214 protein-coding genes, 2 pseudogenes and 3 riboswitches (2 of these 219 cut by a window edge) are annotated in these 230,686 nt (G+C 61.7%); of the genes and pseudogenes, 84 read left to right on the top strand and 132 right to left on the bottom strand.

Going from position 1 to position 230,686, the window contains the following annotated elements; genetic code table 11:
- From hmpA to P9250_RS12760, 3 genes are all read left to right on the top strand, one after another.
- Positions 1–143, top strand: partial view of an NO-inducible flavohemoprotein gene (gene hmpA / locus P9250_RS12750; protein ID WP_310393355.1) — the end only. The gene continues 1,045 nt to the left of window position 1, outside the view; 143 of the gene's 1,188 nt are visible here — the last part of the coding sequence; its start codon lies beyond the left edge, outside the window; its stop codon occupies positions 141–143.
- A gap of 169 nt (positions 144–312) precedes the next feature.
- Positions 313–750, top strand: a complete 438-nt coding sequence (locus P9250_RS12755) for a carboxymuconolactone decarboxylase family protein (RefSeq protein ID WP_244829592.1) — start codon at positions 313–315, stop codon at positions 748–750.
- A 10-nt stretch (positions 751–760) separates the two neighbouring features.
- Positions 761–1,168 (top strand): cupin domain-containing protein, encoded by a 408-nt coding sequence (locus P9250_RS12760; protein WP_310393357.1) that lies wholly within the window; start codon positions 761–763, stop codon positions 1,166–1,168.
- Positions 1,169–1,569: 401 nt separating this feature from the next.
- On the opposite strand, the gene oxlT is transcribed toward P9250_RS12760, so the two are convergent.
- The 7 genes from oxlT to P9250_RS12795 all read right to left on the bottom strand — a co-directional run bounded on the left by oxlT (position 1,570) and on the right by P9250_RS12795 (position 10,298).
- Positions 1,570–2,883: an oxalate/formate MFS antiporter gene (gene oxlT, locus P9250_RS12765; RefSeq protein ID WP_310393359.1), complete on the bottom strand. Its 1,314-nt coding sequence runs from the start codon at positions 2,881–2,883 to the stop codon at positions 1,570–1,572.
- Positions 2,884–3,206: 323 nt separating this feature from the next.
- A complete protein-coding gene (locus P9250_RS12770; RefSeq protein ID WP_244829589.1) occupies positions 3,207–4,634 on the bottom strand; it encodes an OprD family outer membrane porin in 1,428 nt (475 codons plus the stop codon).
- 228 nt (positions 4,635–4,862) lie between these two features.
- Positions 4,863–5,855, bottom strand: a complete 993-nt coding sequence (oppF, locus tag P9250_RS12775; RefSeq protein WP_310393362.1) for a murein tripeptide/oligopeptide ABC transporter ATP binding protein OppF — start codon at positions 5,853–5,855, stop codon at positions 4,863–4,865.
- A complete protein-coding gene (locus P9250_RS12780) occupies positions 5,848–6,846 on the bottom strand; it encodes an oligopeptide/dipeptide ABC transporter ATP-binding protein (RefSeq protein WP_310393363.1) in 999 nt (332 codons plus the stop codon). Before P9250_RS12780 ends, oppF begins: the two co-directional genes overlap by 8 nt.
- Positions 6,847–6,849: 3 nt before the next feature.
- A complete protein-coding gene (locus tag P9250_RS12785; protein WP_250467162.1) occupies positions 6,850–7,740 on the bottom strand; it encodes an ABC transporter permease subunit in 891 nt (296 codons plus the stop codon).
- A 10-nt stretch (positions 7,741–7,750) separates the two neighbouring features.
- On the bottom strand, positions 7,751–8,671 hold the full coding sequence (gene oppB / locus P9250_RS12790) for an oligopeptide ABC transporter permease OppB (RefSeq protein WP_244829572.1): 921 nt from the start codon (positions 8,669–8,671) through the stop codon (positions 7,751–7,753).
- A gap of 7 nt (positions 8,672–8,678) precedes the next feature.
- On the bottom strand, positions 8,679–10,298 hold the full coding sequence (locus tag P9250_RS12795) for a peptide ABC transporter substrate-binding protein (RefSeq protein WP_310393366.1): 1,620 nt from the start codon (positions 10,296–10,298) through the stop codon (positions 8,679–8,681).
- Between the two features lie 403 nt (positions 10,299–10,701).
- Between P9250_RS12795 and P9250_RS12800 the strand changes: the two genes are divergently transcribed.
- A complete protein-coding gene (locus P9250_RS12800; protein ID WP_309849044.1) occupies positions 10,702–11,604 on the top strand; it encodes a LysR substrate-binding domain-containing protein in 903 nt (300 codons plus the stop codon).
- 190 nt (positions 11,605–11,794) lie between these two features.
- On the opposite strand, the gene P9250_RS12805 is transcribed toward P9250_RS12800, so the two are convergent.
- A complete protein-coding gene (locus tag P9250_RS12805; protein WP_310393368.1) occupies positions 11,795–12,265 on the bottom strand; it encodes a VOC family protein in 471 nt (156 codons plus the stop codon).
- Between the two features lie 166 nt (positions 12,266–12,431).
- Here P9250_RS12805 and P9250_RS12810 point away from each other — a divergent pair, with 166 nt between their 5' ends.
- The 3 genes from P9250_RS12810 to P9250_RS12820 all read left to right on the top strand — a co-directional run bounded on the left by P9250_RS12810 (position 12,432) and on the right by P9250_RS12820 (position 16,753).
- The gene (locus tag P9250_RS12810) at positions 12,432–13,193 is read left to right on the top strand and encodes an SDR family NAD(P)-dependent oxidoreductase (RefSeq protein ID WP_250493457.1); all 762 of its coding nucleotides are present in this window, start codon (positions 12,432–12,434) and stop codon (positions 13,191–13,193) included.
- A gap of 90 nt (positions 13,194–13,283) precedes the next feature.
- Entirely contained in the window at positions 13,284–15,017 is a 1,734-nt protein-coding gene (gene ggt / locus P9250_RS12815) for a gamma-glutamyltransferase (protein ID WP_250467169.1), read from the top strand.
- Positions 15,018–15,346: 329 nt separating this feature from the next.
- The gene (locus P9250_RS12820; protein ID WP_244829561.1) at positions 15,347–16,753 is read left to right on the top strand and encodes an NCS2 family permease; all 1,407 of its coding nucleotides are present in this window, start codon (positions 15,347–15,349) and stop codon (positions 16,751–16,753) included.
- A gap of 154 nt (positions 16,754–16,907) precedes the next feature.
- Here P9250_RS12820 and P9250_RS12825 read toward each other — a convergent pair whose 3' ends face one another.
- The gene (locus P9250_RS12825; RefSeq protein WP_244829554.1) at positions 16,908–17,060 is read right to left on the bottom strand and encodes a hypothetical protein; all 153 of its coding nucleotides are present in this window, start codon (positions 17,058–17,060) and stop codon (positions 16,908–16,910) included.
- Between the two features lie 283 nt (positions 17,061–17,343).
- On the opposite strand from P9250_RS12825, the gene P9250_RS12830 reads away from it, so the two are divergent.
- Both P9250_RS12830 and P9250_RS12835 read left to right on the top strand, forming a co-directional pair.
- Complete coding sequence (locus tag P9250_RS12830) at positions 17,344–18,861, top strand: ATPase domain-containing protein (protein WP_309849032.1); 1,518 nt, start codon at positions 17,344–17,346, stop codon at positions 18,859–18,861.
- Positions 18,862–18,865: 4 nt separating this feature from the next.
- Positions 18,866–20,545 carry a response regulator gene (locus tag P9250_RS12835; protein ID WP_250467170.1) on the top strand — a complete coding sequence of 560 codons (1,680 nt, stop codon included), beginning with the start codon at positions 18,866–18,868 and terminating at the stop codon, positions 20,543–20,545.
- 39 nt (positions 20,546–20,584) lie between these two features.
- On the opposite strand, the gene P9250_RS12840 is transcribed toward P9250_RS12835, so the two are convergent.
- Both P9250_RS12840 and P9250_RS12845 read right to left on the bottom strand, forming a co-directional pair.
- The gene (locus P9250_RS12840; RefSeq protein WP_244829549.1) at positions 20,585–20,854 is read right to left on the bottom strand and encodes a DUF1488 domain-containing protein; all 270 of its coding nucleotides are present in this window, start codon (positions 20,852–20,854) and stop codon (positions 20,585–20,587) included.
- Positions 20,855–21,229: a hypothetical protein gene (locus P9250_RS12845; RefSeq protein WP_309960232.1), complete on the bottom strand. Its 375-nt coding sequence runs from the start codon at positions 21,227–21,229 to the stop codon at positions 20,855–20,857. It lies immediately after the preceding gene.
- A gap of 452 nt (positions 21,230–21,681) precedes the next feature.
- On the opposite strand from P9250_RS12845, the gene P9250_RS12850 reads away from it, so the two are divergent.
- Positions 21,682–22,017 (top strand): hypothetical protein, encoded by a 336-nt coding sequence (locus P9250_RS12850; protein ID WP_250510097.1) that lies wholly within the window; start codon positions 21,682–21,684, stop codon positions 22,015–22,017.
- A 42-nt stretch (positions 22,018–22,059) separates the two neighbouring features.
- On the opposite strand, the gene P9250_RS12855 is transcribed toward P9250_RS12850, so the two are convergent.
- The 4 genes from P9250_RS12855 to P9250_RS12870 form a co-directional block, all read right to left on the bottom strand.
- Entirely contained in the window at positions 22,060–22,524 is a 465-nt protein-coding gene (locus P9250_RS12855) for an RbsD/FucU family protein (protein WP_244829546.1), read from the bottom strand.
- Positions 22,525–22,602: 78 nt separating this feature from the next.
- A complete protein-coding gene (locus P9250_RS12860; protein WP_310393371.1) occupies positions 22,603–23,718 on the bottom strand; it encodes a M14 family metallopeptidase in 1,116 nt (371 codons plus the stop codon).
- A gap of 84 nt (positions 23,719–23,802) precedes the next feature.
- On the bottom strand, positions 23,803–24,612 hold the full coding sequence (locus P9250_RS12865) for an ABC transporter substrate-binding protein (RefSeq protein ID WP_309849017.1): 810 nt from the start codon (positions 24,610–24,612) through the stop codon (positions 23,803–23,805).
- 129 nt (positions 24,613–24,741) lie between these two features.
- Positions 24,742–25,848: a calcium:proton antiporter gene (locus tag P9250_RS12870; RefSeq protein ID WP_409014897.1), complete on the bottom strand. Its 1,107-nt coding sequence runs from the start codon at positions 25,846–25,848 to the stop codon at positions 24,742–24,744.
- Between the two features lie 282 nt (positions 25,849–26,130).
- On the opposite strand from P9250_RS12870, the gene P9250_RS12875 reads away from it, so the two are divergent.
- Positions 26,131–27,105 (top strand): sensor domain-containing diguanylate cyclase, encoded by a 975-nt coding sequence (locus tag P9250_RS12875; RefSeq protein ID WP_310393373.1) that lies wholly within the window; start codon positions 26,131–26,133, stop codon positions 27,103–27,105.
- Positions 27,106–27,166: 61 nt separating this feature from the next.
- Here the strand turns inward: P9250_RS12875 and P9250_RS12880 are convergent, their stop codons facing one another.
- Entirely contained in the window at positions 27,167–27,598 is a 432-nt protein-coding gene (locus tag P9250_RS12880; RefSeq protein ID WP_244829538.1) for an OsmC family protein, read from the bottom strand.
- A 346-nt stretch (positions 27,599–27,944) separates the two neighbouring features.
- Here P9250_RS12880 and P9250_RS12885 point away from each other — a divergent pair, with 346 nt between their 5' ends.
- Entirely contained in the window at positions 27,945–29,285 is a 1,341-nt protein-coding gene (locus P9250_RS12885; RefSeq protein WP_250493467.1) for an FAD-binding oxidoreductase, read from the top strand.
- 126 nt (positions 29,286–29,411) lie between these two features.
- Positions 29,412–30,062, top strand: coding sequence for a DsbA family protein (locus P9250_RS12890; RefSeq protein WP_250467183.1), 651 nt, complete (start codon positions 29,412–29,414; stop codon positions 30,060–30,062).
- Between the two features lie 109 nt (positions 30,063–30,171).
- Here P9250_RS12890 and P9250_RS12895 read toward each other — a convergent pair whose 3' ends face one another.
- The 3 genes from P9250_RS12895 to P9250_RS12905 all read right to left on the bottom strand — a co-directional run bounded on the left by P9250_RS12895 (position 30,172) and on the right by P9250_RS12905 (position 33,260).
- The gene (locus P9250_RS12895; RefSeq protein ID WP_310393376.1) at positions 30,172–31,071 is read right to left on the bottom strand and encodes a flagellar brake protein; all 900 of its coding nucleotides are present in this window, start codon (positions 31,069–31,071) and stop codon (positions 30,172–30,174) included.
- Positions 31,072–31,228: 157 nt separating this feature from the next.
- Positions 31,229–32,239, bottom strand: coding sequence for a lipopolysaccharide heptosyltransferase I (waaC, locus tag P9250_RS12900; protein WP_310393378.1), 1,011 nt, complete (start codon positions 32,237–32,239; stop codon positions 31,229–31,231).
- Between the two features lie 136 nt (positions 32,240–32,375).
- A complete protein-coding gene (locus tag P9250_RS12905) occupies positions 32,376–33,260 on the bottom strand; it encodes a neutral zinc metallopeptidase (RefSeq protein WP_250467189.1) in 885 nt (294 codons plus the stop codon).
- Between the two features lie 403 nt (positions 33,261–33,663).
- Here P9250_RS12905 and P9250_RS12910 point away from each other — a divergent pair, with 403 nt between their 5' ends.
- Genes P9250_RS12910 through P9250_RS12920 form a run of 3 tightly spaced genes read left to right on the top strand, consistent with a single transcriptional unit; the run spans position 33,664 to position 36,215 of the window.
- Positions 33,664–35,070 carry a cytochrome ubiquinol oxidase subunit I gene (locus P9250_RS12910; protein WP_250467191.1) on the top strand — a complete coding sequence of 469 codons (1,407 nt, stop codon included), beginning with the start codon at positions 33,664–33,666 and terminating at the stop codon, positions 35,068–35,070.
- A gap of 4 nt (positions 35,071–35,074) precedes the next feature.
- Complete coding sequence (gene cydB / locus P9250_RS12915; RefSeq protein WP_250510106.1) at positions 35,075–36,076, top strand: cytochrome d ubiquinol oxidase subunit II; 1,002 nt, start codon at positions 35,075–35,077, stop codon at positions 36,074–36,076.
- Positions 36,054–36,215, top strand: coding sequence for a hypothetical protein (locus tag P9250_RS12920; RefSeq protein ID WP_250467195.1), 162 nt, complete (start codon positions 36,054–36,056; stop codon positions 36,213–36,215). Before cydB ends, P9250_RS12920 begins: the two co-directional genes overlap by 23 nt.
- Before the next feature lie 58 nt (positions 36,216–36,273).
- On the opposite strand, the gene P9250_RS12925 is transcribed toward P9250_RS12920, so the two are convergent.
- Both P9250_RS12925 and mnmH read right to left on the bottom strand, forming a co-directional pair.
- Positions 36,274–37,329, bottom strand: a complete 1,056-nt coding sequence (locus P9250_RS12925; protein ID WP_244829520.1) for a permease — start codon at positions 37,327–37,329, stop codon at positions 36,274–36,276.
- Positions 37,330–37,356: 27 nt separating this feature from the next.
- Positions 37,357–38,424 (bottom strand): tRNA 2-selenouridine(34) synthase MnmH, encoded by a 1,068-nt coding sequence (mnmH, locus tag P9250_RS12930; protein WP_310393381.1) that lies wholly within the window; start codon positions 38,422–38,424, stop codon positions 37,357–37,359.
- A 180-nt stretch (positions 38,425–38,604) separates the two neighbouring features.
- Between mnmH and P9250_RS12935 the strand changes: the two genes are divergently transcribed.
- From P9250_RS12935 to P9250_RS12945, 3 genes are all read left to right on the top strand, one after another.
- Positions 38,605–39,993, top strand: a complete 1,389-nt coding sequence (locus P9250_RS12935; RefSeq protein WP_310393383.1) for an ethanolamine ammonia-lyase subunit EutB — start codon at positions 38,605–38,607, stop codon at positions 39,991–39,993.
- A complete protein-coding gene (eutC, locus tag P9250_RS12940; protein WP_310393385.1) occupies positions 39,993–40,952 on the top strand; it encodes an ethanolamine ammonia-lyase subunit EutC in 960 nt (319 codons plus the stop codon). Before P9250_RS12935 ends, eutC begins: the two co-directional genes overlap by 1 nt.
- A 249-nt stretch (positions 40,953–41,201) precedes the next feature.
- Positions 41,202–42,065, top strand: a complete 864-nt coding sequence (locus P9250_RS12945) for a fimbrial protein (protein ID WP_310393387.1) — start codon at positions 41,202–41,204, stop codon at positions 42,063–42,065.
- A 9-nt stretch (positions 42,066–42,074) separates the two neighbouring features.
- On the opposite strand, the gene P9250_RS12950 is transcribed toward P9250_RS12945, so the two are convergent.
- The 3 genes from P9250_RS12950 to P9250_RS12960 all read right to left on the bottom strand — a co-directional run bounded on the left by P9250_RS12950 (position 42,075) and on the right by P9250_RS12960 (position 45,504).
- Positions 42,075–43,940 (bottom strand): sigma-54-dependent Fis family transcriptional regulator, encoded by a 1,866-nt coding sequence (locus tag P9250_RS12950; protein ID WP_310393389.1) that lies wholly within the window; start codon positions 43,938–43,940, stop codon positions 42,075–42,077.
- Positions 43,941–44,063: 123 nt separating this feature from the next.
- Positions 44,064–44,237 carry a DUF1328 domain-containing protein gene (locus tag P9250_RS12955; RefSeq protein WP_087628737.1) on the bottom strand — a complete coding sequence of 58 codons (174 nt, stop codon included), beginning with the start codon at positions 44,235–44,237 and terminating at the stop codon, positions 44,064–44,066.
- Between the two features lie 133 nt (positions 44,238–44,370).
- A complete protein-coding gene (locus tag P9250_RS12960) occupies positions 44,371–45,504 on the bottom strand; it encodes an OpgC domain-containing protein (RefSeq protein ID WP_310393390.1) in 1,134 nt (377 codons plus the stop codon).
- 309 nt (positions 45,505–45,813) lie between these two features.
- On the opposite strand from P9250_RS12960, the gene P9250_RS12965 reads away from it, so the two are divergent.
- Positions 45,814–46,563 carry a TerC family protein gene (locus tag P9250_RS12965; RefSeq protein ID WP_244829510.1) on the top strand — a complete coding sequence of 250 codons (750 nt, stop codon included), beginning with the start codon at positions 45,814–45,816 and terminating at the stop codon, positions 46,561–46,563.
- Positions 46,564–46,582: 19 nt separating this feature from the next.
- Here P9250_RS12965 and P9250_RS12970 read toward each other — a convergent pair whose 3' ends face one another.
- From P9250_RS12970 to cbiE, 6 genes are all read right to left on the bottom strand, one after another.
- The gene (locus P9250_RS12970) at positions 46,583–46,810 is read right to left on the bottom strand and encodes a hypothetical protein (protein WP_244829508.1); all 228 of its coding nucleotides are present in this window, start codon (positions 46,808–46,810) and stop codon (positions 46,583–46,585) included.
- A 91-nt stretch (positions 46,811–46,901) separates the two neighbouring features.
- Positions 46,902–47,300: a DUF4186 domain-containing protein gene (locus tag P9250_RS12975; RefSeq protein WP_310393391.1), complete on the bottom strand. Its 399-nt coding sequence runs from the start codon at positions 47,298–47,300 to the stop codon at positions 46,902–46,904.
- Positions 47,301–47,306: 6 nt separating this feature from the next.
- Entirely contained in the window at positions 47,307–48,032 is a 726-nt protein-coding gene (cobM, locus tag P9250_RS12980) for a precorrin-4 C(11)-methyltransferase (RefSeq protein ID WP_250467207.1), read from the bottom strand.
- Positions 48,029–48,760 (bottom strand): cobalt-precorrin-6A reductase, encoded by a 732-nt coding sequence (locus P9250_RS12985; RefSeq protein WP_310393393.1) that lies wholly within the window; start codon positions 48,758–48,760, stop codon positions 48,029–48,031. Before P9250_RS12985 ends, cobM begins: the two co-directional genes overlap by 4 nt.
- On the bottom strand, positions 48,757–49,845 hold the full coding sequence (locus P9250_RS12990) for a cobalt-precorrin-5B (C(1))-methyltransferase (RefSeq protein WP_250493650.1): 1,089 nt from the start codon (positions 49,843–49,845) through the stop codon (positions 48,757–48,759). Before P9250_RS12990 ends, P9250_RS12985 begins: the two co-directional genes overlap by 4 nt.
- Positions 49,846–49,869: 24 nt before the next feature.
- The gene (cbiE, locus tag P9250_RS12995) at positions 49,870–51,072 is read right to left on the bottom strand and encodes a precorrin-6y C5,15-methyltransferase (decarboxylating) subunit CbiE (RefSeq protein WP_310393395.1); all 1,203 of its coding nucleotides are present in this window, start codon (positions 51,070–51,072) and stop codon (positions 49,870–49,872) included.
- Between the two features lie 80 nt (positions 51,073–51,152).
- A riboswitch (cobalamin riboswitch) is annotated at positions 51,153–51,353 on the top strand.
- A 102-nt stretch (positions 51,354–51,455) separates the two neighbouring features.
- On the opposite strand from cbiE, the gene cobG reads away from it, so the two are divergent.
- From cobG to cobJ, 4 genes are read left to right on the top strand one after another with little or no spacing between them, the layout of a single operon-like run.
- Positions 51,456–52,685 carry a precorrin-3B synthase gene (gene cobG / locus P9250_RS13000; RefSeq protein WP_310393397.1) on the top strand — a complete coding sequence of 410 codons (1,230 nt, stop codon included), beginning with the start codon at positions 51,456–51,458 and terminating at the stop codon, positions 52,683–52,685.
- On the top strand, positions 52,678–53,304 hold the full coding sequence (locus tag P9250_RS13005; RefSeq protein ID WP_310393399.1) for a precorrin-8X methylmutase: 627 nt from the start codon (positions 52,678–52,680) through the stop codon (positions 53,302–53,304). The genes cobG and P9250_RS13005 overlap by 8 nt, the downstream gene beginning before the upstream one ends.
- A complete protein-coding gene (locus P9250_RS13010; protein ID WP_310393401.1) occupies positions 53,304–54,029 on the top strand; it encodes a precorrin-2 C(20)-methyltransferase in 726 nt (241 codons plus the stop codon). Before P9250_RS13005 ends, P9250_RS13010 begins: the two co-directional genes overlap by 1 nt.
- The gene (gene cobJ, locus P9250_RS13015) at positions 54,017–55,669 is read left to right on the top strand and encodes a precorrin-3B C(17)-methyltransferase (protein ID WP_310393403.1); all 1,653 of its coding nucleotides are present in this window, start codon (positions 54,017–54,019) and stop codon (positions 55,667–55,669) included. Before P9250_RS13010 ends, cobJ begins: the two co-directional genes overlap by 13 nt.
- A gap of 10 nt (positions 55,670–55,679) precedes the next feature.
- Here the strand turns inward: cobJ and P9250_RS13020 are convergent, their stop codons facing one another.
- From P9250_RS13020 to cobW, 4 genes and pseudogenes are all read right to left on the bottom strand, one after another.
- A complete protein-coding gene (locus P9250_RS13020; RefSeq protein ID WP_310394146.1) occupies positions 55,680–56,288 on the bottom strand; it encodes a VWA domain-containing protein in 609 nt (202 codons plus the stop codon).
- Between the two features lie 78 nt (positions 56,289–56,366).
- Positions 56,367–57,344 (bottom strand): annotated as a pseudogene (locus P9250_RS13025) (ATP-binding protein); the annotation flags it as partial.
- A 23-nt stretch (positions 57,345–57,367) separates the two neighbouring features.
- Positions 57,368–61,141 (bottom strand): cobaltochelatase subunit CobN, encoded by a 3,774-nt coding sequence (gene cobN, locus P9250_RS13030; protein WP_310393405.1) that lies wholly within the window; start codon positions 61,139–61,141, stop codon positions 57,368–57,370.
- Between the two features lie 3 nt (positions 61,142–61,144).
- Positions 61,145–62,224, bottom strand: a complete 1,080-nt coding sequence (gene cobW, locus P9250_RS13035) for a cobalamin biosynthesis protein CobW (protein WP_310393408.1) — start codon at positions 62,222–62,224, stop codon at positions 61,145–61,147.
- 144 nt (positions 62,225–62,368) lie between these two features.
- A riboswitch (cobalamin riboswitch) is annotated at positions 62,369–62,620 on the bottom strand.
- Between the two features lie 116 nt (positions 62,621–62,736).
- Here cobW and P9250_RS13040 point away from each other — a divergent pair.
- The 4 genes from P9250_RS13040 to P9250_RS13055 are packed head-to-tail and all read left to right on the top strand — an operon-like array spanning position 62,737 to position 65,255.
- A complete protein-coding gene (locus P9250_RS13040) occupies positions 62,737–63,117 on the top strand; it encodes a cobalamin biosynthesis protein (RefSeq protein WP_250493487.1) in 381 nt (126 codons plus the stop codon).
- Positions 63,114–63,716, top strand: a complete 603-nt coding sequence (cobO, locus tag P9250_RS13045; protein ID WP_244829493.1) for a cob(I)yrinic acid a,c-diamide adenosyltransferase — start codon at positions 63,114–63,116, stop codon at positions 63,714–63,716. Before P9250_RS13040 ends, cobO begins: the two co-directional genes overlap by 4 nt.
- Before the next feature lie 4 nt (positions 63,717–63,720).
- On the top strand, positions 63,721–65,022 hold the full coding sequence (locus P9250_RS13050) for a cobyrinate a,c-diamide synthase (protein WP_310393411.1): 1,302 nt from the start codon (positions 63,721–63,723) through the stop codon (positions 65,020–65,022).
- A complete protein-coding gene (locus P9250_RS13055) occupies positions 65,019–65,255 on the top strand; it encodes a DUF1289 domain-containing protein (RefSeq protein ID WP_250510121.1) in 237 nt (78 codons plus the stop codon). Before P9250_RS13050 ends, P9250_RS13055 begins: the two co-directional genes overlap by 4 nt.
- Before the next feature lie 61 nt (positions 65,256–65,316).
- Here P9250_RS13055 and P9250_RS13060 read toward each other — a convergent pair whose 3' ends face one another.
- Together P9250_RS13060 and P9250_RS13065 are read right to left on the bottom strand one after the other, a co-directional pair.
- Positions 65,317–66,099 (bottom strand): CbtA family protein, encoded by a 783-nt coding sequence (locus tag P9250_RS13060; RefSeq protein WP_250493490.1) that lies wholly within the window; start codon positions 66,097–66,099, stop codon positions 65,317–65,319.
- A gap of 9 nt (positions 66,100–66,108) precedes the next feature.
- Complete coding sequence (locus P9250_RS13065) at positions 66,109–66,339, bottom strand: CbtB-domain containing protein (protein WP_250493651.1); 231 nt, start codon at positions 66,337–66,339, stop codon at positions 66,109–66,111.
- A 35-nt stretch (positions 66,340–66,374) separates the two neighbouring features.
- Positions 66,375–66,499, bottom strand: a riboswitch (cobalamin riboswitch).
- A gap of 41 nt (positions 66,500–66,540) precedes the next feature.
- On the opposite strand from P9250_RS13065, the gene P9250_RS13070 reads away from it, so the two are divergent.
- The 3 genes from P9250_RS13070 (at position 66,541) to P9250_RS13080 (ending at position 67,876) form a co-directional block, all read left to right on the top strand.
- Positions 66,541–67,089, top strand: a complete 549-nt coding sequence (locus P9250_RS13070; RefSeq protein ID WP_310393414.1) for a histidine phosphatase family protein — start codon at positions 66,541–66,543, stop codon at positions 67,087–67,089.
- A gap of 61 nt (positions 67,090–67,150) precedes the next feature.
- Positions 67,151–67,522 carry a DUF1428 domain-containing protein gene (locus tag P9250_RS13075; protein WP_250467237.1) on the top strand — a complete coding sequence of 124 codons (372 nt, stop codon included), beginning with the start codon at positions 67,151–67,153 and terminating at the stop codon, positions 67,520–67,522.
- A 39-nt stretch (positions 67,523–67,561) separates the two neighbouring features.
- Entirely contained in the window at positions 67,562–67,876 is a 315-nt protein-coding gene (locus P9250_RS13080; RefSeq protein WP_250467245.1) for an antibiotic biosynthesis monooxygenase, read from the top strand.
- Between the two features lie 55 nt (positions 67,877–67,931).
- Here the strand turns inward: P9250_RS13080 and P9250_RS13085 are convergent, their stop codons facing one another.
- Together P9250_RS13085 and lhpI are read right to left on the bottom strand one after the other, a co-directional pair.
- Positions 67,932–68,297, bottom strand: coding sequence for a hypothetical protein (locus tag P9250_RS13085; protein ID WP_309848943.1), 366 nt, complete (start codon positions 68,295–68,297; stop codon positions 67,932–67,934).
- Between the two features lie 25 nt (positions 68,298–68,322).
- Positions 68,323–69,267 (bottom strand): bifunctional Delta(1)-pyrroline-2-carboxylate/Delta(1)-piperideine-2-carboxylate reductase, encoded by a 945-nt coding sequence (lhpI, locus tag P9250_RS13090; protein ID WP_310394149.1) that lies wholly within the window; start codon positions 69,265–69,267, stop codon positions 68,323–68,325.
- A gap of 214 nt (positions 69,268–69,481) precedes the next feature.
- Here lhpI and ppk2 point away from each other — a divergent pair, with 214 nt between their 5' ends.
- Positions 69,482–70,378, top strand: coding sequence for a polyphosphate kinase 2 (ppk2, locus tag P9250_RS13095; RefSeq protein ID WP_244829486.1), 897 nt, complete (start codon positions 69,482–69,484; stop codon positions 70,376–70,378).
- Between the two features lie 6 nt (positions 70,379–70,384).
- On the opposite strand, the gene P9250_RS13100 is transcribed toward ppk2, so the two are convergent.
- The 5 genes from P9250_RS13100 to P9250_RS13120 all read right to left on the bottom strand — a co-directional run bounded on the left by P9250_RS13100 (position 70,385) and on the right by P9250_RS13120 (position 77,544).
- Entirely contained in the window at positions 70,385–70,591 is a 207-nt protein-coding gene (locus tag P9250_RS13100; RefSeq protein WP_244829485.1) for a hypothetical protein, read from the bottom strand.
- Positions 70,592–70,720: 129 nt separating this feature from the next.
- Complete coding sequence (locus P9250_RS13105; RefSeq protein ID WP_310393418.1) at positions 70,721–72,247, bottom strand: efflux transporter outer membrane subunit; 1,527 nt, start codon at positions 72,245–72,247, stop codon at positions 70,721–70,723.
- Positions 72,248–72,255: 8 nt separating this feature from the next.
- The gene (locus P9250_RS13110) at positions 72,256–75,456 is read right to left on the bottom strand and encodes an efflux RND transporter permease subunit (RefSeq protein WP_250467249.1); all 3,201 of its coding nucleotides are present in this window, start codon (positions 75,454–75,456) and stop codon (positions 72,256–72,258) included.
- A 25-nt stretch (positions 75,457–75,481) separates the two neighbouring features.
- The gene (locus tag P9250_RS13115) at positions 75,482–76,675 is read right to left on the bottom strand and encodes an efflux RND transporter periplasmic adaptor subunit (RefSeq protein ID WP_310393420.1); all 1,194 of its coding nucleotides are present in this window, start codon (positions 76,673–76,675) and stop codon (positions 75,482–75,484) included.
- A 50-nt stretch (positions 76,676–76,725) separates the two neighbouring features.
- Entirely contained in the window at positions 76,726–77,544 is an 819-nt protein-coding gene (locus P9250_RS13120; protein ID WP_250510130.1) for an alpha/beta hydrolase, read from the bottom strand.
- A gap of 221 nt (positions 77,545–77,765) precedes the next feature.
- On the opposite strand from P9250_RS13120, the gene P9250_RS13125 reads away from it, so the two are divergent.
- From P9250_RS13125 to P9250_RS13135, 3 genes are all read left to right on the top strand, one after another.
- Complete coding sequence (locus P9250_RS13125; RefSeq protein WP_244829480.1) at positions 77,766–78,776, top strand: LysR family transcriptional regulator; 1,011 nt, start codon at positions 77,766–77,768, stop codon at positions 78,774–78,776.
- Between the two features lie 309 nt (positions 78,777–79,085).
- Positions 79,086–79,430 (top strand): DUF4148 domain-containing protein, encoded by a 345-nt coding sequence (locus P9250_RS13130; protein WP_244829479.1) that lies wholly within the window; start codon positions 79,086–79,088, stop codon positions 79,428–79,430.
- 18 nt (positions 79,431–79,448) lie between these two features.
- The gene (locus P9250_RS13135; RefSeq protein WP_309848935.1) at positions 79,449–79,580 is read left to right on the top strand and encodes a hypothetical protein; all 132 of its coding nucleotides are present in this window, start codon (positions 79,449–79,451) and stop codon (positions 79,578–79,580) included.
- Between the two features lie 46 nt (positions 79,581–79,626).
- Here P9250_RS13135 and P9250_RS13140 read toward each other — a convergent pair whose 3' ends face one another.
- On the bottom strand, positions 79,627–82,173 hold the full coding sequence (locus tag P9250_RS13140; protein ID WP_310393423.1) for an adenosylcobalamin-dependent ribonucleoside-diphosphate reductase: 2,547 nt from the start codon (positions 82,171–82,173) through the stop codon (positions 79,627–79,629).
- A gap of 171 nt (positions 82,174–82,344) precedes the next feature.
- On the opposite strand from P9250_RS13140, the gene mobB reads away from it, so the two are divergent.
- A complete protein-coding gene (gene mobB, locus P9250_RS13145) occupies positions 82,345–82,854 on the top strand; it encodes a molybdopterin-guanine dinucleotide biosynthesis protein B (protein WP_250467259.1) in 510 nt (169 codons plus the stop codon).
- Here mobB and P9250_RS13150 read toward each other — a convergent pair.
- The 6 genes from P9250_RS13150 to P9250_RS13175 form a co-directional block, all read right to left on the bottom strand.
- Positions 82,851–83,066: a DUF2783 domain-containing protein gene (locus P9250_RS13150; RefSeq protein WP_370652196.1), complete on the bottom strand. Its 216-nt coding sequence runs from the start codon at positions 83,064–83,066 to the stop codon at positions 82,851–82,853. The genes mobB and P9250_RS13150 overlap by 4 nt on opposite strands.
- Positions 83,059–84,699: an FAD-dependent oxidoreductase gene (locus P9250_RS13155; RefSeq protein ID WP_310393425.1), complete on the bottom strand. Its 1,641-nt coding sequence runs from the start codon at positions 84,697–84,699 to the stop codon at positions 83,059–83,061. The genes P9250_RS13150 and P9250_RS13155 overlap by 8 nt, the downstream gene beginning before the upstream one ends.
- A 176-nt stretch (positions 84,700–84,875) precedes the next feature.
- On the bottom strand, positions 84,876–85,220 hold the full coding sequence (locus tag P9250_RS13160; RefSeq protein WP_244829475.1) for a response regulator: 345 nt from the start codon (positions 85,218–85,220) through the stop codon (positions 84,876–84,878).
- 98 nt (positions 85,221–85,318) lie between these two features.
- Entirely contained in the window at positions 85,319–86,173 is an 855-nt protein-coding gene (locus P9250_RS13165) for an oxidoreductase (RefSeq protein ID WP_309848928.1), read from the bottom strand.
- A 59-nt stretch (positions 86,174–86,232) separates the two neighbouring features.
- The gene (locus tag P9250_RS13170) at positions 86,233–86,526 is read right to left on the bottom strand and encodes a hypothetical protein (protein WP_250467265.1); all 294 of its coding nucleotides are present in this window, start codon (positions 86,524–86,526) and stop codon (positions 86,233–86,235) included.
- A 46-nt stretch (positions 86,527–86,572) separates the two neighbouring features.
- Positions 86,573–87,172, bottom strand: coding sequence for a cupin domain-containing protein (locus tag P9250_RS13175; protein WP_409014876.1), 600 nt, complete (start codon positions 87,170–87,172; stop codon positions 86,573–86,575).
- A 12-nt stretch (positions 87,173–87,184) separates the two neighbouring features.
- On the opposite strand from P9250_RS13175, the gene P9250_RS13180 reads away from it, so the two are divergent.
- Together P9250_RS13180 and P9250_RS13185 are read left to right on the top strand one after the other, a co-directional pair.
- Entirely contained in the window at positions 87,185–87,925 is a 741-nt protein-coding gene (locus tag P9250_RS13180; protein WP_310393428.1) for an ABC transporter substrate-binding protein, read from the top strand.
- The gene (locus P9250_RS13185) at positions 87,925–88,356 is read left to right on the top strand and encodes a GNAT family N-acetyltransferase (RefSeq protein ID WP_310393431.1); all 432 of its coding nucleotides are present in this window, start codon (positions 87,925–87,927) and stop codon (positions 88,354–88,356) included. Before P9250_RS13180 ends, P9250_RS13185 begins: the two co-directional genes overlap by 1 nt.
- Before the next feature lie 45 nt (positions 88,357–88,401).
- Here the strand turns inward: P9250_RS13185 and P9250_RS13190 are convergent, their stop codons facing one another.
- Complete coding sequence (locus tag P9250_RS13190; RefSeq protein ID WP_310393433.1) at positions 88,402–89,091, bottom strand: DJ-1/PfpI family protein; 690 nt, start codon at positions 89,089–89,091, stop codon at positions 88,402–88,404.
- Positions 89,092–89,206: 115 nt separating this feature from the next.
- Between P9250_RS13190 and P9250_RS13195 the strand changes: the two genes are divergently transcribed.
- Together P9250_RS13195 and P9250_RS13200 are read left to right on the top strand one after the other, a co-directional pair.
- Complete coding sequence (locus P9250_RS13195; protein WP_310393435.1) at positions 89,207–90,196, top strand: GlxA family transcriptional regulator; 990 nt, start codon at positions 89,207–89,209, stop codon at positions 90,194–90,196.
- A 172-nt stretch (positions 90,197–90,368) separates the two neighbouring features.
- Positions 90,369–93,284: an EAL domain-containing protein gene (locus P9250_RS13200; RefSeq protein WP_310393437.1), complete on the top strand. Its 2,916-nt coding sequence runs from the start codon at positions 90,369–90,371 to the stop codon at positions 93,282–93,284.
- 15 nt (positions 93,285–93,299) lie between these two features.
- On the opposite strand, the gene P9250_RS13205 is transcribed toward P9250_RS13200, so the two are convergent.
- Positions 93,300–93,536, bottom strand: coding sequence for a hypothetical protein (locus tag P9250_RS13205; protein ID WP_250467280.1), 237 nt, complete (start codon positions 93,534–93,536; stop codon positions 93,300–93,302).
- 503 nt (positions 93,537–94,039) lie between these two features.
- Here P9250_RS13205 and pqqA point away from each other — a divergent pair.
- Positions 94,040–94,114: a pyrroloquinoline quinone precursor peptide PqqA gene (pqqA, locus tag P9250_RS13210; protein ID WP_008353049.1), complete on the top strand. Its 75-nt coding sequence runs from the start codon at positions 94,040–94,042 to the stop codon at positions 94,112–94,114.
- A 63-nt stretch (positions 94,115–94,177) separates the two neighbouring features.
- Here pqqA and P9250_RS13215 read toward each other — a convergent pair whose 3' ends face one another.
- From P9250_RS13215 to P9250_RS13255, 9 genes are all read right to left on the bottom strand, one after another.
- Positions 94,178–94,474 (bottom strand): hypothetical protein, encoded by a 297-nt coding sequence (locus tag P9250_RS13215; protein WP_310393439.1) that lies wholly within the window; start codon positions 94,472–94,474, stop codon positions 94,178–94,180.
- A 64-nt stretch (positions 94,475–94,538) separates the two neighbouring features.
- Entirely contained in the window at positions 94,539–95,948 is a 1,410-nt protein-coding gene (locus tag P9250_RS13220) for an aspartate aminotransferase family protein (RefSeq protein ID WP_310393440.1), read from the bottom strand.
- 45 nt (positions 95,949–95,993) lie between these two features.
- Positions 95,994–97,472, bottom strand: coding sequence for an NAD-dependent succinate-semialdehyde dehydrogenase (locus P9250_RS13225; protein WP_310393442.1), 1,479 nt, complete (start codon positions 97,470–97,472; stop codon positions 95,994–95,996).
- Positions 97,473–97,602: 130 nt separating this feature from the next.
- Positions 97,603–98,079, bottom strand: a complete 477-nt coding sequence (locus P9250_RS13230) for an Lrp/AsnC family transcriptional regulator (protein ID WP_244829462.1) — start codon at positions 98,077–98,079, stop codon at positions 97,603–97,605.
- A gap of 1 nt (position 98,080) precedes the next feature.
- On the bottom strand, positions 98,081–99,103 hold the full coding sequence (gene doeB, locus P9250_RS13235) for a N(2)-acetyl-L-2,4-diaminobutanoate deacetylase DoeB (protein ID WP_310393445.1): 1,023 nt from the start codon (positions 99,101–99,103) through the stop codon (positions 98,081–98,083).
- A 4-nt stretch (positions 99,104–99,107) separates the two neighbouring features.
- Positions 99,108–100,325 (bottom strand): ectoine hydrolase DoeA, encoded by a 1,218-nt coding sequence (gene doeA, locus P9250_RS13240; RefSeq protein ID WP_310393447.1) that lies wholly within the window; start codon positions 100,323–100,325, stop codon positions 99,108–99,110.
- Between the two features lie 11 nt (positions 100,326–100,336).
- The gene (locus P9250_RS13245; RefSeq protein ID WP_310393449.1) at positions 100,337–101,350 is read right to left on the bottom strand and encodes a cyclodeaminase; all 1,014 of its coding nucleotides are present in this window, start codon (positions 101,348–101,350) and stop codon (positions 100,337–100,339) included.
- The gene (gene eutB, locus P9250_RS13250) at positions 101,350–102,318 is read right to left on the bottom strand and encodes a hydroxyectoine utilization dehydratase EutB (protein ID WP_310393451.1); all 969 of its coding nucleotides are present in this window, start codon (positions 102,316–102,318) and stop codon (positions 101,350–101,352) included. The genes P9250_RS13245 and eutB overlap by 1 nt, the downstream gene beginning before the upstream one ends.
- Before the next feature lie 94 nt (positions 102,319–102,412).
- Positions 102,413–103,837, bottom strand: a complete 1,425-nt coding sequence (locus tag P9250_RS13255; protein WP_310393453.1) for a PLP-dependent aminotransferase family protein — start codon at positions 103,835–103,837, stop codon at positions 102,413–102,415.
- Between the two features lie 215 nt (positions 103,838–104,052).
- Here P9250_RS13255 and ehuB point away from each other — a divergent pair, with 215 nt between their 5' ends.
- The 9 genes from ehuB to P9250_RS13300 all read left to right on the top strand — a co-directional run bounded on the left by ehuB (position 104,053) and on the right by P9250_RS13300 (position 111,513).
- Entirely contained in the window at positions 104,053–104,907 is an 855-nt protein-coding gene (gene ehuB, locus P9250_RS13260) for an ectoine/hydroxyectoine ABC transporter substrate-binding protein EhuB (RefSeq protein ID WP_250467293.1), read from the top strand.
- Between the two features lie 57 nt (positions 104,908–104,964).
- A complete protein-coding gene (ehuC, locus tag P9250_RS13265) occupies positions 104,965–105,648 on the top strand; it encodes an ectoine/hydroxyectoine ABC transporter permease subunit EhuC (protein WP_250467294.1) in 684 nt (227 codons plus the stop codon).
- Positions 105,645–106,313: an ectoine/hydroxyectoine ABC transporter permease subunit EhuD gene (ehuD, locus tag P9250_RS13270; RefSeq protein WP_250467295.1), complete on the top strand. Its 669-nt coding sequence runs from the start codon at positions 105,645–105,647 to the stop codon at positions 106,311–106,313. The genes ehuC and ehuD overlap by 4 nt, the downstream gene beginning before the upstream one ends.
- A 67-nt stretch (positions 106,314–106,380) precedes the next feature.
- On the top strand, positions 106,381–107,205 hold the full coding sequence (ehuA, locus tag P9250_RS13275; RefSeq protein WP_284503357.1) for an ectoine/hydroxyectoine ABC transporter ATP-binding protein EhuA: 825 nt from the start codon (positions 106,381–106,383) through the stop codon (positions 107,203–107,205).
- Positions 107,206–107,273: 68 nt separating this feature from the next.
- Positions 107,274–108,830, top strand: coding sequence for an FAD-dependent oxidoreductase (locus P9250_RS13280; protein ID WP_310393456.1), 1,557 nt, complete (start codon positions 107,274–107,276; stop codon positions 108,828–108,830).
- 69 nt (positions 108,831–108,899) lie between these two features.
- Positions 108,900–109,292 carry a DUF3175 domain-containing protein gene (locus tag P9250_RS13285; protein WP_250510148.1) on the top strand — a complete coding sequence of 131 codons (393 nt, stop codon included), beginning with the start codon at positions 108,900–108,902 and terminating at the stop codon, positions 109,290–109,292.
- Positions 109,293–109,481: 189 nt separating this feature from the next.
- The gene (locus P9250_RS13290) at positions 109,482–109,649 is read left to right on the top strand and encodes a hypothetical protein (protein ID WP_250467298.1); all 168 of its coding nucleotides are present in this window, start codon (positions 109,482–109,484) and stop codon (positions 109,647–109,649) included.
- Between the two features lie 115 nt (positions 109,650–109,764).
- On the top strand, positions 109,765–111,015 hold the full coding sequence (locus P9250_RS13295; RefSeq protein WP_310394151.1) for a sorbosone dehydrogenase family protein: 1,251 nt from the start codon (positions 109,765–109,767) through the stop codon (positions 111,013–111,015).
- A complete protein-coding gene (locus P9250_RS13300) occupies positions 111,016–111,513 on the top strand; it encodes a hypothetical protein (RefSeq protein ID WP_309960097.1) in 498 nt (165 codons plus the stop codon).
- A gap of 18 nt (positions 111,514–111,531) precedes the next feature.
- Here the strand turns inward: P9250_RS13300 and P9250_RS13305 are convergent, their stop codons facing one another.
- Positions 111,532–113,754, bottom strand: coding sequence for an ATP-binding protein (locus tag P9250_RS13305; protein ID WP_310393458.1), 2,223 nt, complete (start codon positions 113,752–113,754; stop codon positions 111,532–111,534).
- A gap of 72 nt (positions 113,755–113,826) precedes the next feature.
- Entirely contained in the window at positions 113,827–114,696 is an 870-nt protein-coding gene (gene nadE / locus P9250_RS13310) for an ammonia-dependent NAD(+) synthetase (RefSeq protein ID WP_310393460.1), read from the bottom strand.
- Positions 114,697–114,863: 167 nt separating this feature from the next.
- Between nadE and P9250_RS13315 the strand changes: the two genes are divergently transcribed.
- Entirely contained in the window at positions 114,864–115,520 is a 657-nt protein-coding gene (locus P9250_RS13315) for a phosphoribosyltransferase (RefSeq protein WP_309960089.1), read from the top strand.
- Here the strand turns inward: P9250_RS13315 and mdeB are convergent.
- Complete coding sequence (gene mdeB / locus P9250_RS13320) at positions 115,512–118,229, bottom strand: alpha-ketoglutarate dehydrogenase (RefSeq protein ID WP_310393462.1); 2,718 nt, start codon at positions 118,227–118,229, stop codon at positions 115,512–115,514. The two genes, P9250_RS13315 and mdeB, sit on opposite strands and share 9 nt — an antisense overlap.
- Positions 118,230–118,378: 149 nt before the next feature.
- Between mdeB and P9250_RS13325 the strand changes: the two genes are divergently transcribed.
- Positions 118,379–118,909 carry an Lrp/AsnC family transcriptional regulator gene (locus P9250_RS13325; protein ID WP_244829445.1) on the top strand — a complete coding sequence of 177 codons (531 nt, stop codon included), beginning with the start codon at positions 118,379–118,381 and terminating at the stop codon, positions 118,907–118,909.
- Positions 118,910–118,911: 2 nt separating this feature from the next.
- Here P9250_RS13325 and P9250_RS13330 read toward each other — a convergent pair whose 3' ends face one another.
- A complete protein-coding gene (locus tag P9250_RS13330) occupies positions 118,912–119,676 on the bottom strand; it encodes a ParA family protein (RefSeq protein ID WP_250526920.1) in 765 nt (254 codons plus the stop codon).
- A gap of 276 nt (positions 119,677–119,952) precedes the next feature.
- Between P9250_RS13330 and P9250_RS13335 the strand changes: the two genes are divergently transcribed.
- From P9250_RS13335 to P9250_RS13350, 4 genes are all read left to right on the top strand, one after another.
- The gene (locus tag P9250_RS13335) at positions 119,953–121,248 is read left to right on the top strand and encodes an L-fuconate dehydratase (protein WP_244829444.1); all 1,296 of its coding nucleotides are present in this window, start codon (positions 119,953–119,955) and stop codon (positions 121,246–121,248) included.
- A 785-nt stretch (positions 121,249–122,033) separates the two neighbouring features.
- Positions 122,034–122,930: a DUF4922 domain-containing protein gene (locus P9250_RS13340; RefSeq protein WP_310393465.1), complete on the top strand. Its 897-nt coding sequence runs from the start codon at positions 122,034–122,036 to the stop codon at positions 122,928–122,930.
- 70 nt (positions 122,931–123,000) lie between these two features.
- Positions 123,001–124,035, top strand: coding sequence for a trypsin-like peptidase domain-containing protein (locus tag P9250_RS13345; protein WP_310393467.1), 1,035 nt, complete (start codon positions 123,001–123,003; stop codon positions 124,033–124,035).
- 310 nt (positions 124,036–124,345) lie between these two features.
- Positions 124,346–124,582: a hypothetical protein gene (locus P9250_RS13350; protein ID WP_310393469.1), complete on the top strand. Its 237-nt coding sequence runs from the start codon at positions 124,346–124,348 to the stop codon at positions 124,580–124,582.
- On the opposite strand, the gene P9250_RS13355 is transcribed toward P9250_RS13350, so the two are convergent.
- Entirely contained in the window at positions 124,522–124,908 is a 387-nt protein-coding gene (locus P9250_RS13355; RefSeq protein WP_250526808.1) for a hypothetical protein, read from the bottom strand. The genes P9250_RS13350 and P9250_RS13355 overlap by 61 nt on opposite strands.
- Before the next feature lie 277 nt (positions 124,909–125,185).
- Here P9250_RS13355 and P9250_RS13360 point away from each other — a divergent pair, with 277 nt between their 5' ends.
- Positions 125,186–125,617 carry a hypothetical protein gene (locus P9250_RS13360; protein WP_250493525.1) on the top strand — a complete coding sequence of 144 codons (432 nt, stop codon included), beginning with the start codon at positions 125,186–125,188 and terminating at the stop codon, positions 125,615–125,617.
- A gap of 387 nt (positions 125,618–126,004) precedes the next feature.
- On the opposite strand, the gene P9250_RS13365 is transcribed toward P9250_RS13360, so the two are convergent.
- The 3 genes from P9250_RS13365 to P9250_RS13375 all read right to left on the bottom strand — a co-directional run bounded on the left by P9250_RS13365 (position 126,005) and on the right by P9250_RS13375 (position 130,219).
- The gene (locus P9250_RS13365) at positions 126,005–128,509 is read right to left on the bottom strand and encodes a fimbria/pilus outer membrane usher protein (RefSeq protein WP_310393473.1); all 2,505 of its coding nucleotides are present in this window, start codon (positions 128,507–128,509) and stop codon (positions 126,005–126,007) included.
- 309 nt (positions 128,510–128,818) lie between these two features.
- Entirely contained in the window at positions 128,819–129,532 is a 714-nt protein-coding gene (locus tag P9250_RS13370) for a molecular chaperone (protein ID WP_244829436.1), read from the bottom strand.
- Between the two features lie 120 nt (positions 129,533–129,652).
- On the bottom strand, positions 129,653–130,219 hold the full coding sequence (locus P9250_RS13375) for a fimbrial protein (protein WP_250493527.1): 567 nt from the start codon (positions 130,217–130,219) through the stop codon (positions 129,653–129,655).
- A 580-nt stretch (positions 130,220–130,799) separates the two neighbouring features.
- Here P9250_RS13375 and P9250_RS13380 point away from each other — a divergent pair.
- Positions 130,800–131,738: a DMT family transporter gene (locus P9250_RS13380; RefSeq protein WP_250510159.1), complete on the top strand. Its 939-nt coding sequence runs from the start codon at positions 130,800–130,802 to the stop codon at positions 131,736–131,738.
- A 4-nt stretch (positions 131,739–131,742) separates the two neighbouring features.
- On the opposite strand, the gene P9250_RS13385 is transcribed toward P9250_RS13380, so the two are convergent.
- Positions 131,743–132,036, bottom strand: coding sequence for an XRE family transcriptional regulator (locus P9250_RS13385; protein WP_250467312.1), 294 nt, complete (start codon positions 132,034–132,036; stop codon positions 131,743–131,745).
- Between the two features lie 492 nt (positions 132,037–132,528).
- Here P9250_RS13385 and phaP point away from each other — a divergent pair, with 492 nt between their 5' ends.
- Positions 132,529–133,098, top strand: coding sequence for a TIGR01841 family phasin (phaP, locus tag P9250_RS13390; protein WP_310393475.1), 570 nt, complete (start codon positions 132,529–132,531; stop codon positions 133,096–133,098).
- 48 nt (positions 133,099–133,146) lie between these two features.
- Here phaP and P9250_RS13395 read toward each other — a convergent pair whose 3' ends face one another.
- Entirely contained in the window at positions 133,147–133,512 is a 366-nt protein-coding gene (locus P9250_RS13395; protein ID WP_250510161.1) for a DOPA 4,5-dioxygenase family protein, read from the bottom strand.
- Between the two features lie 131 nt (positions 133,513–133,643).
- Here P9250_RS13395 and P9250_RS13400 point away from each other — a divergent pair, with 131 nt between their 5' ends.
- From P9250_RS13400 to P9250_RS13410, 3 genes are all read left to right on the top strand, one after another.
- Positions 133,644–136,052, top strand: a complete 2,409-nt coding sequence (locus P9250_RS13400; protein ID WP_310393478.1) for an ATP-dependent DNA helicase — start codon at positions 133,644–133,646, stop codon at positions 136,050–136,052.
- A 249-nt stretch (positions 136,053–136,301) separates the two neighbouring features.
- The gene (locus P9250_RS13405; RefSeq protein WP_250493533.1) at positions 136,302–136,799 is read left to right on the top strand and encodes a hemerythrin domain-containing protein; all 498 of its coding nucleotides are present in this window, start codon (positions 136,302–136,304) and stop codon (positions 136,797–136,799) included.
- Between the two features lie 82 nt (positions 136,800–136,881).
- Positions 136,882–137,604: a 2OG-Fe(II) oxygenase gene (locus P9250_RS13410; protein ID WP_310393480.1), complete on the top strand. Its 723-nt coding sequence runs from the start codon at positions 136,882–136,884 to the stop codon at positions 137,602–137,604.
- A 16-nt stretch (positions 137,605–137,620) separates the two neighbouring features.
- Here the strand turns inward: P9250_RS13410 and ribA are convergent, their stop codons facing one another.
- Positions 137,621–138,289 carry a GTP cyclohydrolase II gene (gene ribA, locus P9250_RS13415; protein ID WP_244829427.1) on the bottom strand — a complete coding sequence of 223 codons (669 nt, stop codon included), beginning with the start codon at positions 138,287–138,289 and terminating at the stop codon, positions 137,621–137,623.
- 125 nt (positions 138,290–138,414) lie between these two features.
- Complete coding sequence (locus tag P9250_RS13420) at positions 138,415–139,110, bottom strand: NAD(P)-binding domain-containing protein (protein ID WP_310393482.1); 696 nt, start codon at positions 139,108–139,110, stop codon at positions 138,415–138,417.
- A gap of 178 nt (positions 139,111–139,288) precedes the next feature.
- Here P9250_RS13420 and ahpC point away from each other — a divergent pair, with 178 nt between their 5' ends.
- Together ahpC and ahpF are read left to right on the top strand one after the other, a co-directional pair.
- Positions 139,289–139,852, top strand: coding sequence for an alkyl hydroperoxide reductase subunit C (gene ahpC, locus P9250_RS13425; RefSeq protein WP_244829425.1), 564 nt, complete (start codon positions 139,289–139,291; stop codon positions 139,850–139,852).
- Positions 139,853–140,016: 164 nt separating this feature from the next.
- Positions 140,017–141,591: an alkyl hydroperoxide reductase subunit F gene (gene ahpF / locus P9250_RS13430; RefSeq protein ID WP_250510166.1), complete on the top strand. Its 1,575-nt coding sequence runs from the start codon at positions 140,017–140,019 to the stop codon at positions 141,589–141,591.
- A gap of 215 nt (positions 141,592–141,806) precedes the next feature.
- Here ahpF and P9250_RS13435 read toward each other — a convergent pair whose 3' ends face one another.
- Positions 141,807–143,036 (bottom strand): sensor histidine kinase, encoded by a 1,230-nt coding sequence (locus P9250_RS13435; protein ID WP_250467321.1) that lies wholly within the window; start codon positions 143,034–143,036, stop codon positions 141,807–141,809.
- A 239-nt stretch (positions 143,037–143,275) separates the two neighbouring features.
- Positions 143,276–144,211 carry a LysR family transcriptional regulator gene (locus P9250_RS13440; RefSeq protein ID WP_310393484.1) on the bottom strand — a complete coding sequence of 312 codons (936 nt, stop codon included), beginning with the start codon at positions 144,209–144,211 and terminating at the stop codon, positions 143,276–143,278.
- 165 nt (positions 144,212–144,376) lie between these two features.
- Here P9250_RS13440 and P9250_RS13445 point away from each other — a divergent pair, with 165 nt between their 5' ends.
- From P9250_RS13445 to P9250_RS13455, 3 genes are all read left to right on the top strand, one after another.
- A complete protein-coding gene (locus P9250_RS13445; RefSeq protein WP_310393486.1) occupies positions 144,377–145,960 on the top strand; it encodes an aldehyde dehydrogenase (NADP(+)) in 1,584 nt (527 codons plus the stop codon).
- A gap of 727 nt (positions 145,961–146,687) precedes the next feature.
- Positions 146,688–148,829 (top strand): zinc ribbon domain-containing protein, encoded by a 2,142-nt coding sequence (locus tag P9250_RS13450; protein WP_310393488.1) that lies wholly within the window; start codon positions 146,688–146,690, stop codon positions 148,827–148,829.
- A gap of 534 nt (positions 148,830–149,363) precedes the next feature.
- Positions 149,364–150,506 (top strand): TAXI family TRAP transporter solute-binding subunit, encoded by a 1,143-nt coding sequence (locus P9250_RS13455; protein ID WP_310393490.1) that lies wholly within the window; start codon positions 149,364–149,366, stop codon positions 150,504–150,506.
- 62 nt (positions 150,507–150,568) lie between these two features.
- Here the strand turns inward: P9250_RS13455 and P9250_RS13460 are convergent, their stop codons facing one another.
- The 3 genes from P9250_RS13460 to P9250_RS13470 form a co-directional block, all read right to left on the bottom strand.
- Positions 150,569–152,020 (bottom strand): PLP-dependent aminotransferase family protein, encoded by a 1,452-nt coding sequence (locus P9250_RS13460; RefSeq protein ID WP_310393492.1) that lies wholly within the window; start codon positions 152,018–152,020, stop codon positions 150,569–150,571.
- 77 nt (positions 152,021–152,097) lie between these two features.
- Positions 152,098–152,361, bottom strand: coding sequence for a helix-turn-helix domain-containing protein (locus P9250_RS13465; protein WP_244829417.1), 264 nt, complete (start codon positions 152,359–152,361; stop codon positions 152,098–152,100).
- Positions 152,362–153,819 (bottom strand): PLP-dependent aminotransferase family protein, encoded by a 1,458-nt coding sequence (locus P9250_RS13470; RefSeq protein WP_310393494.1) that lies wholly within the window; start codon positions 153,817–153,819, stop codon positions 152,362–152,364.
- 142 nt (positions 153,820–153,961) lie between these two features.
- Between P9250_RS13470 and P9250_RS13475 the strand changes: the two genes are divergently transcribed.
- Positions 153,962–156,283: an FdhF/YdeP family oxidoreductase gene (locus P9250_RS13475; protein WP_310393496.1), complete on the top strand. Its 2,322-nt coding sequence runs from the start codon at positions 153,962–153,964 to the stop codon at positions 156,281–156,283.
- Positions 156,284–156,738: 455 nt separating this feature from the next.
- Here the strand turns inward: P9250_RS13475 and P9250_RS13480 are convergent, their stop codons facing one another.
- From P9250_RS13480 to P9250_RS13490, 3 genes are read right to left on the bottom strand one after another with little or no spacing between them, the layout of a single operon-like run.
- Entirely contained in the window at positions 156,739–159,474 is a 2,736-nt protein-coding gene (locus tag P9250_RS13480; RefSeq protein WP_310393497.1) for an MGH1-like glycoside hydrolase domain-containing protein, read from the bottom strand.
- Between the two features lie 51 nt (positions 159,475–159,525).
- On the bottom strand, positions 159,526–161,460 hold the full coding sequence (locus P9250_RS13485) for an amylo-alpha-1,6-glucosidase (RefSeq protein ID WP_310393500.1): 1,935 nt from the start codon (positions 161,458–161,460) through the stop codon (positions 159,526–159,528).
- Complete coding sequence (locus P9250_RS13490) at positions 161,457–161,933, bottom strand: nuclear transport factor 2 family protein (RefSeq protein WP_310393503.1); 477 nt, start codon at positions 161,931–161,933, stop codon at positions 161,457–161,459. The genes P9250_RS13485 and P9250_RS13490 overlap by 4 nt, the downstream gene beginning before the upstream one ends.
- A 409-nt stretch (positions 161,934–162,342) precedes the next feature.
- Here P9250_RS13490 and P9250_RS13495 point away from each other — a divergent pair, with 409 nt between their 5' ends.
- Positions 162,343–163,722: a hypothetical protein gene (locus P9250_RS13495; RefSeq protein WP_310393505.1), complete on the top strand. Its 1,380-nt coding sequence runs from the start codon at positions 162,343–162,345 to the stop codon at positions 163,720–163,722.
- 4 nt (positions 163,723–163,726) lie between these two features.
- Here the strand turns inward: P9250_RS13495 and P9250_RS13500 are convergent, their stop codons facing one another.
- The 3 genes from P9250_RS13500 to uvrA form a co-directional block, all read right to left on the bottom strand.
- Complete coding sequence (locus P9250_RS13500) at positions 163,727–165,007, bottom strand: DUF445 domain-containing protein (RefSeq protein ID WP_310393507.1); 1,281 nt, start codon at positions 165,005–165,007, stop codon at positions 163,727–163,729.
- A gap of 6 nt (positions 165,008–165,013) precedes the next feature.
- Positions 165,014–165,451, bottom strand: a complete 438-nt coding sequence (locus P9250_RS13505; protein ID WP_310393509.1) for an ACT domain-containing protein — start codon at positions 165,449–165,451, stop codon at positions 165,014–165,016.
- 61 nt (positions 165,452–165,512) lie between these two features.
- Complete coding sequence (uvrA, locus tag P9250_RS13510; protein WP_310394153.1) at positions 165,513–171,335, bottom strand: excinuclease ABC subunit UvrA; 5,823 nt, start codon at positions 171,333–171,335, stop codon at positions 165,513–165,515.
- Positions 171,336–171,760: 425 nt separating this feature from the next.
- Here uvrA and P9250_RS13515 point away from each other — a divergent pair, with 425 nt between their 5' ends.
- The 3 genes from P9250_RS13515 (at position 171,761) to P9250_RS13525 (ending at position 174,636) form a co-directional block, all read left to right on the top strand.
- Positions 171,761–173,746: a glycoside hydrolase family 28 protein gene (locus P9250_RS13515; RefSeq protein ID WP_310393512.1), complete on the top strand. Its 1,986-nt coding sequence runs from the start codon at positions 171,761–171,763 to the stop codon at positions 173,744–173,746.
- A gap of 113 nt (positions 173,747–173,859) precedes the next feature.
- The gene (locus tag P9250_RS13520; protein WP_310393514.1) at positions 173,860–174,300 is read left to right on the top strand and encodes a hypothetical protein; all 441 of its coding nucleotides are present in this window, start codon (positions 173,860–173,862) and stop codon (positions 174,298–174,300) included.
- An 18-nt stretch (positions 174,301–174,318) separates the two neighbouring features.
- On the top strand, positions 174,319–174,636 hold the full coding sequence (locus P9250_RS13525; RefSeq protein ID WP_310393516.1) for a methyltransferase domain-containing protein: 318 nt from the start codon (positions 174,319–174,321) through the stop codon (positions 174,634–174,636).
- A 6-nt stretch (positions 174,637–174,642) separates the two neighbouring features.
- Here the strand turns inward: P9250_RS13525 and P9250_RS13530 are convergent, their stop codons facing one another.
- Positions 174,643–175,767, bottom strand: a complete 1,125-nt coding sequence (locus tag P9250_RS13530) for a M14 family metallopeptidase (protein WP_310393518.1) — start codon at positions 175,765–175,767, stop codon at positions 174,643–174,645.
- A gap of 28 nt (positions 175,768–175,795) precedes the next feature.
- Complete coding sequence (locus tag P9250_RS13535) at positions 175,796–176,560, bottom strand: transporter substrate-binding domain-containing protein (RefSeq protein WP_310393521.1); 765 nt, start codon at positions 176,558–176,560, stop codon at positions 175,796–175,798.
- Positions 176,561–176,678: 118 nt separating this feature from the next.
- Here P9250_RS13535 and P9250_RS13540 point away from each other — a divergent pair, with 118 nt between their 5' ends.
- Positions 176,679–177,596, top strand: coding sequence for a LysR substrate-binding domain-containing protein (locus tag P9250_RS13540; RefSeq protein WP_310393523.1), 918 nt, complete (start codon positions 176,679–176,681; stop codon positions 177,594–177,596).
- Here the strand turns inward: P9250_RS13540 and P9250_RS13545 are convergent.
- The 15 genes from P9250_RS13545 to P9250_RS13615 all read right to left on the bottom strand — a co-directional run bounded on the left by P9250_RS13545 (position 177,581) and on the right by P9250_RS13615 (position 191,244).
- The gene (locus P9250_RS13545; protein ID WP_250467337.1) at positions 177,581–178,084 is read right to left on the bottom strand and encodes a DUF6496 domain-containing protein; all 504 of its coding nucleotides are present in this window, start codon (positions 178,082–178,084) and stop codon (positions 177,581–177,583) included. The two genes, P9250_RS13540 and P9250_RS13545, sit on opposite strands and share 16 nt — an antisense overlap.
- Before the next feature lie 72 nt (positions 178,085–178,156).
- The gene (locus tag P9250_RS13550; RefSeq protein ID WP_310393525.1) at positions 178,157–179,998 is read right to left on the bottom strand and encodes a VWA domain-containing protein; all 1,842 of its coding nucleotides are present in this window, start codon (positions 179,996–179,998) and stop codon (positions 178,157–178,159) included.
- Positions 179,998–180,675 carry a TadE/TadG family type IV pilus assembly protein gene (locus P9250_RS13555; protein ID WP_250493554.1) on the bottom strand — a complete coding sequence of 226 codons (678 nt, stop codon included), beginning with the start codon at positions 180,673–180,675 and terminating at the stop codon, positions 179,998–180,000. The genes P9250_RS13550 and P9250_RS13555 overlap by 1 nt, the downstream gene beginning before the upstream one ends.
- Positions 180,672–181,154 carry a TadE/TadG family type IV pilus assembly protein gene (locus tag P9250_RS13560; protein ID WP_244829401.1) on the bottom strand — a complete coding sequence of 161 codons (483 nt, stop codon included), beginning with the start codon at positions 181,152–181,154 and terminating at the stop codon, positions 180,672–180,674. The genes P9250_RS13555 and P9250_RS13560 overlap by 4 nt, the downstream gene beginning before the upstream one ends.
- Before the next feature lie 5 nt (positions 181,155–181,159).
- Positions 181,160–182,056, bottom strand: coding sequence for a tetratricopeptide repeat protein (locus tag P9250_RS13565; RefSeq protein WP_310393528.1), 897 nt, complete (start codon positions 182,054–182,056; stop codon positions 181,160–181,162).
- Positions 182,053–183,012, bottom strand: a complete 960-nt coding sequence (locus P9250_RS13570; protein ID WP_244829399.1) for a type II secretion system F family protein — start codon at positions 183,010–183,012, stop codon at positions 182,053–182,055. Before P9250_RS13570 ends, P9250_RS13565 begins: the two co-directional genes overlap by 4 nt.
- On the bottom strand, positions 183,009–183,983 hold the full coding sequence (locus P9250_RS13575) for a type II secretion system F family protein (protein WP_244829398.1): 975 nt from the start codon (positions 183,981–183,983) through the stop codon (positions 183,009–183,011). Before P9250_RS13575 ends, P9250_RS13570 begins: the two co-directional genes overlap by 4 nt.
- Positions 183,980–185,389, bottom strand: coding sequence for a CpaF family protein (locus P9250_RS13580; RefSeq protein ID WP_244829397.1), 1,410 nt, complete (start codon positions 185,387–185,389; stop codon positions 183,980–183,982). The genes P9250_RS13575 and P9250_RS13580 overlap by 4 nt, the downstream gene beginning before the upstream one ends.
- The gene (locus P9250_RS13585) at positions 185,389–186,609 is read right to left on the bottom strand and encodes an AAA family ATPase (protein ID WP_250467341.1); all 1,221 of its coding nucleotides are present in this window, start codon (positions 186,607–186,609) and stop codon (positions 185,389–185,391) included. The genes P9250_RS13580 and P9250_RS13585 overlap by 1 nt, the downstream gene beginning before the upstream one ends.
- A gap of 24 nt (positions 186,610–186,633) precedes the next feature.
- Positions 186,634–187,014: a CpaD family pilus assembly lipoprotein gene (locus P9250_RS13590; RefSeq protein WP_244829395.1), complete on the bottom strand. Its 381-nt coding sequence runs from the start codon at positions 187,012–187,014 to the stop codon at positions 186,634–186,636.
- Between the two features lie 10 nt (positions 187,015–187,024).
- A complete protein-coding gene (locus tag P9250_RS13595) occupies positions 187,025–188,524 on the bottom strand; it encodes a type II and III secretion system protein family protein (RefSeq protein ID WP_310393532.1) in 1,500 nt (499 codons plus the stop codon).
- A gap of 44 nt (positions 188,525–188,568) precedes the next feature.
- Complete coding sequence (gene cpaB, locus P9250_RS13600) at positions 188,569–189,546, bottom strand: Flp pilus assembly protein CpaB (protein ID WP_244829393.1); 978 nt, start codon at positions 189,544–189,546, stop codon at positions 188,569–188,571.
- 12 nt (positions 189,547–189,558) lie between these two features.
- Entirely contained in the window at positions 189,559–190,068 is a 510-nt protein-coding gene (locus P9250_RS13605; protein ID WP_250467343.1) for a prepilin peptidase, read from the bottom strand.
- Between the two features lie 64 nt (positions 190,069–190,132).
- On the bottom strand, positions 190,133–190,309 hold the full coding sequence (locus P9250_RS13610) for a Flp family type IVb pilin (protein WP_244829391.1): 177 nt from the start codon (positions 190,307–190,309) through the stop codon (positions 190,133–190,135).
- A 497-nt stretch (positions 190,310–190,806) separates the two neighbouring features.
- On the bottom strand, positions 190,807–191,244 hold the full coding sequence (locus P9250_RS13615) for a low affinity iron permease family protein (RefSeq protein WP_244829390.1): 438 nt from the start codon (positions 191,242–191,244) through the stop codon (positions 190,807–190,809).
- 47 nt (positions 191,245–191,291) lie between these two features.
- Here P9250_RS13615 and P9250_RS13620 point away from each other — a divergent pair, with 47 nt between their 5' ends.
- Both P9250_RS13620 and P9250_RS13625 read left to right on the top strand, forming a co-directional pair.
- Positions 191,292–191,876, top strand: a complete 585-nt coding sequence (locus P9250_RS13620) for a DNA-3-methyladenine glycosylase (protein ID WP_244829389.1) — start codon at positions 191,292–191,294, stop codon at positions 191,874–191,876.
- A 127-nt stretch (positions 191,877–192,003) separates the two neighbouring features.
- Positions 192,004–192,540 carry a carboxymuconolactone decarboxylase family protein gene (locus tag P9250_RS13625; protein ID WP_310393535.1) on the top strand — a complete coding sequence of 179 codons (537 nt, stop codon included), beginning with the start codon at positions 192,004–192,006 and terminating at the stop codon, positions 192,538–192,540.
- Here P9250_RS13625 and P9250_RS13630 read toward each other — a convergent pair.
- From P9250_RS13630 to P9250_RS13640, 3 genes and pseudogenes are all read right to left on the bottom strand, one after another.
- Entirely contained in the window at positions 192,537–193,310 is a 774-nt protein-coding gene (locus tag P9250_RS13630) for a slipin family protein (RefSeq protein ID WP_244829387.1), read from the bottom strand. The two genes, P9250_RS13625 and P9250_RS13630, sit on opposite strands and share 4 nt — an antisense overlap.
- A gap of 13 nt (positions 193,311–193,323) precedes the next feature.
- Positions 193,324–193,808: pseudogene (locus tag P9250_RS13635) on the bottom strand (NfeD family protein); the annotation flags it as partial.
- Between the two features lie 108 nt (positions 193,809–193,916).
- A complete protein-coding gene (locus tag P9250_RS13640) occupies positions 193,917–194,405 on the bottom strand; it encodes a BON domain-containing protein (protein WP_310393537.1) in 489 nt (162 codons plus the stop codon).
- 87 nt (positions 194,406–194,492) lie between these two features.
- Between P9250_RS13640 and P9250_RS13645 the strand changes: the two genes are divergently transcribed.
- The 3 genes from P9250_RS13645 to P9250_RS13655 all read left to right on the top strand — a co-directional run bounded on the left by P9250_RS13645 (position 194,493) and on the right by P9250_RS13655 (position 196,634).
- Positions 194,493–194,912 carry a secondary thiamine-phosphate synthase enzyme YjbQ gene (locus tag P9250_RS13645; protein WP_244829385.1) on the top strand — a complete coding sequence of 140 codons (420 nt, stop codon included), beginning with the start codon at positions 194,493–194,495 and terminating at the stop codon, positions 194,910–194,912.
- Between the two features lie 72 nt (positions 194,913–194,984).
- On the top strand, positions 194,985–196,226 hold the full coding sequence (locus P9250_RS13650) for an aspartate carbamoyltransferase (protein ID WP_409014898.1): 1,242 nt from the start codon (positions 194,985–194,987) through the stop codon (positions 196,224–196,226).
- A gap of 93 nt (positions 196,227–196,319) precedes the next feature.
- On the top strand, positions 196,320–196,634 hold the full coding sequence (locus P9250_RS13655) for a hypothetical protein (protein WP_244829384.1): 315 nt from the start codon (positions 196,320–196,322) through the stop codon (positions 196,632–196,634).
- Positions 196,635–196,716: 82 nt separating this feature from the next.
- On the opposite strand, the gene P9250_RS13660 is transcribed toward P9250_RS13655, so the two are convergent.
- The 7 genes from P9250_RS13660 to P9250_RS13690 form a co-directional block, all read right to left on the bottom strand.
- Positions 196,717–197,217 carry a BrnT family toxin gene (locus tag P9250_RS13660; RefSeq protein ID WP_310393539.1) on the bottom strand — a complete coding sequence of 167 codons (501 nt, stop codon included), beginning with the start codon at positions 197,215–197,217 and terminating at the stop codon, positions 196,717–196,719.
- A gap of 13 nt (positions 197,218–197,230) precedes the next feature.
- The gene (locus tag P9250_RS13665; RefSeq protein ID WP_250526838.1) at positions 197,231–198,001 is read right to left on the bottom strand and encodes a CDP-diacylglycerol diphosphatase; all 771 of its coding nucleotides are present in this window, start codon (positions 197,999–198,001) and stop codon (positions 197,231–197,233) included.
- 127 nt (positions 198,002–198,128) lie between these two features.
- Positions 198,129–199,607: a dihydropyrimidinase gene (hydA, locus tag P9250_RS13670; protein ID WP_310393540.1), complete on the bottom strand. Its 1,479-nt coding sequence runs from the start codon at positions 199,605–199,607 to the stop codon at positions 198,129–198,131.
- A gap of 46 nt (positions 199,608–199,653) precedes the next feature.
- The gene (locus tag P9250_RS13675) at positions 199,654–201,165 is read right to left on the bottom strand and encodes an NCS1 family nucleobase:cation symporter-1 (protein WP_250493565.1); all 1,512 of its coding nucleotides are present in this window, start codon (positions 201,163–201,165) and stop codon (positions 199,654–199,656) included.
- Between the two features lie 32 nt (positions 201,166–201,197).
- Positions 201,198–202,484, bottom strand: a complete 1,287-nt coding sequence (preA, locus tag P9250_RS13680; protein ID WP_310393543.1) for an NAD-dependent dihydropyrimidine dehydrogenase subunit PreA — start codon at positions 202,482–202,484, stop codon at positions 201,198–201,200.
- A 38-nt stretch (positions 202,485–202,522) separates the two neighbouring features.
- On the bottom strand, positions 202,523–203,845 hold the full coding sequence (locus P9250_RS13685) for an NAD(P)-dependent oxidoreductase (protein ID WP_310393545.1): 1,323 nt from the start codon (positions 203,843–203,845) through the stop codon (positions 202,523–202,525).
- 93 nt (positions 203,846–203,938) lie between these two features.
- Positions 203,939–205,219: a Zn-dependent hydrolase gene (locus P9250_RS13690; protein ID WP_250467349.1), complete on the bottom strand. Its 1,281-nt coding sequence runs from the start codon at positions 205,217–205,219 to the stop codon at positions 203,939–203,941.
- Positions 205,220–205,571: 352 nt separating this feature from the next.
- On the opposite strand from P9250_RS13690, the gene P9250_RS13695 reads away from it, so the two are divergent.
- Complete coding sequence (locus tag P9250_RS13695) at positions 205,572–206,267, top strand: TetR/AcrR family transcriptional regulator (RefSeq protein ID WP_250467350.1); 696 nt, start codon at positions 205,572–205,574, stop codon at positions 206,265–206,267.
- A 21-nt stretch (positions 206,268–206,288) separates the two neighbouring features.
- Here P9250_RS13695 and P9250_RS13700 read toward each other — a convergent pair whose 3' ends face one another.
- The 18 genes from P9250_RS13700 to P9250_RS13785 form a co-directional block, all read right to left on the bottom strand.
- Complete coding sequence (locus P9250_RS13700; RefSeq protein ID WP_310393548.1) at positions 206,289–206,648, bottom strand: hypothetical protein; 360 nt, start codon at positions 206,646–206,648, stop codon at positions 206,289–206,291.
- Positions 206,645–207,613 carry a DUF1996 domain-containing protein gene (locus tag P9250_RS13705; RefSeq protein WP_310393550.1) on the bottom strand — a complete coding sequence of 323 codons (969 nt, stop codon included), beginning with the start codon at positions 207,611–207,613 and terminating at the stop codon, positions 206,645–206,647. The genes P9250_RS13700 and P9250_RS13705 overlap by 4 nt, the downstream gene beginning before the upstream one ends.
- Before the next feature lie 453 nt (positions 207,614–208,066).
- Positions 208,067–208,375 (bottom strand): DUF4148 domain-containing protein, encoded by a 309-nt coding sequence (locus tag P9250_RS13710; protein WP_244829686.1) that lies wholly within the window; start codon positions 208,373–208,375, stop codon positions 208,067–208,069.
- Between the two features lie 314 nt (positions 208,376–208,689).
- Positions 208,690–209,493, bottom strand: coding sequence for an N-formylglutamate deformylase (gene hutG, locus P9250_RS13715; RefSeq protein WP_310393552.1), 804 nt, complete (start codon positions 209,491–209,493; stop codon positions 208,690–208,692).
- Between the two features lie 286 nt (positions 209,494–209,779).
- Positions 209,780–210,355, bottom strand: coding sequence for a HutD family protein (locus tag P9250_RS13720; protein ID WP_310393554.1), 576 nt, complete (start codon positions 210,353–210,355; stop codon positions 209,780–209,782).
- A 2-nt stretch (positions 210,356–210,357) separates the two neighbouring features.
- Entirely contained in the window at positions 210,358–211,053 is a 696-nt protein-coding gene (gene hutC, locus P9250_RS13725) for a histidine utilization repressor (RefSeq protein WP_244829373.1), read from the bottom strand.
- Positions 211,050–212,591 (bottom strand): histidine ammonia-lyase, encoded by a 1,542-nt coding sequence (hutH, locus tag P9250_RS13730; RefSeq protein WP_310393556.1) that lies wholly within the window; start codon positions 212,589–212,591, stop codon positions 211,050–211,052. The genes hutC and hutH overlap by 4 nt, the downstream gene beginning before the upstream one ends.
- Before the next feature lie 119 nt (positions 212,592–212,710).
- On the bottom strand, positions 212,711–213,202 hold the full coding sequence (locus tag P9250_RS13735) for a GNAT family N-acetyltransferase (RefSeq protein ID WP_310393558.1): 492 nt from the start codon (positions 213,200–213,202) through the stop codon (positions 212,711–212,713).
- A gap of 129 nt (positions 213,203–213,331) precedes the next feature.
- Positions 213,332–213,709 (bottom strand): fluoride efflux transporter CrcB, encoded by a 378-nt coding sequence (gene crcB, locus P9250_RS13740; protein ID WP_244829370.1) that lies wholly within the window; start codon positions 213,707–213,709, stop codon positions 213,332–213,334.
- A 46-nt stretch (positions 213,710–213,755) separates the two neighbouring features.
- Positions 213,756–213,974, bottom strand: a complete 219-nt coding sequence (locus P9250_RS13745; RefSeq protein WP_250467357.1) for a hypothetical protein — start codon at positions 213,972–213,974, stop codon at positions 213,756–213,758.
- Between the two features lie 86 nt (positions 213,975–214,060).
- Positions 214,061–214,885 carry a M55 family metallopeptidase gene (locus tag P9250_RS13750; RefSeq protein ID WP_244829368.1) on the bottom strand — a complete coding sequence of 275 codons (825 nt, stop codon included), beginning with the start codon at positions 214,883–214,885 and terminating at the stop codon, positions 214,061–214,063.
- Positions 214,882–215,892 (bottom strand): P1 family peptidase, encoded by a 1,011-nt coding sequence (locus P9250_RS13755; protein WP_310393560.1) that lies wholly within the window; start codon positions 215,890–215,892, stop codon positions 214,882–214,884. Before P9250_RS13755 ends, P9250_RS13750 begins: the two co-directional genes overlap by 4 nt.
- The gene (gene gsiD / locus P9250_RS13760) at positions 215,889–216,788 is read right to left on the bottom strand and encodes a glutathione ABC transporter permease GsiD (protein ID WP_250493576.1); all 900 of its coding nucleotides are present in this window, start codon (positions 216,786–216,788) and stop codon (positions 215,889–215,891) included. Before gsiD ends, P9250_RS13755 begins: the two co-directional genes overlap by 4 nt.
- Positions 216,789–216,795: 7 nt before the next feature.
- The gene (gene gsiC, locus P9250_RS13765) at positions 216,796–217,716 is read right to left on the bottom strand and encodes a glutathione ABC transporter permease GsiC (protein ID WP_244829365.1); all 921 of its coding nucleotides are present in this window, start codon (positions 217,714–217,716) and stop codon (positions 216,796–216,798) included.
- Between the two features lie 12 nt (positions 217,717–217,728).
- Complete coding sequence (gene gsiB / locus P9250_RS13770) at positions 217,729–219,258, bottom strand: glutathione ABC transporter substrate-binding protein GsiB (protein ID WP_370652206.1); 1,530 nt, start codon at positions 219,256–219,258, stop codon at positions 217,729–217,731.
- A 62-nt stretch (positions 219,259–219,320) separates the two neighbouring features.
- Positions 219,321–221,213, bottom strand: a complete 1,893-nt coding sequence (locus P9250_RS13775) for a dipeptide ABC transporter ATP-binding protein (RefSeq protein ID WP_309848691.1) — start codon at positions 221,211–221,213, stop codon at positions 219,321–219,323.
- Positions 221,210–222,178, bottom strand: coding sequence for an isoaspartyl peptidase/L-asparaginase (locus tag P9250_RS13780; RefSeq protein ID WP_310393563.1), 969 nt, complete (start codon positions 222,176–222,178; stop codon positions 221,210–221,212). The genes P9250_RS13775 and P9250_RS13780 overlap by 4 nt, the downstream gene beginning before the upstream one ends.
- Entirely contained in the window at positions 222,175–223,146 is a 972-nt protein-coding gene (locus tag P9250_RS13785; protein ID WP_310393565.1) for a MurR/RpiR family transcriptional regulator, read from the bottom strand. The genes P9250_RS13780 and P9250_RS13785 overlap by 4 nt, the downstream gene beginning before the upstream one ends.
- 192 nt (positions 223,147–223,338) lie before the next feature.
- Here P9250_RS13785 and P9250_RS13790 point away from each other — a divergent pair, with 192 nt between their 5' ends.
- Positions 223,339–224,604: a mechanosensitive ion channel family protein gene (locus P9250_RS13790; protein WP_244829360.1), complete on the top strand. Its 1,266-nt coding sequence runs from the start codon at positions 223,339–223,341 to the stop codon at positions 224,602–224,604.
- 194 nt (positions 224,605–224,798) lie between these two features.
- Entirely contained in the window at positions 224,799–225,791 is a 993-nt protein-coding gene (locus tag P9250_RS13795) for a LysR family transcriptional regulator (protein WP_244829359.1), read from the top strand.
- On the opposite strand, the gene P9250_RS13800 is transcribed toward P9250_RS13795, so the two are convergent.
- The gene (locus P9250_RS13800; RefSeq protein WP_250467363.1) at positions 225,788–226,084 is read right to left on the bottom strand and encodes a YciI-like protein; all 297 of its coding nucleotides are present in this window, start codon (positions 226,082–226,084) and stop codon (positions 225,788–225,790) included. The genes P9250_RS13795 and P9250_RS13800 overlap by 4 nt on opposite strands.
- A gap of 146 nt (positions 226,085–226,230) precedes the next feature.
- On the opposite strand from P9250_RS13800, the gene P9250_RS13805 reads away from it, so the two are divergent.
- On the top strand, positions 226,231–226,467 hold the full coding sequence (locus P9250_RS13805; protein ID WP_309959068.1) for a hypothetical protein: 237 nt from the start codon (positions 226,231–226,233) through the stop codon (positions 226,465–226,467).
- A gap of 149 nt (positions 226,468–226,616) precedes the next feature.
- Positions 226,617–228,491 carry an OmpA family protein gene (locus P9250_RS13810; protein WP_310393567.1) on the top strand — a complete coding sequence of 625 codons (1,875 nt, stop codon included), beginning with the start codon at positions 226,617–226,619 and terminating at the stop codon, positions 228,489–228,491.
- 89 nt (positions 228,492–228,580) lie between these two features.
- Here the strand turns inward: P9250_RS13810 and P9250_RS13815 are convergent, their stop codons facing one another.
- Positions 228,581–229,069, bottom strand: a complete 489-nt coding sequence (locus P9250_RS13815) for a hypothetical protein (RefSeq protein ID WP_244829355.1) — start codon at positions 229,067–229,069, stop codon at positions 228,581–228,583.
- A 216-nt stretch (positions 229,070–229,285) separates the two neighbouring features.
- Between P9250_RS13815 and P9250_RS13820 the strand changes: the two genes are divergently transcribed.
- Positions 229,286–229,540, top strand: a complete 255-nt coding sequence (locus P9250_RS13820) for a GlsB/YeaQ/YmgE family stress response membrane protein (protein WP_244829354.1) — start codon at positions 229,286–229,288, stop codon at positions 229,538–229,540.
- 53 nt (positions 229,541–229,593) lie between these two features.
- Here P9250_RS13820 and hutI read toward each other — a convergent pair whose 3' ends face one another.
- A protein-coding gene (gene hutI / locus P9250_RS13825; protein WP_310393570.1) for an imidazolonepropionase crosses the window boundary here: on the bottom strand, positions 229,594–230,686 show its 3' portion. 143 nt of this gene lie beyond the right edge of the window; the window shows 1,093 of its 1,236 coding nt (coding positions 144–1,236); its start codon lies beyond the right edge, outside the window; the stop codon is at positions 229,594–229,596.

The following is a 230,686-nucleotide window of genomic DNA, read 5'->3' on the forward strand; positions in this document are numbered from 1 at the left end:
TCCCTGTGACTCGCAACGTCGATGCCTATTTTCTCGGGCCGAAGCCCTTCATGAAGGCGGTGAAAAAGCATCTGAAGACGCTCGGCGTGCCGGATGCGCAGAGCCGCTACGAGTTTTTCGGACCGGCTTCCGCGCTGGAATGAGCGCTGTCATCGAGCCCGCGACTGATCGTCTCGGGCTTTTTTTCACCGGTTATTGGTCACCTGAAATTACCAAAAATCGGCCATTTCATAAAACCAATCCGGCGACTAATCTACCTCTGTCGCGTCACTCAGGACGCTCTTTCAAACCCCAAGCGAAGAGGAAATCATCATGGAATCACGTCTCGACTTCTACAAAGCCAGCCCCGCCGCGATCAAGGCGCTCGTTGGTGTCGAAGAGCGCATCGCCAAATGCGGACTCGAGAAATCGCTGACCGAGCTGGTCCGCCTGCGCGCATCGCAGATCAACGGCTGCGCGTTTTGCGTCGACATGCACACCACCGACGCGCGCAAGGGCGGCGAAACGGATCGCCGGCTGGCGACGGTCGTCGTCTGGCGCGAAACGCCGTTCTTCACCGACCGCGAACGTGCCGCGCTGGAATGGACCGAGGCGCTCACGCTCGTGTCCGAGGAGCACGTACCCGATGCCGTCTGGACCGCCGTGAAGCCGCATTTCAGCGACGAGGAAATCGTCGACCTGACGCTGCTCATCGCCGCGATCAATAGCTGGAACCGCTTTTCGATCGCGTTCCGCAAGATTCCCGCGTGAGGTAAAAACCATGAACCTTCGCAAGATCATGATGTTGACGGCGGCGCTGGCGTTGAGCGCGTCCAGGGTGTTCGCGCACGATGCAGCCGCGGAAGTCATCACGCCCGTGATGAAGCAGGCAATTCCCGAGATCGCGGGCAAGAACGTGCTGATGGCGACTGTCTCGTATAAGCCGGGGCAGGCATCCGAGGCGCATATGCACCCTGGCTCGATCTTCGCGTATGTGCTGGAAGGTCATGTCACGTCGCAACTCGAAGGGTCGTCCCCGAAGACCTACGGGCCGGGCGAATCGTGGTACGAGCCGCCCGGCGCGCATCACCTCGTATCGAAGAATGCGAGCGCGACCAAGCCGGCGAAGCTGCTGGTCTTTGCGGTGGCAGGCGACGGCGATCCGGTCAAGCTGCCGATTCCGCATTGAGCGATGTCCTGGCGGTTAAGCGTGATTCATTCGGCATTCACGCTTTGTGACAAACGTGCCTAGCCATTGAGCGACAATCGCGGCGCCACGTTTATTCCGTTTCGACATCATGAAGCAGGTTCGTACTTTTCTTGCCGCCGCCGCGGTTTTCGCAGTCTTATCCGCGCTTGGCGGATGCGGCATTCTGGGATGCGCCGGCTTCGCCACCAATGGCATTGGCTTCGGCATGTGCAACATGGGCATGCGGTTCTAGCGTCGGCGCGGATGCGCCGACTTGGCGCTTCATTCGCTTCTTTCGAGAGGCGCCCGAAGCCGTCGCCGCCATGCTGATGCACCATGCGATAAAGCACCAACGAGACGAGACGGGCGACGCCTAACGCCACCCGCCCGCGCCTTGCGCTCTACTCCTTCACCGGCGAATACCCCATCTCCAACCCCGCCGCGCGCGCATGCTTCTGCGAATGGGCATTGCGCATCGGCTTGAGTACGAAGAGCGCGAGCAGCGCGGATATTGCCGCCATGCCCGCCGCCAGCATGAAGACCGCGTGCCAGCTTCCCGTCATCGATGTGATCACGCTCGAGAACGGCACCAGCAACGCAGCCGTTCCCTTCGCCGTGTACAGCAACCCGGCATTGGTGGCCGCGAACTTCGGGCCGAAGGTATCGCCGCACGTCGCGGGAAAGAGGCTGTAGATTTCCCCCCACGCGAAGAACACGATACCCGTCAGCACCACGAACGCCACCGGACTCTGCCCGTATCGCGATAACGCGACGATGCCCACCGCTTCGATCGCAAAGGCGATGAACATGGTGTTCTCGCGTCCGATACGGTCCGATACCCAACCGAAGAACGGTCGAGTCAAGCCATTGAGCACGCGGTCGATGGTCAGCGCAAAAGTCAGCGCCGGCAACGTCAGGCCAAGCAGCGACACGGGCGAATCGTGCAACCCGAAGTCCTTCGCGATTGGCCCGAGTTGCGCGGTCGCCATCAATCCGCCGGCGGCCATCATCACGAACATGATGTACATCACCCAGAAGATCGGCGAACTCAACACCTGCTTCGGGCTCGCGTTGTAGACGGCGCGCTTCAACTTGCTCTTGACCGCGGCGAGCATCTGCGCGGGCGGCGCGTAAAGCGCCATGCCGAGCAGGAACACCACGAGTCCCTGACCGAGTCCGAACCATAGGAACGTGGCTTCGTATCCGCTCGACTTGATCATGTGCGCAATCGGCACGACAGTCGCGGCCGATCCCATGCCGAAGCCCGCCGCCGTGATGCCCGCCGCGAGGCCGCGTCGCTCGGGGAACCACTTGAGCGCGTTACCGACGCACGTCCCATACACCGCGCCCGCGCCGATGCCGCCCACCGCCGCCGCGAAGTACAAGAGCGGCAGTGACGACGCCACCGAGTTGATAACCCAGGCAATCGCGCACAGCAAGCCGCCGCACACGACGACAGGACGCGGACCGTATTTGTCGACGAGATACCCCTCCACGGGCACGAGCCACGTCTCGGTAACCACGAAGATAGTGAACGCGACCTGAATCGATGCACGGCCCCAGTGATACTTCTCGTCGATCGGATTGACGAAGAGCGTCCACCCGTACTGCATGTTGGCGATCATCGCCATGCAAATCACGCCGAACACCAACTGCACCCACGGCGACGCCAGGCGCAACGTCTCCGTCTCGCGATCCATCCGGTCGGTTCCCATGCATGTCTCCTTGCCTTGTGTAATCGGACGCCGAGCGGCGCCTCCTGCGATGACGCTTCGACCGCCATCGCATATACACAGTATTTGATATATCAAGTAAGTCAAGCGAAAGAAACGGCGGGGTTTTCACTTAGAACGATGCATACCGTAAGCGCATGAAAGCTAACCGCCGCGCGTTGAACGGACGAAAAAAAGCCCGGCAGTCACGAGGCTGCCGGGCGATGGGCGTGGGCGAGACATGGCAATCCGCAACACGCACTCTCTTTATATATGAAAGCTATACGTAATGTAAAGAGGAGATTTTGTAGGATTCTCGTTTCGCGTCAGAACACGTTCACCGGGACGTTGACCATGAGTCGATACACGTCGCTCGTTCCGTCCGAATAGTATTGGCTGCCGTGATGGTGCATGTAGTAAAACTTGACCGACGTGTTTTTGAACTTGCCGTCCGGCACCGTATAGCTCGGTATCACGCCAATTTCATAGTGCGTGCCATGCACCGGCTGCCCGTCCTTCCAGTAGAGCCCGTGCTGGCTGCTATCCGGGTTGGCATATTGGTTGGCCATGGCGGTCGCATCCGCGTCCCAGCCATACGCGCCCCACAGCGTGAACTTCAGGCCGGGCACGCCGTACTCCTTCATGTTGAGCGAATACGACAGACTCACGGACTTTTCGTGCGGCGCGTTGTAGTCGACATCCAGCGAATTCGAGAGATAGTCGCCCGCGGATTGGCCCACGTAGTCGAAGAACTGATCGCTTGCAATCTGCTGAAATGCAAATTGAAGCGTATGCGCGCCGTGCGTGCCGGCAAGCGCCAGGCTGTACGCGTTGTTGTTGATCGAGCCTTGGCGCTTGTCGCCGATCGCGCCCGTGTAGTAGTAGTTCAGCGCGCCGGTCCAGCGCACGGTTTTCGGGTCGCCGATACTTTGCGTCGCCGAGAGGTAGTACTGCTGCCACACGTTGTTCGCGACGCTGCCGTAGAGCGTGACGGCGGTATCGTCGCCATGGGTCCAATCGCCGCCGAAATACGTGAACTGCGACATGTGCGTGCCGCCGTACTCGGTGGTCAGGCCCGTAACGCTCGCCATGCCGCGCGCGATCACGCCATCCACGGTACCGGCCTTCAAGGTCAGATTCTTGATCTCGTCGCTGGCAAGCGAGAAGCCGCGATATGTCGGCGGCAGCGCGCGATTGTCGTGCGGCACGAGAAACGGGTTATCGAAGAGTTGCTGGCCATACTTGAACACGGTGTTCGAAACACGCGCCTTCACGTCCCACACGCCGGGATACGCCCACGCGAGTTGCGTGCGCCCCGCTTCGCCCGGCGCGCCGATCCGCACGCGGTTGCCCGCGCCGCTGCCGCCGTTGAGCTTGAGCGCGCCGAACATCGTCAGATCGAAACCGAGACCGACGAGACCGCGCGTGTAACCCGATTCGAATACCGCTTGCTCGCCGAGCACCCACGCGTCCTTCTTCTCCGCGCCCTTCGCTTCGAAATGCTCGGTGTAAGAGCGCGTGAGCAAGTTCAGATGCGAGTCTTCGATCAGCCCTTTCGATTTCGCCTGATTGCTCACGGGCGCATCCGCCTCGGTATTGGGCGGCGATGAAGGCGGCGCCTCGGTGTGCCGCGACGGCGGGTCGGTATCGTCGGTCTGTGCCGGGGCTTGTTGCCCGTAGGACGCGACCGAAGCGGCCATGAAGCCGCTGAAAAGCAAAATGGAAAGCGCGAGGGAACGTTTTTGTTTTTTCATGAAAAGTATCTCCAACTACTGACTCAACCTGTTGATTGCTCCATCGAAATCCATGAAGGATTCCGAAACGAACGGATGCGAAAAGCCACGTCCGGCGATACAAACGGTCGGGACGAACGTGGCAAACGGCTAGGGCGAACAGAAGACGCGCTATGCTGCGCGCGAGCGAAATTGATAGTGCTTTATGGCCAGTTTCCGGGTTCCTCTATTCGACGTGTTTAGATGTAATCAAGCAAAGAAGCAGGCGGCGGAGGATCCCTCCGCCAACGCGCGCAGCGTGGGCGTCTCCAGCGAACAACGCGACTCGGCCATGGGACAGCGCGTATGAAACACGCAGCCCGATGGCGGGTCGATCGGGCTCGGAATATCGCCGGAAAGAATCTGCACGACCTTGGCGCGCTCGACCGACGGGTCCGGCACCGGCACGGCCGAAAGCAGCGCGCGCGTGTACGGATGGCGCGGCGTTTCATAAAGTGCGTGTTTGTCGGCAAGCTCCATTACGCGGCCGAGGTACATCACCATCACGCGGTCGGAGATATGGCGCACCACGGCGAGATCGTGCGCGATGAAGATCAGTGAGAGCTTCATCTCCTTCTGAAGCGACTTCAGCAAATTGACGATTTGCGCCTGGATGGAGACATCGAGCGCGGACACCGGCTCGTCGCAGATCACGAGTTTCGGCTCGACGATCAACGCGCGCGCAATGCCGATGCGCTGACACTGCCCGCCCGAAAACTCGTGCGGATAGCGGTTGATCATCTGTTCGCGCAGACCCACCTTCGCCATCAACGCGCGCACCTTAACGTCGATCTCGTGCCGGCTCATGCCCGGCCGATGTTCGAGCAAAGGCTCCGCGATGATCTGCCCGACCGTCATACGCGGATCGAGCGATGCCAGCGGGTCCTGAAAGATTATCTGCACGTCGCCGCGTACGCGATGCCATTCGCGCGTCGATGCTTCGCGCAACGGCGCGCCCATCCACACGATATCGCCGGCGGTCGCGGGAATGAGGTTGAGAATGGCGCGCGAGAGCGTGGACTTGCCGCAGCCCGATTCGCCGACCACGCCGAGCGTTTCGCCCGCCTTCAGATCGAAGCTCACGCCGTCGACGGCCTTGAGCGTGCGCGACGGCGCCCACGGCAAGCGCTTCTTCGACTTCACCTGAAAATGCACGCGGACATCGCGCACGGAAAGTATCGTCGGGGCCGATGCATCAGACATGGCTCGCCTCCTGATAGCGGGTGATCATGTCTTCGGCGGGACGGTGGCAGGCGCGCAGCCAGTGCACGCCATCGACCGGCCGCAACGCGGGCACCTGCTGCACGCAGTCTTCGGCGGCATGCGCGCAACGTTCGTGAAACGGGCAGCCCGCGGGCGGATGCGCCATGTTCGGCGGATTGCCCGGAATGCCGGTCAGTTCGCCGCCGCTCTTGTCGAGACGCGGCAGCGCGCGCAAGAGCCCGATGGTGTACGGATGCGACGGCTTTGCGAACAGCGTGCTCGCATCGCACTGCTCCATCACGCGGCCGCCGTACATCACCATGACCTTTTCGCAGAGACCGGCCACCACGCCGAGGTCGTGCGTGATCAACACGATCGACGTGCCGAAGTCGCGCTGCAGATCGCGCAGCAATTGCAGCACTTGCGCCTGCACGGTGACGTCGAGCGCGGTGGTCGGTTCATCGGCGAAAAGCACTTCGGGCTCGCAGAGCAGCGCCATGGCGATCATCACGCGCTGACGCATGCCGCCCGACAACTCATGCGGATATTGTCCGATACGATGCGCCGCTTCCGGGATGCGTACCGCTTCGAGCATGCCGATGGCGCGCTTTTTCGCCGCGCGGCGCGTCATGTTCTTGTGCAGTTCGAGCACTTCGGTCATCTGCCGTTCGATGCTCAGGTACGGATTGAGCGAACTCATCGGGTCCTGAAAGATCATCGAGAGACGGTTGCCGCGAATGCGGTTCAGCGCCTTGCCCGACAGCCCGAGCAAATTTTTCCCGCGATACAGCGCCTGCCCGCTCGCGCGTCCGTTCGATGCAAGCAGCCCAAGCATGGCGAGCACGCTCTGGCTCTTGCCCGAACCCGATTCGCCGACGATACCGAGCGTTTCCCCCGCTTCCAGCGTGAAGTTAACGCCGTTGACCGCGCGCACGGTGGCGTCGTTGGTCTTGAACTCGACCTGAAGATCGCTGACTTGAAGTAGCGGCATGATTCACCTGTCCTTCGGATCGAGTGCGTCGCGCAAACCGTCGCCGACGAAGTTGATGCAATAGAGCGTGATCGAAAGCAGCGCCGCCGGACACAGCAAAATCCACGGCGAGGTTTCCATCACGCCTACGCCGTCCTGAATCAGCACGCCCCAGCTCGTCATCGGTTCCTGCACGCCAAGCCCGAGAAACGACAGCACGGATTCGGTGAGAATGACGCCGGGCACCGTGACGGTGGTATAGATCGCGACGATGCCGAGCAGATTCGGCACCACATGCCGCACGATGATGCGCGAGGTCGGCACGCCGATGGCGCGCGCCGCTTCCACGTATTCCTTCGAGCGAATGGCGAGCGTCTGGCCGCGCACCACGCGCGCCATGTCCATCCACGAGAACACGGTGATGGTGAGCACGACGAGATAGAACTCGCGGCCGAGCAGCGTGACCATGAGAATGGCGATCAGCAGGTACGGAATGGCGTACATCATGTCGACGAAACGCATCATCGCGTTATCGATCTTCCCGCCGATGAATCCCGCCAGCGCGCCCCACACGATGCCGAGCGTGACCGATGTCAACGTGGCGAGCGCGCCGATCACGAGCGACACGCGTCCGCCGATGAGACAGCGCACAAGCAGATCGCGCCCGGTTTCATCGGTGCCGAAGAGGTGCCAGTTTTCGAACGTGGGCGCGGCGCTCATGGCGTTCCAGTCGGCGGAATCGAACTGATTCGGCAAGAGCCACGGTCCGACTACGCAGATAAGCGTGATGACCGCGAGCAACGCGAGACTGACCACCGCCGCCTTGTTGCGCACGAAGCGCGCGCGGGCGTCCTGCCAGGGGCTTCGGCCCGCGACGGCCTGTTCCAAGAGCGGCGCTAAAGATACGGATTTCATTGGGCGCCCTTTAGTAACGGATCTTCGGATCGAGCCACGCATAGGCGAGGTCGACCAAAAGGTTGAGCAGCACGGCCACCACCGTGACGAGCACGACGAGTCCCAGCACCAGTGTGTAATCGCGGTTGGCCGCGCCGTTCACGATCAGCTTGCCGATGCCCGGCAACGAGAACACGGACTCCGTCACGACCGCCGCCGTGATCGAGGAAATCGCGAGCGGACCGAGCACCGAGACGACTGGAATGAGCGTGGGCTTCATCGCATGGCGAAGCACGATGGTGCGCATGGGCAAGCCCTTCGCGCGCGCGGTGCGGATGTACTGCGTGTTCATCACTTCGATGAGACTCGCACGCGTCACACGGCCCACGGTGGCGACGTTGATCATCACGAGCAGCGCGATGGGCAGCACCATGTAGCGCATCTGAAAGTCGTTCCAGCCGCCCGCGGGAAGCCATTTCAGCGCAATGGCGAACACGAGGATCAGTACCGGCCCGATCACGAACGAGGGAAACGCGTTGCCCGCGTTGCTCACGAACATGAGCGCGTAATCGATCATGCTGTTGCGTCGAAGCGCCGCCGCCACGCCGAAGGCGACGCCGATAATGATGGCGAGCAGCATCGACACGCCGCCGATGGAGAGCGACACCGGCAAGGCGCGCAGCACGAGTTCGTTCACGCTCCAGTCGGCATAGCGGAACGAGGCGCCCAGGTCGCCGTGCAACAAGCTGTCGAGATACAGCAGGTACTGCTTCCACAACGGCTCGCCGAGGTGATACTTCGCCTGCAGATTCGCGAGCACTTCGGCGGAAACCTTGCGCTCGCCGTCGAACGGACCACCGGGCGTGGCGTGCAGCAGCAAATAGCACACCGTGATCACGATGAGAAGCGTAGGCAGCGTGAGCAGCACGCGCCGCAATGTATAAGACCACATAGGTATCTCAGTGCTTGACGATGTAGAGGTCCTTGCTGCCGTAGTGATCCATCGGATTCTTGAGCGAATAGCCGCCTACGTAGCTCTTCACCAGTCGCGGCAGGCCGTATTGCAGGAGCGGCAGGAACGGATAATCCTCCATCACGAGTTTCGCCGCCTGCGTCTGCAACTGCGTGCGCTTCGCCTGATCGGTCGTCTCGCTGGCTTGCTGCGCGAGGGCGTCGGCCTTCGGATTGCAATTGAAGTTGTCGTTCTGCTCGGACTTGCACTGCACGAGCGTGAGGAACGTGGTGGCGTCGTTGTAGTCGGCGACCCAGCCATTGCGCGCGATCTGATAGTCGCCCTCGTGACGCTTCTTGACCAGAACCTTGAATTCCATCGATTCGATCTGCGTGTCGAGGCCGAGCTTGGTCTTCCATTCCGACGCCGCGAAAATCGCCATTTTCTTGTTGTAGTCGCTCGTGTTCATGGCGAAACGCAGCTTCGTGCCGGGTTTCACGCCGGCTTGTTCGAGCAGTTTCTTCGCTTCCTCGACGCGCTTGGACATCGGCCAGGCAGACCAGTCATATGCCGATACATCCGCGCCCTGCACGCCCTTGGGCATCAGCCCGTACATGGGCGTCTGGCCGTCGGCGGTCACGCGCTGCGCGAGCAGATCGCGGTCGATCACCATCGACAAGGCCTTGCGCACGCGCACGTCCTTCAGGAGCGGATCGCGATTGTTGAAGCTGTAATAGCGCGTGCCGAGGATCAGCGAATTGCGAATGTCGTTCGGAAACTGCTGGCGATACTTGGCAAACGTGCCAGTCGGAATCTGATAAGTCATGTCGTTATCGCCCGACTGGAAGAGCTTCACGTCCGTGTTTTCGTCCTCGACGGGCAGATAGGTCACTTGCGTCAGCTGCACATGTTCCTTGTCCCAGTAACTCGCGTTCTTCGTCAGCACGAGCTTGCTGTTGACCTGCCAGTCCTTCAACTGAAACGCGCCGTTGCTCACGAGCTTGCCCGGCTTGGTCCAGTCTTTCCCATATTTCTCGACGCCCGCGCGATACACCGGCGCAAAGTTCTGATTCGACATCAGTTCCGGGAGGAACGGCACGAGGCCAGCGGTCTTGACTTCGATCGTATAGGCGTCGATGGCGCGCACGCCGAGCGCGCTGGCCGGCTTCTTGCCCGCGACGATCTCGGCGCCATTCAGGAGAAACGGCCCGAACACGCTCGCATAAGAAGATGCCGTCTTCGGGTCGATGAAACGCTGCCAGCCGTACACGAAATCGTTTGCACTGACAGCCTCGCCATTGGACCAACGGGCGTTCTTGCGCAGATGGAAGAGCCAGGTTGTCGCGTCCTTCTGCTCCCACTTTTCGGCCACGCCCGGCACCAAGGTGCCGTCCGCGTTGGCGGCGGTGAGGCTCTCGAACAGGTCGCGCGTGACGTTCGCCGCCACGACCGTTTCGACCAGCGCGGGGTCGAGCGTTTCGACTTCGGAGCCGTTATTGCGCACCAGTTCCTGCTTGGCGGCAAGCGTAACGCCCGACGGCACGATGGCAGCGTGCGCCGACATCGTGAAGGCCAGCGCCGCGAGCATCGCGAGAGTGTATTTGGGCGTAAGTGAGGTCGTGCGCATTGCGTTTTCCTTCTTGTCTCGTTGTCTTGGTTATCGTTGCTGTTGCGCCGGTCGTTTAGTTCGGCTGCACTAAACAATTGGCTCAACGAATCATCATGGCTAGATTCGTAGAGCCCGAAGCACTGCCCCCGCGCGCCGCGGCCAGCCTTTGGCTTACACCGGGCCTTTCATCGCGCTTCTAGGTTGGCGGCGAGTATTTCGTATCAATAAGACAGATGCCACTCACATGTGGTTATAGTGACTAAATTTTTCGAATACTCGTGCGAATTGTTGGCAAAACACACACGGCCGGCATGCGTCAAAGCGCATCGAAAAGGCAGTAAAGCATTGTTTCCTATAAGATCTGCGTCCTCGCAGTACCGAAACTGCACTACCAGAGCCGCTTGACAAAGCCGTCCCCAAAATGATTCGTTTTCGCCAGATCGAGGCATTCCGTAGCCTCATCATGACGGGCACCAGCGTCGGCGCCGCCCGCAAACTCCATGTGACGCAACCGGCCATCAGCCGCCTGATTGCCGATCTCGAAGCCGATCTCGGCTTCAGCCTCTTCAGCCGTATCGGCGGCCGTCTGAATCCGACCAACGCGGGCCTGCGCTTCTATAAGTCCGTCGAGGAAAACTTCCTCGGGCTGGAGCGCCTGAAACAGGTCGCGCAGATGATCCGCGACGAAGCCTCGGACGGCCTGACCGTCGCCTGCATGCCGGTGTTGGCCACCACGTTGTTGCCGCCCGTGCTTGCCGACTTCACGGAGCGTCATCCGGGCGTGCCGATCAAGGTGGATTCGGTGAAGGTGCCCGAGGTGCTCGTCAGCCTGCAAAATCACACCGCCGATGTTGCCTTGAGTCAGGCATTTCCCGCGGTGGCAGGCATTGAAGTGGAGACCTTGCTGAAAGCGCGTGCGCTTTGCGCCATGCCCGCGTCGCACAGGCTCGCTGCGAAGAAGATCATCCGTCCGGACGACTTGCGCGGCGAGAAGCTGATCGGCTGGCTGCCCAATGCGCGGCAGCCTTACGAGGCAGAGCAATCGCTCATTTCGGCGACCGAAGAAAGGCCGCGCTACACCGTGCTCACCGACACTGCCCACACGCGCTACGCGATGGTCGCGGGCGGTCTGGGCGTGTCGATCGTCGAGCCGTTCGCGGCCAAGGTCTGGCGCTCGCACGGCGTGGTCGTGCGGCCGTTCGAAACCGATATCGAATATGAATACGCGCTGTCGTATCCGGGCAGCGGCATTCGTTCGGATCTCGTCGCGTCGTTCAGGGAATCGGTGCGGCGCGTGGTCGAGACGTATTCGTTCGATGCGTAGCGGCTTCGTTCGAGCGTGGCGCGCGGTTCACCCGCGTTTCGATGCGTAGTGAATTCTTCGCGGCGCTCGCGCTGACAAGCGCGCTTCGTAGCTGGCGAATTCATCGTGGCGCGTCGTTCCGACGGACGCGTGCTCCACGCGAGCCGACTCGTCGCGCATATCGTAAGCGCGTCAGATGGGCGTTAAAGAATCACGCCCCGCCAAACAACGCCTCCGCCCTCCGCTGCATCTCCTCCGGCGACACATCTTCGCGGTGCGTTGCCACCCACCACACATGCCCATACGGATCGCGAATCTTGCCGCCGCGATCGCCATAGAACTGGTCTTCGACCGCGCGCAGAATGGTCGCGCCCTGGTCCACCGCGCGCTGGGCGACGGCATCGACGTCATCGACATAGAGATGCAGCATCACGGGGCTGCCGCCTATGGAGAGCGGGCCTTTCACATCCATCTCCGGAAATTCGTCGCACAGATAGACGATCTTGCCGCCGATAGACAACTCCGCATGCCCGATGCGCCCGCCCGGCTGTTCGAGCCGGTAGATCTCGGTAGCGCCGAACACCTTCGTATAGAACTCGATGGCCGTCACGCCGCCCGCCACCGCGATGTACGGGATCACGCCCTGACGGTCGGCGGGGATGGGATCGACTTGTGCGTTCATGTGCGTCTCCTGGTTTCACTTCGACGTGAGCAGATGAACATGTTGCCACTGTTTGCGGCCGGTTTGGGCGCGGCTTGCGCGCCGCCCGACGCCGCCCGCGAATGCTCCGTATACTCTTGGCTGGCGCAACCTGTCCCGTTCATAAAACAACCACACTGGAGCACTCATGCACGATCTGAAAGGCAAATCGATCCTCATCACCGGCGCGAGCACGGGCATCGGCGCGGCGGCGGCGCGTGCGTTCGGCCAATACGGCGCGAATGTCGCGGTGCACTACAACAGCTCGAAGGACCAAGCCGAGCAAGTGGCGAGCGACGTGCGCGCGCTGGGAGTCTCGGCCGTCACCGTGGGTGCGGACGTGCGCGATTCGAAGGCCATCGATGCCGCCGTCGCCGCGACGGTCGAAGCCTTCGGCAAGATCGACGTGCTCATCAACAACGCGGGAAGCCTCGTCAAGCGCGAGCCGATCGGCGACGTTACCGACGAACTCTTCGACGAAGTCATGCATATCAATGCGCGCTCGGTGGTTGCATTCACGCGCGCGGCGCTGCCCTCGCTGCGTTCGGGCGGCGGCGGTTCGATCATCAACGTGACGTCAGTCGCGGCGCGCAACGGCGGCGGTCCAGGCGCGCTGCTTTATGCGGCGTCGAAAGGCTTTGTCAGCACGATCACCAAGGGCATGGCCAAGGAACTGATGGGCGATCGCATCCGCGTGAACGCCGTCGCGCCCGGCGTGATCCAGACGCCGTTTCAGGAGCGCTTCACCTCGCCGGAACAGCTCGAATCCTTCCGCAAGTCAATTCCGATGGGCTTCATAGGCGAGCCGGACGACTGCAGCGGCGCGTTCCTCTATCTCGCCTCCGAGGCGATGTCGCGCTATGTGACTGGCCAGATCATCGACGTGAACGGCGGTCAGTTGATGCCTTGAGCGCATGATGCGGCGCGTGCCATTTCTTGGCGCGCCGCGAACATGGTATAAGCGCTTACAACCCCGAAAAGCCTAAGGAGAACGCAGGAGATGCAGTCGAAAAGAGAACCGCGCTTTCGCACGCTCGCATTGAGCGCCATCGTTGCCTCGGCGCTTCTGGCGGCCGGTTTCGTCGAAACCACGCCCGCCGTTGCCAAGACCGCGGACACTCAGCCGCAAGTCCTCACCGCCTCGGCCGTGGCGGTTGCCGACAAGTTCGCCGCCGACACCGCCGAGCAGATCCTGAAGCAAGGCGGTAACGCGGTCGATGCAGCCGTCGCCATCGCCTTCACGCTCGCGGTGACTTATCCGGAAGCGGGCAATATCGGCGGCGGCGGATTCATGACGCTGTACGTGGATCATCGTCCGTACTTCCTCGACTATCGCGAACGCGCGCCGCTCACCGCCACACGCAACATGTATCTCGACGACAAGGGCGAGGTCATCAAGGGCATGAGCCTTTACGGACATCGCGCGGTCGGCGTGCCTGGCACGGTGGAAGGCATGTGGCAGGCGCAAAAGCGCTTCGGCAAGCTGAAGTGGAAGCAGGTGCTCGCGCCCGCCATCAAGTATGCGGAAAACGGCTTTCTCGTCGACGATCAACTGATTTCCCGGCGTGACGCCGCATCGAAGGATTTCGCCGGCAAGACGAATTTCGATCTCTACTTCGGCGGCATGAAGGCGGGTCAGGTATTCAAGCAGCCCGATCTCGCGGATACCTTGCAGCGCATCTCCGACAAGGGCGCCAAGGGCTTCTACGAAGGCAGAACGGCCGAGCTGATCGCCACTTCCATGGCGGGCCACGGCCTCATCACGTCGCGCGATCTGAAAGACTACAAGGCGGTCTGGCGGCAACCGATCGTCGCGAGCTGGAACGGCTATCGCGTGATCACCGCGCCGCCGCCGAGTTCGGGCGGCGTCGGCCTCGTGCAGTTGCTCAAGATGAAGGCGGACCTGAAGGACAAGTTCGAAGGCGTGCCGCTGGATTCGGCGCAGTACATTCACCTCGTCGCGGAAATCGAGAAACGCGTCTTCGCCGATCGTGCGCAATATCTCGGCGATCCCGACTTCTACAAGGTGCCGGTTGCACAACTCACCGACGACGACTACATCCTGAAACGCGCACAGGAAGTGAATCCCGACAAGCCCTCGGAGACGAAGAGCGTGCTGCCGGGCCTCGGTACATCGATGCCCGAGAAAGCGGAGACGACGCACTTTTCTGTCGTCGACAAATGGGGCAACGCGGTGTCGAACACGTACACCATCAACGGCTACTTCGGCTCGGGCGTGATCGCCGAAGGCACGGGCGTCGTGCTCAACGACGAGATGGACGACTTCGCTTCCAAGCCAGGCGTGCCGAACATGTTCGGCGTGGTCGGCAGCGACGCCAACGCCATCGAGCCGAAGAAGCGGCCGCTGTCTTCCATGACGCCGACCATCCTCACGCGCGACGACAAGGTCGCGATGGTAATCGGCACGCCGGGCGGCTCGCGCATTTTCACGTCGATCTTCCAGGTGCTCTCGAACGTCTACGACTTCAACTTGCCGCTACCTGAAGCCGTGGGCGCGACGCGTTTTCATCATCAGTTGCTGCCGCCGGACACAATCTACCAGGAGCCGTTCCATCAGCTCGATCCGGAAGTCGTGAAGCAGCTCGAAGACAAGGGCTATAAGTTCACGATGCAAGGCTTCAATGGCGACATTCAGGCTATCCGCATCAACGGCGACACGCCCGAGCCCATGTCCGACCCGCGCGGACGCGGTGTATCGCGAATCATGCAGTAATGGGTTTGTCAGGGCGTACGTGACGAAGCATTCACCCCCAACGCCGGCCTAGGCATTTGCCCTAGTCCGGCGTTTATCGTTCTGGCGGGAAGCCCCAGCCAGCTTAGGACTCTCAGAAATATAAGAATGTTGGCATGAGCGGCATGTTTTCCACGGGATTGGACCTCGCGTTGCGTTCCCATAGTCTTTGTCCTGACCGAGTGCAGCCATCAGCGGCGAGCACGAGGCTACATCCAGAACTAAATACGAGACGACCCTGACGACGGACCGCAGTGCGCTTGATTGCGCGCACGGTCGACCGTTTCAGCGTGCTGATAAAGGAGCAGCTCATGTTGGAATCCCCCGCCCAGCAGCTTGGCGACATCGACATTTCCCCTATCGAACGAGAGGACACGGCACCGACCGCGAGCGGCGGCTTTCTTGACCGCTACTTCGGCATATCGCTCGCTGGCAGCACGGAAAAAACCGAAGTGGTCGCGGGCATCACGACCTTTCTCGCGATGGTCTACTCCGTGTTCGTCGTGCCGGGCATGCTCGGCAAGGCCGGTTTCGATACCAGCGCGGTGTTCGTCGCCGTGTGCCTCACGACCGCGTTCGGCTCGCTGCTGATGGGCGTATGGGCGCGTCTGCCTATCGCGATTGGTTGCGCCATCTCGCTGACCGCATTCACCGCGTTCGGCCTCGTGCTCGGCAAAGGCCTCTCGCCTGCCATCGCACTGGGCGCCGTGTTCCTGATGGGCGTCGTTTTCACCGCGATCTCCGTGACTGGCGTGCGCTCGTGGATCTTGCGCAATCTGCCGACGGGCGTCGCGCATGGCACGGGCATCGGCATCGGCTTGTTTCTGCTGCTGATCGCGTCCAACGACGTCGGCCTGATCGTTAAAAATCCCGCGCCGGGCATGCCGGTTTCGCTGGGCGCGATCCGCGCATTTCCCGTGCTGATGTCGGTGCTCGGCCTGGCGGCGATTTTCGGGCTTGAACGCCGGCGCGTGCCGGGCGGCATTCTGCTCGTGGTGGTCGGCCTGTCGGCTATCGGCCTGATCTTCGATCCGTCCGTGCGCTTTCACGGCGTGTTCGCGCTGCCTTCGCTCGCGACGCCGGGACACGCGTCGCTCATCGGCGCGATGGACATCAAGGGCGCGCTCTCGATGGCCGTGCTGCCGAGCGTGCTCGCACTCGTGATGACCGCCGTGTTCGATGCCACCGGAACGATCCGCGCCGTCGCGGGCCAGGCGGGTCAGATCGACGCCAACGGGCGCATCGTCAACGGCGGACGCGCGCTGACGGCCGATTCGCTCAGCTCGATCTTCTCCGCATGCTTCGGTGGTGCACCGGCGGCGGCGTATATCGAATCGTCGGTGGGCGTGGCGGCGGGCGCAAAGACGGGGCTTGCGGCAACGGTCGTCGGCCTGCTCTTTCTCGCGGTGATGTTCCTTTCGCCGCTCGCCGGCCTCGTGCCTTCCTACGCGACGGCGCCCGCCTTGATGTACGTCGGCCTGCTCATGCTCGGCAACGTGAGCAAGCTGCACATGGACGATACCGTCGACTCCATGTCCGGGCTCGTATGCGCCGTGTTCATCGTGCTGTCGGCGAATATCGTCACCGGCATCATGCTTGGCTTCTGCACGCTGGTGATCGGGCGGATCGTGGCGGGCGAGTATCGCAAGCTGAACGTGGGGACGGTCGCGATCGCGATCGTGCTCGCGGTGTTCTATCTCGGCGGCTGGGCGATCTAGACGTCGCCATCCGATGCGACAACGGCGCGCTCTCCGTGAGGAGGCGCGCCGTTGTCGCTCTGGCGATGCGCTACGCGCTCGCAAAAGACAAACGCCCCGGAAGCCATTCGCTTCCGGGGCGTTGCTTTGAAACTTTGACCGGGTACTGTCCTACTTACTTGGTGCGGCGATACGATTCGACGAGCATCTCGCAGTTTTGCAGATGCAATTGCAGCGCGCGATTCCACTCACGGCGCACCGTTGCCTTCGCCGAGCGCAGGAACGAACCGAACGAAACGAACAAAGATTGTTGAGCGGTGGTTTTCATGGCGTCTCTCAGGTAAAGAATCAGGGTAACTAGCTAGGGGATAACCCTAACTATACCCTTTTCATGCTGCATTGCAACCGAATCTTAAAAAGCGTCGCTCTGGTTTGGATTTTTGCAACAGGAATTTGCTGGATAGTCGGTAAATTTAACGAACGTCGCAGCGCCGGCGTGTACTGGCTCGCTTCTTGCAGCCGCCACGCGAGGCGCGGGCGTTCCCCAATGTTTTCCGATTGCTCGCGCGAAAGGCTAGATAAAAAGGCCAGACAACAGAAAGCGCAAGCACATGCCAGAAAAAACCACGCAAGCCCTGCCCGCCCGCATTCCGACGGGCATCGAGGGAGTCGACGACATTCTCGGCGGCGGATTGACGCCGCATCGCATGTATTTGATCGAAGGTGCGCCGGGTGCGGGCAAAACGACTCTCGCCTTGCAGTTCTTACTCAAGGGCGCGGAAGTCGGCGAGCCAGGTCTTTATGTGACGCTTTCGGAGACGAAGGAAGAACTCGTCGCCGTGGCCGAAAGCCATGGCTGGGACACGAAGCGCTTTACCATCATCGAACTTCTATCGGACGAAGGGCTCGACCCGCGTTACGAGCAGACCGTTCTGCATCCCGCTGAAGTGGAACTGGGCGAAACCGTGCGCGATGTCATCGCGCAAGTGGATGAAGTGAAGCCCGCGCGACTCGTCTTCGACAGCTTGTCCGAGTTGCGCATGCTCTCGCAAAACCCGCTGCGTTATCGCAGACAGATTCTCGCGTTGAAGCGTTACTTCGCGACGCGCGCCTGCACCGTCATGCTGCTCGACGACAACACGTCCGAGCCGGGCGATCTGCAGTTGCACAGCATCGCGCACGGCGTGCTGTGCCTCGACAATCTCGTGCACGACTACGGCGGCGAGCGCCGGCGCCTGCGGATTGCGAAGATGCGCGGCATCAAGTTTCGCGAAGGTTTTCACGACATGACGTTGAACACCGGCGGCATTGAAGTCTATCCGCGTCTGATCGCGTCTGAACATCACGCCGATTTTTCGGCAAAGCCGCTCAGCACCGGCACGGCCGGGCTGGATGCGCTTCTCGGCGGCGGCCTCGTGCCAGGCACCAATACGCTCATCGTCGGGCCGTCGGGCGTGGGCAAGACGACCACCGTGACCTCGTGTCTGCTCGCCGCGCTCGAACGCGGCGAGCCGTGCGTCTACTATCTTTTCGATGAAACGCGCACCACGCTTTTGCGGCGCTCGACGAGCCTCGGCATCGATCTGCGGCCGCATCTCGACAGCGGCTTGCTGAACTTGCGCCAGGTCGATCCCGCCGAAATATCGCCCGGAGAGTTCACGAGCAGCGTGCGACAGAGCGTCGAACAGGGCAACGCGCGCTACGTTGCCATCGACAGCCTGAACGCGTATCTGCAAGCGATGCCCGGCGAGCGCTACCTGCTCCTGCAAATGCACGAACTGCTCACCTATCTGAACCAGCGCGGCGTCATCACGATGCTGGTGCTGGGGCAGCATGGAATCATCGGCGAAATACAGAGCGACGTGGATATCAGTTATCTCAGCGACGTGGTCCTGCTGTTTCGCTACTTCGAGCGTCAAGGCGAAGTGCTGACGGCGCTGACCGCCGTGAAAAGCCGCGCGAGCGGCCATGAGCGCTCGATTCGTCAATTTCAGCTGGGCGCGGGCGGGCTGAACGTCGGCGAGGCATTGCGCGACTTCGAAGGCATTCTGAGCGGCCTGCCTTCGTACAAGGGCGGCACGGCCATGCTGGTTCCCGACACCAGTCACGCGGGCTCCTCGGGGAACTAGCGCCATGGAGTTTCGCGTTCTGATAGTGGCGCCATTCGGCCGCGATGCCGACGTAATCGCCGATGTCCTCGCATTCGATGACCGCGATTGCTTCGCGTGCGCCGATTCGGTTTGCCTCACCGCCGAACTCGACCGCGGCGCGGGCACTGCCATCGTCACCGAGGAATCGCTCAAGAGCGACAACGGCGAAGTGCTCGCCGCCTGGATCGACCGGCAACCGGCGTGGTCCGACTTTCCCATCATTCTGCTTTCAGGACGCGCAACCGAACGGCGCTCGGCCGCGAGTATCGACATGCTGGAGCGTCTTGGCAACGTGCTCGTCCTCGAACGTCCTCTGAACTCGGAGACCTTGCGCCGCGCGGTGATGTCGTCGCTGCGGGCGCGTGCGCGCCAGTACGATGCGCGCCGGCATCTCGCGGAGTCGGAGCAGCATCTGATCGCGCGCTCGAAGGCGCAGGAAGCGCTCGAACGGCTCAACGACTCGCTGGAAAGCCGCATCGCCGAGCGCACCCAGGAACTGGCATCGGCAAATAATCGCCTGATGCGCGAAATCCACGAGCGCGCCAAGGTGCAGGCCGTGCTCGTGCAGTCGCAAAAGATGGAGGCGCTCGGGCAATTGACGGGCGGCATCGCGCATGATTTCAACAATCTGCTGAATGTCATCATGGCGAACGCGGAATTGATCGCGCGAATCAGCAGCGACGAGCGCGTGCGCAAAATGGCCGCGACGACCAAGCGCGCCACCGAACGCGGCGCCAAGCTCACCGCGCAGTTGCTGACGTTTTCGCGCACCAGCAATCTCGATTTGAAAGCGGTCAACGTCGCGTCGCTTTTGCAAGGCATGCGCGACATCATCTCGATCTCGCTCGGCTCGTCGATCGCGTTCACCACGACCTCCGATTCCGAAGATCTCTGGACCCAGGCGGATGCCAATCAGCTGGAACTGGCCGTCCTCAATCTCACGATCAATGCGCGCGACGCCATGCCCGGCGGCGGGCGCCTCACGATCCACGCGGGCGAGCGCCCCGCGCCCGACGAAACCTTCACGGCTGGACGCTACGTGGTCATCCGTGTGAGCGATTCGGGCTCGGGCATCGAGCCAGGCGTGCTGTCGCGCGTGTTCGACCCGTTCTTCACGACCAAACCAGTCGGCAAAGGGACGGGGCTCGGCTTGAGCCAGGTCTACGGCATCGCGCGGCAGGCGGGCGGCGTGGCGCGTATCGAAAGCGAACCGGGCAAAGGGACGAGCGTCGAAATCTGGTTGCCGCTGGGCGCGAAGGATTTGCAGGAAGCCGACGTTGCGCTCAAACCCGAGGACAGCGCATCGGGCGCGAAGCGCATCCTCGTGGTCGAAGACGACGAAGACGTGCGCGAGATGCTCGTCGAATGTCTGCAGACGCTCGGCTATTCGGTGACACACGCCTGCGACGGCCCCAACGGCCTCAAGCGCCTGCCACTGGACCATCCCGATCTGATGATGGTCGACTTCGCGATGCCCGGCATGAACGGCATGGAGGTGATCGCGAAAGCGCGTGAACTGCGTGCCGATCTGCCGGTGATCCTGGCAACGGGCTATGCGGACGTCGATGTATCGAAGATCAAGGAAAAGCGCTTCGCTGCGCTGCGCAAGCCGTTTCAGCTCGATGAACTCGCGCGCACGGTGCGTATTGCGCTGGACAACTGAAGCCGCCGCGACAACGTGACGATTGAACGGCGTTGAACGCTACTCGTGGATCGTATAACGATTCTGAGGGCCGCCCGTGTAGAGACCCTTCGCCAGTTCGAGAATGCGTTCGCGATTACGGTCGAACGTGGCGAGCAGCGCCATCTCACCCGTGCCCATGCCAGGATTCAGCGCGGCAAGCGTCTTGTCCTCGACCAGAAAGCTGATCTCGCGCTTGCTGTCGTAACCCCAGAAGCACACGCCGTGTCTTGCGGCGTCGTAGCTGCGGCTGGGGTTCGGGAAGTTGAGGACTTCCGCGGGCTTTCCCATCTAGACACCCGGGCCCACGTAACGCCACTTGCTCGCGTTGACGTCGATAAGCGCGTCATTGTCGCGGCGCTTTTGAGCGCGCTCGCTGTCCGCGTTGCTCAGCGCCGATGCACGCGACTTCTGCGCGATCGTATATTCGCTTTGCTTGACGGCCACGGCGGGATTGACTTTGGGTCTCGTTGTCATGCTGGTTCCAGTCCGGAAAGAGAAAACATCGGGACTCGGTGGTGGGCGTCTGACTTCCACTTCGATGGCGAAGTCAAAATAAAGCGTCGTCGCGCCATGCACCGAGGACAGCTTGAACGAATGTCGCGCTAAGGCTATTTCTTCTTCACGGATGCGCTGGCTTCCGCGCTTTTCTTGGGCGTGGCCCACGATACAGCCGCTGCCGGCGACTCTACTTTCTTCGGCTGTTTGGGCTTTTTAGCCTCTTTATTTCCGCGTACCTGACCTTTTGCCATGATCCTGCTCCCCGACTTGCACAGACGCGAAGGCGACTGCTGCGCCACATAGTGTGGGCGCTTTCGGAGGAACTGTCGCGATTTATTTTTTTACCGGCAGTTTTGAGGAATGAAAGCATGGCTCGAAGCCTTTTCGAAGCTTTTATAGCATGCCTTAATATCAAGCCGAAACTGCCTCATTCTGCTTGCTCCTCCCCGATACCGTTTGCTTTTCGCTCGCTTTGAGCGCATGGTGAGGCAGCATCACTACACGTTGAAACTGCCCTGATCCGCATTTGTCCAGTACTGGCGGCATCGCTTATCGAGCAAGTTTTCTGACTGTCATTTCACGAGACACGTCGCACCAAGCCGCGTGCATTTGACAACGTGTTCGCGTTTCATGGCGAGCAGACCTTCGACGAGTTGCCGGTCTCGAAAGAGCCGGTATCGGAAGAACTTCGCTGGCGGCGCGAAACCAGCCAAAGCCAGTTTTCCGACAACGAAGGTGAATCTATGTGGACCTGCATACGATGCAGCGGCAGGATCTCGCGCGCCAAGGCCGAAGCTAGCGTCGACAGCTTCGGCTGCTATTTCATCTGCAAGGTATGCTCGCGCCGTAATACGCTCGTGGATGTCTCGCTTCCCGCCGGGCCGACCCTGCTTGCGCAGGCGCCCGACAGAAAGCCGCGCTGGGTTGCCCGGCCGGCTATTCTGTTTTCATGATCGCGGTCAGGCGCCGCAAGCTAGTGTCAAGAAATCAGCGTGTCATTGCGCTGGCGTGTCGGGCGCGAGTTGCACGCCCTTTTTGAAGATGAAGCAGCCGTAGCCGCGCGCTTCGCTCGTCTGAATCACGCAATAAGCCTGTTTGGCGCGCTCGTAAAAAGCGAAGCGCTCGACGGGCGCGAGCGGAACGGCGCGGCCTTCGGCGTCGTCGACTTCGCGTTGTACTTCACGCTGTACGGCAGGCAGCGCATCCGGGTCGCCGACCACTTCCATGCGCTCGGCGGGATGATCGACGAACGTATCCAGCGGCAGCACAGACAACACGGCCCGCACCGCACGCGGCGCGTTGATGCCGTCGAGACGCAGCAATTGTCCGCGCACGGTCTGACGCGCGACGGAATCGCCGGGAAAGTTGGCGTCGCAGATGACGACTTCATCGCCGTGGCCCATCGCGCAGAGTGCGTGAAGGATGTCGGCGTTGAGCAAGGGATCGAGATTCTTCAGCATGTTCCTGTCGTTCTCCGTGGACATTGAAACCGGGTTTGCCGACGTATGGTAACCGCGTGGGACGACTCGTCGGCAACTTCAAGGCACGAGCAGGTCGCCTTCGCGCCGGACTTCCGCGCCCGCGATGCGCGCCACCAGCATTCCCGCCGTCGCGAACCGCGTCCAGTGCCGCGCGTACAACACGCCGTCGCTCTGCGCGATGAGCGGCACGAGCTCGTCATGGAGCGGATCGAGCACTTCAGCGACGACATCGCCCGCGCACACTCTCTCTCCAACTTCGCGCGCATGCAGAATCACGCCGGAGATCGGCGCGTGAAGGTAGTCGCATCCGGCAAGCGGCGTCGGCGGATTGGCGAGCGCGGGCAGCGCGGGGGCATCGCCCGAAATAAAACCCGCGTGCGTCAGATAATCGACGATTGCCTGTGCATCGCGCGAGGCGGTTTCGCGCGATACGTCGCGCACGCCGCGCAGTTCGAGAGTGACGGTTGCCGCGCCCCGAGGAATGGGGAAGCGTCCGGCGAACGCGTCACGCAGATAACGCCACGCCGATACGCACGCTTCGTCGAACGGCTCGCCGCCCGAAACGTCCGCGAGCAATTGCGCCTCGCTGCCTAGATAGCGCGCAAGCGGTTCGATCCGAACCCAGGCCTCGGGCGTCGTGTAGAGATGCGCGACGGCTTCCCAGTCGCAATGCATGTCGATGATGAGATCGGCATCGCAAGCCAGCGTCATCAGCGCGATGCGCTGCGATTCGAGTTCGGTCGCGGGCTCGAGCGCCGCGAACGCATCGCGCAAGGCGGCGCGGATGGCGCGGGCGTTGTGCGCTTCATCGCCAGTCAGGTGTTGCTTGAGTCCATCGACGAGCCTCGGCCCAAGCGCGGGAAAGCGCCGGTTGAAATCCTGTCCGGACTGCATGTCGAAGCGGCCCATTTGCGTGCCGAACCAGTGCTGATTGAGCCCGGCCGGATTCGCCACGGGCACGAGCACGATCCGCGCGTTCAGGCGCCCCGCCGCTTCCAACTCCGCGAAATGCCGCTTGAGATACCACGCGACCACCATGCCCGGCAGTTCGTCGGCGTGCAGCGACGCCTGGATATAGACCTTCGGCCCATGTTCCGCGCCGAAGGCGTAGCTCGTGATCGCGCGCTCCGTTCCAGGCGAAGCGGCGACGAGCGGATGGTGCGTGATCTGCATCGAATAAATTGCCTCGTAAAAAGAGAAAGGCACCGCAAGCGATGCCTTTTCGGTCGATACTCGGAACGCTAAACCCCAGGGCGCTTACCGAATCGAGATATCGGTGGCGAAATACTTCGCCATGATGCGCTTGAACGTGCCGTCCTTCTTGATCGCGTCGAACGCCTGGTCCAGGCCGTTCTTCAGATCGGCGTCGCCCTTGCGCAAGCCGATTGCCGTGCCCGGACCGATGATCGCCCGGTCTTCGACAATCGGCCCGACGAGCGCGAACGCCTTGCCTTGCGGCTTCTTCAGAAAGCCGATGGCGGCTTGCGCGGCATCGGTGAACATGGCGTCGATACGGCCCGCGACCAGATCGTTCTCGACCTGATCCTCATCGCCGTAAGGCACGACGGTCACACCCTGCGGTTCCCACTTCACGCGCGCGTAGTGTTCCTGCACCGTGCCCTGTTCGACGCCGACGCGTTTGCCCTTGAGCGCCTGCGGCGTCGGCAGAATGCCCGAGCCCGCGCGCGCGACGAGTTGCGCGTGGGTATCGTAGAGCGGCTGGGTGAAATCGATCTGCTTCAGGCGTTCTTCGGTAATGCCCATGTCGGACAACACGGCGTCGAACTTGCGCGCCTTGAGGCCGGGAATCATGCCGTCGAAACTGTTTTCGACCCACACGCATTTGACCTTCATCTGCGCGCAAAGCGCATTGCCGAGGTCGATGTCGAAACCGGCCAGCTTGCCATCCGCCTGCTTGGATTCGAACGGCGGGTAGCTGGGATCGACGGCGAAGCGGATCTGCGTGAGTTCCTTGGCGTGAACGGAAACCGAGGTGACGGCGAGTGCTGCGAGCATCGCGGAGAAAGCGAACGATGCGGACTTGCTGACTGACTTCTTGAACGACATTCCAATCCTTCGAGACTTGCGGTGAAAATTGACGCCGGAGCGATTACTGCCAAGCGCGTGACGGGTCGACGAAACCCGCAGCGCGCGCCGGAAAACCGTGAATGGTAGCAAAACCGCATGCGTCGATGCTCATGGCACGACGGTCAGGAACAGGAAGGCCGCGAAGATCACCAGATGCACGACGCCTTGCAGCACGGTCGAGCGCCCGGTGCCGAGCGTGATCACGGAGACGAGCAACGTCACCGCGAGCATGGTGATCTCCTTCGGCGCGAGCCCGAGGGAGATAGGCTGGCCGATGAGGATCGACACGATCGCAACCGTGGGAATGGTCAAACCGATGCTCGCGAGCGCCGAGCCTAGCGCAAGGTTCAAACTCGTTTGCAGCCGGTTCAGACGCGCCGCGCGCAATGCCGCGAGACCTTCGGGCAACAAAACGAGCGCGGCGATCACCACGCCGACGACCGCCTCGGGTGCACCGGCTGCCGCGACGCCCGCCTCGACCGCAGGCGACAAGAGCTTCGCCAGCCCGACCACGGACAAAAGCGAAAGCACGAGCAGGCCGAGCGCGGTCCATGCGGCGGCGTTGGTCGGCGGCGGCGCATGGGGCACGTCGTCTTCCGTGGCGGTTAGCTTGACGACATCCGGCACGGCTTGCAAAAAGTAGTCGCGATGCCGGATGGTCTGCACGAACACGAACACCACATACAGCACGAGCGAGATCACCCCGACGAACACGAGTTGCGAAGTGGACAAACCCGGTCCCGGCACGGTGCTCGTGAAGTTCGGCAGGACGAGCGTGAGCACGGACATGGCGCAGAGAATGGCAAGCGCGGCGCTTGCGCCCTGCAACTGAAAATCCTGCACGTGATGCCGCATGCCGCCGATCAGCAGACACAGCCCCATGATCGCGTTGCTGCAAATCATGATCGCGGCGAACACGGTGTCGCGCGGCAAGCCGGCTTTTTCGGGGCCGCCGGACAGCATGACGGAGACGATCAGCGCGACTTCGATCACCGTCACCGCAATGGCCAGCACCAGCGTGCCGAACGGCTCGCCGACGCGATGCGCAACTACTTCGGCATGATGCACGGCCGCGAACACCGCGAACGCCAGCGCGATGGCGGCCAGCGCCATGAGCGCGGTGTTGTGAATGAGCGCGGTGGCCACGAGCACGACGAGCGCGAGAATCGGGGTGATGACGGTCCAGTCGAACTTGAGTTTCAATGGGCGCTCCATGCGAATCAGGTAAAGGGGTCGTCGGTTCATGGCGAAGTGCCACCATGTCCGACCCGCCTGCGCGACGAAGGTGCGCTGCAAGGGCGATGAAAGCGCCGTGACAAAGGGCCGCGGTCCATCGGCATGATAGCGAAAACGCCGCGCGGCGCGAGACTGTCGAAGCGAGCGCGGCGCTCGGCTTCGTGCTGAAGAATTGGCGTATTTGTCGGAGAATAAGCGCTGTTGCCGATTGTCCCGTCGTCAGCGGCCCTGCCGCCAAACCGTCTCAGGAAACGGAGATCCATGCTCGTCGCGCCCAAACCCCCGACCGAAGCCGCCCGGCTCGCCACGCTGCGCTCGCTGAATATCCTCGATACCCCGCCGGAAGAGCGCTTCGACCGTCTCACGCGCCTGGCGCGGCGTCTGTTCGGCGTGCCGATCGCGCTCGTGAGCCTGATCGATGAGAACCGGCAGTGGTTCAAGTCGTGCATCGGTCTCGATGTGCCGGAGACTTCGCGCGATGTGTCGTTCTGCGCGCACGCCATTCTGCATGACGACGTGTTGATGATTCCCGATGCGCGCATCGATACGCGCTTCCACGACAATCCGCTCGTGACTGGCGCGCCCGGCATTCGATTCTACGCGGGGCATCCGCTGACGGTGCCCAATGGCAGCAAGTTGGGCACGCTTTGTCTCATCGATACCCGTCCCCGCGAATTCGACGGCGAAGAGCGCAGCCTCTTGCGCGATCTCGCGCATATCGCGGAACAGGAGATCGCGGCGATCGAACTTGCAACCGTCGATGACCTGACGCTCATTGCCAACCGTCGCGGTTTCGAAGCGCTAGCGCGGCATGCGCTCAACATCTGCAAACGGCTCGATCGGCGCGCGTCGCTGCTGTTCTTCGATCTCGACGATTTCAAGCGCATCAACGACACCTTCGGTCACGCGGAAGGCGACCGCGCGCTCGTCACTTTCGCCGATGCCTTGCGCGCTTCGCTGCGTGCAAGCGATGTCATCGGCAGGCTTGGCGGCGACGAATTCGTCGCGCTCCTGACCGACGCGAGCGACGAGGAAGCCGCCCACGCGCTCGAACGTCTGCGCGCAAAGCTGGCTGCGCAGAATGCTTCAGCCACACGCGGTTACGAGATTCGCTTTAGCGTTGGACAGACGCAGTTCGATCCCGCGCAGCATGCGAGTTTCTTCGACCTTCTGATTGAAAGCGACAGCAAAATGTACGCGCATAAGGCCGAGAGGAAGAACGCGGCGCGGCATTAAAAAACGCGGACGGTCGAGATAACCGGTCCGCGTCTTTTCACTCAAACCACGCCTCGAACGCTCAGGAAACCAGTTCGGCGTTCAGCGTAATCTTCGCGTTGCCCGCAAACAGCTTCGACACCGGGCAGCCTTCCTTCGCGGCTTGCGCGGCCTTGTCGAATGCAGCCTTGTCCGCGCCGGGAATCTTCGCCTTCAGATCGAGTTGACACGCGGTGATGGTGAAGCCTTCGCCGTCTTTATCGAGCGTGACGGTCGATTTCGTTTCCAGGCTTTCGGCCTTTAGACCCGCGAGTTCGAGTTGCAGCGAAAGCGCCATCGTGAAGCAGCCAGCGTGCGCCGCGCCGATCAACTCTTCCGGGTTCGTGCCCGGACCTTCCTCGAAACGCGACTTGAAGCCATACGGCGCTTCGTTGAGCACGCCGGTTTGCGTCGAGATGAAACCCTTGCCGTCCTTGATGCCGCCGCTCCACTTCGCCGATGCTGTCTTTTGCATGAAAGTTCTCCAGAGATGGGGTGAAATTGCGTTGACTGGCGCCAATGGCGCGTGACGCATGCGGCGCTGAGTTCGCACGCGCCGTGCCTGACGCTCGATGACGGGTGCTGTCGGACGCGGCGCATCCGCTTGTGTTTGTTCCTGAACGCCGCGCCTGACCTATCGTAGCGGATCGCCGGCGCATGCGCAGATGGCGTGCAACATGCGCTGCATGCCCCGATGCAACATCGCGGCAATTTCATTCATATGGTCAAAAAGAGGCGCATCCCTTAGCATGACTGCCTCCCGGCTCAACCTGACCGACACATGAACGTAACGGCACGACTTGACGAGCGCGCGTCCTGACATGGGACCGCTGACAGAACGTATCGACGAAGACAGAACGCTGCCCGAACGTGTCGACGTGGTCGTCGTGGGCGGCGGCGTGATCGGCATCAGCACCGCGCGCTCGCTGGCGGCCAAGGGCTTGTCGGTGGCGGTGTGCGAGAAAGGGCACATCGCGGGCGAGCAGTCGAGCCGCAACTGGGGCTGGTGCCGCGCGACACATCGCGACCTGCGCGAGCTCGAACTTAGTCTCGAGAGTCTGAAGCTGTGGCGTCGTATCGATGAAGAACTCGGCATCGACACCGGCTTTCGCGAGTGCGGCATCCTCTATGCCGCCGACGACGCCAAAGCGCTCGCCGATCACGAAGCGTGGCTCGCGCGCGCGGTCGCAAAAGTCGGCCGCGACGCGCTCGACTCGCGCATCATCTCCGCCGATGAAACCGCCGCGCTGATGACCGGCGCGTCACGCCGCTTCGCGGGCGGCATCTACACGCCCGGCGATGGCCGCGCCGAACCGCAACGCGCCGTCCCGGCGATGGCCGCCGCGCTGCGCAAGCGAGGCGTCAAGATCCTCACGCCCTGCGCCGTGCGCGGCGTGGAAACGAGCGGCGGCAAGGTCAGCGGCGTGGTGACGGAATACGGACGGATCGCGTGCACGAGCGTGGTGGTCGCGGGCGGCGCGTGGACGCGGCTCTTCGCGGGCAACCTCGATGTCGATGTGCCACAGCTCATGGTGCGTTCGTCGGTCATGCGCACAGCGCCGCTCGAAGGCGGTCCCGACGTGAGCGCGTGCAATCACGCGATGGGTTATCGCAAGCGGCTCGACGGCGGCTATACCATCGCCAACGCATTCCGCAACTACAGCGACATCACGCCCGACAGTTTCCGGCTGTTCTTCAAGTTTTTGCCCGCGCTCAAAAGCCAGCTCGGCGCGCTCAAGCTCGGCTTCAACGCGCGCTTCTTCGAGGAACTGCGCCGTCCGCGCCACTGGCCGCTGAATCGGCCGACGGTATTCGAGTCCGTGCGCACGCTCGACCCCGCGCCTGTCGAGGCCTTCAACCAGCGCGCGCTCGACGAATTTCGCGCGGTTTTTCCGGCGCTTGGCGCGGTGAAGGTCGAGCAGTCGTGGGCCGGCTATATCGATGTAACGCCCGATGCGGTGCCGGTCATCTCGGGCATCGACGGAACGCCCGGGGTGTTCATCGCCACGGGATTTTCGGGGCATGGTTTCGGCATCGGTCCCGGTGCGGGTCGGTTGATGGCGGATATCGTCGCGAACGACACCCCGCTCGTCGACCCGCGCGCCTTCCGTCTGTCGCGCTTCTTCGACGGCAGCAAGATCGAGCTCGACGGCGGGTTCTGAGCCGGCGAATCTTGAACGCGCCGCGCCATGCCTACATCGACTCGCAGCACGCGCTAACATACCGGTTTTGCGGTTTTGTCCTTTCCGGGCGCGCGCATGCATCGCCCCTGCATTCGAGGTTTTTTCATGGCAACCACGCCTGTTTTGTATGTCGATGTCTGGTCGGACTTCACATGTCCTTTCTGCTACCTGGAAACACCGGTGCTCGATCAGTTCGCCAAGGCGTATGGCAACGCAGTAGAGCTTCGCTGGCACGCGTTCGAACTGCGTCCCGAACCCACGCCGCTGCCTGATCCGAATAGCGAACAAGCCCAGGACGCCTGGGAAAACTCGGTGGTCCCGCTTGCCGAGGAGCGCAACGTGTTGATGCGTCCGCCGCCCGTCGCGCCACGCAGCCGCAAGGCGTTCGAGACCGCGCTTTTTGCGCAGGAATCGGGGCGCTTCGATATCGTGCATCGCGCGATCTTCAAGGCTTACTTCGAGGAAGGTATCGATATCGGCGATCCGGACGCGCTCATCGATATTGCCGCGACATGCGGCATCGATCCGGAGTTGCTCGAAGAAGCGCTCGACGAAGGCACCTACACGGACCTCGTGATCGAAGACGAAGAGTTTGCCAAGCAACTGGGCGTGAGCGGCGTGCCGTTTGCCGTGCTGTCGCGCGAAGCCGCGCCGGGCAAGGAACCGCCGCCGCCCATCGCGTTGCGTGGCGCCGCGCCGATTCAGCACTTCGAGAATGCGGTCGAGCGATTGTTTCCGGATGGCTTTCCGAGTTGATGTTCGAGGTAAGCGGGCGATGCGGGGCTGGCATGCGCTCGGCCACGACGCCGACGACGCGCAGGCTCGCGAATGTCAGCTCGGCAAAGCGCAACGGCCGACGCCCCGTCTAACCGTGCTCCGCCATGAACGACTTCAGCGCAATACGCTGCGCCGGTTCGAGCGATTCGAATTCAAGCCCATAAGCGGCGCTTTGCGTCGATGCATCGAAGTCGCCGACGTGACGCACGATGGCGATGGTATCGACCTGAACATCGACGCCGTCGGTCGCGAATCGAAACGAGAGTGCGAGACGATCGCCCACGCGCGCGTTCGGCGCCGCGACAGTCAAAGACATGCCGTAGGGACTGATATCGCTCACGCGACCCGGCTGTTTGAGCGCGCCCTCTTCGCCTTCAATGGCATAGCATGCCGCCATGCGCGTCGGCATGCGGACGAACTTGCGCGTGCGCAGGCGGCGGATCGTACCTGGCGCCGATAACACCACATAACTGAACGGCTCGCGGCAAAGCGCATCCACCGTACACGCGAAGCGGAAGACGCCCTTTCCCGTCAGCGCGACGAGATCGACCAGTTCGCCACGCGTGAGGTCCAGCGGATCGAAGCCCGTCATGAGCGGCTGAGTGACAAAAAGCGAACGCTCGCCATTGCGACGTGCATTCGAAAAACCGATTACGCGACTCGCATACATCGCTGAACCCGAACCGCCCGTGACACGCACGCCAATCCGGCCGCCGATCGACAAACCCAAGTCGTCGAGGACGAGCGTTTCCTCGCTCGACTCTTCCGGTTTTCGTCGAGGCGCCGCGTCGCCGGCAGTCCGGTGCGGATCGAACTGCCTGAAAATGAAATCGCGCGTCGCTTCGTCGGGAATGAGAGTGCCGGCTGCGAAAAGCGGCGTCCCATCGGCGGAAACGATCGCCCATTCGAGCGGCGCGCCCGGCACGATGTCGGCAGATTGAAGACGCACGATGGCCTGTCGTGCGTCAACGGCGGAGTCTTCGATCATTTATCGGACGATTCTTAAGTGTTTTCGCAATCGTCTCCGGTCGCGGAATCGCCGTCAAGTGCTATTAAGCAAAATTTACGTTCGCGCACTAATAAATGACTTCCGTGCGCCCTCTTTCGCGATTATTCTGCAAAAAGTTTATGCGCATAAATTTTTTTTAACGCGTTATTACGCCAGCATGCGCGTGGCGATTCGCTTCAGTGGGAGCCAAAACGCTTTGGATTGCCCCGAGCACTTGCGGTACGTCAGGCGGCGCTCCGCCATCACCGACAGAGACCGAACGGCCGGGTTCGTGGATACCGAAATGCTCGCGCGATGTCGCCGCGAACAGCATGACGGTGCGCCGCTGCAAAGCATGTGCGAGATGGACGAGCCCAGTATCGGTTCCGACGACCAGTTCCGACGCCTGAATCCAGTGCGCGCATTCCTCGACGCTCAGCTTCGGCAGCACGAGCGCCTGCGGCACGAGTGCGGCAATGGCCTGCGCTTCGCCGCGCTCGCGCTCCGTGCCCCACGGCAACGCAATCTGATAGCCGCGCTCGACGAGCCAGCGCCCGACTTCGGCCCAGTGATCCTTCGGCCACTTCTTCACATCGGCGGAGGTCGCGTGGAACAACATGGCGATGGGCGCGCCGCCGCGTGGAATGCCGAGGTCATGCGTAGGCTCGGGGAGTCGAAGATCGTAGTCGGGCGTTTCCTGAATCTCGTAGCCCAGCGCATCGGCGACGCTCACGCGCATGCCGCGCCAGGCGTCGGTGTGCGGACGCGGACCGAAGCGCGCGTTGTACGCGAACGCCGCGCCACGCTCGCCAAGGTCCTGATTCAGATAGCCGTAGCGCCGCCGCCCACGCGCTATGAACGCGATGATCGCGCTCTTGTACACGCCATGAATATCGACGATGACGTCGTATTTCTCGGCGCGCAACTCGCTGATGGACCCCGTGATTTCCTTGAGATCGTTCCAGTTGCGCGCCTTCTTGAACTTGCGCAAAGGCGCGCTCAGCACGCGGTCGACACCCCGACTCCAACGGATGATGTCAGCGAACGCGGCGTCGGCGGCCCAGTCGACCTTCGCGGATGGAAACGCCCGCCGCAAGTCGGAGACAACCGGCAGCGTTTCGACGATATCGCCGAGAGACGTGACTTTGACGATCAGAATTCGCTTCATCGACAGACCTGGATGCACCGGTGTGTGCGGCTCGATGCCGCGCCGGAAAAACAGCGATTCTAAAGAATTTGTCGCGCCACGGCTGTCAGCGTTTGTAAGTCCGCCGTCGCGTCACGTCTTCGGCGCCTAGACGGCGTTACAGGGTCTTGGCCGAAAACGTATCGCATTGACGGATATCGCCGGACGACAAGCCCTTGCGCAACCATCGCTGCCGTTGCTCGCTCGATCCGTGCGTGAACGCTTCCGGCACCACGCGTCCTTGCGATTGCTGCTGCAACCGGTCGTCGCCAATTGCGCCCGCCGCATTCAAGCCCTGCTCGAAATCGCCCGGTTGAATGAGCTTTGCATTGTCCTGCTGCGCAACCGCCGCCCACACGCCCGCAAAACAATCCGCCTGCAACTCGACGCGCACCGAAAGCGCATTCGCCTGCGCGGGCGACATGCGCGCGCGTGCGCTATCGACCTTGTCCATGATGCCGAGCACGTTTTGCACGTGATGCCCGACTTCGTGCGCGATCACGTAGGCCTGTGCGAAGTCGCCGCCCGCGCCGAAGCGATCCTTCAACTCGCGATAGAACGACAAGTCGATATAAACGCGCCGGTCGTTCGGACAATAGAACGGCCCCATCGCCGCTTGTCCCGTGCCGCAGCCTGTTTGCGTGCCGCCCGAGAACAGCACGAGCTTGGGCGCCGGATAGTCCTGATTGAACTGCGTCCTGAAGATGTGTTGCCAGGTTCGCTCGGTATTGCCGAGCACGCGACGCACGAATACGGCGCCGGCGTCTTGCGCTGGCGCCGTATTCGACGGCGCGGCTTGCTGCTGCACGGGCGCGTTGCCATGAAGCATTTGCGCGCCGTTGATGATGGTCATCGGATTGATGCCGAAGAAGTACGATGCCGCGAGCGCGACGACGATCGTCCCTATGCCGATGGATCCGCCGCCGACTCTGAATCCGCCGCCTCCGCCGCTGCCTCGCCGGTCTTCGACATTGCTGCTTTCTGCTTCGTCATCGAGGCGCATTTGGGTCTCCTTGCATAGCCGCGCGTGGCGCGTGCTCAAAAGCCATTATGGTACTCGCGCGTCTCGCAAATGAAGTCTCGCGAGGACGTGAAAGTTCGTCGAACAAGCCTGCGTCAATGTGAATCGGACGAGTCTTGATGCAGTGCGGTCGATTGTCGCGTAAAGCAGCCCGCATTCCTGCTCTCGACGAGTCATCCTCCATACCAAAAACAATGCGCATTCAAGCCATTAGCCTCGCTAAACCCTTGAAACCGCGGCATTTGCGCGCAACGCGCGTTTTCTGACGCAGCGCAACAGAGACGCATAAATGGCGCTACAGTCCGCTCCAGAATTACCGACGTTTCAACCCGCGCATGCCGCACGTTGCAATCCGGCACGCGTGAATTTCAAAGCAAAAGTCATCATGCATGCGACTCCCGAAGCAATCGACCTGGCGCGTATCCAGTTCGCGTTCACTGTCTCGTTTCATATCATCTTTCCCGCACTTTCCATCGGACTTGCAAGCTTCATCGCCGTGCTAGAAGGCGCGTGGCTCAAGACCGGCAAAACCGTCTACAAAGAACTGTGCCTTTTCTGGTCGAAGGTATTTGCCGTTGCGTTCGGTATGGGCGTGGTGTCGGGCGTCGTGATGGCTTACGAATTCGGCACCAACTGGGGCGGCTTTTCGAGCTTCGCCGGTCCGATCACGGGTCCCTTGCTCACCTACGAGGTGATGACCGCGTTCTTCCTCGAAGCGGGCTTCCTCGGCATCATGCTGTTCGGCTGGAACAAGGTCGGCCCGAAAGCGCACTTCGGCGCCACCTTGATGGTGGCCATCGGCACGCTCATCTCGACTTTCTGGATTCTTGCGTCCAATAGCTGGATGCAGACCCCGCAAGGGTTTCGCATCGAAGGCGATCACGTCGTGCCGGTGGACTGGTTCGCGATCATCTTCAACCCGTCGTTTCCGTACCGGCTCGCGCATATGGCGATTGCGGCGTTCATCGTCGCGGCGCTGGTCGTGGCCGCGACGGGCGCGTGGCATCTGCTGAAGGGCCGACGCGATCCGGCCATCAGGAAGACTTTTTCGATGGCGCTCTGGCTGCTGCTGGTCCTGACGCCGATCCAGGCTTTCGTCGGCGACGCGCACGGTCTCAACACGCGCAAGTATCAGCCGGCGAAGATCGCGGCTATCGAAGGTATCTGGGAAACGGAGAAAGGCGGCACCGCGCTCAATCTCTTCGGCATTCCGGACATGGAAGCGGAAACGACGAAGTACGCCGTGCAGATTCCGCATCTCGGCAGCGTGATCCTCACGCATAGCTGGAACGGCGAGATTCGCGGCCTCAAGACGTTCCCGAAAGACGAGCGGCCGAATTCGACCATCGTGTTCTGGAGTTTTCGCGTGATGGCGGGACTCGGCGTCTTGATGATCCTCATGTCCATCGCCGGTTGGCTGCTGCATCGCAAGCGCAAATTATTCGATGCGCGCTGGTTCCATCGATTCGTGCTGATCATGGGTCCGAGCGGTTTCATCACCTTGCTCGCGGGCTGGGTCACGACCGAAGCGGGCCGTCAACCGTGGGTGGTCTACGGCGTGATGCGCACGGCCGACGCCGTCTCGCCCGTCACCGCGCAACAGGTCGGCGTTTCGCTGCTCGCGTTCGTGATCGTCTACACGATCGTCTTCGGCACCGGCATCTACTACTTGCTGAAGTTGTTGCGTCATGGGCCGGCGTTGCCGGGCGCGCCGTCTCATACGCCCGATTCGTCCGATGGCACCGCGCGCCGTCCGATGAGTCTTCCGCATCAGTCCATCGAAGGAGCTTGAACATATGGACCTCACCGTCGCGTGGGCCGCGATCATCGCACTGGGCCTCTTTCTCTACGTCGTGCTCGATGGCTTCGATCTGGGCATCGGCATTCTGTTTCCCTTCTTTCCCGACCGGCACGACCGCGACGTGATGATGAACACCGTCGCGCCCGTGTGGGACGGCAACGAAACGTGGCTCGTGCTGGGCGGCGCGGGCCTCTTCGCCGCGTTCCCGATGGTCTATTCGACCGTGCTTTCCGCGCTCTATCTGCCGCTCGTGCTGATGCTCGTGTGCCTGATCTTTCGCGGCGTGTCGTTCGAGATTCGCGCCAAGGCGTCGCGCACGAAATCCATGTGGGATCTTGCGTTCATCGGCGGATCGGCGGGCGCGACGTTCTTTCAAGGCGTGGCGCTCGGCGCGTTTCTCGATGGCATCCCCGTTGCCGATGGCCGCTTCGCCGGCGACGCCTTCGGCTGGTTCACGCCGTTTTCGCTGTTCACGGGCGGCGCGCTCGTCGTGACTTACGCCCTGCTCGGCGCATGCTGGCTGATCGCGAAGACCGAAGGCGATTTGCAGCGACGGCTGTATCGCGTCGTATGGCCGTTGACGCTGCTGCAGCTTGCAACGATTGTCGTGGTGAGCGTGTGGACGCCGCTGCAGGACGCGGGCATTGCATCGCGCTGGTTCGACTCGCCGTGGTTTTATCGGATGCTGCCGGTGCCGGCGCTAGTCGTGGCCTGTGCTTGGGCGATGCATCGCTCGATCCGTTCGCGGCACGAAACGCGGCCGTTCGCGGTGGCGCTCGGCTTCATGTTGCTGGGTTACGCGGGATTGGTTGCGAGCATTTCGCCGCAGGAGATTTTTCCGGGCGTGTCGCTTTGGGATGCCGCTTCGCCGCGTTCTTCGCAGCTCTTCACGATTGTCGGCGCGGCGATTATTTTGCCGGTGATCCTGGGTTACACCATGCTGAGTTATTGGGTATTCAGAGGAAAGGTGCGTCATGGCGAACATCACTATCACTGAACGCGGCGGCTCTATTGCGATGATGCGCGCGAAGAAGGTCTTCTGGTTCGTCGCGCTTTGGGTGACAGGTGTGGGCGGCGCGATGCTGCTGGCTTTGCCGTTCAAGTTGTTGATCAAGGCGGGAGCGGCGTTGCATTGATGCCGCTGGGCAAGGCGCTCACGACGGCGATCGTCGTTGAGCGCCCGAGCCCGTCTGCTCAAAACCACCAGGCCGCCACCGCCCCACTCACTACCCCGAACACGACCACCGCCGCCGTGACGAACGCGAGCACCTTCGGCGGAAACGAGCGCGCGAGCATGGCGAGCGAGGGCACGCTGACGGGCGGCAAGGTCATCAGCAACGCGCCTGCTGGGCCGGCAGCCATGCCGAGTGAAAGCATCGCCTGAATGATCGGCACTTCGCCCGCCGTCGGAATGACGAACAACGTGCCCGCAATCGCGAATGCGACGATCCACAGCATGCTGTCGTCGATATTCGGTCCGATATGCGGAAACAGCCACGCGCGCGCCGCGCCTAGCAACAACACCAGCACGATGTACTCCGGCACGAGCCGCAACGTCATACGCCCGAGAATGCGCAACCAGCGCGAAAACGCCGTGCCCGGCTCATCTTCCTTGACGAGGTTTGCAAGCGCCTCGCGCGATTGCGCCGCCTGCGCGGGCGTCACCATGCGATTGACCGCGTAACCCAAGCCGAACACCATCAGCACACCGAGCACGAGGCGCAGCCCGGTCCATTGCCAGCCGAGCACGAAGCCCATGAACACCAGCGCCGCCGGATTGAGCACCGTGTTGCCGAGCCAGAATGCGACCGCCGCGCCCGGCGCCGCTTCCCGCGCGCGCAACCCCGCCACGACCGGCGCCGCGCAGCACGTGCACATCATGCCGGGCAAGGACATCAAGCCGCCATTCAACACGCTGCCGAAGTTTCGTTCGCCGAGCGCACGCGCGACCCAGCGCGGCGGAATCAACGCCTGCACCGCCGAACCGAGCAACAGGCCGAGCACCATCGCCTGCCAGATGGCCTTGCCGTAAGCCATGGCGTAGTCGAGCGCCGCTTGCCACGACGGTGCCGGCGCACTCGCGGACGCGCCCATCAAAATGGACTTGCCGATGGAATGCTGACTCGCCGCCACGAACGCGCGGTTGTAGTATGGAAACCATTTGACATAGAAGAGACCGACGACCGCGATCAGCAGAAAAACGATCCAGCCGGGCGCGATGCGAGGGGGTCGGGGCGCGTGAGTATTCATGTTTGACTCGAATGATGAAGATTAATCTCAGTTCGCCGCGGGCGATGTCTGCGCCAATTGCGCGAGAAGCGCCTCGGCCTGCGCGACGCTGTCGGCATCGTTGGGCCGGAAGGTCATGTGGGACGCCTTTGCCAGATGCGTATAAAGCGCGCGGCTGCTGCGGCCATACGCGGGATCGTAATGACGGTCGATGAGTTCCGCGAACAGCTCGGCACGCGCGTTCTCCTCGATCAGCCGATGCCAGCGCTCCACGCGCTCGCGGCTATGCAGCCCGATGAGTCGCGCCAGTTGCGACTTGAAGAACGCGGGATTGTCGAAAAGATGCGCGTAGTCCTGCAACAGAAACGCGATGCGATCTTCGCGGCGCGCCTCCACTTCCACGCACGCCGCGCCATGCAGACCGTCCAGCAATGCATCCGGCACCGAAAGCGCGCCGATGCGCCGCCCTTCCGCTTCGATATACACGGGCTTGGCCGCATCGAAACCACGCAACGCACTCACGAGCGCCGACTCGAACGCCTTCTGCGAAGGCTGCGTCTGTCCCGGCAACGCGCCGAGCAACGAACCGCGATGTGCCGCGAGCCCTTCCAGATCCAGCGTTTGCGCGCCGGCCTGATCGAGCGCGTGCAACAGACGCGTCTTGCCGCTGCCGGTGTGGCCCGTCAGCGCGACGTAACGAAAACGGCACGGCAGCGTGACGAGGGAATCGAGCACTTCGCGCCGATAAGTCTTGTAGCCGCCTTCCAGTTGACGCGCCTGCCAGCCGATCATGTTGAACCAGGTCGTCATCGAGCCGGAGCGCTTGCCGCCGCGCCAGCAATAAATGAGCGGGCGCCAGTTGCGCGGCCGGTCGGAAAAGAGCGTATCCAGATGTCGCGCGATATTGCGCGCGACCATGGCGGCGCCGACGCGCGTGGCTTCGAAAGGCGAGACCTGCTTGTACATGGTCCCGACGATCACGCGCTCCTCGTTGGTCAGCACCGGCGCGTTGAGGGCGCCGGGGATGTGATCGTCGGCGTATTCGAGCGGCGTGCGGACATCGACGATTTCGTCGAAAGCGCCGATACGGTCGAGGTTCACGAGGAGATTTTTCACGGGCGATGACGCTGCACGGGCGCAACGCAAGAGGCGGGACAAGCGCGAAATTATCGCACGGGCGCGGATTTCGGCGCGGGGGGCTTTTTTGACGAGGCGCGGGCGCTGCGCGAAGCGGTTAAAGTGAGTGGCGGCACGTACGGAAGACGTGGCGGCTTTCCCTTGAACGAAGGAGACGCGATGACATATCAGGAGACGATCGGCGCACGGCGCTACCGTTTCGACGATCTGAAAACGCTGCTCGCGCGCGCGAGTCCGCGTCGTTCGGGCGACGAACTCGCGGGCCTCGCGGCGGCGACGGAAGAAGAGCGCATCGCCGCAAAACTCGCGCTTGTACAGGTGCCGCTGCGCGCGTTTCTCGACGAACCGCTCATTCCCTACGAGCACGATGAAGTCACGCGCCTGATCGTCGATACCCATGACGCGCATGCCTTCGCGCCCATCGCGCATCTCACCGTCGGCGAGTTCCGCGAATGGCTGCTCGCCGACACCACGGACACCGCCGCGCTCGAAGGCGTCACCGCGGGCCTCACGCCGGAAATGGTCGCAGCCGTTTCCAAGCTCATGCGCAATCAGGACCTGATCCTCGCCGCGCGCAAGCGTCCGGTGATCACGCGGTTTCGCACGACCATCGGCTTGCTGGGGCATCTTTCGGTTCGGCTGCAGCCGAACCATCCGACCGACGATCCGAAAGGCATCGCCGCGTCCATGCTCGACGGCCTTTTCTACGGCTGCGGCGACGCGGTGATCGGCATCAATCCGGCGTCGGATTCGCCTGCCGCCATCACGGCGCTGCTCACGATGATGGACGATTTCCGCCAGCGCTACGACGTGCCGATGCAATCGTGCGTGCTGACTCACGTCACCAACACGCTCGCGGCGATCGAGCAAGGCGCGCCGGTGGATCTCGTGTTCCAGTCGGTCGCGGGCACCGAGCGCGCCAACGCGAGTTTCGGTGTATCGCTCAAGCTGTTGGAGGAAGCACACGATGCCGCGCTGTCGCTCGGTCGCGGTACGGTCGGCGACAACGTGATGTACTTCGAGACGGGCCAGGGCAGCGCGTTGTCGGCCAATGCGCATCATGGCGTCGATCAGCAGACCTGCGAGGCGCGCGCCTATGCGGTCGCGCGCCGTTTCAAGCCGCTTCTGACGAACACGGTGGTCGGTTTCATCGGTCCGGAATATTTATACGATGGCCGGCAGATCATCCGCGCCGGCCTCGAAGATCACTTTTGCGGCAAGCTGCTCGGCGTGCCGATGGGTTGCGACATCTGCTACACGAACCACGCCGAAGCCGATCAGGACGACATGGACACGCTTCTGACGCTGCTGGGCGTGGCCAACGTGAACTTCATCATGGGCGTGCCGGGCGCGGACGATGTCATGCTGAACTATCAGAGCACGTCGTTCCATGACGCGCTTTATATTCGCCGCGTGCTGAACCTGAAGCGCGCGCCGGAATTCGAAGCGTGGCTGCAAAAAATGCGCGTGACGGATGGACGTGGCGGCTTGCTGTCGGCATCCGGCAGCGCGCAGGGACAGCCGTTGCTCGACTGGATCGATGCGTGATGGATGAGATCGATAAGCGGAGCGTGGATGCATCGGCGCGCGAGGACCGCGTCGATGAGCGCGCGGACGCGTCGGTGCAAAGACGCGACATGGCGGGCTTGCACACTGGCACGCCGAAGCACGAGGGCGACAGCGTTCGCGCGAGTGCATCTGCCAGTGGTTCGAGCTCGACCAACGGCATCGAAACCAATCCCTGGGATGCGCTCAAGCGCTTCACCAACGCGCGCATTGCTCTTGGACGCACCGGCGACAGTTTGCCAACCGCGCCGCTGCTCGCCTTCGGCCTGGCGCATGCGCAAGCGCGCGACGCCGTGCATCAGCCGCTCGATACCGCCGCGCTCGCCGCGGAACTACATGCAGCCGGCTTCGACACGCTCGAAGCGGCAAGCGCCGCGCCGGATCGCGATCACTATTTGCGGCGTCCCGACCTGGGCCGCGCACTCGACGATGCCAGCCGCGCCCGCCTTGCCGAACATGCCGCACGAACAGAAGCGGCGCCCGATATTGTTTTCGTCGCCGCCGATGGCCTCTCGGCTTTCGCCGCGCAGCGACACGCCGCCGCGTTTCTCGCCCGCATGCGTCCGAAGCTCGATGGCTGGAAAGTCGCGCCGGTCGTCATCGCGACACAGGCGCGTGTCGCGCTCGGCGACCCGATCGGCGAGTTGCTGGGAGGGCGCATCGTCGTGGTGATGATTGGCGAGCGGCCGGGCCTCAGTTCGCCCGACAGCCTCGGGCTCTACGTGACTTTTGCGCCGAGGCCAGGTCGTCACGACGCCGAGCGCAACTGCATCTCGAACGTGCGGCCCGAGGGATTGAACTACGATGCGGCCGCGTTCAAGCTGCACTGGCTGCTGAACGAAGCGCGCCGCCTGAAGCTGACCGGCGTGGGCCTCAAGGATCATAGCGGCGCGCTGCCGTCTGCCGCGGGCGATGCAAGTTCGCTGGATCATCACGCGTAACGGCACGATCGCCACCGTCGTTTCGCGCGCACTTGCATTGCCTCGCGAGCGTTCGCAATTCGCGTGGCGGGCCACTATGCTCAAGTCATGCTTCGCATGAAAAACCTTCGGACCGGTTCTCGGCGGATATCGTCCGCGCACCGGCTTGGCCATTCTCCATACCCCGCGATCACGCGACTTCTCGCGCTTTGGCTGCTGCTCACGGGTACTTGCGCTTTCGGCGACACGATCACGTTTCCAAATGGCTCCATGACACCGATGTCATTTCCCGGTTCGCTCTCGATCGGGCGTGACGCGGCTGTGGGCACGATACTCAACAGCACGTCGCAGAATCCCGGCGCGTCGGCATCCAATGTCACGTGCACGATCCAGCAAAACACCACCGTCAACGGCACCGTGGTCGCAGGCAATCCGAAAACCTATCAGACGAACGTCGACGGCATAGGCGTGAGGTTCTATATCACGAGCGGCTGGAACGGGGGCTGGGAGCAGGCACCGACCACCAGTTCCTTTACGGTCACGAGCGGCAGCACGGCCCACTACGTGCGCGCCGATCTGGTCGTGACCGGACCGATCAGTGGCGGAACGATCACCATTCTGCCTTCCATGACGATCAGTTTCACTGGCCCTTGCATTAATACGTTGACCGTCACGGAGACGCTCGTCACCGGCACTATGGTGACCGGTCAGGCCTGCAGCGTTACCACGCCTGCGGTCACCGTGACGATGCAGAAAGTCGCGCCGTCGGACTTGCCGAGCGTCGGCGCGACGGCGGGCAACACCGCTTTTTCCCTCGGTCTGAATTGTGCCGCGGGGGCCAAGGTGAATGTCACACTCACGGACGCGCTGAACCCTACCAATCAATCCAATATTCTGACGATCGGTGGCGATTCGGCTGCGTCAGGTGTAGGGCTTCGCGTGCTGTTCGGTTCCAGCCCGGTCTCCTATGGACCGGCATCGCCGCTCGCGGGAACGTCGAACCAGTGGAGCGTGGGAACAGCCAGCGGCGGCGCGATGACCGTTCCGCTTATCGCGCAGTACGTGCGCACCTCGGCGACTTTGCAAATGGGCCGAGTCAGCGGCAAGGCACTCTTCACCATGTCGTATCAGTGAAAAGAAGCGCTATCGCCGCAACTTCCGATAAACCGTCGTCCGCGACACACCCAGCGCCCGCGCCGTCGCCGACACATTGCCGCCATGCGACTCCAGCGCCGCCGCAACCACGCTCGCGGCGATATCCGCGAGCCGCGCATCGCCAGCGGGAGCAGCGCTCGGTTCGTCGCGAACGGGAGCCTCGAAATCATCGATGAAATCGCGCGGCAGATGCGTCACGCCGATGCGCGTTTCGTCATCATCGAGCATCGCCGATGCCGTGCGCAGCACGTTGCTCAATTGCCGGAAATTACCCGGCCAGCGATGCCGTGCAAACAGCGCCAGCACGTCTTCGTCGACGCTCAACACGCGATCCGCAAGACACTCGTGGCGCAAGATGCGCTCGACGGCCGCTCGCAAATCGGTGCGCTCGCGCAGCGGCGGCAAGGTCACAGCCAGGCCGTTCACGCGATAAAACAGGTCCTCGCGAAACTCGCCCTTCGCAACCTGCTCGCGCAACTTGCGGTTGCTCGCGCAGACCAGCGTGAAGTCGACCGGCACGGCGCGCGCCGCGCCGAGCGGCTCGACCACGCGCTCTTGCAGCACGCGCAAGAGCCGGCTTTGAAGCGCGAGCGGCATGTCGCCGATTTCATCGAGAAAGAGCGTGCCGCCGTTCGCCTGCACGATCTTGCCCGACGCACCGCGCTTGGCCGCGCCGGTGAACGCGCCCTGCGCATAGCCAAATAGCTCGGATTCGATCAGCGTCTCAGGCAACGACGCACAGTTCACCGCGACGAACGGTCCATCGCGCCGTGGCGAATCGCGATGAATGGCGCGCGCCAGCATCTCCTTGCCCGCGCCGGTCTCGCCGCCGATCAGGATAGGAATCTCCTTGCCGACCACTTTCCTGACTTGCTGGATGAGTTCGTACACGCGCGCATCGCCCGTACAGAGATCGGCGAGACGCGACGGCGTCTTGCTTTCAACGGGCGCATTCGTTCTGACTGGCACCGCGACCGGCGCGACTGTGCGCTCGCGATATTCGACGCCCGCGAACACGCCGACGCCGCTATGCAGCAGAAGGCGGCGCGGCGGCTTGCCGGCCCGCTCGATCAGTTCGTCGGGAGTCGCACCGAATAGCGATGCCAGCGTCTGCACGCGCAGATGCCCAAGCTCCAGCCCGAGTTGAAACTGCGCGCTGCGATTGGCGCTTAGAAGCCGGCCATCGAGATCGAATACGGCGATGCCTTCCATCAACGTGCCGATGAATTCCGGGCGGCTATGAAAATGAATTCGCAGACCGTCGCCGAACGCGCTTGCGATCAGGCGGTTCTCGATCATCTGGCCGGACATTTTGACGAGCGCCATCGTGTGCTGGTGATAGCCGCGGCGGTCGCCGGTGACATCGAGTACGCCGCTCAGGCCGCCGCGCGGATCGAGAATCGGCACCGACGAACACGTCAGAAAATGGTTGGCGCGCAGATAGTGCTGATCGCCGTGGACGGTGACGGCCTGCCGTTCGGCGATGGTCGTGCCGATGGCATTCGTACCCTGATGCGCCTCGCTCCACACCGCGCCCGCCTGCAGCGCGACCTTTTGCGCGCGGGCGAGGAAGTCGTCATCGCCCAGGGAGTGCAGAATCAGCCCGCTCGAATCCGTGAGCGCGATCATGCTGTGCGTGTTGGCGATCTGCGCGTAGAGCGTTTCCATCACCGGCAACGCGTGAGCGAAGAGCGCGCGGCTCTCGTCGCGCTTCAAGGCGAGTTGCGCGCCGGACAAGACTTCGTATTCGGGACGCATGGTCGCGGAGAGACCAAAAGTGGCCGAGCGCTCATGCGATTGATGAATTACGTCGTGATGCGCGGGCCGAAGCGCCGCGCCGATGGCATGCTGCATCGCCTCCTCCTTTCGAATTCAGCGCGGCGGGGTCGTCGGGCGCCCGTGCCGTCGCGTGAATGTCTCTTGACGCAGAGTAACACCGACCCGGCGACCGGGTCGATGCGAGGAAGCGCGCAGTCGTTACAAGACGAGCGAGCCCGCCGAAATGGCGACGATCAGGAAGATGACGAACAGAATCAGGAAGATGAAGAAGCAAATCTTCGCGATGCCGGCCGCACCGGACGACACGCGTCCGAAACCGAAGAAGCCGGCGATGACCGAGATGACCGCGAAAAGAATGGCAAGTTTTAACATGACGTCGATGGTTTATCGTTAAGGTTTCGCCTTGTCTGCAAGGGTTGTGCCCAATCCCTTTCAAGCTGTCGTTGAACTCGACCGTTAGTTGCTCGTATGCGCGTTAAAAAGGCGGCCTGTTCGCCGCCCTTTCTTACTGCGCCCCGCCCTTCTCGGCCGCAGGAACCACGGCCGGAATCGTCCTTGGCCGCCCGCCCAGCCATCGCAAGACCGCTTGATGCACTTGAGGCACGGCAAGCAGCGTGGTTACGGCAATCGCATCCGCGGCCAGACCGGCGGGCACGTTGATGAGGCCATCGGTCAACGTGAAGAGAATGGAATCGACGACGAGCGATATCACCGTGCCGACGACGAAGCACACCATGCCGTCGCGCCCGACTGCCCCGACCCACGGCAGGCGCGATGCGATTTCCTTGATCAGACCGTAGCGCGCAAAATTGGTGGCGATCCACGCAATGGCGAGAAAGTTGACGACGCGCGCGCCGGCGAGGTCACGCTTGAACGCGCTATCCAAGACCGGCGGCAGTACGAGCAGCTTGTAATACGCCATGCCGATTATCAGCGCGAGCGCGCCCAGACTGACGACCCATCCCATGCGATGCGAAGTCACGCGCTGATAAACCGGCGTGCAGCGCGCCAGCACGCCGAGCACGAACATCAGTTGCCAGGCGGCGGGATTGAAGTCCCAAAGCGTGTCGTTGGCGGATGGCAAGTATTCACCGATTTGCGGCGCAAACGCCCACAGGCCGAGGCTCAGACCGAGCAGCAACCACGGCTTGCTGCGCGCGAGCGGCAGCGTAAGCGGCACGGACAGCGCGAAGAGCGCGTACATCGGCAGGACGGCGGCAAGATACGGCTGACGCTCGAAGGTGAGAATCTGCGTCAGCGACGACACCGGCGCGGCCGTGAGACTGTCGAGGTCATGCAGCGCCAGATTCGGCGCGCTGCCGAAAAACGGCCGCAGCAGGAAGGTCGCGACGAGCATCAGCGCGGCAGTGACGAGAAACGCGCGGTAGATTTCGACCGAGCGCTTGAGAAAACGCACGCGTGCGGCGCTTTCCGAGCGCCGGCTGGCCATCGCGGTATAGGCCGTCGCCGTGGCGAAGCCGCCGAGGAACACGAAGACTTCGGCGGCGTCGTTGAGCGCAAAGGCGTGCAGCGTGAAGCGCGACACCATGCTGCCGCCGATGTGATCGACGACGATGACGAGCAGCACGAGTCCGCGAAAGAAGTCCAGCTCGACGAGGCGTTGAGATTTTCCTGACATGCTGCTCAAGGAGTTTTCCTGCGGCGCGCAGGAGGTTGGCAGGCGCCGCAAACGGCGGCAAACGAGACCGAGAGTTTACCCTTAATCGTCTGCGGTGAGCATCTTCGCATAAGGAAAAAACCGTTTCAAATCCGGCGCTTGTTGTGTTTCGAGCGCAAACGCTGATACTTCGCAACGCATTTCTGTGTCTCCTCCGCTTGGTGTCTCGAAAAGTTTTCAAGTTCCTTTCATTCATCCAAGTCTGCGTTAATATCACGCGCTCAATCCACTCGATGCGGCTTTCGCACAACTCAAAGGCTTCCGACGCGCATGGACTACCTCGCCACACTGCTGACCGATCCCGCCGCCTGGGCCGCTCTCGCGACGCTCGTCGTCATGGAAGTGGTGCTTGGCATCGACAACCTGATCTTCATTTCGATCCTGACCAACAAGCTGCCCGAGGCGCATCGGGAGCGCACGCAACGCATCGGCATCGGGCTCGCGCTCGTGATGCGGCTCGGTTTGCTCGGCACGGTCGCACTGATCGTGCGCCTTACCGCGCCGATCTTCGAGGCGTTCGGGCACGGCTTCTCGTGGCGCGACCTGATCCTGATCGCGGGCGGCGTTTTTCTCGTGTGGAAGGCGACCACGGAAATCCGCCATCACGTCACGCACGACGCCGACGATCACGCTGGCGCGAATGCGGGCGCGCGCCTCACACCGTTGTCGGCGATCGGCCAGATTCTGCTGCTCGATCTGGTGTTTTCCATCGACAGTATCGTGACGGCGGTCGGCATGACGGAACACATTCCGATCATGTTCGTTGCCGTGATCGCGGCGGTCGCGGTCATGCTGTTCGCGGCGGGGCCGCTGTCGCGGTTCATCGAACGCAATCCGACTATCGTGATGCTGGCGCTCGGCTTCTTGCTCGTGATCGGGATGACGCTGATCGCGGAAGGATTCGGCTCGCACGTGCCGAAAGGGTATATCTATGCGGCGATGGCGTTCTCCGCGCTCGTCGAAGCGCTCAACATGCTGGCGCGGCGGGCGAAGCGGAAGTCCGATCCGGCTCGGAATTGACGCGTCGAGAACTGATGCATCAGCTCGTGTAGCCGTCGCGGATCAGGCGGCATAGAACCGGCGCCATCGCGGGCTCCTCGGGTTCGCCTCGGTCGACCCATGCGGCGAATGCCTTCACGTCGTCGGTGAATGGCGGTTCGCCGCGCGCCTTGCGGATGACGTTGTGCGCGCTCAGCAAAGCTTTCGCGGGCGCCACGATCGATGCGATGAGCGGCCCCTTCGCCGGGCCGAAGTCGAAATTGTCCATGCCGTGCTTATCGGCATTGGCGATGAAGACTTGAGGCTCAGCAGGTCTGGTGGCGTCGCGCTTGCACGGCGGGGGCGTTATAAGCCGCACCTCAAAACGGCAACTCGCCCTGCCGCTTTTCAACAACCGCGATCTCCGGCAACGGCTGCGCGCGCAGCCAGCGATCGATCGCGTCGACGACATGCCGACGTTCGGCTTCATCGAGTACCTTGCCCGCCGCGATGTCGTGCCATTTCGCCAGACAACCGCGGCAGCACGTCGCCGTCGCGTGCTGCGCGATGAACACCGGATGCCCGCGAAACGGCGTCTGCTTGCCATCGTTGAGCGGCGCTTGCGGCGCAAGGCGCTTCGCAATCAGCTCATGCGCCTGCGCGACGACCGCTTCCACCCCGCGTTCGCGCAGATAGCGCCCTTCCCGCACACCCAACGCAAAACGCCTGCGAAACGCGGATTTCGCGAGCGAGGCGAAGACGGCGTCGAGATCGCGCATCGACCTTCATTCCTTGCCGTAGAGCGTGGAATCGGCGAAACCCTGGGCGTCGAGCACACGGCCCACGAGAATCAGCGCCGTGCGTTGCAAACGCACTGCCCGCACCTTCACCGCGATATCCGCAAGCGTGCCTTCCACGCGCGTTTCATCCGGCCAACTCGCGCGAAACACCACGGCGACAGGACAATCCGCGCCGTAATGCGGCAGCAGATCGTCGACGATACGCTCGATATGCCGCACGCCAAGATGAATGGCGAGCGTCGCACGATGACGCGCCAGATCCGCGAGCGATTCGCCTTCGGGCATCGACGTTTTCGCGGCATAGCGCGTGAGAATCACGGTCTGCGAGATGCCCGGCAAGGTGAGTTCGCGTTTGAGCGCCGCCGCCGATGCCGCCGTCGCCGTCACGCCCGGCACGATCTCATAAGGAATCGCGAGCGTATCGAGACGGCGCATCTGCTCGCCTGTCGCGCCGTAAAGCGAAGGGTCGCCGGAATGCACGCGCGCCACGTCTTCTCCCCGCGCGTGCGCGTTTTCGAGCAACGCGACGATCGCATCGAGATCGAGTTCCGCCGTGTTCACGACACGCGTCGCCCGATGCCCGCTCAACACTTCGTCGGGCACGAGCGAGCCCGCATAAAGAATCACCGGACACGAGCGGATGAGCCGCTGGCCCTTCACGGTGATGAGTTCCGGGTCGCCCGGTCCGGCGCCGATGAAATAGACGGTCATGGAAGAGGAAGTTCGGTTGTGAGTGCATCGAGCGCGCTTGCCGGATCGTCGAATGCGCGATCGGCTTCGGGAAGCGCGGGCCGCGCAAGCATCACGACGGGCAAGCCGCGTTCGCGCGCCACCGCGAGCTTCGCTTCGGTCGCGCGGCCGCCGCTGTTTTTGCTGACGACGACATCGATACGCGCCGCATCGAACAACGCGCGCTCGCCTTCGATACTGAACGGCCCGCGCGCATCGACGATCCGCGCACGCGCGTTGCCTTCGTGCGGGTCGAGACAACGGACAGTCCAGAATTGCGACGCGGGTATCTCGTCAAGATGCGCAAGCGGCTCGCGTCCGAGCGTGAATAACGGCTTTTCATAGGCCGCGATTGCATCGACGACGCCTGGCCAATCGCGCGCCTCGCGCCAGATGTCGCCCGTTCGCGGTTGCCATGCCGGACGACGCACGGCCCACAAGGGCACGCCAACGAGCGTACACGCTTCGCGTGCATGACGGCTCATCTGCGCGGCGTAGGGATGCGTGGCATCGAGCACCAGCGCGATGCCTTCTTCACGCAGATACGTTGCCAGACCCGCCACGCCGCCAAAACCGCCGACGCGAACCTCACATGCGAGATCCGTCGGCACACGCCCGAGCCCCGCGAGACTGTAGACATGCGACGTGCCCAGCTTGCGCGCAATGACGAGCGCGTCGCCGGTGCCGCCGAGCAATAGCACGCGCTTCATTGCGCGCTCCCGACGATTTGCCCTTGCCTGTCGATGGCGAAAGTCTCCACGACGATGCCTTGCGGCACGACGTCGAGCGCCACTTCGCGGGCCCGCGCGCAGACGATATCGCCGAGCGCGATGCCTTCGCCACGCGTCAGCTTAAGCGCCTCCTGACTCGTGTTGGCCGCGCGAATCGCGTGCTGCAACGTGATGCTCGCGCCAGCATCGGCGGCCCAGGTGGCGAGAAGCGGCAAGTCGATACTCGACGTGCGGCTGTGCAGATCCATATGTCCCGCCGCGAGCTTGCTGAGTTTGCCGAAGCCGCCGCAAACACTGAGTTTTTCGACCGGCGCGCGGCGCAAGTGCTTCAAAACCGCGCCCGCGAAATCGCCCATTTCGATGAGCGCCATATCCGGCAAGCCGTAACGCGCGCGCATGGCGTCCTCGCTCTGATTGCCGGTGCACGCCGCGATATGTTGCACGCCATTGGCGCGCGCGACATCGATCCCCTGATGGATCGACGCGATATAAGCCGCACACGAAAACGGCCGGACGATGCCGGTGGTCCCGAGTATCGACAGTCCGCCGATAATGCCGAGCCGCGGATTCATCGTCTTGAGCGCAAGCGCCTCGCCATTCTCCACGCCGATGCTCACGTCGAAACCGCCCGCATAACCCGCTCGCGTGGCGAGTGCTTCGAGATGCTCGCTCATCATTTTGCGGGGAACGGGGTTGATGGCCGGCTCGCCGATCGGCAACGCAAGGCCCGCGCGCGTCACGGTGCCAACGCCCGGTCCCGCGTGAAAGCGCACGCCATGCCGCGCCGCAAGCCGCACGCGAGCTATGACGAGCGCGCCATGCGTGACATCGGGATCGTCGCCGGCATCCTTGATGACGCCCGCTTCCGCTGCATCGCCGGCAAGACGGCAGAACGCGAGCGGCATTGTCACGGACTGGCCCTTCGGCAGCACGATCTCCGCGCGCTCGCTCGGCTCGCCGAGCAACAAAAGGCGCGCGGCCGCGAGACTCGTCACGGTCGCGCAGCTTCCCGTCGTGTAGCCGCTTCTGAGCGGCGCGGACTGTTCGGGCGTTTCGTCACGCATCGGGATGGTCATTCGCCGGCGAGCTCATGGCTTCTTCGCGTGCAGAAGCGTGATCGGCAGCGCTTGCCGCCATGTATCGAAACTGCCGAGCGGCTCGGCCCGTGCGATGCCGATCCGCGTCAGCTCGCCGCCATGCTCCGCGCGCCATGCAACGAGCGCCGCTTCGCTCTGCAAGGTCACGGCGTTGACGATCAGCCGACCGCCCTGCCGCACGCGCGCCCAGCACGCATCGAGGAGACCCGGCACGGTCACGCCGCCGCCGATGAACACGGCATCCGGCGCGCTCAAACCGTCGAGCGCGCCGGGCGCCTCGCCCTTGACGAGTTGCAGCGCAGGCACGCCGAGCGCATCGCGGTTATGTTCGATGAGACGCTGCCGCCCTTCGTTCGCTTCGATTGCAATCGCGCGGCAAGCGGGATGCGCGCGCATCCACTCGATACCGATGGACCCGCAACCCGCGCCGACATCCCACAGCAATTCGCCCGGTTGCGGCGCGAGACGTGCGAGCGTCACGGCGCGTACATCGCGCTTGGTGAGCTGGCCGTCGTGCCGATACGCGTCGTCGGTAAGACCCGGCGTGAGCGATGGCCCCGCTTGGCCCGCATGCGTGCGGCATTCGATCGCCATGAGATTGAGCGCCGCCACGCGCGGCTCGCGCCAGTCGTCCGCACGTTCGTCGAACCGGCGTTCATTCGTGCCGCCCAGATGCTCGAACACCGTCACGCGGCTCGCGCCGAAACCATGCAGCGTGAGAAGCTGCGTGACGGCGGCGGGCGTCGCGCCATCGGCGCTCAGGACGAGCAGACGTCCGCCGCGAAACACATGCGCGAGCAGGGACGCCACCGGCCGCCCGACGAGCGACACGCATTGCGCGTCCTGCAACGGCCAGCCCAAGCGCGCCGCCGCCAGCGACAGCGACGAAGGCGCGGGCATGACGCGCATTTCTTCCGCGGATAATTCGCGCGCAAGCGTGACGCCGACGCCGAAGAACATGGGGTCGCCGCTCGCAAGCACGCATGTTTGGACGCCGCGCTCGGCGAGCACGGCATCGACGGAAAACGGGCTTGGCCATGGCACGCGGCGCGCCGCGATACGCGCCGGCAGAAACGCGAGGTGACGTTCGCCGCCGTGGATCGACCGTGCTTGGAAGAGCGCGCGCCGCGCCTCGCGGCCAAGCCCATGCCAGCCGTCCTCGCCGATACCCACGACGGTCAGCCAGTTCGACATGTGCGGCCTCCTACGGGCGAATCCCGCGTTTGAAGCACCCGCGCAAGGCGGGAAGCGGTCTGATGGTCGATAAAAGCGGGCATAATAGCGCGTTCGTCGGTGCCTGAAGGGTTCGATCGGTATCGAGCCTCATGGCCTAACAGGGAACACAGCAAAACTGTGGCTGCCCCCGCAATTGTACGCAGCGAGTCCGCGCTCCACTGCCACTGGTTTTTACCGGGAAGGCTAGCGCGAATGTCGACCTGCCAGCCAAGAGACCTGCCGACGTAAGCATTCACTGCTATTCAACGCTATTCAACGCAATTGCGCGAAGCCTGCCGGGCGGGGTGTACCGGTTCGCAACTCAAGCGCTTGAGCATACGGTCGAGCTTTTGGAATCGTTCTTGCCGCCTCGGTCTTCGGCCTGTCCCGGCCTCATGCGTATCGTGCCCGCACGCGATGGCGCCCTTGCGCGCGTGCGTCTTGCCGGTGGCGAGTTGCGTCGCGAAGCCGCGCATGCCGTGGCGCACGCCGCCGAGCGCTGCGGTTCCGGCACGATCGAAGTGACCAATCGCGCCAATCTGCAACTGCGCGGCATTCGCGACGACGCCCACGCGGAACTCATCGACATCGTGCTCGCGGCGGGCCTCGGTCCGACCACGGCCGGCGCCGACGATATCCGAAACGTCATGCTGAGCCCGCTTGCGAGCACGGGAACGCGTGCGCTTGCAGCGGATATCGTCGAAAGCATGCAGGCCGATGCCGCGTTGCACGCGTTGTCGCCGAAGTTCGCGTTGCAGATCGACGATGGCGAAACGCTTGCGATGCTCGATCATCCGCACGATCTTTGGCTTTCGGCGCTGGACAATGGCGCGCGCTTCGCATTCGGTTTTGCAGGATCGATGCCGCATCGTGAGGAACATGCGCCTGCCTCGGGCGCGATTGCGCGTGACGACGCGAAGCGCTTCATCCTGGCCGTGCTGCAGGCGTTTCTGGCGCTGGCATCGGTGGAAGAACACCGCATGCGCGATGTGCTCGCACGCGTTGGAATAGCGGGCTTTCTCCATGCCCTCGACTTCGAAACACAGCACGACGCCGCACTTCAGTCATGGCGTCGCGCGCCTTCCGATGCAACGTTACGACTCGGCGCGCATGCGGACTATGTCGGCGCGCAAGCGCCGCTCGGCCGCCTCGATGCAAACACGCTTCACGCAATCGCCGATCTCGCCGAAGAACGCGTCGTGATGACGCCCTGGCAAAGCGTGTTGCTGCCGGACGTGCACGCGAATCGCATGACGCATGTCGTCGATGCCCTTCGCGCGCTTGGCCTCGCCACCGATCCACGCGATCCGTTCACGCGTCTGATCGCATGCGCGGGTTCTTCGGGCTGCGCGAAAAGCCGTGCCGATACGAAAGCGGACGCGCATCGATTAGCCGCCTTGCTGCCCGAGCATGCGCACGCGCATCTGAGCGGCTGCGAGCGCTCTTGTGCGGCGGCGCATCCCGTCGAAAACACGCTCGTTGCCGTTGCGCCCGGCCGCTACGACGTGCTTCGAGGCACACACGTGATCGCCCATAACCTCCTCATCGAAGAGGCGGCCGCATGGCTCGCCCGGAGTCATGCCGATGTCTGACTATATCCGCGACGGTGCGGAGATTTACCGGCAATCGTTCGCGACGATTCGCGCCGAAGCCGACCTCGCCGCCATTCCCGCCAACCTCGAAAAGCTCGCCGTGCGGCTGATTCATGCGTGCGGCATGATCGATATCGTCGATGACCTGCGCTTCTCGTCCGATGCCGGTATCGCGGGCCGTGAAGCGCTCGTGAGCGGCGCGCCCATTCTCTGCGATGCGCGCATGGTCGCCGAAGGCATCACGCGCGGGCGCCTTCCCGCGAATAATCGCGTGATCTGCACGCTCGGCGATGCCTCCGTGCCCGAACGCGCCCGTGCGATGCGCAACACGCGCTCCGCTGCCGCACTCGAACTCTGGCGGCCTGATCTTGCGGGTGCGATCGTCGCAATCGGCAATGCGCCCACCGCGCTCTTTCATCTACTCGACATGATCGACGACGGCGCACCGAAGCCCGCGCTCATCCTCGGCTTTCCAGTGGGCTTTATCGGCGCGGCGAAATCGAAAGCCATGCTTGCCGCCGACAGCCGTGGCATTCCTTTCGTCGCGTTGCTCGGACGACGCGGTGGCAGCGCGATGGCGGCGGCCGCCGTGAATGCGCTCGCATCGGAGGCCGAGTGATGAGCGGAAGACTCCATGGCCTGGGCGTCGGTCCGGGCGATCCCGATCTCATCACGGTGAAGGCGTTGAAGCTGCTCAAGGCGGCGCCCGTGGTCGCGTATTTCGTCGCAAAAGGGAAGAAGGGCAACGCGTTCGGCATCATCGAATCTCATCTCGAAGACACGCAGACGCGCTTGCCGCTCGTCTATCCCGTGACGACGGAAGCGCTCGAACCGCCGCTTTGCTACGAGACGATCATCAGCGCGTTCTACGATGAATGCGCGCTCGCCATTGCGGATCATCTCGAAGCCGGCCGCGACGTGGCGGTGATCTGCGAAGGCGATCCGTTCTTCTACGGCTCGTACATGTATCTGCACGATCGCCTTGCCGCGCGCTTCGAGGCAGAAGTCGTGCCCGGCGTCTGTTCGATGCTGGGCGGCGTCGCAGTGCTTGGCGTGCCACTGGTTTATCGTAATCAGAGCCTTGCGGTGCTTTCGGGCGTTCTTTCGGAAGCCGAACTAAAACGGAAGCTGGCGACGAGCGATGCCGCCGTCATCATGAAGCTCGGCCGCAACTTCGACAAAGTGCGTCGTGTGCTGGCGGAACTCGGGCTCGACAAACGCGCGTTGTATGTGGAACGCGCGACGATGGCGAATCAACGCATCGTGCCGCTGAACGAAGTCGATCCAACGGCATCGCCCTACTTCTCGCTGTTGGTCGTGCCGGGGACGAAATGGAGCGCATAGACGTAGCGAAGCCGCTTGCCATCGTCGTGCTCGGCAACGGTGCGCTGACTATCGCGCGCAAGATTCAGGCGTGTCGTCCGGGATCGCTCGTTCATGGACTCGCTAGTCGCGTGAACGTGGACGTCTCCTTCGACGACTTCGGCGCGCACGTGCGGGCACTCTACGCGGCAGGCTCGCCAATCGTCGCACTGTGTTCAGCAGGCATCGTAATTCGCGCGCTGGCAGCGTCGCTTGCGGATAAGGGCGCGGAGCCGCCGGTGCTCGCTGTCGCGCAGGACGGCAGCGCGGTCGTGCCGCTGCTCGGCGGCATGAGCGGCGTGAACATGCTTGCGCGTGATATCGGCCAGATGCTCGGTATCGTACCGGCCATCACGACGAGCGGCGAATTACGCTTCGGTCAATGTCTGCTCGCGCCGCCCGAAGGCTACGTACTGGCGGATATCGAACGCGGCAAGCGCTTCGTGTCCGACTTGCTTGGCGGAGCAACGACGCGCGTGGAAGGCCACGCGCCGTGGCTCGATCAGGCAGCCCTTCCTCGCGCCGACGATGCGTTGCGCGCCATCCGCATCACGCCCGAAAGCGCCCACGATGAACACAGTCTCGTGATTCATCCACGTTGTGTGATTGCATGGATCGAAGATGACGCGACGATCGGCGATGTAGCCGAATGCGTACGCAAGACACTTCAAGCACGAAGCCTCGCGCCGCTCGCACTCGCTGTGCTGGTCGCGCCCACGCACGCAATGACATCGCAACGTCTTGCCGATGCCGCGCACGCGCTCGACGTGCCATTGCGTTTCAGCTACGCCCCGCCTTTCGACGTTTCGCATAACGGCGACGTTGCATTGCACGTCGCGAACGCGCCCGTCGATGCGCAGGCGATAGGCCGTGCACGCGGCAGGTTGACCGTGATCGGTCTCGGTCCCGGCAGCTCCGAGATGATGACGCCCGCCGCGAAAGCCGCGCTTCGTGCCGCAGAAGACGTGCTCGGTTACGAAACCTACGTGCGCATGGCAGGCCCGTTTCGCGCCGATCAACGCGCGCATATGACGGACAATCGCGAAGAGTTGCAGCGCGCGCGACATGCGTTCGAACTGGCAAGCGAGGGACGCAGGGTCGTGGTCGTATCGTCGGGCGATCCGGGCGTGTTCGCCATGGCGGCAGCCGTGCTCGAAGCACTCGACAAGGAAGCGAACGCGTCATGGCATGCCGTGAAACTCGAGATCGTGCCGGGCGTATCGGCGTCGCTTGCCACGGCGGCGCGTGCGGGCGCACCGCTCGGCCATGACTTCTGCGTTTTGTCGCTATCGGACAATTTGAAGCCGTGGGGCGTCATCGAGAAACGCATTGCGCATGCGGGTCAGGCCGATTTCGTCATGGCGTTCTACAACCCACTATCGAAGGCACGGCCCTGGCAATTCGATCGCGCGATCGAAATCGTGAAGCAGCATCGCGATGCCAAAACGCCGGTCGTGCTCGGGCGCGATGTGGGACGCGCGGGCGAGACGCTTCGCATCATGACGCTTGGCGAGTTGGACAGCACGATGGTGGACATGCGAACGATGGTGATCGTCGGATCATCGACCACGCGCGTGATCGGCGATGGCGCATGGGTTTATACGCCGCGATGGTATGAATGACACGCGCAGGCTACCGCAAGTCCGCGCTCAGTTCGCTCGCATGAAAGTACTCCGCCGCCCAGCGTAGCGCCAACGTGCTCGCTTGCCCGACTCCGAATTGCCCTTCATCGAAGTCCACTAGCACGACGCGGTCCGCGCACTGCGGCGGCGCGGGCGTCTCGTTCGTGCGGCCATCGGTCAGCACCCATAGCCAGCGACGCTGCGCGGGTCTTCGACGCGCGGCTCGTGCAAGCACGGTCTGCGCACTCGAAAGACCCAACGCCAGCGGCGTGCCACCACCGCCACCGATAGGACTCACCCAGCGCTCGTTCCACCAATGCGCGGCGCCCGGCTGACGACGCACTTCCGCACGCCCGCCACCGAAACATACGAGCGCAATTTCCGAACGCTCGCGATAAGCCCGATCGAACAACGCAATCAACAAGCCCTTGGCACGCGCGAGCCGTTCACCCGTGAGCATCGATCCCGAGCAATCGAGAAGAAAGCAATGCAACGACGCCGCTTCGCCCTGCACACGTCGATAGCGAAGATGCCGTGCATCGAGACGCTCGGCACGTTTCGCGCGTAGCGTCGATATCCAGTCGAGCGTGGTGCTTTCATCGCCTTCGCGACCGGTCATGCGACCGCGTGCCCGCGCTTCACGCCATCGAAGACGATGCTCTTGAGCATCCGCTTCGTGTCTCCGATGGCTCAGGCTTTTTTTTGCGGCAAGCGGTCTGACTTGCTTGACCTTCGCCGTGCCTGCTGGCTCGGGCGGCATGTAGCCCCAATCGCCTTCATTCGTGCTGCCGTTATCGCGCGGGGCGGGCTGCTGCGGCGCTTCGCCTTGCGATGCATCGGCCTCGCGTCGTCGATGCTTCAGCACGGCGTCGGCCACGCGATCGACATGAAGCGTCTGCACGTTGCTCGCGCCTTCGAATGCCGCGAGCGCTCTCGCCGCACGCAGCATCACGAGATCGGCGCGCAAGCCATCCACGTGGGCGGCGATGCAAAGCGCGCTCACGCGCGCATGCACCGCGTCGTCCGGATCGAGCGCGAATAGCACGGCACGTGCTGCATGAATGCGTTCTGCTAGCGCGGACTGTGCGTCGGCATGGCGTGCGCAGAATGCTTCAGCATCCATATCGAACGCGAGCCGCGCCCTGACGATCCGTTGCCGCACGCTCGCATCGAAGCAATTGTTCAATTCGACCGCGAGCCCGAAGCGGTCGAGCAATTGCGGACGCAATTCGCCTTCTTCGGGATTCATCGTGCCGATCAATACGAAACGCGCTTCATGCCGATGCGAAATACCATCGCGCTCGATGACGTTCACGCCGCTTGCCGCGACATCCAGCAACTGATCGACGAGCGGGTTGGGCAGCAGATTCACTTCATCGACATAGAGCACGCCGAGATGCGCTTTTGCAAGCAAGCCCGGCGAAAAGGTCACGCCGCCGTCGCGCAAGGCGCTTTGAATATCGAGCGTACCGATCAACTGCTCTTCGCTTGCGCCGAGCGGCAGCGTGACGAGCCGGCCTTCGGGCAATAGCTCGGCAAGGGCGCGTGCGGCAGTGGACTTCGCCGTTCCGCGTGGGCCGCTGACGAGCACGCCGCCAAGCGCCGGATCGATAGCCGCGAGCACGAGCGCCTGCTGCAAGGCCTCCTGCCCGACGAGCGCGGTAAAGGGAAACACCGGAAAATCAGCGTCGTTCGGGTTCAAGTCTGTCGGCCTTCGAGTTGCAGTTCGACATCGAGCAAATGGCGCGTCACGTCAGCGCGATAGCCGCCCGGCTCTTGCCATAAACCGCGCTCCATGGCTTCGAGCAGACGCTCGCATATCGATTGGAGCGCGTGAGGATTGTGCTGCGTGATGAACTCGCGCGTGTCTGCGTCGTTCACGTAAGCGTCGGTAACGAGCGCGTATTGATGATCCGATACGACACGCGCCGTGGCGTCGTATCCATAGAGATAATCCACCGTTGCAGCGAGTTCGGATGCGCCTTTGTAGCCGTGACGCTTGACGCCGTCGATCCATTTTGGATTGACCACGCGCGAGCGCACCACGCGTGCAATCTCTTCGTTCAAGGTCCGCACGCGCGGCGCGGCGGGATTGCTATGATCCGCGTTATACGCCTGCGGTTGCAGGCCCGAAAGATAACGCACGGCCGCGACCATGCCGCCCTGAAACTGATGGTAGTCGTTCGAGTCCAGCAGATCGTGCTCGCGGTTATCTTGATTCTGAAGCACGACATCGAGCGCGGAAAGCCGCGTGCCGAAGCTCGCTCGCGCATCCACGCCGTCTTGCGCCTGCGAATACGCATAGCCTCCCGTGCTTTGATACGCGGCCGAGAGATCGGCGTCGCTCTGCCATTGCTTCGCATCGATCAGTTCCTGCAAGCCCGCGCCATACGCGCCCGGCTTTGTGCTGAACACGCGCCAGCCTGCACGTTGCCGCGCTTCTTTCGCATTCATACCGCGACCGATCAGTTCATCGCGCTCACGCATGACGCGCGCGCGAATCGGATTGATATCCTCGGACTCGTCTTCGAGTTCGGCGACGGCTTGCACCGCCGCATCGAAAAGATGCATGAGATTGGCGAAGGCGTCGCGAAAGAACCCCGATACGCGCAAGGTAACGTCGATACGCGGCCGGTTGAAGATGGAGATTGGCAGTATCTCGAAGTCCGTCACGCGATTGCTTCCCGCCGCCCACTTCGGCCGTACGCCGATCAGTGCGAACGCCTGGGCCATATCGTCGCCGCCAGTGCGCATGGTCGCCGTGCCCCACACGGAAAGGCCGATGGCGCGCGGGAAATCGCCGTGATCCTGCACGTGTCTTTCCACCAGCAGATTGGCCGACTTGAGGCCGATGGACCATGCGGCCTGCGTCGGCAATGCGCGTGTGTCGACCGAATAAAAATTGCGTCCGGTAGGCAACACGTCCGGTCTGCCGCGCGATGGAGAACCGCTCGGACCAGGCGGCACGAAGCGGCCCTCAAGCCCGCGCTTCAGTTGCTCGAGCTCTTGCGGACCACACGCGTCAAGACGCGCGAGCACATCGCCTTGCAAGCGTTCGAGCACCAGCGTCGTTTGCGGCCCCGGCGATTCGGCATCGCCTTGAAATAGTTGCAATGCTAACGATTCGAGGCGTTCGCGTGTATCGCCATGATGCCGCCAAGGCGCGTCGACCGCGTTTTGAAGCGCGTCGGGGCGAGGTCCATTCCATGGCGCCGCCCAGTCGGCATCGAGCGGATCGAACGCTTCACCGAGCGCGAGATCGCGCGCCATGGCCGTGATGAGACTTGCATTCGCGCCGCGTCCGTCGCCGGTCGGAAAACGGCCCAATGCGAGCAGCGTATCGCGCCTTTGCACGCCTTCGGGCGATACGCCGAACACATGCAAGCCATCGCGTATCTGCGCTTCCTTGAGTTCGCACAGATAGGCATCGGCACGCGTAAGCAGTGTGTCTTCACCCTGCAAGTCGCCCGGTGCGTCGAGCCCGAGTTCCTCATGCAACCTGTTCTCGACGATGTTCGCGAGGATGGACTTGCGCAGCAGCTTCGCGCGGCGCGTATCGACCATGAGCGCTTCGTAGTATTCGTCCACTTGTCGTTCGAGATCCTGCAGCGGCCCATAGTTTTCGGCACGCGTGAGCGGCGGCATCAGATGGTCGATGATGACCGCCTGCGCGCGACGCTTGGCCTGACTTCCTTCGCCCGGATCGTTCACGATGAACGGATAGAGATGCGGCATGGGACCGAGAATGAGATCGGGCCAGCACGATGCCGACAACGCAACGCTCTTGCCCGGCAGCCATTCGAGGTTGCCATGCTTGCCGACATGCACGAGCGCATCGGCCTGGAAACGCAAGCGCAACCAAAAATAAAACGCGAGATACGCATGCGGCGGCACGAGCTCGGCATTGTGATAGCTCGCATAATCGTCGCGCTCGCGCGAGCGCGAAGGCTGAATGCCGATGAACACTTCACCGCAACGCAAGCCTGCAATCATGAAGCGGCCGCGCCGTATCGTCGGATCGTCTTCAGGCGCGCCCCATGTTTTTTCCAGTGCTTGCCGTGCATCCAGCGGCAACGCGCGATAGGCATCGAGATAATCTTCGAGCGCAAGACTTTGCAGGGCCGGGCGAAGATCGCGCACGACAGGGTCGTTCGTCACGCCTCGTGTAAGCGCTTCGATGAGCGCATCGCCATGTTCGGGAATCTGGTCTAAGCGATAGCCTTCACGCTCGAGCAACTGCAAGATGTTGATGGCCGATGCCGGCGTGTCCAGTCCCACGCCGTTGCCAATGCGCCCTTCGCTCGCCGGATAATTCGCCAAGACGAGCGCGATGCGCTTGCGCTCGTTTGGCGTATGTCTGAGCTTGCACCAGCGCGCGCTGAGTTCGGCGACGAAGCGCATGCGCTCGGTATCGGCTTGATAACGCACCACGTCGACCTGCGTATGCGGGCATCGATAAGCAAGTCCCTTGAAGCTCACCGCTCGCGTGATGATACGGCCATCCACCTCGGGGAGCGTCACGTGCATGGCGACATCGCGCGAATTCAGGCCTTGATTGTCCTTCTGCCAGTCATCGCGATTGCCCCCGCTCAAGATCACTTGCATCACGGGCGCATCGCCGGCCACTTCGAATGCTTCGCTTTCTCCGATCACGCCCGCAGCGAACGCCGTGGTATTGAGCACGAGCGATGCACCATGCTGCGCGCACAAACGCTCCACTACTTCGCGGCTCAGACTTTCCTTGAGCGATGCAATCGCAATGGGCAGCGGATTCATGCCCTCGCGTTCGAGCGCTTCGATGAATGCATCGAACACAGCGGTGTTGCCTGATTGAAGGTGCGCGCGATAGAAAAGAATGGCAACCACCGGCGCGCCTTCGGTCCAGCGTTCGCGCCAATCGTCGCTAGAAGCGCTTTCGCGCTCGGGGTGATAGATCGCGACCGCGGGCAACGCGCTCGGCGCGTGCGCTTCGCGTCCCCAACCGAACGCGCGATGCGCAATGGCGCGTAGAAACTCTTCGGCATTGCGCGCGCCGCCTTCACGTAAATAGCGCGACAGGTCGCGGCAGAACGCGGCATCGGCCGTACTCTTGCCGATGAGATTCGGGTCTTCCGCAAGATCGCCCGAAAACATGGCGAGCATCTGCTTTTCGCGCTTTGCCAAAGCGACGAGACGCTCGATACCGTAGGGCCAATACGATTCGCCGCCGAGATGATCGACGATGACGACCTTTGCATGGCGCAGAATGTCGTCGACATAAAAGTCGACCGAAGCGTTCTGGCGCAGGAACGATTGATTTGCGAGCCGCACCTCCGGAAAGCCGGGGCCGAGACGTGGAAAGACGCTTGCGAGCAGCGCGAGCGTGGTATCGGCCGAACTGAGCACGACGATGGGTGCGCGCGTCTGCTCGATCCGCATCACGCCTGCGGCGTCGTCGACGAAGCCTCCCGGAGTCGTGCGCAGCAGATGCATCGCTCAGGCCTGCACGGGTAAGTTCTGCAACACGGAAACGAAGGCACGTTGCAGCGTTTCGCGGTCGAGGTCCTCGCCGATAAGCACGAAGCGACTCGATGCCTCGCCTTCGTTCCAGCGCCTGTCGAAGTAACTGTCGAAGCGTCGCCCCACGCCTTGCACGACGAGCCGCATGGCGGCACCCGGCAACGCCGCGAAGCCCTTCACACGGTAAATCGTGTGCTTTTCCACCAGCACGTGCAGTGCCGCAAGCAGCTGTTCGCGCGACTCGACATCCGCTGCGACCACCACGGAATCGAACTCGTCGTGATGATGATCCGCATGACCGTCTTCGTCGGGCGAGCCATGATGGTCGTGCCGCAGATGAATGGTCTCTTCCGATGCGGATTGCAAGCCGAGCAGCGCATGCACGTCGAGTTTGCCCATCTGCGCGGGAACGATCTTCACTTCGGGCGGAATCTCGGGACGCACGAGCGCATCGACCTTGCTCAACGCGGCGGCATCCATGAGATCGGTCTTGTTGACGATGACGAGATCCGCCGACGACAGTTGGTCTTCAAACAATTCATGCAACGGCGATTCGTGATCGAGATTCGGATCGGCCTTGCGCTGCGCATCGACGGCGATGGGATTTGCCGCGAACTGACCGCTTGCCGCAGCCGGACCGTCGACCACGGTAACGACCGCGTCCACGGTGAAGGCGTTCTTGATGGACGGCCAGTTGAAGGCCTGCACGAGCGGCTTGGGCAAGGCAAGCCCGGACGTTTCGATCAACACGTGATCGATCCTGTCGCGCCGTTCAAGCAGTTGCTCCATCACCGGATAAAACTCTTCCTGCACGGTGCAACACAAGCAACCGTTCGCGAGTTCATAGAGATTGCGTTCGGCGGAGCCTGCTTCGTCGTCGCAACCGATGCCGCAGCCCTTGAGAATTTCTCCATCGATACCGAGCTCGCCGAACTCGTTGACGATGACCGCGATGCGCTTGCCCTGCGCGTTCGAAAGAATGTGCCGCATCAGCGTGGTTTTGCCGCTGCCGAGGAAGCCGGTCACGACCGTGACGGGGATCTTGCGCGTTTGCATCGTTGCTCCGTGCTTGATTGATGCGTGCGCCCTATGCGTGATGGTGTGCGCGATGCGGTCTATTCGACCTTTGCAGCGGCATGGACATGGAAAAGCGCACGACTCGGTGGATCTGGGGATACGCCGCAACCCCGCGGCTAAGGAAATCCCTTCGGTAATTCTGGCCGGTATCCGGGCTGACGAAAATAGCCGCTTCGCCTTCCCGCGCCGGACGCTTTGAACGCCTAGCACAGTGGCTTTGAAACCGGCTTGCCGCGCATGTCATGCGTGGCTTTCGCTTACCGTTGCGGGGGCAGCACAGGTTGGCTTGCGTTCGCCTGAACGCGCGCTTCCTGTTTCCCGTTCAACTGCGCGCTAAAGACTTGGCGCGCGAGCACCTGAACTATTGAAAGTCTAGGGCTAGCGGGGTTAGGCGTCAAGAAAGCATGGTGCCTGCCTAAGCGTCCGGTATGGTATCTTTCCTCCGACTTAAGGCTTTTCAAGTCGACCTCCATGAATTGGCTTCGTTTAGCATGAGCGCCGCGCTCGTCATCGGCATCGGCTGCCGCCGCGGCGTAAGCGCCGAAGCAATAGAACGCGCTGTGCGTGGTGCGCTTGGCACGCTCGCATTTGCCGATATCGCCAGCGTGGCAAGCATCGACGCTAAGAAAGACGAAGCAGGATTGCTCGCATTTTGCGAGCGTCATCAATTGCGCGTGGATTTCTTTAGCGCCGATCAAATCGAGCGCGCGCCTGGGGAATTCTTATCGCAGGCAAGGCGGCATTTGAATGTCGACGGCGTATGCGAGCCTTGCGCGCTCATTGCCAGCGGCGGCCGGCTCGTCGTGCATAAGACTATCGCGGGCGGCGTGACGGTCGCTATTGCAGAGACACCATCGAAGAAACAAGCATGAAAACCGATACCGAATCGCATTTGCGCATGACCCAGCGGCGCAAGGAAGGCCATGAGAAAAAGCAGGCCGCCGCCGACCATGAAAAGGGCCTGTTGATCGTCAATACCGGCAACGGCAAAGGCAAGACCACCGCTGCATTCGGCATGGCCATGCGCGTGCTCGGGCACGGCATGAAACTCGGCGTGGTGCAATTCATCAAAGGCGCGCTGCATACGTCGGAACGCGATTTCCTTGGCGCAATCGCGCATTGCGATTTCGTGACGATGGGCGATGGCTATACGTGGAACACGCAAAATCGCGAGGCGGATATCGCCACGGCGCGCAAGGGATGGGACGAAGCACGACGCATGATCCAAAGCGGCGAGTATCAGATGGTCGTACTCGACGAGCTCAATGCCGTGCTCAAGTACGAATATTTGCCGCTTGAGGAAGTACTCGGCGTGCTAAAGGCACGGCCGGCCATGCTGCATGTCGTCGTGACGGGACGACACGCGGCCGATGAGCTCATAGAAATAGCCGATCTCGTCACCGAAATGCGCCTCGTAAAGCACCCTTATCGCGAGCAGGGCGTCAAGGCGCAACGCGGCGTCGAGTTCTGACGCAATGGCAGACTGTCCCGCACTCTTCATCGGCGCGAGCGCGTCGCATCAAGGCAAGACCACGGTGACGGCCGCGCTTGCACGTCATCACACGCGGCAAGGCAGGCGCGTGCGCGTCTTCAAGACCGGGCCGGATTTTCTCGATCCGATGATTCTCGAGCGGGCATGCGGGTCGCCCGTTTATTCGCTGCATCTTTGGATGGTCGGACTGGAAGCGTGCCGCGCGATGCTTTCCGCGGCCGCCAAGGAAGCCGACCTTATTTTGATCGAAGGCGTAATGGGCCTCTTCGATGGCACGCCGAGCAGCGCCGATCTCGCCGCTGCGTTCAATGTGCCCGTGCTCGCGGTAATCGGCGCGCATGGCATGGCGCAAACCTTCGGCGCGCTTGCGTTCGGACTTGCGCGTTATCGGCCCGATGTGCCGTTTCATGGCGTGCTTGCAAATCGCGTGGCGTCTGCGCGCCATGCACAGATGCTGGCCGAAGCCATCCCCGAAGGGCTGCGCTATTGCGGTCATTTTTCGAACGCGGACGATATCGCGCTACCCGAACGTCACCTTGGCCTTACTCAAGCGCGGGAAGTGGCGGACCTGGATGCGCGTCTCGACCGCGCCGCCGATGCCATTGCCGCGACCACGCTTGCCGATTTGCCGCCGCACGTTCGCTTCGACGACGACATCACGCTAAGTGAACCGCCGCGTCTTCTCGACGGATTGCACATTGCGATCGCGCGGGACGCCGCGTTTTCATTTATTTATCCCGCAAATGTCGATTTGCTAAAGGCATCGGGCGCAAGCGTCAGCTATTTTTCCCCGCTAGCGGATGAGCCCGTACCCGCCCATGTCGATGCGCTCTACTTGCCCGGCGGCTACCCCGAGCTTCACGCCGCGACGCTTGCTTCCAATGCGTGCACGCGCGCTTCGATAAAAGAACATATCGCGCGCAATCGCGCGGTAGTCGCGGAATGCGGCGGTATGCTCTACCTGCTCGACGCACTGACGGATGTCGAAGGCAATCGTCATTCAATGCTAAGCGCCCTTTCCGGCGACGCCACCATGCAACGCCGTCTTTCGCGGCTGGCGATGCAACGAGTCGACACCGCCCACGGTCCACTCACCGGCCACACCTTTCACTATTCGACGCTCAAGACATCGATGCAGCCTTTCACGACAGCCACGCACGCAACGACCGGTGCGCAGGGCGAAGCGCTTTATCGTCATGGCGCGATAACGGCCACTTACATGCACGCTTACTGGCCATCGAATCCTGCAGCAATGGCTGCGCTCTTTCGCGGCGAAGCGCTATGACGACATCGACCGAAATCGGGCCACGCGATCTCGCCGAGATGATCGAACGCGCCAGCACGCAGGAACCAATCGGCTCGCCGTGCACCGGCGTGTGCAAGCTCGATGCATCGAGCGGCCTGTGCGCGGGATGCTTTAGAAGCCGCGAGGAAATTAAATTCTTTAGAACGATGGACGATCACGCGAAGCTCGCGTTGTTCGACCAGTTGCTTGAGCGGCGCGCGGCCTCGCAATGAACGAAGGCCCGCGCTCGTGCTCAAGCGACGCGGGCCTTTTGACATCCATCGAGCATTCGATTCAGGCAGCGGCCATGCGACGCGCTGCCGGACGCTCGAGTTCACGTGACGCAAGCGCGCCGAAGAGCAGTCCAAGCGTTGCCCAGATCAATGCCTGGATACCGACGGCAGTCAGCCTGAAATTCCACAACAACGACGCGGAAAAGTCGGCGGGTACTTCGTCGACAGAAGGCAGCGCCACTTGCGCGATAACCATCAGGACGACGTAACCAGCCGCCGCAATAAGCGCCGCGTTCCAGTTGCCGCGACGCGCCTGCAAGCGTCGCTGCGCATAGACCGCGAACACCGCGCCGACGATTGATATCGCCACCATGCCGAAGAAAAGCGCCGTACGCGGACCGATGGTTTCGGCATTGCCCACGGCGGGCGGGTTTGGGGGATATTTGATGAACGGCACGAGCGCAACGCTAACGAAACCAATGAGCGCAAGCAAAACCGACGTTCCGCGCGCATGCAACGAGCCGAGCCGCCCATAAGCCAAGGCAAAGATCAGCGAGAAAATACCGCCTAAAGCCGTGCCGAACACCACCACGCCCGTTAGTAAGCCCAAACCCGCTTGCGTGTCCCGGCTAACGAGTTCTTCATCATCACCGTGACTATGCGATTGCGCTGCCGCCGCTTCATCGTGATGATCGTGTGCGGGCGCTTGTGCATGCTCGTGCTGTTCCTCGAACGCGATAGCCCGAGCAACTGAAGGTTCGCCGAAGCCGCGCGCAAAGCCAAAGCCGATCAGGCCCGCGACGAGTCCCGCGACCATGCCGCGTATAAGCAAGTTGCGAATCATGCTCCGTCCTCAGTGGCACGGAAAGCCGAGCAAGTGTCGGCCATCGTGAACGAATTCGTGGACGTACATGCCCGAGATAATGGACGTTGCACCTTGCTCGGCGCCGACGAAATAAATCGCGATCAGCAGAACGAGGCCGATAAAAACGGCCCAAGGAAGGACCTCACGCACCGGAATGGGGACCGGCGCATCGTTAGCGGGCGTTGCAATACCAGCGGAAAAAGCCGGCGCGTTGGACATATTCATTGAAATTTCTCCAGGGAAAAGCGCGTCCCGATAGACGAAGAGCATGCAGCGGGGTCTGACTCGCGGCATCGCGCTCTTAGCGCGAACCGCATACAGTGGCGCGACCGTGCCGGGCTTCCACCGGCTTCCTCGCACTGCAAGCTTGCCATTCTATGATGATTGTCGGCAAAGTAAAACGACCATGAGCTAAAGCCTATGCAATCGACATTGATTTTGCTGTGCCACGCCGCCACGCATGCCATGAAAAGCGGGCGTTTTCCGCAAGGCGACGAGCCTGTCGAACAGGCTGAATGCACGCTCGATGTCCCGGGCGAGCCAAGCCGCGTCACATCCAGCCCGGCCCGCGCTGCTTGCGAAACAGCGGCTTGGATCACGACAGATTTTTCGATCGATGCCGCATTCGACGACATCGACTATGGAGAATGGCGCGGTCGTTCCATTCGCGAGATTAGTGAGCGCGAGCCTCAAGACGTTGCGGCGTGGCTTTCCGATCCCCATGCAAGGCCGCATGGCGGCGAGAGCGTGGCAATGCTGTCAAAGCGCGTTGAGAAAGCGCTTGAGGGGCTTGCTTCGAATACGGAGCACGAATGCTGCATAGTCGTAACGCACGCCATCGTCATGAAGGCGGCGCTCTGTATCGTGCGCGACGAACCGTTGTCGTCGATACTCAAGATGGATCTCGCGCCGCTATCGTCCGTCTTGCTCAAGTCCGCGGAAGGCAAATGGACAAACGTGCCCTCCTGAACTTAGATGGCCGCCCGGTGCTCAAAGCAAGCAGCGACTGGTTCGCTCAAAGGAGACAGCAATGGCGCACTATGTGGATGGTTTCGTCGTACCAGTGCCGATCGACAAGGTCGACGCGTATCGCAGCATGGCCGATGCAGCGGGCAAAATATGGCTGGAGTATGGCGCGCTGCAGTTTGTCGAATGTATTGCCGACGATGTTAAGCCAGGCGAGCTCACCTCGTTCCCTCGAAGCGTACAGCTCAAGGAAGGCGAAACGGTGGTCTTCTCGTGGATCGTCTATGAATCGCGCGAACAACGTGACGCCGTCAACGCCAAAGTAATGGAAGACTCGCGCCTTAAGAGCATGATGGAAAACGGCGAACCGCCGTTCGATCCCAAACGCATGTTCTTCGGCGGCTTCAGGACGCTGGTCGAACTGTCAAAGGCCTGATTATTTTTCGAATGCCTAAAACCAAGGAGCCATATCGACATGTACATTGCCATGAACCGCTTCAAGATCGTTCCAGGCGCGGAAGCCGATTTCGAACATCTCTGGACAAGCCGCGACACGCACCTCAAGGAAGTGCCGGGCTTCGTGGAGTTCCATCTGCTAAAGGGACCGACGCGGGATGACCATGTGCTCTATTCGAGTCACACGATCTGGACAAACCATGCTGCGTTCGAACAGTGGACCCAGTCTGACGCATTTCGCGCCGCGCATCGCAATGCGGGCGGAGAAACCAGGCAGCTTTACTTGGGCCACCCGGAATTCGAAGGCTTCGAAGTGATTCAGACGGTTAAATAAGAGCCGCCTGTCTTACAAGACCGTGAACGAATTGCGTCGCTCGCTAAGGCCCTTCTCAAGCCTTAGCGCCACGCGCCATTCGCTGCAATGTCGATGAATCGATGGCTCCGGCACAAATGCGCACGGCCTCCTTAAGCGTACGTGGACGTCCCTCGCCAAACTGCGATTCAAGCATGGCGACGGCGCGTAAGCGTTCGTCATTGCCCAGCTTCTCGCCAGTCGCAAGCTCCAGCACGGAGATAAAGTAAGCAGCCGGCGGCGCCGCGTTAGGCTGTGCGGACGCACCGCCTGATCCATCATTCCCGTCGTTGCGCGCGGGAAAACCGGGCGTCCATCTGGTGTCGTATCGGCTATTCATGGGTCTGTTCATTTGGGTGCCAAGGCGCTTGCGCCAGCTTTCGATTGAACAGACATTCAGCAAGGACCGTTCCAAGCCAGCTCGCGCCTTAATTAGCGCTGTTATTTTTGTCTAACAATAAAGCTCTAGCAACTCGACATGCAGCGAGATCCCATGCCGCGCATCCGACGGACTTAAATACGATCGGGCGTTCGTTTTGCACCCTCGCCGTGATTGCTTGTGCAAGTGGATTGACGTTTTCCCATTTCACACCAGCAAGGATGAAATCCCCCGCTTCATGGCGCGCCCCCGCCGGGTCATCGACATACAAAGCGCTTGAATCGATAGTGCCCGACGCTATTTCTGCCGCATCAGGCGTAAAGGCGCCAACACCGATAACCAACCGATCTGCTCGCGCCGGCAGCGTATAGACAGGCTGCTTGCTGGTAGTCGCGGTGATGACGACATCGACAGCTTCGGGAATGTTTGAGCTTTCAAGCGCCGCGAGCTTTGGCAAAGCCGCTGCGTAGGCCTTGCAAAAGGCATTCGCACGCTCGGCTCGCGACCCCTGGACGATGATCGATGCATCGGGATAAACGCTTGCGATCGCCTCCGCATGGTAGGCCGCCTGCTTGCCCGTACCGATCACCAGCACTTGTTTCGGCGGCTGCGCGCTTAGAGCGCGAATAGCGAGCATCGATACCGCCGCCGTTCTGCGCCCCGTTACAGTAGGGCCGTCGAGCATGAATCGCGGCACGCCGGTGACGGCATCGAATGCGGTGACCTGTCCGTGAATCGTGGGCAAACCAAGCGCACCGTTACCCGCGCACACGTTGACGAGCTTGTGCATGGCCAAGTCCGCCGCGCTTGCAGGCATCGACAACATGATCCCACCTTGTGCAAGCGGCACCACCATGCGCTCCGGACTGACGATACGGCCCGCCGCGTAATCGAGCATGGTGGCGGCGAGCGTGTCGACCAGGCGGTCATAAGGAACGAGCTGCGCGGTGCGTTCGGCGTCGAAAATTGGAATCGCGCTTGAGGTTTGATTCATCGTGTCTTTGGCCTCGGAAGGGAAAGTTGCCATCGCAATGCCACTGAAATATCGCAACATTCTAACGGCGCAAGCGACCTCGACCATTTGCCGTCGGTGCACTAAAACGCGCAAAGCGTTGCGTACGCCGTCATATGATTGCCTTCGAATACAGTCATAATCAAGCAATCTGCGCCGCAAAAATTGCAGCGGCAAGCCGCCCACGGAGCCCCCAATGAACGAGATGGACAAGCAGCGCCGCTTCCATGCCGACCTGATCGACAGCTACGACGAAGAGTTCGAAATGGAGATCGACGACCGCTTCCTGGATGGCGAGGCAGCGTTCTCCGACGAGGAACGGCAGCTTCGTAAGACCTATTTCCGCGAGCTATTTCGCTTGCAGGGCGAACTGGTGAAGTTGCAGGATTGGGTCGTGCATACGGGCCATAGACTCGTGGTGATTTTTGAAGGCCGCGATGCGGCCGGTAAAGGCGGTGCGATCAAGCGCATCACGCAGCGGCTGAACCCACGCGTGTGCCGCGTCGCTGCTCTGCCTGCGCCGAATAATCGTGAACGCACGCAATGGTATTTCCAGCGCTACGTATCGCATCTTCCGGCAGGCGGCGAAATCGTTCTGTTCGATCGAAGCTGGTATAACCGCGCGGGAGTAGAACGCGTGATGAACTTCTGTACCGACGCCGAATACGAAGAGTTTTTCCGTTCCGTGCCCGAGTTCGAAAAGATGCTCGTGCGTAGCGGCGTTCAGATCATCAAGTACTGGTTTTCTATTACCGATGACGAACAGGAAGTGCGCTTCGAGGCGCGTATTGAAGATCCGCTAAAGCAGTGGAAGCTGAGTCCGATGGACCTCGAAAGCCGACGCCGCTGGGAAGCCTATACAGCCGCTAAGGAAGTCATGCTGCAGCGTTCGCACATTCCCGAAGCGCCGTGGTGGGTGGTTCAGGCCGTCGACAAGAAGCGTGCGCGGCTGAACTGCATGCATCATCTGTTGAGTCAGGTGCCGTATCACGAGATCGAGCACTCTGCGATCACGCTGCCCGAGCGCGTATTCAATCCGGATTATTTGCGGCAGCCCGTGCCGGAGACCATGTACGTCCCGGAGATTTACTAAAGCGCTTTAGCAGCAGTGACTGCACCCGATGTGTTCCTGACGGTGCAGCGTGCGGCGAATGGCAAACTGATACGCTTGCTGCGAACCCTTGAACACCATCACGAACATGACTTGCGCGAGGTTGAAGTCAAGGGTGACCATCAGGCGCATGAGTAGCAGCAGTGGCAGCACCACGGCTGGTTGATACAGTTGTCGGGCAATTAATGCTTTCATCTTTAGCTCCCATTTCCATATAAGAATTTTAGGGATTTGCAGGCCCGGGATAAATGGCCCGCGGATGAAGACATATGTTCCCCGATACGAACAATAAGGCCCTGCATGCTGCAGGGCCTTGAAGGCACATTACTTCTGCGCGAGACTCGGCTCAGGTACCGGCGCGGGCATCGCATCGCCCCAGCCGCCGCCTAGCGCACGTATCAAGTTGACTGTGGATACCGCCTGCGTTCCCGCAAGCTGCACCGAAGTACGCTGCGATTGCAGCACAGTGCGCTCCGCATCGATCACATCGAGATAATTGACCGCACCTTCCGTGTACTGCGTTCGCGAGAGTTGTGCCGCGCGCACCGAAGCCTTGACCGCATCCGATTGCGTAGCCGTCTGATCTTCGAGAATGCGCAAGTCGGACAAATTGTCTTCTACCTCACGAAATGCAACGAGCACTTGTTGCCGATAATTCGCGGCGTCCTCTTCATAGATTGCACGTGCATCCGCGAGATTGCCCTTGCGACGGCCGCCATCGAAGATTGGAATATTCAGCGCCGTTCCCGCGAAAGGACCCAGCAGGAATGTTCTGCTCGACCATTTGAAGAGATCGCCAAGCGTTGCCGACTCGAAGCCGCCTGCGCCCGTCAACGTGAGCGAAGGGAAGAACGCAGCCTTCGCTACGCCTATGCGAGCATTTGCTGCGGCCATCGAACGTTCAGCAGCAGCAATGTCAGGACGACGTTCGAGCAAGGTTGAAGGCAAGCCCGGTGGCACGCGAACCGTCACTGGCTTGAGCGGATTCGCCGCCACGCTGAATTCAGCCGGCGTCTTGCCCAGCAGCACCGCAAGACTATGCTCGGACGATGCGCGCAGACGTTGCACGGTCATCGCATCCGAGCGCGCGGTCGCGAGCTCGGACTTGGCGCGCGCCACATCGAGCTCACTGATGTCGCCTTCATCGAAACGGCGCTGCACGAGTTTCAACGCTTGCTCACGCAACGTCACCGTGCGCGTGAAGACATCGTTCTCCGCATCGAGCTCGCGCAGATTGAAGTAGTTCTGCGCGACGTCCGCTTGCAAGGCCAACTGCACCGAGCGGAACAGCGCTTCGCCTTGTTGCGTGTCGGCGTTGGCGGCTTTGACGGAATCCGAAACGCGGCCGAACAGATCGACTTCATACGATGCGCTCGCCTGGGCACGCCACAACGTTTGTGCAGGCACGTTGGCATCGGCCGGCAGGAACTGCGATGCCGGCGAGAACTTCTCACGCGTCGGACCGAAGCCTGCATCGAGCGTCGGGAACAGACCCGCACGCGCAGTCTGGTTGATTGCGCGCGCTTCCTTCACGCGTGCCGCTGCTGCCTTGAGGTTCTGGTTCGCTTCCTGCGCCTGACGTTCGAGGTCGTTGAGCGCGGGATCATCGAACAAGGTCCACCACTCGCCGCGCATCATTTCTTCGGAGGGTTGAGCCGTTTTCCAGGTGCCCGTTTCCGAAGGAGCAAGCGCGCTCGTATCGCTGGTTCGTTGCGGCGTTTCCTTGTAAGCGGAAGGCGCATGCACATCCGGCTTTTCGTAAGTGGGCGCGAGCGAGCAGCCCGCGACCACCAGCAGCGCCGCCATCAAACCCGGAAGGCCCAGCCATCGTTTCATATGCAACTTGTTCATGTTTGACCTCATTGCGCCTCGTAAGAGCCGCCGATACCCCGCATCTGCGGATGCGAGCCGTGCTTGTCCGTCACATGCTCCGTGCGCGAGAGCTTGCGCAGGATCACGTAGAAGACCGGCGTCAGCATCAGACCGAAGAGCGTGACACCCAGCATGCCGAAGAACACCGCAACGCCCATTGCATGACGCATCTCCGAACCCGCACCCGAAGACAGTACGAGCGGCACCACGCCCATGATGAAGGCGATAGATGTCATGAGAATCGGGCGCAAGCGCAAGCGGCTTGCTTCGATCGCGGCCTGCACGATCGAGCGTCCCTGCATCTCCAGTTCGCGGGCGAACTCCACGATGAGAATCGCGTTCTTCGCCGACAAGCCCACCAGCACCATTAGACCAATCTGCGTGAAGATGTTGTTGTCGCCATCCGTAAGCCAAACACCGAGCAGCGCCGACAGAATGCTCATCGGTACGATCAGGATCACCGCGAGCGGCAGGGTCAGGCTTTCATACAACGCTGCAAGCACGAGGAACACGAGCAGCACGCTGATCGGGAACACCCACAAAGCCGCATTGCCCGCGAGAATCTGCTGATACGTGAGATCGGTCCATTCGAACTTGATCCCGCGCGGCAACACTTCCGCGGCGATTCGCTCCGCCGCTGCCTGCGCCTGACCCGATGAATAGCCAGGAGCCGGACCGCCGTTGATGTCAGCTGCCGTGTAGCCGTTGTAGCGCACCACCATTTCCGGACCATAGGTCGGCGTCACCCTGACGAGCGACGAGAGCGGCACCATGTCGCCATTCGCGTTGCGGGTCTTCAGCAAGCCGATATCTTCAGGGTTCGCGCGGAACGGGGCATCGGCCTGCACGCGCACTTGATACACGCGTCCGAAGCGGTTGAAGTCGTTCACGTAGAGCGAGCCGAGATACACCTGCATCGTGTCGAAAACATCTGTCACGGATACGCCAAGCTGCTTGGCCTTGACGCGATCCAGATCGACGTTCAGCTGCGGCACGTTGATCTGATAGCTCGAGAACGTCGGTCCGAGTTCAGGCGTCTGCGAGGCACGCTTGATGAACGCCTGCGTCGCATCCGCAAGCGCTGCGTAACCGAGCGCACCACGGTCCTCCAGTTGCATCTTGAAACCACCGAGTGTACCCAGCCCGAGAACCGGCGGAGGCGGGAACACGGCGATGAACGACCCCTTGATACCCGCATACTTCTGATTCAGCGCACCCGCAATCGCATTGGCGGAAAGTGCCTTGTCATGCACGCGGTTCTTGAAGGGCTTCAACGTCACGAACACGATCCCCGCGCTCGATGAGTTCGTAAAGCCGTTCACCGACAAGCCCGGAAATTCCACCGCGCTTTCCACGCCCGGTTGCTTGAGCGCGATGTCGCTCATCTGCCGGATCACGCCTTCGGTACGGTCGAGCGATGCGCCATTGGGCAATTGCGCGAAGCTGATCAGATATTCCTTGTCCTGCGCGGGCACGAAACCGCCCGGCACAATCTTGCCCATCAGAACCGCACCTGCAAGCAGCACGGCATACAGCACCATCATCACGGCCTTGCGGTTGATGACGCTCTTCACGCCCTTGCCGTAGGCATCCGAACCGCGATGAAAGACCTTGTTGAACTGACGGAAGAAGCCGCCGAACACGCGGTCCATGCCACGCGTGAGCCAGTCCTTCGGTTCATCGTGACCCTTGAGCAACATCGCAGCCAGCGCGGGCGACAAGGTCAACGAGTTGAATGCGGAGATCACCGTTGAGATAGCGATGGTCATCGCGAACTGCTTGTAGAACTGACCCGTGAGGCCAGACATGAACGCGAGCGGCACGAACACGGCCACGAGCGTCAAGGCAATTGCGATGATCGGCCCGCTCACTTCGCGCATGGCCTGGTACGTCGCCTCTCGGGCAGATAACCCCGCTTCGATATTACGTTCGACGTTCTCCACGACGACGATTGCATCGTCCACCACGATGCCAATCGCGAGGACCATCCCGAACAATGACAACGCGTTGATCGAGAAGCCGAACGCAAGCAACAGCGAGAACGTGCCGACAATCGACACCGGCACCGCCAGCAACGGAATGATCGAAGCACGCCAGGTTTGCAGGAACACGATCACCACGAGCACGACCAAGGCGATGGCTTCAGCGAGCGTATGAATTACCGCTTCGATACTGGAGCGCACGAACTGCGTCGGATCATAGACGATCTGATACTCGAGACCCGCAGGCATATCCGCCTGCAGTTCCTTCATCGTCTTGCGCACTTCATCGGAGATTTGCAGCGAGTTTGCACCCGGCTGCTGATTGATTGCGATTGCAACCGCCGACTTGTTGTCGAGCAAGGAACGCAAGCCATACTCCGATGCTGCGAGTTCGACGCGCGCCACATCGCTCAGATGCGTGACCGCACCATCGGGCGATGTCTTCAGCACGATGTCGCGGAACTCGGACTCGTTCTGCAAGCGGCCGCGTGCATTCACGTTCAGTTGCAGGGGCGTATTCGGCAGCGTGGGCGAACCACCGATCACGCCTGCCGCCACCTGCACGTTCTGTTCACGAATGGCGTTGACCACGTCGGTCGCCGTCATGCCGCGTTGCGCGACCTTTTGCGGATCGAGCCATACGCGCATCGAATAATCGCCCGAACCCCACAGTTGCACTTCACCCACACCCGAGATGCGTTCGAGCCGATCCTTCACGTTGATCAGCGCATAGTTGCGCAGATACGTCATGTCGTAACGGTTGTTCGGCGAGTTCAGGTGAACCACCATAGTCAGCGTCGGCGAGGACTTGATGGTGGTCACGCCAAGCCGCTGCACGTCTTGCGGCAAGCGCGGCAAAGCCTGATTCACGCGGTTCTGAACGAGCTGCGTGTTCTTGTCCGGATCGGTGCCGAGCTTGAACGTGACCGTGGTCGTGAGGTTGCCGTCGCTATTCGCCTGCGACTGCATGTAGAGCATGTCCTCGACGCCGTTGATCTGCTCTTCGATCGGCGAGGCCACGGTCTCCGCGATCACCTTCGGATTCGCGCCCGGATACTGCGCGTGAACCACGACCGAAGGCGGTACGACTTCCGGGTACTCGGAGATCGGCAGCTTGAACATGGCGATGACGCCAGCCAGCAACACGATCACCGACAGCACGCCCGCAAAGATCGGACGGTCGATGAAAAATTTGGATATGTTCATGACGAGTTCTGTCTGTTCGAGATGCTTACGAAGCCGATGCCGTTTTCACGGGCGTCGCATTGGCGTTGCTGTCCATTGCGACGTTATTGGCCTTGATCACATCGTTGGGACGCACGCGCTGCAAGCCATTGACGACGATGCGTTCGCCCGGCTGCAATCCCTTCGTAATCACGCGCAGGCCTTCATGCGTGGCGCCTAACGTGACTTCGCGGTACTGCACGCGGTTGTCCTTGTCCACCACCATGACGTACTTCTTGTCCTGATCGGTGCCGACAGCCGCGTCATCCACGAGCACGGCCGGATGCGGCGTGCCACCGCCGACCTTGATGCGTGCATAGAGTCCCGGCAAGAGCGAGCCATCCGGATTGTTGAAGCGCGCCCGCACGCGGATCGTGCCCGAGGTCGTATCGAGGCGGTTATCGACGGAATCGACCAAGCCTTCGCGCGAGTAACCGTCTTCGTTTGCAAGACCCAGCGAAACAGGCACGCTGCTGCCCGTATCGCGGCCGAGATAGCGCAAGTACGTCTGTTCGTCGACATCGAACGAGGCATAGATCGGCGAGACCGAGACCAACGTGGTCAAAAGCGGCGCATTCGCACCCGTCGAGACGATGTTGCCCACCGTGAGCTCTGCACGCGATACGCGCCCCGATACGGGCGCCACGATATGCGTGTAGGCAAGGTTGATCTTCGCCGTTTCGAGCGCAGCCTGCGCGGCCTTCAGATTGGCGACGGCCTCGCGCGCGGCGTTCTGTTTCTCGTCGTAATCGCGCTTGGCGATGGCGTTATCGGTAAGCAAGCGCTCTGCACGCGCAGCGTCGGTGGACGTATAGCCGTTACGCGCTTGCGCCGATGCAACTTGCGCCGCGGCGCGTGCGACTTCCGCTTCGTACGGACGCGGGTCGATGGTAAAGAGCGCGTCACCCTTCTTCACGAGCGCGCCGTCCTTGAAGTGCACCGCGACGATTGTGCCGGGCACGAGCGGGCGAATGTCGACATGGTCCACCGCTTCGAGACGGCCCGAATAGCTCTGCCAGTCCGTGATGGTCTTCGAGACCACCGCGGCCACGTCCACTTCGGTGGCGGTCGGGCTATGCGCGGCGGCTTGCGCCTGGTTGATGGCGTCGCCGTGACCGCGCCAGGCGGTATAGCCGCCCGCGCCAGCAATGACGATCACCGCGCCTAGCGCCGCGTAAATACGTTTGCGAGTGAAGAACATGGTGAAGCTCCGGTTGCGTTGAGATTGTTTTTTTATGGTGCGTGGCGCGCTTATTTGGGGCGCGCGAGGCGTTTCTTGAAGAACGCGACGACATCGGCAAGCGCGTCGGGATGCGCGGCCAGCGCTTGATGCGAGGCCTTGCAATGACGCGTCATTTCGGTCGGCACGCCTGCGTTGATCAATTCCGCTGCGTATTTTTCCGCCTCGATATGCAGGAGGTCATGCTCCGCGCTCGCGATCAGCGCCGGCGGCAAGCCATTGAGTCGCCGCGATTCGAGCGGCGCCGCATAGGGATGCAAACGTTGCGAAGGCACGGGCAGATACGCGCGATAGCAACGCGCGCAATCGCTCATTTCCAGATCGGGGCACAGCACTTTGCGTTCATCGGCGAGGCGCGTCATGCTCGGATCGAGCAATGGCGCAAGCAGCACTTGAGCGGACAGGCGCAAATCGCCGCGATCGCGCGCTATGGCTGCAACGCACGTCGCGAGGTTGCCGCCTGCGTCATGCCCCGCCACGCCGATGCGCAAAGGGTCTGCGCGTTGCGCACGAGCATGCGCAACCGCCCACTGTGCCGCGCGATATCCGTCTTCAGGCGCGGCGGGAAATGGAAATTCAGGCGCAAGCGAATAGCCGACCGAGATGACCCAAGCGGGCGTATCTCGTGCAATGACGCTTGCAGCCACATCGGCTTCGTCCAGACTTCCACGCACGAAACCGCCGCCGTGGAAATAAAGAACGATAGGCAACACGTTGCCATCCGACGCGGGGCGGTAACTGCGCAGCGTGATCGGCTGTACGTGTCCGGCGATACGCACATCTTCGATGCACAATCTCGGACGCGCCTCCAGATCCAACAATGTTGCCATGGTTATTTTTCGTGCGCGGCCTGAAAAATAAGGCCGTCACGCATAAGTTGCGATGCTGCGAATTCTGGATGCCACGCCTTTTTTAATAAATGCCTATAATCCGGCAACACAATTCGGACGCACCGAACAATCATCGTTAATACGCACATGACTGTTCTTAGCCAGGCGCTTAATTCCGTGCGCCGCTATGCTGGTGCCCTAAGCATCGAAGGTGAGGAAACATGGATCGGCTACAAGCAATGCAGGTCTTCACACGGGTTGTCGACACCAACAGTTTTTCGCGCGCAGCGGATACGCTCAATTTGCCGCGCGCGTCGGTCACGACGATCATTCAAAACCTGGAAGCGTTTCTCAACGTGCGACTGCTTCAGCGCACGACACGCAGGCTCAATCTGACGCCTGATGGCGCGGCCTACTACGAGCGCTGCGTGCGCATCCTTGCCGACATCGAGGAAGCCGAGGGCACATTCTCGAACAACGGCAAGGGTCCGCACGGCAAATTGCGGGTAGACATGCCGGGGGCCATCGGCAGGCTCATCGTGATGCCGCAGCTTTGCGACTTTCATACACGCTATCCGGAAATCGAACTCATGCTCGGCTTCGGCGACAAGCCAGTCGACCTCATCCAGGAAGGCGTCGACTGCGTGATTCGCGTCGGAACGCTGCAGGATTCGAGTCTGGTCGCGCGACGCATTGGCGTGTTTCAGGGCGTGACGGTCGCAAGTCCCCAATATCTCGAACGTCATGGCAAGCCGCAAACGCTTGAAGACCTTCAGGACCATGTGGCCGTGAATTATTTTTCGAGCCGCACGGGGCGTGTGATGGATATGGACTTCGTCGTCAACGACGAATCCATCGAAGTGAAGATGCGCGGCATGATCGCGGTGAACGACGCCGAGGCCTATCTCAGTTGCGGTCTCAAGGGCGTGGGTCTGATTCAAGCGCCGCGCTTCATGGCGTTGCCGTACTTGCGTTCAGGCGAGCTCGTCGAAGTGCTGCCGCAATGGAGCCCTTTGCCGATGCCTATTTCCGCCGTCTATCCGCACAATCGCCATCTTTCGCCAAAGGTGCGCGTGTTCGTGGACTGGGTCGCGGAGCTGTTCGAGCGTTGCCCGTTGCTGCAAGGTCAGAAGGACGCGGAAGAGCGTTGCCTGCCCACCAGCACTGCCGCGCCCACGGTCGTGCGTCACGGTACACCGGAAGTTTCGGGTACTGAGGATGTCGTTGTTTAGCTAACTATTGGCTAGCTATTTCGCTGGCAAAGCAAAGGCGTGTCTCAGGCGACACGCCTTTTTTTCGTCCCTATCGATGCGATAGGGAAAAATGCCGGCACATGCAAGCGTCGCCAAATGTCCGGTGGCTAAGGCTCTTAGCGATTATTCGCCGAAATCGACAAATCTATTCGCGCATCCGGCATTTATCTGCCCCTAGCGTGGCGACTACATTTCGACCTGTCGCGAAGCGCATGCAATCCTCTTCTTAGCCGATTGCATCCGCGTCGCATCCGAAGCACAGGAAACGGATCGAAAGGAGTTGCACGCATGAAAAGCTATCTCATCACGGGTTTCTCACTCGCGGCTATCTCAGCCGTGGTTTCGAGCACGGCATTTGCCGACGGCGGTGAAGGCATTGGTCGCGCGGGAACGTATCAGACGCAAACGACTACGAGTGAAACGCCCAAGACGCGTGCGCAAGTGCGGGCTGAACTTGCCGCTGCCTATTCGAACGGTTCGTTGCCCGCGTTGAATCGCAATACGTATCCTGATCGCAGCATGTGGGGCGATGCGGTCGCTGCTCAAAGCGAAGCGCATGCTCGCGATGCCGCTCAAGCGGAAGCGCGCAATCGCCATATCGTGGAATATGCGAACGGTTCGGTCACGCGCTAAAGAATTGCAGAGGTCATCATGTTCGAAAATACTTCGCTTGAACAATATTCGGTTCTTGAAGAACTAGCCTCGGTGACGCCGGTGTGGCGCCCGTTTGTCGAATCTCGCTCGCAAGAGACCGAGCAGGACACGAGCGAGCACGGCGAGTAGCAAATCAATCAAACGCGTGTGCCTGCCGGGCACACGCGTTTGAGCTTCAGCCGCAAGCGCCTATTTCACCGCAAGCAGTGCAGAAGTCGCAACCGTCTTTGCGGATCACCGCATTCGCGCCACATGTCGGGCATTTGCGCCCATGCATCTGCGTGAGTGTATGCGGGTCGTTCGACAAGGCATCGTCGGACGAAAATTCCGTCACGTCCGCGTGTGCCACGGTCTCGTCTTCAGTCACTAGAGCGCGTGTATGGGTCACGTCGATATGCTTGCGGGCAAGTACGCGTGACGGCACCTGACTGCCTTCGGCATCGAGAAAACCGCGTCGATGAAGAATTTGCTGAATCGCAAAGGCAAGCGCGGCGACTTCCGAGTCATGCCAGCGTGGACTGCGGTGTCCATCTAAACGCTCGACATCGCCGAGACGTACCTGACCGCGATCCCACGATACCTTGCGCATGTCCTGCAGCGTACGCGCGGCAAAGCCTCCACGCGCCGCAAGCGACAATGAACGCATGGTCGCCGTGATCCATTGCTGCGATTCGTCGCTCTGCCCCGTCGGGATAAAGAATTCGATGGGTCGCTCGATGGTCACGTCATCGCCTGCAATACGCCCTGTCACTTCGATGAACGACACCGCAAGATAGAGCGACTTCTTTCCCGCCTGCGTCAGATACTCGACCTTCTCGATAATCGCGGGCAGCTCTCCACGCGGACGATGATCGATCGCAATACGCAAAGGATCGAGATCCAGTTCGGGATCGGGCGAGTCGCTCGGTGTCTTCTCTTCCTGTGGCGTGACTGACAACACCGCGCCCAAGGTGTCGTTAGGCCGATAGGTCGCGAGTCCCTTCAAGCCGCGTCGCCATGCTTCGAAGTAAAGGTCCTGAAACGCGTCGAACGGATAATCCGCAGGTACGTTGACGGTCTTCGATATCGATGTGTCGACGAAAGGCTGCACGGCCGTCATCATTTCCAGATGATCTTGCGCGGACATATCGAGCGCACTCACGAAGTAATCGGGTAGCGCCTTGACGTCTCCGCCCATCTCGCGATAAAGCCTGTACGCGTGGTCTTCGACAGCGAAGGTCTGGCTGGAGCCATCGGCCATGCGCTTGGTGCGCTGATAGGTCCACGAGAACGCGGGCTCGATACCATTCGATGCATTGTCCGCAAACGCGAGACTCACGGTGCCCGTGGGCGCGATGGAAAGCAGATGGCTATTGCGGATGCCATGCGCGCGAATCTCGCTCTTGAGATCATCAGGCAAGCGCGATGCGAAGGTGCCCTCTTCCAGATAACGTCCTGCATCGAAGAGCGGAAATGCGCCGCGTTCGCGTGCAAGCTCGACCGACGCGCGATACGCTTCATCGCGCATGGTGCGTGCGACGCGCATGGCAAATTCGCGTCCTTCGTTCGAGTTATAACGAAGACCAAGCATTACTAGCGTGTCGCCTAGCCCCGTGAAGCCAACGCCGATACGTCGCTTGGCAGCCGCTTCACGTGCTTGTTCTTCGAGCGGCCATAACGTGACATCGAGAACGTCATCGAGAAAGCGCACTTGCGTGCGCGTGGTACGCGTGAGACCGTCCCAATCGAAACCAGGAACGCCGCCGCGCGCTTGCGCAAAAGGGTCGCGCACGAAGCGAGTCAGATTGAGCGGGCCCAGGTTGCAGCAACCGTATGCGGGCAAGGGTTGTTCACCGCAAGGGTTCGTCGCGCGAATCGTTTCGACGGCGCGCAGATTGTTGTCGTCATTCATGCGCGACATGAAAACGACGCCTGGCTCGGCGACATCGTAGGTCGATCGCATGATCGTGTTCCATACGTCACGCGCACGCACTTCCCGATACACCCACAAGCCGTCGTCACGCTTCCGGATGTCCGCCGATGCCCGCTGCGCAGGCGAAGGCTCGGCCTTATGCACGAGTTGCCAGACGGCGTCGTCGGCAACGGCCTGCATGAATTCGTCCGTTACCGCGACGGACACGTTGAAGTTGTTCCAGCGTCCCTTCGTGTGTTTAGCCGCGATGAATTCGAGCAAATCGGGGTGCGTGCAGTCGAGTATGCCCATCTGTGCGCCACGGCGTGATCCTGCGCTCTCCACCGTGCGGCACGATGCATCGAACACATCCATATAACTGCATGGTCCGGATGCAGCTGAACCCGTGGAATGCACGCGCGCACCGCGAGGACGAATGGCGGAAAAGTTATAGCCCACACCTCCGCCGCGCCGCATCGTTTCGGCCGCTTGCAGCAGCGCAACGTAAATGCCGGGCAAACCGTTATCGTCGACGCCTTGAATGGCATCGCCCACGGGCTGAACGAAGCAGTTGATGAGCGTGGCATCGATACCCGCGCCCGCCGCGCTCATGATGCGCCCGGCGCCCAATGCACCGCGCCGGAAGTTATCGACGAACTCCGCTTCGATCTTCGCGCGTAACGCTTTGGGCTCGGCCATTGCGACACCACGCGCCACGCGCAGATAAATATCTTCGACGCGCGTCTCGTCGCCCTTGGCATATTTTTCAAGCATTACGTCGATGGAAAATTGCTGCGGAGCGACGCCTGTGCTGGGATTGTCTTCTGCCATATTTTGATCCTGTTGACTGCTTTGTCCGCTAATGCTTGGCGGGGCCATGACGCGAACCGTGGGGCGCCGCCAAACGCAATGCACGACGATAGCGCGAATTCTCCCTGGCTGCTAATGAACCGTTAAACTTCCTCGATCGATCCAGCACTTTTCCTTGAGACGATCTATCGCATGAATGCGCCGCTCTTCGGTATCTCGGGCCGCTCGGGTCAGGGCAAGACCACGCTGATCGAGGCGTTGTTGCCCTGGTTTCGGGAGCGCGGTCTTGTAGTCAATGTCATCAAGCACAGTCATCATTCAATCGAACTCGAACCTCCGGGCAAAGACAGTGCGCGCTTCAGGCGTGCAGGCGCGGGCGAAGTGGTGATTGCATCGCCTTACCGCTATGCAATCGTGCGCGAGTTGCGCGAGGGGAACGAGCCTTCGCTTACGGAACTCGCTGCGCGGCTGACACACGCGGACCTCACGATTGTCGAAGGATTTGCACGCGAAGCCATTCCGCGACTGGAGGTGGTTCGGCCATCGGTTGGCCGGGAGCCGCTTTATAAGACCGACGTCGCAATTCTTGCCATTGCAACCGACGATGCCTCGGCAGTCGACAGCGCGCTGCCTCTGCTGCGGCTAGACGATATCGACCGCATTGGCGCCTTTATCTGCGAGACACTGCGCATTGCCGTTTAATCTGCTTTGACGCCGTTGCGTGCGACGGCCAATGCTTCTCCGATTACATCGTCATCGCCAATATGATTCGCGAGAAGCAGCACGAGCTTGGCGTTGAGCATGCGGCTTTCTTCGTCGCTTAGTCCGTCGTGTGTGCCGATGAGCCGTTCATAGAACGCATCCGGATCGGCAAGATTGGCTTCGAGCTTGAGCTTCATGCTGGCTTTATCCATTGCAGGTAGCGCGTTGTACGGCGTTAAATATCGCATCGGCGTTGAACGCACGCCAGCGCGCGCATACGTGCTGGTCGGGGCGCAACAAGTAGAACGTGCCGGGGCGAGCATCGAATCGATGCGCCACGATGCCATCGACGTCTTCGATATCTTCGGACGACGCGGCCATGCCCTTCGGCGCAACCAGCAATAGACGAAACGACGTTAGCCTCTGTAAAAGAGCCCTGCGCACTTCCTCCCCGTCATCGCTGCCGCAGAAGTAGATTCCTATGAAGCCTTTGCCATGCGTTTGTTGCAAGAGCCATGCAGCGCGGCCATTTACGCGTATGGGCGCATCCACGCATGCCGTCCCTGGCGTCATCGAACATGCGAAGCTGTCATCGGGCTGATCGGGCGTATTGAGCGGCGAGTCTTGCAGCACGGTCGGCACCGAGAGTCGCCCGCTATTGACGAGGCGTCGCGCAAAAGCACAGTCCTTCGATAGCTTCAACACCGCGTCCCGAAAGAGACGCGAGGCCGTACTCTTCGGCGTGATGAAATCGGTCGATCGCGTGGAATGACGAATGTTTTCATCCGCGGCGTATTCCCGTTCGGATGCATACGTGTCGAGTAAAGCGGGCGGAGCGTCGCCATGAACGACGAGACTGAGCTTCCATGCGAGATTGTCTGCATCTTGCACACCGCTATTCGCGCCGCGCGCGCCGAAAGGTGAGACGCCGTGCGCCGCATCGCCTGCGAACAGAATTCGACCGTGCCTGAAATGCTCCATGCGCTGACATGCAAACGTATAGATGCTCACCCATTCGAGTTCGAATTCCGCGTCTTCGCCAAGCAATGCCTTGACGCGCGGAATGACACGTTCGGGTGCTTTTTCCGTGACAGGGTCAGCTTCCCAGCCGAGCTGAAAGTCGATGCGCCATACGTTGTCCGGCTGGCGATGCAGCAGCACAGACTGGTTGCGATGAAACGGTGGATCGAACCAGAACCAGCGTTCCGCCGGAAACGGCGCTTTCATCTTGACGTCCGCAATGAGAAAGCGGTCCTTGAATACCCGGCCGTGACTATCGAGATCGAGAGCCTGACGAATGAAGCTGCGTGAGCCGTCGGCCGCTACGACATAGCGTGTACGTAAGGCGTATCGTCCATCGGGCGTATCCACTTGCAGTTCGACATGATCTCGATGCTGCGTTACACCGACTACACGGCTCTTCCAGCGCATATGCAAGTTATCGAGTTGTGCCGCGCGTTCGACGAGATAGCGCTCGACGTAATATTGCTGGAGATTGATGAACGCGGGATGCGCATGGCCTGCTTCGGGCAGCAAGTCGAATGCATAAATCAGATCGTCATGCAGGAACACCTTCCCGACATTCCAGCGCACACCTTTTTCGATCATCTCGTCGACGCAGCCGAGACGTTCGAAGATTTCAAGTGTGCGCTTCGCAAAACAGATGGCGCGCGAACCGGCCGATACGGTGTCGTCGCTATCGACGAGCACGGTATAAACGCCGTGTTGCGCGAGATCGATTGCAGTGGCAAGACCGACCGGTCCCGCGCCGGTCACGACCACCGGATAGACCGGGGACTCGGCGGTGTCGTGTTCCGGTGCTCGCTTGTAAGCAAAGCGGACCATGTCGTTTTTGGGTTGTCTCCTGCTACCGCCTCTTTGGGCAGGCCTTGAATCGCCGTTAGGGCATTGTACAAACGGACTTTTCTGTGTGGCTACGTTTTTTCCTGTATTTCCCTTAAGCACAAAAAAACGTCCGTTCTAATAAGCGGACGTTTTTATTGCGTCTTTAATTGCTTTCTTTAGCAAGCCGCTAAGACCGCCATAAAGCCTTCTTCAGTGAAGGGCTTGAGGTAGTAGCCGTCGAATTGTTCCTGCTCGCTGTCACGGTGCCGGTCGTCACCCGTTACCGCGACGACGCAAGCAAGCTGGCTCGGCCCGGCAGCACGCAACCGTCTGCAAAGATCGCGACCATCGAAATCCGGCAGACCTATGTCGATAAATATCGTGTCGTAGCGATTTTCCGACGCGAGTTCAAGCGCCCGGTGTCCATCGTATGCGACATCTGCGATATGCCCGGAGGCGCGGGCAAGCGCGCTGAAAGCGTCGCAAAGACCAACGTCATCTTCAACGAAAAGCACGCGCATGATGGATTTTTCCCGAAGCGTAAATAGCACAAGCGTCGAAGATCGAGCGCAATAACAAATAGCGCAATAAGCGGGCCTGAGGTTCGAGGTTGATGCTTTTAATCGAGCGGGTTGTCGCTCCAGGCGCTGCGTTCTTGCCAGGTATCGATATCCGCGTTAAGCGCTGCAAGCTTGGCCCGCACGGCTTGGAGCCCAATATTGCCAAGCACGAGATGCGCGGGCGGATTTTTAGCTTCCACGGCTTCGATGATGACCTGCACCGCGCGCACCGGATCACCCGCTTGTCTGCCGCTAAGCTCGGCAATCCCCGCGCGACGGCGACCGGCAACGGAATCGTAATCGTCGATCGAACGCTGGGTCTGCTTAAGCGAGCGGCCCGCCCAATCCGTGCGGAAAGGTCCCGGTTCGACGGCCGTGACCTTGATGCCAAGGCCCTCGGTCTCGCGCGCGAGCGCTTCGCCGAGGCCTTCGAGCGCAAACTTGGTCGCAGCGTAATACCCGCTGCCCGGATTACCAACTAGGCCGCCCACGGATGTGATGTTGACCACGTGCCCCGCGCGACGCTCCCGCATGCCTGGCAGTACCGCGCGAATCATTGCAGCCGCGCCGAAGAAATTGGTTTCGAACATCGCGCGCACCTCGTCGTCCTCGCCTTCCTCGACTGCGGCCAAATAGCCGAAGCCGGCATTATTGACCAATACGTCGATCTGACCGAACGCATCGTGCGCCGCTTTTACCGAAGCGGTGATGTCGTCCGGGCGCGTGACGTCGAGCCGAACCGCAATGGCTCTATCGCCTGCAGGCTCGACGATGTCGGCGACGCGGGCGGGATCGCGAGCGGCGACGACAGCACGCCAGCCGCGCGCAAGCACAGCGGATGCGAGTTCACGGCCAAAGCCGGTGGAACAGCCGGTGATGAACCAGACAGGCGTGTCTTGCTTCGATGCTGACATTGCGGGTCTCCGTGGTTAGCGTTGCGCTAATCATTTTGACCGCAAAGGCCGACGCTTGCTTAACGCAGACGCGGCATGCGTAACGCGCGATGTTCGCGCGGCTCGAACAAAACAGTCGTCTCCAATTTTGCGGCCATGCGCTTCCAGCCGCAAAGGTCTTGCTCCAATGCCGCGAGGGTAACGGGGCAGTAAGTTCGTTCGGGGGTGGCGTTGCCGCCAAGAACTGCGTAGTCGCGCATCGGTTGTAGGGTTGCTTCTCGCTCGGCGATTTGCCTTGCAATCTTCGCCCGCAGGCGGATAAGGGAATCGTCCATGGCGCTTTCGGTTTGCTCGTTTGCTAAGTTGCTTTTCATTTCTTAGCCGTTTCACAGCAAACCGCGCGCCTGACTTTCATTTGGCTCACAGACGCTTAGGCTCCAGCCGCTCGATCAACTGGCGATGCCGTGGATAACGCGCCCCGAGCGCGCCGGGCGCGGCCAATTCGAACTCGCTGAACTCGAACCCTGGCGCCACCGTGCAGCCGACGAGCGCGGCACCGCCTGGTTCATGGCATTCGGCGGCAAACCAGTCACCCGCGTTGACGACCGCCTGAAACGCCGCCTGCGGATCTTCAAGCGCATTGCCGAGTCGATGCGTCGCCAGTTCTCCGTTCGAATGGAGCACATGGACATCGATCGAGTCACCCGCATAGAAATGCCAGACTTCATCCGACCGAATACGGTGCCAGGCGGAGTAAGCGCCATCGCAAAGGAGGAAATAGATGGCTGTCGATGCCGAACGGAGATCGTCCTCGCCCTTGCGCGTGACTCCTGAATTCGCGCGATAGGTCTCACGAAAGTAGCCGCCCTCGGGATGCGTTCGAGCTTGAGGCGATCGATCAACTCGCGACTGTCTATGCGGGGTATCTGCATGCGTTCTCCTTTGCCAGATGGTTGGCGCATCGCGTATTCTGCATCGGATCGGTTTGCATGCAGAACGCAAGATGCCAACGTCTCTCATCGAAGGAAGACCATGACGCTAGCCGCGACCACGAAAAACGCTCTTGCTCCAATCGGCACGCTTCGCGCGGCGCTCAACCTTGGAAACCCCGTGCTCGTGCATCGCGATTCGGCGAGCAGCGAACCCAGCGGCGTCTCCGTGGATATTGCCCGCGAACTGGCCGCGCGGCTCGGCGTCGAGATTGCATTCAATTCCTTTCCCAACGCCGCGCAATCGGTGGAGACGGTGACGGCGGAACAGGCCGATGTCGGCTTCTTCGCGATCGATCCGCTGCGTGGCGCGGGCATCGCGTTCACTGCACCGTATGTGCTGATCGAAGGGTGTTATCTGGTGCGCAACGACTCGCCGCTTTCAAGCATCGAGGATGTGGATCGCGAGGGCAATCGCATCATGGTGGGCAAAGGGAGCGCATACGATCTCTTCCTGACGCGCGAGTTGCAGCATGCTCAACTCGTGCGCACTGGACTGTCGGAGGCGGTGGTCGACACTTTTCTGCGCGACGGGATCGAGGTCGCCGCGGGCGTGAAGCAGCAACTCGAGGCCGACGCCGCTCGCACGCCCGGGGTGCGGTTGCTCGACGGGCGCTTCATGGTGATCAGGCAGGCAATGGGCTTGCCGAAGACTCGCGGCGATGCGGCCACGCAGTATCTTCGCGACTTCATCGAGGACATCAAACGGTCGGGCTTTATTCGGGATGCGTTCGCGCGACACGGCATTACCGGCGTCTCGCTTGCGCCGCCGGAGCAGCTTTGATGCAGGGCGAGCGTATCCAAGTGACGGTATCCGTGACCGACTGGATCGACGCATCGTTCGAGGCCGATGTGGCAGGCGGTCTCGCCGCGTTCAATACCGGTCAACTCGGACCAAGCGATCATCGCGACTTGGCCGTTTCGCTTTATCAAGGCGACGACTTTGTAGGCGGCCTCGCGGGCTATACCGCGTGGGAATGGCTTTTCGTCAAATGGCTCTGGGTTCGCGAAGATGCGCGCGGTCGCGGACTTGGCGCTCGCGCGCTCGACGCCGCCGAAGTCGAGGCACGCAAGCGCGGCTGCCGCGCCGCGTGGCTCGATACGCTCAATCCCGCAGCCCGCGATCTTTATGTTCGCCACGGTTTCGAAGTCTTCGGCGAGCTCGCGGATTTCCATGCAGGACGTGCGCGGTACTTCTTGCAAAAGCGGTTCTGAATACAGGCATTTGGCATTCAAAATGCGGCATGCCGGCATTTTGCATCAAGCATTCAATCCGAGCCGATGCACCGCGCGCTTCGTGATTTCCCTGCGCTTTGCGAGCGAAGCCGCCGAGCGCTCCCGCACGTCCGCCACTACAGCGGCAGGCGCGTGATTCGGATCCCCGGCATCGAACGGCGGCGCGGGCGCGTACTCCATTTGCAGTTGAATGGCCTGCGCCTCGTGCTCGCCGACGAGTTCAGCCGCGAGCGTCAGCGCGAAGTCGATGCCCGCCGTGATTCCACCGCCCGTGAACAAGGCGCCGTCGCGCACCACGCGGGCGTGCACGGGCGTCGCATCGAATTCGCCCAGCAGTTCGTGAAAAGCCCAATGCGTCGTCGCACGCTTGCCGCGCAGCAAACCGGCCGCGCCGAGAACGAGTGAACCGGTGCATACCGAAGTGATGAAGCGAGCGCCCTTCGCCTGCTGGCGGATGAACGCAAGCGTTTCCTCGTCTTCCATCAGAGCGCCGACGCCTTCGCCTCCGGGAACACAGAGCACGTCGAGCGTGGGGCATTCCGCGAACGATGTGTCGGGTGCGAGTTGCATCCCTGTACTGGAAGGAACAGGCGCAAGCGTTTTGCATACAAGATGCACTTTAGCGTCCGACAGATGCGTAAAGACTTCGTACGGACCGGTGAGGTCGAGTTGTTGAACGCGCGGGAAAAGCAGCAAGCCGATTTGAAGGGTCATCGCTTTCTCTCTCGTGGCAGGTTGAAGAATGAAGGTGGACGAATGCATCCTACGCCGCTACGCTATGGCGAGATGGTCGATCGCCCCACCTTTTACGCCAAGCGCCCTAGCTATCATGTCATCGCCGAAGCCACGCATCATCGACATACTCGCCTTTCCCGACGTTCAGTTGCTCGATGTCGCCGGTCCCTTGCAGGTGTTCGCGTCCGCGAACGAACTGGCGCGCGAGGCCGGCATGCCACGCCCTTATCGCGCGAGAGTCGTCGCGCCGGGCGGCACGGTGACAGCCTCGGCGGGACTTGGGCTGATCGGCGAAGCGCTGCCCGATGCGCGCGAGCCGTGCGACACGCTCGTCATCGCGGGCGGCTGGGGCGTGCATGAAGCGCTGCGCGACCGCACGCTGGTCGACTGGGTGCGCGCGCGGTCCGCTCATGCACGCCGCACGGCATCGGTGCGTACCGGCGCCTTTCTGCTTGCGGCGACCGGCCTGCTGGACGAACGCCGCGCCGTCACGCACTGGACGCGCTGCGCCGAACTGGCGAGCCGCTTTCCGGCGGTGCGGGTCGAATCCGATCCCATCTTCATCCGCGACGGCGATCTCTGGACTTCCGCAGGCGTGACAGCGGGAATCGACCTGGCGCTTGCGCTCGTCGAAGATGATCTCGGACGCGCGCTCGCGCTCGATGTCGCGCGTCATCTCGTCGTGTTTCTGAAGCGCCCCGGCGGGCAGGCTCAGTTCAGCGCCGCGCTTTCGCTGCAGAAGGACTCGGGCGAACGCTTCGGCGAATTGCATGCATGGATCGCGGAGAATCTTGCATGCAATCTATCCATCGGAACGCTGGCGGCGCGCGTCGGCATGAGCGAGCGCAGCTTCGTGCGTCATTACCGGGCGCAGACCGGCGCAACGCCTGCTCGCGCAATCGAACAAATGCGGCTGGAAGCCGCGCGCCGTATGCTGGGCGACACGGACCTGCCAGTCAAGCGCATTGCGGCACGCTGCGGCTTCGGTTCGGAAGAAACCATGCGACGCGGCTTCGTGCGCGCACTCGGGGTTGCGCCTCAGACTTACCGCGAGCGCTTCGCCCGCGCGGCGGTATCGGCATAAAGTGCATGCAAAAGCCAATCCTGCCGCTTTTTTTGTCATCCATGCTCAAGGCTGTATGCTCGCTGCCGATACCAGAGTAAGAGCGATTGCATGAGGCGCTTCGGGCAACCGTGCGCGAGCCGCTTTGCTTAACCAACCGTCCGACGAGGCGGCCTGAGGGCCTGGAGCGCCGATGAGTGTGTTTTCCGCGTATAACGCGCCACTGCAGGCGGCTCAGGCCGCACAGGAAGACGTGACCGACGCTGGCGCGGACGATGCCGCGTTGGCGAACATCGCACCGTCCATCGACGCCTTGCTGCGGGACACTGCCGCGTCCGCTTGCCCCAACACATGGGCTTGGTATCGCGCGGGCGAGCAATTGCATCTTGAACGCCAGGGCAATGAATTTTGCATACCAGCGTGGCCAAGCGACATCGCTGAGGACCGCCTCGCGAAAGCCTGCGCCGCGCACGGCTGGCATGCATGGCCGACCGGCCGCGGCGAAAGCGTGCTCGGCTGGCTGCTCGCGCCGGTGGCATACAGCGACAATGCACATCTCGCTGAACTCGCGCGCGCACTTGGTGAACGCGTGCAGGCCGATGTCCTCGCGCGGGCGCAACTCACGCAACGCGTGTTGTATGAGATCGCGTATCTCGCCAGTTCGGTGCCCGAGCGCGCGGACTTTCTGCGTTGCGTGCACGAGCGTCTCGGCACGCTCATCGACGCCGAGAACTTCTACCTCGCGCTCTACGACCGCAAGACCGGCAAGATCACCTATCCGTATTACGTCGATGTGATCGACACGGACGTGGTCGCCGCCGAGAACTACGACATTCTCGATCCCAAGCGTCTTTCGATGACAGGGCAAGTGCTCACGAGCGAGCAGCCGCTCTTCGTGACCGCAGCCGACATCTGCGCCGCCGAACGCGCGGAGCGTTTCTATTGCATCGGCGATCGCCCCGAGTTCTGGATGGGCGCGCCGCTCAAGAATGCGTCCGACGAAGTCTTCGGCATGCTGGCCATGCAGGTCTATGACGTCTCGCGCATGTACACCACCGAGGACCGCGCGCTGTTTTTAGTCGTGGCGCGTCACGTCGCGATGGCGCTCGACCGTATCCTGCATCGCGCGGATCTGGAAGAACAGGTCGCCCGCCGCACCTCCGAGTTGTCGAAGCTCAACGCTGCTTTGCGACATGGCATTGCCGAGCGCGAGCGTTCCGAACATCTGCAAGCAGCGCTCTATCAAATCGCGGAATTGTCGAGCCGGCCCGGCGACATGATGGAGTTCTTTCGCAGTCTGCATGGCATCGTCGGCGAGCTGCTCTATGCGCGCAATTTCTATGTGGCGCTCTTCGAAACCGAAACATGCGAAGTCTCGTTTCCCTATTACGTCGATGAGATCGTGCAGGAGCGGCCCGAGCCGCGTCGCGGCCAGCGTGGGCTCACCGAGTATGTGATTCGCGAACGCCGCGCGCGTCTCATCGATCATCAGGAAGCGCTGCGTCTCATCGCGGAGGGGGCGTTCGAAACCGATCACGACGACGTGCGCCTGCGCTCGTGGCTCGGCATTCCGCTATTCGATGGCGATGTCGTGCGCGGCGTGCTCGCGGTGCAAAGTTACTCGCCGCTCGTGCGCTATTCGCAGCGCGATCAGGAGTTGCTGACCTTCGTATCGCGCCATATCGATACCGCCCTCTCGCGCCGCCGCGATGCCGAAGCATTGCATGCAGCCAACCTCGAGCTCGAAGCCCGTGTGCAGGCCCGTACGCGTGAACTCGACGATGTCAACGCGCGTCTGCTGTACGAGAATTCGCACGATGCATTGACCGGCCTGCCCAACCGCAGTCATCTGATGCATCGGCTGCGTGGTGCATGGCACGACTACCAGACACGCGGCGATGAGCTCTCGGTGATGTTCATCGACCTCGATCGCTTCAAGGTGGTGAACGACAGCCTGGGTCATCATTTCGGAGACATGTTGCTGGTGCAGGCCGCCGCGCGCCTGCGCGATTGTCTGCGCTCCACCGATCTGCTCGCTCGCTTGGGCGGCGACGAATTCGCAGTGCTGTCGCCCAAGGCGCCGGTACGCGACGCGGTGGCGATTGCCAAGCGCATCCTCGCGGCTTTCGATCTGCCGTTTCATATCGAAGAACATGTGGTGTTTTCTTCGTGCAGCATTGGCATCGTGAGCGCGGACACGCAGTTTCATACCGAGCCCGCCGATCTTTTGCGCGATGCCGATACCGCGATGTATCGCGTCAAGAACGCGGGCCGCGACAGCTTCGTCGTGTTCAATCAGGAGCTTCGCCGACAGGTCTCCGATCAGGTCGAACGCGAGGGCGCATTGCGTAACGCGATCAAGCGCGACGACGAGTTGCTGCCGTATTTTCAGCCTATCGTCGATGTAGGGAGTGGCCAAGTGGTCGCGCTCGAAGCGTTGATTCGCTGGCGCCAACCCGATGGACGTATCGTGGCACCCGGCGAATTTCTGCCTGCAGTGGAAGGGCTGCGTCTCATCGGTCGGCTCGACTTATACATGCTGGAACGCGTCGCCGCGATACTTTCCAATGCCAGCTTTGCGCACTGGCCGCCCGTGCATGTCAATTGTTCGAGCTATAGCATGACGCGCCCCGAGTTCGCCGACGATGTCCTTGCGCTGCTCAGGCGTTATCGCGTGTCGCCATCGCGTGTATGTCTCGAACTGACGGAAGGCGCGCTCGTAGCCGAGCCGGATCTTGCGCGCCGCACCATGCAAAGACTCGCGGATAACGGCATGTCCGTCGTACTGGATGACTTCGGCGCGGGCTTTTCGTCCCTGAGCTATGTGCATCAGTATCAGTTCAGCGGCCTCAAGATCGACAAGTCGTTTATTCTCGAACTGACCGAAAGCCCTCGCAGTCGCGCGATCGTGCGAGCTATCGTGCGAATGGCCGAGTCGCTCGATCTCACGCTTGTCGCCGAAGGCGTCGAGGACGCGGCCACGCTTGCAGTGCTACGCGACATGGGTGCAGCGCAGGCGCAAGGCTACTTCTTCGACAAGCCTTTGCCACTAGAGTCGCTGACGCGCAGCGCGCTTGCGCCACGCACTACTTCAAGCGCCATTCTCTGATTCTTGAGCATTGGATCAGGGCATGCCGCCAAGCGAGGGCGAGATGATGCTGCCCGGTTCACCTTCCGGCACGCCGGTGTCGGTCGTCACAGCGCGCATCGATACAGGCGCATGATTAGTGGTGCACGTCTGCAACGAGTCGTTGCCAAGGCACTGCAGGAACGCGTCAGCGCGATCCTTCGTGTCGAACATGTACAACGTGTCTTCGACTTTCACTTCGAGATCGGAAATACGGTCCGCTTCGATTGACATGCTCGCTCCTTCGAGTGGATAGACATATCAATCGGCTAGCATCAAGTGCGCCTGGTGCACGCTGGCCTTAGGTACAACGGTTGCTAGCTTACCGGCCTGGTTCATCGAATGACAAGGCGACTTAAGGAAACCGTAATGACATCCGCGCGAGCGAATAACGACCTGCATGAAGAGCCGCGTACACCCGGCGGCAATCGTCTGAACGAAATCGAGCCGTCCGAGGCAGACAGGGTAATCCCTCGGCCCGGAGAAGCGCTAGAACAGAATCCCGTCACGGACCCTGGACAAAGTAGGTACATCCCCTGACGATTCAGGAAACCGGCCAAGACCGCTATAAATAAATTAAATGATCTTGCGGGCAATTTCCAATGATGCAGCCGCCTAAGACGCGTTAGGATTAAAACGCGTCGAATTGTGGGCGCGGATTCGCACGGCGCTAAATCAAGCTTAGAACCGCGCATCGGTCTTGCAACCGCTTGGCCGCTCTAGCAAAAGGAGGCTTTATGAAATGGGAAACCCCAAGCTTTACCGATATGCGCTTTGGCTTTGAAATCACGATGTACATCGCCACGCGTTAATCGCCAAGCAGAAAACGGCCGCACAAAGCGGCCGCTTTCTTTTCAAGGCTTGAGCGACTCGTGCTACGTTGCACCGTCACCTTCGCTTTTTTGTGGACCAAGTCCACCCTTTCCTGCCGGTTCAGGTCGGCTGCCTGAACCCAAAGGCACTTCCGCCGTTTGATGCGAATCTTCGTCAAGCCGCCTGTTTTCAGGCTCGATCTCTCCCGCATTAGGCTGACGCACTCCTTGCTTTGGATCGCCTCCTGTCGCTGAACCGGGACCCGGCAGATTGCCGATAGAACCGCCACCGCTTGCTCCGCTGCCAGCATCGCCAAGCGGCTTATCCGTGCTCTTATGTTCGCTGTCGTTAATCGTCATTGCTTGCTCCCGTTAAAGGCTGTCGGTGCCAACAACACGAGCAACGCGCATTCCACTTCGAACCTCAGCTCGCGACAGTCGATCCGATCACGTCATTAGCCACCGCGTCGACCGCCTGCTTGACGATGCCGACTATCTCATCCACTTCGGCACGCGTTGTGACGAGCGGTGGCGCAAAGCCGAGAATATCGCCGTGCGGCATGGCTCGCGCAATCACACCGCGCTCCAGAGCCGCTGCCGATACCTTCGGCCCGACCTTGAGCGCCGCATCGAAAGGTTTGCGCGCGTCTTTATCGGCCATGAATTCGAGCGCGGCAAGCATACCCGCGCCACGTACTTCGCCTACTAACGGATGCGAATCGAATGCCGCGTGAAGCTGCGCATGCAGATAAGCACCCGTTTCCGCCGCATTCTGCGTGAGGTTTTCACGTTCGAGAATGTCGAGGTTGGCCAGTGCAGCAGCCGCGCAAATGGGATGACCCGAATAGGTCCAACCGTGTCCCATCGGACCATGCTCTCGTGAGCCCTTGTCGATCACATCCCATACACGTTCGCCCACGATCACGCCCGACAGCGGCGCATAAGCGCTCGTGAGGCCCTTAGCCACGGTGATGAGATCCGGCTTGATGCCGTAATGCTGCGCGCCCATCTTCGAGCCGAGACGTCCGAAGCCGCACACGACTTCATCGGAGATCAAGAGGATGTCGTGCTTCCTGAGCACTTGCTGGATAGCATCCCAGTAACCTTCCGGCGGCGCGATGATGCCGCCCGTGCCCATGACCGGTTCGGCGATGAACGCAGCGATGGTATCCGCGCCTTCCTTCGCGATCAGCTTCTCGAGTTCTTCCACGCAGTATGCGGTGAACTGCGCTTCACTCATACCAGCCGGTGCCTTTCGATACCAATGCGGACAAACCGTATGCTTCACACGATCGATCGGCAAGTCGAAGTGCTGATGAAAGCTCGGCAAGCCAGTGAGGCTGCCCGTGACGATGCCCGAGCCATGATAGCCCCGTTCGCGCGAGATGATCTTCTTCTTGTTCGGGCGACCCAGTACGTTGTTGTAATACCAGACGATCTTGACCTGCGTTTCGTTGGCATCGGACCCGGACATGCCGTAGTACACCTTCTTCATGCCTTCCGGTGACCACGCGACGATGCGCGACGACAACTCGATGATCGCATCGGTCGAGTGACCGACATAAGTGTGATAGTAAGCGAGCTTCTTTGCCTGCTCATAGATGGCTTCGGCCACTTCGGTTCGACCGTAGCCGATGTTCACGCAATACAGTCCCGCGAATGCATCGATATAAGTCCGGCCCTGATGATCTTCGATACGAATGCCCTTGGCGCCCGTCACGATCTTGCCCGGCAACGCGCCGCTTGCATGATCGTGCGCGTGCGTGGACGGATGCATGAAATGCGCGCGATCTTCCGCGAACAAGTGTTCAAGCGATTGCTGTTGCTGGCTCATGTGCTTCTCCTTGGAGCGCTATGCGTGTTCTTAACGTGGGTTGAATCAGGCTGCGCTCGAAAGCGGCAGACCCAGATTCCCTAAGCAAAAATACTTCGTTTCGACGAACGGTTCGAAGCCCTCCGCGCCACCTTCGCGGCCGAGACCCGATGCCTTCATGCCGCCAAAGGGAATGGGCGCGCCCGTGAACTTGACGCCGTTCACCGAGACCATTGCGAAGTCAAGCCGTCGCACCAATTGAAAGATCGTGTCGATGCGCGTGGCGCAGATATAGGCGGCAAGGCCGTATTCCGTATCGTTGGCACGTGTCACGGCTTCGTCGAGCGTATCGAACGGAGAGATCGCGGAGATGGGCGCGAAGTTCTCTTCATCGTAGATACGCATGCCAGCTCTAGCATCCGCGACAACGGTCGGCTCATAGAACCATCCACCGAGCTCATGCGCGTTGCCGCCGACAGTGATGCGCGCGCCTTGCGCCTTTGCGTCTTCGATACGCGCAACGGTCGCATCGAAAGCGGCCTGATTCATGAGCGGACCGACATCGACATTCGCTTCGAACGCGCTGCCTACCTTCAGTGCCTTGACCGCTTCGGTATAACGTTGCACGAACGCTTCGTACAAGGGTCGCGCCACGAAGATGCGATTCGCGGCGCAACAATCCTGACCCGATGTCTGAAACTTTGCCCCAATCGCAACGCGCACCGAATGTTCGAGATCTGCGTCCTCGGTCACGATGAACGGCGCATTGCCGCCAAGCTCGAGTGCAAGCTTCTTGATGCCTGCCTGCGCCACGGCCTTTGCCACGAGACCTCCAACGCGCGTCGAACCGGTGAAGCTCACCGCACGCACGCGAGTGTCGCTCACGAGCGCTTCCATGGTCATCTGCGGCTCGCCGATCACGACGTTGAACACGCCTGCGGGAAAGCCCGCCTCTTCCGCGAGTTGTGCAAGCGCCATCGCTGAAAAAGGCGTTTCATGCGCAGGCTTGATGACAACCGTGCAGCCCGACGCGATAGCGGCCGCGGCTTTGCGCGTGATCATCGCCACGGGAAAATTCCATGGCGTGATGAGCGCCGCAACGCCGACTGGCTCCATGACCGTGCCGAGATGCGCGCCATCGATATGCGTTGGAATGGTGCGTCCTGCAAGGCGTTTTGCTTCGTCGGCGAACCATTCGATAAAGCTCGCGGCATATGCGATCTCGCCCTTCGCTTCGGCGAGCGGCTTGCCTTGCTCCAGCGACAAAATGCCGGCGAGGTCAGACTGATGACGCAAGATCAGTTCATGCCAGCGCATGAGAAACGCGCTGCGCTTTTGCTGGGGTGTCCAGCGCCAAGCTTGAAACGCGCGGTCGGCGGCTCCGACGGCGCTGACGACCTGTTCGCGTTCGAGCATCGGCACATGCCCGATGACGTGCTGGTCGGCGGGATTGACCACCGGGATCGACGCGGCATTGTTGCTATGTACCCAACGGCCATCCACATAGCACAGCGACTTGAAGAGAACCGGATGTCCTAACAGCATGATGTTCGCTCCTATCGGTTGATTCGCTCTTGACTCGGATTCGATGAAGTCACTTTAAGCTCATGCCGCCGCGGAATTTTTCGTTATCGCTTGCCACGCCTGATGTTTTTTCTGTTTCGATGTTCGCGACTCAAACTTGCGCCCACTCGGGCGGACCACCGCAATCGTCCTTGATGACCTTGGTCACGATATACGTGAAGTACTTTTCGATGCCGAGTTCCTCGACCAGCATCGAGTCGATGAAGCGCTGGTAGTGGTCTATGTCCCGCGCGACTACATGCAGCACGTAATCGACACCACCACCTGTCGCCACGCACTGCACGATCTCGGACGCTTGTTGCACGCGGTCTTCGAAGCGTCTCATGTCTGACGCGGTATGCCGCGAGAGCGTAACCTCCACGACGATACGGCTTCCCTTGAACGCCGACGTCCAGTCGATATTCGCCCGATATCCCTTGACTATCCCGCTTTCTTCGAGCCGCTTCACGCGCTCCCATGCAGGTGAGATCGACAGGTTCACCTTCTCCGCCAGACGCGACTTCGTAATGCGTCCGTCGCCCGCGAGGATGCGCAAGATAGCCAGATCGTATCGGTCGAGTTTGGTCAAGTCAGATCGTCACCGGTATGTTGCGTTCGATGATGTCGGCCACGACAGCCACCGTGTCACCTGTCTGTACGAGGCCAGGAAAGTGCCTTGCCGCAAGCAGTCCCGCACGCTTTGCGCGATATTCGACCGGCGTCGCGCCAGAGCGCGTGATGTCATGAACACGCGCAAGCACGTCGCCCTCGGCCACCATGTCGCCAAGATCGCGGCACATCTCCAGCAAGCCCGCGTGTTCGCTCGTCGTATAGCACGCGCCATCGGGCATATCGAGCAGCGTGGTCGTGCGCGCTTCGCCAATCACGCTTTCTTTGTCGATGATGCCCGCATGGGCGAGGAAGCCATACACGCCGCGCTCCGCGATGGCGACGCTAGCAGCAGTGGATGAACCGCCGCCACCAAGTTCGGTCGAAACGAACACCTTGCCGGCCTCTTCGGCTGCGCTGTCGTATAAACCGACGCTGTCGAGTTCGAGCATGCGCATTGAATAAGGTGCGCCGAACGCGCGCATGGCGGCTTCGCAGCGAGCCTGTTGCCGTGCATCCGCCAACACGTGAGTCGCCGCGAACGGAAGAAAATCGAGCGTACGCCCGCCTGCATGAATGTCGAGAACGTAGTCCGCCAAGGGCAGCAAATGACGCTGAAAGTAATCGGCTATCTTCTGCGTCACCGTGCCATCGGGATGGCCCGGAAAGCTGCGATTGAGATTACCCGCGTCGATGGGCGACGTGCGCGTACCCGCGCGAAACGCCGGGTAGTTCATGAACGGCACTACGATCACGCGGCCATTGATATCGCCGGCCTTCAACGTCGATGCGAGCTTCGACAACGCGATCGGCCCTTCATACTCGTCACCGTGATTGCCGCCCGTGAGCAACACGGTCGGTCCGTCGCCGCGCTTGATGACCGTGACCGGAATCATTACCGCACCCCACGCCGAATCGTTGCGCGAATACGGCAGCTTCAGGAAGCCGTGTTGTTCGCCGTCGGCTTCGAAGTCGACGGTCGGACTGATCGGTGACGCGCGCATCGTACTACTCCTTCACGAACAATTTGCGAGGCGTATTGCAGAAAGTCTCGACGCCGGTATCGGTAATCAGGATGCTTTCCGTGATCTCGAGACCCCAGTCATCGAGCCATAGTCCCGGCATGAAATGAAACGTCATGCCGGGTTCGAGGACCGTCTTGTCCCCCGGCCGCAAGCTCATGGTGCGCTCGCCCCAGTCGGGCGGATAACTCGCACCGATGGGATAACCGCAGCGGCTATCCTTCTCGATACCCGACTTGCGCAGCACCGCGAAGAACGCATTGGCGATGTCCTCGGTCTTGTTGCCCGGCTTCGCAGCGGCGAGTCCTGCTTCAATGCCTTCGACTACCGCCTTCTCGGCATTGATGAAATGCTGCGGCGGTTTGCCGAGATAAACCGTGCGCGATTGCGGACAGTGATAGCGCTTGAAACATCCGGCGATTTCGAAAAACGTCCCGGCATTCGCAGTGAACGCGGAGTCGTCCCATGTGAGATGCGGCGCCGCTGCATCCGAGCCAGTAGGCAAGAGCGGCACGATAGCCGGATAGTCGCCGCCATAGCCTTCGACGCCCGTGATGCCAGCGTCATAGATTTGCGCGACGAGGTCGCACTTCCTCATGCCAGGCTCGACCTTGTCGAGAATGCGCGCGTGCATCTTCTCGACAATGCGCGCCGCCACACGCATGTATTCGATCTCGCGCGGCGATTTCACCGCACGCTGCCAGTTGACGAGCGCGGTCGCGTCCTTGAACTTCGCGTTGGGCAAGTGCTGAACGAGCGACGCATACGCCTTCGCACTGAAGTAGTAATTGTCCATCTCCACACCGATATGCTTCTTGTCCCATCCGCGCGCGACGATGACTTCAATCGAGAGAAAGTCCATCGGATGACGAACCTGAGACTGCACGTAGTGATCCGGATATCCGACGATATTCTCGTGCGCCATGAACACCGTGCGCTTCGCGCCGTTCGCGTCTTGCCCGCGACCGAACCATACCGGCTCGCCATCCATGGCAAGCAGCACGCATTGATGCACATAGAATGACCAGCCGTCGTAACCGGTGAGCCATGCCATGTTGGTCGGGTCCGTCACGATCATCAGGTCGATACCTGCTTTCTCCATTGCGCGTCGCGTCTTCGCCATGCGCGCGTCGTACTCGCCGCGATCGAACGGCAAGCGCACGACCGGCGCTTCGCCTCGCTTCTCTTGCTTGATTTCGGACATCGTCCCCTCTGTCAAAGCGTCACGTCGTTGTGAAAGATGCTTCCTGCAAGCGTCGCGCGTGCTCTTGCAAGCGCAAGTGCTGCAATGGCCGTGTCCTGCGCGCCGGTGCCGGTGAGATCGCATACGGTGATGTCGTCATCGCTCATGCGGCCTTGCACTTGCTGCGCGATGATCTGTCCCAATTCGGCGAACGATGCATCGGCGGCGATAACCCCTGCGCTTATCGCGTGATGCAGTTCGCCAAGCACGCGCGTTTGCTGCAAGCGGTCGCACACGTAGCGCGCCGCCTTGAACACGTCTGGCGCAATCTCGTTCTTGTGCTCGGCATCCGAACCCATCGCGGTGACATGCAAGCCCGCATGAAGATCGCGGGCGTGAATCAAGGGCTCGCGGCTGGGTGTCGTGGTGATGGCGATATCCGCATGCCTGAGCGCGTGGCTCACGCTATCGGCGACAGCGCATTCAAGGCCCGCCGCTTCACAATCGCGCGCGTAGTGCAACGCGCGCTCGCCTTCGCGTGCCCACACGGTCACGTGATCGATGTCGCGTACCAGTCGCAACGCTTTGAGTTGAAGGCGCGCCTGTTCGCCCGCACCGATGATCGCCACGCGTTTGGCGTCATGTCTTGCGAGCCAGCGTGCGGCGACAGCACCCGCTGCCGCCGTGCGTACCGCCGTGAGATAGCCGTTGTCGAGCAGCACGGCTTGCGTCAGTCCCGTGCGCGCCGAAAGCACGAGCATGAGACCGTTCAAGCTCGGCAAACCCAGAGAGGGATTGTTGAAGAAGCCAGGACTGACCTTGATCGCAAAACTCAGAAGACCCGGCAAATAAGCGGTTTTTACGTCGACTTCGCCAGCGTGTTCGGGAATGTCGAGGCGAAGAATCGGCGGCATCGCCACCGCTTCTGTCGCAAGCGAACGGAAGGCAGCTTCAATTTGTGCGATCGCATCGAGGTCGAGCGGCACGAGTTCGCGCAGCTCCGCTTCGCCTAGCAAGATGGCGGAACGATCGATTGAAGACGTCATCAAAGCGCTCCAATCAGGCGGCGGTGCGTATCGATATCGATGTTGCAACCGCTCACGACGATAACCACTGGCCCACCTTCTCGCGGCCTGATGGCACCATCCAGCACAGCTGCGATGCCGACGGCCGCTGCGCCCTCCACCACGAGCCGCTCTTCGCTATACGCATGTGCAATGCCGCGAGCAATCGAACGCTCATCGAGGAGCACCATGCGATCGATCAGTTCACGTGTCATCGCGAACGTATGCTGGTTGTCGAGACCAATGCCGCCGCCGAGCGAATCCGCCAGCGTTTCGAGTTCATCGACAAGAACGGGTTTGCCCGCTTCGAGGCTCGCATGCATGGCGGCGCCGCGTTGCATGGATACGCCGATCATTTCGATGCTTGGCCTCAAGCCTTTTGCCGCGAATGCCACGCCGCTGAAAAGACCGCCGCCCGACAGGGGCACGGCGATAGCGCATACATCGGGAAGCGCTTCGATAATCTCCAGACCGATGGTGCCCTGCCCTGCAATGACGCGCGCATCGTCGAAAGGCGGTACGAACGCATAGTCTTCTTCGCGCACCAGGCGTTGCGCTTCGACTTGTGCATCGTCCTGGCTCTTGCCTGCAATCACGACGCGCGCGCCGAGCGCCGCGACCGCATCCACCTTGTTCGCTGGCACAAGCGATGACATGCACACCGCGGCCTCGATTCCCAGCGCGCGCGCCGCATGCGCGACCGCACGGCCATGATTACCCGTCGATGCCGTCACGACACGCTTGCACCCTGCTTCCGCGAGTTGCGTCAATGCGTTGGCCGCGCCGCGCAACTTGAAGCTGCCGGTAGGCTGAAGCGTTTCGAGTTTGAGGTAGACAGGGGCGTCTACAACGCGCGAGAGTGTCGCCGACTGCACGAGCGGCGTGACGAGCACACGCCCTTCGATGCGTTGGCGTGCGCTATAAACATCGTCGAGCGTGAGTGCGGACATGGCGCGATTGCATTGAGCAAGTGTCGATGCAACCGAGTCTAATGTCCTAAAAAATCGTTTTGAATTGTCCTAGTTCATTTCCGCGCATGCGAGATTAGTTGAAGTCGTGCACGTGCGGAAATTGCTCGAAGACTTCGCGAATGGTCTCTATGGCCGTGCGAAAGCTCGCCTCGCCCACTTCGGCACCCACGCACAGACGCACCGCATTGGGCCGCTCAGCGCCGCGCACGAGAAACGGATCGGGCGATGTCACCGCGATATTGCGGTTGCGCAGTTCGCGCGTGATACGTTCCGCTTCCCATTCATCCGGCACGCGCAGCCACGCAGAGAGCGCGTTCGGATGGCTGCCGAGCACATATTCTCCCAGCACTTCACGCACGACACTCTGACGCATCGAAAGCCGCTCGCGTTGTATCTGCACGAGACGTTGCGCCGTGCCATCCATGATCCAGCGTGCGGTGACTTCGGCTATCGGCGAGGTCGCCATCCAGCTAGATACGCGCAACACGCTTTCCGCGCGCAAGGCAAGACGCCGTGGCACGGTCATGAAGCCCGTGCGCAAGCCGCTTAACACTGACTTGGTCATGCTCGTGCAATAGAACGCCAGTTCGGGGATCAGGCTTGCTATCGGCGTCTGCGCCTTGGCGGGCAACGCGCCGTAGACATCGTCTTCGATGAGATAAACGCCGTATCGCTCTGCAATGCGCGCAATGGCGCGCCGGCGCGAGTCGGTCAAGATGGCGACCGTGGGATTATTGAGCGTCGGTGTGCAGACCAGTGCGCTTACACGCTCGCTATCGCACATTTCCTCGAAATGTTCGGGACGTATGCCATGTTCGTCGATTTCCAGTCCCTTGAGCGTAAAGCCGAGCACGTTTGCGGAGCCTATGACGCCGTGATCGGTGAGGCTCTCGCAGAGCACGGTATCGCCCGGTCCGACAATCGAAGCAAGCGCCAGAAAGATGCCGTGCGCAGCACCATTCGTGACAAGGAGCGTCTCCGCGGTCGCAGGCATGTTGAGCGATTCGAGCCAAGCAACACCCGCTTGCCGATGATGCTCGAAACCCGCAATCGGACGAAACGCGCGTATCCAGGGCTGATCCTCGATGGTTGCAAGCGTCGCGCAGACCTTGCGCCACATTGCATCGTGTTCGGGCGTATGGACGATACGCGCAATCGAAAAGTCGACCACGGAGCGCTCGGCCGTATCGAGCATGTAGTTGGACATGGTTTCCGTGACGCGCGCCGCGACGAAGCTGCCGCGCCCGACTTCACAGCGAATCAGCCCCTGGCGCTCGAGTTCTTTATAGGCATTGGTGACCGTCTGCACGCTGATTTCCAGATCCGCCGCGACCTCGCGTTGCGGCGGCAAGCGTGCGCCTGAAGCCAGTGTGCCGTTCTCGATATCCAGCGCCATCGCCTTGACGAGCCGCTTGTATTTCGACTGTACGCCTTGCACGGTGCGTACGGCCTCGCGCCATCGCTGATTCAATTTCCACTCCTCGTGCGCTTGACTCATGCGCAATAGTGGCGCAAAAGCTCCTTGAAAAATAATTGTCCTAGAGCAATCGGAACAAATATATGGCTTTGTATTCTGCATTGGTGGCTGCGCGGTAAAGCCTGTGAAGACCGCTTCCTATAAGGGTTTTCTCCATGACCGATCTAGCCGCAGCCTTCAAGGAACGCGCGCAATAGACCATACGAACGCTACCAACGCTATAAACGGAAAACGCTATGAAGACCAAACGACTGTCTGGAATGCTGGTGGCCGCATGCGTCGCCGCGGCGAGCTTGAGTGCCTTCAGCGCGGGCGCTGCCGCGGAAACCACCTTGCAACGGATTCAACGCACCGGCGAGGTGCGCATCGGCTATGCGAACGAAACGCCCTTCGCCTATACGACGGCCGACGGCACCGTGACGGGCGAATCGCCGGAAATCGCCAAGAAAGTATTCGCCAAACTGGGCGTCAAGAAAGTCGATGCGGTGCTGACCGAATGGGGCGCGCTCATTCCGGGCCTCAAGGCAGGCCGTTTCGATGTGATTGCAGCGGGCATGTACATTACGCCCGAGCGCTGCAAGCAGGTTGCTTTCGCCGATCCGCAATATCAGATTCCCGACACGTTGCTGACGCTCAAGGGCAACCCCAAAAACCTTCACAGTTACGCCGATGTCGCCAAGCAAGGCGACACGAAACTCGCAGTAATGGCCGGCACGGCGGAACTCGGTTATGCACGCGAGGCGGGCATCAAGGACGATCAGATTCTTCAGGTGCCCGATACCACCGCGCAATTGCAGGCCGTGCGCGCACGCCGCGCCGATGCAGCCGTTGGCACCTCACTCACCATGAAGGGTCTTGCGACGAAGGGCGGTCCGCTAGTCGAAGCAACGAGCCAGTTTAACGACGACCCGAAGCATACGGGCTATGGCGCACTCGCCTTTCGCCCCGAAGATACCGATCTGCGCGATGCGGTCAACAAGGAACTCCATGCCTGGCTCGGCACGGACGATCATCTGAAAACGGTGGGACCGTTCGGCTTTGACAAGACGAATCTGACCACGAAGAAAGCGCCTGAACTTTGCGGCGGTTGAGCAGAGATACATTCGGTACAGGCGCGCGTCGCGTCGTTCATTTAGCGAGGAACCATCATGAGTGATCTCAATGAGCTATTGCCGCTGATGTGGAAAGGCACGCTCGTCACGATCCAGATCGCCGTGCTCAGCATCATGCTTGCGATCGTCATGGCGGGCATCGCAACGACGCTGCGCGAAGCGCCTTATCGTACCCTGCGCTGGCTTGGCAATGTCTATGTCGAAGTCTTTCGCGGCACGTCCTTGCTGGTGCAATTGTTCTGGCTGTTCTTCGTGCTGCCCTTGCCGCCCTTCAATATTCAGTTGACGCCCTTTACCGTGGCCATCGTTGGTTTGGGTTTGCATTACGGCGCTTATGGCTCCGAGATTTTGCGCGGCGCATTGCACTCGGTGGCAGGCGGACAATACGAAGCAGCACTGGCACTCAACATGCCGGCATGGGTCAGGCTACGCCGCGTCGTGTTGCCTCAAGCCATGATCAACGCACTGCCGCCCGCCACGAACCTCATGATCGAATTACTCAAAGGGACTTCGCTCGTGTCGCTGATCACGCTTTCGGACCTGACGTTCCGCGCGCGACAACTCGATGAAGCGACCTTCAAGACAGCGGAAATCTTCGGGCTGACGCTGCTGATCTACTTCGTACTGGCGCAGATCATCGTCACGGTAATGCGTCACTTCGAGCGCCGCGTAAGCAGTCACGTCGCCGTTCGTCGCGTCGCGCCGAGGGCCGCATCATGACGACATTCGGTCAACTCTTCGATGTGACATACGCGCTGCATATCCTGCCGGAACTGCTGCACGCCGCGATATACACCATCGGCATCACGCTAGTGGGGTTTGCCATCGCGCTGGTGCTGGGCCTCGTGCTCGCAATACTGCGACGCAGCGAGATCGTTTTCGTCTCGAAGGCGACGGCTTTCTTCATCGAGTTTATTCGCAGCACGCCGCTTTTGATTCAGGTGTATGTGCTCTTCTACGTTGCGCCGCTTTATGGACTCACCATGTCGGCGTTGATGGCGGGCACCATCGGCATTGCCGTGCACTATGCGTGTTACGTGTCGGAGGTTTATCGCGCAGGACTCAACGGCGTCGCGCGTGGACAATGGGAAGCGGCCTGTGCGCTGTCGTTGTCGCCCTGGCGCACGTATGGCGGCGTGATTCTGCCACAGGCCATTCGTCCCGTGATTCCCGCGCTCGGCAATTACCTCGTCGCCATGTTCAAGGACACGCCCGTGTTGTCAGCCATTACCGTGGTCGAATTGATGCAGCAGGCGAAGAACATCGGCTCGGAAACCTTCCGCTATCTCGAACCGATCACCATGACGGGCGTCTTCTTTCTGATCATCAGCGTGACTTTCGCTTCGGGCGTGCGCCACCTCGAACGGCGGGTCAGGTTGCCATGATTTCGCGCGGAGACACGATGGCTAACCCGGCGGATGGCGCACAGTAATGGAAATCAAGGAGCAACCGATGAAACGAGACCTCGACCCGTCGTTAGGCGAAGCCGCCGACGCGCAAGCCAATACGCCGATGGTGCGCTTTCGCAACGTGACGAAGCGATACGGCGCGCTTACCGTACTCGATGGACTCGATCTGGATATCGCGCGTAACGAGAAGGTCGCGATCATCGGGCCGAGCGGCTCGGGGAAATCCACGCTGCTGCGCGTGTTGATGACGCTCGATCCCTTGACCGACGGCGTAATCGAAGTCGATGGCGAGTCTCTCACGCATGAGATGCGCGGCGGCAAGCTCGTACCCGCGTCGCAACGACATGTGCGGCAAGTGCGCAGCAAGATCGGCATGGTGTTTCAGAGCTTCAACCTGTTCCCGCACATGACCGCGCTCACGAACGTCATTGAAGCGCCTACGAGCGTGCTAGGTCTTTCGAAGAAGGAAGCAATCGAACGTGGACGCGAGTTGCTATCCATGGTCGGTTTGTCGGAAAAATGCGGTCACTATCCATCGCAATTGTCGGGTGGACAGCAGCAACGCGTAGCCATCGCGCGGGCGCTTGCCATGCGCCCTAAAATCATGCTCTTCGACGAAGTGACCTCCGCGCTCGATCCCGAACTCTGCGGTGAGGTCCTCAATGTCATTCGGCGCTTAGGCTCCGAACATAACCTCACCATGTTGATGGTCACGCATCAAATGGGCTTTGCAAAAGACTTCGCGGATCGCGTCTGCTTCTTCTCAGAAGGAAAGATCATCGAGCAGGCCGCGCCGCAACAGTTCTTCACCGCGCCGCAACATGAACGCACCAAGCAGTTTTTGCGCGCGGTCACTGAGGCGCTCTAATCCAAGCATTCAGTTGGCAAGCGGTCCGGGAATTGCTTCCTGCTCCGGGATAGACACCGGAGAGTGCAATGTCCCCTTCCCAACATAAGGTCGCTCGCGTGGACGACTTGCCCACCGGGCACGGCACGCGTGTGTGCATCAAGCACGATGCGAGCGAAACACCGATTCTTCTCGTGCGCGACGGTCAGGCCGTGCACGCCTTTTCACCCGACTGTCCGCATGCAGGCGCGCCGCTCGAAGAAGGCGCGATCTGCAACGGCCGCATCGTTTGCCCGTGGCACAAGGGCACGTTTGAAGTCAGTGATGGCAGTCTCGTCGAGCCGCCGGCGCTCAAAGGTCTGACGCGTTATCCAGTCACCGTTTCGAATGGCGATGTATTTGTCTCGCTTGATGCCGAAGCGCCGAGGATGCAAGACGAGCATGGCGCGGATAAAACCATGCTCATCGTCGGCGCGGGCGCCGCAGGCGCCGCGGCATGCGCGGCGCTGCGCGAAGCCGGCTTCAGCGGGCGTATCGTGCTCGCTGGCGACGATGCACGCGAGCCTTACGATCGCACTTCGCTAAGCAAGTTCGTGCTGTCCGGCGACATGCCGCCCGACGATGTTCCGCCCCTTCTTGACGACGATTTCTTCGACGCTCATAAGATCGAACGCGAATTGACACGCGCCGTGCGACTCGACGCGAGCAACAAGCAAGCCGAATTCGCCAGCGGTCAGACAGTCGATTACGACGCCGCGCTCGTTTGCACGGGCGGCACGCCCAAACCGCTCAAGGCGCCGGGCTCGAATCTGAAGCATATCCATCTGCTGCGCAATCGCGAACATGCAAAAGAGATTCTTGCATCGCTCGATGCAGTGCAATCACCTGTGCGCGTCGTGATCGTCGGGGCGAGTTTCATCGGTCTGGAAGTGGCTTCGTGTCTTCGTAAGCGCAAAATTGAAGTCACTGTCGTCGCGCCCGGCAAGGTGCCATTCGCAAAGCAGTTCGGTACGCGCATCGGCGAGATGTTCAAGCGCATGCATGAACAAAACGGCGTAACGTTCCATATGGATACGCATGTCAGCGCGTTCGAAGGCGACGACGCCGTGCGCGAAGTGCTGCTCGAATCCGGCGAACGGCTACAGGCCAATGTCGTGATTGCGGGAACGGGCGTGACGCCGGCTACGGACTTCATCACTGGCGTCACGATGGGCGACGACGAAGGCATGGAAGTCGATGCGTCGATGCTTGCCGCGCCGAGTCTCTACGCAGCGGGCGACATCGCGCGCTTTCCGTTGCCACGTGCCGGTGCAATGGGTCGCATCGAACATTGGCGCGTCGCCCAGCAACACGCGCGCGTGGCGGCGTACAACATGGCGGGCATCGCACGCGAATACACCGGCGTGCCTTTTTTCTGGACCTTTCATTACGACAAGAACTTCGAGTATCTCGGCCACGTCAGCGAACCCGAGCGCGTCGAAATAGATGGCGATCTCGATCAGCAGCAGTTCATCGCTTACCTGCTGAAAGATGGCGAGGTTCGCGCGGTGGTCGGATGCGGGCATGAAGCCGCCATAGGCCGGCTTGCCGAAGCCATGCGCGAGCCGATCACGCTCGAAGCCGCACGGCGCGTTGCGAGTAGCTAAACGGTCGATGGCGCGCCGCCCCATTGCTCGACACAACGCAGAAATTATTTGGCTTAAGAGGAATAGGCTATGGCAACTCGAAAGACCAAGACGAGGACGAGCAAGGCGAAGCCTCGCGGCAAGTCGAACAGCACGCGTCAGCGACACGGCCTCGCTACCACCGGTAAAAAGTCGACAGCGAAACCCTCGCCCAAACGCTGGTCGCATCATGTGATGGAGACGAGCGACGCAATGGATATCGAGGGAAGTATCTTCAAGACCGGTAACGCGGACGAGATCGCGGATTCGTTGAAGCGCTCGTCCACCAGAAGCAAGCGTCGCAAGGGCTCGCCGTTTCAATCGGCCATGGCGATGCTGAATTTTTATATCAACCGCGCCGGGCGCAATTTGCCGAAGTCACGCCGCAGCACGCTGGAGCGCGCCAAGAAGCGGTTGCGCGAAGCATTCGGACGCAAGCCTTGAAACACGGGCTAGCGCAATGCGAGCCACTGCAACACGATCGATCAAGGCTGACTTTGTCCGCCGTTATATCAACGGCTGGTGCTGCGTATTCGTCTGAGCATCAGGGCACACCTGAGCGGGAGGCCGTCTTGTCGAGGGAACGACTCTTGCTCGCTCATGGATTACCTACGGAAGAAGACAGGAGACACCATGACTGAAGACCCACCGCTTAGCCCCGGCGACGAAGCCGAACCCGGCGTGCCCGGAACCGGCGAAGACTTGTGTCCGGCCTGCAACGGCTCGGGCAAGCTCGACGGCGAGAAGTGCGACACATGCGGCGGCACGGGCAAGGTGACGCAAGGTATTGGCGGCGGCTGAGACGACTCTCAGCGTTGCAGTCCCTGCCAATCTCCTGGAGACCAGCTTGAACCTGCACCCTCTCACGCGTACCGCTGCGCTGCTCGTGGCGCTTGCGGCCACGAATACTGCTGCAATGGCCGACGACTACGCGCCTGGCTTCGGCCCGGACCCGTCCCTGCCCGCGCCGCATAAGTCGATGTTGCCAACCGTGAACATCGCGCCTGCCAAGCCCTGGCAGCAAGGACAAATGCCCATTGCGGCCGCAGGGTTCAACGTTACTCCTTATGCAACCGGTCTAGATCATCCGCGCTGGCTCGCCACGCTTCCCAACGGCGATGTGCTCGTCGCGGAAAGCAATGCGCCCGCGCAGCACGATACAAACGCGGGCATCAAAGGCCTCGTGATGAAGAAGGTGATGAAGCGCGCGGGCGCGGCGGTGCCGAGTCCCGACCGCATCGTCCTCTTGCGTGACTCGGACGGGGACGGCATAGCGGAAACGCGCACGGTGTTCATCGACAAGCTGCATTCTCCGTTCGGCATGGCGCTAGTCGGTGACGATCTCTACGTCGCCGACACGGACGCCGTCATGCGCTATAAGTACGAACCGGGCGCCACGCAGATCTCGACACCGGGAGAGAAGTTCATCGACTTGCCTGCTGGCCCAATCAACCATCACTGGACCAAGAACATCATCGCGAGTCAGGACGGCAAGCGGCTTTACGTGACGGTCGGCTCGAACAGCAACGCCGCGGAAAACGGTATCGATGCCGAAAGCGGCCGCGCGGCGATCATGGAAGTCGATATCGAATCGAAGCAGACACGCCTCTTCGCCACGGGCTTGCGCAACCCGAACGGCATGTCGTGGCAACCGCAAAGCGGCGCGCTATGGACCGTGGTCAACGAGCGCGACGAGCTCGGCGACGACCTCGTGCCCGACTATATGACCTCGGTCAAAGACGGCGCCTTCTACGGCTGGCCGTACAGCTATTACGGCCAGCATGTGGATGACCGCGTGAAGCCGCAGCGCGACGAGCTCGTGCTGTCGGCCATCCCTCCCGACTATGCGCTCGGTGCGCATACGGCATCGCTCGGACTCACGTTTTACGATGCCAAAGCGTTCCCGCAGCATTACTGGAGCGGCGCGTTCATCGGTCAGCATGGCTCGTGGAATCGCAAGCCGAGGAGCGGCTATAAGGTCGTGTTCGTTCCGTTCGATGACGGCAAGCCGTCCGGTCCGCCCGAAGACATACTGACAGGCTTTCTCTCCACCGATGGCCACGCGCTCGGCCGTCCCGTCGGCGTCGCGGTGGACCACAGCGGCGCGTTGCTCGTCGCGGATGATGTCGGCAATAGCGTATGGCGCGTTGCGCCGGCTGCGAAGTAAATGGCCGCGCGCAAGCCCAAGGCGAAGGCCGTCACATCGAGCTTGTTCGCGCTCGCCGAACGGCAGATCGTCGGCCTTTACGACGCCGGCGTGCTTTCGCCTGCCGTGTTGCATCAGGTGATCGCGGCTTACGCGAACAGCGCGATCGACTGGAGCGAAGCCGCTTCCCTGCGTACCGTCGACGATCGCTCGGTGCACGAGGTCGTGGTGCTCACCATGATGCCGGGCCGCCCGCTGCGATCGGCGCAAAAAGACTTCATGTCGGTGGTGGAGCATCTCGCGGCGGGCGCTGGCGCGAGCGCCAAGGCCGCGGCGTCATCCGACGAAGCGCCCGAAGACGACGAAGCGCTGCTCGATCAGCTCGGTGGCAAAAGCAAAAGCTCGAGCGGGACGGCATCGCGTTCATCGAAGGCAAGCGATGAACCAAGCCAACGCAAGTCCGCCGGCTTCAATCCGCTCGTCGGCGCGCGCGGGTTCTCCACTCACGACAAGGGCTAAGACGCCAGCCCGGCGTCTTCAGTGCGGCACGCCCGGTGCGACCACATCGACGAGATCGTCCATGTCGAAAGGTTTCGCGAGAATCGGCACATTGAGATGCCTCGCACGGTCCAGTTCGTCCGCATAGCCTGTCATGAGAATGAGCTTCTGCGCGGGCAGTCGCTGCGTGATCTGCTCGGCCAGATCGACGCCGTTCATGCGACCGGGCATCTGCACATCGGAGAGAATCAGGTCGAAGCTGTAGCCTTCGCCGAGCAGCGCAAAGGCGGCATCCGCGCTCTCTTCGTGATGAACGACACAGCCCAGCACTTCGAGCACGGCCATCACGCCGGCGGCGACATCGACGTTGTCTTCGACAACCAGCACGGTCAAGCCACGCAGCGGATGCTCTTCGTCGTTGAACGATGGCGCCGGGCGCGGCGCTTCGGCCTTCGGCACGGGCGCCACGCTCACAGGCGGATTGTGAACCGGAACGGGCACCGCCACCGATGCCGCTGCATGATGACGCGGCAAATAAAGCCGCACGGTCGTGCCCGAGCCCGGCACGCTCGTGATACGCGCGGTGCCCCCCGCCTGCTCGCAAGCCGCGAGCACCTGTGTCAAGCCGAGGCCCGTGCCCGCGCCGCGCTCTTTCGTCGTGAACAGCGGCTCGAAGGCGCGACGCAATACCTCTTCGTTCATTCCTTCGCCGTTATCGGTCACGGAAATGAGCACGTATTCGCCTTCGGGCAAGTCGCTTTCGCCGTTGCGCACGCGCGCGTTCTGGCAACGGATGACGAGACGCCCGCTATGCAACATGGCCTCGCTTGCATTGACGGCGATGTTGACCAGCGCCAGCTCCAGTTCGACCGGATCGGCCCTTACCCGCCACAAGTCCGGCGACAATTCCACCTTCACCGAAACGGACGGCGGCACCGCGCTCTTGACGAGATCGAGCGTGGTCTTGAGCCAGTTGGATGGATCGAGCAGCTCCTGCTTTTGCGGATGCTTACGCGCCACGCTCATCAGGCGGCGCGCAAGCGATTCCGCGCCCGCCGTCGCACGCTCCACCGCAATGACTTCGCTTTCCACGCCGTTGAAGTGCTTGCGCCGCGCGAGTTCCATGTTCGAGCCGACGACCATCAGCAAGTTATTGAAGTCGTGCGCGACGTTGGCGACGAGATTGCCGAGCGCGCCCATGCGCTGCAATTGCCTGCTCGACGCCTCTATCGACAGCCGCGAAGCGACTTCCGACTGCCATTGCTCCCACGCCACCTGTTCGGCGTTCAGACGGCGAATGGAGAACGCAATCAAGAGCCACACGGCGATGCAAGGCAGCGCCGCGATGGCGGCCACGAGCCCGAGGTGCTGACGCCAGCGCATTTGCAAGGCGGAAGCCGCATAACCCGTCGCCACGTAGAGCGGAAAGTCGCCGACGCGCCGATAGGCAATGAGCCGCTCGACGTTATCGACCGTCGAACTCATGCGCGCTTGTCCATAGACTTCGTTATTGCGAAAGGCGTTGGTGAAGGGCGTGTTGTTGGCAGGCTGCGCGTCGACGTCGCTCAAGGGATAACGCGCGAGAATGCCGCCATCGCGCCGGTACAAGCCGATGACGAGCGCGCTGTCGCTCGCGGCGAGTTCGCGATAGAAGTCGACGAAATACGCGCGTTTCAGGGCGATCGACACGACGCCGAGAAAGCGTCCGTCGCGACTGATGCGGCCCATGGTCGTGGTGAAGACATCGGACTTCGCGACCTTGCCGCGCAGCGGCAGCGAGAAATACGCGACGGGCGCGACTTCGCGGGCGGACAGAAAGTCGTCACGATCTGCAATCGATACGGCGGGCGCGGGATAGAAGCGGCTGCTGGCCAGCAGAACGCCATTCGCGCCGAACACGGAGATGGCGGCCACTTGGGCGAGCGTCCCGCTCATGCTGTCGAGCGTGCGATGCAGCGCTTCCTGACGGCCCTGGATGTTGGCGTCGTCGCTGTCGCCCAGTAAATCGACGATGCGCGTTTCCAGTTGCTGGTTGAGATCAACCACCTTAATGGCATGTTCGTTCGCAACGCGCGAGAGGCGCTCGGTAAGTTCTTCGGCGTCCGAAAAGCGGCGCTCGTAGTCGTAGTAGCCATAAATACTGAGGCAGACTAACGGAATGACGACCGAGCCGGCCAGCACGAGCATCAGCACCCGGCGCGTCAGGGCGAAGTTACGCGTGGGTAGCGGCAGATCGAATGTCGCGGTCTCTGTTGAGTTCAAGCGTTTCGCCCTGCGATGAAATCGACGGGTATATCGTAACCGGTGCGCGCCCGCCGTCCAAGCGAACGCGGTTCAGGCGTGGCGAAGCGCGCCCTTGCGCCAGTCGTCCTGAGGTGTTATTGGCAGTACGCGTTTGTGATGCGTCGCGTCGTGAAAGCGATAGATGGTCTTGTAGACTTCGCCGGGTACGCGCTTGCCTTCGAGGAAGTCGTCGATGTCTTCGTAAGAGATGCCGTAGCTGTCTTCGTCGGGCTTTTGCGGCGTGAGCGTTTCGAGATCGGCGGTCGGCACCTTCATGGCGATTTCGTCGCTTGCGCCAAGCGATCTGGCAAGCGCGCGCACGCGGCGTTTATCGAGGCCGTAAAGCGGCAGGACATCCGCGCCGCCATCGCCGTATTTGGTAAAGAAGCCCATCACGGACTCCGCCGCGTGATCCGTGCCGATCACCACGCCCACGCGCGCGCTCGCCACCGCGTATTGCGCGATCATCCGCTGGCGCGCCTTGATGTTGCCGAGCACGAAGTCCTCGTGCTTCTCGTCCATGTAGCGCGCGCCCGAGAGGTTGAGCGAAGCGAGCATGGCGTCGGCTGCGGGCTTTACGTTGACCACGAGCGTCTCGTCGGGCCGGATGAACGCAAGTGCGCGCTGCGCGTCGGCTTCGTCGCGCTGCTCACCGTAAGGAAGGCGCATGGCGATGAAATGCGCATCGGCGCCGCGCGCGCGCAAGCGTTCGACCGCGAGTTGCGCAAGACGCCCCGCCGTCGACGAATCCACGCCGCCGCTGATGCCGAGCACATAGGTCTTGAGCTTCTGCGCTTCCAGATAGTCGGCGAGAAACGCGATGCGGAATTCGGTTTCGGCGGCTTCATCGAACGACGGCGAAACCTTGAGTTCCTCGATGATCGATTGCTGACGCGCGGCGTAATCGGAATCGTTGGTCATGTTCGCGGCCCGGAAAGTTTGCTGTCCTGCTGTCTCTTTGGAACACGCGCTCATGCGCCCGGCTCCGCCTTGAGTTTTATCACATCGGCACGCGTTTGACGGGCTGCGCAAGCAGTTTTAACGACTATGCTAGAACGACAAGTAAGCAGCCCGCAGCACCCATTGCCATGGATTCCGTCTTCAAAAGCCGTCGCGACGCAGGCCGTGTACTGGCCGCGTATCTTCGCGACTATGCCGACCGCGACGATGTCACCGTGCTCGCGCTGCCTCGCGGCGGCGTGCCGGTCGCCTTCGAAGTCGCGGATGCCTTGCGCGCCGCACTCGACGTGCTGGTCGTGCGCAAGCTCGGCGTGCCCGTGCAGCCCGAACTCGCGATGGGCGCCATCGCGTCCGGCAATGCCTTCTATCTCGACGAACGCATAGTCGCCGCCGCCGGCGTCACCGAAGACGCGCTCGACGGCGTGATCGCCCAGGAGCGCGCCGAACTCGAGCGGCGCGAGACGCTTTATCGCGGCGAACGGCCGCCGCTCGATATGAATGGACGCGTGGCGATCATCGTGGATGACGGCCTTGCCACCGGCGCGACCATGAAAGCGGCGGCGCTGTCGTTACGTCATGCGGGCGCCGCACGGCCCGCGCGCATCGTGGCGGCGTTGCCCGTCGCGCCACTGAGATCGGAAGCGCGTTTCGAGGAGGCCGTCGACGACTTCGTGTGTGTGCTGCGTCCGCCGCACTTTTTAGGCGTCGGCCAGTTCTACGCCGATTTCGATCAAACCAGCGACGACGAAGTGCGCGCCCTGCTCGCCGCCGCGCGCTCAACGTAACCAGGGCGCATCGCTCACTTCCGCACTGAGTTCGTACTTCGCACGCGCCTGTGCAAGCACGGAGCGGTCGACGGTTCCGTCATCGGCAAGCGCCTTGAGCGCCGCGACCACGATAGCCACGCGGTCCACTTCGAAGAACGCGCGCAACGCCTGGCGCGTATCGCTGCGGCCGAAGCCGTCCGTGCCGAGCGTCACGTAACGGCGCGGCACGTAAGCACGGATGAGTTCTGGCACGGCGCGCACGTAATCGGTGGCCGCGATCACGGGTCCATTGGATGCCGCGAGCGCGCGCGTGACGTAGGGCTCGAGCGCGTTGTCCTCGACATCGGAAAGGCGTGCAATACGTTCGGCCGACGCGCCATCGCGGTGCAACTCGGTATAGCTCGTCACGCTCCACACGGCGGCTTCTATGTTCCAGTCGTCCTTGAGCATGGCGCGCGCGGCGATGGCTTCGTTGAGGATCGCGCCTGAGCCCAGCAACTGGACCTGCGCCGCGCTTTCTTTACCGCCGATGCAATACATGCCGCGCAGGATGCCGTCGCGCGTCGCGTCGTCGAGCGCGCCGTTGGGCGCGGACGGTTGCGCGCAGTTTTCGTTCGTCACGGTGACGTAGTAGAAGACGTCGTTTTGCCGGCCCATCATTTCCTGCATGCCTTCATCGACGATCGCGGCGACTTCGTAGGCGAACGCGGGATCGTAGGCGCGGCAGTTCGGAATGGTCGATGCGCTGAGATGGCTCGTACCGTCCTGATGCTGCAAGCCTTCGCCGCCGAGCGTCGTGCGCCCCGCCGTCGCGCCGATGAGAAAGCCGCGCGAACGCTGATCCGCCGCGGCGAAGATGATGTCGCCAATGCGCTGAAAACCGAACATCGAGTAGTAGATGTAGAACGGCAGCATCGGCAGGTCGTGCACGCTGTAGGACGTCGCCGCCGCGATCCATGACGAGATCGCGCCCGCCTCCGAAATACCTTCCTCGAGAATCTGCCCGCGCGTGTCTTCGCGGTAATAAAGCATCGAGCCCATGTCTTCCGGCTCGTACAACTGCCCGAGCGGCGAATAGATGCCAACCTGCCTAAAAAGGTTCGCCATGCCGAACGTGCGCGCTTCGTCGGCGACCACCGGAACCACGCGCGGGCCGATCGCGGCGTCTTTCATGAGGCTTCCGAGCATGCGCACGAAGGCCATTGTCGTGGACATTTCCTTGCCCTTGGCATCGACCGCGAACTGCGCCCAGGTGTTCAACGCGGGCGGCGTGAGCGCCTGCGACGCGCGTGCGCGCCGGCGCGGCAAGTAACCGCCGAGCGCTTTACGGCGTTCGTGCAGATAGCGCATTTCCGGCGCATCGTCGGCGGGCTTGTAGAACTTGACGTGCTCGACGTCGGCATCGGACAAAGGCAGCCGAAAGCGGTCGCGAAACGCCTTCAACTCCTCGAGATCGAGCTTCTTCTGCTGATGCGTCGTCATGCGGCCCTGACCGACCGTTCCCATGCCAAAGCCCTTCATCGTCTTGGCGAGAATCACGGTCGGCTGACCTTTGTGCGCGAGCGCTTTGGCGTAGGCCGCGTGGAGTTTGCGGACATCGTGACCGCCGCGCCGCAAGCGGTCGATGTCCTCGTCCGACATATGCGCGACGAGTGACGCGAGTTCCGGGTTCTGCCCGAAGAAGCGTTCGCGGTTGTAACGGCCGTCGTTGGCGGAGAAAGTCTGGAACTGGCCGTCGACGGTATGGGCGAAGGCGCGCAGCAAGGCGCCGGTGCGGTCGCGTTCGAAGAGCGCGTCCCAGTCCGATCCCCACAGCACCTTGATGACGTTCCAGCCCGCGCCCGTGAATTGCGCTTCGAGTTCATCGACGATACGGCCATTACTGCGGACCGGTCCATCGAGCCGCTGCAGATTGCAATTGATGACGAAGACGAGGTTGTCGAGCTGCTCGCGCGCCGCGAGCGACAGCGCGCCGATCGACTCGGGCTCGTCCATTTCGCCATCGCCGAAAAAGCCCCAGACCTTGCGGCCTTCCGTTTGCAGCAGATTCCGGTTCTGCAGGTAGCGCATGAAACGGGCTTGGTAGATCGAGTTGATCGGACCGATGCCCATGGAGCCCGTGGGAAATTGCCAGAAGTCGGGCATCAGCCACGGATGCGGATACGAGCACAAGCCCGGCCCCGCGATCTCTTGCCGGTAATGGCGCAAATGGTCTTCGCTGAGAAAGCCTTCGAGATAGGCGCGCGCATAAACGCCCGGCGACGAATGCGGCTGAAAATAAACGAGATCGCCGCCGTTTTGCGCATCCGCCGCGCGGAAAAAATGATTGAAGCCGACTTCGAACAAATCCGCCGCCGACGCATAACTCGCGATATGCCCGCCGAGTTCGCCATAAGCGCGGTTGGCGCGAACCACCATGGCGAGCGCGTTCCAGCGCAGCACGGCGGCAAGGCGTTCCTCGACATCCAGGTTCCCGGGATACTGCGGCTGCTGCGCGAGCGCAAAGGTATTGCGATACGGCGTGGCTCGCGCCCGCGCCGACTCCACGCCGACCGACCGCGCATGTTCGGCGAGCCGGTCGAAGAGATACTGCGCCCGCTCCTTTCCCACGTGCTTGACGACGGCATCAAGCGCGTCCAGCCATTCGGCGGTTTCGTCGGGGTCCGTGTCTTCACGGCCCTTGGCAAGAGAAAGAAGCTGGTTGGTTCCGCTCGATAAATCGGTCATGGCGCGACTCCGGGTCGTTGCGTGCGCAAAGAGAGGTTTTACACAGCATATCCAGTGCTTCGCAAAATGTGCGTCTCATTTGGCTAGCTTCGCGCTTTCCTGTAGTGTAGATATTCTTCAAAAGCGCTCAATACCGGAATATTTCGACCATGAGTTCGCAGACACGGCAGCGGTTGGATCGTATCGATATCGGCATATTGAATCAGTTGCAGCAAAACGCGCGCATCACGAACGCGGAACTGGCGCGCGCGGTGAATCTTTCGGCCACGCCGTGCTTCAACCGCGTCCGCGCGCTGGAAAAGGCCGGGCTGTTTCGCCAGCACGTCACGTTGTTGAGCCCGGAAGCGCTCGGCCTCAGCATCAACGTGTTCATTCAGGTGAGTCTTGAAAAGCAGATAAAGGACGCGCTCGCGCGCTTCGAGCAAGCGATCAGCGAGCGGCCGGAGGTGATGGAGTGCTATCTGATGACGGGCGACGCCGACTATCTCTTGCGCGTCGTCTTGCCCGACGTGGCCGCGCTCGAACGCTTCATTCTCGAACGCCTGACGAAGATGCCGGGCGTGGCCAACATCCGTTCGAGCTTCGCGCTCAAGCAGGTGCGCTACAAGACGGCGTTACCGTTGCCGGCATCGGGACTGACGCTGCCTCAATCCGGCGACGACGAAGCCGAGTGGACATGAGCCTAGCCGCTTAACTCCGTATGCAACGCCAGATACTCCTGCGCGAGCTTGTGACGCGGTTCGAGATAGATCATGGGGCGCGCGTGCTGGTGGCTCTCGCGAATCTTCACCGACAGCGACAAGTGCGAATCCAGCACCGGCAGATTTTCGCCGCGCAATTCGTCCACGAGTTGTTGCGGCAGGCTGGCGCGCGGCTGAAACTGATTGATCACGATGCCTTCCACCATCAGTTCCGGATTGTGGTCGTGCTTGATCTCCTGCACGTTTTCGAGCACGGAATACAGCGCGCGGCGCGAGAAGTCGTCGCAATCGAAGGGAATGAGGCAGCGGTCCACGGCGATCAGCGCCGAGCGCGTGAAGAAGTTCAGCGCGGGTGGCGTGTCGATATAAACGGCGTCGTAGTTTTCGAGCCCTTTGAGCGCATCGCGCAACTTATAAATCTTGTAGCGCGACTCGAGCTTGCTCTGAAGCGCGTCCAGGTTCGGATGCGACGGCACGATGTCGAGATTTTCGAACGGCGTCGAGTGGACGAACGAGTCGAAGGTCGGCTCGCGAAAACTGTAACTGAGCGCGGATTCGAAGAACGTCGCCAGATTCGGGCTGGCATCCTTGGCGTCGGCGCCAAGCAAGTATTGGCTCGCGTTGCCTTGCGGATCGAGGTCGATCACGAGCGTGCGCAGACCGCGCGATGCGCTGATGGCTGCCAGATTGCAGACGATGGTGGACTTGCCTACGCCACCTTTCTGATTGAAGACGACACGGCGCAGCATCAGGGATTTTTCCTCGGGATTGTGAACGGTCGTTTGCTTTCGCCGGGCGGCGGAGTTTGCGGATGAAGCCTAGGCGTTGATCTTAGCGCATCGGGATTTTTGAACTCGCGCACGCGCCGCCCGAGACCGATTCGTCCTTTGCGGTAACGCGGCCTTCCGACGTCGCGCGCGATTTGCCTCTAACATGCTAGCGGACCGGGTGGCTTCGGCATACGCCTAGCTTCCCGCGCGAACGCTCCGTTGGCCGTCACAACAACTTTTGAGGAGACACGCATGACCACGATCAAGAATCTCACGGTACGAGACATTCGCTTTCCCACCTCGCGCTCGCTCGACGGCTCCGACGCGATGAACGCCGCGCCCGACTATTCGGCCGCCTATGTGATCCTCGAAACCGATACGCCGGACTTAGCCGGTCATGGCCTCACCTTCACCATCGGACGCGGCACGGAAATCGTCGTCGCGGCGGTGCATGCGCTGGCGCCGCTCGTCGTCGGCAAGCGGCTCGAAGACATCGCCGCGGACATGGGCGGCTTCTGGCGAACCTTCACGGGCGATAGCCAACTTCGCTGGATCGGTCCGGACAAGGGCGCTATCCATCTCGCGACCGCGGCGGTGGTCAATGCCGTCTGGGACTTGTGGGCCAAGTCGGAAAAGAAGCCGGTGTGGAAGCTGCTCGCGGACATGAGCCCGGAAGAACTCGTGCGATGCCTCGACTTCCGCTATGTCACCGACGCGATCACGCCTTCCGAAGCGCTCGCCTTGCTCAAGCGCAATCAGGAAACGCGGGGCGAACGCGAACAGGAAATGCTCGCGCAGGGATTTCCGGCGTACACCACGTCCGCAGGATGGCTCGGTTACGACGACGACAAGATTCGCCGTTTGGCACGCGAAGGCGTTGCCGAAGGTTGGACTCACTTCAAGCAGAAAGTGGGTGGCAGTATTGACGAAGACATTCGACGCGCGCGAATTCTCCGTGAGGAGATTGGTCCGCACCGCAAACTGATGATGGATGCCAATCAGGTCTGGGAAGTGGATGAAGCCATTGCGAACATGCGCCGGCTCGCGGAGTTCGACCCATGGTGGATCGAAGAACCGACCAGCCCCGACGACGTGCTCGGTCACGCCGCCATTCGTCGCCGTGTCGCGCCGATTGGCGTTGCAACCGGCGAACATTGTCAGAACCGCGTGATCTTCAAGCAGTTGTTGCAAGCGCAGGCTATCGACTTCTGCCAGATCGACAGTTGCCGGCTAGGCGGCCTGAACGAAGTGCTCGTGGTGCTGCTGATGGCCGCGAAGGCCGGGGTGCCGGTTTGTCCGCATGCAGGTGGTGTCGGCCTCTGCGAATACGTGCAGCATATTTCGATCTTCGATTACATCTGCGTGTCGGCTTCGCTTTCTAACCGGGTGCTCGAATATGTCGATCATTTGCATGAGCATTTTCTTGATCCTGTCGTAATCAAAAACGGCCGATATATGCCGCCTCAAAAGCCGGGGTACAGCATTGAAATGCACGCGGCTACGCTTGAACGATTTGAATTCGGCAAGGGTGAGGCGTGGCGCGAGTAGTATCGCGCAGGTGGTAACCGTGAAGTTGAATCATTACAGCAAGGGCGCGCTCACAGCGCAGCCCTTGCTGCGTCACAATCAGAAGCAGTAAGCGTGAACGCTTATGCCGTGATCGTGATGTTGACCGTCGAGGTCGAGCTGGACGACGTCGAACCCTTAGCGTCGCCGCCGGCGATGTTGGAGTACACGAGTGCTGCGCGATCGATCTTTTGCATGATAATTCCTTGATACAGGATGAATAAAACTGACTTACGAGATGATTGAAGCCGACTTGATCAATGTGCAGATTGTCCCGCTGTTGCAACAATTTGCGGCATTGGTCTCGCCAGACTCAGTACTTATTGGCCGGCGCTAATGTTGATAGTCACCGAGGTGCTCGACGACGAATCAGCCCCACCCTTGGCGGTACCGCCAGCGATGTTGGCCTGAACGAGCATGGCGCGATCGATCTTTTGCATTTTTATACCTCTTCAAAACACAAGATTTAAATTAATCACCCACTAGAAAATTACGGAGCACCAAAGTAATCCGATATCTTCTGAATAGATGAACCCCTACTTGCCCTCACATTCAACTTGAGTTGTGAACTCAGTTCGAATTTCGGTGAACAAGGTAAGGAAATTTTATAGAGTCAAACAGCAAAAATACACGCCGAATAATCCTAACAATTCGAGTTTTTTTATTTTAATTGCCTTCAAGAATGTTTAACTGCCTATTTGCATCAAGCGTTCCATTCAACTGCTAACAGGCAATTAGAAAATCATCGAAGCGAGTTCCAAGTGCCAATGAAAACTCTCTTTCCTTCGAATGCGCCTTCTTGGCAAACCGTCGTGGCGCGCACCGCTCAAGCACTGTCATGCGGCGCGTTGCGTTCCTTCGATACCGTGCAGCACGTCATTGAAGACGGCGGTGTGCGTTTTCTCGTCCGGCAAGTCGCGAATCTCGCCCGGAAGGAAGAACAGTCGAAGCTCGCCGCCAAATCCATCGCCGATGCCGCAAGCCCGTGGCGCGATCCCTTTTCGCCGTGCGAGGAAGCGCTCTTCGTCGGCGATATAGGCGAGCGGCACTTTCTCTTGCTCAATAAATTCAACGTGCTCGCGCATCATCTGCTCGTCGTGACGAGCGCGTTCGAACCTCAGGAAGCGCTGCTTTGCGCCGACGACTTCGCCGCGCTCTTTGCATGCCTTGCGCAGTTCGATGGCCTGGGTTTCTATAACGGCGGCTCGGTCGCGGGATCGAGTCAGCCGCATAAGCATCTGCAGATGGTGCCGCTGCCGCTCGATGGTCACGCGTTGCCAATCGAAGCGCTCATCGAAGCGGCGCGCGGCGAAGGCGTCTTTCGTGCGCCCGGTCTTGGTTTTGCGCATGCCGCCGCGTGGCTCGACCTCGGTGTTCAAACCGGGCCGGCACGCATCCACGAAATCTATCTCGAACTACTCGATGCCATCGGCGTGAAAGCGCTCGATGTCGCCGGCAGCACGCATCAATCGGCGCCTTACAACCTGCTCGTCACGCGGCGCTGGATGCTCGTCGTGCCGCGCGATGTGTCGCACGTCGAAGGCGTCGCGGTGAACGCGCTCGGCTTCGCGGGCTCGCTATTCGTGCGCGACGACGCACAGCGCCTGATCGTCGAATCGCTCGGCCCGATGGCCTTGCTTGCACGAGCCACGCGCGCGCCCTGAGCAACGCCATCTTGAAAAGCGCGGGCTTGCCCCGCATGTCCGCTTCCAGACGTTCATCTGGAGTCCAGCAATGGGAAGCCGACCTCAATTCATCGACGATCTTGCGCGCGGTGCGCAGGACGCCACACCTTCGCCGAACGCCCTGACGCTCGACGATACCGCTCTGCTCGATGCCTATTCGCGCACCGTGATCGGCGCGCTCGAACGCGTGCAGCAGGCGGTGGTTTTTATCTTGGTCGAGCGCGATATCGACCATAACGGCGCGCGGCGCGTGGCCGGCGGCACCGGTTCGGGCTTCATCTTCACGCCGGATGGCTATTTGCTGACCAATAGCCACGTCGTGCATGGCGCGACGCGGATCACCGTCACGCTCGCCGATGGCGGCCGCTTTCACGCCGATCTCGTCGGCGACGATCCGGGCAGCGATCTCGCGGTGCTGCGTATCGGTTCCCCGGAACCGCTGCCGCATGTCGAACTCGGCGATTCGGGCAGCCTGCGCGTCGGGCAGATCGCCATCGCGGTCGGCAATCCGCTTGGGCTTGCGCAGACCGTCACCACGGGCGTGATATCCGCGCTCGGGCGTTCGTTGCGCTCCACTTCAGGCCGCATGATCTACGACGTCATTCAGACGGACGCGGCGCTCAATCCCGGCAATTCGGGCGGACCACTCATCAATTCGGCGGGACAGGTGATCGGCGTCAACACGGCGATCATTTCCGGCGCGCAAGCCATTTCCTTTGCCACCGCAATCGATACGGCCAAGTGGGCGATCATGCAGATTTTCGCGCATGGCCGCGTGCGGCGCGCTTATATCGGCGTGGCGGGGACGACGACGCCCATCTCGCGGCGCGTGCAACGTTTCTTCGCGCTGACGGTGACGAGCGGCGTGCATGTGATGGAGATCGTCAAGGGCAGCCCGGCTGCGCTCGGCGGTTTGCAGGTGGGCGACCGGATCGTCGCGGTGGACGATTTCGGCGTCGATAGCGTCGATGGACTTCAGCGCACGCTCGATGCTTCGCGTATCGACAAAGCGGTCAAGGTATCGGTACTGCGCAACACACAGAAACTCGAACTCGATGTGACGCCCGTCGAGCAACACGGCTAAACGAAGGTCCGCGGGCGGCGAACCGGCGCCGCTCGCGATGTTGCAGCTTACGGCAAGGCAACCCTCTCTCTTCCATTCAGCGCGCTTTCTCTGTGCGCAAACCCACCCAGCGTAACTGCTCGGGCCCACCGTTTGCGCTAGACACAACGACCATCGATGACTATGTGCGCCAACAGGCGGTGGTCCAGGCGGCGCTGCGGCTAAATACGCGTAGCGACCAAAGAGCAGGCGCACCCACGGTTAAACCGTCGGACGACCTGCCCCTGTCGGGGGAAGGTCCAGGTTCAAGAAACCAGGAAAGAGGATTGCCATGACCACGAACAATAAGACGTATTGCGCGCCGCGCCGCCAAGCATTTCGATGCACCGGCCAGCAACTCGATGCCATCGTGCGCTTCGCCGAAGAACGCAAGCTCGACAACCTGCCGTTGCAGTTCGTCGTCGCCGAATATTCGCGCTGTCTCGCGAAAGCCGCCTTAGGCGCGCCTTACTCGCCGTTGGTTATCACGCGTTCCTTCAGCACCCAGATGGCGGTCGGCACCGCATAATAGGCGCTCACATTGCCGGTGACGAGCTTGCCGGTTAGACGGATGCGTGCATTCTCAGTCGGTATGGCGTCGATGACCTGCACCGTCGATACATTCGACTGTTGTGGCGCGGCTTGTCCCGAAGCCTGGCTCAGCACGCATATGGGGCGCGCGAGCGTAAGCACCCATGCTGGCTTGGCGTCGGCTTCGGCTTGTCGTGGCGCCTGGCGTGCGGCCGTGCCTTCGAGTGTCACGACGTCACCATCGCTATAACAAGACGCCGCGCAAACCGGACCAGCAGCAATCGCGCACAGCAAAAGCATGCATACGCGGGCATTCGCCATCATCAAACCTCGTCAAGGGCGCGTCGCGTGACGCATGAGTACCGCTCTCCAAGCCCACACACTTTATGCGATGACGCTTAGGGTCGCAACCCGGACGGTCCCGAGTATGACCGCCCGTGAGGCTTTCGATTTGTCATGCGGGAACACCCATTGCTGCCTTCATATGAAGAATAAGTCTCTCGCATGCCGGCAAATCGAATTCGAATCAAATGCGGCATTGCATGTCCAACAATCAGTTGCTTGAGGCTTGCTCAACCGCATGCCTTTGGAGGAAGCGACGATGAATCAAGTCATAGTTGGTGTGTTCGCTTGTTATCGCGATGGGCACGAAGCACTGCGCGCCTTGCAACTTGCGGGACTGAGCCGCGACGATACGCACTTATATCGTTCGGGTCACGACGACGTCGAAATCGGTGCCTTCCCGCTTCCTGCCCACAGTGAAGACGACGCGGAATACGTCGCGCACGGTGAACATCAGGGTGTAGTCGGCGCGCACAACCGCTTCGTGCCGAACGAGCCTGCGGCGAGAAAGATCGATGATGTGCCGCGATTGCCCGAAATGCGCGAGCGCACGCTACTTGTGATCCGCATCTCGGATGACATCAAACCTGCTTCGGTCAGCGAAGTTCTGCACGAACATGGGGCCGTCGCGGTGAAAGACCCGGCGGGCCATTGGCGCTTTTCGCCCTATCGAAACGCGGCGCGCGTCTGAATCAAATCAATGTATTCGCCGATGGAGTTTTGAGGAATCCGGCGCGACCGCATTGCGCTCTTTGTCTTCGGCCTCTTTGGCTTCTTTATCGGCTTCTTCCCGACCTTGAGCTTCGTGCGCGGCCGCCGCGCGTAACGCCCTGCAGTGCGCGGCATGCCGGAGCGTCGCCAGCAAGCGCACCATTTGCCTTGGTCCGGTTCTCATGCCCACCTCCCAGAGAGTTGAGAATCTACTTTAACTCTAGGCGGTAAATGCTCGCGTGCAAAGGTGCGAATTGAAATTAAGACGGGTTCGGGTTGGCAACTTCAAACAGCTCGGGCTTTCACGCGCGCCGGACTCTCGGAGGCCCGGTCGCAGTTGCAAGCTCCTTCAATCTGCACGTTCATTTCAGAACGCGTTTGCCGCCATCACCGTGCGCGGCAAGCAATGCGCTTCGATCGATGCATACCCCGCGTCCGCCTTGCCGCTCTTGGCAGGCAACGAATAATCGACGCTGCATTGTTCGCCCGCGTGATCGCCCCACTTCACTACGAGCGTGCCCTTCTCGTCAATACCGCGCGCGAAAATGCGGCTGTCCTGCGCGACGACGCCCGCCACGCGGCCTTCGCCATCCACGACTTCCGCGCCGAATGGCAACGCTTCGCCATTCAGACGCGGCGCGCGAATCAGCGCTGCGCGTCCCGTCACCGTCTTGTATTTCAACATGACGATGGAACCGAGATGCGGCGCCGACTTCTCGGATGTCGATGCAAACTCGACATCGGTCGACGTGCCCTTCGGATCGATATCGACGCTGTTCATGTCGTACGGCGTGAGATACGGCACGACCGCGTAGCCATGCGAATCGACCTTCACGCCACTCGCGCTCGACACGCTCGCGCCTTCCGCGCCCTTTGCCTCGACGATTCCGAACGTGTCGCCGACCGTCTGCGAGAACGTCACGCCGCCGGGGTGCGCGACGATCGAACCGCTCACGCCCGCCGACACCTGCGAAGAATTGGCTCCCGCACTCGCCGATGCCGTGACCTGTCCATGCGCGCCGCGATACGCGCCGCTCGCGCCAGCGTTCATGTTCGCCGATGAACTCGCGCTCTGACCGCCTGAGCCGTAGACGTTGTATGAATACTGATTCTCGGCGCCCGCGTTGCCGCTTAGACTCGTCTGCACGCTAGCCGAGCCGTTGCTCGCGCTCAGATTCGTCGTCAGTTGTGGCGAGTGTTGCGAATGACCGAGCGGGATCGTCGTGCTGACCATGATCTGGTTCGAAGGCGTGCCGTCCGCGTCGGTCGAGCGGCCCGCCGTAATGCTGTAAGTGCCGTACTTGAAACTGTTCGAGTAACCCGCCTGATAGAACACGTCGCGCCCCGGCCGATTCCAGTAGCTTTGCGCCGATGTCGTCAGAAACACCGAACCGTGATCCTTCAACGGCTGATTGATGCTCACCTGCAGGCGGCCGCGGTTCCGATCGGTGGGCGTGCCGCCGAACATGGCTTCGTCGCGAACGCGGGCGGCATCGCTCAGATTGAGATAGCCCGCGTCCGAGTAGCGATACGCGCCAAAGGTGACGTTGGTGCCGGTCGGATCGATAACCTTGTTGTAGCCCACGTGCAGACTGCGCCCTTTCTGCATGGAAGCGCCCGGGACTTGCGTGCGCGCGGAGGTGATGTCGGTCGCGAAAGCGCCGAACTTCGTGTTGAGCGCGGCGCCGAAGTTAACCGCGACATAGCCTTCCGATGCAATCGCGCCGCCGTACAGTGTGACCTGATTGGTCAGCCCGCGTTGCAACGTGAATTGCGCAAAGCCCGGTTTCGTGTGCAACGACTCATCGCGCAACTGGCCGGCCGTGACGGCGAAGCGCGTCGTGCCCGCGCGCAGCGACTGTGCCACCGATGCGTACGGCACTTCGAAATGTTTCGCGCGGCCATCGGCCTCGGTAACGGTGACGTCCAGATTGCCGCCGTAACCGGTGGCGTACAGATCGCGAATCTCGAACGGTCCCGGCGACACGCTCGTCTCATAGATCACCTGGCCGTTCTGACGCACCGTCACGCGCGCATTCGATTCCGCCGTGCCGCGCACCACAGGCGCATAGCCGCGCAGCGATTCAGGCAACATGCGGTCGTCGGTGGCGATCTGCGCGCCGCGAAACGCAATGCTGTCGAACACCTCGCCGGTGGTCTGCGCGTCGCCGAGCGTCGCTTGCGCCTTGAACTTCGGCACGTCGTGCTGGACATAGGTCGCGATGTCGTCGAACTGGGTCGCCTGGCCTGTGCCGGACGTGATCGACGATTGATGCCGAAAGTGCCATCCGCCGATGTTCACGCCCGCGTTGAGGCCGAGGTATTCCTGCGTGGCGTGCATGCCGCCGCTGTCGCTGCGGTACGCATTGGCGTTGTAGCTGAGAAAGCCGGCGTTCACGCCGTTGTCCCACAATTCGGGCGACACATAGCCGCGAGCCGCATTGCGCAGATACTTTTGCGGGATCGACAACGTTAGCGTCTGCTCGGCGAAGTCGAAGCTGACGGAGGCATCGGGTACGAGCGAGGTCAGATCGACGCATGCATTCGCATCGGCCGATGCAGTGTCGGCGGCATGATCGGCTGCGAGCTTCGTGAAGTCCAGACCATAGACTTCGAGCATCTTGCGCGTGAGGCACGGCGTCGCGTTTTCTCCAACATGCGAGGCATTGAAGCGCACGTCCTCGCGCGCGACACGGTTGCCGTTGACCACGATGTCGACTGCATACGCGCCCGGCGATACCACGTTACCGCGCGAGAAACGCGCGACGTCGACGCCGCTTGTCGAATCCATTTGCAGGAAGGTCGTATCGAATTCGGCTGCCTTCTTCGGTTCGTTCGCGAGCGCGCTCACCGGATGCATCCAGGCAGCCATGCCAAAGGCGCATAACACGATCGCCGCAACCGGTCGCAGCACGAACGAAGATGCTGTAAAGCCGTTGGAAATCCGCTGCTGACATGATTGCGACGATTGCATGGAGATAGCCTGGTGCATGAGGCGCGAGACATTTGCCGATCCACCGATGCTACGAATTAACGAGATGAAAGTAGCTAGGACGAGTTCTATTTTTGAGACGCGAAACACCATGTAAACAAAAAAAAAGCGCGCATCGAACAAGATGCGCGCTGTTAATTTCGAGACGTTGCGATAGGTCGCTGGAGGTCTGCCCGAATGGGCTTCCGATCAAGGCGCGAGTTCGGCATCGCCTTCGATGGCGCCGCCGTAATCGCTGATGGCGATGTAATGGACCTTGCCGCCATGCACGTCGCTCATCTTCGGCACGGGGATGACTGCATCGCCACGCGGCGGAACCATGCCGCCGGTTTCGTTCTTGAAGGTGCGTCCGTTCGACGTCACGCCGATCTCGCTGAACGAAACGTGATACGCGCTCGGATTCGTAATGGAGAGCGCGTCGCCACCGCCTTGCCGCGCGGGCACCACTTTCCACTTGAGCATGCGCGGTGAATCCTCGGGCTTGCCGGACAGCTTCGCCGGGCGCACGAACATCTTGATGCGCGTGCGATACGCCAGTTGCAGCGTGTTGACATCGGCTTTCACCTCCGCCTTGGGCGGCACGTCGAGCACGTTGAGCCAGAACACCGACTCGCGATCCTGCGGCAACGCTTCGCCGCCATACATGACGCGCAATGTCTGCGACTTGCCCGCATCCATCCGAAAGATGGGTGGCGTGATCACGAAGGGCGTCTTGCTGTCGGCGGGCTTGGTGTCGGCGTTGCCGCTATCCATCCAGACCTGCACGAGCGCCGGGTGCGAGCTGTCGTTGTTCAGCTTCACGGTGACTTCACGCTGATCAAGCGGATACACCACGCGCGTCGCGCCGATTGTCACACTGGCGTGCGCGGAGCCCGCGACCATCGCGGCAAGGAGACCTGCCATGGCGAGCGATCGTTTCATCGATTTCATTGCGGCCATCACTCGACGGTTGATGTCATTCACTGCAACCGGACGCTTGCCGAATCAAAACGTGGCGCGCGCCCGGACCCTGCATCGATGGCTTTACTGATACTGAATGGAGTACTGGACCATCGTGTTGACCGCGCCCGGCTGAGCCTGACCCGTCGCGTAGTACTGCGCGAAGTAGTTGAGATTGCCCGCGCCGGCCGAGATCGATGCGCCGTTGACCGCGACATCGTTATTGGCGTTGGTGAGGATATTGATCGGCTGCATTTGCGAGTTCAAGAGACGCACTTGCACGTTGGTCGCCGGCTGCGTCAGCGCCTGATTGATCAGATTGCCGCTGCTTTGGTCAACGGTGGAACCGTTCTCGAAGTGCGCCACTGCCTTGGTGGCCGAGCCCGTGCAGCCGGTCAATTGCAACTGGATGTCGCCGAGCTTGGAAACGCCCGCCGTGGCGCCAGCCGACGCAAGCGCGCTTGCGGAAACGGTCGGCAACGTAGCCGTCACGTTTGCCGACGAACCGGCAGCCGTGCCATTGATCGAGCAGGTCGTATCCGACACCGCGCCGTTGATGGTGATCGTGCCGTCGGCGGCGTTGGCGTTCATCGACGCAAGGGCGACCATCATCGAGAAGAGTGCGGCGCTGAGGGAAATAGCTTTCTGCATGAAGAAACTCCGGGAAACGAATAATGAATGTCTGACGCTTGACGCGGCCATCGACAAGTTGCTGCTTGCGTCGTTCAAGGTGCGTGGCGTTGAGAGAATAATAAGCAGGCAGAGCTAGGATTGATCTAATCTAATTCTCAAAAACGCCATCCATTTTTTTCGGAGCTAACTCAATAAAGCTTCACCCTCAGAATAAGAGACGCGGCGACCGGACAATTCGAGATTGCCGAAATTCAGCGGTTCGCTTTCTTGAACTTTGCTGGATGGGTTTATAGACGGACCAGATTCGATTTCGAGACATATCGGCGAGACTTTTGAGAAACGATGGCGACGCGCACCGAGCGCCTTCGCGTCCCGAAAAAGTGCGCGCGTGCTTTGTTCGAACCGTCTAGTTCATTTGTCGACGCGCCGTGACCTGAGCACAACACGACGGAAAAGAAGATTACTGTCGGCTTGCCACGAGCGGTCGACGTCCGCAAAATGGAAGCAACGGCTTAAAACGCCGTCATGCATAAGAGACCGCTCGACGGAGCGCAGCCTTTTTCGAGGTGCGCCGCGATCAGGCGAACAACGGACACCCATGGCAACCATTGAGGGCAAAGCGCGTTTCCGGATTGATACCGATAACACGGTAGCCGGCATCGCGATCATGGTCTTGACGACCGCTACCTTCGCCGCAAGCGATTCCACCGTTAAGGTCATCGGCACGGCGGTTCCCATACTGGCGCTTCTTTGGGTGCGCTATCTATTTCAGATGGTCGTGCTCGGCGTGTGGCAAGCGCGGCTCGGCACACTCAAGCTCTTTCGCACCGACAGCCTGAAGCTGCAGGTCGTTCGCGCTTTACTGCTGCTCACCAACTCGGCGTGTACTTTCGCTGGCTTGCGGCATCTCCCGCTTCCCGTGACGACATCCCTTGCGATGCTCGCGCCGCTCATCTCCACCCTGCTCGCCGCACTCGTGCTCAAGGACCATGTCCCGCGCAGCAAATGGGCGATGGTCGTGCTCGGGTTCATCGGCATGTTGCTGGTGGTGCGGCCGGGTGGCAGCCAATTCACGTGGACGGTTGTCTTTCCGATCGGTGCGGCCACGACGTTTGCGTGCTTTCAGGTGGTATCGAGCCATCTGTCGCGCGTCGATGACGCCGTCACCACCAACTTTCTGACGGCGCTCGTCGCAACCATCGTGCTGTGCACGTTGATGTGGATGGATCAGTCGCAAATGCTGCCGGAACTGGCGCTCGTGGAATGGAAAAGCTGGCTGCTCGTCGCGCTCATGGCAACAATGGCGACCATCGGCCAGCTTTTGATGTTGCAGGCGCTCCGGCGCGCGGCACTGTCGGTGCTGACGCCCTTCTCCTATTCCCAACTTGCTTTCGCGGCCTTTTTCAGTTGGGTGTTATTCGGTCAGGTGCCTGACCGATGGATGGCTATCGGCATGTGCGTGATCGCCGCAAGCGGTATTGGAACCGTGCTCATGCATGGGCGCAAACCGGCAGTGTTGCCGGATTCGACGCCCTAAACGCTTAGCCCGCGACTTGCGCTTGCTGTATTTGCCGCGCCTGGCCTGTGCAAAGCCAGTGCACGTCGATGTCCAGTTGCCTGGCAATACGGTTGAACGCATGCAGCGGCGGCACCGTGATGCCGCGCCGCCAGAAATGCACGTCGTGCTCGGTTACGTCGAGCCAGTCCGCGGCCTTGGCGGAACTGACGTTGGCTTTCTGCATCGCCCGATCAAGCCGCGCGGCAATGGCGCGGCGCAGAGCGTTATCTTCGTGACTACGTTCAAGGTGTCCGATGGTTTGGGAATGTCGCCCCATTTTCTATCCGTTCTCTCGATTTATAACTAATGCCGTTCAGCGCCGGCTCTTTAGCGCAAGTTCGCATGCTAAATAATCACGGTGACGCGACGGTGACAAGAAAAAGTCCTTTCGATGTTCACGCGCGGACACCGTTTGTTGCAGTGCGAGATTTTTTCAAGATAGCGTCAGAGCGTCAAGTAGGGGAAACAACGTTATGCGCGGGTTGTTACTCGTGGTTTACCTTGAGCAGGCATACGGGAGATATCTTCAGCACGCCCGTTCGTTCTTGTTTCCCGCGATTAAGTGGTCCGTTCGTATTATCCGCCTAGTTCAAAATCGGCGAGAAAATCAGACGCGATTGAAACTTGACTTTCTTCGGATACGAATTCAAATCGCCATCGGTTAATAAAAAAGTCAATTGACACGCCTCGCGCTATCCCTACAATAGAACGTTCGCTGCACCGCACAAATCGATCGTCTTTCAAAACGCAACGTCCAATGGAGTCCAGCATGAGCAGTCTTGCGCCTGAAAACCTCATCGCGTCACAGAAAGCAGGATTCGACGCCAGCTTCGGTCTCGCTACACGAGCCGTGGAAGGTTTCGAGAAACTAATCGACCTGAACACGCGCACGTTCAAGACGGCGCTGGATGAACATCAGAACTTCGTTGCTCGTGTGTTTTCCGTACGCGATCCGAAAGAGTTCTTTGCTTTGCAAAGCCAGCAATCGCAGGCCAGCGCTCAACGCGTCACGGCTTACTGGCAGAGCTTCCACGAAATCGCGGCAGGCGTGCGCGGCGTTTATGTGGAAGCGGCGCAGGACCAGTTGGAGAAGTCGCAGCGCAACGCGCAGGCGCTTGTCAGCACGCTTGCGAGCAGCGCGCCAGCCGGCAGCGAAGCGGTGGTGAATGCGTGGAAGTCGGCTATCGACGCCGCAACCGAATCTGCAAATTCGGCTTACGAAGCGGCGAGAAAGTCCGCGCGTCAGGTGGTGGAAGCGGCAGAAACCGATGCGAGCGTCGCGACGCAGGGCGCAGTGCGGGTTGTGTCGTCGAAGGGAACGAGCGTCAAAAAAGCTTGAGCGTTTTCAAGCAACGAGAAAGGGCGGACCACTCCGCCCTTTTTTCATTTATTTCCAGCCTTCCAGCCGCAATTCATGCGATCGGCCAATCCACACCGCGGAATCGCGATGATCGCGCAATTCGTCCTCGGTATTCGGATGCATGAAAACATCGAGCGCGCCGTGATTCAAGGTGAGCCATTCGAAAATCGGCACGAGATCTTCGCGACCAAAGCCGAGTTGAAACGACCACATCGGGTGCGGTCCAACCGGACGTTCATGAAAGCGTCCCAAGATAAGCTTTCCGGTTTCAAGTTCCGCCGCAAAGTGCGTCGAGATGACCTCCCGGATTGCCCAGGCCGCGTCGCGGCTCGCGGCATCGAAATAAATATGCGCGTGCCAGCCTTTGATTGCGGATGTGTTGATTGCATGCATTGTTTCGGTCGCGCGCGGCAATATTGAGATGTCGTTCATTCTAGCGAAACGCCAATCGCCACGACATTACATGCCTTAAAGGCATCAACGCATGTGTTGCGGCGAATGAGGGCAATGCTAGACTACTGTACATGCATACAGCCCCCGACTCGGCCGCCAATCTGGCGTGCGGCGATCCTGCTTACACCGTCGCTGTGCGCGCGCTTTGCGAATTCACGGCGAAACAGGGCGATCTCGATTTGCGCTTCACGCCAGCGCCAAGCGCGCAGGAAGGCATTGCCGGACATGTGACGGTCGCAAGCCGGCGGCCAGCTGGTTATCTCAAGGAAATCTCGCTCGCCGAAGACTTCGGTCCGTTGCGCGTGCGCGGCCGCGCGGATGGTTTCGATCCGGTGCGCAATCGGCTGGAAGAAGTCAAAACGTATCGCGGCAAGCTGGAATCGATGCCGCAGAATCATCGGCATCTGCATTGGGCGCAGGCGCGCGTGTATGCGCATCTCATGTGCAAGAAGCTCGGTCTCGATGAGATCGAAGTCGCGCTCGTTTATTTCGATATCGTGGAACAGACTGAAAGCGTGCTCGTGGAGACGCAAACCGCGCTGGCGCTACAGGCGCATTTCGAGGATCAATGCACGCGGTTCATCGCGTGGGCCGAACAGGAGATGCGGCACCGTGCGGCGCGCGAGGCGTCGCTTACCGCGCTGGTGTTTCCGCACACGGCGTTTCGGCCTGGGCAGCGGGCCCTTGCCGAGGCGGTCTATCGCGCGGCCGCATCGAGCCGATGTTTGCTTGCACAGGCGCCGACGGGTATTGGCAAGACGGTCGGCACGTTGTTTCCGCTGCTCAAGGCTTGGCCGAAGCAGCAGTTGGACAAGATCTACTTTCTCACGGCAAAAAGCGCGGGGCGGCAGCTTGCGCTCGATGCGCTCGGAACGATTGTCGGGGCGGCGGAAAAAACAGCGGCGCCAGCGGACGCGGCAACGGCAAAAGCCAAAGCGACCGCCACGCCCTTTCCCTTACGTGTAATCGAACTCGTCGCCCGCGACAAAGCCTGCGAATATCCCGACCGCGCGTGTCACGGCGATTCGTGCCCGCTCGCGCGCGGCTTCTACGACCGCCTTCCCGCCGCGCGCGCCGATGCCCTCGCGCGTGCACACCTGGACCGCGCGTCGACAGCCGAAGTCGCGCGACACCACGAAGTCTGTCCGTACTATCTGAGCCAGGAGCTCTCGCGCTGGGCCGATGTCATCGTCGGTGACTACAACTATTACTTCGACACCAGCGCAATGCTTTTCGCCCTAGCTGAAACGAACCGCTGGCGCGTGTCGGTCCTCGTCGATGAAGCGCACAACCTGATCGATCGGGCGCGCGGCATGTATTCCGCATCGCTCGATCGCGCCTCGTTCGATGCAATGCGCCGCGCCGCGCCGCCGCTTCTGAAAAAAACGCTTGCGCGCGTCGCCCGAGCCTTCAGCGACACGAGCCGCGAACAGGAAACCGCGGGCATCGACTACGCACCGCTCGCCGAACCGCCCGCCCAGTTGCTGACCGCGCTCGGCCAGGCGGTTTCGCTGATGACGGAAATGCTCGGCGAGCAAGCCGACCTCTTCTCGCCCGACACCATGCGCTTTTATTTCGATGCCGTGCACTTCACGCGCATCGCGGAGCGCTTCGGTTCGCATTCGATCTTCGATATCTCCCTTGCTGGCCACGCGTCGGCGAAGAAGCGCAATGTCGTGCTGTGCCTGCGCAACGTGATTCCCGCGCCGCATCTCGCCGGGCGTTTCGCGAGCGCCCACAGCGTCGCGTTGTTTTCCGCGACGCTCACGCCCACGCACTTCTACGCCGATACGCTCGGCTTGCCGGAAACGAGCGCGTTCATCGACGTGGAGTCGCCGTTCTCAGCGGATCAACTCGATGTACGCGCCATCGCCGATGTCTCGACGCGCTATCGCGACCGCCTGCAATCCGTTGCGCGCATCGCCGACATGATCGCGGCGCAGTACGGTCGCGCGGAAGGCAACTATCTGAGCTTTTTCAGCAGCTTCGAATATCTGGCGCAAGTCGCGGCGGAATTCGCGGTACGTCATCCCGGAATTCCGAGTTGGCAGCAGTCACGCGCGATGAGCGAAGCCGCGCAGCACGACTTTCTCGCGCGCTTCGTTCCGGATGGACGCGGCGTCGGTTTTGCGGTGCTGGGCGGCGCGTTTGGCGAGGCGATCGATCTGCCGGGCACGCGGCTCATTGGCGCATTCGTCGCGACGCTCGGCCTGCCGCAACTCAATCCTGTCAATGAGCAGATGAAAGTGCGGATGCAGGACGCTTTCGGCGCCGGCTATGACTACGCTTATCTTTTTCCGGGCTTGCAAAAGGTCGTGCAGGCGGCCGGACGCGTAATTCGCGGGCCGCAAGACCGTGGCGTGCTTTACCTTATCGACGACCGCTTTGCGCGCTCGGAAGTGCGGCGTCTGTTGCCGGCGTGGTGGCGGGTCAATGTCATGCGCGAGCGGGACCTGTCGGCGCTTTCGTCGTCGGCTTGATGGGGCGTTAAGGCGGACGTTCATTCAAGTCGCTCCGCGCTCCGGTTTTGTTCGCGCAACACGCGAGCCGGCATGACGCGCTCCTATCCGCTTAAAGCCATGCCAATCTTATCTTTGCCTGCTCCGAGCGCGGGCACCGGGTTTGCTCCAGACAACCTGCCCAGAGGCAACTAAAAGCGACCCGAAGGCACCCCCCAAGGCGCAACAGACGCCCCAAAGGTTTCGCCCCGTCCCCACAGGAGAAACGATATGACCGCCGCGCAAGCACAGCATCCGCAAGACGCACTTGCCATTCTCGAAGCCGACCATCGCGCTGTCGAGCAGCTATTCGACGCCTTCGAACGCGCCGAAAAAGACGATCTCGAACGCAAGACCACACTGGTTCAGCGCGCGTGCGAGTTGTTGTCGATCCATTCGATCGTCGAGGAAGAGTTGCTTTATCCCGCCGCCCGCACCGCACTCGGCACGGACGAGAAAATCGATGTCGACGAAGCCTACGTCGAACACTTTCTGGTCAAGACGCTGATCGAAAAGTTTTCGCAGATCAAGGCCGGCGATGAGGGTTTTGACGCGACCTTCAAGGTATTGTCGGAAAACGTCAAGCATCACGTGGAAGAAGAAGAAACCGAGCTGTTTCCGGAAATCCGCAAGACGAAGAGTGTCGATCTCATCGCGCTCGGCAAGAAGATCGAAGCGCGTAAGGAAGCCTTGCAGAACCGCATCACCGAAGTCGCGACCGCGCATTGAATTGCGCAGCAATTCCCGGAGTGCGTGAGCGCGGTTCAGGACGCACACTGTGCGGCAATCACGCCAATCCGGAGAACTGCAGATGAAGGTGCTTGACAGAGACATCAACGCGCGCGTCGATGCACTCGACTGGACGGATATCGAGCATCAACTCGATTCCCAAGGCTCGGCCATTGCGCCGGGCCTTTTTTCGCGTGAGGAGTGCGCGACGCTCGCCGCGTTGTACGACGACGACGCAATCTTTCGCAGCCGTATCGTGATGGAACGTTATTCGTTCGGGCGCGGCGAATACAAATACTTCGCGTATCCGTTGCCCGAGACGCTGCAAACGGTGCGCGGCGCAGTGTATCCGCATCTCGCGCCCATTGCGAATAAATGGCACGAGGTAATGGGGATTGAAACGCGCTTTCCACCGGTGCATGGAGAGTTCATCGAGCGTTGTCATTACGCCGGACAGACGCGGCCGACGCCGCTTCTCCTGCGCTACGTTCCCGGCGACTACAACTGTCTGCATCAGGATCTGTACGGCGAACACGTTTTTCCGATCCAGATGGCAGTTCTACTTTCTGCGCCCGAACAAGACTTCACCGGCGGCGAATTCGTGATGACGGAACAGCGTCCGCGCATGCAATCGCGCGCCGAAGTCGTACCGCTCGCGCAAGGCGACGCGGCGTTCTTCGCTGTACACCAGCGGCCGGTGCAGGGATCGCGCGGGCCGTATCGCGTGAACATGCGGCATGGCGTGAGCCGCCTACGCTCCGGGCGGCGCCACATGCTAGGCGTGATCTTCCACGACGCAAGCTAGATCGCGGACGACGCGCTTATTCGTTCTCGTCGAAGTAATGTCCGAAGCGCGCCTGCTTCGTCTTGATGTAGCGTTCGTTTTCCTCGCGCATGGGGATGGCGAGCGCGACGCGTTCCTTCACGGGGATGTCGTGCCTGAGCAGCGTGTCGAACTTCGACGGATTGTTGCTCATCAGGCGCACCGATTTGACGTCCATCGAGCGCAGGATGGCGGCGGCGGAATCATACTCGCGGGCGTCGTCGGGCAAGCCGAGATGCAGGTTGGCATCGACCGTGTCGAGACCCTGCTCCTGCAACGCGTAAGCGCGGATCTTGTTGGCGAGCCCAATGCCGCGTCCCTCGTGTCCGCGCAAGTACAGCAGAATTCCGCGATTCTCGGCGGCGATATAGCGCAGCGCGAGATCGAGCTGCTCGCCGCAATCGCACCGGTACGAGCCGAAGACGTCGCCCGTCACGCATTCGGAATGCAGCCGCGTGAGCACGGATTCGCCGTTGCTCACGTCGCCCATGACGAAAGCAATGTGCTCGACATCCGTTTCCTTCACGCGATACACATACGACGCGAACGTGCCGTAGCGTGTCGGAATGGTGGCCGTGGCCGCCAATTCGACGTCGTCGCATTCGGGGCATTCGCCAAAGCCGGGGCGAGGTTTCAACTGGTCAAACGCGGGAGATGCGGTTTTCATAGGGCAATCTGCAAGTCTTGATGCGGGCGTTCGCGCTGTCGGAGTCGAGCGCGGGAGCCCGGCACGTCATGTTAAAGCGCATCGTGAAAGTTTGCAGATTGTCGCATGGCGCGCGTATTCGGCCGTTAGCGTGGATTGTCGAAGTCTCCCGGGCTTTCATCTGTCGCGCGCCACTCGGGTTTGCGCAGCGGGCTGGCTTCGTGCAGCGCGTGGCGAACGCCCGCCGCGTCGAGGTCCGCCGTGTAGACGGGCGTGGCGGGTTGCTGACGCCAGGAATCGTCGATTTCGCCGGCATCGACGGGATCGAAGCCGATTTCATCGACCAGTTGCATGACGACTTTCTTCGCCTTGTGATCGTCGCCCGCCACGGGCAGCGCAATGCGCCCCGCCGTTCCCGCCGGCTTGCCGTGGTTGCGAAGATGCGCCGCGTAGATATTGTTGAACGCCTTGATGACCGGCCGGCCGATCTTCTCTTCCACCCAGCGGCTTTCCGGCAGACCGTTTTCGATTCCGTCGATTCGACCGTCGCGCTGCCGCGGATAGTAATTGCCGGTATCGATCACGATGAGACTCGCCGGTGCTCCCGCGAACAAATCCTTCGGGAGAAGCGGCACCTTCGACTCTGGAATGGTCACGACGACGAGATCCGCGCCCTGCACGGCCTCGCGCGCCTCGACGGCTTGCGCGCCAGTCGCGCGTTCGACTTCGCCGAGCGTGTCCCGCCCGCGCGAATTGGCGATGCGCACCTCGTGGCCGCGTTCGCCGAAGCGCAACGCCAGAACTTGCCCGATATTTCCCGCTCCAATGATGCCGATTTTCATGGTGCCTCCTGGGTTCGTGATCGATCTTGGCGGCATCGCAAACCCCGCACCCAATGCGACGAATCGACGTCATAGTCCAGATCAATTACAATGATAAAATCAATCCACTTCCAAGGTTTGATAGTTTTAGTTCATACTTCGTTCACTTCTTCAACACACACTTAAAGGGAAACGATCAATGCCGATCATCAACACCCAAGTCAAGCCGTTCAAAGCAACCGCCTATCACAAGGGTGATTTCGTCACCGTTACCGAAGAAAGCCTGAAGGGCAAGTGGTCCGTGTTTGTGTTCTACCCGGCCGACTTCACCTTCGTGTGCCCGACGGAACTGGGCGATCTGGCTGACCGCTACGAAGAATTCAAGAAGCTGGGCGTTGAAATCTACAGCGTTTCGACCGACACGCACTTCACGCACAAGGCATGGCACGACACGTCGGACACGATCCAAAAGATCAAGTATCCGATGATCGCCGATCCGACGCTCGCCATCTCGCGCAACTTCGACGTGCTGATCGAAGAAGAAGGCCTGGCGCTGCGTGGCACGTTCGTGGTCAACCCGGAAGGCGAGATCAAGCTGTGCGAAGTGCACGACAACGGCATCGGCCGTGACGCCGGCGAACTGCTGCGCAAGGTGCAAGCCGCGCAATACGTCGCATCGCATCCGGGCGAAGTCTGCCCCGCCAAGTGGACGCCGGGCGCTGAAACGCTGAGCCCGTCGCTCGACCTCATCGGCAAGATCTGAGTCTCGGGTTCTCCAGAGACTGACGAGGCGCGCGGCAGGCCCGCTGCGCGCCTTGCACCCCCAGTTTGTACCCACGCATTCCGTTTCGGCGCCGCTTTATGGCGGCGCTTGGACGGAGTGCGTCCAAAGATTCCAAAAACTCTCGTCAGGGAACGACACACGCCATGCTGGACGCCAATCTCAAGACTCAGTTGAAAGCCTATCTGGAAAAAGTCACGCGGCCCATCGAGCTCGTCGCCTTTCTCGACGACAGCGACAAATCGCGTGAGCTGAAAGGCCTGCTCGACGAAATCGCTACGCTGTCCCCGCGGATCAGCGTCGTCGAGAAAGAGGACGTTGCGGCACGCCGTCCGTCGTTCACCATCGGCGAGCCGGGCAAGGCGGCGGGCATTCACTTCGCCGGCATCCCGATGGGTCACGAATTCACGTCGCTCGTGCTGGCGCTGCTGCAAACCGGCGGCCATCCGATCAAACTCGACGACGAAACCATCGAGCAGATTCGCGCGCTCGACGGCGATTACCGGTTCGAAACGTATTTTTCGCTGTCGTGCCAGAACTGCCCGGAAGTCGTGCAGGCGCTGAATGTAATGGCGATCATCAATCCGCGTATCAAGCACGTGGCGATCGACGGCGCGCTGTTTCAGAAGGAAGTCGAAGACCGCCAGATCATGGCCGTGCCGACGATGTTCCTGAACGGCGACAGCTTCGGCCAGGGCCGCAGCAGCGTGAAGGAAATTCTCGCCAAGCTGGATACGGGCTCAGCCGCGCGTGCCGCGAAGCAACTGGAAACGAAGCCGGTATTCGACGTGCTGATCGTCGGCGGCGGTCCTGCAGGCGCGGCAGCGGCGATCTACGCGGCGCGCAAGGGCATTGCGACCGGCGTGGTCGCCGAGCGCTTCGGCGGCCAGGTGCTGGACACGATGGCTATCGAAAACTTCATCTCCGTGCAGGAAACGGAAGGACCGAAGTTCGCGACGGCGCTCGAACAGCACGTCAAGAGCTACGAAGTCGACGTGATGGACGTGCAGCGCGCCGACAAGCTGATCCCGGGCCGCATCAACGAAGTGCATCTGGCAAGCGGCGCGGTCCTGAAGGCAAAGACCATCATTCTGGCGACGGGCGCGCGCTGGCGCGAAATCAACGTGCCGGGCGAGCGTGAATATCGCGGACGCGGCGTGGCCTACTGCCCGCACTGCGACGGCCCGCTCTTCAAGGGCAAGCGCGTGGCGGTCATCGGCGGCGGCAATTCCGGCGTCGAAGCGGCCATCGACCTCGCGGGTGTCGTTGCGGCGGTGACGCTGATCGAATTCGGCAACGAGTTGCGCGCCGATGCCGTGTTGCAAAAGAAGCTGCGCAGCCTGTCGAACGTGACCATCGTCACGAGCGCGCAGACCACGGAAATCACCGGCGACGGCAAGAAGGTCGACGGCCTGAACTACACGGACCGGGCGACGGGCGTCTCGCACCGCGTGGAACTCGAAGGCGTGTTCGTGCAGATCGGTCTCGTGCCGAACACCGAATGGCTGAAGGGCACGATCGAGCTGTCGAAGCATGGCGAGATCATCGTCGATGCGAAGGGCGCGACGTCGATCCCCGGCGTATTCGCTGCCGGCGACGTGACGACGGTGCCGTTCAAGCAGATCGTGATCGCGGTCGGCGAAGGTGCGAAGGCATCGCTTGGCGCGTTCGATCATCTGATTCGCGCGTCGGTCGAGGAAGAAGAGACGGTGGCCGCGTAAAGCTTGCCTTGCGGCGAAGGGGAAAGGCGAACGAGCGCTGCTCGTTCGCCTTTTTTTGTATTGCGCTTGCGGTGGAATTGGCGCTTGAAGCGCGCGTCCATTCGGCTCGCTTTTCCAGCGCGCTGCCGAAATAGACGGCTGTGGCAATGAGTGGGCGAAGTTGGCGATGACGCTGATGAGCAAAACCCGCTCACGCCGAAAACACCGCCCCACCCTCAGCTTGCCGACTTCGCTTTCGGCTCGAGCACCAGCGGAAAGATCACTTCGAACACGCTTCCATGTCCTTTCACCGACTGGAAACGCAACTCGCCCTCGAGCGCACGCGACAGTTCCTTCACGATGGCAAGCCCAAGCCCCGTTCCGGGAATATCGTCCTCGGCCGCGCGCTCGAATTCCTCGAACACGCGCTCCTGATCCGCCGTACCGATGCCCGAACCTGTGTCCGTCACGCGCAAGCGCCAGCGGTCGTCCGCCACGGCGTCGATCGTCAACACGATTTCGCCCGCCGACGTGTATTTAATCGCGTTCGAGAGCAAGTTGATCGCGACCTGCTTCACCTTCAGCCGGTTCGATGTCACCGTGCCGAGCGTCGGTTCCAGATGCCCGACGAGCTTCAGGCCCTTTGCTTCGGTGCCGACGCGGTTTAACTGCATTAGTTCGTCGAAGAGACCGACGAGATCGAACGCTTCGACTGTCAACAGCGAATCGTCGCCGAGGACCTTCGAATATTCGACCATTTCATCGACTAGACTCGCCATGTCGGACACTTGCCGGTTGGCGAGCCCAAGCGCCGTCTCGCGTTTCGCGGGCGAGCGGCCGAGCAGTTGCAGCGCCGTCGAGAATACGTTGAGGAAATTGCGCAGATCGTGCGCGACGCGGCGCGTCACCTGCATGCGCGTTTCGTAAAGTTCGCTGATTAGCTTCTGACGCAGCGTGAGCTCGTAATTCGCGCGCTCCAGCATGCCGGTGTATTCGTCGATCTTGCGATCGCGCTCGCCCACCGCTTCACGAATCGAGGCCAGCGTGACGAAGCTCACCACTTCATCGGTCATGAGCCGCGCGTGTTCTTCGTCCGTGCGCGAGAGATCCGTGTGCGCGGCGGCGTAATCGCCAATCGCCTGAAGCAAAATCTGGCGGAACAGGTCGAGCTCGCGCACCAGTTCGTCGATGCGATACCCTTGCTGCCAACGCCATTGCCCGTGCTGCCGCGCGTTTTGTTCGATGACGCCTTCCTGATCGCGCAAATTACGCGATTCGAGCACGACGCAGATTTCCTCGAAGACTTCCGGCAAGTGGTCCGCCAGTTGCCGGTACGTGAGCTGATCCGAGTGTTCGACTTCCTGATCCCCGAACACGAGCTTCATCCATTTTTCAGTCAGCGCGGTCCGCTGCTCGCGCAACGAAGCCACGAGACCGTCTAAGCCGTTGGCTGCCGTTTCGGCCATCTGCGATTCCTCGATTGCAACGCCCAGTTGCCGCTCGTGCGGCGCGTGGTGCTCGTATGGAAGTGCTGGTAAGGAAGTGCTGGGGTGAAACCGCCGTGGAGCGCGAAGCTCGAAGGCCGCGATGCCACGCCAGTATAGGCCCAGCTTCAAGCAAAAAGTTCGAGTACCCGACTATCGTAAACGGGCAAAATTGCTAACGCATTCGCTAATTGACAAGGTGGACGGGCGCGACGCACGCCTCAATGCGGGCGACCTTTTTCACGCAGCATCTGCACGAACTGGCGCGCGGCCGGCGACAGCGCGCCTCCCTTTCTCGTCACGATGCCATACGTCTGCGACTTCGATTTCATGCGGATCGGCAAGATGCGCAACATGCCGTAGCGCTCGAAAAGTTTCGCGACGCTCGACGGCAATATCGCCACCATATCCGCGCTCTGCTGCAAAAGCGTGACCGTCACGAGCGGCGACGCGGTGGAGATGGGGTTCGCCGGCATCGGCAAGCCGGCGAGGTCGAGTTCGCGTTCGAGCAGCGCGCTCATCGGCAGATAACTCGGATACGTCACCCAGCGATGACCCGCCAGTTCCGCGAGCCCGACTTCGCGTCCCGCCGCGCGCGGATGGTCCTGTCCCACGACAATGGCAAGCGGTTCGTCGGCGAGCGGCTGATAGTGGTACTTTGTCGGCTGGTCCGACACGCTTGCGCGGCCGATCACGAGATCGACATGGCCGTCGTCCAGCATGCCGACCATGCGCGCGCTGGTGTCCTCGACAATTTCGATGGCAAGGTCCGGATGCTTCGCGTGCATCTCGCCGACGATGGGTGCGACCACGCCCGGCACCGCGCCCATGATCGTGCCGACCGTCAGCCGCCCGCCCGTGCCCGCGCGTATCTGCGCGACTTCCTGGCAGAGCGCGCTCAGATCGGCAGCCAACAGACGCGCATAGCGCACCACGGCGCGGCCGAACGGGTTGGGAATCACCCCGCTCTTGGCGCGCTCGAACAAGGGCGCTTCCAGCATCGATTCGAGTTCGGCGAGCGCCTTGGAAGCGGCGGACTGAGTCATCGCCATGGCGCTCGATGCTTTATGCAGCGATTTATGGTCGTCGAGCGCGATCAGCAACTGCAATTGCTTCATGCGCAGCCGCGACATCAGGACATCCAGAGTGTTTTTCATGCGACAAACGATGCGGAAGAAAAAGGCGGGGTGATTCCATAAAGCGATCACTCGATGGAAAGGATTCACTATACAGCGGCGCCTCTCGCGCCGTATAGTCGGCGCAGCGCGACGCTCGCATCCGCCGCAGTCGCTACGACTCACTCAAGTCAAGGACGAGACACCATGCAACTCACAGGCAATCTGCTCATCGGCCAGCAATCCATTTTCGGCAGCAACGGCTCGATCAAGGCCGTCAACGCGTCCACGGGCGCGGCCATCGAACCGGCATTCGGAGGCGCCACGCTCGCCGATCTCGACCGCGCAGCCGCCCTCGCCTGGGCCGCGTTCGACGTATATCGCGAAACCGCGCCCGAAGCGCGCGCGAAATTCCTCGAAACCATCGCGCAAAATATCCTCGACATCGGCGACGACCTGGTCGAGCGCTGCATCATCGAAAGCGGATTGCCGCGCGGACGGATCGAGGGCGAACGCGGCCGCACGGTCGGTCAACTGCGTATGTTCGCGGAAGTGGTGCGTAACGGCGACTATCTCGGCGTGCGCATCGACCCGGCGCAACCCGAACGCAAGCCGCTGCCGCGCGTGGATCTGCGTCTGCGTCACATCGGCGTCGGCCCGGTCGCCGTGTTCGGCGCGAGCAACTTCCCGCTGGCGTTCTCGGTCGCGGGCGGCGATACGGCTTCCGCGCTCGCCGCGGGCTGCCCGGTGATCGTCAAGGCGCACTCGGCGCATCCAGGCACGGCGGAACTCGTCGGCCGCGCGGTACAAAAGGCCGTGAAGGACTGCGGCATGCCCGAAGGCACGTTCTCGCTGCTGTTCGACAGCGGTCGTGACATCGGCCAGGGCCTCGTCAAGGACAACCGCATCAAGGCAGCAGGCTTCACGGGCTCGCGCGGAGGCGGCACGGCGCTGATGAAGCTCGCCGCCGAGCGTAAGGAACCCATTCCCGTCTATGCGGAAATGAGCAGCATCAACCCGGTCGTGTTGTTCCCGGCCGCGCTCAAGAACCGTGGCGAAGCCATCGCGAAGGCATTCGTGCAATCGCTCGTGCTCGGCGCGGGCCAGTTCTGCACGAACCCCGGCCTGATCCTCGCCGTCGAGAGTCCTGACCTGGACAAGTTCATCGCGGCGGCATCGGCGGCGCTGACGGAGACGGCTGCGCAGACCATGCTCACGCCGGGCATCCACAAGGCGTACGAAGGCGCGATCGATAAGGCTTCGAGCCAGGCGGACGTGAAGACGCTCGCGCGCGGCGTCGAAGCGAAGAGCGACAATCAAGGCCAGTCGGCGCTGTTCTCGACCACGGCTGCGAACTTCCTCAAGAACCACTCGCTGCAGGAAGAGATTTTCGGCGCGTCGTCGCTGGTGGTGCGCTGCCCGGATCAGAAGACGATGCTGGAACTGATCGAATCGCTCGAAGGCCAGTTGACGTCGGCGTTGCATATCGACGAAGCCGATTACGCCGAAGCGCGCGACTTCCTCCCGGCGCTCGAACGCCGCACGGGCCGCATTCTGGTGAACGGTTTTGGCACGGGCGTCGAAGTGGGCCACGCGATGGTTCACGGCGGCCCCTATCCGTCCACGGCGGATGGCCGTTCGACCTCGGTCGGCAGCCTCGCGATCAACCGCTTCCTGCGTCCGGTGAGCTATCAGGACCTGCCGGATGCGCTTCTGCCCGACGCGCTGAAGACCGAGAATCCGCTGGGTCTGAATCGCCGTATCGACGGCAAGTTGCAACTGGCTGAATAAGTCGGTCGCATAAGCTGCAAATCGAGGCCGCGGCGCTGAACTTCCGGGTTCGCGTCGCGGCCTTCCGCTTATCGCGAATTGCTTCGGATGGCTAAATTGTCCGCACTTTCGCTCACGCACGGCGCAAACGTTCGCGCCGGCGCGCGAGGCAGTTCGTATCCGCCATGCAACGCGCGAACGGGTTTCATTTCGCGCCCTAACCGCTTTTGCATCAGTGGGTTATCGCGCGGTTGTTCGCCCTTGTCGGTTATTGGCTAAGGATTGGCGTCACGAAACCGCCGCCGCGCGCCCAGAATGGCAAAAACATTGTGAGAGAGCGATGCGTGGCGCTTGGCCGCGAAGCCCTGAAACGGCGACGCGGGCGCACCAGTCCCGGCCGCGTTTTCGTATCGACACGAGGGCCAGCGCCATCAAAAGGCGCGGTTACGAGGCGCGTCGGGAGCACGGAGTTTCGCGTGCCGCCGGCGCGATGATGTAGTCGCTTAAATTCAGGCGGCCCGAGGTAGGTGCGAAACGCGATTGACGTCCGAACTCGCTTCAACGATATTCGGACTTTCGTTTTTCGGACGCACGCAGTCGATGTTCATTCGACATACATTCGCGCCCGACAAACGATACGAAGGATTGTTGCCGCAGGACTTCGCGCGCGCGATTGCGGGCGGTCCGAAGCCAGTATAGGCACTCAAGCGGCCACGTTATCGCACATGTCCTTCGAGGGCTTAAAAGCATGACCACGCGTCTGACGTTTCCTGCATCCATGTTCTCCGTCGTCTGCCAGCGTTGCGGCAGCACGATGCGCAAAAACGCCGACAGTTGTCCAAACTGCGGCGCGGATCGTAACGCCGCGTCCGCTCAACCGCGCCAGGCCGCCGCACCGCAAGAACGGCCGCGCGTCAACATGTTCGAGCAGACGCTTTCCAAACCGCTTCCGTCGATGTCGACCTCGGCAACGGCTCCCGCCGCCGCATCGGCTGGCGCCGGCGCCTCCCCTTCCGGCGCGCTGCCGGAGGAGCCCGCAACCGAACGCGGCTGGCCCGCGGGTTGGGACCCGAAACGCGCGAGCGAACGTATCGCGCAAAAGGCGGCGGAGCATCGGGCGAAGCGCCTGGAGGAATCCGCGCGCAGCGCTTATGCGAACACCGGCCGCGATCCCGACGCGCTGCCCGGCTCCGAATCCTGGTCGAAGCGCAAGACGGTCATCGCGGGCGTTTGTTCGGTCGTGCTCGCGCTCGGCGCGGCCGCTTATCTGCAATACGGCGATTCGAACGATGACGACGCCTCGCCGTCCGCCGATCACAGTGTCTCCGGCGCGATCGATTCCAGATTCAGCTCGCTCGTGCCGGGTACCGCGCCGAACGTGAACCCCAATGTGGCGACAGGCGCGGGCAATGCCTCGGCCGATGCCCGCGCGTCCGTTTCCGGCGATACGCTGCGCAGCGTGCGCCTTGCGCTGGATCAGCACGACCTGACGCTGGCGCGCGCGCGCCTCAATACCGTTCCCGCGTCATTGCAGACGCGCCCCGACTACGATTCGATGAAAGACGAACTCGCGAAGCGCGAGTTGCAACGCGACGCCGCGCTGCAATTGGCGCGGGCCTGCGAGCGGACTTCGGCATGGTCGTGTGTGCAGCAGAACGCGGGCGAAGCGCTCGCTATCGATGGCGGCAACGGCGAGTCGCAAGCGATGCTAGAACGCGTCATCTCGCACGCGGGCTGGATGGTCGCGACGCCTGCGGGCGCGAAGAAGCCGCTGCCATCGGCGGTGACGGCTGCTGCCCCGGCGCCCGCCGCGCCTGCCAGCGTGGTTGCCACCAACGTCGGCAAGCCTGCGACCACTGCGAACGTGGAAGTTGCGACGCCGCCGGTCAAGACCGTGACCATCGCGCCGAAGACCGTGGTTGAGCGGCACGCCGCGCAGCGCGGAACGGCAGCGGCGGCACGGCGGGATGCGATCGACGAAGCGCGGGATGCATCGACTGATTCGCGCGCGGAGAAGATCGCGCGGGCTCAGGCGGCTACGAATGCCATTACCGCGGCGACGGTTGGGCCTGCTGCTACGGCTAATGTTGCCCCGGCCAATGCGCCTGCGACTTCGGCCGTTGAATTGCCTGCCGCGAAGATGTTCGCACCGTCCACTGCAACGGCGACGGTGGCACCCGCGACTTCCGGCAACGCCTTGCCTGCCGCAAGGACAACGGCAGCGACGACAACGCCTGCCGTGCCTTCCACGACGCCCGCGCCTTCCACTGTTGCAGCGACGGCCGCTCCTTCGGTTGTTGTGTTGACGCCCGCGCCCGTGACGACCACGGCGACGCGCACGGCGCCAGCCACCGCTGCGCCGCCTCCCGCGACGAGTCGCACCGCGCCCGCCGCCGTGGCAGCCAACACGCGGCCCGCGCCTCAAACCGGCGCGACGCGTAATACTGCGTCGACCGGCCTGTACGATGCCTCTTCCGCCAATCACGCCAACGCAAGCGATGAGATGTACGTCGCGCCGCAGAATCGCGGAGCGACCGCGACGGGCGGCGGCGCATCGAATAACGGCATGTACGATGCGACGTCCAATCGCGGCAGCACGTCCAACGGGATGTATGTGGCGCCGTCGGCGTCGGGTGCCACACCGCATGCATCGACATCATCGACGGCGACTGGCGCGACGCCTGTCGCCGTGCGCAATACCGCGCCGCAAGCTCAACTCGCCGCCGCGCCCGCGATCAACCCGCCCGCAGCAAGCCCGCGCGCTGCCGCGTCGTTTGGCGCATCGAACGTATCGGCGCATATGGACGCGGACAAGACCGAAGAACTGGAACGCGCCATCAAGCAATACGGTTGGACGAGCGGCGGCGGGGCTTCGAAGTCGGCGCCGTGAAGATGGGGAGATAGAAACATGGAAGAGCGCATTGAATGAAGATTCGGCGCTCTGTGGGTGAAAGGCAACCACGCAAGCAAGGCGTCTTGCGAAATCGAAGCGGCTCCGAAGAGAGCGCTTCAGAAATAGGAAAGTCTCGGGTAACGACGCGAATCTGAAGAAGCCCGACTCGGGAAACGAAGCACCTTTGAAGGAGCGAGGTCTCGAATATCAAATCGCTTCTAAAGCGGCGATGTCTCGGGAGACGAGACTCGACGGAAGAGACGACGCACATCGGCGGGTGTGCGAGCAAGAAATAAGCATCCAAAGAACGAAGCAAATCAGGAAAAAAGCATTCACGGAGACAAAGCTTTTTTGGCACAGCGTGCCCGGAAAGAATCCGGCATCTCGCGAACGGAAAGAGTCGCCAGAACAAACTGCATCGGCTAAAACTAGCCCGCGCGCAGAAACGCATAACCGATTTCGCACGATGCGACGCTCTCGCATCGCGCGTGTTCCACAGCACCCGTCCAACTCAAGAATCGAGGGTCAATCATGTTCTCCACGAAAATCATGCGGAACGCCGCGCGAGGTGCGCTTGCCCTCCTTGCCGTAATCGGTCTCGCAAGCGTCACGGGGACGAGTTTCGCCGCCGACGCCGTGCCCTACAAAATCACTACCGGGCCGGATCGCGGCACGTATATTCAGATCGGTCAGGACCTGTCCAAGTACGTGGCCGACCCTGCCGGCATGGAACTGGAAGTGCTTTCTTCCAAAGGATCGGCGGAAAACGTGCAGCGCATGCGCTATGAACCCGGCGTGAAATTCGCACTCGTTCAGTCGGACGTGTATCAGGCTTACGTCGATATGGCCGCGTCCGGTAACGCCGATGCCGGCAATATCATCAAGCCGCTGCGCCTCATCATGCCGCTTTACGACGAAGAGATTTACTTCGTCGTGCGTTCGGATTCGCCGCTCAAGTACATCCAGGAAATCAAGGACAAGAACATTAGCGTCGGGCTGCTCGGAAGCGGCACGGCGCAGTCGTCGGCAACGCTGTATCGGCTGATGTTCGGTGAACCTATCGCCGACCAGAACGCGCAGCACTATAGCAACGAGGACGCGCTCGCGAAGCTGATCGTGCGCAAGATCGACGTCGCGGTGATCGTCGCGGGACAGCCTGCCAAGCTCTTTCAGGACATGAACCCGGAACTGCTGCAGCAGATCAAGCTGTTGCGTCTGGACCCGGCCGCGCCTGAAACCGCGCGCGCCAAACAAACGTATTTCCCGGCGACGATCCGCACATCGAGCTATCCGAACTGGATTCAGGAGGACACGCCAACGCTCACCGTCAAGGCGTTCCTCGTGACGTATGACTATGGTCTGCGCGGCACCGTCGGCGCGATGTCGAAATTCGCCGATTCGCTCTGCACGAACTTCGATACGCTGCAGGCGAGCGGGCATCCGAAGTGGAAACAGGTGCATCTCGAACTGCCGCCGCTGACGAAGGGCTGGAAATACTATCCGCCGGTTGAAAAGCATTTGCGGTCGTGCATCGCCAAGCGCGCGGCGCTCGCGCAGCAATCGCAAGGCGGCGCGCAGACCGTATTGGCGCGTTCGACGGATGGCGCCGCGCCAAAAATGAAGAAAGCAAGTTGCACCGCGCAGGAGAAGGTGTTGTTGCTGTGCGATCAATGACGTGAACGCACGCGCTGTTGTCTGCATGACGACAGCGCGTCGCGCGATACGCAAACAAGCGCCTACGCCCCCATCGCCGCCATAACCCCCGCCAGCCGCTTCAACCCACGCTCGATAGCCGGGACGCTCGTCCCGCCATATCCAAGCAACACGCCTTGCAAGAGCGGCTTGCCCGCATAAAACGGCGCGATGCCGTACAACCCCACTTGCGCCTCGCGCGCCGCCGCGACCACGCGCGCTTCCTGCCACGGCTCTAAAAGCCGCGCGACCAGATGGATGCCGGCCGTCGATGGCATCGGCTCGAACCAGTGCGCAAGAGCGCCCGTCAGATGCGCGATCAACGCGGCACGGCGTTGCGCATACGCCTTGTGCATGCGGCGCAAATGTTTCGCATATTCGCCATCCAGCATGAAGGCGCCGAGCGCTGTCTGCGTGAGCATGCAGCCGTGCAGATCGCAAACTTGCCGCGCGTTCCAGAGCGGCTCGGAAAGCGTCGCGGGCGGCACCACGTAGCCAATCCTTAAATCCGGAAAAAGCGTCTTCGAGAACGTGCCGACATACGCGACCAACCCTGCATGATCCAGGCTCTTCAGCGACTCGACCGGCCGCCCTTCGAAGCGAAACTCGCCGTCGTAGTCATCCTCGACGATCACCGCGCCGCGTTTGGCCGCCCATTCGAGCAGTTCGATCCGGCGCGCGAGACTCATCGGCATGCCGAGCGGAAACTGATGCGACGGCGTCACGTAGACGAGCCGAGTATTGCGCGGCAACTTGTCCACGACGATCCCGTGCTCATCGACGGGAACGTGCGCAATGCGCGCGTGCAGCGCCGAGAAGATGGCGCGCGCAGGCGGATAACCCGGCTCTTCCATCGCGACGACATCGCCCGGCTGGACCACCACGCGCGCGAGCAGATCGAGCGCCTGCTGGGCGCCTTGCGTCACGAGAACGTCCTGCCAGTTGCACACCACCGCGCGGCTGAACGCCAGATAGCGCGCAATGCCGAGCCGTAGCTCCTGCTCGCCGGCCGGATCGCGATACGACGCCACGCCGCCGCCCGTGCGCGCCTGCGTGCGCAGCGCCTGGTTGACGCAGCGGCGCCAGGCATCGAAGGGGAAAAGCGTCTTGTCGGTCACGCCGCCCTTGAAATCGCAGTCGAGCGTGATGTCGGCGGGCGGCATGGGCATCGACATGCGTTCGGGCATCTTGCGCCAGATGCCGGTGGCGCGGGCGCGCGCCGAGGTCGGCTCGGCGCGGGCGGCGGGCAGACGCGTGAGGCCATCGGCGACGAAGGTGCCATCGCCGGCGCGAGTGCGAAGAAAACCTTCGGCGATCAGGCGATCGAATACATCGAGCGTCGTCTTGCGAGACACGCCGAGCTGCGCGGCGAGATCGCGCGTGGACGGCAGGCGCGCATGAGCGGCAAGCCGCCCTTCGATGATGCCCGCGCGCAACTGGCCGTAGATCTGGCCCGTGAGGTCGTGACGGCCGTGCAGGGTGATGTGGATGTCCAAGGTGAAGCACCGATTGAGCGTGGCTACCTAGGATGAACGGATTTCGATGCATTCACAAGGCCAGCGCCGCGTTCGCCTCACCCTTCCGCCCCAAACACGGCCGCACACAACGTCACCCCTTCGGCGCTCAACCACGCACTTCCCGCGCCCTCTTCCGTGATCGTCATCTCGATCAGCCCCGCATCCGCGAGCCCGGTAAGCTGCCGCCGCAACGCGCTCATCGGCAAATCGGACTGCTTCGCCAACTTCGCAAGCGACCACGGTTTCTCCGGGCTCTCCCGACGCGCGCGCCAGAGTTGCGCCAGAACGGCGACGAGTATGGGATCGATGTCATCGCTCATCTATGTCTCCTTCTCTATGTCGTCTCGTGCCGCGCGCCGATCGATTTCGCCGACGAGTTCGCCCAAACGCTGCAATGCCGCCTCGCTCTGCGCGGTCCACGGATAGCTGTAGTTCAAGCGAATGAAGTGGCTGAAGGCATTGCGCGTCGAGAACATATAGCCCGGCCCGACCGTAATACCGCATTCGAGCGCCGCGCGATAAAGCTGCATCGAATCGACGCGCTCCGGCAATTCGACCCAAAGCACATAACCGCCCTGTGGCGCGGACGTGCGCGTGCCCGCCGGAAAGAAGCGCTCGACCATCCCACGCATGATGCGCGCCTGTTGCTGATAGAGCTTGCGCACGCCGCGCAGATGCCGGTCGTAACCGTCCTGACGAAGATAATCGGCGACGGCGACTTGCGGCACCGAAGGCGTGGTCAGCGTGTTGAGGAACTTGAGCTTCTCGACTTGCGCGCGAAAACGTCCCGGCATCGCCCAGCCGATTCGATACGACGCCGTGAGACTCTTCGAAAACGACGCGCAGTGAAGCACGAGCCCCTTGGTATCGAAACTTTTGAGTGTCGTAGGCCGCGCATCGCCGAAATAGAGCTCGTGATACACGTCGTTTTCGATCACCGGTATCTCGTGCTCGCTCAGCAATTCGACGAGTTGCCGCTTGCGCGCATCCGGCATCAGAAAGCCGAGCGGGTTCTGGAAATTCGGCATCACCATGCAAGCAGCAATCTTTCTTTTGCCGATGATCTGCGCGAGCGCCTCGATGTCGATGCCATCGACGGCATGCGTCGGCACCTCGATCGCGCGCATGCCGAGCCGCTCGATGGCGTGCAGCATCGCGTAATACGTTGGCGACTCGACGGCCACGGTATCGCCCGGCTTCGCGACCGCCTGCAAACTCAGATTGATCGCTTCCGTTGCGCCGACCGTAATCACGATTTCGGCCGGGTCCACGCTCACGCCGTTCTCCGCGTAGCGCCGCGCGATCTGGCGGATGAGCTCGGGGTTGCCGGGCGGCAGATCGTCGATGAGATTCCAGCTCGTGTGCCGCCGCGCGATGGCGTTCGCGTACTGGTTGATGCGCCGCCAGGGGAACGGCTCGGGATCGGGATACGGCGAGCCGAACGGCACGGCGTCGTGCGCGCGGATGCTGCGCAGCGTGGCAAGCACGAGCCGGCTCACGTCCACTTCGGAAGCCACCGCCACGGGACGCGCGCGGCGCTTCGTCTCGTCACGCGGCGTTTCGGCCTTGGGTCTGGCGCGCACGAAATAGCCGGATTGCGGACGCGTTTCCAGCACGCCGCGGCCTTCGAGCAACGCATAGGCATGCAGCACGGTCTTGATGCTCACGCCGTGCTGCTGGCTCGCCTGCCGCACCGACGCAATGCGCTCGCCCGGCGCGAACACGCCACGGCGCACGGCGGCTTCGATCTCATCGGCGAGCTTTTCGTAGAGGGTCACGGCGGCGGTCGTGTCGAAACAAGGAGGGCGTTCAGTCTACCAACTGTATCCCTCTTATTTCACGTTTTCTGTGCGCCGCGCGCCATTTGGGAAACAGTAGGATCGACGTACCGAATCGTCCTGTGCGTCGACACGCCACACCATGAAGAAGCCCGAAGCTCGCATCGAACCGTACTCGCACCCCGCCGCAGGCTGGGGCGCGCTCAAACAGGTGGCTATCAATCTCGTCAAGGAGAAGGTCGCGGGCGGCAATTACCGGACGCTCTTCAAGCAGAATCAGCCGGATGGCTTCGACTGCCCCGGGTGCGCGTGGCCGGACCGGGCGCATGCATCGACATTTGAATTCTGCGAAAACGGCGTCAAGGCGGTTGCCGCCGAAGCCACGGCGAAGCGCGTCACGCCCGCGTTCTTCGAGGAGCACACGGTGACTTCGCTGATGGCGCAGTCGGACTACGAACTCGAACAGCATGGCCGCCTAACCGACCCGCTTGTCTACGACGCCAAGCGCGACCGTTATGTGCCGATAGAATGGGACGCGGCGTTCGAGTTGATCGCATCGCACATCAACAAGCTGGACCATCCGGACAAGGCCGCGTTCTATACGTCCGGCCGCGCAAGCAACGAAGCCGCTTTCCTTTACCAGCTCTTCGTGCGGATGGTCGGCACGAACAATTTCCCCGACTGCTCGAACATGTGCCACGAGGCAACGAGCCGTGGCCTGCCGCATACCGTGGGCGTCGGCAAGGGCACGGTGACGCTCGACGACTTCGAACACGCCGACACGCTGCTGCTCTTCGGTCAGAATCCGGCGACCAATCATCCGCGCATGCTCGGCGAGTTGCGCGACTGCGCGAAACGCGGCGCGACCATCGTGTCGATCAATCCGCTGAAAGAACGCGGCCTCGAACGGTTCGCGAGCCCGCAGCACACACTCGACATGCTTTCGCCCAAGGGCGTGAAGATCAGCTCCGTATTCATCCGCCCGAAAGTGGGTGGCGACTTCGCGCTCATCAAGGGCGTGGCGAAACGCGTGATCGAACTCGACGATGCCGCGCTCGCCAATGGCCAGGCCCGCGTGCTCGATGTCGATTTCATCGCGCAACACACGGTTGGCTTCGACAGCTTCGCCGCCGACTTGCGCGCCGAGAACTGGGAGATGATCGTCGCGGAATCGGGCGTGGCCATCGACGAAATCTTGAAGCTCGCCGATATCTACGCGCAAGGCCGCGCCGTCATCTCGACGTGGGGCATGGGCCTCACGCAGCACAAGAATTCAGTGCCGATCGTGCAGTTGCTGTCCAACTTGATGATGATGCGCGGCAATATCGGCCGGCGCGGCGCGGGGCTTTGCCCGGTGCGCGGCCATTCGAACGTGCAGGGAGATCGCACGGTGGGTATCGAGGAAAAGCCGACGCAGGCGTTTCTCGACAGGCTCGGCGCGGCATACGACTTCGAGCCGCCGCGCGAGCACGGTTACGACGTGGTCGAATCCATTCACGCGATGCTCGAAGGCCGCGTGAAGGTGTTCATCGGGCTGGGCGGTAATTTTTCGATCGCCACGCCCGACACGCCGCGCACCTGGGAAGCAATGCGTTCGTGCGACCTCACCGTGCATATCACGACCAAGCTGAATCGCAGCCATCTCGTGCATGGCCGCGACGCGCTCATTCTGCCGACGCTCGGCCGTACCGAGATCGACATGCAGAACGGCGTGGCGCAAGGCGTGAGCGTGGAAGACTCGATGAGCATGGTCCACATCTCGTATGGCATGAACAAGCCCGCTTCGCCGAATCTGCTTTCCGAGGTGGCGATCGTCGCGCGCATGGCGCATGCGACGCTCGGTTCGGGCAAGGTGGACTGGCTCGCGCACGCGAATGACTACGCGCTGATTCGCGACGGCATAGAAAAAGTGGTCGAGGGCTTCGAGCGCTATAACGAGCGGTTGAAGCAACCCGGCGGCTTTCATCTGGGCGTGGCTTCACGCGAGCGCGTCTGGAAGACGCCGAGCGGCAAGGCGCAGTTCATCGTGCACGCCATTGCCGTCGATACGCCGATTCACCGCGCCCGCGCCCTGCATGGCGCGCGCCTGATGACGCTCATGACCACGCGCTCGCACGATCAGTACAACACGACGATCTACGGACTCGACGACCGCTATCGTGGCGTGTACGGACAGCGGCGTGTGCTCTTTGCGAACCGCGAGGATATCGACATGCTCGGCTTCGAACCGGGCGACCTCGTGGATATCACGAGTGTCTGGGATGACGATGTCGTGCGCCAGGTGGACGGCTTCACCCTCGTTGCGTACGACATTCCTCGTGGATGCCTGGGCGCATACTATCCTGAGACCAACCCGCTAGTGCCGTTGTCGTCCACTGCTGATGGTGCCGGGACGCCGACTTCGAAGTCCATTCCCGTGTTGCTGAGTTCCGCGAACGAAATCCGCCAGAGCGCTGCTGCTTGAGATCGAAGTTGATGCCGCACCGGGCCACCGCGTTGTGACGCGCGCGAGCGCGTGCGTTCAGGCGGCGCTCGAGTGCATCGGGACCCGTGCACCAGCGGTGAATGACGGCGCCGAGCGCGCCCAGAATGCCGACGCCCGCCATCCAGCCGAGCGCGATGCTTTGCAGCGTGGCCGACACGTAAGCGCCGCCCAGCATGGCCGCCGCGAACACCACCACGACCATTTTGTAGGGCGGACTGTCCTGATTTTCGGTCCGTTGGCGGGTTGCGGCGCCCCATTCGGTCTGATAGCCGCTGACAGAATATCCTTGCGTAGTTTGTTTCATTTTTATCTCCAAACCGTCCTCAAGTTTGCGTTTTCGCAAACTTACGCAGATGGAGACGCAAGCGATATACGACTTTTCCTAACTATCAGCCGGATGGCAGAGGTTGACTTTTAGCGACGATGACGGACCGTTACTTGGCGCCGGCAAACTCCTGCACCTCGGCATCGGTTTCGCCGGCGAGCGGCACGACGCCTGACGGTCCCATCGCCAAGGGCTGCAACAGCAACGCGACGAGCCCGCTCCAGCCGGTCTGATGCGATGCGCCCACGCCGCGTCCGTTGTCGCCGTGAAAGTATTCGTGGAACAACACGAGATCGCGCGAACGCGGGTCCGCCTGGAGTTGCGGATACGCCGCCATCACCGGACGTTCGCCGTTCTTGTCGAGCAAGAAGAGCGTGGTCAGACGGCGCGCGAGTTCGTCGGCGATCTGTTTCAGCGAAAACTTTTGTCCCGAGCCGGTCGGGTATTCCACGCGGAAATCATCGCCGTAATAGCGATGAAATTCGTGCAGCGACGCGATGAGCAGATAGTTCACCGGCATCCAGATCGGCCCGCGCCAGTTCGAGTTGCCGCCAAACACGCGCGAGTTCGACTCGGCCGGCAGATACTGCACCGAGAAGCTGTCACCGTTGTGATAGAACACGAACGGATTGTCGCGATGCACCCGCGACAGCGCGCGCACGCCGTGGTCGGAGAGAAACTCGCTTTCGTCGAGCATGCGTCTGAGCAGCGCCTTCATGCGATGCCCGCGCAACAGCGACAGCAGCACGCTATTGCCCTGCCCCGCGATATTCCAGCGCGACACGAGCCGCGCGAGATCCGGCCGATGTTCGAGGAACCAGTGCAGCCGGTCGCGCAGTCCCGGCAGCGCCTTGTGCACGTTCGGTTCGAGCACGTGCACGGCGAACATGGGAATGAGCCCGACGATGGACCGTACGCGCATCGGTACATTCGAGCCGTCCGGCAGACGCAGCTTGTCGTAGAAGAACTCGTCCTCGCCGTCCCACAAACCCGTGTCGCAGTCGTCCTCGCAGCTCACGGCTTCCGCGATATACAAGAAGTGCTCGAAGAACTTCACCGCGATATCCACGAACACCTTGTTCGCGTAGGCCAGTTCGAGCGCGATACGCATGAGGTCGAGCGCGTACGCGGCCATCCATGCGGTGCCATCGGCCTGATCGATATGACCGCCTGTCGGCAGCGGCGACGAGCGATCGAAGATGCCGACGTTATCCAGCCCGAGAAAGCCGCCCTGGAAGATGTTGCGGTCGTCGGCGTCCTTGCGGTTGACCCACCACGAGAAGTTGAGCAGCAGCTTGTGGAATACGAGTTCCAGGAAGTCGCGGTCGCCCTTGCCGGTGATCGCGCGGTCGATCTCGTAGACGCGCCACGTCGCCCACGCGTGCACGGGCGGATTGGCGTCGCCGAAAGCCCATTCGTAGGCGGGCAACTGGCCATTCGGATGCTGATAACGGTCCTTCACGAGCAGCAGCATCTGGCGTTTGGCGAACTCCGGATCGATCAATGCGAAGGCGGCCGCATGGAACGCGAGATCCCACGACGCGTACCACGGATATTCCCACTTGTCCGGCATCGACACGATGTCCGCGTTGCACAGATGCCGCCACTCCGCATTGCGCCCGCGACGGCGCGATTGCGGCGGCGTAGGTTGCAGCGGATCGCCGTCGAGCCAGCGCGTAACGTCGAATTGGTAATACTGCTTCGACCACAGCATGCCGGCGAGCGCCTGACGCTGCACGAGCCGCTGATCGGCGTCGGTGATGTCGTGCTGCAACGCGCCGTAGAATTCGTCGGCTTCCGCGATACGGCGCGCGAAGAGCGCGTCGGCATCGAGCGGCACGGTGTCGGGCGCGGATTCGGGACGCCAGCGCATGAACACTGTCGCCGTCCCGAATGGCGCGATCTCGAGATGCGCGCGAGCCGTCGCGCGCGTGCCGGTGTGGCGGCGAATCGCGTGTTCGTCCTTTTGGACGATGTAGTCGTTCACGCCATCCTTGAACGGACCCGGACCCTCCATGTTGAAAAGTCGCTTGACGTTGGTCTCGTTTTCGCAGAAGAGCCATTCGACATCGGGCGTATCCGGCGACCATGCCGTGAGTACCATCTGTTCGTGTGCGCCGTGTTCCGCCGCGACATAGGTCACGCCGTTCACCGTCTGAAGTTTCAGCGAGGGTTTATCGGACACTTTCTTCCACGACCACGTATTGCGCGCCCACATTTGCGGCATCACGTCGATGGTAGCGGCGCAGTCCGCGCGATTCTCCACTTTCACGCGCATGACGATATCGTCCGCCGTGTGCTTCGCGTATTCCACCTGCACGTCGAAGTAGCGGCCATCGTCGAACACGCCAGTATCGAGCACTTCGTATTCGGGCTTGTCCGCGCCGCGCCGCGCGTTTTCCTCGATGAGATCGGAATAAGGAAACGCCGCATGCGGATACTTGTAGAGCATGCGCATGTACGAGTGCGTCGGCGTGCCGTCGATGTAAAAGTACAGCTCCTTCACATCCTCGCCATGATTGCCCTGCTCGTTGGTGAGCCCGAAAAGCCGTTCCTTGATGATCGGATCGGCGCCGTTCCACAAGGCGAGCGAGACGCACCAGTTGAGCTTGTCGTCGCCGAATCCGGCGATGCCGTCCTCGCCCCAGCGATACGCCCGGCTGCGCGCGTGATCGTGCGGAAAGTAATCCCACGCGGTGCCGTTATCGCTGTAATCCTCGCGCACCGTGCCCCATTGCCGTTCGCTCAGATACGGTCCCCAGCGTTGCCAGCGCGGGCAATCGCTCGAATGCAGACGCGAGCCTTCGACGGTGTCGATCTGGTTGACGGCGCGCGATTTCGGCATGGATATTTCTCCTGATGAGCGGCGTTCGATGCCGCGGGCAAGACTCGTAATTTAGCGTGTTTCGGTCAGAAGCTTTTCTATGCGCAGCAATTCGCCGAGCGACCACGCCTGGAACGGTGTGCCGCCAGGCGTATGGGGTGCATCGCCGTCGGCGACTTCGGACAGATGATCGAGACCGTACCTGTCCAGATGCGCTTCGAGCGGCGCAATGAAGCGCTCGCGCGCGCCCGCTGCGCCATGCACACGAATCCACGCCTCGATGAACGGCCCGATGAGCCAGGGCCACACGGTTCCCTGATGATAGGCGCCGTCGCGTTCCAGCACGCCGCCCGCATAACGCGGACGATACGCCGGGTCGGCCGGCGCGAGCGTGCGCAAGCCGAGTGGTGTCAGCAGTTGGGTTTCCACTTGCGCGAGCACGGCTTGAGCGATGTCGCCATCGACGAGCGCGAAAGGCAGACCGCCCAGCGCAAAGATCTGATTCGGGCGGATCGAACGATCGAGCTTGCCGGCTTCGTGATCGGCATCGACGACATCGTACAGCGCGCGTGTGTCGGGATCGACGAAGCGTGCGAGGAAAGCCGCGCGCGCAGCGTCGCGCGGCGCGGTCCAGCGCGCATTCCACGCGCTTGCTATCGACAGCGCGTTGAACCACAGCGCCTCGACTTCCACCGGTTTGCCGATGCGCGGCGTCACCACCCAGTCGCCCGCCTTCGCGTCCATCCACGTGAGCTGAACGCCCGGGACGCCCGCGCGCAACAGACCGTCCGCGTCCGCCGCGATGCCAAAGCGCGTGCCGCGCGTATAGCCTTCGAGAATGGAATCGACCGCGTGTTGCAGGCGGCTCGCGGTCGCGGCGCTGGCGTGGCCCGTCGCCAGGTAATCGTGCACCGCCACGGCGAACCACAGCGAGGCATCGACCGAGTTGTATTCGGGCATGCCGCCGCCGTCCGGGAAGCGGTTGGGCAGCATGCCGTCCGAGAGCGTATCGGCCCATTCGAGCAGAATCGATTCGGCATCGGCGTAACGGCCCGCCGCGAGCAGAAGACCGCGCATCGAGATGAAGGTGTCGCGGCCCCAGTCGGTGAACCACGGATAGCCCGCGATGACCGTCTTGCCGACGTTGCGATCCACGATATACGCGTCGGCGGAACGCGCAAGCCGCGAGCCGAACGCGGCGCGCCTTTGGCTCTCTCGCGTGGCGAGTCGGGTGGCAAGCGCTACCGCATTGCCCTCGTGCGCCTGTTCGCGGCCGGTGTCGGCATGAAAGATCAGCACCGCATCGCCGCGTACGAGATCGAAGCTGAAGACGCCGGGTGCGGCGAGGTCTTCGGTGAAATCGAGCCCGCGGTCGCGCTCACGCGCATAGCTGAAGTTGCGATACCAGTCCGGCGCGTGCCGATAAGCCCCGTTCGACGTCGCGCCGATAGCCGGCAGATCTGCGTACGGACGCCAATGCACACGCTCCACGTCGACGGTTGCATCGAAGGAAAACGCGCCGTTCTCGTGATGCAGCGCGTGATAGTCGCGGCCCGAAAGAAGCGGCCGCACTTCGAGCGTGGCTTTCGGCACGGGCGTTTCGAGCCGCCAGCGCAGCACCGTCTCGCCGCTGTCCTTCACGACGAACACTTCCGCGCTCGCCACCGTTTCGTCGCCAATGCGAAAGCGCCACGTGGGCCACGGCGAGGTATCGAACGAGAGGAGGCTCGCGGAGATGTCCGGGTACAGCACGTCGGGCGCGTAGCGTTGCATCGTGAGCGCGCGGCGCTTTCCGTTTACATCGAGCCATGCCTCGACGCCATTCACCAGCACGACGCGCCCGGCGGGCGGCGCGGTGGCGGCGAGCAGCAACGCCTGATAACGCCGCGTGCGCAACGTGCCGACGGTGCCCGACGCGAAGCCGCCGAAGGCATCCGGTTCGAGCCATTCGTCTTCCAGGCGCGCGGCGTCGAAAGGCGCGTCCCGATTCGCTTCGATACGCGTCATGTCGCCGCCTTGTTCCGATAATCGCTGAGCGCGCGCCGCGCCTTCTTTTGGATCGTCGCGCGCATTCGCGGTGTCCAGCCGAGGAGCAAACCGCTCGCGCCGAGCGCCTGACGGCTCCAGCGCCAGAGATCGAAGGTGTCGATGTGCTCGACGATGAAGCCATCGCGGATAGCAAAGCGCGACTCGATACGATTGACGACCGGCCGGCCCGTGGCCGAATAGGTATAACGCGCGATGACGACGGCGCTCGCGGTCTGCCCGATCGAGCGGATTTCATCCACCGTCAGCGAGAAATCCGCCGCGCGGCCGAGCAACATGCGCCACATGTCGCCGACCTCACGGCCGTGCAGCAGGCCGAACGCGGGGTCCTGAAAGCGGATGTCGGGCGCGTAACACGCGGCCATCCCCTCGGCGTCGCGCTCCTGAAAGGCGCGGTAGAACCGCTCGATGAGTTCGGTGTTTGAATTGGGCATGAGCTTCCGGAAGGGCCGCTGGCGCGTGCAAGTTCGCATTCTCTCCCGGCTCGCGCAATGCTGCAGCGCTAATTCTTCGCGACTGCGTGCTTTGTTCGGCGTCTTTTAAACGCGATAGATGCGAAAAAGCAGGATTTCAGTCGAGTGATATTCAACTTGTCTTCAAATGCATCTGCAAATGACTACCCACCCATGCACACCCCCCGAAAAAAGGCGAAACCATAATTGACGCCAAAAAATTGTTTATCTAAATTCGTGTCACTTCCTACTCTCTTTAGAAACCTTCGTTCTAGCCGATACGGCATCGCAATGAAATTGCGGTGACGCGTCTACACGCTTATTTGGTTTAGTTTCCCGTTTGCGCTTCCAAAAGCCGATCATTTCACAACCGCCCGCTCTCGAGGCAGTCATGCGATTCCGAAAACCAAGAAATGCGCTGATCAATGGGCAGGCCGAGTCCTTTCTCATGGATACCCGAAGCGGCTCGATTATCCGGTCGATCGATAATGCGGATTCTGATTGCGTTACCTACGTGCTTAAAACCCGCGAGAACACACATTATTGCGCGTTATTGAATAAACTCGATCACCCCTACCGAAACGCATTACTGCAGCTTTCAATGGCGCTTGGCTTGCCGGTATCGATCAATGCTAATTGCCAACGATTTATTGACGTTGTTTCCGTAGGCTTGAAACACACGCGGTTATCCGAGACCTCGCTCTTCAAATGGAACCTGCTGAACGACGTCAGGACCGGACTCATCGTGCAGATAGACGATGCCGACAGCGTCGGAACCTTTGGCTATATTCTGCGCTGCCCCGACGGTTCGCATTATTGCGCGCAAATGACGCCGGATGATAACCGCAATCGCCATATGCTGATGCTCATGGCGTTCAGATCGGGCTTGCCGGTGACTATTCGCGCCAGCGCGGATTATTACGTCACGGGCGTTTCGATCGGCTCACGGCGCTTCGGTCCGAATATCGAGTGCACGGCCGAGCCGCTCGGCAATACTCCGCGCACAGGTTTCATCGAAGAGATAATCGATACCGAAACCTGCGACACGCTCGGGATCGTTCTAAAAAGCGTGGACGGCGCGCGTTATCACGCTCGTCTGGAACGGCGACCGGACGCTGAAAAACTCGGGTTAATGATAATGGCAGTGGGTGCCGGCCTGCCACTTACCGTATATGGCAATGAATATCATTATGTCACCGGCCTTTCAATCGGCACTTATCTCGCCGAAGAAACGCCGCCGCTGATCTGTTTCAGTCTAAGGCTGACCGAAACGCGTACCGGCTTTCTCACTCGCATAATCGATTACGACATGCTCGATCGAGTCAATTACCTTTTGCGCGCGTGGGACGGCCGCCAATATTGCGTGCAAATGAACGCGAAGATCTGCCCTCACCGCCACCACATGTTGGTCCGCGCGCTGGCGTGGGGGTTGCCGGTCAGTATCACCGCAGACGTCAATTCCGTCGTAACAGGCGTCGCGGTCGGCCTGCCGCGCGCGGGCAGTCCCAGTTTTCATTGTGGTGACGAACGCCATGCCGGCACGAAAACGGGCAATGTCACGCGCTTGATCGATGCCAACTGCGCCGGCGACCAGCCGAGCTACGTGCTCCAGACACCCGACGGCATGGAGTGGCGCGTGCGGACCGCCGCGAACGCCGACGCGAACCGCAACGCATTGCTGGAAATAGCGCTCACTTCCGGCTTGTCCGTGACCATCGATGACGCCGGCGGCAGGCGCTCTGCCGGGCGTCTGAGCGTGGAGCGGCGATAAAGCGTCATGCCGTAAGAACCGTTACCACATGAATCAGCAGCCCGACCGCGCCGCCCACGAGCGTGCCGTTCACGCGAATGAACTGCAGATCGCGGCCGATATTCAGCTCGACATCGCGCACGAGCGTGGCGTCGTCCCATTGCTTGACGGTCGCGGCAATGTGTTTCGCGATCCCCTCGCGCAACTCCGGCGCAAGCGCTTTCAGCGCGTCGCGCATGTGTTCGTTGATCGAATCGCGCAAGGCCGGATCGCCGCCCAGCGCCTGCGCAAAGCTGCCGGCCACCGCCACGACGCGCGCGTGCAGCGTCGAGTCCGGGCGCTTGAGATCGGCGTCGAGCCAGCCGATGAACTCGTCCCAAAGGCCGCTCACGTAGCCGCGCAACTCTGGCCGCGCGAGCCACTCGCGTTTGTGGTCGTCGATACGCGACTTGAACGCCGGATCGCGCCTCAGACGCTCGATGAAGCGCGCGACGGCTTCGTCGAAAGCCTTGCGACGCTCGTGTTCCGGGTCCTCGCTGACATCGTGCAGCCATTGATTCGCGCCGCGCACGAGACCTGCCGCGAACTTCGCGCCGAGTTCCTCCGCGTTCAGTCCGACGAAACCCAGCATGCCGATGAGCTTCGGATACTCCTCGCCCGCCACGCCGACGATGCGCGCCGCCAGCATCTCCTGCACTTCGGGCTTGTCGAGCCACGCGGCCATCTGCTTCAGGCCTTCGTCGAGCAGCAACTGATGACGGCGATCCTCCGTCAGCGTCGACAGTACTTCGCCCGCCGCGCCCGCGAGATCGAATTGCTCGGCGCGGCGGCGGATGGCTTCGTGAAGCATCGACTTGACACGCTCGTCGTCGATCAGGGACAGCAACTGACCGACCGCCGTCACTGCCTTGTTGCCGAGCAACGCGGCGTTCTTGGGCTCGGCGAGCCAGAGCGACAGGCGGCTTGCCGGGTCGAAGGCGTTGACGCGCGCGACGAGCGCATCGGTGCCGAGAAAGCGGTCGCGCACGAATGCGGCGAGGTTGTCCGCCACCCGCGCCTTGTTCGCGGGAAGGATGGCGGTATGCGGAATCGGTACGCCGAGCGGATGCCGGAACAGCGCGACGACCGCGAACCAGTCCGCGAGCGCGCCGACCATCGCGGCTTCCGCGAACGACGAGACCCACGCCCACGCGCCGGCATCGTGCTGACTTTTGGCGAGCGCGAAAAGCGCGCCCGCCGCGACGAGCAGCGCGGCTGCGAACCACTTCATGCGCTTGAGCGCGACGGTTTTATCCTGCGTATCCATGCTGTGCTATCGAGTTGGCGGGTTTGACGAGGGCGCAAGCTTATCAGCACTTCGCTGCAAGGCTAAGAGGGTGTTGATTGCGCGCCCGGCATGCTCCACCGGCACGAAGATGTGATCGTGATAAGCCGCCGCAAGCACATTGCAACTGATGCCCGCGTCGCCGAGCGCCCGCGCGAACGCAGCCGTCAGCCCGACTGCGGCGAGGTCCGAATGCACCGTGAGCGTGATCCACGCGGCGCGAAACAACGGCGCGATGTTCGCCGCTTGCGCCGCCGCTTCCTCCATCACGACGGTCATGCCTTCGCGTTCACGGAACGTGGCGACGATGCCCGCGCCGCTCACCACCGCATCGTGCGGCAGGGACGCGAACACATAGACGCCGGGCTGAAGCTCGGGACGCATCGAAGCGAGCAGCGTGTTCAGATCCGAAATGGCTTGAGACATGATTGCTCCACCCAATGCGACGGCGCGGGCTTGACTGCAAGCCCGCGCCAGATCGCGATTTTCAGGCCGCGTCTTCCGTCGCGCGCGTTCGACCGAGCACGGGACGCAGCGCCGTTCCGGTGTGACTGCGCGGATGGCTCGCCAGCGTTTCCGGGTCCGCCGCCGCGACGATCGTGCCGCCGTTCACGCCGCCTTCGGGTCCGAGATCGAGCACCCAGTCCGCTTCGGCGATCACATCGAGATCGTGCTCGATGACGATCACGCTATGCCCGCCATCCACCAGCCGATGCAGCACGCGAATCAGCTTGGCGACATCGGCCATATGCAGACCGACCGTCGGTTCGTCGAGCACGTAGAGCGTGTGCGGCGGCTTCTGGCCACGCCGCGTGATGTCGTCGCGCACCTTCGACAACTCGGTGACGAGTTTGATGCGCTGCGCCTCGCCGCCCGAGAGCGTCGGCGACGGCTGGCCGAGCGTGAGATAACCGAGGCCCACGTCCTTCATCAACTGCAACGGATGCGCGATGCTGTTCATCGACGCGAAGAACTCCACGGCTTCGTCGATCTCCATGGTCAGCACTTCGCCGATATTCTTGCCGCGCCAAGTCACCGCAAGCGTCTCCGGATTGAAGCGCTGGCCGTGGCAAACATCGCACGGCACCTTTACGTCCGGCAAGAAGCTCATGGCGATAGTGCGCACGCCCTGGCCTTCGCACGCCGGGCAGCGTCCGTCGCCGGTGTTGAACGAGAAACGCGATGGCGTGTAGCCGCGCGCGCGGGCTTCGAGCGTATCGGCGAAAAGCTTGCGGATGGTGTCCCACATGCCGATATACGTAGCCGGACACGAACGCGGCGTCTTGCCGATGGGCGTCTGGTCCACTTCCAGCACGCGATCGATCGACTCGAAGCCGGTCACGCCCGCGCAGCCTTGCCACGCGTGCACGACATCGAACTTGGGGCGCGGCGCTTCGCGTGCGAGCACGGAAGCGCGCGACTTCGCGGGCGCATCGGTCTGCACGGCGCGGCGCGCGCGCCGCACGGCGGGCGACGAAAGCACCGAGCGGCCGACGGCATCGAGCAGGTTGGTCATCAGCACGTCGCGTGCGAGCGTGGACTTGCCCGAACCGGAAACGCCCGTGATGGCGACCAGACGATTGAGCGGCACGCTCGCCGTCACGTTGCGCAGATTGTGCAGCGTCGCCTTTTCGACCGTGAGCCATTGCTCGGGCACGGCGGGCCGCTTGCCCGCGGCCGCGCGCACTTCGCGACGCGGCTGCAACGGATGCACGATCGGGTTCGCGAGCATCTGACCCGTGAGCGAGTCCTTGTGCGCGGCGAGGTCCGACACCGTGCCCTGCGCGACCACCGTGCCGCCGCGCTTGCCCGCGCCCGGCCCGATATCGATGATGTGATCCGCGCGGCGAATGGTGTCCTCGTCGTGCTCGACGACGACGAGCGTATTGCCCTTGTCGTTGAGCTTCTTGAGCGCGGACAGCAGGATCAGATTGTCACGCGGATGCAGTCCGATGGTCGGTTCATCGAGCACGTAACACACGCCTTGCAGGTTGCTGCCAAGCTGCGCCGCGAGCCGGATGCGCTGCGCTTCGCCGCCCGACAGCGTGGGCGCGGCGCGATCCAAACTCAGATAACCGAGGCCCACTTCCTCGAGAAATTGCAGACGCCCTTCGATCTCGCTGATGACATCGCGCGCGATGTCCGCATCGCGGCCTTGCAGCTTGAGCGCCGCGATCCATTCGCGCGTGTCCGTCACGGTCCAGCGACCAACCTCCGTGATCGGATAGTTGCCGAACGTGACGGCGCGCGCCACGTCGTTCAGACGCGTGCCTTCGCACTCGGGACACGGTTGATCGACGATATCGTCCGGTTCCTGATCCACCGAACCGATGCTCTGTTCGCGGCCGCGATCGTCCTGCGCGAAGACTGTATCGTCGAATGCGGCGCGCTGTTCGCGCGTGAGTTTCACGCCCGTGCCCACGCATGTGTTGCACCAACCGTGCTTGCTGTTGTAGGAGAACATGCGCGGATCGAGTTCGGGGTAACTCGTGCCGCAAGTGGGACATGCGCGCTTGGTCGAGAACACGATGGTCTCTTCCTTGCCGCGCTTCTTGCCATTGGACAACGCGCCGTGCAGATCGTCGAGCGGCGCGCACAAATGCATCACGCCCTTGCCGAGTTCGAGCGCATCGTCCAGCAGGCGGCGCAGTTCCGCTTCGTTATCCGCCGATACCACGAGGTCCGCCACGGGCAGTTCGATCGTATGTTCGCGGAAACGATCGAGCTTCGGCCACGGATCGACGGAGAGGAATTCGCCATCCACACGCAGATGCGAGTTGCCGCGCGCCTTTGCCCATTTCGCGAGATCGGTGTAGACGCCCTTGCGATTCACGACGAGCGGCGCGAGCAGGCCGACGTGCTGACCCTTGTAGTCACCCAAAATCTGCGCGGCTATCGACTCCGAACTTTGCGCCTGCACCGGCGTGCCGTCGTTGACGCAGTGCTGTATGCCGAGCTTCACATAGAGCAGCCGAAGGAAGTGCCAGACTTCCGACGTGGTCGCGACCGTGCTCTTGCGGCCGCCGCGCGAGAGACGCTGTTCGATTGCCACGGTCGGCGGAATGCCATAGACCGCATCGACTTCCGGCCGGCCAGCGGGCTGCACGATGGAACGCGCATACGCATTGAGCGATTCGAGGTAACGGCGCTGACCTTCGTGGAAAAGAATGTCGAAGGCGAGCGTCGATTTGCCCGAGCCCGACACGCCCGTGACCACGTTAAATTTGTTGTGCGGGATATCGACATCGAGCGACTTCAGGTTGTGTTCGCGCGCATTCACGATACGCACCACGTCCTCGCCCTGCAGAGCACGGCGCGCGCTCGCCACTTCCGCGGCTAGTTGCAGCGGCACGCCCGCGCGCTTGTCGGCGGCGCCGGGCGCCATCGCTTCTTCATAATCGACGAGCGCGCGGCCCGTGTGCGAATGCTCGCACGCGGCCACTTCATCCGGCGTGCCGACACATACCACCTGACCGCCGCCGTCGCCACCTTCCGGACCGAGATCGATGATCCAGTCGGCCGCGCGAATCACGTCGAGATTGTGTTCGATGACGATCAAGGAATGCCCGCGTTCGAGCAAACGGCCGAGCGCACGCATGAGCTTGGCGATGTCGTCGAAATGCAGTCCCGTGGTGGGCTCGTCGAACATGAAGAGGCGGCCGTGCTTCGCTTCGCTCTTGCTCGCGGGCGACGCGGTTTCCGCCAGAAAACCCGCGAGCTTCAGGCGCTGCGCTTCGCCGCCCGAAAGCGTGGGCACCGGCTGACCGAGCTTCACGTATTCGAGGCCGACATCGACGATAGGCTGCAACACGCGCAATACTTCCGCATCATTCGCAAACAGCTCGACGGCTTCGCTCACCGTGAGTTCGAGCACGTCCGCCACGCTCAGATGCCGGCCGCCGCGCTCGATCTTCACGTCGAGGATTTCCGCGCGATAACGCCTGCCGTCGCAATCGGGACACCGCAGATAGACGTCGCTCAGAAACTGCATTTCGACATGTTCGAAGCCCGAGCCGCCGCAAGTCGGGCAGCGGCCATCGCCGGAATTGAAACTGAACATGCTTGCGCTATAGCCGCGCTGTGCGGCAAGCGGCGCTTTCGCAAAGAGCTTGCGCAACTCGTCGAACGCGCCGACGTAACTCGCCGGATTCGAGCGCGCCGTGCGGCCGATAGGCGATTGATCGACGAAGACCACATCGCTCAGTTGCTCCGCGCCCTTCAACGCGCGAAACGCGCCCGGCGTCTCGGTCGCCTTGCCGAAGTGACGCATGAGCGCGGGCGCGAGCACGTCCTGAATCAAGGTCGATTTGCCCGAACCCGATACGCCTGTCACGCAGACGAGACGTTGCAACGGAATCTCGACCGTGACGTCTTGCAGGTTGTGATCGCTCGCGCCTTCGAGCACGAGACGCGGCGTCTTCGCGTCGGTCGCGCGACGATTCCAGTTCGACGCGTGCGCCACTTGCTTGCGGCCGCCGAGATAGGCGCCGGTGAGCGTGTCGCTCGACTCGATATCGCCCGGCGTGCCGTCATAGACGATCTGCCCGCCGCGTTCACCCGGCCCCGGACCCATGTCGATGAGACGATCCGCCGCAAGCATCACCGACGGATCGTGCTCCACGACGACGAGCGTATTGCCCGCATCGCGCAGACGATGCATGGCCTCGACGATGCGGTTCAAATCGCGCGGATGCAGCCCGATGCTCGGTTCATCCAGCACGAAAAGCGTATTGACGAGCGAAGTGCCGAGCGCGGTCGTCAGATTGATACGCTGCACTTCGCCGCCCGACAGCGTGCGGCTCTGCCGGTCCAGCGTGAGATAGCCGAGCCCGACATCGCAGAGATACTTCAGACGCGTGCGCACCTCGGCGTGCAAGAGCTTGAGTGCTTCATCGAGCAAGGTCGAGGGCAGCGTGAGCGAATCGAAGAAGCGGCGGATGCGCTCTATCGGCATCAGCATGAGATCGTGCACGGTGAGACCGGGCAGCGCTTCGAGTTGCTCGCGTGTCCAGTCGACGCCCTTCGGCATTAAGCGACTGGCCGGCGCGAGCACGGCATCGGCCTGCTCCTTCGTGCCGAGACGCCACAGCATGGATTCGGTCTTCAGACGCGCGCCGTCGCATGTCGGGCACGTCGTATAGCTGCGGTACTTCGAGAGCAGCACGCGGATATGCATCTTGTACGCCTTCGACTCTAGATAGTCGAAGAAGCGCTGCACGCCGTACCACTGGTTCTGCCACTTGCCGGTCCAGTCGGGCGATCCGTGGATGACCCAGTCGCGTTCCTTCTGCGTGAGTTCGTTCCATGGCACGCCGAGACGAATGCCCGCCTTCGCGCCGTAGCGCACGAGATCGTCCTGATTTTCTTTCCACGCGGGCGTTTGCAGCGTCTTGATCGCGCCCTCGCGCAGCGTCTTCTTTTCATCGGGAATGACGAGGCCGAAATCCACGCCGATCACGCGGCCGAAACCACGGCACGCTTCGCACGCGCCGTAGGCCGAATTGAACGAGAACAGCGCGGGCTGCGGGTCCGCGTAACGCAGATCGCTTTCGGGGCTATGCAGACCGGTCGAGAAGCGCCAGATTTCCGGCTCGCCTTCGTCCTTCAGCATGTAGACATTCACGCGACCGGTGCCGCGCAAGAGCGCGCTTTCGATCGCTTCGAGCGCGCGCGAGCGTTCGGTGTTGTGCAGGCGAAAACGGTCCGCGACGACGTCGAGCAACTGGCGCTTGCCGCTTTCGGTTTCGATGTGACGTTTCGCCTGAACGCGCGTATAGCCGCTCGCGGAAAGCCATTGAGCAACTTCGTCATCGCTTGCGCTGTCCGGCAATTCGACCGGGAACGTGATCGCGAGACGCGGGTCGTCCGTGCGCGTGCGCTCGAGCAGTTCGGCGTAAATGGTTTCCGGCGTGTCATGACGCACGCGCAGCGCGGACTTCTTGTCGAACAGTTCGGCGGCGCGGGCGTAGAACAGCTTCAGGTGATCGTTCAGTTCGGTCATCGTGCCGACGGTCGAGCGCGAGCTGCGCACCGGGTTCGTCTGGTCGATGGCGATGGCGGGCGGCACTCCATCCACGCGATCCACCTGCGGCCGGTCCATGCGATCGAGAAACTGCCGGGCGTAGGCGCTGAAGGTTTCGACATAGCGCCGCTGGCCTTCGGCATAAAGCGTGTCGAACACGAGACTAGATTTACCCGAACCGGAAGGGCCGGTGACAACCGTCATCTGGCCGGTGTGCAGGTCGAGATCGAGATTCTTGAGATTGTGTTGCCGAGCGCCGCGGATGCGGATTGCGTTGTTCGATGCCAATTTTTCAACCGGTTCAATGAGTTGGACGGCTGTCACGAGCCGCTTGCAGCGGCGCGTCGATTGCTCGAAACGCGCCTCTTGCAGCGAACAGTACTGTACACGCATACAGTATTTGCTGCCAAACGTCGCGGAAGTGTCAGCCGGGGTGTTGGGTAGTGTCGCAAAGTTCTCGCCCGGCGATCGGCGAAGAGAGCGGCCGCTGTTCGGTTGCGTTCGGCCTGCGACCTATGCGGGAAAGTCCCAACCCGACGCTGCCTGACTTTACTTGACCAATGCCTGACAACTTCGATATCGTAAGTCAGGAAAACGATTTCCCGAAGCTTCGTCGCGATCCATTTGCTGCAACTCAAGCATCCGGTTAACCGTTGTACGAAGACTTCACCGAATCTACAAAACCGGCCCCGACCGGATCCAGGAGACAACAAATGAAATCCCCAAAACCGTCAGCAGGTTCGCTATCACGACGTTCTTTCGTCAAACTCGCGGGCGTCTCGGCAAGCGCCCCACTTTTCGGCGGAATCAGCGCAATGAGCCTCCTTGGCGCCTGCGGCGGTCATGACGATTCAGCGCCCGCCACCGTGCAAGACGCGATCTGGGGCCCGTCCGGCTCCGCCACGCAAATCGTCAATGCGCTCAAGGGTGTATCGACGTCGATGGTGCCGAGCCGCCAGTTCCTCGTCACCGATTACGGCGCGAAGCCATGCGCTGTCGTGGCGGCGGTGAATCCTTATACGGATGCCACGAAGTCGCCCCTGAGCAGCGGCGCCGATCAGACGCAAGCGCCCGGCTCGTTCGATTCGCGTCCCGCCTTCTTCGCGGCAATCGCGGCGTGCAGCGCGGCGGGCGGCGGACGCGTCGTCGTGCCGGCGGGCAACTGGTATTGCGCGGGGCCGATCGTGCTGCAATCGAACGTCGACTTTCACCTGAGCGCGAACTGCGAAATCTTCTTCAGCCCGAATCCGGCCGACTACGCGAAAGACGGCCCGATCGACTGCGGCCCGAACGGCAAGTTGTTTTACAGCCGCTGGCAGGCAAACGATTGCCTCAACTACGGCCCGCCCGTCTATGCGCGCAATCAGACCAACGTCGCGCTCACTGGCGAAGGCGACACGTCCGTGCTCAATGGCCAGGCAATGACGCCCTTTGCCGGCAGCGGCAACACCGCGACGAGCTGGTGGACGTGGAAGGGCAATAACGGCGTGTATGGCTGCGTCAGTTCGTCGACGCCGTCACAAGCGTCGAGCAACTCGAAGAACGTCGATCTCAAAACCGCCGCGCCCGGCATCTCCGATACGCTCTATGCCGAACTCACCAACCCCGCCACGCCGTGGCAGCAGGACCAGAACTATCTGCCCGCGCTGTCCGAGGCGGGTGTCGCCATCGAGAAGCGCATCTTCGGTCTCGGGCATTATCTGCGGCCTTGCATGGTGGAATTCATCGGTTGCACGAACGTGTTGATGGAGAGCTACCGCACCATCAATACGCCGTTCTGGCAGCATCATCCGACCGACTGCAAGAACGTGGTAATGCGCAGCGTGACGGTGGACAGCATCGGTCCGAACAACGATGGCTTCGACCCCGACGCCTGCGACATGGTCCTGTGCGAAAGCGTCGTGTTCAACACGGGCGACGACTGCATCGCCATCAAGTCGGGCAAGGATCTCGACACGCAATACGGCCCGGCGCAAAACCACGTCATTCAAAACTGCACGATGAACAGCGGCCACGGCGGCATCACGCTAGGCAGCGAAATGGGCGGCGGCGTGCAGAAAATCTACGCGCGCAATCTGCAGATGCTCAACAAGTTCTGGGCGACCAACTCGCTGAACATTGCGATTCGCGTGAAGACGAACATGAATCGCGGCGGCTTCGTGAAAGACTTCTACGTCGATAACGTGACCTTGCCCAACGGCGTCAGCCTCACGCCGTCCGGTTACGGCAGCAGCCTGCTCGCGGGCAGTCCGATCAACGCGACCGTGCCGCTCGGCGTGGCGACGGCCAGCGCGGCGAATCCATCGGCGGCGCAGGGCGGCATCATCACCTTCGATTGCGATTATCAGCCGTCGAAAGACGCCATCCGCACGCGTCCCGCCCTCGTGCAGAACGTGAACATTTCCAACGTGAAGGCGAGCAACGTCACGGCGAACGGCGCGACGGGATCGTGTTTTCAGGCGATCGTCGCGCAAGGACCGGTCGCGTTCGATTACAACGGCCCCGCGCCGGTGCCGGCCCTTCCGGCCATCACCGGGGTGACCATCACCGATTGCGATTTCGGCACGCCCGTTGCGGCCGGACCGGCGACGGCGGCAACGCCCGGGCCGATCTATGCGTACAACGTGCATGACATCGTGTTGAAGAACACGGTGATCGCGGGGCAGACGTTGAATCAGACGGTGAGTGACGCGCGGTAAGAAGCTTTGGGCTGCGGGCTTCGAGTCCGCAGCCGCTTGCCGTTATGTGCCCATTCGCGGCATGTTGAAATGCGCGCCCGCTTTCATCTGGTACGACGATGCTGTTCGACGGCATGAATAAGGCTGCGCCTTATTCAACATGCAAAGGCTGCGCGAAACCGAGCGCCCTGTGTGGACTCGCCGACTTCTCGCGCGGTGGCGCGGATCATCTGGCTGGATGCAAAGTCGATCCGTATTTCGGCACATCGATCTACTACTATCGTTGCGAGCAATGCGGATTTATCCACGCGCCCGCCTTCGACGACTGGACGCCGAACGACTTCAGCGAACACATCTATAACGCGGCTTACGAACGGCAAGATCTTGACTACACCTTCGCGCGGCCAAATGCCAACGCACGGATGATCGCCAAGTTTTTTCCCAACCTCGCGCAGGAAAAGCTTCTCGATTACGGCGCCGGACAGGGATTCTCGAACAGCAACTTCGGCTTCGCGGGTTCAAACGGATACGCTCGTACGATCCCTTTGGCGAAGCGTCCGACCATACGTCACTGATCGACCGATTACGGCGTCGTGCTTGCATTCGAAGTCGAGCATCACGTCGAGCCGCGTCGACTCGTCGATACACTGGCAAGCCTTATCGACGGCAACGGCGCAATGCTCATCAGTACGCTGTTCGTTCCTCAAAGCACTTTGCGCGATGATATCGGACAGTGGTGGTATTGCATGCCTCGCAACGGCCATGTGTCGTTTTATACGGCGTCTGCACTGTCGCTACTGGCATCAGTGAACGGTCTCGAAGCCGCGACATTCAGCGAAGGCCTGCATCTTCTTTATCGCGGCGAATTTCCGGATTGGGCGAGGCACGTCAACCACACGCTCTTGCACTAACCTACCTCACGCCCCGATCAACACCCCCGTCCTGAACCCCGTCTGCCCCGTCACCCGCCCCATCGGTGCACCGGCCTGCGCGAAACGGATCGCACGCCGCATATAAAACACGCCATCGTTTTTCGTCGCGACCGTGGTCACGGCATCCGTCAGTGGATCGACGATATCGAACACCGCGTCGCCAGCCTTCAACCTCGCCCCGACCGACGCGCGATACACGACGATGCCGCTCACCGGCGCAATCAATTGCTCGCTGCCCGCAAGCGGCGTCGCGCCGAGTACGAGCGGCGGCAACGCGCGCGCCTCGCCTTCGATCACGCCGCGCGCGATCAGAAAGTCAACGATGGCATCCGCATCGTGTTGCGCCGTCTCGTAGCTCACGTCGCGCTGCCCGCGATGCTCCACCGTCGCCGCGATGTTCGGCGCACCGAGCGGCACGTCACCGCCGAGCAATGCACGCACTTCGTTCCACAAGAGCGCGTGGATTTCGTCGAACGACTGCCCGCCCGAATCCGTTGCGAGCAGCACGCCGTTCGCGCCGAGATAATGCGCAAGCGGTTCCAGCGCGGGCCAGCTTGCCGGGCTCGTGTAGAGATGCATCGTGGCTTCGAGCGAACAATGCAGATCGAGCACGATGTCGGCATCGGATGCGAGCGTCAGCAGCGTCAGCCGCAGCGACTCGAACTCGTTCTTCGCGCGCATTTCGCCGAGCATGTCCCGCACGGCGCGACGCAAGAGGCGCGCGTTGTATGCGGCGTCGCTGCTCGACCACGCCATGCCGATACGTTCGATCAACGCCTGCGCGGGCGGCATCGGAAAACCGCGGTTGAAGTTGTGGCCGCTATTCGCCTCGAAGCGGCCAAGGAATTGCCCGAGCACATGCTGCGACAAGCCGACAGGATTCGCCACCGGCACGAGGACGATCTCGCCACGCAAGCGCCCTTCCCCTTCGAGTTGCAGCAGACGCTTCTTCAGCTGCCACGCCGTGAGCATCGCGGGGGTTTCGTCGGCATGCAGCGAGGCCTGGATGTAGACCTTCTCGCCGCTTCGTTCCGCACCGAAATGAAAGCTGACGAGTTCGCGCGCCGTACCGAGCGTCGTGGAAACGAGCGGCGTGTGTCGTGTTTGCATCGATGAAAAAGTCCGTGAAAGATGAGGCTCAGTCGCCGTAGACGTCGAAGTCGAAGTACTTGTGCGCGATCTTCTGATACGTGCCGTCCGCGCGCATGTCGGTCACGGCCTTGTCGACCTTCGTCTTCAGCGCGGCATCGTCCTGGCGCATGCCCATGCCCACGCCGTGGTCGCCCATGGAAAGCGGCGCGCCGACGAACGCGAAGCCCGCGCCGCGCGCGGTCTTCAGGAAGCCGTGCTCCGCTTCGACGGAGCCGAGCAACGCGGCATCGAGCCGGCCCGCGACGAGATCGTTGAACACACCCTCCTGACTCTGATACGCAACGATTTCCACGCCGCCCGGCTGCCAGTTCTTCATGGCGTAGGTCTCGAACTGACTGCCGCTTTGCACGCCGACGTGCTTGCCGGCGAGACCCTGCGCGCTCGGCGCGAGCGACGCTCCGCTCCTTGCGATCAGACGTGAGCGGAACTGGAACAGCTTCGTCGAAAATGCAATCTGCTTCATGCGCTTGTCGGTGATCGCCATCGACGACATGATCCCGTCGATCTTGCGCGCTTGCAGCGCCGGAATCATCCCGGAGAATTCCAGCTCGACCCACTGGCAGCGCATCGCGATGCGGCGGCAGATTTCATCGCCGAGATCGACGTCGAAGCCCGCGACATGGCCGTCGGGCGTCTTCACATCCATCGGCGGATAACCAGGGTCGATGCCCAGGCGCAAGGTATCGGCGTCCTTCGCGCTTGCAACGAACGGAAACATCGCAAGCGTGGCGGCAAGAGCGCTGCTGAGCATGAACGTTTTGAACATGGGTCGGCGGGATATTTTCGGGATTGGAGCGCTCATGCTAAGTGGACAAAGCGCCCTAAAAAAGAGGCATTTTAATTATCATGATCACTTTTCGAGATCGCCGATGGAATTGACGCTGACCCAATTGCGAATCTTCGTGGCCGTTGCAGAGGCGGGCAGCCTGCGCGCGGCCGCGCGGCGTCTGACAATTGCGCAGAGCGGCATCACTCAGCAGTTACGCAAGCTGGAAGCGCTAGCGGGCGGGCCGCTTTTCGAACGCGATGTACGTGGCGTGCGGCTGACGAGCGCCGGCGAACGCCTGCGCGTGCGCGCCGATCTAATACTCGGCGAATGTGCGAAGACCGAAGAAGAGATGCGTCAGATGCGCGGCGAATTAACCGGCAGCGTTGCGCTTGGTCTGGCAGCCGATGCGACCATGCGGCTATTTCCCGCGCTGCTCGCGAGCTTCAGAGAGCGCTGTCCGCGTATCGATGTGCATTTGACGAGCGCGACGTCGCGCGTGCTGACGTCATGGGTGCGCGAGGGACGGCTCGATTTTGCCCTCGCACTCATTGCGCCCGACGCGGACATCCATGATATGGAGACGACACGGCTGTTTGATTCCAATGTCGCGGTGATCGCGCGGAAGGGGCATCCGCTTGCATGCGCGCGCAAGCTTTCGAGTCTCTGCAATGCCGAGTGGGTGAGCACGCGTCACGCGGGCAACAAGCTGTCCGCGCTATTCGACACGGCCCGGCTCACCCCGCCCAACGTCGCGGTGACCACCGAAGCGGTCTTCGACACGCTTCATTGCATTGCCGCAAGCGACTACCTCGCGCTCGAACCGGCGAGCCTCGCGGCGCATCCGTTCTTTCGGGAACACATCGCCGTGATCCCGATTGCCGAACGCGCCGCGCCGACGCCCGTCTGCCTGCTTCGAAGAGCGGGCGTGCCGCTCACGCCCGCGGCGCAAGAACTCGCGATGATGGCCGTATCGTTCGCGCGAATGCTCCCGCGCGCGGCGGATCAACGTGCCGAGTGACGCGCAGATGAACCCTTCGATGCAGCGCTGGCGTTCTTGCGCCGCGTTGCCCAGCCCTTCTTCGCGGCAGCCGAGCGATCCGCCGCCGAGCGCCGGCTTGCGCTTGCATGCGCCTGCCGCGACAGCGACTTGTGCGATGCCGCCTTCGTGCTTTCGCGCTTCAGCACGCGCGTGGACGTCGCGGAACGCTTTGCCTTCGACTCCGTGCTCGGACTCTTTCTCGTGCGATGCGCGGCTTTCGTGTCTTGTGCGGCTTTCTTGCGCGTGGCCTCGGACGTGGTGGCCTTCTTCGGCGTCTTAACCTTTACGCCGGAGCGGCGGGCTTCGGATAGACCGATGGCGATGGCCTGCTTCGCGGACTTCGCGCCATGCTTGCCCTCGCGGATGTGATCGATCTGTTCTTTCACGAAATTGCCCGCCTGGGTGCTGGCGGACTTGCCTGCGCGCTTCGCCTTGGTGGCGCTTTCGACGGTTTTCTTTTCGGGCATGTCGGTACTCCTTGGGAAGTTGACTTGCACCGGGAGAGGCGAGCAACGCACGTGCCCGCCTGCCGCTTTCCCTTACTGAGTAAGACGCAATACACCCAGGTTGCCCGCGATCTGCTGGAAGATCTGATTGAGCGTTGCGTTGTCGGGTGCGTGATAGTAGTTGCCGCTCGTCGCGCAGGATTGCATCGTGTTTTGCGCAGCCACGCTCGCCGAGTCCGTCCCGTAGGTGCCGAAAGTGATCGCGTAGATGATGATGCCGCTGTTCTTCATTGCCTGACAGATACCGAGCTGGAACGTATTGACGTCGTCCGGGCTGGACACCAAACCGTTCAGCGCGTTACCCGTGGAGTCGTACACCGTCGGCGACTTGAGCGTCTGATTGCCGAGCGCGAGCTGATTGAAGAACGGCTGCGGCATGGTCCCCGACGGATCGCCGGGATCGTTCTCGCCGTCGGTCAGAACGATAGCGACACGCTGCAACCCTTGCGTCGTTTCCGGACGCGGCAGCGTGCCGTCGTTCGAAATCCAGCCGTTGTTGCTGCCCGCCACCGACTTGGACCAATCCGATGAAAGCATGCGCCAGCCCCACAGCAGACCTGTCGGAATCAGAGTCGAGCCATTGGCCACCATGTTGTTGATGGCCGTCGTCAGCGCGTTCTGGTCTTGCGTCAGGAACACGGCAGGCTGGATGGAGCATGGCCGGCTGTCGTAGTCGCTGCCATTCTGGTCATAAGTGACCGTACCCGAATACGGATACTGCGCCATGAAGTTGGTCGGCACCGTGGTCGGCGTCTTCGACTGGCAAAGCCCCGGCGATGCGTAGTAATACGCGTAGCTGAGCGGCACGCCCTTCACGACCGTCGTGCCGTTCTTCTGCAGATTACAGTTGTTGTCGTAAGTCTGGACCGTGAAGCCGGTAGACGGTACGTTGAAATACCAGGGCGTGAAGCCCGGCGAATCCTTCGGCGCGTAAGCCTTCGGATAGACGTTGCCGGCCGTGTCGCGTGGCTCGACCGCGCATCCACCCCACTTCGACATCGACATGTTGGTAGGGTTGTAGGCGAACTGCTTGCTCGTGGTCTGCGTCATCCAGGTTCCGCTCGAACTGAGTGCCGAGCCGACGTTCACCATCGTCGTGAACGGCACGAGCCCGATATACGAGTCGTTGCCCTGCACGCCAAGGATATTCGCCACGAGCGAGTTGGCGGCATCCTGCAGGCCGCTCAGCTTGCTCGTCTTGCCGCCCTTGGCGGCGGCGGAAGCCATCGAGCCCGTGTTGTCGAGAATCAACGCGAGTTCGAGCGTGCTCTTGGGCACGCGCAACGCCGTATTGCTCGCCGAGATAGTTTGCGTGCTGGGCAAGGTGCTGCCCGAACTTCCGGAGCCCGAACCCGATCCACTCGACGATGTCGACTTGGTGTTGAGGAAGGTCGGCGCGTAGAGCGGCACCGAACCCGATGCCGACAGCTTGATGACCTGCCCGGTGGCTGGCGTCCCGCTCACCGACGCCGCGAAATTCTGGTCGGGCATGGTGAGCGACATGTAGCCCGTCGGCATGTTCGCGTTGTAATAGGCGCGCGCGTCGGCCTGCCATGAAGCGAGGTCCGCGCTCGTTGTCATTGCATAGTGCGAGAGGTCGGCACCGGCCGAAAGCGTCGCCACGTCGAGCGCCATCTGCATGCGGCCCTGCGTCTGCGCATAGTCGATGGTGTCGATCGCCGTGCACAGCGTGCCGATCATCATGCTCGCGGTCACGGCGAACAGCACGGTCAGCGCGCCCTCGTCGCCACGCACGAGTTGAGCGAGCGTGCGGGGTGCGGCGGGACCACCGAAGTTGGCGAAGAACGGCGCGCGCAGCGCGGGCGTCGCGCAGGAGGAAGCGCCGCGGCGCATCGGAAAGAGTCGGCGTTTCATCAGGAGCTCGCCAGGTCGAGCGGCTGGCCGGTTCGCGAGCGCACGTAGATGCGTTGATAAAGCGTCTGCGTGCCGACCGAGTTCTTCCAGAATGCGGAGGTCATGGCAAACGGGTTGAACTGGTAGTAGATCTCGACGATGATCGCCGAGTCGCCCGCGCGAAACGGCCAGGTCGACGGCAACGGCGCGGTGCTCGACACCTTGGTCGTCAGGCCCGACAAGTTCCACGGCGCCGATGCGCGCCAGTGAACGACGGCCTTGCCGGGATCCGTCCCCGGCTTGCCCGGCGGCAAGACGCAGGTCGTGGCATTGGTGTCGCACACCGAGGTGATGATGACCGCGCCCTGCCCGTTGATCGTATTGGGTGCGGCGAGCAGCGTGGCCGCCGACCACAGCGAACCGAGGTTATTGGCGTTGCTGGTGGAATTGTCGTTGATGACGCGCGGCATCTGACCGAGCGAATCGGCGAGTGTGAAGGTCGCATGTTCCAACACGCTCACCGCGCGCAGATACATGTACGCTTCGACGAAGCCGGTCAGGATCAGCGCCATCAACGGAAAGATGATCACGAACTCGATCGTGACGCTGCCGCGCTTCGAGCGCCACAGGCGGGAGAGAAAGCCGCGGCGGCGCGACGCGCTGGCAGCCCCGGAAGCGGATGAGCGAGCGTGGGTCATTTTTCGTTCTGCACGATGTAATTGCGCTGGAACGTCAACTGGTTGACGCCGAAGATACGGGGAATGCCGGTGATGGGCGGCATGGTCAAGGTGATGTTGTAGGACACGACATCGCCGAAATTGCCCATGCTGCTCTGGTAGTTGCTCGTGCCCACGTTGCTGTAAGTCCCGTAGGTCAGCGTATTGATCGTTATCGTCGCGCCGATGTTGGTCCAGCCGCCGAGCATGTTGTTGATGAGGTTCTGCGCCTGCTGATCGCGCGTTCCGCTCGCCGGCGCGCTGGTCGTGAGCCCGGCGCGCGACGCTTGCTGCGCGGCGATCTGCACGGTGGCGTCCACCATCATGTCGAGACCGAATTCGATCGTCGCCAGAATGAGGATGAACGAGAGCGGCGCGAGTATCGCGAACTCGATCAGCGAGCTGCCGCCGTCATCGCGCAAGAAGCGCGACACGTTGCGGTGTGCCCGGGCATGAAGCACGGCGCTCACCTGAGGCTCACGGCGGCTACCGCCGGCGCAGCGACGGGCGCCACGCTTGCGTTGGAGCCGCTGGTGGCCGACGCGCCCGAAGTGCCCGAAGCGCCGATACGCTGGCGCTGCAGTTCGTAGAAGCGCAGGTTGTCCTGCACCGACGCCTTCGGCAAATCGCGGCTCAGGATTTCGGCGGCGGCGTCATCGTTGCCGAGCAGACCGTAAGCAAGCGCGAGATCCTGGCGGGCTTGCGGCGGCGCGGCGGGAAAGCGCGTCACGTCGAGCAGCACGTTCGCGCCATCGCGCGGCTTGCCCGCCATGATGAGCGACGTGCCCAGGTTCACGGAAAGCGAGGTATCGCCGGGATTGCGCTTGAGCGCATCGCGCAGCACGGCTTGCGCCGTCGCGTGGTCGCCCTTCATGTCGTACGCGGCGCCGAGACCGGCGGCGGCAAGCGGATCGTCCGGGCTTTCGGCGAGCACATGCCGATACGTCGCGATGGCGTCGTCGAAACGGCGCTGATGAATCGCCACGCGCGCCATGCCGATGAGCGGCGCGGGGGCGTTTCCGTCGATGGCTGCCGCCTTGCTGTAATAGACGCCGGCGCGCGTAAAGTCGCCCACCGAGTAGAGCGTGTTGCCAAGGCCGGTCATGGCTTCGACCGAACGCGGGTTCGCCCGCAGAATCTTTTCGTAGATCGTGGTCGCCATGTCCATGTTGCCGGATTCGAGCGCGGATTCGGCGATACGCAATTCGCTCATCGCACCGGGAGCGCCGTCTTGCGAAACGGAGCGCATGCCGGACACCTGATGCGAGGTCGTGGCAGTGGTCGTGCAGCCGCTCGCGACGAGCGCGATGAGCACCGCGCCGGCAAGCACGGGAAGGCGGCGAAGATAGAAGTCGGTCTTCATTTGGTTTTGGCGATAACGTCCAGTAGTTGGAGCACGGCCGGCCCCGCGGCAATCACGACAATGGCCGGGAGAATGAACAGCATCATCGGCACGACCATCTTGGGGGCGAGCTTTGCGGCCTTTTCTTCCAGCGAGACGATGTGCTGCAGACGCTCGGTACGCGACAACGTGCGCAGCGCCTGCGTGATCGGCGTGCCGTAGCGCATCGACTGAGTGAGGGTGGAAATGAGCGCGCGGATCGAAGGCAGATCGATGCGCTCCGCGAGCCCGTTCAACGCGCGCGTGCTGTCGCCAGAAAGCTTCAGTTCGTCGGCGGTAAGGGAAAATTCGTCGGAAAGCGGCGGGCAGATGCTTGCGAGTTCGTCGGCCACGCGACGGATCGACACGCCGAGACTATTGCCCGCGTTGGTGCAGATCACGAGCAAGTCGAGCGCGTCGGGCAGCGAGGCGGCCATCGCCCTGCGGCGGCGGGCGCCCACGAAATTCAGCAGATATTCCGGAACGATCATGCCGACGATGAACACCATCAGCATCGCCGCGCCGCGCACCGCGGGATACGCGCCGATCATCGGAATATGCGAGCCCAGCATGACCGTGAGCGTCGCACAGATGAGCCCCACGCAGAATTTCGACGCCAGCAGAACCGAGACGGCGAGATTGCTGCGATAACCGCTTCTGATCAGCTCCTTGCGCAACTTCAGGCGATACTTGGCGTCGAAGAGCGGCAGCTTGTCGCCAATGCGCGCGAGACGGCGCATCACGCGCGCGCGAAAGTTGAGTTCGTCGTCGTTGCCGGTAGCGAGGTCGATACGCTCGGCATGCGCCGCGAGCCGCGTGCGCTCCGCAATGCGGCCGCGCTGGCCGCCATGGCGCGTCAGCCACCAACCCGCGAGCCCGGCAAAGAGCGCAATCAGCATCAGCAGGTTGATGAGCGTCTGGATCTGTTCCGGGTTCATCGCGAGGTATCCAGCTTCGAAATCTTGTTGATGACCATGAGTCCCATGACGATCGAGATCACGGCGAAGGTCAGGAGCTTGCTGCCGCTGTCGGTGTTGGTGAGCACCTTCATGTAGTCGCGGTTGAGGAAGTACAGGCTGCCGATAATGCAAGCCGGCACCGCCGCCAGAATCTTGGTGGTGATGCGCGCCTCGCCTGTGAGCGCTTTGGTCTTGACGCGAATCTCGCGGCGCGTGCGCACGATATTCGCCAGGTTTTCGAGCGTCTCGCCGAGCTGACCGCCGGTTTCCCGCTGCAGGAGCAAACACACGCAGAAAAAAGAGAAGTCCGCGATCTCGATCCGCTTGACCGCCACCGTCAGCACTTCCTCGAGGTCTAGACCCACTTGCAGGGAATCGCTCATGATCCTGAACTCGCTCCTGAGCGGCTCGGCGCATTCGTCGGCTGCCGTGGTGATGACGTGCGTGACCGGCACGCCCGCACGCACCGCGCGCACGATCAGATCGATCAGTTCCGGGAAGCCGTTGAGAAAACGGCGGCGAAAGCGCTCCACGAGAAAGTTGTACGCCTTGACCAGCGTGAAGACCGGCAGGAAGACGATCAGGAGCGGCTGGACGAAACTCGGCAGCGGCATGATGTCCACCATGCCGATGGCGAGCAGCTCGCCGAGAATCGCCGCGACGATCACGATGCGCATGCCGTTCTTCCCCGCCACCGTTTTCAGGCGCGAGACCTTGGGCCCGAGAAAGCGCGAGTACACGCTCTCCTGCTTCTTGACCTTGAACAGATTGATCTCGTTCTTGCTGGCGTTCTTTTCGGGCGAACCGTGCATCTCGAACGATTCGCGCATGCGCGTGCGAATGCGCGCATGCGGCTGGTTATTTCGCATGTCCTGCACGATGAAAAACATCATGCCGCCGAGAATTGCAATGACGAACGCGCAGATCGTGACGAGGTTGATCGTGTTCATGGCTGCATCGCCTCGAGCAATGCATCTTCGAGACCGTAGTACTGAGCGCGCTGAGAGAACGCCGGGCGCACCGCCGCCGATTCGTACGCGCCCTTCACTTCCTCGCTGTAGGCGGTTGCGTCGTAGCGGAACGTGAACAAGTCCTGCGTGATGATCACGTCGCCTTCCATGCCCACCAGTTCGGTGATGCGCGTGACGCGGCGCATGCCGTCACGCATCCGCTCGATTTGCACGATCAGGTGCACCGCGCTCGCGATCTGGCGGCGAATGGACAGGAGCGGCAGATTGCCGTTTGCCATCATCACCATACTCTCCAGACGCGTGATGCCGTCGCGCGGCGTGTTCGCGTGGATGGTGGTCATCGAGCCGTCGTGGCCGGTGTTCATGGCCTGCAATACGTCGAACGCTTCGGAGCCGCGCGTTTCGCCGAGAATGATGCGGTCCGGGCGCATCCGCAGCGCATTGCGCACGAGGTCGCGCTGCGTCACGGCGCCGAGACCTTCGGCATTCTCGGGGCGCGTTTCCAGGCTCACGACGTGCGGCTGCACCAGTTGCAGTTCCGCCGCGTCCTCGATCGTCACCGTGCGTTCGCCGTGACCGATGAAGTGCGACAACGCGTTGAGCAGCGTCGTCTTGCCCGAACCCGTACCGCCCGACACGATGACGTTGAGCCGGCACGTGCTCGCGAGTTTGAGCACGGTTGCCATCGCGAGGGACATGTTGCCCTGCTGCGCCATGCGGTGCAGCGTGATGTTGCGCTTCGAAAACTTCCGAATGGAAATCGACGCGCCATGAATCGCGAGCGGCGGGAGCACGACGTTGACCCGGCTGCCGTCCGCGAGACGCGCATCGACCATCGGGCTGCTTTCGTCGACGCGCCGCCCCACGCCCGCCGCAATCCGCTGCGCGACGTTGGTCACGTGCGCGTTGTCGCGGAACTTGCAGTTCGTGAGTTCGAGACGGCCGTGGCGTTCCACATAAACCTGATCGGGACCGTTCACCAGCACGTCGGTGATGCTCTCGTCGGCGAGCAGCGGCTCGATCGGCCCGAGGCCGTACATGTCGTTGAGCAGTTCGCCCACGATCTGCTGCTGCTCGGACATCGTGACGTTCAAACCTTCGCGCTCGGCTATCTCCATCACGAGCTGCTCGATGCCCGGCTTCATCTGCTCGCGCGTCTTGCCGACCACCACCGATGCGTTCATCGAGCCGAACACGCCTGCGCGAATCACCTTGAACAGATCCGAGCGCACCAGCGATTCGCTGCTCTCCGCCACGTGCAAGCGCGCGGGCGCGTCCGCCACCGGAATGGCCGGCTCGGCAATACTCGCCTGGTCGGATGCTCCTTCTTGAGCCGGTGCAAATGCAGAATGCGTCGCCCGGGATGCCTGCTTCTGCCCGAACATCAGCCTCTCCTCAGACTGAACTTGCGCAGCAACGAACGCCCGGCGGCAGCTTGCTGGCCGGTGAGATCGCTCGCAATACGCGTAATAGCCTGATTGAACCCGTTCGGCGTCTTATCTTTGGGCGCTTCGCCAAGGTTTTCGGCGGTGGCGAGCGCCTTGGCTTCGAATTGGATCTCATGCAGAACGGAGCGGCCCACCGCCGACATGAAGTCGTTCGGCTGCACCTTGCCCGCGCTCACCGCACTCGGGTTATTGAGCAGGATCGAGGTCGGCGGATTGTTGTCGCGATTCTCGATGTAACGCAAAAGGCGGATCGACTCGCGCGTCGAATGCACGGAACGGTCGGTCACGAGATACGCGCGGGACGCATGGTTTAACGCTTCCTGCGACAACGGCGCGCTCGGATTGCCGATATCGATGATCACATAGTGAAAGCTGTCGCACAGCAGTTCGATCACGCGGGCGAGCGCACCGGGCTTGTACGGCGGCTCGGCGCCGTAGTCGATATCCGCGGTGAGCATGAACAGACGGCTGCCGTTCGCCATCAGCGTGCGCTCGACGTATTGCGGATCGAGACGATGCGCATTTTCCAGCACGTCCGAAAGACCATTGTTGCTCTGCGTGCCGAGCATGCAGTTGGCGGCGCCGCCGGTGAGGTTCAGATCGACATACGCGACCCGCCGATGCGTGGTGTCTGCCAGATGTCGCGCAAGATTGAGCGCGAGCGTCGTCACGCCGACGCCGCCGCGCGTGCCCGCGAACGCAATGGTCTTGCCCGTGCGCGTGAGCGTCACCGGCGTCACCTTGCCGTCGGCGGTGTTGACGGTGCGCTTGAGCAACTCCACCGTCAGCGGCTTGACGAGATAGTCATGCACGCCGATCTTGAGCAGGCTGCGGAACAGGCCGACGTCGTTGCGCTCGCCAATGCCGATCACCTGCACCGAAGGCTCGCACACTTCGGCAAGCCGGCCGAGGTCGGACAGAGGCATCGCCGAGTCGTGCAAATCAACCAGCAGAAACTGCGGCGAACGCTCGAGCTTGGTGACATGCGAGATGGCATCGTCGATACTGCCCACCGCGATATGCGCGTGCGGCATCGCCTGCTCCAGCACGAAGGCTTTCAGAACCTGCTCGGTCTGGCGGTCGGCGACGAAGGCGATGAAGTCTGCGGCCCGCACGGCGGACTTGCCTTTGATCAACGAGAATTCAGTGGTGCTCATGGCGTCGGTGTCTCGAAGGCGCGCTTACTTGCCATTGCGCGTAGTCGTCGTGGTGTCGAGCGGAATCACTTGACCCGTCTCATAGCGATGCACGGCGCTCGCGGCGACCGCGGCATCGGCGGGGCCGAGCGTCTGCGGATTCACGAGGTCTTGCGGGTTCGCGACCTGCGCCGCGAGGTTGGTGTAGGTGGCACAGCCCCATTGCATCGACGGGCGTCGCACGCCGGAATCGAACAACAGCGAGGCGCGCGTGAGTTTCTCGCAGTCGGGCGGCACGGCGGCGTTGCCGTCGTAACCAATGACGCGTGAATCGGGCATGCTCACGGGCGGCTTGATGAAGCAGCCAGCAAGCGGCAAAGCGAGCGAGCAGGCGGTGAAGAGCGAAATGAAACGTGCGTGGTTCATGGCATCAGGCTCAATAGACGTAGCCGGCCGCGCCGACGAGACGAGGGTTTCCCGGTGCCGATTCGGTGCCCCCAAACATTCGGGCGAAACCATATTCGATGTCGCCGCTCGGCGACACCAGCGACTCGATCGGTGTGCGCAGCTTGGCCGGATCGGTCGGCTCGACGATATACGGCGTCACCATGATCACGAGCTCGGTCTTGTTGTTCTGGTAGTTCGACGAGGAAAACAGCTTGCCGAGCACCGGGATCGAGCCGATGCCGGGTACTTGCGATACGAGGTCGGTCGTATTGCTCTGGAGCAGCCCGCCAATGGCGAAGCTCTGACCGCTCGCCAGTTCGACGGTGGTATCCGCGCGGCGCACCGAAAGGCCCGGCACGGTCACGCCGTTGGTCGTCACGCTTGCCGTCGTGTCGATCTGGCTGACTTCCGGCCGCACTTTCAGGCTGATGCGGCGGTCGTTGAGCACGGTCGGCGTGAAGTCGAGCTTGACGCCGAACTGCTTGAATTCGACCGTGATCGCGCCGTTGATCTGCGACACCGGAATCGGAAACTCGCCGCCCGCGAGGAAGCTCGCCGTCTGGCCCGAAAGCGCGACGAGATTGGGCTCGGCGAGCACCGTGAGCAGGCCTTCCTGATTCAGCGCATCGACGAGCGCGCGGATATCGGTGTTGGCCGTCCGGAACCCGCCGAACAGCGAGTAAGCGTTGTTGGTCGCGAGATTGAGCGGATAGGTCACCGAGCCCGACGAAGTCGTGATGGGCTGGTTGTAGTTGTAGATCTGACGGCCGCTGAAGATGCCGCTATACCAGTTGCCGGCCGCGCTGCCGATAGCCTGCCAGTTGATACCCCACTGCTGCGTCACGTTGCGGTCCACTTCCGTGATCCGCACACGCAGTTGAATCTGCAAGGGCTTGTCGATGGTCATGCGATTGACGAGCACTTCCTTGTCCGCGAGCATCGGCGTGATGGCCTGCACGACCGTATCCGCCTCGGCGGGATTCTGCGCCTGGCCCGTCAGAATGAGCGAGCCCTGTATGCCGTTCACATCGATATTCGTGTTGGGAAAGCGCGCCTTCAGCATGGCGCGCAACGCGACCATGTCGCGCGTCACGACAACGGTCTTTTGAAAGATCGGCTTGTTGTTCGCGCCGAGCGCGTAGACCGTGGTGGAACCGGCCTTCTTGCCGAGCACGAAGACCGCGCGCGGCGACGGCACCTGCACATCCGCGATGCTCGGGTCGGCCACGAACACCGAAACGGCGTCCTCGGGCAGATGAAGCATCGAGCCTTTGCCTGCATCGAGTGCGAGTACGCCCTGGCTTGCCTCCGCGGTAACGGCACCTTTAGACGGCACGGCACCTGCGCCCGGACGAGCCGCGACGTTGATCACCTGAGCGCCGGCGGCATGCGCGAGCGGCGTCAGGCCGAATGCCGCGCACACGAGCGCGAGCAGGCTCGCCGCGGTGGGCAGCATCGGCGTCGATCTCCAACTGAACTGCGTTTTCATGACTATCTTTTCCTTGGTCGCCGGATCACCGCCGGCTTGGGGCATTAGCGCTGGACGGGAAGCGACGGAACGCCGGGCAACGGTGGCGCGTTTTCGGGCGCCCCGCCTGCCGCCTGGGCGACGTTCTGACCATCCGACTTTTCCGAGCCCCGATAAACCATCACGGTGCGCGGCATGGGCGGCGCGGCGGCCACGCCAGGCGCGCTCTGCGGCGCGCGGCTTGCGTGCGGCAACGAGCGAACGGCGCGCGAGATGTCGCCGGCCCAGATTGGCGGACGTTCGGTCGACGTCGCGCTGGCTGCCGCGGCGGCGGCGGCCGGATCGCGACTTGCAGTAGCAAACGAGCGCAAGGCGAGCGAGAGACTGCCGAGGCGCGCGGCAACCGCCACGACTTCGCCCATGCGCGGCGTCACTTCGAGCGTGACGGTGCGCGCGCGCGCGCTCATATCGGGTACATCGCTGCTGGCTTTCGGGCGCTTGATTTCTGAACCGACGGCCAGTACGCGCACATGTTCGACCACCGTTTCGCTCGACACCGCGAGGTCCGGCGAATCGGTGCGGCGGTCCATCTGCTGCGTGAGGATCAGGTCGATGTAGTCGCCCGGCTGGATCAGGCCGGCATTGCCGGAGACATCGTCGACGGCTACGGAGACGGCGCGCATCTCGGGCTTGAGCGTCGCGGCGAGAAAGCCCGGCGCGTTCGGCAGAATCACGTCGTCGGCGACGAGTACCGCGCCGCTTTCGACCGGATGGCGCAACAGCGCACCCTTGAGTTCCGGCGCATTCTGCGCGCCCGACACGACGGCATTGACCGGCACTTCGTTGGCCGGCATCGGTTTCCAGGTGATGTCCTCGTCACGCAGAAGCAAGCCCTGCGGCAAGGCGGCTGCACTGACCAGCACCTTCTCCGTGTTGACGGTGGGCGCGGACGGCTTGCTCGCGCTTGCCACCACCACACGCACGACCAGAGCGATGAGCAGGGCGCCGACGAGAAGAACGGCGAACTTGATGAAGTTGGACATGTGAGTGCCGGCCTAATGCGTCATTAACAAGGGAAGCGCGGCCGGCAGCACGATCACAAGACCGCCGCCGAGCGCCAGCGCCACGCCGTAAGGCACGCCGCGCGCGCCGGAGAACATCGCCAGCGCGCGCATGGGCGACGATGTCTGATCGGCCTTCATGTTGCGGGTGGCGAGACTGACGAGGGACACCACGGTCCCGATCAGCGAGATGAGCGTGAGAGCCGGCAGCGACAGACTGACGCCAGCCCAGAGAAAGATGACGGCCGCGAGTTTCGCATCGCCTCCGCCGAGCATCTTTGCGGCGAAAAGCGCGGCGCAGACCGCGAACACGACACACGCGAGTATCAGATGCGCGATGATCTCGTCGAGCGACAGCTTTCGCAGCAACGCATCGACAAAGAAGAGCGAACCGATCGCAAGCACGATCCCGGTCGGCAGGCGACGCGCACGGACATCGATGACGGCGAGCACCAAGAGCGCGCACAGCACGATGAGACGGATGGCAAGGGATGCGAGCAGCACGATGGACCGGATACCGAGTGAAAGAAAGGGGGAGATCCGCGAGACGCGGATCTCGAATACGTCGTTACTTCTGGGCGGCGGTGACTTTGGTGTTGAGGTACGTGAACCAGCCCGAAACGCTGGTGCTGAACGTGCCTGCCACGGCGACGAGCGCCACGCCGACGATCCCAGCCAGAATCGCGTATTCCATCGCGCTGACGCCACGTTCGTCGCGGATGAATTTCTTGAAAAACTTGGTCATTTTGGTCATTCCTTGTTTTTGCATTGAGTAGGTAGGTGCGGCCCGGCATTAGGGGTACCGGGTACAGCAATCCTAGCTAGAGCCACAAGGAATTACTTCGCCATTTAGAGGCCGGAAATGGCCTTAATTCGACGTTTTAAAATGAATGAACTAGACCGCTGTCGGCAAACAACGCTAAAACTTTATAGAGAGAAATTTTTCTTTTAGCGGGTTTGAAGCGTGTCTTGACAGCGAGCGCGCGACTCTTCGTGTCTTTGTATTTTTTTCAGAAAACGTTTGCCAAGCGTACGGGCTCCGCCTTTACATGCAGGGCTTCGACGGCGTTCGAGGCCGTCACTCCGACCGATGCTGCTTAATATTCAAGCATCGCTAAAACCGGATATCGCGCTGTAAGGTTAATGCTACAACCATTAATACCTGCTTGTCACGCGCTTTAGCACGTTCTGCAAACTTTTTGTTTAACCTTGAGCGCGACTGTCATCGTGCGCAATATCCCACTATTTCTTTTCCTTGCGTCTGGCATCGTTCGGGAAAATCGGCATGTCGATATCCTTGCTCGCCGAGCGCAAGTCGTCACGCGCTTCCTCCGCCAGTTTTGCATAGCGCTTACGAAAAATGGCCAGGTCTTTCTCGTCGAGTTCTTCGAGGTCGAGTAAAGCGTTATGCGCGTTGTCCACTGCACGGATCAATTCATCGAGCTTGATCTGCATGGCGGCCGTATCGCGGTTCTGGGTGTTCTGGATGAGGAACACCATGAGAAACGTGACGATGGTCGTCGACGTGTTGATGACAAGCTGCCATGTGTCGCTGAAGTGAAAGATCGGCCCGGAGACGGCCCACACGATCACCAGCACGACCGCAATGATGAACGTCGACGCATGTCCCGCCACGCGCGAGAGACCATTCGAGAATTTGAGGAACCAGGAAGACTTCATGTGAGCATCTCTCGGTCGTTATCTTGTGCGCGGTTAGAATACCTTCTGTGAAAGCCAAGCCCACACTCCATTCTGCTATCGACTTCAATGCCGCGTCGGACATCGTGGCGCGGCGGCTGATCGGCGCCATCGTCACTTTCGATGGCGTCGGTGGACGTATCGTCGAAACCGAAGCATACGACCGCGAAGATCCCGCTTCGCATACTTTCTCGGGTCTCACGCCGCGCAACGCGGTCATGTTCGGACCGTCCGCTCATGCTTATGTCTATCGATCCTATGGCATCCACTGGTGTCTGAACTTCGTTTGCCGCGAAGAAGGTCATGGCGCCGGCGTGCTGATTCGCGCCATCGAGCCGCTCGTCGGACTCGATCTCATGCGCGAACGACGCGGGCTCGAACCCATCAAGCTGCTTTGTTCCGGTCCGGGCCGCCTAGCGCAAGCCCTGGGCATCACGCATAAGCAGAACGGCATGTCGCTGCTCGAAGCGCCGTTCTGCGTCGAAGCACCGGACGATGCAGTCGATATCGTGAGCGGGCCGCGCATCGGCATTTCCAAGGCAATGGACGTGCCCTGGCGCTTCGGCCTCGCCGGGTCGAGGTTCGTGAGCAAACCCTTTCCATCCTCTTCTTGAAACATCATCCACTCGATTGAGACGCGCGAGCATCTTTCCGAGCCTGGAGAGCATTCACGCGATTCCGGCAAAGACATACAGTGCATCCATGCCACGACACATGGCAATCAACCAAAAGGAGCACACCATGTCCCGCATTTCCAAAGTCGATGTGAACGAAGCCACGGGTGACACCGCCGAACTCTTCGCCAAGATCAAGAAGGCCGCAGGCCGCGTACCCAATGCGTATGCAACCGTCGGCACGCATAGTCCCGGCGCGCTCGCGGCATCGCTCGCCAATGACGCGACGCTCGCTAAAAGCAGTTTGAGCAAAGCCGATATCGAAGCCGTGAAGCTCGCCGTTAGCGGACAGGCAGGTTGTGATTATTGTGAAGCCGCGCACACGGTCGTCGGCAAGCTGGCCGGTCTCACGCAGGAAGAAACGAAGCAGATTCGCGCGGGTATCGCCACTGGCAACGATAAACGCGATGCGCTCGTGCGCTTCGTGCGCGAAGCCACCGGTTCACGCGGCACGGTGAAAGCCGAAGTGCTCGATGCCGTGCGCGCGGCAGGTTACAGCGACGCGCAAGTGATCGACGCGCTCTTCGCCGCGAGCGTCATCAACTTCACGAATCTCTTCAATCGCGTGAACGACACCACGCTGGACTTCCCAGCGCTGGTTTAACTCTCGCGGCCACCCTTGCCGATCTTGTCGAGCACCGCGCTCACGATATCGATCGGTATGGGGAAGACGATCGTCGTGCTCTTGTCACTGGCGATCGTCGTCAACGTCTGCAAGTAGCGCAGTTGCATGGCTTGCGGCGCCTGCGCCAGCATCTGAGCCGCTTGCAGAAGTTTCTCGGATGCCTGCAACTCCCCTTCCGCATGAATGATCTTCGCGCGGCGCTCGCGCTCGGCTTCGGCCTGGCGCGCGATGGCGCGGATCATCGTCTCGGCGATATCCACGTCCTTGATCTCGACATTCGATACCTTGATGCCCCAGGCATCGGTCTGGGCATCGAGCACGCGCTGAATGTCGCTGTTCAGGCGCTCGCGTTCCGAGAGCAGATCGTCGAGTTCATGCTTGCCGAGTATCGCGCGCAAGGTGGTCTGCGCGAGCTGACTCGTGGCTTCCAGAAAACGCGCGACCTGAATCACCGCTTTCTCCGGATCGACGACGCGAAAGTACACCACCGCATTCACCTTCACCGAGATGTTGTCGCGCGTGATGACATCCTGCGGCGGCACGTCGAAGACGACGGTCCGCAGGTCCATCCGCACTACTTGCTGCACCGCCGGAATGATCAGCACGAGCCCCGGCCCCTTCACTTTCCAGAAGCGGCCGAGCGTGAACACGACGCCGCGTTCGTACTCGCGAAAAATGCGCACCGACGAAAGCACGAGAATGATGACGAGCGCAATGACAATGCCGCCAAACCCAAAAGTAAGCCCCATTTTTAATGCCTCGTTAGTGTTGATGCGATTGCCGGTCGCGCTCCAGCGCTTCGACCATGAGCGTCAGTCCGTGCCGCGACAGCACACGCACGAGCGCGCCCTCGCCTGGAAGTTCTCGCGATGAAGCCGTCTGCACGCGCCAGCGTTCACCGTGCACACGCGCCCAGCCACTTGCGGGCGCGGCGCCGGTTGCATCGAGCATCACGCCGATACTGCCTGGCATCGCTTCGCTGCCGCTCACCACGGGCCGCTTGCGCGCCTTCAAGGCGACGCTCGACACGCCGAACACGAAGAGCGCGGCCACGATAGCGAACCCCGTCAGAGGCTCAAGGGCATGCCGAAGGCAGGCACTCCGCTATTGACGAGCATGAGCGCGCCGGTCGAAAACACAATGATTCCGCCGATGCCGAGCGCGCCGAAGGTCGGCAGGAACATTTCCGCGACGAGTAAGCCGAGCCCCAGCACGACGAGACCCAGACCGGCGGAGTCGAGTGGCAAGAACGTGGCCATCAGCGACATATGACTGAGCCACTCGGAAAGATGGGTTTTCATGGGCGACGACCGCTGGGGACGATGCTGCTTTCAGCTTACGCGCGAAATGCGCGCTCAGGGCTGCGTTGTCGTCCGGTCGATGATCTTTTCGACATCGGCGGTCTCGCCTAATTCCGATACGAAGCGCGCTTTGTCGAAATCGCGCGTGACGCAGCCGTCGAGATAGATGAAGCGGCGCTGCATCGTAAGCCACAGGCTGGTGTGCTCGCGCCACTGCAGCGACGCGTTGAGCGCGTTGAGGCGGCGCGTCGTGCTCTCGGCGATTTCCCGGTCGTACGCGTAGCTGTTCGAGAGGCGGCAGCGTCCCGCGATCCAGCAGCTATTGCCGCGCTCGATGCGGTAATGCGCTTCGTCGCGCCATTCCTGTTCGGTTTCGACGGGACCGCGCGGGGTCGGGCAATTCGCGATTGCTTTCGATACTTGCATGAACGGGTCGTCACCGCGATTGACGCGTGCTTCATCGGCGAGTGCCGCAAGCGTGATGGGCAGCAGGCACGCCAACGCGGTCAGATAGCGCCATCCGGGCGGGACTTTCGATGTCATCGCTCTTTGCTCCCTTGCCAAAGCATAGCCGGTAGACTGACAGAAGCATCTTCCCGCATCTTTCGCATCTTTTCGAACGGGACCGACATGAAACAGGCACTTCAACATCTGACGGTTGCAACCGGCTCGCGCGGTTTGCACGAAGTCACGCGCGCCATCGACCGCTGGGTCGATCATCAGGATATCCGCACCGGCTTGCTGACCATCTTCTGCAGACACACGTCCGCGTCGCTCTTGATTCAGGAGAACGCTGATCCCGACGTGCGCACGGACCTCGAACGCTATTTCGAAACCGTCGCCCCCGAAGCGCCGGGCCGCTATGTCCACGACGCCGAAGGTCCCGACGACATGCCCGCGCATCTGCGCACCGCGCTCACCACCGTCCAGCTCTCGATTCCGGTCGAAGCAGGCCGCATGGTGCTCGGCACGTGGCAAGGCATATACGTATTCGAGCACCGCACGGCATCGCATGATCGCGAACTGGTGTTGCATCTGATCGGCGAGTGACCTAATATACGCTCCGCGTACATTCAAGGAGCGACGACCGTGAGCCAGCAACAGACCGTGCTTCGCGACGCCATGCGGCGTCTGAACATGACCCGCGATGCCTTCGCGGCCCGCATCGGCGTGTCGCGGCGTGCGCTGGACACATGGCTTCTGCCGGACGAGTCGCCGGAATCGCGCGCCATGCCGGAGATCGCCGCGCGCTATGTCGGCGAGATTCTGGACGGCATGCCCGAGGGTGGAACATCTACGCAAAGCGTATATCCGTCGATTGCATACGAAGGCCGCCCGCAGCTCGTCTCCATCGATCAGTTCTCGCGTGAATCGGCCGAAGCGCTCTTTCGCACAGCGGACATGATGCAGCCCATCGCGCGGCGCCGCAAAATCACGCGCGTGCTGGAGGGCGCGGTGCTGGCGAACCTGTTCTTCGAGGCGAGCACACGTACCCGTGTGAGTTTCGGCTCGGCGTTCTGTCGGCTTGGTGGCTCGGTGGTCGACACGACCGGCTTCACGTTCTCGTCGATGGCGAAGGGCGAATCCATCTACGACACGAGCCGCGTGATCAGCGGCTATGCGGACGCTATCGTCGTGCGGCATCCCGAGCAAGGCTCCGTCGCGGAGTTCGCGCGTGCGACCAACATTCCCGTGATCAACGCTGGCGACGGCCCCGGCGAGCATCCGAGCCAGGCGCTGCTCGACCTCTACACGATCCAGCGCGAGTTTTCGCGGCTCGGGAAGATAGTCGATGGCGCGCATATCGCGATGGTCGGCGACCTCAAATATGGCCGCACCGTCCATTCGCTTGCCAAGCTGCTCTCGCTTTACAAGGGCCTCAAGTTCACGCTGATTTCGCCGGGTTCGCTGGAAATGCCGGCGCATATCATCGAGCGAATCGCGCGAGGCGATCATGTCATCGAACAGACGAGCGATCTGCGCGCGGGTCTTGCGGGCGCGGATGTCGTCTATGCCACGCGCATTCAGAAAGAGCGTTTCGCGGACGAGTCCATCGAAGGCTATACGCCGGACTTCCAGATCAACCAGGCGCTCGTGAACGAAGCCTGCGGACGCGACACGCTCATCATGCATCCGCTGCCGCGCGACAGCCGTCCCGGCGCGAACGATCTCGCCACCGACCTGAATCACGATCCGCGTCTTGCCATCTTCCGGCAAACCGACAACGGCATTGCAGTCCGCATGGCGATCTTTGCCGTTCTGCTAGGCGTTGAGCATCAGGTGCGGCATTCCATGCGCGACGCGACGTGGAAATCGCCGGCTTCCATCGGCCCGGACGACGCGGTTTTTCCGGGCTTCGATTGATGAGATTTTTACGCGCCGCATCTGTTTCCTGATACGGCGTTGACAAGGCCCCGCGTATGCTTATATCAAGAAAAGACGCGATGGAGCCCGATCATGGATATGACACTTGCGCAGTTTGCCGGCCATCACGGCGGCGCTTGTCAGCGGTTGCGGATCATGGCGCGCGCCCGCATGGCGAACGACGATGCATCTTGCGAGCGCATCCGCCAGTTGTTTCACTCGCCTCTCGGCGTATATGTCAGTCAGGCGCAGCGTGAAGGATGCGCCCTAAGGCTCGAATTCGATGTAGCGAGCGAAGACCTTGCGTTTACATTACGCACTTTGCGACGGGTCATGCCGGAAGCGCGGGTCGAAGGCGTCGGTCCGCGAGTGTTCGCGCATCGAGTGATAAGCCGTGAAGCGCATTGACCCGTTGCCGCGCGACTGACTGGGGAAGTCAGTCGCACATGCAGGACGTCAACGCGGCGGCGCAATCTGCTCGGCGGGTGACTCACTCGGCAGACGATCCGCCCACGGTTTCATCTGTGCGAACCACTCGTCTGAAGGGACGAAGGTGTCGGGGTCCATCTGAATGCCCCGTTCGATCTCCGCCTCCTCTTCCGGCGTATTGCGGTAAAACCTGTACGATGCTTCGCTCATATCTCTCATTCTCCCGGTTATTGGCGCGACGCAAGCTGATGATTCGCAATGCGCCGCCTTGCTGCGTGAACACCACGCAATGTACTTTCCCTTCTATCGGCACGAAGCCGACCTCGCGTACCTCGCCGTAGTCGCGACGAGCGTCTGCGTGACACATCACCTCTCGCCACGCGATTTCCCGCGTACGTTCCAGCGACATGCCATGACGATTGACGTTCGCCGCGTCCTTCTGCGGATCGAACAAGATGTCGATGTGCATTATCGTGACTACATGAAAGAAGTTTGACAAGAGGCGTTCAAGCGGCGTCACAAAATTTTTCTTCGTGATCCGAATGAAACAGCCTGCCGTCATTCTTGCTCTCTCGTCACGGTTTCTCTATAGACCGATCGGCTAACGCGCACGTGTGATCCTGCAGTTCTTCCGACGAAGCCCAGTCGCCCGGTTGCACATGATCGTTGAGAAGAAAGAATCCGGGCTTGCCATCGGGCAACCATGCGCCGGCCAGCAACAGCGTCTGGTCGCCCATCGTTTGTCCGCGACGCGCCGCGTAAGGCGCGAGCAGCGCAAAAGGATCGGTATGCGTAAGATCCGCGTCGTCGATCCGCATGGCGTCGTACCGATGCCCGCGCAAGCGCACCGGCAACGGCGCCCATTCGCGGCCGATGCCCGGCCCGACTTCGCGCAACGTCTGCGCGACGTCGGACGCGAGGCAGTCGATATGAATATGCAACTGGTTCTGCGTGCGCCCGCTTGCCGAGTTGATTGCAAGCGACACTTGATCGCGTGGCAAGGAGCGGCGAAGCTTGTCATCGACATAACGGCGCGCTTGCCATGCGTCGCGCCAATAATTCGGCGTCTGCGGCTCCAGTATCAAGGGACTTTCGATGCCGCTCACACGCGCCGTCGGAATCAACAGATATTGCGCGACGCCCACGATATCCTTCAACACCGCGTAGCCGCCCGCGAGATTGACGTCGGCGCATTTCTGCCTGACCGGCGCGCCCTCGGCGGCGGGCTCGCAATAGTCGTGGACGATTTCCCACAGCGCGTTCGGATTCGCCGCGCGCGCAGTGGAAAGCGTCGTGCAGAAGGCCGTCGTGACAGCGAGAAGGCAAAGCTTGTGGAGGTTTCGCATGGGCATGATTCGGGCAGCGCTGGATAAGAGGACAGCGTGCCGGATTATGCTTGCAAGCGTGTGAACATGCTTCGGATGTGACCAAGCCCCGTGCAGCGTCGAGCCACACGAGGCCGGTTCGAACCACTCAGGCGGCCTTCATCGCCTTATCCCCCGCGCGCTCCACCGGATGCTGCTCCTTCAGCTTGTTCTGCACGCGCGCCGCCTCGAAGTACGACGAATTTGGCGGACGCTTCAGGTATTGACCCGCGCCGCGTACCGCGCGCAAATCGCCATCGGTCCAGGCGAGTTCGCCGCGCGTGAGCGTATGCGTGGCCACGCCTTGCACCGTCATGCCTTCGAACACATTGAAGTCCACCTTCTGATGATGCGTCTTCACGGAGATGGTCCGCGTCGCCGCCGGGTCCCACACGACGAGGTCCGCATCCGAACCCACCTGCACCGCGCCCTTCCTCGGATACAGATTGAAGATCTGCGCCGCGTTGGTCGATGTCACGCGCACGAACTCGTTCGGCGTGAGACGCCCCATGTTCACGCCGTGATGCCACAACACCGACATCCGGTCTTCCACGCCGCCGCAGCCGTTTGGAATCTTCGTGAAGTCCTCTCGCCCCATGGCCTTTTGCGATGCACAGAACACGCAATGATCCGTCGCCGTCGTGTGAAGCTGCCCGGACTGCAGCCCGCGCCACAGCGCCTCGCGATGCTCGCTCGTGCGAAACGGCGGGCTCATCACGTGCGCGGCGGCACGCGTCCAGTCGGGATCGCGATACACCGATTCATCGATCACGAGATGCCCCGGCAGCACTTCGCCGAACACACGCAGGCCATCGCTGCGAGCACGCGCGATGACATCGACGGCATCTTTCGCCGATACATGCACGATGTAGATAGGCACGCCGAGCACCTGCGCGATGCGAATCGCGCGATTGGCCGCCTCGCCCTCCACTTCAGGCGGCCGCGAAAGCGGATGCGCCTCCGGTCCCGTGAAGCCCTTCGCAAGCAGTTGCTTCTGCAACTGGAACACGAGCTCGCCGTTTTCCGCATGCACGGTCGGCAGCGCGCCGAGTTCGAGCGAGCGCGTGAAGCTGTTCACGAGCACTTCGTCATCGGCCATGATCGCGTTCTTGTAGGCCATGAAATGCTTGAAGCTGGAGACGCCGTGCTCATGCACGAGCAGGCCCATGTCGCGATGCACCGATTCGTCCCACCACGTCACCGCGACGTGAAAGCCATAATCCGCCGATGCCTTCTCGGCCCAGCCGCGCCACTCCTTGAACGCTGCCATGAGCGGTTGCTTCGGGCTCGGAATCACGAAATCGATGATGCTCGTCGTGCCGCCCGACAAGCCCGCCGCCGTGCCGGTATAGAAGTCGTCGCTGGCGGTCGTGCCCATGAAAGGCAGTTCCATGTGCGTGTGCGGATCGATCCCGCCGGGCATCACGTACTGTCCGCCCGCGTCGACGATCTTCGTGCCCGCCGGTGCTTCGAGATCCGGCCCGATCGCCAGGATCGTGCCGCCGGACGCGGCGTCGGCGCACAAGACATCTGCGCGATAGCTGCGTTCCGGATCGATGATGGTGCCGCCGCGAATCAGGGTTGGCATTGTCTTCTCCTTGCGAATCTTGGGCTTCGAAAATTCCTTCGGACGCTCATGCGCTCAGAACCCCGGCCTGCGGGCTGCCACGCAGCTTCATCCACGAACCATACACGAGCGCGGCCAGCACGAGCCCGACGAACCAGGCATACGTATAAAGCATGTTGAAGAACGCCGGCACGTTCGGGAACGACGCGGGGAACGCCGTATGCAGGAAGCCCGGCAAATTGGGCAGCACGCCGACGAGCAGCGCCACGACCGCCGCGATATTCCAGCCGCCGCTATACGAATATTCGCCGTGTTCATCGAAGAGTTCGCGGTGATCGAGCCGGGTGCCGCGAATCAGAAAGTAATCGACCATCAAAATGCCCGCGACGGGCCCGAGCAACGCCGAGTAACCGACGAGCCAGGTAAAGATATAACCCTGCGTGGTGGCGAGAATTTTCCACGGCATCATGACGATGGCGATCGTCGCCGTGATCATGCCGCCCGCGCGATACGAAATGCCCTTTGGCCAGAGACTCGAAAAATCGTAAGCCGGACCGACGAGATTGGCCGCGAGATTGCAGCACATGGTATCGAGTGTCAGGATGACGAGCGCAACGCCCACGCCGATGCCCGTCATGCGGCTCGTCAGGTCGATCGGGTCCCAGATCGCCTTGCCGTAGATCACGACGGTCGCCGATGTCACCACCACCGAAATCACGGACAACAAGGCCATCGGCGCAGGCAGACCGATGGACTGCCCGATCACCTGATCGCGCTGCGAGCGGGCGAAGCGCGTGAAGTCGGGAATGTTCAGCGCGAGCGTCGCCCAGAAGCCGACCATCGCGGTGAGACCCGGCCAGAACGTCGCCCAGAAGAGTCCTTCCTTCTTGCCACCCGCGACGAACTGCGACGGCGCCGACAACATGTTGCCGATGCCGCCCGCCTTGCTCGTCGCCCACCAGACGAGCGCGATGCACATCAGCACCTTGATCGGCGCGGACCAGCTTTCGAGCCAGCGGATCGAATCGGTACCATGCACGATGAAGTAAATCTGCAGCGCCCAGAACACGAGGAAGCACGCAAGCTGTCCGGCGGAGATGTCGAGAAGCGGCAGCGCCGCGCCGTGCAGCGCGTTGCCCGTGAGAATGTTGAGCAGCGTGTAGATCGCGCTGCCGCCGAGCCACGTCTGAATGCCATACCAGCCGCATGCGACGACGGCCCGCAACAGCGCCGGTAACTTCGCGCCCTGCGTGCCGAACGACGAGCGCACCAGCACCGCGTAAGGAATGCCGTGCTTCGCCCCCGCGTGACCTATCAGGAGCATCGGCACGAGCACGATCAGGTTGCCGAGCAACACCGTCACCACCGCCTGCCACGGCGACATGCCCTGCTCGGTGAGCCCCGCCGCGAGCATGTAGGACGCGATGTTCATCACCATGCCGACCCACAGCGCCGCGAAGTGATACCACTTCCACGTGCGCTGCGCGGGACCCGTTGGCGCGAGGTCGTCGTTATACAGGCTGCTCGCCTGCAAGTTGGCCGCGAAATTCGGATCGACAGATTGCGCTGTCTGCTTCATCGGACGAACTCCTGTTGATCGTTGCAATGACTTCAGGCGGCTTTGGCGGCTTCTTCCGCATCGACACGCGCCGGATTGTTCGGATGCGTGGTCCAGTTCGCGTACTCGCCGGCATCGACGCGTTCCATCGTGATGCATTGCTCGACCGGGCATACGTGCATGCACAGATTGCATCCGACGCACTCGGCATCGACGACTTCGAAGTGACGCTTGCCGTCTTTCTCCTTGAGAATGGCCTGATGAGACGTGTCCTCGCACGCAATATGGCACAGCCCGCACTTGATGCACTTGTCCTGATCGATGCGCGCCTTGATGTCGTACTTGAGATTGAGGTACTTCCAGTCCGTCACGTTCTGCACCGCGCGCCCGCGAATGTCGTCGAGCGTGGCGTAGCCTTTTTCGTCCATCCAGTTCGAGAGGCCGTCAGCAAGATCGGAGACGATGCGAAACCCGTAGTGCATCGCCGCCGTGCACACCTGCACGCTGCCCGAGCCGAGCACCATGAATTCGGCGGCGTCGCGCCAGGTGGAGATTCCGCCGATGCCCGAGATCGGCAAATCGGGCGTTTCGGGGTCGCGCGCGATCTCGGCGACCATGTTGAGCGCAATCGGCTTCACGGCCGGGCCGCAGTAGCCGCCGTGCGTGCCTTTGCCATCGACGGTGGGCATCGGCGCCATCTGGTCGAGGTCGACGGAGACGATCGAATTGATGGTGTTGATGAGCGACACGCCATCCGCGCCGCCCTTGAACGCCGCGCGCGACCCCATGCGAATGTCGCTGATATTCGGCGTGAGCTTCACGAGACACGGCAACTGCGTGCCTTCCTTCACCCAGCGCGTGACCATCTCGACATACTCCGGCACTTGCCCGACCGCCGCGCCCATGCCGCGCTCGCTCATGCCATGCGGACAGCCGAAGTTGAGTTCGACCGCATCCGCGCCGGTGTCTTCCACCTGCGTGAGAATCCACTTCCAGTCTTTCTCGTTGCACGGCACCATCAACGAGACGATCAGCGCGCGGTCCGGCCAGTCGCGCTTCACTTGCGCGATCTCTTTCAGGTTGATGTCGAGCGGGCGGTCGGTGATCAGCTCGATGTTGTTCAGCCCCGCCATGCGTTGCCCGTTCCATTGCACGGCGCCATAACGCGAACTGACGTTGACCACATGCGGGTCGAGTCCGAGCGTCTTCCATACGACGCCGCCCCAGCCCGCTTCGAACGCGCGGTTGACGTTATACGCTTTGTCGGTCGGCGGCGCCGATGCAAGCCAGAACGGATTCGGCGATGTAATGCCTGCGATAGTGCAGCGAAGATCGGCCATGTTTTTATCGGCTCCGTATCGAATGCGTTGCGGGGTTTTTACGCGGCCTTGATCGCCGTGAGTTCGAAAAACGCGCCAATGGACGCCGCCGCGAGCTTGCCGTCCTGCACGGCCTGCACGGTGAGATCGAGTCCTTCGTGCGTCGCGCAGTCGCCGCCGGCCCAGACTTTCGCGAGCGTCGTCTGACGGTTCTCGTCGGTGACGATGCGCCCGCCATCGAGGCTCAACAATTCCCGGTCGATACCCACCGGCACGAGCGTCTGCCCGATGGCCTTCAGCACCATGTCCGCTTCGATGATCAAGCGCTCGCCCGCGCGGTCGAACTCCACGCCCGTGACGTGTCCGTCCGCGCCGATCAGACGCACGGGGTTCGCATGCGTCACGATGGTCACGTTGTTGTTCTGCGCGAACTCCTGTTCCGCCCAGGTCGCGCCCATGTTCTCGACGCCGCGCCGGTACGCCATGGTCACCGAGGTCGCGCCGAGCTTGCGGCTTTGCACGGCGGCATCGACAGCCGTATTGCCGCCGCCGATCACCACCACACGCCGCCCGACCGGCACACTCGCGAGGTCATCGGCCTGACGCACTTGCTCGATGAAATCCACCGCGTTCATCACGCCTTCGAGCGACTCGCCTTCCAGCGCCAGCTCACGCACACCCGCCAGACCGAAGCCGATGAACACCGCGTCGTATTGCTTGCGCAGTTCGTCGAGCGTCACATCGCGGCCGAGCGTCACGCCCGTTTTGATTTCGATACCGCCGATCGAATGCAGCCATTCGATCTCGCGTTGCGCGAAGTCTTCCACCGTCTTGTACGCCGCGATGCCGTATTCGTTGAGACCGCCGGGTTTGGCGCGCGCATCGAAAATGATCGCCTGATGGCCGGCCAGCGCGAGCCGATACGCACACGCAAGTCCTGCCGGTCCCGCACCGACGATCGCGATTCGTCGTCCCGTTTCCGGCGCGCGCTTGAATAAGGGTTCGGCGCGCGCCATCGCCGAATCGGTTGCATGGCGCTGCAGCGCGCCGATTCGCACCGGCTCGTCACCCGGATGGTTGCGTACGCAACTACCTTCGCACAGTATCTCGGTCGGACACACCCGCGAGCACATGCCGCCGAGCGGATTGGCCGAGAGAATATCGACGGCCGCGCCTTTGAGATTGCCGTGACTGATCTTGCGGATGAAGCTCGGAATATCGATCTGCGTCGGACAAGCCTGTACGCATGGCGCGTCATAACAGTAATGACAGCGGCTTGCCGCGGCGGCGGCGGCAGTCGCATCGAGCAAGGGCGCGACATCCGAAAACTCGCATGCGAGTTGTTCCTGCGTGAGCCTGTGGCCCGCAATCTTCATGGTCATACGCGTTCCTTCTTCGATATGAGGACGTAGCGATTCCCGCCGTTCGCGCGGGACGACGCGAACGGTGCTTTGGAAAATATCGACGAATAGCCGTTAAGAGACGGGTTCCGACGCGCGCTCGAGCATGGCGTGCAAAAGCACGTTCGCGCCCGCTTCGATCCATTCCTGCGAGGCGTCTTCTACTTCGTTATGGCTGATGCCGTCGACGCAAGGCACGAATACCATCGATGTCGGCGCAACTTGCGAGAGGTAGCACGCGTCGTGGCCCGCGCCCGACACCATGTCGCGATGCGAATAGCCGAAGCGTTTGGCTGCCGCGCGCACGGAGTCGACGCACGCGGCATCGAACTTGACGGGTTCGTAGTAGAAGATCTGCTCGAGTTCGGTTGTGAGGCCGATGCCGCCCGCAATGTGCTCGACGCCTTCGCGCAGCGCGGCGTCCATTTTCGCGAGCACGGCGTCGTCGGGATGACGGAAGTCCACGGTGAAGAACACGCGGCCCGGAATCACGTTGCGAGAGTTCGGATAGACCTGCATCATGCCGACCGTGGCGCAGGCGAGCGGCGCGTGATCCAGTCCGATGCGGTTGACGAGATCCACCACGCGCGATGCGCCGAGCAACGCGTCTTTGCGGCGCGGCATGGGCGTCGGGCCCGCATGCGCTTCCTGACCCGTCAGTGTGATCTCGTACCAGCGCTGGCCCTGCGCATCGGTGACGACGCCGATGGTCTTGTCCTCGGCTTCGAGAATCGGGCCCTGCTCGATATGCAATTCGAACGCCGCGTGCAGCTTGCGGCCGCCGCACGGAACATCGCCTGCATAACCGATACGTTCGAGTTCTTCGCCGATGGTCTTGCCATCGACGTCCTTGCGCGACAACCCGTAATCGAGCGAGAACACGCCTGCGAATACGCCCGATGCGACCATCGCCGGCGCGAAGCGGGAGCCTTCTTCGTTGGTCCAGATGACGACCTCGACGGGATGCTCCGTCTCGATCGCGTGATCGTTGAGCGTGCGGATTACTTCGAGGCCGCCGAGCACGCCGTAGATGCCGTCGAAGCGGCCGCCCGTCGGCTGAGAATCGGCGTGAGAGCCCGTCATGACGGGCAGCGCGTCGGGATGACGGCCCGCGCGGCGCATGAACACGTTGCCCATCTGGTCGACGCTCACCGTGCAGCCCGCTTCTTTCGCCCAACTCACGATGAGATCGCGCCCTTCCTTGTCCAGATCGGTCAGCGCGAGCCGGCAGACACCGCCTTTGGGCGTTGCGCCGATCTTCGCCATCGACATCAGGCTGTCCCACAGACGTTGACCGTTGACCTTGATGGACGTGTCGAGACCAGCCTCTCTCATTGCATCCGTAACCGCGTTCATGCGCCTCGCTCCTTACGATGAACTTCGTATGTCGGGGACTGCTTTTCGTGCATCCGGCGCGCGGCGGGTGCAGACTTGCACGCGCGCGGTGCATGCTTTTACTTGTACGATCGATGCTGCATTCGAGCCATTCGGTTTCGCTTCAAATCCTGTCCGACTGGACAGGTTGTAGCCGATTAAAATAAGCAAATCAACGTCTTTCGTGTTGAAGCGAACAGAGCGAGAAGCGTGCCATTGCGCTGCAGCATCACTTGGTCGAACTTGCTGAGGCATGCAGAATTGAGAACAGCGCGGCATGCACGAACGCCGCAAATCAGGCACGATGCGGCACACGAGGCCTACGGAAGGAACAATGAGACACGACGAAGCGTCGCCCGGCATCGAAGAAAGCAGTAACGCCGTTCCGCCTTTGCGGCGGCGCAAGGCACAAATTCGCGAGACCAACGAGGCTCACCTTTTGGCTTGCGCCGAAGCCGTTTTCGCCGAGAAAGGACTCGAAGGCGCGAGCACCGCGATGATCGCCGAGCGCGCCGGCCTGCCGAAAGCCAATCTGCATTACTACTTCCCGACCAAGCTCGCGCTCTATCGACGCGTGCTCGAAGACCTCTTTGAAGACTGGCATCGCGCGGCGGATACGTTCGAATGCAGCGACGATCCTGCCGAAGCAATCGGCGGTTATGTGCGCGCAAAGATGGAGTTGTCGCGGCGCCGGCCGCTCGGATCGAAAGTCTGGGCAAGCGAGATCATTCACGGCGCGCATCACATGCAAGACGTGTTGAACGAACGCGTAAAACCGTGGCTCGATACGCGCGTCACGGTAATCGAAGGATGGATCGCGCGTGGACTGCTTGCGCCTGTCGAGCCGCAGACCTTCATGTTTCTGATATGGGCGATCACTCAGCATTACGCCGATTTCGACGCGCAAATTCGCGCGCTGAAGGGCAAGCGCGCGCTGACTCGAAAGGCGTTCGACGAGGAGACCGAGGAAGTCGTGCGGCTGGTGCTTCGCGCGTGTGGCGCGCGTTCGCCGGGCAACGAAATCCGATAGCCGCCTAGGTGGCGGCCAGCGTTATTTCAAAAACAGTGCAGGCACGCCGTTTTTCACTTCGCGCGAGTTGAATTCGACGACCTTGCTCGTGTTGTTTTTAATGCAGATCGCAATTTCAGGCGCCTTCGCGGCAATTTGCTGCTTGACGTATGCGTCGATGGAATTTATCCGGAGTTTATTAACGTTGTCGAGATAGATAGCGCCAACGGACTGCGGCGTGCAGGCACTTCCGGTAGGTGGCTTGTTTTGATCGTCCCAATTGGTTGCGGCGGCAAATAGGTACAAGTAGACCGCCGTGGAGTCGGTGACGTCGCCACCCTGAGTCTGTATGAACGCGGTTTGATAGGTGTAGTCCGTGATTACAGGCGTCGGAAACTTCATGAAATAATGTCGCCCGGACCTACGCGCAGTTTCTCGTCTGCATTGTGCGGAGTGCCGCCGGAGTCAAGCCACGTATCCGAACCGGACTTTACGTAGTAGGTCGGAATATCGCTGCTGCACGCGGTGTTTCCATTATTGGAACAATTGTCGGTTGCGTATTGAAGACTATCCGGTTTCCATGCATTGATAAAGTCGGCGTGAGCGGTATATAAACTGCCCCATTGCGGCGTCAGCACGCCATTTACCATGATCGGGTCCATCGACAACTGCGCACCGTTCAGATCGCCGTTATTGCCAAGCGTGTATTGCAAGTTTAATTGCAGTTGCTGAATCTTGATCGGATACGCTTCGGGACATGAACCATCTTTGTTATTGTGGTAAGCCATGTTCTGAACGCCCGAGGAGAAATCCGGTTTAATGTGCTCGCCGTCCCAACAGTCCGGAAAATAGATCACGATGTCAAACTGCGCGTTGTCGTTTACAACGGGACAACTCGTCGGCGGATTCGCCATGTAGCCCACATTCTGGCAAAAATATGCAATAGCCGGATTTGCCGCGGTTCCGTGGTGGTCGCCGGCGAGCATCTCCAGACCTTGCGGGATAGCGGTGACGACCGGGAGCTCAGTGTTCTTTTGGTAGTAGGTCTTCTGGAAGTCGGGGACCACTATTCCGGCGGCGCGCTTCAATTGCGGCACCCAATAAGCGGACGCATCGGCCGTAATGTTGCACGTCGTGGCCTTATTCACATTCAGCTTTGCGAGGTCGCTAAAGGCATCGGTCGATCGGTTGCCGAAAAAATCGTGCTGCATGGCGAGTCCGGGTAATCCGTAACGAACAATGGAATCGTCGGGCTTCGTGTGAGAATACGCGCACTGTACGCTGAACTGACCGGCATAAACGCCGGTTGTCGTAGCTGCTAGGACGATTAGCAATAGAAGTCGCAGCAAGGAAGTGGCTTTTTTCATGACTATTCTAAGCTCTCTCGATAAAGTGAAATGCTCGCCGCAAGCATTGATTCACGTTGAATATCGACCGTTGAATTTATTGGCCGTCGTTCTGCCACATGAATTCTAGGATACTGGGACATCGAGAGAGCCTCGTTTTATTATTTTATTGACGCTCCTTTGCAAGTACGCGCGATATTTAACTCGTGCACATAAGCCGACTCATTTCGAAAGTGAACAAAGCCGATCAGCGTTTCTTTTTTCGCGCCGATTAAATCGAGCGATCGCCGCATTAAACAAGGCGTCGAAATAAAAAACGCCGGCCGCAAAATCGCGGTCGGCGTTCCTGGTGCTGCTTACTGCAGAACTGCTCTACTACACTTCTCGCAAGTTACTACGCTTTCTGCCATCTACCTCACCTTCAACTGCCACTGCTACTGCCACCACCACTGCAACTTGCCGTTATTCGATCTATTAATGACCGAAGTAGACCGAGTTACGATCCGACATCGACGCTGACGGACGTGCGCCCGCTTGCGACGAACCCGCAGTCGATGCGCCGTACGACGACGTACCTTGCTGTGCATCCACGCGCGCTTCGGCTGCCTGAATGTTTTGCGGGTAGAACGCGTGGTCCGTCGACGGGTTATAGCCAGCCTTTTCCAACTGGACCAGCTCGGCGCGAACTTCTGCGCGGGTCACAGGGCCGTTGCTTTGTGCAAAGGCGAAAGTCGGAGCGGCCAGAGCCGAAGCAATAACGAGAGCCGGAACGAAAGACTTGATCATGATGAACCTCCTGGAATTTTGTTTTGAAATCGAAGACGAAGTCGGAAGCTTTTAAACAGTTTCTGATTTCGTTTCGCTTGAAAACAGTGTAGGAGGGACGCGACTTAGGGGAAACCCCAATTTGCAGGAAACATATTTGTCGAAGTCGCAACAATGGCGGATGCGCAACTGCGTGCTCTCGGCAGTTCGACAGACGTTAAGTTATTGTTTTTAATTATATTTCCACGCCAGATGAGGGCACTACAACCAGTGCTGCTCAAAAACATCATTACAGCGGCGTCAGACAATGGTCATACTGACGCCAGCTAAATTCAGGGCGCTTTAACATGCTCCAACGCCGCGACGACCAACTCCCGCAACATGGGCTGAACGTCGCTCGCGCGCGCCTCATCGTAGGAATAAGGCGGTGCCTCGTTCATGTAAGTGGCCTGCGTGAGCTCCAGTTGCACCGCGTGAATCCCGTTGGCCGGCTGGCCGTAGCGACGCGTTATGTAACCGCCCTTGAAGCGCCCGTTAGCCACCGTTGTGTAACGTCCGTCCGACTCCACGACCTGCGCGAGCCGCTCGGCCAGTTCAGGCGCCGCCGATGCTCCATCCGCCGTGCCGAAGTTGAAATCCGTGAGCCGGCCATTGAAGAAGCGCGGCACGACTGAGCGAATGGAGTGCGCCTCCCATAGCAACGCATGCCCATGTTCCTCGCGCAAGGCGGCGAGTTCGGAAGCGAGCGCATCGTGATAAGGCTGCCAGTAGAGCGCGCGGCGCGCCTCGATCTGATCGCGTGAAGGCTCATGACCTTCGAGATAAAGCGGCTCTTTCTCGAACGTATCGACGGGACAGAGGCCAGTCGTATCGCGGCCCGGATAAAGATTGGCGTCATCGGGCGGACGATTCAAATCGATGACATAGCGCGCAAATTGCGGCAGCAGAATCGACGCGCCCATCTCGCGCGCAAAGTCATAAAGCCGGTCGAGATGCCAATCGCAGTCATCCACTTTCCGCGCGACCGGCGTCATTTCTTGCGCGAGCCCGTCGGGTATACGCGTGCCGCGGTGCGGGATCGAGATGAGCAACGGCGCCGTGCCGCGCTCGAGCGTGTAGATCGCACAATCGTCCATGTGATGCCTCGCGTTTTATTAGTCGATGAGTGAACGCACTGCGTCTTCGTCCGCCTGACAACTTGCGTCGATGATCTTGCATCCGCCGACGAAGACGTCGCGTTTCGGCGATTCACCATGCTCGCAGAAAACCGTATCGGAAAGCCAGCTTTTGGAGCCGCGTTCCTCCGTCGAGCGCGGCATCGAAAAGACAGTTGGCGCGATGCCGCACGCGTTGGCCGTCTTCCATCCATTCGAGCATTATGTTGCGTTGCCAGCCATCGGGCATCTGGCGCGATCCACGCGTTCACGGCGTATGGATGCCTATCTGCAACCACGACGCATCTTGCGATGCTTCGCACGCGACGCGTCCGTCCGCCCTTTCGATACGCAAGCTGTCGCTCGCTGCGAGCGCGATGCGTTCTCCATGGGCCAGCATGACGTTCAACATGCCGCGCGCGCAATGCAGAAACGTGACGTCGTGGTCCGGCGTCCATTCATGCGACTCGAAGCGGCTCGTCACCGAAGCATGCGCGCGACCGCGACGCGTCATCACGTTGAAGTCGCGCGTCGGACCTTGCACGAGCGCCGCGTGGATGGGCGTTTCGCCGGCAAAGCGCGCCATCGCGAGCGGCTCGTTCAACGTATGTACATAGTCGGGTTCGGCGAGCATCATGCCCGCGCCATCGAGCAGGATCAGCACGCGATCTACGCCCGCGAAGCTCGAAAACGCGCCATCCGCCGACACATCCGCGATGGAAAGCCGCCACGCGAACGTATCCATCGACGCGCCTTCCGGTCCCGCCGCGAGTTCGCGCGTATAGCCGCCGCCGTTCTTCCACGGCACGGCTGCGAGCGATGATGCGCGCAGAACGGTTGCCATGATCAAAAGTGGCCGGTGAACTGATAGCGGTCGCCGGGATGCCACAGATTCGCGACCGACGCCACCGTGTCGCGCGACCATGTTCGCCGATGCAGCAGCAGACACGGTTCGTGATCTTTCATCGCCAGCGCATGGCGAATCTCCGGCGATGGCAACGACGCCTCGATCCGATATTCGACCCGCTGCAAGGGCGCGGCCACCATCAGATATTGATTCGGCGTGATCTTCGTGAAGTCCTGACGCGCGTACTCCGGCGCAATGGCCGGGTTCACGTAGCGCTCTTCGAGTTGCACGGGCTCGTCGTTCTCGAAGTGCAGCACGCGCGAATGAAACACGGGACTACCGAGCGCAAGCTGCATTTCGGCGGCTAGCGCTTCATCGACGATAGAGGCACCCAGATGCAGCACCGCCGCGCGATACGCATGCCCGCGCGCGACGATTTCATCGGAGATACTGCGAATCTCGACCAGTGTCGAAGCGTATTTCGGCTGCGCCACGAACGTGCCCGCGCCCTGCACACGCGTGAGCACCTGTTCGGCCGTCAGTTCACGCACCGCGCGATTCACCGTCATGCGCGCCACTTTGAACTCGCGCGCGAGCTCGTTCTCGGAGGGCACCTGATCGCCCTCCTTCCATTCGCCGCCGTGAATGCGCTCGAGGATGTAGTCCTTGATCTCCTGATACGCGGGCGTGCTCATGCGCTTCGATCCGCGCTCTGTTCCGAGGCAAAGGAAAACGGACTGTGCTTTGCAATCTCGCCCGCCTGCACGAGCGTCGCAATGGCGGCGATATCGGGCGCGAAGTAATGATCGAGGTCGTAATGCGCGACTTGCGCGCGGATGGTCTGCATCACGTCGATAAGCGGCGCGCTCGTGCGATGCGGCGCGCGCAGATCGACGCCTTGCGCTGCCGCAAGCAGTTCGATGGCGAGAATATTGGCCGTGTTGCTCGCGATATCGCCGAGCTTGCGCGCGGCAAAGGTCGCCATGGACACGTGATCTTCCTGATTCGCCGAGGTCGGCAAGGAATCGACGGAAGCAGGATGCGCGAGCGTCTTGTTCTCGGACGCGAGCGCCGCCGCCGTCACATGCGCGATCATGAAGCCGGAGTTCACGCCGCCATCGCGTACGAGAAACGGCGGCAAGCCGGAAAGCGTCGAGTCGATCAGAAGCGCGATGCGGCGCTCGGCCAGCGCGCCGATTTCGGCGGCGGCGAGCGCGAGGTTATCGGCGGCGAAGGCAACGGGTTCCGCGTGAAAGTTGCCGCCTGAGAGCACTTCGCCCGTGTCCGGGAAAATCAGCGGATTGTCGGAAACCGCATTCGATTCGATCAAGAGCACGTCGGCCGCATGACGCATCTGATCGAGACACGCGCCCATCACTTGCGGCTGACAGCGCAGGCTGTACGGATCCTGAACCTTCTCGCAATCGGCGTGTGACAGGTTGACGCCCGAGCCCGCCAGCAACGTGCGATACGCCGCCGCCGAATCGATCTGCCCGCGATGTCCGCGCAACTCATGGATACGTGCATCGAACGGCACGACGGAGCCCGCGGCCGCGTCGACGGACAGCGCGCCCGCAACGAGGCCGGTGCGGAACAGGTCCTCGATGGCAAAGAGGTTGTAAAGCGCGAGCGCCGCCGATGCCTGCGTGCCGTTCAACAGCGCGAGCCCTTCCTTCGCCTGCAGCGTGAGCGGTTCGAGCCCGGCGAGCTTGAGGCCATCGAGCGCGCTTGCGCGTTCGCCGCGCACCATGACTTCGCCTATACCGAGCAGCACCGTCGACATATGCGCGAGCGGCGCGAGATCGCCCGACGCGCCGACCGAGCCTTTCACGGGGATGACGGGCAATACATCGGCATTGAAAAGCGTGACGAGGGCGTCGATCACTTCGCGGCGAATGCCCGAATGGCCGCGCCCGAGACTCGACAGCTTGAGGGCCATCAAAAGACGCACGACCGGTCGCGACATCGGTTCGCCGACGCCGACCGCGTGCGACAGCACCAGGTTGCGCTGCAGAAGTTCTAGCTGATCGGCGGGAATGTGAGTGTTGGCGAGCCGCCCAAAGCCCGTATTGATGCCGTAGGCCGGATCACCCTTGGCGGCGATCGCGGCAACGGCGCGCGCGCTCGCGTCGATGGCGGCGAAGCTCGCGGGATCGAGACTCAGCGAATCCGATCCGCGCGCGATGCGGCGCAATTGCGGCAGCGTGAGCTTGCCAGGCGTGAGCGTAATCATGTCTCTTCCTGTCTATACAAGTTAGGCACAAGTCTAAACGGGCAGAAAGGACGAAACAAGGGGATATCCGGGATTACACCGAGGTGATCCCGGACTTATCGCTCCACTTGTCTATACAGCTATAGCACTTTCTCCATCACGAGTTGCGCAAAGCGCTGCCCCCGCACCTCGACAGCCCGCGCAAGCAGCATGGTGAAGCCGCAATACTCGAAGAACGGCTGCGAGCCCAAGCTCGCATACGTGTGCAGCACGCGCATGCCGTTTTTCTCGGCATGCTCCTCGATGGACGCGAGCAGCGCGGTGGCCACGCCTTTGCGCTGATGCCTCGGCTCGACGAACATCATGTCGATGAGCCCGTTTTCGTGGACATCGGCGAAACCGGCGAGCTCGTCGTCCGTGAATGCCACCCAGGTTGGCCGGCTGAGGCGGGCGGCATGCCACTCCTCGCGGTCGGTTTGCGCCCAGGCATCGATTTGTGCCGGGCTGTAGTACTCGGACGCGCTTTCACGAACGGCGCGCACGAACAGAGCGATCACGCCGTCGAGGTCACTCGCCTGGTACGGTCTGATGTCAACTCTCGGGAACTGGGACTCGAACTCGAACTCGACCATCTCATCACCTTCGTATTGCAGTCAAAAGAAACAAGCCGCGTGCGCGAAGCAGCGGCGAAAGAGCGTGAAGACACGCGGGAAAAAAGTCGGGATTCATGCGGAATGCGGCGCTGCGGCAACGTGCGTGGATCAGCTGACCCAGGCCACCGTCGCGATACCGAGCGCGGTCATTGCGAGCGACGCGCCGACGTGCAGCGCGATCTCCGCGAGCGCCCAGCCGGGCCGCCCTTGCTGAAGATGCGCGACCACTTCGGCCGAGAATGTGGAGAACGTGGACAAGCCGCCCATCAGACCGGTCGTGACGAAGAGACGCCATTCAACGGAGATGTCCGGCAAGCGCGCAAAGGTCGCGACCGCCACGCCGATGATGTATCCGGCAATCACATTCGATGCAAAGGTGCCGAGCGGCAGGTTTGGAAAGATTCCATTGAGGCGCAAACCGAGCGCCCAACGAAGCAGCGATCCCAGCCCGCCGCCGATTCCCACCGCGATGATCGACAAATACATAAATAAAATCGATGTGATTGAAAGGTTGTCCGCACTCGGGATGCGCTCAGGCGTCAGTGGCAAGCCGCTCGATCAGCGCCGCGCGGCTCGTCTCGACGATCCACTGCTCGGCGTGCGGCAGCCGCGCCGCCCATGTGCCATTGCGCCGCTCTTCCCAGCAACCGGCTTCGTGGCCGTCGATGAAAAGCGAGCCGCGCATGACGAGTTGCGGAGCGGCGGGATCGAGCGTCGCATCGTCATTGTGTTCGAGCTTCACGTCGTGCATGAAAGCGCCTGCAAAAAATCGTTGAAGAAAGTACCGTGCCGATGACCGATCAGCCAAGACCTCCATTCTAACGATAGTTCCTCCGTTCACCGTAACATGAAGGACATTGCCGAAAGGCAATTGAGTGTGCGTACGACCTGTTCGATGCCGGGCGCATCGAAGGCGAGCGTGACGGCATCGAGCCGTTCGAGCGTCGGCCACTGACAGAAGAGATCGGCATAAGCGGAGCTTTGCGTGCGCAGTTCGCAACGGCGTGAGTCCGGTGCATGGTGTGCGCGTGAACTTGAATGACGCGAGGCCTCGACAGTCTCCTTCGCCGCGCGCCTGATCGATGCGCACGCGGCTTCTGGCGTATCCGTAACGCCGCTCGAATAGCCGTGCGCCGTCTTCACGCAAACGAAGTTCGCGTCCGGGAACACGGGCAAGGTCTCCGCGCCGAACACGTCATCGCCCGTGATGAGCGCGACGCGTGCGCCGCGCGCCTCGGCAAGCTGCCCATAGAGCGCGGCCTCGCCAACCTCTTCTCCGTCGAGCATCACGCGCGCAAATGCAGCGCTGTTGATGGTATGCGCGAGAATTCCGCGACTCTGCGCCCGCGCGTGATAGCCGACCATGAACACCAGTTCCGGCGATGCCTCCAGTCCCGCCATCATGCCGAGCGTGCGCGGCTTGCCGAGCACGAGACGCGCGCGCGGATCGAACGCGTTCGGCAATAGATTACGAAAGCCGCCGTGAGAATCGTTGACCCAGACTTCGGTCGCGCCGCCATCGAAGGCACCGAGCACGGCGGCGTTCGCTTCGTTCGTCATGAAGCGGCGCGCCTGTTCGTATTCGCCGTTGCCCGCGCGCGTTTGCTCCGGATGGAACACGCCCGCGACGCCTTCGATATCCACCGAAATCAACACTTTCATTGGCTTTTCCACACTTCGTTGAGCGACGCGCGACGATGCCCGTCGCGGCCCGTGACGCTTTCGGCGCTGAAGAGCGCGTCGAGAATGGCCTGTTCGGTGGCGTCTGCCACGCATTGAAAGAGCGGGTCGAGACGCGCGTCCGGCAGCAAGCGCGGCAAGTCGATGAACTCGGCGTCATGAGGCACGGTGTACGCCGTCGAAAACGCCAGCGCAATGTCGCCGCTACCGTGACCGAAGACCGAACCGGTGCGCGCGAGCCCGGCTGCGGCGCGCATGGCGAGACGGCGAAGCTGCCGCGCATCGAGCGGTGCATCGGTGGCGATCAGCATGATGATCGAACCTTGCTCGCGTTGTGGCGCCTGCGCTTGCAGCGTGCGTCCAATGGCATCGCCGGCAATCGTGAGTTGCGGCAAGCGTCCGAAGTTGGCGAGCACGAGCGCGCCCGTGGTGTAGCGTTCATCGCCGATATCGACGACACGCGAGGCCGTGCCAATCCCGCCCTTCAAGTCGAAGCACGACATGCCGCGTCCCGCGCCCACGGCGCCGCGCACGAAGTCCGGCGAACACGAAGCGAGCGCATGCCGGTAATGCGCTTCTTCGACGGCGAACGCCTGCATGTCGTTCAGAAAGCCGTCGTTGCATTCGAGCACTAGCGGATTGACGCTCGGCCAGTCGCGGCCAATGCGCGGATTGCCTTCGAGCGCCGCGCGGATCTGCGCGTTCGCCACCGTGCCCGCCGCGAAGGTGTTGGTGAGCGCGACAGGCGTTTCGATCACGCCGAGTTCATCGATCTGCACGAGCCCGACGCTCTTGCCGAAGCCGTTGATGACGCATGCCGCCGCTGGCGTCTTGTTGCGATACGCATCGCCGTCATGCGCGCGCACCACCGTCACGCCGGTTTGAATCGCGCCATCGGCGAGGGTGTAATGGCCAACGCTCACGCCCCGCACGTCCGCGATGCTGTTGCGCGCGCCCGCGTCGAGCACGCCGATATGCGGCGGCTTCACGGCCGGTCGAGCTTGGGATCGAGCGCGTCGCGCAGACCGTCGCCGAGCAAATTGAACGCAAGCACCGTCAGAAAGATGGCGAGGCTCGGGAAGATGGCGACATGCGGTGCCATCGCCATGTCGGCGCGGGCTTCGTTGAGCATCGCACCCCACTCGGGCGTCGGCGGCTGCGCGCCAAGGCCGAGAAACGAGAGACTCGCCGCCGTGATGATCGACGTGCCGATACGCATGGTGAAATACACGACGACCGAGGAAATGGTCCCCGGCAGAATGTGCCGCATGATGATGGTCCAGTCCGACGCGCCTATGCTGCGCGCCGCCTCGATATACGTCAGGTGCTTGAGCGCGAGCGTGTTGCCGCGCACGAGCCGCGCGAACGCGGGAATGCTGAAGATAGCCACCGCGCAGATCACGTTGATCATGCCGTTACCGAGAATGGCCACCACGCCGATGGCGAGCAGAATGCCGGGGAACGCGAACAGCACGTCCGAAATTCGCATGACGATGCGGTCCCACCAGCCTTCGTAGTAGCCCGCGAGCAGCCCGAAGAACGTGCCGATCACCGCGCCGATCACGACCGACAGCAAGCCCGCCGAGAGCGAAATGCGGCTGCCGACGAGAATGCGGCTCAAAATGTCGCGGCCGAGCGAGTCGACACCGAACCAGTGCGCTGCCGAAGGCCCCGCGTTGAGCGCGTCGTAATCGAAATAATTTTCCGCGTCGTAAGGCGCGATATACGGCGCGATCACCGCGATCAGGATCAGAAGCACGACGAACACGGCCGCCGCGAGCGCCACGGGCTGACGCTTGAGCTTGCGCCAGAACTCCGTCCACGGCGTGCGGATCTCCTGTTGCGGCGCGACCGCGACCTTCGCCTCTGTGGCTGTCACACTCATGCGGTCCTCACTTGAAACGAATGGTCGGGTTGATGACCGCGTAGAGGACATCGACCACCAGATTGATGACGATGAACTCCAGCGAAAACAGCAGCACTTCGGCCTGGATCACGGGATAGTCGCGCATCTCGACGGCATCGACGAGCAGGCGCCCGAGCCCCGGCCAGTTGAACACTTTCTCGACCACGATCGAGCCGCCCAGCAGGAAGCCGAACTGCAGGCCCATCATGGTGACGACGGGGATCATCGCGTTACGCAGGCAGTGTTTGACGATAACCATCGGCTCGTGCACGCCCTTCGCGCGCGCGGTGCGCACGAAGTCCTCGCCGAGCACTTCGACGAACGACGCGCGCGTGAAGCGCGCCATCACGGCGGCCACGGCCGCGCCGAGCGTGAGCGACGGCAGCACGTAGCTCTGCCACGAACCATCGCCGACGATAGGCAGCCAGCCGAGCTTCACCGAGAAGATTTCCATCAGCAACATGCCGAGCGCGAAGGCGGGAAACGAGATGCCCGATACCGCGATGGTCATGCCGAGCCGGTCCGGCCACTGGTTGCGCCAGACCGCCGAGACGATGCCTATCGCCATGCCGAACGCCACGGCCCACGCCATGCTCGCGAGCGTGAGCCAGAGCGTCGGCATGAAGCGCTCGCCGATCTCCGTGCTCACCGGCCGCTTGCTGCGCGTGGACATGCCGAAGTCGAAATGCACGATCTTGCCGAAGAAGCTCGCGAATTGCTGCGGCAAGGGCTTGTCGAGACCGAGATCGGCCCGCACGAGCGCAACCGTCGCCTGATCCGCTTCGGGTCCGGCGGCCAAACGCGCGGGATCGCCCGGCAACATGTGCACGAACAGAAACACCAGCACCGCGACGATGAAGAGCGTCGGCAAGAGCCCGAAGAGGCGTTTGGCGAGGAAGGTAAGCATCGTCGAGGCGCTTTACTTGATCGCGATGTCGTCGAAATTGAACGAGCCGTCGGGCATGACGTAAGCGCCCGTCAGACGCTTGCTGCGCGCATACACCACTTTCTCCGTGACGAGGAAGATCCACGGGGCGTCGTCCCAGATGCGCTTTTGCGCGTCGGCGTAAAGCTGCGTCTTCTCCTTGCGGTCGGTCGTGGTGAGCGCCTTTTGCAGATCGGAATCGACGGTATCGTTCTTGTAGTAGGCCGTGTTGAAGAGCTTCGGCGGAAACGACGAACTCGCGAGCAAGGGCGAGATGGCCCAGTCCGCTTCGCCCGTCGACGACGACCAGCCGACGTAGTACATGCGCACCGGCGCGGTGGCCGGCTCCGGCGCGCTTTCCACGCGCTGCACGCGCTGGCCGGCTTCGAGCGCTTCGATCGTGGTCTTCACGCCCACTTGCGCCAGCTGCTGCTGCACGAACTGGATGATCTTCTGCGCCGTCGTGTGGTTATAGCCCGACCACAACACGGTTTCGAAACCGTTCGGGTAACCCGCTTCCTTCAACAGCTCACGCGCCTTGGCCGGATCGTATTTCCACGGCCCGAGCTTGGTCGAGAAGTCCACGCCCGGCGGCGCCACGCCTTCGGACGGCACCGCGTAACCGGCAAACGCGACCTTCACGAGCGCGTCCTTGTTGATCGCATAGTTGAGCGCTTGACGCACCTTCGGATTATCGAAAGGCTTCTGCGACGTGTTCATGCTCACGTAGCGCTGAATGATGGAAGGCGCCGCGATCAGATCGACCTTCGGGCTCGCCTTGAGCGTCGCGGCCTGCTCGAACGGAATCGAAAACGCGAAGTCCGCTTCGCCCGTTTGCATGAGCGCGGCGCGCGTGTTGTTATCGACCACCGGCTTCCAGTCGATCATGTCGATCTTCGGATAGCCCTTCTTCCAGTAGCCCGCGAACTTCTTCACCTTCAGGTCGTCGGTCTGCTTCCATTCGACGAACTCGAACGGTCCCGTGCCGACCGGATGAAACGCGATGTCCTTGCCGTATTGCTTCAACGCGGTGGGCGAAATCATCACGCCCGCCGGATGCGCGAGCACGTTGATGAACGCGGAAAACGGCATCTTGAGCGTGATCTTCACCGTGTACGGATCGATCACTTCGGTCTTCTCTATCTTGTTGAAAAGACCGTAGCGCTTGAGCTTGTTGTTCGGGTCCGTGACCCAGTCGAAGGTTGTCTTCACGGCTTCGGCGTTGAAGTCGGTGCCGTCCTGAAACTTCACGCCCTGCCGCAGCTTGACCGTGTAGACCTTCGCGTCCGGACTCGCTTCGTAGCTCGTCGCGAGCACGGGCTGAATCTTCATGTCCTTGTCGAAGCCGAAGAGCCCTTGATAGAACGACTTGGCGACCGCTTGCGAGAGCGTGTCGTTGGCATCGTAGGGGTTCATCGTCGTGAAGGTCGAGGCCACCGCCATCACGGCGGTGCTCTGGGCAAACGCGGGCGCGGCGGCAAGCGCGCTGAATACGCATGCGCTCGCGGCTAAAAGCGCGCGCATGGAGCTGGATTTCGTTGACGGCATCGTTAGACTCCTTTGACTTGACTGATCTTGACTAGCGCTTAATAAGCGCCGCCGACATGATGCTCGGCGACATAATGGTCCGGGCCGACCGCAACGAGTTTCGCCACCACCGGTTCGTCGCCGAGTTTGCGAATCGGGCTCGGTATTTCGTCGGCGGCGAGCATGCGTTTGGCGTGACGGCGCGCGGGATCGGCCACCGGCACCGCGCTCATCAGCTTTCTCGTGTACGGATGACGCGGCGCTTCGAACACCGCCGCGCGCGGCCCGATCTCGACGATCTGCCCGAGATACATCACCGCCACGCGATGACTCACGCGCTCGACCACCGCCATGTCGTGCGAGATGAAGAGATACGCGACGCCGAGTTCGCGCTGCAGATCGAGCATGAGATTGACGATCTGCGCGCGCACGGAGACATCGAGCGCGGAGACGGATTCATCGGCGATCACGACTTTCGGGTTCAATGCAAGCGCACGCGCAATGGCGATCCGTTGACGTTGCCCGCCCGAGAATTCATGCGGATAACGCTGCGCGGCTTCGGGCGGCAAGCCGACTTTTTCGAGCAGCCAATCCACGCGTTGTTGCGCTTCCCGTCCGCTTGCGACGTTGTGGACGAGGAGCGGTTCCATCACGGAAAAGCCCACGGTCAAACGTGGATTCAGCGAGGCGAACGGGTCCTGAAAGATGAACTGGATATTGCGGCGCAGCGCCTGAAGTTCGGGGCCTTTCAGCGCGCTGATGTCGCGTCCGTCGAATTCGATGGAACCGCTCTGGCTTTCGACGAGCCGCAAGAGCGAGCGCCCCGTGGTCGACTTGCCGCAGCCCGATTCGCCGACGAGCGCAAGCGTCTCGCCCGGACGCAGATCGAAACTCACGCGCTCGACCGCATGCACCGCCGCCGTCGTGCGTCCGAAGATACCGGTCTTCACCGGAAAGCGCGTGACCAGATCGCGCACGCGCAAAATTGGCCGCGCGGTTTCGTCGATGGCGGGCTGCGTCTCTCTTTCGACCGCCGCGGATGGCCGCAGCGCGCTGGCATCGTCGGGGGCGAGTTCGGCAGGCTCCACTTCGAGAATCGGAAACTTGGCGGGGCGATCGGTGCCCTGCATCGCGCCGAGCGTCGGCACGGCGGCGAGCAGCGCCTTCGTGTACGGATGCCGCGGACGCGCGAACAGCGCGTCGGATTCGGCTTCCTCCACCTTCTCGCCGCGATACATCACCAGCACGCGATCCGCCACTTCCGCGACCACGCCCATGTCGTGCGTGATGAAGATCACGGCCATGTTCATCTCGTCCTGCAGGCCGCGCACGAGTTGCAGGATCTGCGCCTGAATGGTCACGTCGAGCGCGGTGGTCGGTTCGTCGGCAATGAGCAGCGCGGGCCGGCACGAAAGCGCCATGGCGATCATCACGCGCTGCCGCATACCGCCCGACAACTGATGCGGATAGCGCCCGAACACGCGGCGCGCCTCGGGAATGCGCACGAGATCGAGCAGACGCAGCACTTCGTTCTTCGCCTCCGCGCGGTTCTTGCCCTGATGCAGCGCGATGGCTTCCGCGATTTGATCGCCCACCGTGAACACCGGATTGAGCGAGGTCATCGGCTCCTGGAAGATCATCGCGATATCGGCGCCGCGCACGCCGCGCATCGTGGCGGACGAGGCTTGCGCCAGATCGAGCACTTGCCCGCTGCGTCGCCGGAACGCCATGCTGCCTGCCGTCACCGCGCCGCCGCCGTGTTCGACGAGACGCATGAGCGCAAGCGACGTCACCGACTTGCCCGATCCCGATTCGCCGACAATGGCGAGCGTCTCGCCACGATCGACGGCAAAAGACATGTTGCGCACCGCTTCGACCGTGCGCGAGCGCGAGCGAAAAGTGACGGAGAGATCGCGTACGTCGATGACGCGTGCGTCGGGTAACGTCGTCATGTGCGGTAGATCGCCGTGAAGGGTTGCTCGCCCACGCGCGCGAATCCGCGATACATCCCTTCGGTATTGAACGGCAGCGTGACATTGCCCTTTGCATCGACGGCGATGAGTCCGCCGCGTCCATCGATACGCGGCAGCTTGTTCATCACGACATCGCGCGCGGCGACTTCGAGCGGCAGCCCGCGATATTCCATCTGCGCCGCCACGTCGTAGGCAGCCAGCATGCGCATGAACATCTCGCCCGTGCCCGTGGTCGAGACCGCACAGGTCGCATCGTTCGCGTAGCAGCCCGCGCCGATCAACGGAGCATCGCCGACGCGGCCGATCTGCTTGTTGGTCATGCCGCCCGTCGATGTCGCGGCCGCGAGATGACCGTGCGCGTCGAGCGCCACCGCGCCGACCGTGCCGAACTTCGTCGCAGGATCGAGCGGATCGTCTTCGCCCGCGGCGAGCGTCGCCGCGTCGTGATCGAGCATTGTGCCGGATGCGCCACGCGCCTTCTGCCATTGCTCGTAGCGCGCATCGGTATGAAAGTACGACGGCTCGACGAATTCGAGGCCTTGCGCCGCCGCGAACGCTTCCGCGCCGGCCGCCGTAAACATCACGTGTTCGCTCACGTCGAGCACGCGGCGCGCGGCGAGCACCGGGTTCTTCAAGCGCGTCACGCACGAGACGGCGCCCGCTTCGAGCGTCGCGCCGTCCATGATGGATGCATCGAGTTCGTGCGTGCCCGCGGACGTGAAGACCGCACCGTGACCTGCATTGAAGAGCGGACAATTTTCGAGCAGACGCACGGCTTCGGTAACGGCGTCGAGTGCGCTGCCGCCATCGGCGAGCAGGCGTTCAACCGCGCGCAGAATCTCCGCGAGCGCCGTGTGATAGCGCGCTTCGGCGTCGCTCTTGAGCGCGGCGCGTACGATCGTGCCGGCGCCGCCGTGAATGGCAATGACCGGAATGGCGTTCATGATTCGCGCGGCTCCGTGTGGGGATGTCGAGTCTGCCGGCGGCGCGGTGTTTGCACGCCGGACGCACTCTTGAGGATAGAAGGTGCGACGAGCCACGGCAGCACGAATTCGGTCAATCCGGATGCCGCCTCGACCGAACGCTTCGCGCGATGCGCAACGGCGTCGCACAAGGCTTCGATGACGGCAAGCACGGCGGTGTCGCAATTCGCGGCGAGCCGCCGTTCCGCGCCGATGGTCAGCACGAGATCCGCGATACGCGCGAGCGGCGACGCGATGCTGTCGGTGAGCGCAACCAAGCGCACGCCATGGTCGCGCGCTTGCCGCGCAAGCGTGATGGTGTCGTCGACATAGCGCGGGAAGGCGATGGCAACGAGCAAATCCTCGCGCGATGCCGTGAACAGACGCCGCGCCGCATGCGATGGCCCGCCCGTCAGCGCGAGCGACTGCACGTTCGCGCAATAAGGCGTGAGGCCATGCTCCATGAGACCGGCAAGGAACGCGCTCGCGCCGTAACCGAGCACGAAGACCTGGCGCGCCGCGAGAATGGCTTCGACGACGGCGACGGCCTTCGCGGCATCGACGGAAGTCTGGGCAAGACGCAGATTCGCCGAGGCCTGCGCGAGCGAGGCATCGAAGACGTCCGCGCCGCTCGCGGGCGATTCCAGCGCGGAGCGCAATCGTTCGACCGGCGCGATGGTGGCCTCGAAGCCGCGTACCAGCGCCTCGCGAAACGCGGGATAGCCGGAAAAACCGAGCGCGCGCGCAAAGCGGTTCGCCGTGGCAACCGATGCCCCGACCGCTTCCGCCAGTTCGTCGATCCGCATGGTGGCCGAGCGAAACAGGTTGGCGAGCACGAACGCGCCCATGCGCTGATGGATCGGCGTCAGGCCCGGCATGGCCGCCGCGATGCGCGCGGAGATCAGATCGTCGGCATCCGTCGACGGATGGACCGCTGGTAAGCGTGACATGGGCGTTGGAACAATTCCCGCTGTAAGCAAATGCAATGAAAGTATATTTACCCAAAACAATCGCCGAAAAAAATTCATTTTCATCGAACGCGGGTTTTCGATAAGACGGTCAACGAGCAAACCGTGCGCGCGGAAATGGTGCGCGTTCATGCACAATACGGGGCGCCTTGCATTCGCCCTTTCGTGGAAGCCATGAATCTCGATTTTCTGCCCGACCAGTTGCAACAGCATTTGCCCACGCATCCGTGGGCGCAGCTGGTCTTCGGCATCGTCATGCTGGCGCTCGTCGCGCTCTTCGTGCAGTGGGTGGTCGCGCGCATCGTGCTCGTGATCGCGCACCGGCTGCTCGTGCTGGCCGGACACACCGCGTGGGATCAGGCGTTCATCCGCCGGCGCGCCTATCACCGGTTGTGGTACGCGGTGCCGTTTGCGACCATTGCGCTCGGTATCGACGACGTGCCGCATATCGGCCGCTGGGCGACGGTCATCGAGCGCGTGGCGCACAGCGGCGCGTGGGTGTGCGTGTTCCTCGCGACGGGCAGCGCGTTATCGGCGTGGCAAGACGTTTATGCGTCGAGCAAGGAAGCGCAGACGCGCTCCATCAAGGGCTATGTCCAGATCGGCAAGCTCGCGCTCGCGCTGGTGTGCAGCGTGCTCGTGCTGTCCATTCTCATCGACCGTTCGCCGCTCTGGATGCTCTCGGGTCTCGGCGCGTTGTCCGCGGTGCTGCTGCTCGTGTTCAAGGACACGCTGCTGTCGCTCGTCGCGAGCACGCAGCTCACGTCGAACGACATGCTGCGCATAGGCGACTGGATCGAGATGCCGCAAGCATCCGCCGATGGCTTCGTGAAGGACATCGCGTTGCATACGGTCAAGGTGCAGAACTGGGACAACACGGTCACCACGGTGCCGACCTACAAGCTCTTTTCGGAGAGCTATCGCAATTATCGGCACATGTTCGAATCGGGCGGGCGGCGCATCAAGCGGACCATGCGTATCGACGCGCAATGCGTGCGCTTTTTAAGCGACGACGAAACCGACCGTCTCATGCGCTTTCGCCTGCTGCACGATTATCTGCAGCAAAAACAAACGGAAGTCGAACAGGCCAACCGCAATCTCGGCGAACTCGCCAACGAACCCGCGAACCGGCGCAGGCTCACGAACATCGGCACGTTTCGCGCCTACGCGCTGGCTTACTTGCAGCGGCACCCCGAGATCCGGCAGGACATGACGATCATGGTGCGCATGATGGAGCCCGAATCGCAGGGCATTCCGGTGGAGGTCTACTGCTTCACCGCGACGACCGCCTGGACGCAGTACGAGCGCATTCAGGGCGATGTCTTCGACCATCTGCTGTCCATTCTTCCGGAGATGGGATTGCGGCTCTACCAAGCGCCGTCGGGCGCGGATATGTCGGGACTCTCGGGCCGTCTGCGCGGCGAAATGCCGACGCTTTGATTACGCCTTCACACGGGCGCGGGAAGAATCGGGCAAGAATCGTCCAGTTTTGTGTATTCACGCAAGGGTTTCGAATCCTTACGATGTGATCATCGCCGATGTGCCTTGTTTCCCGCCGCTTCGCCTGCCCGGTCAAGCGGCGGTGTGTAGTGGCGCGCATCGCCTTTCCATCGTCGGAATAAGGAAAACTCAACGTGATCGATCGCGTCCATGCCATGCGTGTCTTTACGCGTGTCGTCGATACGAACAGCTTCACGCGCGCTGCCGAATCGCTCGGCATGCCGCGTGCAAGCGTCTCGACGACTGTGCAACAACTCGAAGCATTGATCGGCGTGCAATTGCTCGCCCGCACCACGCGCCGCCTGAACCTCACGGTCGACGGCGCCGCTTATTACGAACGTTGCGCGCAGATTCTCGCGGATATCGACGAACTCGAATCCGGCTTCGGCGCGGGCGAGGAACGTCTGCGCGGACGGTTGCGCGTGGAGATGCCGGACACCGTCGCGACGTCCATCGTCGTGCCCGCGTTGCCGGAGTTCCATGCGCGTTATCCGCAGATCGAACTGTCGATCGGCATCGGCATGCGTAATGTCGATCTGGTCGGCGAAGGCGTCGATTGCAGCGTGCAGCTTGGCGAATTGCCTGACTCGGGGCTCATCGCGCGGCGGCTTGGCGTGCTCGAACAAGTGACTTGCGCGAGTCCCGCGTATCTGGAAAAGCACGGCATGCCCGCATCGGTCGATTCACTCGCGCAGCACGTCGCGGTGAACTGCGTGTCGAGCAAGAATGGCCGCCCCGCCGATTTCGATTTCGACGTGGACGGTGAAGCCGTCACCATGAAGATGCGCGGCTTCGTCCAGGTCGCCGATGAACACGCGTATCTCGCGTGCGGCATAGAAGGGCTCGGACTGATACAGCCGTTGCGGATCGCCGCGCAGCCGTATCTGCGCTCGGGGCAACTGGTGGAAGTGCTGCCGCAATGGAAGTCGCCGCCGCTGCGGGTCTCGGTGGCGTTCTTGAAGAGCCGGCAGGCGACGCCGCGCGTCTCGGTATTCGTCGACTGGCTCGCGGACCTCTTCGAGCGCACGCAGCAAATGGACGATACGCTCACGAGCCTTTATCGCGCCGCGCGCCGCAACGCGCCCGCACGCCGCGACCGGCCTTCGGAAGAAACCGCCGACGTCTAACGAACGGGCGTGGCCGCGTCCTCGCCCACCACGGTGTTCCACTTGCGCACTTGCCAGCGTTCGACGAGACCGTTCACCACGTAAGGATCGTTACGTGCGAACGCCTCGGCGGCCGCGGGCGAGTCGCCCTGAAACAGCAATATGGCGCGATCGGCGGGCGCATCGAGCGCACCGGCCAGCACGATCTCGCCGCGCTCGGCTGCCTGCCAGGCGAGCTTCAGATGCGCATCGCGAAATTCCGCGCGCCGCTCGAGATAGTCGGCGCTGAGTTCGTAGATCATCAGGTAATGCATCGTCTGTCTCCTCGATGTGATTGCGAACGTGCGAAGTATCCTATTTTGCATGCTTTCGGAGTTATTTTAAGACTCCAATCAGAAGCGTCCGATCGCGTTCCCCGCAAGGATCAAACATCATCGACAGGTTAAGTCAAGGACCCGTCATGAAGCGCGATCAACCTCCCTGCAGTAGCTGCTCGAAGCACGAATGCCGTGCTTGCGTGTGGACCTCACCTCTCGATGCGTCGTATCGCGCGTTCGTCCATTCGAACCCGGTCTACGCCATCCTCGCATCGAACGTGCATCAGCACGAACCCATGCCATCCGAAGCATCATGGCTCGGAATCGCCGCCAAACGCGTGGCCCGCTTTTTCTCGGATTCTTCCCTTCGGGCACGCTGATTCGAGCTCATGCCCGCTCAACCGTGACACGAACGTAACGGTTTCTGTAAATAAGTTATCTCGAAAATATTTTAGGATAGCTGCGCATATAAAATGCGTCGCGTCAATGCGCCTTCATCTGGCGCTACAGCATATAGGATAGACAGTCGATGAGCATCAATCTGGTCCAGGCAGTCAGGTCCGCGATTACGGACCAAATCGCGGAACAGCTATCGCAGAAATTCGGTATCCCTGCGCAAATCGTTCAGCAGCTGGCCGCACGCGCAGTGCCTGGTCTCGTTGCATCTCTCATGGAACGTTCGGCTTTTGCTGATGGCGCGAACGCGCTGTACACGGTCGTCATGTCGCCGGACGCGAACGCTTTTATCGCGGATCAGTTGAGCAACGTGATAACCACGACGAGCGGCCTCAAACACCTCGAAGCAAGCGGACATTTGATGGCCGCGCGCGCGACGGGACAACGCATCGACGCTCTGACAGATGCGGCTTCCATTGAGACCGGCGTGCCGGCACAAGCGACATCGGCCCTCTCGGGCATGCTGTCCGCCGTGTTGTTCGGTGTGCTGAAGCATTACTTCCTGCTCTCGCAGGTTTCGGTGCATGCGTTGCCCGCGCTGTTGCGCGATCAGGTAGCCGAAATCCGCGCAACGCTTTCGAACGGAATCGCGGCCGCCATTGGTCTTGGCAACACGGAAGGTTTTGCCAGCAATATCGCGGGCCGTCTGGATGCCGTCGGTGCGACGCTGGAACCGGCACTTGAGCCCGCTATTGCAACCATTCCAGCAACGGCGGCCATTGCGACGGCAACGCCACCGGCGCCGCGAGCCATTGCGCCTATCGCACCCGCACCCGCGCCCGCACCCACGCCCACGCCTGCGCCTGCTTCCACTCCCGCCCCCGCTTTCGCGGCCGCAACGACCCAAATGCGAGCACCCGTGCGCAAGCCCGCGCCGAAAAAGTCGCACAAATGGATTTGGCTCCTGTTTGCCATGCTCGCCGCGATTCTCGCGGCGGTGTACTACCGTGGCTTTACGAACGGCGACAAGTTCGACCTGAGAGCGTCGACCGCTGCATCACCCGTCACGCAGGTCACACCGGCTGCATCTTCGGTCGAGACACAAGTCAATGGTTCAGACGCGCTGCGCACGGACACGGCATCCGCAACGACGATAGCTTCCTCGGTCGATGCCGCAAGCGGCATCGCGGCGGCTTCCGTACCCGATGCAGCACCGGCGAAGTCTAAAGACGCCAGCTTGCTGTTCCACGTGAGTTCTGCCGGCGTTCCTTCGATCGAGGCAACCGTTGCCACGGACGCCGAGAAGCAACGTCTGATCGATGCACTCGAACAGCACTTTGGCAAGAACTACAGCGCCAATGTTTCCGTCGATGCACAAGCGCGTCCCGCCACGTGGCTTTCGCACGTGACGGATCTCTTGCCGCTAATGGCCGTGCCGGGCGCGGAAGCGAAAATCGCGGGTTCGAAGGTTGAACTGAGCGGCACGGCCGCCGAAGCGAAATTCGGCTGGATGGATCGCTTGAAAACCACCTTCGGCGACATGTTTCAGGTCACCTCGTTCAACGTGGACAGCGCGGTCGCCAATGCCACGCAATCGTTCCGCAGCGCCATGAAGACACTGCTCGCCGCGGAAGATTCCTGTTCCGGCGACAAGCTCTCGAAGGTGCTCGATCTGCAGGTGGTCAACTTCGGACGCTCCAGCGCAACCGTGCCGCAAGACGCGTATGCCACGCTGGATCAGACTGCCGCGTTGCTGAAAGACTGCGCGGCCAAGGGTTCGATGGTCAAACTCGAAGTCGCGGGATACTCGGACGCAACAGGTGTTCCGTCAGCCAAACTGGAAATGTCGAGGGAACGCGCTCAAGCCGTGCGCGGCTATTTGATGAAAGCCGGCGTGCCTTCGAATTCCCTCACGTCGAACGGCTACGGCGACGCAAACCCTATCGCCGATAACGCCACCGCAAGCGGTCGTTTCGCCAACCGTCGTATCGAGTTCGTCGTGAAATAAGCTGCGGGTCGGTGACTCGCTGCTCGTTGTCTGCAAGCCGTCGCAAATGCGACGGCTTTTTTATTGCGCTGACGCTTTTCGAGCGCCGCTCAATGCGGCGCCGCGTAGTCGTTCTCGGCCCAGCGTTCGGCGCTTGTCTTGCTCAGCTTGAACGCAGGCGACACGCGCACGTGCGCGAGCTGCGTGCCAAATGCATCGAAGGCCTTCAGGTTGGCGTAGGGGTCGTCATCGTCGGGGACGATTTCAAGCGTGACGGTAACGTCTTCGCCACGTACGTCGATGGAAACGTTCTTGTGCAGCATGGCATGCCGCTGCTGCTCGTGACGGCGCAATACCTCCGACGCCGTCTTGACCAGCGTGCGAAAAGCGTTCGCGTCCAGCGGCTTCGGGTTCTTCTTGTCGCGGCCCATGGTCCACGGGCCGACGAGCGCGGGCTCGGCCTCGCCCGCCTGGATCATCGCGACGGCCCAGCCATCGTCGTCTTCGTTCTTCATGACGCGAGCGGTCCAGCCGTCGTCGCGCCAGAGGCGGTCTTCGTGAATCGGGTCGTCGGTTGCGGGGAAATCGGAATCGGTCATGGCGGCGCCGTGCAGGCAAAGTGATGCAGAACACGGATTTTACCGCGTGAGATGACGTGGCATCCCACGTGCTAAGGAGACTGGCCGAATGGCCAATCCCGGCCAAGTCGCGCGGCGTGTCATATCCAAACGCATTGTCGCGTGCTACTTTGGACGTGCCGGAATGCGTCCGGAGCAATCTCAGCCAACGAGCAGCAATTCAGAAGGAGCTACCGCATGTTTGCATTCATCGGGACTTTGATCGTCGGACTGGTTATCGGGCTCATTGCGCGCGCCGTCAAACCAGGCGATGACAGCATGGGCTGGATCATGACCATCGTGCTGGGGGTCGTCGGTTCGCTGGTGGCGGGCTATGTGGGACGCGCACTCGGCTGGTATCAGCCCGGGCAGCCCGCCGGATGGATCGCCTCCGTTATCGGCGCAATCATCTTGCTCGTCGTGTGGGGCATGATCCGCAAGCGCAGCGTGTGATTCTTATCGGTTGTCGAAAAACGCCTCGTGCTTTTGGACGAGGCGTTTTTTTATTACCTTAACGCCGTAAGGCCGTATTGCCAGACAGAAGTCGTCACTACTTCGCCGTTTCGCACCACGCAATTGGGCAATGAACCGGCCAACCAATAAGCCAGCTCGGCCGGCCGACCGATTTTCCACGCGACGAAGTCCGCCGCCTTTCCCGCTTCCAGCGATCCATGCGAGCCGTGCAGGCCAAGTGCGCGCGCCGCATGAAGGGTGACGCCAGCGAGCGCTTCTTCCGGCGTCAGACGAAAGAGCGTGCAGCCGAGGTTGAGCATCATCCGCAACGAAAGCGCGGGCGATGTGCCGGGATTCAGATCGCTGGCGAGTGCAACTGGAACGCCGTGGCGCCGCAAGGCATCGACGGGCGGTAGCTGCGTTTCGCGCAGCATGTAGAACGCGCCAGGCAGCAGCACGGCGACGGTGCCCGCGCTTGCCATCGCCGCGGCATCCTCGTCCGTCATGTATTCGAGATGATCGGCGGAAAGCGCCTGATAGCGCGCCGCGAGCGTCGAACCATGCAGCGATGACAACTGTTCGGCGTGCAGCTTCACCGGCACGCCGTGTTTTTGCGCGGCGAGAAACACTCGCTCGACTTGTTGCGGCGAAAACGCGAGATGCTCGCAAAAGGCATCGACGGCATCGACCAGGCCTTCATCGATGAGCGCCGGCAACATTTCATCGCAGACGAATGCGATGTAATCGTCCGCGCGATTCGCATACTCGGGCGGCAGTGCGTGAGCTGCGAGACAGGTCGCGCGCACGGTCAAGGGCAGCGTTTCGCCAAGGCGCCGCGCGACTCTCAGCATCTTGCGTTCGTTCGCGAGATCGAGCCCGTAGCCGGATTTGACTTCAAGCACGGTCACGCCATCGCACAGCAGGCCGACGGCGCGCGCGCGGGCGCTTTCGAACAGCGCGTCCTCGCTGGCTTCACGCGTCGCGCGTACCGTGCTTGCAATACCGCCGCCGCGCGCCGCGATCTCCGCGTAGCTCGCGCCTTCCAGACGGGCCTCGAATTCGCCGCTGCGGTCGCCGCCGAAGACGAGATGCGTATGGCAATCGATTAGACCCGGCGTAACCCACGCGCCTTCGAGATCGATACGC

It is taken from the genome of Caballeronia sp. LP006, assembly GCF_031450995.1.
Lineage (GTDB): Bacteria > Pseudomonadota > Gammaproteobacteria > Burkholderiales > Burkholderiaceae > Caballeronia.

Coding starts and splice junctions, on each gene's coding strand:
- P9250_RS12755 (WP_244829592.1), top strand. CDS start 313: ATGGAATCACGTCTCGACTTCTACAAAGCCAGCCCCGCCGCGATCAAG.
- P9250_RS12760 (WP_310393357.1), top strand. CDS start 761: ATGAACCTTCGCAAGATCATGATGTTGACGGCGGCGCTGGCGTTGAGC.
- oxlT (WP_310393359.1), bottom strand. CDS start 2,883: ATGGGAACCGACCGGATGGATCGCGAGACGGAGACGTTGCGCCTGGCG.
- P9250_RS12770 (WP_244829589.1), bottom strand. CDS start 4,634: ATGAAAAAACAAAAACGTTCCCTCGCGCTTTCCATTTTGCTTTTCAGC.
- oppF (WP_310393362.1), bottom strand. CDS start 5,855: ATGTCTGATGCATCGGCCCCGACGATACTTTCCGTGCGCGATGTCCGC.
- P9250_RS12780 (WP_310393363.1), bottom strand. CDS start 6,846: ATGCCGCTACTTCAAGTCAGCGATCTTCAGGTCGAGTTCAAGACCAAC.
- P9250_RS12785 (WP_250467162.1), bottom strand. CDS start 7,740: ATGAAATCCGTATCTTTAGCGCCGCTCTTGGAACAGGCCGTCGCGGGC.
- oppB (WP_244829572.1), bottom strand. CDS start 8,671: ATGTGGTCTTATACATTGCGGCGCGTGCTGCTCACGCTGCCTACGCTT.
- P9250_RS12795 (WP_310393366.1), bottom strand. CDS start 10,298: ATGCGCACGACCTCACTTACGCCCAAATACACTCTCGCGATGCTCGCG.
- P9250_RS12800 (WP_309849044.1), top strand. CDS start 10,702: ATGATTCGTTTTCGCCAGATCGAGGCATTCCGTAGCCTCATCATGACG.
- P9250_RS12805 (WP_310393368.1), bottom strand. CDS start 12,265: ATGAACGCACAAGTCGATCCCATCCCCGCCGACCGTCAGGGCGTGATC.
- P9250_RS12810 (WP_250493457.1), top strand. CDS start 12,432: ATGCACGATCTGAAAGGCAAATCGATCCTCATCACCGGCGCGAGCACG.
- ggt (WP_250467169.1), top strand. CDS start 13,284: ATGCAGTCGAAAAGAGAACCGCGCTTTCGCACGCTCGCATTGAGCGCC.
- P9250_RS12820 (WP_244829561.1), top strand. CDS start 15,347: ATGTTGGAATCCCCCGCCCAGCAGCTTGGCGACATCGACATTTCCCCT.
- P9250_RS12825 (WP_244829554.1), bottom strand. CDS start 17,060: ATGAAAACCACCGCTCAACAATCTTTGTTCGTTTCGTTCGGTTCGTTC.
- P9250_RS12830 (WP_309849032.1), top strand. CDS start 17,344: ATGCCAGAAAAAACCACGCAAGCCCTGCCCGCCCGCATTCCGACGGGC.
- P9250_RS12835 (WP_250467170.1), top strand. CDS start 18,866: ATGGAGTTTCGCGTTCTGATAGTGGCGCCATTCGGCCGCGATGCCGAC.
- P9250_RS12840 (WP_244829549.1), bottom strand. CDS start 20,854: ATGGGAAAGCCCGCGGAAGTCCTCAACTTCCCGAACCCCAGCCGCAGC.
- P9250_RS12855 (WP_244829546.1), bottom strand. CDS start 22,524: ATGCTGAAGAATCTCGATCCCTTGCTCAACGCCGACATCCTTCACGCA.
- P9250_RS12860 (WP_310393371.1), bottom strand. CDS start 23,718: ATGCAGATCACGCACCATCCGCTCGTCGCCGCTTCGCCTGGAACGGAG.
- P9250_RS12865 (WP_309849017.1), bottom strand. CDS start 24,612: ATGTCGTTCAAGAAGTCAGTCAGCAAGTCCGCATCGTTCGCTTTCTCC.
- P9250_RS12870 (WP_409014897.1), bottom strand. CDS start 25,848: ATGGAGCGCCCATTGAAACTCAAGTTCGACTGGACCGTCATCACCCCG.
- P9250_RS12875 (WP_310393373.1), top strand. CDS start 26,131: ATGCTCGTCGCGCCCAAACCCCCGACCGAAGCCGCCCGGCTCGCCACG.
- P9250_RS12880 (WP_244829538.1), bottom strand. CDS start 27,598: ATGCAAAAGACAGCATCGGCGAAGTGGAGCGGCGGCATCAAGGACGGC.
- P9250_RS12885 (WP_250493467.1), top strand. CDS start 27,945: ATGGGACCGCTGACAGAACGTATCGACGAAGACAGAACGCTGCCCGAA.
- P9250_RS12890 (WP_250467183.1), top strand. CDS start 29,412: ATGGCAACCACGCCTGTTTTGTATGTCGATGTCTGGTCGGACTTCACA.
- P9250_RS12895 (WP_310393376.1), bottom strand. CDS start 31,071: ATGATCGAAGACTCCGCCGTTGACGCACGACAGGCCATCGTGCGTCTT.
- waaC (WP_310393378.1), bottom strand. CDS start 32,239: ATGAAGCGAATTCTGATCGTCAAAGTCACGTCTCTCGGCGATATCGTC.
- P9250_RS12905 (WP_250467189.1), bottom strand. CDS start 33,260: ATGCGCCTCGATGACGAAGCAGAAAGCAGCAATGTCGAAGACCGGCGA.
- P9250_RS12910 (WP_250467191.1), top strand. CDS start 33,664: ATGCATGCGACTCCCGAAGCAATCGACCTGGCGCGTATCCAGTTCGCG.
- cydB (WP_250510106.1), top strand. CDS start 35,075: ATGGACCTCACCGTCGCGTGGGCCGCGATCATCGCACTGGGCCTCTTT.
- P9250_RS12920 (WP_250467195.1), top strand. CDS start 36,054: ATGGCGAACATCACTATCACTGAACGCGGCGGCTCTATTGCGATGATG.
- P9250_RS12925 (WP_244829520.1), bottom strand. CDS start 37,329: ATGAATACTCACGCGCCCCGACCCCCTCGCATCGCGCCCGGCTGGATC.
- P9250_RS12935 (WP_310393383.1), top strand. CDS start 38,605: ATGACATATCAGGAGACGATCGGCGCACGGCGCTACCGTTTCGACGAT.
- eutC (WP_310393385.1), top strand. CDS start 39,993: ATGGATGAGATCGATAAGCGGAGCGTGGATGCATCGGCGCGCGAGGAC.
- P9250_RS12945 (WP_310393387.1), top strand. CDS start 41,202: ATGACACCGATGTCATTTCCCGGTTCGCTCTCGATCGGGCGTGACGCG.
- P9250_RS12950 (WP_310393389.1), bottom strand. CDS start 43,940: ATGCAGCATGCCATCGGCGCGGCGCTTCGGCCCGCGCATCACGACGTA.
- P9250_RS12955 (WP_087628737.1), bottom strand. CDS start 44,237: ATGTTAAAACTTGCCATTCTTTTCGCGGTCATCTCGGTCATCGCCGGC.
- P9250_RS12960 (WP_310393390.1), bottom strand. CDS start 45,504: ATGTCAGGAAAATCTCAACGCCTCGTCGAGCTGGACTTCTTTCGCGGA.
- P9250_RS12965 (WP_244829510.1), top strand. CDS start 45,814: ATGGACTACCTCGCCACACTGCTGACCGATCCCGCCGCCTGGGCCGCT.
- P9250_RS12970 (WP_244829508.1), bottom strand. CDS start 46,810: ATGGACAATTTCGACTTCGGCCCGGCGAAGGGGCCGCTCATCGCATCG.
- P9250_RS12975 (WP_310393391.1), bottom strand. CDS start 47,300: ATGCGCGATCTCGACGCCGTCTTCGCCTCGCTCGCGAAATCCGCGTTT.
- cobM (WP_250467207.1), bottom strand. CDS start 48,032: ATGACCGTCTATTTCATCGGCGCCGGACCGGGCGACCCGGAACTCATC.
- P9250_RS12985 (WP_310393393.1), bottom strand. CDS start 48,760: ATGAAGCGCGTGCTATTGCTCGGCGGCACCGGCGACGCGCTCGTCATT.
- P9250_RS12990 (WP_250493650.1), bottom strand. CDS start 49,845: ATGCGTGACGAAACGCCCGAACAGTCCGCGCCGCTCAGAAGCGGCTAC.
- cbiE (WP_310393395.1), bottom strand. CDS start 51,072: ATGTCGAACTGGCTGACCGTCGTGGGTATCGGCGAGGACGGCTGGCAT.
- P9250_RS13005 (WP_310393399.1), top strand. CDS start 52,678: ATGTCTGACTATATCCGCGACGGTGCGGAGATTTACCGGCAATCGTTC.
- P9250_RS13010 (WP_310393401.1), top strand. CDS start 53,304: ATGAGCGGAAGACTCCATGGCCTGGGCGTCGGTCCGGGCGATCCCGAT.
- cobJ (WP_310393403.1), top strand. CDS start 54,017: ATGGAGCGCATAGACGTAGCGAAGCCGCTTGCCATCGTCGTGCTCGGC.
- P9250_RS13020 (WP_310394146.1), bottom strand. CDS start 56,288: ATGACCGGTCGCGAAGGCGATGAAAGCACCACGCTCGACTGGATATCG.
- cobN (WP_310393405.1), bottom strand. CDS start 61,141: ATGCATCTGCTGCGCACGACTCCGGGAGGCTTCGTCGACGACGCCGCA.
- cobW (WP_310393408.1), bottom strand. CDS start 62,224: ATGCAAACGCGCAAGATCCCCGTCACGGTCGTGACCGGCTTCCTCGGC.
- P9250_RS13040 (WP_250493487.1), top strand. CDS start 62,737: ATGAGCGCCGCGCTCGTCATCGGCATCGGCTGCCGCCGCGGCGTAAGC.
- cobO (WP_244829493.1), top strand. CDS start 63,114: ATGAAAACCGATACCGAATCGCATTTGCGCATGACCCAGCGGCGCAAG.
- P9250_RS13050 (WP_310393411.1), top strand. CDS start 63,721: ATGGCAGACTGTCCCGCACTCTTCATCGGCGCGAGCGCGTCGCATCAA.
- P9250_RS13055 (WP_250510121.1), top strand. CDS start 65,019: ATGACGACATCGACCGAAATCGGGCCACGCGATCTCGCCGAGATGATC.
- P9250_RS13060 (WP_250493490.1), bottom strand. CDS start 66,099: ATGATTCGCAACTTGCTTATACGCGGCATGGTCGCGGGACTCGTCGCG.
- P9250_RS13065 (WP_250493651.1), bottom strand. CDS start 66,339: ATGTCCAACGCGCCGGCTTTTTCCGCTGGTATTGCAACGCCCGCTAAC.
- P9250_RS13070 (WP_310393414.1), top strand. CDS start 66,541: ATGCAATCGACATTGATTTTGCTGTGCCACGCCGCCACGCATGCCATG.
- P9250_RS13075 (WP_250467237.1), top strand. CDS start 67,151: ATGGCGCACTATGTGGATGGTTTCGTCGTACCAGTGCCGATCGACAAG.
- P9250_RS13080 (WP_250467245.1), top strand. CDS start 67,562: ATGTACATTGCCATGAACCGCTTCAAGATCGTTCCAGGCGCGGAAGCC.
- lhpI (WP_310394149.1), bottom strand. CDS start 69,267: ATGAATCAAACCTCAAGCGCGATTCCAATTTTCGACGCCGAACGCACC.
- ppk2 (WP_244829486.1), top strand. CDS start 69,482: ATGAACGAGATGGACAAGCAGCGCCGCTTCCATGCCGACCTGATCGAC.
- P9250_RS13100 (WP_244829485.1), bottom strand. CDS start 70,591: ATGAAAGCATTAATTGCCCGACAACTGTATCAACCAGCCGTGGTGCTG.
- P9250_RS13105 (WP_310393418.1), bottom strand. CDS start 72,247: ATGAACAAGTTGCATATGAAACGATGGCTGGGCCTTCCGGGTTTGATG.
- P9250_RS13110 (WP_250467249.1), bottom strand. CDS start 75,456: ATGAACATATCCAAATTTTTCATCGACCGTCCGATCTTTGCGGGCGTG.
- P9250_RS13115 (WP_310393420.1), bottom strand. CDS start 76,675: ATGTTCTTCACTCGCAAACGTATTTACGCGGCGCTAGGCGCGGTGATC.
- P9250_RS13120 (WP_250510130.1), bottom strand. CDS start 77,544: ATGGCAACATTGTTGGATCTGGAGGCGCGTCCGAGATTGTGCATCGAA.
- P9250_RS13125 (WP_244829480.1), top strand. CDS start 77,766: ATGGATCGGCTACAAGCAATGCAGGTCTTCACACGGGTTGTCGACACC.
- P9250_RS13130 (WP_244829479.1), top strand. CDS start 79,086: ATGAAAAGCTATCTCATCACGGGTTTCTCACTCGCGGCTATCTCAGCC.
- P9250_RS13135 (WP_309848935.1), top strand. CDS start 79,449: ATGTTCGAAAATACTTCGCTTGAACAATATTCGGTTCTTGAAGAACTA.
- P9250_RS13140 (WP_310393423.1), bottom strand. CDS start 82,173: ATGGCAGAAGACAATCCCAGCACAGGCGTCGCTCCGCAGCAATTTTCC.
- mobB (WP_250467259.1), top strand. CDS start 82,345: ATGAATGCGCCGCTCTTCGGTATCTCGGGCCGCTCGGGTCAGGGCAAG.
- P9250_RS13150 (WP_370652196.1), bottom strand. CDS start 83,066: ATGGATAAAGCCAGCATGAAGCTCAAGCTCGAAGCCAATCTTGCCGAT.
- P9250_RS13155 (WP_310393425.1), bottom strand. CDS start 84,699: ATGGTCCGCTTTGCTTACAAGCGAGCACCGGAACACGACACCGCCGAG.
- P9250_RS13160 (WP_244829475.1), bottom strand. CDS start 85,220: ATGCGCGTGCTTTTCGTTGAAGATGACGTTGGTCTTTGCGACGCTTTC.
- P9250_RS13165 (WP_309848928.1), bottom strand. CDS start 86,173: ATGTCAGCATCGAAGCAAGACACGCCTGTCTGGTTCATCACCGGCTGT.
- P9250_RS13170 (WP_250467265.1), bottom strand. CDS start 86,526: ATGAAAAGCAACTTAGCAAACGAGCAAACCGAAAGCGCCATGGACGAT.
- P9250_RS13175 (WP_409014876.1), bottom strand. CDS start 87,172: ATGAGAGACGTTGGCATCTTGCGTTCTGCATGCAAACCGATCCGATGC.
- P9250_RS13180 (WP_310393428.1), top strand. CDS start 87,185: ATGACGCTAGCCGCGACCACGAAAAACGCTCTTGCTCCAATCGGCACG.
- P9250_RS13185 (WP_310393431.1), top strand. CDS start 87,925: ATGCAGGGCGAGCGTATCCAAGTGACGGTATCCGTGACCGACTGGATC.
- P9250_RS13190 (WP_310393433.1), bottom strand. CDS start 89,091: ATGACCCTTCAAATCGGCTTGCTGCTTTTCCCGCGCGTTCAACAACTC.
- P9250_RS13195 (WP_310393435.1), top strand. CDS start 89,207: ATGTCATCGCCGAAGCCACGCATCATCGACATACTCGCCTTTCCCGAC.
- P9250_RS13200 (WP_310393437.1), top strand. CDS start 90,369: ATGAGTGTGTTTTCCGCGTATAACGCGCCACTGCAGGCGGCTCAGGCC.
- P9250_RS13205 (WP_250467280.1), bottom strand. CDS start 93,536: ATGTCAATCGAAGCGGACCGTATTTCCGATCTCGAAGTGAAAGTCGAA.
- P9250_RS13215 (WP_310393439.1), bottom strand. CDS start 94,474: ATGACGATTAACGACAGCGAACATAAGAGCACGGATAAGCCGCTTGGC.
- P9250_RS13220 (WP_310393440.1), bottom strand. CDS start 95,948: ATGAGCCAGCAACAGCAATCGCTTGAACACTTGTTCGCGGAAGATCGC.
- P9250_RS13225 (WP_310393442.1), bottom strand. CDS start 97,472: ATGCTGTTAGGACATCCGGTTCTCTTCAAGTCGCTGTGCTATGTGGAT.
- doeB (WP_310393445.1), bottom strand. CDS start 99,103: ATGCGCGCGTCACCGATCAGTCCGACCGTCGACTTCGAAGCCGACGGC.
- doeA (WP_310393447.1), bottom strand. CDS start 100,325: ATGTCCGAAATCAAGCAAGAGAAGCGAGGCGAAGCGCCGGTCGTGCGC.
- P9250_RS13245 (WP_310393449.1), bottom strand. CDS start 101,350: ATGACGTCTTCAATCGATCGTTCCGCCATCTTGCTAGGCGAAGCGGAG.
- eutB (WP_310393451.1), bottom strand. CDS start 102,318: ATGTCCGCACTCACGCTCGACGATGTTTATAGCGCACGCCAACGCATC.
- P9250_RS13255 (WP_310393453.1), bottom strand. CDS start 103,837: ATGAGTCAAGCGCACGAGGAGTGGAAATTGAATCAGCGATGGCGCGAG.
- ehuB (WP_250467293.1), top strand. CDS start 104,053: ATGAAGACCAAACGACTGTCTGGAATGCTGGTGGCCGCATGCGTCGCC.
- ehuC (WP_250467294.1), top strand. CDS start 104,965: ATGAGTGATCTCAATGAGCTATTGCCGCTGATGTGGAAAGGCACGCTC.
- ehuD (WP_250467295.1), top strand. CDS start 105,645: ATGACGACATTCGGTCAACTCTTCGATGTGACATACGCGCTGCATATC.
- ehuA (WP_284503357.1), top strand. CDS start 106,381: ATGAAACGAGACCTCGACCCGTCGTTAGGCGAAGCCGCCGACGCGCAA.
- P9250_RS13280 (WP_310393456.1), top strand. CDS start 107,274: ATGTCCCCTTCCCAACATAAGGTCGCTCGCGTGGACGACTTGCCCACC.
- P9250_RS13285 (WP_250510148.1), top strand. CDS start 108,900: ATGGCAACTCGAAAGACCAAGACGAGGACGAGCAAGGCGAAGCCTCGC.
- P9250_RS13290 (WP_250467298.1), top strand. CDS start 109,482: ATGACTGAAGACCCACCGCTTAGCCCCGGCGACGAAGCCGAACCCGGC.
- P9250_RS13295 (WP_310394151.1), top strand. CDS start 109,765: ATGGCCGACGACTACGCGCCTGGCTTCGGCCCGGACCCGTCCCTGCCC.
- P9250_RS13300 (WP_309960097.1), top strand. CDS start 111,016: ATGGCCGCGCGCAAGCCCAAGGCGAAGGCCGTCACATCGAGCTTGTTC.
- nadE (WP_310393460.1), bottom strand. CDS start 114,696: ATGACCAACGATTCCGATTACGCCGCGCGTCAGCAATCGATCATCGAG.
- P9250_RS13315 (WP_309960089.1), top strand. CDS start 114,864: ATGGATTCCGTCTTCAAAAGCCGTCGCGACGCAGGCCGTGTACTGGCC.
- mdeB (WP_310393462.1), bottom strand. CDS start 118,229: ATGACCGATTTATCGAGCGGAACCAACCAGCTTCTTTCTCTTGCCAAG.
- P9250_RS13325 (WP_244829445.1), top strand. CDS start 118,379: ATGAGTTCGCAGACACGGCAGCGGTTGGATCGTATCGATATCGGCATA.
- P9250_RS13335 (WP_244829444.1), top strand. CDS start 119,953: ATGACCACGATCAAGAATCTCACGGTACGAGACATTCGCTTTCCCACC.
- P9250_RS13340 (WP_310393465.1), top strand. CDS start 122,034: ATGAAAACTCTCTTTCCTTCGAATGCGCCTTCTTGGCAAACCGTCGTG.
- P9250_RS13345 (WP_310393467.1), top strand. CDS start 123,001: ATGGGAAGCCGACCTCAATTCATCGACGATCTTGCGCGCGGTGCGCAG.
- P9250_RS13350 (WP_310393469.1), top strand. CDS start 124,346: ATGACCACGAACAATAAGACGTATTGCGCGCCGCGCCGCCAAGCATTT.
- P9250_RS13355 (WP_250526808.1), bottom strand. CDS start 124,908: ATGATGGCGAATGCCCGCGTATGCATGCTTTTGCTGTGCGCGATTGCT.
- P9250_RS13360 (WP_250493525.1), top strand. CDS start 125,186: ATGAATCAAGTCATAGTTGGTGTGTTCGCTTGTTATCGCGATGGGCAC.
- P9250_RS13365 (WP_310393473.1), bottom strand. CDS start 128,509: ATGGCTGCCTGGATGCATCCGGTGAGCGCGCTCGCGAACGAACCGAAG.
- P9250_RS13370 (WP_244829436.1), bottom strand. CDS start 129,532: ATGGCAGGTCTCCTTGCCGCGATGGTCGCGGGCTCCGCGCACGCCAGT.
- P9250_RS13375 (WP_250493527.1), bottom strand. CDS start 130,219: ATGCAGAAAGCTATTTCCCTCAGCGCCGCACTCTTCTCGATGATGGTC.
- P9250_RS13380 (WP_250510159.1), top strand. CDS start 130,800: ATGGCAACCATTGAGGGCAAAGCGCGTTTCCGGATTGATACCGATAAC.
- P9250_RS13385 (WP_250467312.1), bottom strand. CDS start 132,036: ATGGGGCGACATTCCCAAACCATCGGACACCTTGAACGTAGTCACGAA.
- phaP (WP_310393475.1), top strand. CDS start 132,529: ATGAGCAGTCTTGCGCCTGAAAACCTCATCGCGTCACAGAAAGCAGGA.
- P9250_RS13395 (WP_250510161.1), bottom strand. CDS start 133,512: ATGCATGCAATCAACACATCCGCAATCAAAGGCTGGCACGCGCATATT.
- P9250_RS13400 (WP_310393478.1), top strand. CDS start 133,644: ATGCATACAGCCCCCGACTCGGCCGCCAATCTGGCGTGCGGCGATCCT.
- P9250_RS13405 (WP_250493533.1), top strand. CDS start 136,302: ATGACCGCCGCGCAAGCACAGCATCCGCAAGACGCACTTGCCATTCTC.
- P9250_RS13410 (WP_310393480.1), top strand. CDS start 136,882: ATGAAGGTGCTTGACAGAGACATCAACGCGCGCGTCGATGCACTCGAC.
- ribA (WP_244829427.1), bottom strand. CDS start 138,289: ATGAAAACCGCATCTCCCGCGTTTGACCAGTTGAAACCTCGCCCCGGC.
- P9250_RS13420 (WP_310393482.1), bottom strand. CDS start 139,110: ATGAAAATCGGCATCATTGGAGCGGGAAATATCGGGCAAGTTCTGGCG.
- ahpC (WP_244829425.1), top strand. CDS start 139,289: ATGCCGATCATCAACACCCAAGTCAAGCCGTTCAAAGCAACCGCCTAT.
- ahpF (WP_250510166.1), top strand. CDS start 140,017: ATGCTGGACGCCAATCTCAAGACTCAGTTGAAAGCCTATCTGGAAAAA.
- P9250_RS13435 (WP_250467321.1), bottom strand. CDS start 143,036: ATGGCCGAAACGGCAGCCAACGGCTTAGACGGTCTCGTGGCTTCGTTG.
- P9250_RS13440 (WP_310393484.1), bottom strand. CDS start 144,211: ATGAAAAACACTCTGGATGTCCTGATGTCGCGGCTGCGCATGAAGCAA.
- P9250_RS13445 (WP_310393486.1), top strand. CDS start 144,377: ATGCAACTCACAGGCAATCTGCTCATCGGCCAGCAATCCATTTTCGGC.
- P9250_RS13450 (WP_310393488.1), top strand. CDS start 146,688: ATGACCACGCGTCTGACGTTTCCTGCATCCATGTTCTCCGTCGTCTGC.
- P9250_RS13455 (WP_310393490.1), top strand. CDS start 149,364: ATGTTCTCCACGAAAATCATGCGGAACGCCGCGCGAGGTGCGCTTGCC.
- P9250_RS13465 (WP_244829417.1), bottom strand. CDS start 152,361: ATGAGCGATGACATCGATCCCATACTCGTCGCCGTTCTGGCGCAACTC.
- P9250_RS13475 (WP_310393496.1), top strand. CDS start 153,962: ATGAAGAAGCCCGAAGCTCGCATCGAACCGTACTCGCACCCCGCCGCA.
- P9250_RS13480 (WP_310393497.1), bottom strand. CDS start 159,474: ATGCCGAAATCGCGCGCCGTCAACCAGATCGACACCGTCGAAGGCTCG.
- P9250_RS13485 (WP_310393500.1), bottom strand. CDS start 161,460: ATGACGCGTATCGAAGCGAATCGGGACGCGCCTTTCGACGCCGCGCGC.
- P9250_RS13490 (WP_310393503.1), bottom strand. CDS start 161,933: ATGCCCAATTCAAACACCGAACTCATCGAGCGGTTCTACCGCGCCTTT.
- P9250_RS13495 (WP_310393505.1), top strand. CDS start 162,343: ATGCGATTCCGAAAACCAAGAAATGCGCTGATCAATGGGCAGGCCGAG.
- P9250_RS13500 (WP_310393507.1), bottom strand. CDS start 165,007: ATGGATACGCAGGATAAAACCGTCGCGCTCAAGCGCATGAAGTGGTTC.
- P9250_RS13505 (WP_310393509.1), bottom strand. CDS start 165,451: ATGTCTCAAGCCATTTCGGATCTGAACACGCTGCTCGCTTCGATGCGT.
- P9250_RS13515 (WP_310393512.1), top strand. CDS start 171,761: ATGAAATCCCCAAAACCGTCAGCAGGTTCGCTATCACGACGTTCTTTC.
- P9250_RS13520 (WP_310393514.1), top strand. CDS start 173,860: ATGAATAAGGCTGCGCCTTATTCAACATGCAAAGGCTGCGCGAAACCG.
- P9250_RS13530 (WP_310393518.1), bottom strand. CDS start 175,767: ATGCAAACACGACACACGCCGCTCGTTTCCACGACGCTCGGTACGGCG.
- P9250_RS13535 (WP_310393521.1), bottom strand. CDS start 176,560: ATGCTCAGCAGCGCTCTTGCCGCCACGCTTGCGATGTTTCCGTTCGTT.
- P9250_RS13540 (WP_310393523.1), top strand. CDS start 176,679: ATGGAATTGACGCTGACCCAATTGCGAATCTTCGTGGCCGTTGCAGAG.
- P9250_RS13545 (WP_250467337.1), bottom strand. CDS start 178,084: ATGCCCGAAAAGAAAACCGTCGAAAGCGCCACCAAGGCGAAGCGCGCA.
- P9250_RS13550 (WP_310393525.1), bottom strand. CDS start 179,998: ATGAAACGCCGACTCTTTCCGATGCGCCGCGGCGCTTCCTCCTGCGCG.
- P9250_RS13555 (WP_250493554.1), bottom strand. CDS start 180,675: ATGACCCACGCTCGCTCATCCGCTTCCGGGGCTGCCAGCGCGTCGCGC.
- P9250_RS13565 (WP_310393528.1), bottom strand. CDS start 182,056: ATGAAGACCGACTTCTATCTTCGCCGCCTTCCCGTGCTTGCCGGCGCG.
- P9250_RS13570 (WP_244829399.1), bottom strand. CDS start 183,012: ATGAACCCGGAACAGATCCAGACGCTCATCAACCTGCTGATGCTGATT.
- P9250_RS13575 (WP_244829398.1), bottom strand. CDS start 183,983: ATGAACACGATCAACCTCGTCACGATCTGCGCGTTCGTCATTGCAATT.
- P9250_RS13580 (WP_244829397.1), bottom strand. CDS start 185,389: ATGTTCGGGCAGAAGCAGGCATCCCGGGCGACGCATTCTGCATTTGCA.
- P9250_RS13585 (WP_250467341.1), bottom strand. CDS start 186,609: ATGAGCACCACTGAATTCTCGTTGATCAAAGGCAAGTCCGCCGTGCGG.
- P9250_RS13590 (WP_244829395.1), bottom strand. CDS start 187,014: ATGAACCACGCACGTTTCATTTCGCTCTTCACCGCCTGCTCGCTCGCT.
- P9250_RS13595 (WP_310393532.1), bottom strand. CDS start 188,524: ATGAAAACGCAGTTCAGTTGGAGATCGACGCCGATGCTGCCCACCGCG.
- cpaB (WP_244829393.1), bottom strand. CDS start 189,546: ATGTCCAACTTCATCAAGTTCGCCGTTCTTCTCGTCGGCGCCCTGCTC.
- P9250_RS13610 (WP_244829391.1), bottom strand. CDS start 190,309: ATGACCAAGTTTTTCAAGAAATTCATCCGCGACGAACGTGGCGTCAGC.
- P9250_RS13615 (WP_244829390.1), bottom strand. CDS start 191,244: ATGAAGTCTTCCTGGTTCCTCAAATTCTCGAATGGTCTCTCGCGCGTG.
- P9250_RS13625 (WP_310393535.1), top strand. CDS start 192,004: ATGTCCCGCATTTCCAAAGTCGATGTGAACGAAGCCACGGGTGACACC.
- P9250_RS13630 (WP_244829387.1), bottom strand. CDS start 193,310: ATGGGGCTTACTTTTGGGTTTGGCGGCATTGTCATTGCGCTCGTCATC.
- P9250_RS13640 (WP_310393537.1), bottom strand. CDS start 194,405: ATGACATCGAAAGTCCCGCCCGGATGGCGCTATCTGACCGCGTTGGCG.
- P9250_RS13645 (WP_244829385.1), top strand. CDS start 194,493: ATGAAACAGGCACTTCAACATCTGACGGTTGCAACCGGCTCGCGCGGT.
- P9250_RS13650 (WP_409014898.1), top strand. CDS start 194,985: ATGCGGCGTCTGAACATGACCCGCGATGCCTTCGCGGCCCGCATCGGC.
- P9250_RS13655 (WP_244829384.1), top strand. CDS start 196,320: ATGGATATGACACTTGCGCAGTTTGCCGGCCATCACGGCGGCGCTTGT.
- P9250_RS13660 (WP_310393539.1), bottom strand. CDS start 197,217: ATGACGGCAGGCTGTTTCATTCGGATCACGAAGAAAAATTTTGTGACG.
- P9250_RS13665 (WP_250526838.1), bottom strand. CDS start 198,001: ATGCGAAACCTCCACAAGCTTTGCCTTCTCGCTGTCACGACGGCCTTC.
- hydA (WP_310393540.1), bottom strand. CDS start 199,607: ATGCCAACCCTGATTCGCGGCGGCACCATCATCGATCCGGAACGCAGC.
- P9250_RS13675 (WP_250493565.1), bottom strand. CDS start 201,165: ATGAAGCAGACAGCGCAATCTGTCGATCCGAATTTCGCGGCCAACTTG.
- preA (WP_310393543.1), bottom strand. CDS start 202,484: ATGGCCGATCTTCGCTGCACTATCGCAGGCATTACATCGCCGAATCCG.
- P9250_RS13685 (WP_310393545.1), bottom strand. CDS start 203,845: ATGACCATGAAGATTGCGGGCCACAGGCTCACGCAGGAACAACTCGCA.
- P9250_RS13690 (WP_250467349.1), bottom strand. CDS start 205,219: ATGAACGCGGTTACGGATGCAATGAGAGAGGCTGGTCTCGACACGTCC.
- P9250_RS13695 (WP_250467350.1), top strand. CDS start 205,572: ATGAGACACGACGAAGCGTCGCCCGGCATCGAAGAAAGCAGTAACGCC.
- P9250_RS13700 (WP_310393548.1), bottom strand. CDS start 206,648: ATGAAGTTTCCGACGCCTGTAATCACGGACTACACCTATCAAACCGCG.
- P9250_RS13705 (WP_310393550.1), bottom strand. CDS start 207,613: ATGAAAAAAGCCACTTCCTTGCTGCGACTTCTATTGCTAATCGTCCTA.
- hutG (WP_310393552.1), bottom strand. CDS start 209,493: ATGGACGATTGTGCGATCTACACGCTCGAGCGCGGCACGGCGCCGTTG.
- P9250_RS13720 (WP_310393554.1), bottom strand. CDS start 210,355: ATGGCAACCGTTCTGCGCGCATCATCGCTCGCAGCCGTGCCGTGGAAG.
- hutC (WP_244829373.1), bottom strand. CDS start 211,053: ATGAGCACGCCCGCGTATCAGGAGATCAAGGACTACATCCTCGAGCGC.
- hutH (WP_310393556.1), bottom strand. CDS start 212,591: ATGATTACGCTCACGCCTGGCAAGCTCACGCTGCCGCAATTGCGCCGC.
- P9250_RS13735 (WP_310393558.1), bottom strand. CDS start 213,202: ATGGTCGAGTTCGAGTTCGAGTCCCAGTTCCCGAGAGTTGACATCAGA.
- crcB (WP_244829370.1), bottom strand. CDS start 213,709: ATGTATTTGTCGATCATCGCGGTGGGAATCGGCGGCGGGCTGGGATCG.
- P9250_RS13745 (WP_250467357.1), bottom strand. CDS start 213,974: ATGCACGACGTGAAGCTCGAACACAATGACGATGCGACGCTCGATCCC.
- P9250_RS13750 (WP_244829368.1), bottom strand. CDS start 214,885: ATGAAAGTGTTGATTTCGGTGGATATCGAAGGCGTCGCGGGCGTGTTC.
- gsiD (WP_250493576.1), bottom strand. CDS start 216,788: ATGAGTGTGACAGCCACAGAGGCGAAGGTCGCGGTCGCGCCGCAACAG.
- gsiC (WP_244829365.1), bottom strand. CDS start 217,716: ATGCTTACCTTCCTCGCCAAACGCCTCTTCGGGCTCTTGCCGACGCTC.
- gsiB (WP_370652206.1), bottom strand. CDS start 219,258: ATGCGCGCGCTTTTAGCCGCGAGCGCATGCGTATTCAGCGCGCTTGCC.
- P9250_RS13775 (WP_309848691.1), bottom strand. CDS start 221,213: ATGACGACGTTACCCGACGCACGCGTCATCGACGTACGCGATCTCTCC.
- P9250_RS13780 (WP_310393563.1), bottom strand. CDS start 222,178: ATGAACGCCATTCCGGTCATTGCCATTCACGGCGGCGCCGGCACGATC.
- P9250_RS13785 (WP_310393565.1), bottom strand. CDS start 223,146: ATGTCACGCTTACCAGCGGTCCATCCGTCGACGGATGCCGACGATCTG.
- P9250_RS13790 (WP_244829360.1), top strand. CDS start 223,339: ATGAATCTCGATTTTCTGCCCGACCAGTTGCAACAGCATTTGCCCACG.
- P9250_RS13800 (WP_250467363.1), bottom strand. CDS start 226,084: ATGCATTACCTGATGATCTACGAACTCAGCGCCGACTATCTCGAGCGG.
- P9250_RS13805 (WP_309959068.1), top strand. CDS start 226,231: ATGAAGCGCGATCAACCTCCCTGCAGTAGCTGCTCGAAGCACGAATGC.
- P9250_RS13810 (WP_310393567.1), top strand. CDS start 226,617: ATGAGCATCAATCTGGTCCAGGCAGTCAGGTCCGCGATTACGGACCAA.
- P9250_RS13815 (WP_244829355.1), bottom strand. CDS start 229,069: ATGACCGATTCCGATTTCCCCGCAACCGACGACCCGATTCACGAAGAC.
- P9250_RS13820 (WP_244829354.1), top strand. CDS start 229,286: ATGTTTGCATTCATCGGGACTTTGATCGTCGGACTGGTTATCGGGCTC.